The sequence below is a fragment of the Exiguobacterium sp. Helios genome, from assembly GCF_014524545.1.
GTDB lineage: Bacteria > Bacillota > Bacilli > Exiguobacteriales > Exiguobacteriaceae > Exiguobacterium_A.
This window is the reverse complement of record NZ_CP053557.1, coordinates 1,828,892-2,059,022: the sequence shown is the minus strand read 5'-3', so window position 1 is coordinate 2,059,022 and position 230,131 is coordinate 1,828,892. Positions and strand designations below refer to the sequence as shown.

At 47.5% G+C, this 230,131-nt stretch carries 238 protein-coding genes, 2 tRNA genes, 1 pseudogene and 1 riboswitch (1 of these 242 only partly in view); of the genes and pseudogenes, 158 read left to right on the top strand and 83 right to left on the bottom strand.

The window, feature by feature from the left end:
- Positions 1-104: 104 nt before the first annotated feature.
- The 26 genes from prsW (at position 105) to HNY42_RS10710 (ending at position 21,118) form a co-directional block, all read left to right on the top strand.
- Positions 105-764 (top strand): glutamic-type intramembrane protease PrsW, encoded by a 660-nt coding sequence (gene prsW / locus HNY42_RS10835; RefSeq protein ID WP_131502545.1) that lies wholly within the window; start codon positions 105-107, stop codon positions 762-764.
- A gap of 25 nt (positions 765-789) precedes the next feature.
- Positions 790-1,446: a flagellar brake protein gene (locus tag HNY42_RS10830; RefSeq protein ID WP_131972533.1), complete on the top strand. Its 657-nt coding sequence runs from the start codon at positions 790-792 to the stop codon at positions 1,444-1,446.
- A 77-nt stretch (positions 1,447-1,523) separates the two neighbouring features.
- Positions 1,524-2,195: a (d)CMP kinase gene (cmk, locus tag HNY42_RS10825; RefSeq protein WP_131502544.1), complete on the top strand. Its 672-nt coding sequence runs from the start codon at positions 1,524-1,526 to the stop codon at positions 2,193-2,195.
- Positions 2,192-2,791, top strand: a complete 600-nt coding sequence (locus HNY42_RS10820) for a lysophospholipid acyltransferase family protein (RefSeq protein ID WP_188004487.1) — start codon at positions 2,192-2,194, stop codon at positions 2,789-2,791. Before cmk ends, HNY42_RS10820 begins: the two co-directional genes overlap by 4 nt.
- A 93-nt stretch (positions 2,792-2,884) precedes the next feature.
- Positions 2,885-4,018: a 30S ribosomal protein S1 gene (gene rpsA / locus HNY42_RS10815; protein ID WP_114595553.1), complete on the top strand. Its 1,134-nt coding sequence runs from the start codon at positions 2,885-2,887 to the stop codon at positions 4,016-4,018.
- 123 nt (positions 4,019-4,141) lie between these two features.
- Entirely contained in the window at positions 4,142-5,452 is a 1,311-nt protein-coding gene (gene der / locus HNY42_RS10810; protein WP_026828069.1) for a ribosome biogenesis GTPase Der, read from the top strand.
- A gap of 17 nt (positions 5,453-5,469) precedes the next feature.
- Positions 5,470-6,495 carry an NAD(P)H-dependent glycerol-3-phosphate dehydrogenase gene (locus tag HNY42_RS10805; protein WP_188005444.1) on the top strand — a complete coding sequence of 342 codons (1,026 nt, stop codon included), beginning with the start codon at positions 5,470-5,472 and terminating at the stop codon, positions 6,493-6,495.
- Positions 6,496-6,534: 39 nt separating this feature from the next.
- The gene (locus HNY42_RS10800) at positions 6,535-6,711 is read left to right on the top strand and encodes a DUF2768 domain-containing protein (protein WP_131972534.1); all 177 of its coding nucleotides are present in this window, start codon (positions 6,535-6,537) and stop codon (positions 6,709-6,711) included.
- The gene (locus tag HNY42_RS10795; protein WP_188004486.1) at positions 6,708-7,442 is read left to right on the top strand and encodes a hypothetical protein; all 735 of its coding nucleotides are present in this window, start codon (positions 6,708-6,710) and stop codon (positions 7,440-7,442) included. Before HNY42_RS10800 ends, HNY42_RS10795 begins: the two co-directional genes overlap by 4 nt.
- A gap of 85 nt (positions 7,443-7,527) precedes the next feature.
- The gene (locus HNY42_RS10790; RefSeq protein WP_012370671.1) at positions 7,528-7,800 is read left to right on the top strand and encodes an HU family DNA-binding protein; all 273 of its coding nucleotides are present in this window, start codon (positions 7,528-7,530) and stop codon (positions 7,798-7,800) included.
- Between the two features lie 142 nt (positions 7,801-7,942).
- The gene (locus tag HNY42_RS10785) at positions 7,943-8,521 is read left to right on the top strand and encodes a heptaprenyl diphosphate synthase component 1 (RefSeq protein WP_188004485.1); all 579 of its coding nucleotides are present in this window, start codon (positions 7,943-7,945) and stop codon (positions 8,519-8,521) included.
- Positions 8,522-8,543: 22 nt separating this feature from the next.
- Positions 8,544-9,251, top strand: a complete 708-nt coding sequence (locus HNY42_RS10780) for a demethylmenaquinone methyltransferase (RefSeq protein ID WP_131502541.1) — start codon at positions 8,544-8,546, stop codon at positions 9,249-9,251.
- A 1-nt stretch (position 9,252) separates the two neighbouring features.
- Positions 9,253-10,215, top strand: coding sequence for a polyprenyl synthetase family protein (locus HNY42_RS10775; protein ID WP_131502540.1), 963 nt, complete (start codon positions 9,253-9,255; stop codon positions 10,213-10,215).
- 94 nt (positions 10,216-10,309) lie between these two features.
- Complete coding sequence (gene ndk / locus HNY42_RS10770; RefSeq protein ID WP_131502539.1) at positions 10,310-10,726, top strand: nucleoside-diphosphate kinase; 417 nt, start codon at positions 10,310-10,312, stop codon at positions 10,724-10,726.
- 140 nt (positions 10,727-10,866) lie between these two features.
- Positions 10,867-11,640, top strand: a complete 774-nt coding sequence (locus HNY42_RS10765) for a CheR family methyltransferase (RefSeq protein WP_131502538.1) — start codon at positions 10,867-10,869, stop codon at positions 11,638-11,640.
- Positions 11,641-11,662: 22 nt separating this feature from the next.
- Positions 11,663-12,817 (top strand): chorismate synthase, encoded by a 1,155-nt coding sequence (aroC, locus tag HNY42_RS10760; RefSeq protein ID WP_188004484.1) that lies wholly within the window; start codon positions 11,663-11,665, stop codon positions 12,815-12,817.
- Entirely contained in the window at positions 12,814-13,872 is a 1,059-nt protein-coding gene (gene aroB / locus HNY42_RS10755; RefSeq protein ID WP_188004483.1) for a 3-dehydroquinate synthase, read from the top strand. The genes aroC and aroB overlap by 4 nt, the downstream gene beginning before the upstream one ends.
- A complete protein-coding gene (gene aroA, locus HNY42_RS10750; RefSeq protein WP_188004482.1) occupies positions 13,863-15,116 on the top strand; it encodes a 3-phosphoshikimate 1-carboxyvinyltransferase in 1,254 nt (417 codons plus the stop codon). The genes aroB and aroA overlap by 10 nt, the downstream gene beginning before the upstream one ends.
- Positions 15,117-15,160: 44 nt before the next feature.
- Complete coding sequence (locus HNY42_RS10745; RefSeq protein WP_114595565.1) at positions 15,161-16,423, top strand: tetratricopeptide repeat protein; 1,263 nt, start codon at positions 15,161-15,163, stop codon at positions 16,421-16,423.
- Positions 16,424-16,451: 28 nt separating this feature from the next.
- On the top strand, positions 16,452-16,979 hold the full coding sequence (locus HNY42_RS10740; RefSeq protein WP_114595566.1) for a ReoY family proteolytic degradation factor: 528 nt from the start codon (positions 16,452-16,454) through the stop codon (positions 16,977-16,979).
- 196 nt (positions 16,980-17,175) lie between these two features.
- Positions 17,176-17,616, top strand: coding sequence for a DUF2487 family protein (locus tag HNY42_RS10735; RefSeq protein ID WP_114595567.1), 441 nt, complete (start codon positions 17,176-17,178; stop codon positions 17,614-17,616).
- A 104-nt stretch (positions 17,617-17,720) separates the two neighbouring features.
- Entirely contained in the window at positions 17,721-18,227 is a 507-nt protein-coding gene (locus tag HNY42_RS10730) for a ubiquinol-cytochrome c reductase iron-sulfur subunit (RefSeq protein ID WP_026828085.1), read from the top strand.
- Positions 18,228-18,230: 3 nt separating this feature from the next.
- On the top strand, positions 18,231-18,902 hold the full coding sequence (gene qcrB / locus HNY42_RS10725) for a menaquinol-cytochrome c reductase cytochrome b subunit (protein ID WP_012370658.1): 672 nt from the start codon (positions 18,231-18,233) through the stop codon (positions 18,900-18,902).
- Positions 18,903-18,943: 41 nt separating this feature from the next.
- On the top strand, positions 18,944-19,735 hold the full coding sequence (locus tag HNY42_RS10720) for a menaquinol-cytochrome c reductase cytochrome b/c subunit (protein ID WP_188004481.1): 792 nt from the start codon (positions 18,944-18,946) through the stop codon (positions 19,733-19,735).
- Between the two features lie 56 nt (positions 19,736-19,791).
- The gene (locus tag HNY42_RS10715) at positions 19,792-20,391 is read left to right on the top strand and encodes a DUF1405 domain-containing protein (RefSeq protein WP_131502533.1); all 600 of its coding nucleotides are present in this window, start codon (positions 19,792-19,794) and stop codon (positions 20,389-20,391) included.
- A 46-nt stretch (positions 20,392-20,437) separates the two neighbouring features.
- The gene (locus tag HNY42_RS10710) at positions 20,438-21,118 is read left to right on the top strand and encodes a zinc metallopeptidase (protein ID WP_114595570.1); all 681 of its coding nucleotides are present in this window, start codon (positions 20,438-20,440) and stop codon (positions 21,116-21,118) included.
- Between the two features lie 66 nt (positions 21,119-21,184).
- On the opposite strand, the gene HNY42_RS10705 is transcribed toward HNY42_RS10710, so the two are convergent.
- A complete protein-coding gene (locus HNY42_RS10705) occupies positions 21,185-22,072 on the bottom strand; it encodes a YitT family protein (protein WP_114595571.1) in 888 nt (295 codons plus the stop codon).
- A gap of 174 nt (positions 22,073-22,246) precedes the next feature.
- On the opposite strand from HNY42_RS10705, the gene bshA reads away from it, so the two are divergent.
- From bshA to nth, 13 genes are all read left to right on the top strand, one after another.
- A complete protein-coding gene (gene bshA, locus HNY42_RS10700; RefSeq protein WP_188004480.1) occupies positions 22,247-23,389 on the top strand; it encodes an N-acetyl-alpha-D-glucosaminyl L-malate synthase BshA in 1,143 nt (380 codons plus the stop codon).
- Complete coding sequence (locus HNY42_RS10695; protein WP_255508324.1) at positions 23,376-24,521, top strand: CCA tRNA nucleotidyltransferase; 1,146 nt, start codon at positions 23,376-23,378, stop codon at positions 24,519-24,521. Before bshA ends, HNY42_RS10695 begins: the two co-directional genes overlap by 14 nt.
- Complete coding sequence (locus HNY42_RS10690; RefSeq protein ID WP_188004479.1) at positions 24,482-25,453, top strand: biotin--[acetyl-CoA-carboxylase] ligase; 972 nt, start codon at positions 24,482-24,484, stop codon at positions 25,451-25,453. The genes HNY42_RS10695 and HNY42_RS10690 overlap by 40 nt, the downstream gene beginning before the upstream one ends.
- Before the next feature lie 238 nt (positions 25,454-25,691).
- Positions 25,692-26,531: a 3-methyl-2-oxobutanoate hydroxymethyltransferase gene (panB, locus tag HNY42_RS10685; RefSeq protein ID WP_114595574.1), complete on the top strand. Its 840-nt coding sequence runs from the start codon at positions 25,692-25,694 to the stop codon at positions 26,529-26,531.
- A complete protein-coding gene (gene panC / locus HNY42_RS10680) occupies positions 26,528-27,358 on the top strand; it encodes a pantoate--beta-alanine ligase (RefSeq protein WP_131972539.1) in 831 nt (276 codons plus the stop codon). Before panB ends, panC begins: the two co-directional genes overlap by 4 nt.
- Positions 27,359-27,360: 2 nt before the next feature.
- Positions 27,361-27,744, top strand: coding sequence for an aspartate 1-decarboxylase (panD, locus tag HNY42_RS10675; RefSeq protein ID WP_026828094.1), 384 nt, complete (start codon positions 27,361-27,363; stop codon positions 27,742-27,744).
- Positions 27,745-27,845: 101 nt separating this feature from the next.
- Entirely contained in the window at positions 27,846-30,659 is a 2,814-nt protein-coding gene (dinG, locus tag HNY42_RS10670) for an ATP-dependent DNA helicase DinG (RefSeq protein WP_188004478.1), read from the top strand.
- A 61-nt stretch (positions 30,660-30,720) separates the two neighbouring features.
- A complete protein-coding gene (locus HNY42_RS10665) occupies positions 30,721-30,891 on the top strand; it encodes a YpmA family protein (RefSeq protein WP_012370646.1) in 171 nt (56 codons plus the stop codon).
- On the top strand, positions 30,888-31,355 hold the full coding sequence (locus HNY42_RS10660; RefSeq protein ID WP_131502528.1) for a hypothetical protein: 468 nt from the start codon (positions 30,888-30,890) through the stop codon (positions 31,353-31,355). The genes HNY42_RS10665 and HNY42_RS10660 overlap by 4 nt, the downstream gene beginning before the upstream one ends.
- Before the next feature lie 16 nt (positions 31,356-31,371).
- On the top strand, positions 31,372-32,553 hold the full coding sequence (locus HNY42_RS10655) for a pyridoxal phosphate-dependent aminotransferase (RefSeq protein WP_131502527.1): 1,182 nt from the start codon (positions 31,372-31,374) through the stop codon (positions 32,551-32,553).
- Between the two features lie 20 nt (positions 32,554-32,573).
- Positions 32,574-33,872, top strand: coding sequence for an asparagine--tRNA ligase (gene asnS, locus HNY42_RS10650; protein ID WP_131502526.1), 1,299 nt, complete (start codon positions 32,574-32,576; stop codon positions 33,870-33,872).
- A 71-nt stretch (positions 33,873-33,943) separates the two neighbouring features.
- Entirely contained in the window at positions 33,944-34,522 is a 579-nt protein-coding gene (locus HNY42_RS10645; protein WP_026828099.1) for a DnaD domain-containing protein, read from the top strand.
- A gap of 5 nt (positions 34,523-34,527) precedes the next feature.
- Positions 34,528-35,196 carry an endonuclease III gene (gene nth, locus HNY42_RS10640; protein ID WP_188004477.1) on the top strand — a complete coding sequence of 223 codons (669 nt, stop codon included), beginning with the start codon at positions 34,528-34,530 and terminating at the stop codon, positions 35,194-35,196.
- A 50-nt stretch (positions 35,197-35,246) separates the two neighbouring features.
- Here nth and HNY42_RS10635 read toward each other — a convergent pair whose 3' ends face one another.
- The 3 genes from HNY42_RS10635 to HNY42_RS10625 all read right to left on the bottom strand — a co-directional run bounded on the left by HNY42_RS10635 (position 35,247) and on the right by HNY42_RS10625 (position 37,471).
- Positions 35,247-36,137 (bottom strand): DUF3800 domain-containing protein, encoded by an 891-nt coding sequence (locus HNY42_RS10635; RefSeq protein WP_148206622.1) that lies wholly within the window; start codon positions 36,135-36,137, stop codon positions 35,247-35,249.
- A gap of 563 nt (positions 36,138-36,700) precedes the next feature.
- Complete coding sequence (locus tag HNY42_RS10630; protein WP_131972541.1) at positions 36,701-36,946, bottom strand: hypothetical protein; 246 nt, start codon at positions 36,944-36,946, stop codon at positions 36,701-36,703.
- 231 nt (positions 36,947-37,177) lie between these two features.
- Positions 37,178-37,471, bottom strand: a complete 294-nt coding sequence (locus HNY42_RS10625) for a DUF1798 family protein (protein WP_026828103.1) — start codon at positions 37,469-37,471, stop codon at positions 37,178-37,180.
- 74 nt (positions 37,472-37,545) lie between these two features.
- Here HNY42_RS10625 and recU point away from each other — a divergent pair, with 74 nt between their 5' ends.
- The 6 genes from recU (at position 37,546) to gpsB (ending at position 45,340) form a co-directional block, all read left to right on the top strand.
- The gene (gene recU / locus HNY42_RS10620; protein WP_188005442.1) at positions 37,546-38,160 is read left to right on the top strand and encodes a Holliday junction resolvase RecU; all 615 of its coding nucleotides are present in this window, start codon (positions 37,546-37,548) and stop codon (positions 38,158-38,160) included.
- 33 nt (positions 38,161-38,193) lie between these two features.
- Positions 38,194-40,902 carry a transglycosylase domain-containing protein gene (locus HNY42_RS10615; RefSeq protein WP_188004476.1) on the top strand — a complete coding sequence of 903 codons (2,709 nt, stop codon included), beginning with the start codon at positions 38,194-38,196 and terminating at the stop codon, positions 40,900-40,902.
- A 106-nt stretch (positions 40,903-41,008) separates the two neighbouring features.
- Positions 41,009-43,273, top strand: coding sequence for a DEAD/DEAH box helicase (locus HNY42_RS10610; protein WP_131972543.1), 2,265 nt, complete (start codon positions 41,009-41,011; stop codon positions 43,271-43,273).
- A complete protein-coding gene (locus tag HNY42_RS10605; RefSeq protein ID WP_131972544.1) occupies positions 43,270-44,451 on the top strand; it encodes a ribonuclease H-like domain-containing protein in 1,182 nt (393 codons plus the stop codon). The genes HNY42_RS10610 and HNY42_RS10605 overlap by 4 nt, the downstream gene beginning before the upstream one ends.
- Positions 44,448-45,008: an SLOG family protein gene (locus HNY42_RS10600; protein ID WP_131502519.1), complete on the top strand. Its 561-nt coding sequence runs from the start codon at positions 44,448-44,450 to the stop codon at positions 45,006-45,008. Before HNY42_RS10605 ends, HNY42_RS10600 begins: the two co-directional genes overlap by 4 nt.
- A 5-nt stretch (positions 45,009-45,013) precedes the next feature.
- On the top strand, positions 45,014-45,340 hold the full coding sequence (gene gpsB, locus HNY42_RS10595; protein ID WP_131972545.1) for a cell division regulator GpsB: 327 nt from the start codon (positions 45,014-45,016) through the stop codon (positions 45,338-45,340).
- 77 nt (positions 45,341-45,417) lie between these two features.
- On the opposite strand, the gene HNY42_RS10590 is transcribed toward gpsB, so the two are convergent.
- Entirely contained in the window at positions 45,418-45,726 is a 309-nt protein-coding gene (locus HNY42_RS10590) for a hypothetical protein (protein ID WP_188004475.1), read from the bottom strand.
- Positions 45,727-45,757: 31 nt separating this feature from the next.
- Positions 45,758-47,332, bottom strand: coding sequence for an FAD-dependent monooxygenase (locus HNY42_RS10585; protein ID WP_131502516.1), 1,575 nt, complete (start codon positions 47,330-47,332; stop codon positions 45,758-45,760).
- An 89-nt stretch (positions 47,333-47,421) separates the two neighbouring features.
- Between HNY42_RS10585 and yvfG the strand changes: the two genes are divergently transcribed.
- The 10 genes from yvfG to HNY42_RS10535 all read left to right on the top strand — a co-directional run bounded on the left by yvfG (position 47,422) and on the right by HNY42_RS10535 (position 56,188).
- Positions 47,422-47,643, top strand: a complete 222-nt coding sequence (gene yvfG / locus HNY42_RS10580) for a protein YvfG (protein ID WP_131502515.1) — start codon at positions 47,422-47,424, stop codon at positions 47,641-47,643.
- Positions 47,640-48,251, top strand: coding sequence for an NUDIX hydrolase (locus HNY42_RS10575; protein ID WP_131972546.1), 612 nt, complete (start codon positions 47,640-47,642; stop codon positions 48,249-48,251). Before yvfG ends, HNY42_RS10575 begins: the two co-directional genes overlap by 4 nt.
- A 60-nt stretch (positions 48,252-48,311) precedes the next feature.
- Positions 48,312-48,518 carry a hypothetical protein gene (locus HNY42_RS10570; protein WP_012370627.1) on the top strand — a complete coding sequence of 69 codons (207 nt, stop codon included), beginning with the start codon at positions 48,312-48,314 and terminating at the stop codon, positions 48,516-48,518.
- A gap of 145 nt (positions 48,519-48,663) precedes the next feature.
- Positions 48,664-49,395 (top strand): ABC transporter ATP-binding protein, encoded by a 732-nt coding sequence (locus HNY42_RS10565; RefSeq protein ID WP_114595592.1) that lies wholly within the window; start codon positions 48,664-48,666, stop codon positions 49,393-49,395.
- On the top strand, positions 49,392-50,909 hold the full coding sequence (locus tag HNY42_RS10560; RefSeq protein ID WP_131502513.1) for an ABC transporter permease/substrate-binding protein: 1,518 nt from the start codon (positions 49,392-49,394) through the stop codon (positions 50,907-50,909). Before HNY42_RS10565 ends, HNY42_RS10560 begins: the two co-directional genes overlap by 4 nt.
- A complete protein-coding gene (locus tag HNY42_RS10555) occupies positions 50,906-51,790 on the top strand; it encodes a diacylglycerol/lipid kinase family protein (RefSeq protein ID WP_131502512.1) in 885 nt (294 codons plus the stop codon). The genes HNY42_RS10560 and HNY42_RS10555 overlap by 4 nt, the downstream gene beginning before the upstream one ends.
- Before the next feature lie 196 nt (positions 51,791-51,986).
- Positions 51,987-53,333 (top strand): sodium-dependent transporter, encoded by a 1,347-nt coding sequence (locus HNY42_RS10550; RefSeq protein ID WP_131972548.1) that lies wholly within the window; start codon positions 51,987-51,989, stop codon positions 53,331-53,333.
- 267 nt (positions 53,334-53,600) lie between these two features.
- Entirely contained in the window at positions 53,601-54,347 is a 747-nt protein-coding gene (locus tag HNY42_RS10545) for a 5-bromo-4-chloroindolyl phosphate hydrolysis family protein (protein ID WP_131972549.1), read from the top strand.
- Complete coding sequence (locus HNY42_RS10540; protein ID WP_188004474.1) at positions 54,334-55,554, top strand: toxic anion resistance protein; 1,221 nt, start codon at positions 54,334-54,336, stop codon at positions 55,552-55,554. Before HNY42_RS10545 ends, HNY42_RS10540 begins: the two co-directional genes overlap by 14 nt.
- 52 nt (positions 55,555-55,606) lie before the next feature.
- Positions 55,607-56,188, top strand: a complete 582-nt coding sequence (locus HNY42_RS10535; RefSeq protein WP_188004473.1) for a deoxycytidylate deaminase — start codon at positions 55,607-55,609, stop codon at positions 56,186-56,188.
- A gap of 259 nt (positions 56,189-56,447) precedes the next feature.
- Here the strand turns inward: HNY42_RS10535 and HNY42_RS10530 are convergent, their stop codons facing one another.
- Positions 56,448-56,930, bottom strand: a complete 483-nt coding sequence (locus tag HNY42_RS10530) for a hypothetical protein (RefSeq protein ID WP_188004472.1) — start codon at positions 56,928-56,930, stop codon at positions 56,448-56,450.
- 147 nt (positions 56,931-57,077) lie between these two features.
- On the opposite strand from HNY42_RS10530, the gene HNY42_RS10525 reads away from it, so the two are divergent.
- The 3 genes from HNY42_RS10525 to HNY42_RS10515 are packed head-to-tail and all read left to right on the top strand — an operon-like array spanning position 57,078 to position 59,627.
- Positions 57,078-58,268 carry an HD domain-containing protein gene (locus HNY42_RS10525; protein ID WP_188004471.1) on the top strand — a complete coding sequence of 397 codons (1,191 nt, stop codon included), beginning with the start codon at positions 57,078-57,080 and terminating at the stop codon, positions 58,266-58,268.
- A gap of 11 nt (positions 58,269-58,279) precedes the next feature.
- A complete protein-coding gene (locus HNY42_RS10520; protein WP_165871609.1) occupies positions 58,280-59,239 on the top strand; it encodes a CobW family GTP-binding protein in 960 nt (319 codons plus the stop codon).
- Positions 59,232-59,627 (top strand): ribonuclease HI family protein, encoded by a 396-nt coding sequence (locus HNY42_RS10515; protein WP_114595601.1) that lies wholly within the window; start codon positions 59,232-59,234, stop codon positions 59,625-59,627. Before HNY42_RS10520 ends, HNY42_RS10515 begins: the two co-directional genes overlap by 8 nt.
- Before the next feature lie 35 nt (positions 59,628-59,662).
- On the opposite strand, the gene HNY42_RS10510 is transcribed toward HNY42_RS10515, so the two are convergent.
- Positions 59,663-60,979 (bottom strand): hemolysin family protein, encoded by a 1,317-nt coding sequence (locus HNY42_RS10510; RefSeq protein ID WP_131502504.1) that lies wholly within the window; start codon positions 60,977-60,979, stop codon positions 59,663-59,665.
- Between the two features lie 116 nt (positions 60,980-61,095).
- Here HNY42_RS10510 and fumC point away from each other — a divergent pair, with 116 nt between their 5' ends.
- Positions 61,096-62,490, top strand: a complete 1,395-nt coding sequence (gene fumC, locus HNY42_RS10505; protein ID WP_188004470.1) for a class II fumarate hydratase — start codon at positions 61,096-61,098, stop codon at positions 62,488-62,490.
- A 78-nt stretch (positions 62,491-62,568) separates the two neighbouring features.
- On the top strand, positions 62,569-64,089 hold the full coding sequence (locus HNY42_RS10500) for a diguanylate cyclase (protein WP_188004469.1): 1,521 nt from the start codon (positions 62,569-62,571) through the stop codon (positions 64,087-64,089).
- Between the two features lie 67 nt (positions 64,090-64,156).
- Here the strand turns inward: HNY42_RS10500 and HNY42_RS10495 are convergent, their stop codons facing one another.
- Genes HNY42_RS10495 through HNY42_RS10485 form a run of 3 tightly spaced genes read right to left on the bottom strand, consistent with a single transcriptional unit; the run spans position 64,157 to position 66,109 of the window.
- Positions 64,157-64,642, bottom strand: coding sequence for a dihydrofolate reductase (locus HNY42_RS10495; RefSeq protein ID WP_131972553.1), 486 nt, complete (start codon positions 64,640-64,642; stop codon positions 64,157-64,159).
- Positions 64,639-65,433, bottom strand: a complete 795-nt coding sequence (locus HNY42_RS10490; protein ID WP_131502500.1) for a thymidylate synthase — start codon at positions 65,431-65,433, stop codon at positions 64,639-64,641. The genes HNY42_RS10495 and HNY42_RS10490 overlap by 4 nt, the downstream gene beginning before the upstream one ends.
- Positions 65,434-65,491: 58 nt before the next feature.
- Positions 65,492-66,109 carry a hypothetical protein gene (locus HNY42_RS10485; protein ID WP_188004468.1) on the bottom strand — a complete coding sequence of 206 codons (618 nt, stop codon included), beginning with the start codon at positions 66,107-66,109 and terminating at the stop codon, positions 65,492-65,494.
- Positions 66,110-66,319: 210 nt separating this feature from the next.
- Here HNY42_RS10485 and HNY42_RS10480 point away from each other — a divergent pair, with 210 nt between their 5' ends.
- On the top strand, positions 66,320-67,993 hold the full coding sequence (locus HNY42_RS10480; protein ID WP_188004467.1) for a glycoside hydrolase family 13 protein: 1,674 nt from the start codon (positions 66,320-66,322) through the stop codon (positions 67,991-67,993).
- 138 nt (positions 67,994-68,131) lie between these two features.
- Here HNY42_RS10480 and HNY42_RS10475 read toward each other — a convergent pair whose 3' ends face one another.
- From HNY42_RS10475 to HNY42_RS10465, 3 genes are all read right to left on the bottom strand, one after another.
- Complete coding sequence (locus HNY42_RS10475) at positions 68,132-68,497, bottom strand: PilZ domain-containing protein (RefSeq protein ID WP_255508321.1); 366 nt, start codon at positions 68,495-68,497, stop codon at positions 68,132-68,134.
- 73 nt (positions 68,498-68,570) lie between these two features.
- On the bottom strand, positions 68,571-69,269 hold the full coding sequence (locus tag HNY42_RS10470; RefSeq protein ID WP_131502496.1) for a queuosine precursor transporter: 699 nt from the start codon (positions 69,267-69,269) through the stop codon (positions 68,571-68,573).
- 94 nt (positions 69,270-69,363) lie between these two features.
- A complete protein-coding gene (locus HNY42_RS10465; protein WP_131502495.1) occupies positions 69,364-69,843 on the bottom strand; it encodes a GNAT family N-acetyltransferase in 480 nt (159 codons plus the stop codon).
- A 204-nt stretch (positions 69,844-70,047) separates the two neighbouring features.
- Between HNY42_RS10465 and HNY42_RS10460 the strand changes: the two genes are divergently transcribed.
- Both HNY42_RS10460 and HNY42_RS10455 read left to right on the top strand, forming a co-directional pair.
- The gene (locus tag HNY42_RS10460; RefSeq protein ID WP_012370605.1) at positions 70,048-70,362 is read left to right on the top strand and encodes a hypothetical protein; all 315 of its coding nucleotides are present in this window, start codon (positions 70,048-70,050) and stop codon (positions 70,360-70,362) included.
- 123 nt (positions 70,363-70,485) lie between these two features.
- Entirely contained in the window at positions 70,486-71,202 is a 717-nt protein-coding gene (locus HNY42_RS10455) for a class I SAM-dependent methyltransferase (protein ID WP_255508320.1), read from the top strand.
- Positions 71,203-71,254: 52 nt separating this feature from the next.
- Here the strand turns inward: HNY42_RS10455 and putP are convergent, their stop codons facing one another.
- On the bottom strand, positions 71,255-72,727 hold the full coding sequence (putP, locus tag HNY42_RS10450) for a sodium/proline symporter PutP (protein WP_131503629.1): 1,473 nt from the start codon (positions 72,725-72,727) through the stop codon (positions 71,255-71,257).
- A gap of 338 nt (positions 72,728-73,065) precedes the next feature.
- The gene (locus HNY42_RS10445) at positions 73,066-74,244 is read right to left on the bottom strand and encodes a MalY/PatB family protein (RefSeq protein WP_188004465.1); all 1,179 of its coding nucleotides are present in this window, start codon (positions 74,242-74,244) and stop codon (positions 73,066-73,068) included.
- Between the two features lie 149 nt (positions 74,245-74,393).
- Here HNY42_RS10445 and HNY42_RS10440 point away from each other — a divergent pair, with 149 nt between their 5' ends.
- The 4 genes from HNY42_RS10440 to HNY42_RS10425 all read left to right on the top strand — a co-directional run bounded on the left by HNY42_RS10440 (position 74,394) and on the right by HNY42_RS10425 (position 76,673).
- Positions 74,394-74,591: a hypothetical protein gene (locus tag HNY42_RS10440; RefSeq protein ID WP_014970552.1), complete on the top strand. Its 198-nt coding sequence runs from the start codon at positions 74,394-74,396 to the stop codon at positions 74,589-74,591.
- A 114-nt stretch (positions 74,592-74,705) separates the two neighbouring features.
- Positions 74,706-74,776: transfer RNA gene (locus HNY42_RS10435), tRNA-Thr, on the top strand.
- A 92-nt stretch (positions 74,777-74,868) separates the two neighbouring features.
- Positions 74,869-75,753: a helix-turn-helix domain-containing protein gene (locus HNY42_RS10430; RefSeq protein WP_131972560.1), complete on the top strand. Its 885-nt coding sequence runs from the start codon at positions 74,869-74,871 to the stop codon at positions 75,751-75,753.
- 41 nt (positions 75,754-75,794) lie between these two features.
- A complete protein-coding gene (locus HNY42_RS10425) occupies positions 75,795-76,673 on the top strand; it encodes a helix-turn-helix domain-containing protein (protein WP_188004464.1) in 879 nt (292 codons plus the stop codon).
- On the opposite strand, the gene HNY42_RS10420 is transcribed toward HNY42_RS10425, so the two are convergent.
- Positions 76,670-77,299, bottom strand: coding sequence for an FMN-dependent NADH-azoreductase (locus HNY42_RS10420; RefSeq protein WP_131972562.1), 630 nt, complete (start codon positions 77,297-77,299; stop codon positions 76,670-76,672). The genes HNY42_RS10425 and HNY42_RS10420 overlap by 4 nt on opposite strands.
- A gap of 411 nt (positions 77,300-77,710) precedes the next feature.
- Here HNY42_RS10420 and HNY42_RS10415 point away from each other — a divergent pair, with 411 nt between their 5' ends.
- The gene (locus HNY42_RS10415; protein WP_255508319.1) at positions 77,711-79,288 is read left to right on the top strand and encodes a putative bifunctional diguanylate cyclase/phosphodiesterase; all 1,578 of its coding nucleotides are present in this window, start codon (positions 77,711-77,713) and stop codon (positions 79,286-79,288) included.
- Between the two features lie 67 nt (positions 79,289-79,355).
- Here the strand turns inward: HNY42_RS10415 and HNY42_RS10410 are convergent, their stop codons facing one another.
- Positions 79,356-80,042, bottom strand: a complete 687-nt coding sequence (locus tag HNY42_RS10410; protein WP_131503635.1) for an amino acid ABC transporter permease — start codon at positions 80,040-80,042, stop codon at positions 79,356-79,358.
- Positions 80,039-80,881, bottom strand: a complete 843-nt coding sequence (locus tag HNY42_RS10405) for a transporter substrate-binding domain-containing protein (protein WP_114596547.1) — start codon at positions 80,879-80,881, stop codon at positions 80,039-80,041. The genes HNY42_RS10410 and HNY42_RS10405 overlap by 4 nt, the downstream gene beginning before the upstream one ends.
- A 285-nt stretch (positions 80,882-81,166) precedes the next feature.
- On the opposite strand from HNY42_RS10405, the gene gltB reads away from it, so the two are divergent.
- From gltB to HNY42_RS10295, 23 genes are all read left to right on the top strand, one after another.
- Positions 81,167-85,645, top strand: a complete 4,479-nt coding sequence (gene gltB / locus HNY42_RS10400; protein ID WP_188004463.1) for a glutamate synthase large subunit — start codon at positions 81,167-81,169, stop codon at positions 85,643-85,645.
- Positions 85,642-87,111 (top strand): glutamate synthase subunit beta, encoded by a 1,470-nt coding sequence (locus HNY42_RS10395; protein ID WP_188004462.1) that lies wholly within the window; start codon positions 85,642-85,644, stop codon positions 87,109-87,111. Before gltB ends, HNY42_RS10395 begins: the two co-directional genes overlap by 4 nt.
- A gap of 170 nt (positions 87,112-87,281) precedes the next feature.
- On the top strand, positions 87,282-87,572 hold the full coding sequence (locus HNY42_RS10390) for a PTS sugar transporter subunit IIB (RefSeq protein WP_131503638.1): 291 nt from the start codon (positions 87,282-87,284) through the stop codon (positions 87,570-87,572).
- Entirely contained in the window at positions 87,565-89,601 is a 2,037-nt protein-coding gene (locus HNY42_RS10385) for a BglG family transcription antiterminator (RefSeq protein WP_131972567.1), read from the top strand. The genes HNY42_RS10390 and HNY42_RS10385 overlap by 8 nt, the downstream gene beginning before the upstream one ends.
- A gap of 169 nt (positions 89,602-89,770) precedes the next feature.
- Positions 89,771-91,204, top strand: coding sequence for a PTS mannitol transporter subunit IIBC (locus HNY42_RS10380; RefSeq protein ID WP_131972568.1), 1,434 nt, complete (start codon positions 89,771-89,773; stop codon positions 91,202-91,204).
- 24 nt (positions 91,205-91,228) lie between these two features.
- Positions 91,229-91,666: a PTS mannitol transporter subunit IIA gene (locus HNY42_RS16285; RefSeq protein ID WP_255508447.1), complete on the top strand. Its 438-nt coding sequence runs from the start codon at positions 91,229-91,231 to the stop codon at positions 91,664-91,666.
- Between the two features lie 3 nt (positions 91,667-91,669).
- Complete coding sequence (locus tag HNY42_RS10375) at positions 91,670-92,815, top strand: mannitol-1-phosphate 5-dehydrogenase (protein ID WP_188004461.1); 1,146 nt, start codon at positions 91,670-91,672, stop codon at positions 92,813-92,815.
- A gap of 251 nt (positions 92,816-93,066) precedes the next feature.
- Positions 93,067-93,864 (top strand): hypothetical protein, encoded by a 798-nt coding sequence (locus HNY42_RS10370; protein ID WP_188004460.1) that lies wholly within the window; start codon positions 93,067-93,069, stop codon positions 93,862-93,864.
- A gap of 85 nt (positions 93,865-93,949) precedes the next feature.
- Positions 93,950-94,471: a TraR/DksA C4-type zinc finger protein gene (locus tag HNY42_RS10365; RefSeq protein WP_131972571.1), complete on the top strand. Its 522-nt coding sequence runs from the start codon at positions 93,950-93,952 to the stop codon at positions 94,469-94,471.
- 206 nt (positions 94,472-94,677) lie between these two features.
- Positions 94,678-96,198, top strand: coding sequence for an aldehyde dehydrogenase (gene adh, locus HNY42_RS10360; RefSeq protein ID WP_188004459.1), 1,521 nt, complete (start codon positions 94,678-94,680; stop codon positions 96,196-96,198).
- Between the two features lie 21 nt (positions 96,199-96,219).
- Positions 96,220-96,588, top strand: a complete 369-nt coding sequence (locus tag HNY42_RS10355) for a DUF779 domain-containing protein (protein ID WP_131972573.1) — start codon at positions 96,220-96,222, stop codon at positions 96,586-96,588.
- 164 nt (positions 96,589-96,752) lie between these two features.
- Positions 96,753-97,094: a thioredoxin family protein gene (locus HNY42_RS10350; RefSeq protein WP_188004458.1), complete on the top strand. Its 342-nt coding sequence runs from the start codon at positions 96,753-96,755 to the stop codon at positions 97,092-97,094.
- Between the two features lie 30 nt (positions 97,095-97,124).
- On the top strand, positions 97,125-98,141 hold the full coding sequence (locus tag HNY42_RS10345; RefSeq protein WP_188004457.1) for a S66 family peptidase: 1,017 nt from the start codon (positions 97,125-97,127) through the stop codon (positions 98,139-98,141).
- 20 nt (positions 98,142-98,161) lie between these two features.
- A complete protein-coding gene (locus tag HNY42_RS10340; RefSeq protein WP_131503646.1) occupies positions 98,162-98,503 on the top strand; it encodes a hypothetical protein in 342 nt (113 codons plus the stop codon).
- Between the two features lie 22 nt (positions 98,504-98,525).
- Positions 98,526-99,470, top strand: coding sequence for an alpha/beta hydrolase (locus HNY42_RS10335; protein ID WP_131503647.1), 945 nt, complete (start codon positions 98,526-98,528; stop codon positions 99,468-99,470).
- 63 nt (positions 99,471-99,533) lie between these two features.
- Positions 99,534-99,617 (top strand) — tRNA-Leu (locus HNY42_RS10330).
- Positions 99,618-99,807: 190 nt separating this feature from the next.
- Positions 99,808-100,572, top strand: a complete 765-nt coding sequence (locus HNY42_RS10325; RefSeq protein ID WP_131503648.1) for a transporter substrate-binding domain-containing protein — start codon at positions 99,808-99,810, stop codon at positions 100,570-100,572.
- 36 nt (positions 100,573-100,608) lie between these two features.
- Entirely contained in the window at positions 100,609-101,253 is a 645-nt protein-coding gene (locus HNY42_RS10320; RefSeq protein WP_131503649.1) for an amino acid ABC transporter permease, read from the top strand.
- Positions 101,250-101,978, top strand: coding sequence for an amino acid ABC transporter ATP-binding protein (locus tag HNY42_RS10315; protein WP_131503650.1), 729 nt, complete (start codon positions 101,250-101,252; stop codon positions 101,976-101,978). Before HNY42_RS10320 ends, HNY42_RS10315 begins: the two co-directional genes overlap by 4 nt.
- Positions 101,979-102,329: 351 nt before the next feature.
- Positions 102,330-105,185 (top strand): 2-oxoglutarate dehydrogenase E1 component, encoded by a 2,856-nt coding sequence (locus tag HNY42_RS10310; RefSeq protein WP_131972576.1) that lies wholly within the window; start codon positions 102,330-102,332, stop codon positions 105,183-105,185.
- Positions 105,186-105,236: 51 nt separating this feature from the next.
- Positions 105,237-106,490: a 2-oxoglutarate dehydrogenase complex dihydrolipoyllysine-residue succinyltransferase gene (gene odhB / locus HNY42_RS10305; RefSeq protein ID WP_131503652.1), complete on the top strand. Its 1,254-nt coding sequence runs from the start codon at positions 105,237-105,239 to the stop codon at positions 106,488-106,490.
- A gap of 176 nt (positions 106,491-106,666) precedes the next feature.
- Entirely contained in the window at positions 106,667-107,557 is an 891-nt protein-coding gene (locus HNY42_RS10300; RefSeq protein WP_188004456.1) for a glycerophosphodiester phosphodiesterase, read from the top strand.
- A gap of 194 nt (positions 107,558-107,751) precedes the next feature.
- A complete protein-coding gene (locus HNY42_RS10295) occupies positions 107,752-108,198 on the top strand; it encodes an Rrf2 family transcriptional regulator (RefSeq protein ID WP_188004455.1) in 447 nt (148 codons plus the stop codon).
- 56 nt (positions 108,199-108,254) lie between these two features.
- Here HNY42_RS10295 and mnhG read toward each other — a convergent pair whose 3' ends face one another.
- The 7 genes from mnhG to HNY42_RS10260 are packed head-to-tail and all read right to left on the bottom strand — an operon-like array spanning position 108,255 to position 114,047.
- A complete protein-coding gene (mnhG, locus tag HNY42_RS10290; RefSeq protein WP_131972580.1) occupies positions 108,255-108,635 on the bottom strand; it encodes a monovalent cation/H(+) antiporter subunit G in 381 nt (126 codons plus the stop codon).
- The gene (locus HNY42_RS10285) at positions 108,619-108,894 is read right to left on the bottom strand and encodes a Na(+)/H(+) antiporter subunit F1 (RefSeq protein WP_370529000.1); all 276 of its coding nucleotides are present in this window, start codon (positions 108,892-108,894) and stop codon (positions 108,619-108,621) included. Before HNY42_RS10285 ends, mnhG begins: the two co-directional genes overlap by 17 nt.
- Positions 108,895-108,902: 8 nt before the next feature.
- On the bottom strand, positions 108,903-109,379 hold the full coding sequence (locus tag HNY42_RS10280) for a Na+/H+ antiporter subunit E (RefSeq protein ID WP_131972582.1): 477 nt from the start codon (positions 109,377-109,379) through the stop codon (positions 108,903-108,905).
- Positions 109,380-109,382: 3 nt separating this feature from the next.
- Positions 109,383-110,867, bottom strand: a complete 1,485-nt coding sequence (locus HNY42_RS10275; RefSeq protein ID WP_131972583.1) for a Na+/H+ antiporter subunit D — start codon at positions 110,865-110,867, stop codon at positions 109,383-109,385.
- Complete coding sequence (locus HNY42_RS10270) at positions 110,860-111,201, bottom strand: Na(+)/H(+) antiporter subunit C (RefSeq protein WP_114595646.1); 342 nt, start codon at positions 111,199-111,201, stop codon at positions 110,860-110,862. The genes HNY42_RS10275 and HNY42_RS10270 overlap by 8 nt, the downstream gene beginning before the upstream one ends.
- A 3-nt stretch (positions 111,202-111,204) precedes the next feature.
- Positions 111,205-111,645, bottom strand: a complete 441-nt coding sequence (locus HNY42_RS10265; protein ID WP_034769866.1) for a Na(+)/H(+) antiporter subunit B — start codon at positions 111,643-111,645, stop codon at positions 111,205-111,207.
- Complete coding sequence (locus HNY42_RS10260) at positions 111,642-114,047, bottom strand: Na+/H+ antiporter subunit A (RefSeq protein WP_188004454.1); 2,406 nt, start codon at positions 114,045-114,047, stop codon at positions 111,642-111,644. Before HNY42_RS10260 ends, HNY42_RS10265 begins: the two co-directional genes overlap by 4 nt.
- Positions 114,048-114,396: 349 nt before the next feature.
- Here HNY42_RS10260 and HNY42_RS10255 point away from each other — a divergent pair, with 349 nt between their 5' ends.
- Positions 114,397-114,669 (top strand): hypothetical protein, encoded by a 273-nt coding sequence (locus HNY42_RS10255; protein ID WP_131503659.1) that lies wholly within the window; start codon positions 114,397-114,399, stop codon positions 114,667-114,669.
- A gap of 41 nt (positions 114,670-114,710) precedes the next feature.
- Here the strand turns inward: HNY42_RS10255 and HNY42_RS10250 are convergent, their stop codons facing one another.
- Together HNY42_RS10250 and HNY42_RS10245 are read right to left on the bottom strand one after the other, a co-directional pair.
- The gene (locus HNY42_RS10250; protein WP_131503660.1) at positions 114,711-115,004 is read right to left on the bottom strand and encodes a hypothetical protein; all 294 of its coding nucleotides are present in this window, start codon (positions 115,002-115,004) and stop codon (positions 114,711-114,713) included.
- Positions 115,005-115,365: 361 nt separating this feature from the next.
- Positions 115,366-116,079: a YebC/PmpR family DNA-binding transcriptional regulator gene (locus tag HNY42_RS10245; RefSeq protein WP_131503661.1), complete on the bottom strand. Its 714-nt coding sequence runs from the start codon at positions 116,077-116,079 to the stop codon at positions 115,366-115,368.
- Between the two features lie 202 nt (positions 116,080-116,281).
- On the opposite strand from HNY42_RS10245, the gene HNY42_RS10240 reads away from it, so the two are divergent.
- Complete coding sequence (locus HNY42_RS10240; RefSeq protein ID WP_188004453.1) at positions 116,282-118,066, top strand: glycoside hydrolase family 13 protein; 1,785 nt, start codon at positions 116,282-116,284, stop codon at positions 118,064-118,066.
- Between the two features lie 70 nt (positions 118,067-118,136).
- On the opposite strand, the gene HNY42_RS10235 is transcribed toward HNY42_RS10240, so the two are convergent.
- From HNY42_RS10235 to HNY42_RS10205, 7 genes are all read right to left on the bottom strand, one after another.
- A complete protein-coding gene (locus HNY42_RS10235) occupies positions 118,137-119,339 on the bottom strand; it encodes a DUF1015 domain-containing protein (RefSeq protein WP_188004452.1) in 1,203 nt (400 codons plus the stop codon).
- Positions 119,340-119,351: 12 nt separating this feature from the next.
- The gene (locus HNY42_RS10230; RefSeq protein WP_131972588.1) at positions 119,352-120,509 is read right to left on the bottom strand and encodes a phosphoglycerate dehydrogenase; all 1,158 of its coding nucleotides are present in this window, start codon (positions 120,507-120,509) and stop codon (positions 119,352-119,354) included.
- Positions 120,510-121,574, bottom strand: a complete 1,065-nt coding sequence (gene serC, locus HNY42_RS10225; RefSeq protein ID WP_188004451.1) for a 3-phosphoserine/phosphohydroxythreonine transaminase — start codon at positions 121,572-121,574, stop codon at positions 120,510-120,512.
- Between the two features lie 188 nt (positions 121,575-121,762).
- Positions 121,763-122,149, bottom strand: coding sequence for a nuclear transport factor 2 family protein (locus HNY42_RS10220; protein ID WP_165871610.1), 387 nt, complete (start codon positions 122,147-122,149; stop codon positions 121,763-121,765).
- 89 nt (positions 122,150-122,238) lie between these two features.
- Entirely contained in the window at positions 122,239-122,439 is a 201-nt protein-coding gene (locus HNY42_RS10215) for a cold-shock protein (RefSeq protein WP_012370557.1), read from the bottom strand.
- 202 nt (positions 122,440-122,641) lie between these two features.
- Positions 122,642-122,842 carry a cold-shock protein gene (locus tag HNY42_RS10210; protein ID WP_012370557.1) on the bottom strand — a complete coding sequence of 67 codons (201 nt, stop codon included), beginning with the start codon at positions 122,840-122,842 and terminating at the stop codon, positions 122,642-122,644.
- A 202-nt stretch (positions 122,843-123,044) separates the two neighbouring features.
- Entirely contained in the window at positions 123,045-123,245 is a 201-nt protein-coding gene (locus HNY42_RS10205; protein ID WP_012370557.1) for a cold-shock protein, read from the bottom strand.
- Positions 123,246-123,950: 705 nt separating this feature from the next.
- On the opposite strand from HNY42_RS10205, the gene HNY42_RS10200 reads away from it, so the two are divergent.
- From HNY42_RS10200 to egtD, 4 genes are all read left to right on the top strand, one after another.
- Positions 123,951-124,493 carry a GNAT family N-acetyltransferase gene (locus HNY42_RS10200; RefSeq protein ID WP_131503667.1) on the top strand — a complete coding sequence of 181 codons (543 nt, stop codon included), beginning with the start codon at positions 123,951-123,953 and terminating at the stop codon, positions 124,491-124,493.
- 261 nt (positions 124,494-124,754) lie between these two features.
- Positions 124,755-125,738, top strand: a complete 984-nt coding sequence (gene guaC, locus HNY42_RS10195; RefSeq protein WP_131503668.1) for a GMP reductase — start codon at positions 124,755-124,757, stop codon at positions 125,736-125,738.
- 136 nt (positions 125,739-125,874) lie between these two features.
- Positions 125,875-127,146: an ergothioneine biosynthesis protein EgtB gene (gene egtB / locus HNY42_RS10190; RefSeq protein WP_255508313.1), complete on the top strand. Its 1,272-nt coding sequence runs from the start codon at positions 125,875-125,877 to the stop codon at positions 127,144-127,146.
- Complete coding sequence (egtD, locus tag HNY42_RS10185; protein ID WP_131503670.1) at positions 127,147-128,109, top strand: L-histidine N(alpha)-methyltransferase; 963 nt, start codon at positions 127,147-127,149, stop codon at positions 128,107-128,109.
- Positions 128,110-128,240: 131 nt separating this feature from the next.
- On the opposite strand, the gene HNY42_RS10180 is transcribed toward egtD, so the two are convergent.
- Both HNY42_RS10180 and HNY42_RS10175 read right to left on the bottom strand, forming a co-directional pair.
- A complete protein-coding gene (locus HNY42_RS10180; RefSeq protein WP_188004448.1) occupies positions 128,241-128,579 on the bottom strand; it encodes a hypothetical protein in 339 nt (112 codons plus the stop codon).
- Positions 128,580-128,679: 100 nt separating this feature from the next.
- Complete coding sequence (locus HNY42_RS10175; protein WP_255508312.1) at positions 128,680-129,780, bottom strand: NAD(P)/FAD-dependent oxidoreductase; 1,101 nt, start codon at positions 129,778-129,780, stop codon at positions 128,680-128,682.
- Between the two features lie 270 nt (positions 129,781-130,050).
- On the opposite strand from HNY42_RS10175, the gene HNY42_RS10170 reads away from it, so the two are divergent.
- The 3 genes from HNY42_RS10170 (at position 130,051) to HNY42_RS10160 (ending at position 132,636) form a co-directional block, all read left to right on the top strand.
- The gene (locus HNY42_RS10170; protein WP_131972591.1) at positions 130,051-130,599 is read left to right on the top strand and encodes a hypothetical protein; all 549 of its coding nucleotides are present in this window, start codon (positions 130,051-130,053) and stop codon (positions 130,597-130,599) included.
- Positions 130,600-130,711: 112 nt separating this feature from the next.
- Positions 130,712-131,668: a magnesium/cobalt transporter CorA gene (corA, locus tag HNY42_RS10165; RefSeq protein WP_131503673.1), complete on the top strand. Its 957-nt coding sequence runs from the start codon at positions 130,712-130,714 to the stop codon at positions 131,666-131,668.
- Positions 131,669-131,682: 14 nt separating this feature from the next.
- Positions 131,683-132,636, top strand: a complete 954-nt coding sequence (locus HNY42_RS10160) for a LysR family transcriptional regulator (protein ID WP_131972593.1) — start codon at positions 131,683-131,685, stop codon at positions 132,634-132,636.
- A 56-nt stretch (positions 132,637-132,692) separates the two neighbouring features.
- On the opposite strand, the gene HNY42_RS10155 is transcribed toward HNY42_RS10160, so the two are convergent.
- Positions 132,693-136,280 (bottom strand): dynamin family protein, encoded by a 3,588-nt coding sequence (locus tag HNY42_RS10155; protein ID WP_188004446.1) that lies wholly within the window; start codon positions 136,278-136,280, stop codon positions 132,693-132,695.
- A gap of 266 nt (positions 136,281-136,546) precedes the next feature.
- Positions 136,547-138,007, bottom strand: a complete 1,461-nt coding sequence (locus HNY42_RS10150; protein WP_188004445.1) for an NAD(P)H-binding protein — start codon at positions 138,005-138,007, stop codon at positions 136,547-136,549.
- Between the two features lie 198 nt (positions 138,008-138,205).
- Between HNY42_RS10150 and HNY42_RS10145 the strand changes: the two genes are divergently transcribed.
- From HNY42_RS10145 to HNY42_RS16275, 6 genes are all read left to right on the top strand, one after another.
- On the top strand, positions 138,206-138,595 hold the full coding sequence (locus tag HNY42_RS10145) for a hypothetical protein (RefSeq protein ID WP_188004444.1): 390 nt from the start codon (positions 138,206-138,208) through the stop codon (positions 138,593-138,595).
- A 260-nt stretch (positions 138,596-138,855) separates the two neighbouring features.
- Positions 138,856-140,214, top strand: coding sequence for a phenylacetate--CoA ligase family protein (locus tag HNY42_RS10140; protein WP_188004443.1), 1,359 nt, complete (start codon positions 138,856-138,858; stop codon positions 140,212-140,214).
- A 179-nt stretch (positions 140,215-140,393) separates the two neighbouring features.
- Complete coding sequence (locus HNY42_RS10135) at positions 140,394-140,702, top strand: DUF5694 domain-containing protein (RefSeq protein WP_188004442.1); 309 nt, start codon at positions 140,394-140,396, stop codon at positions 140,700-140,702.
- 4 nt (positions 140,703-140,706) lie between these two features.
- Positions 140,707-141,138, top strand: a complete 432-nt coding sequence (locus tag HNY42_RS10130; protein ID WP_304999541.1) for a DUF5694 domain-containing protein — start codon at positions 140,707-140,709, stop codon at positions 141,136-141,138.
- A gap of 12 nt (positions 141,139-141,150) precedes the next feature.
- Positions 141,151-141,456 carry a hypothetical protein gene (locus tag HNY42_RS16280; RefSeq protein WP_255508311.1) on the top strand — a complete coding sequence of 102 codons (306 nt, stop codon included), beginning with the start codon at positions 141,151-141,153 and terminating at the stop codon, positions 141,454-141,456.
- Positions 141,457-141,608: 152 nt separating this feature from the next.
- Entirely contained in the window at positions 141,609-141,794 is a 186-nt protein-coding gene (locus HNY42_RS16275; protein ID WP_255508310.1) for a hypothetical protein, read from the top strand.
- Here the strand turns inward: HNY42_RS16275 and HNY42_RS10120 are convergent.
- Positions 141,759-142,691 carry a zinc-dependent alcohol dehydrogenase gene (locus tag HNY42_RS10120; RefSeq protein ID WP_188004440.1) on the bottom strand — a complete coding sequence of 311 codons (933 nt, stop codon included), beginning with the start codon at positions 142,689-142,691 and terminating at the stop codon, positions 141,759-141,761. The two genes, HNY42_RS16275 and HNY42_RS10120, sit on opposite strands and share 36 nt — an antisense overlap.
- 217 nt (positions 142,692-142,908) lie before the next feature.
- Between HNY42_RS10120 and HNY42_RS10115 the strand changes: the two genes are divergently transcribed.
- The 3 genes from HNY42_RS10115 to HNY42_RS10105 all read left to right on the top strand — a co-directional run bounded on the left by HNY42_RS10115 (position 142,909) and on the right by HNY42_RS10105 (position 144,505).
- Positions 142,909-143,493: a hypothetical protein gene (locus HNY42_RS10115; RefSeq protein ID WP_251138723.1), complete on the top strand. Its 585-nt coding sequence runs from the start codon at positions 142,909-142,911 to the stop codon at positions 143,491-143,493.
- 312 nt (positions 143,494-143,805) lie between these two features.
- A complete protein-coding gene (locus tag HNY42_RS10110) occupies positions 143,806-144,003 on the top strand; it encodes a hypothetical protein (protein WP_188004439.1) in 198 nt (65 codons plus the stop codon).
- Positions 144,004-144,109: 106 nt separating this feature from the next.
- Positions 144,110-144,505, top strand: a complete 396-nt coding sequence (locus HNY42_RS10105) for an RDD family protein (RefSeq protein ID WP_131503683.1) — start codon at positions 144,110-144,112, stop codon at positions 144,503-144,505.
- An 82-nt stretch (positions 144,506-144,587) separates the two neighbouring features.
- Here the strand turns inward: HNY42_RS10105 and HNY42_RS10100 are convergent, their stop codons facing one another.
- Positions 144,588-145,409 (bottom strand): aldose epimerase family protein, encoded by an 822-nt coding sequence (locus tag HNY42_RS10100; RefSeq protein ID WP_188004438.1) that lies wholly within the window; start codon positions 145,407-145,409, stop codon positions 144,588-144,590.
- A gap of 240 nt (positions 145,410-145,649) precedes the next feature.
- Here HNY42_RS10100 and HNY42_RS10095 point away from each other — a divergent pair, with 240 nt between their 5' ends.
- From HNY42_RS10095 to HNY42_RS10075, 5 genes are all read left to right on the top strand, one after another.
- Positions 145,650-146,642: a LacI family DNA-binding transcriptional regulator gene (locus HNY42_RS10095; protein WP_188005440.1), complete on the top strand. Its 993-nt coding sequence runs from the start codon at positions 145,650-145,652 to the stop codon at positions 146,640-146,642.
- Between the two features lie 130 nt (positions 146,643-146,772).
- The gene (locus tag HNY42_RS10090; protein WP_188004437.1) at positions 146,773-148,044 is read left to right on the top strand and encodes an arabinogalactan oligomer ABC transporter substrate-binding protein GanS; all 1,272 of its coding nucleotides are present in this window, start codon (positions 146,773-146,775) and stop codon (positions 148,042-148,044) included.
- A gap of 57 nt (positions 148,045-148,101) precedes the next feature.
- Complete coding sequence (locus tag HNY42_RS10085) at positions 148,102-149,358, top strand: carbohydrate ABC transporter permease (protein ID WP_188004436.1); 1,257 nt, start codon at positions 148,102-148,104, stop codon at positions 149,356-149,358.
- A 5-nt stretch (positions 149,359-149,363) separates the two neighbouring features.
- The gene (locus tag HNY42_RS10080; protein ID WP_114595678.1) at positions 149,364-150,212 is read left to right on the top strand and encodes a galactooligosaccharide ABC transporter permease GanQ; all 849 of its coding nucleotides are present in this window, start codon (positions 149,364-149,366) and stop codon (positions 150,210-150,212) included.
- 44 nt (positions 150,213-150,256) lie between these two features.
- Positions 150,257-152,317 (top strand): beta-galactosidase, encoded by a 2,061-nt coding sequence (locus HNY42_RS10075; protein ID WP_188004435.1) that lies wholly within the window; start codon positions 150,257-150,259, stop codon positions 152,315-152,317.
- 68 nt (positions 152,318-152,385) lie between these two features.
- Here the strand turns inward: HNY42_RS10075 and HNY42_RS10070 are convergent, their stop codons facing one another.
- Positions 152,386-153,270, bottom strand: coding sequence for a LysR family transcriptional regulator (locus tag HNY42_RS10070; protein WP_188004434.1), 885 nt, complete (start codon positions 153,268-153,270; stop codon positions 152,386-152,388).
- Between the two features lie 112 nt (positions 153,271-153,382).
- Between HNY42_RS10070 and HNY42_RS10065 the strand changes: the two genes are divergently transcribed.
- The 4 genes from HNY42_RS10065 to HNY42_RS10050 are packed head-to-tail and all read left to right on the top strand — an operon-like array spanning position 153,383 to position 155,580.
- Positions 153,383-154,120: an SDR family oxidoreductase gene (locus tag HNY42_RS10065; RefSeq protein WP_188004433.1), complete on the top strand. Its 738-nt coding sequence runs from the start codon at positions 153,383-153,385 to the stop codon at positions 154,118-154,120.
- Positions 154,117-154,701 (top strand): LbetaH domain-containing protein, encoded by a 585-nt coding sequence (locus HNY42_RS10060; RefSeq protein ID WP_370528929.1) that lies wholly within the window; start codon positions 154,117-154,119, stop codon positions 154,699-154,701. Before HNY42_RS10065 ends, HNY42_RS10060 begins: the two co-directional genes overlap by 4 nt.
- Before the next feature lies 1 nt (position 154,702).
- The gene (locus HNY42_RS10055; protein WP_188004432.1) at positions 154,703-155,173 is read left to right on the top strand and encodes a cyclophilin-like fold protein; all 471 of its coding nucleotides are present in this window, start codon (positions 154,703-154,705) and stop codon (positions 155,171-155,173) included.
- Positions 155,170-155,580 (top strand): cupin domain-containing protein, encoded by a 411-nt coding sequence (locus HNY42_RS10050; protein WP_188004431.1) that lies wholly within the window; start codon positions 155,170-155,172, stop codon positions 155,578-155,580. Before HNY42_RS10055 ends, HNY42_RS10050 begins: the two co-directional genes overlap by 4 nt.
- Before the next feature lie 76 nt (positions 155,581-155,656).
- Here HNY42_RS10050 and HNY42_RS10045 read toward each other — a convergent pair whose 3' ends face one another.
- Both HNY42_RS10045 and HNY42_RS10040 read right to left on the bottom strand, forming a co-directional pair.
- Complete coding sequence (locus HNY42_RS10045) at positions 155,657-156,127, bottom strand: NUDIX hydrolase (RefSeq protein ID WP_131503693.1); 471 nt, start codon at positions 156,125-156,127, stop codon at positions 155,657-155,659.
- 44 nt (positions 156,128-156,171) lie between these two features.
- A complete protein-coding gene (locus tag HNY42_RS10040) occupies positions 156,172-156,921 on the bottom strand; it encodes an SDR family oxidoreductase (RefSeq protein WP_188004430.1) in 750 nt (249 codons plus the stop codon).
- Between the two features lie 152 nt (positions 156,922-157,073).
- Here HNY42_RS10040 and HNY42_RS10035 point away from each other — a divergent pair, with 152 nt between their 5' ends.
- Positions 157,074-157,607 (top strand): ribonuclease FAU-1 family protein, encoded by a 534-nt coding sequence (locus HNY42_RS10035; protein WP_188004429.1) that lies wholly within the window; start codon positions 157,074-157,076, stop codon positions 157,605-157,607.
- Between the two features lie 324 nt (positions 157,608-157,931).
- Positions 157,932-158,594 (top strand): HAD hydrolase-like protein, encoded by a 663-nt coding sequence (locus tag HNY42_RS10030; RefSeq protein WP_188004428.1) that lies wholly within the window; start codon positions 157,932-157,934, stop codon positions 158,592-158,594.
- Between the two features lie 65 nt (positions 158,595-158,659).
- On the opposite strand, the pseudogene HNY42_RS10025 reads toward HNY42_RS10030, so the two are convergent.
- The 3 genes and pseudogenes from HNY42_RS10025 to HNY42_RS10015 all read right to left on the bottom strand — a co-directional run bounded on the left by HNY42_RS10025 (position 158,660) and on the right by HNY42_RS10015 (position 160,284).
- Positions 158,660-159,149, bottom strand: a pseudogene (locus HNY42_RS10025) (hypothetical protein).
- Between the two features lie 2 nt (positions 159,150-159,151).
- A complete protein-coding gene (locus HNY42_RS10020) occupies positions 159,152-159,916 on the bottom strand; it encodes a creatininase family protein (protein ID WP_188004427.1) in 765 nt (254 codons plus the stop codon).
- A gap of 14 nt (positions 159,917-159,930) precedes the next feature.
- The gene (locus HNY42_RS10015; RefSeq protein ID WP_188004426.1) at positions 159,931-160,284 is read right to left on the bottom strand and encodes a YciI family protein; all 354 of its coding nucleotides are present in this window, start codon (positions 160,282-160,284) and stop codon (positions 159,931-159,933) included.
- 219 nt (positions 160,285-160,503) lie between these two features.
- Here HNY42_RS10015 and HNY42_RS10010 point away from each other — a divergent pair, with 219 nt between their 5' ends.
- Complete coding sequence (locus tag HNY42_RS10010; protein WP_188004425.1) at positions 160,504-161,205, top strand: tubby C-terminal domain-like protein; 702 nt, start codon at positions 160,504-160,506, stop codon at positions 161,203-161,205.
- Positions 161,206-161,297: 92 nt separating this feature from the next.
- On the top strand, positions 161,298-161,666 hold the full coding sequence (locus HNY42_RS10005; protein ID WP_131503700.1) for a PH domain-containing protein: 369 nt from the start codon (positions 161,298-161,300) through the stop codon (positions 161,664-161,666).
- A gap of 209 nt (positions 161,667-161,875) precedes the next feature.
- On the opposite strand, the gene HNY42_RS10000 is transcribed toward HNY42_RS10005, so the two are convergent.
- Positions 161,876-162,211: a hypothetical protein gene (locus HNY42_RS10000; protein WP_370528927.1), complete on the bottom strand. Its 336-nt coding sequence runs from the start codon at positions 162,209-162,211 to the stop codon at positions 161,876-161,878.
- Between the two features lie 85 nt (positions 162,212-162,296).
- Positions 162,297-162,917 (bottom strand): serine/threonine protein kinase, encoded by a 621-nt coding sequence (locus HNY42_RS09995; protein ID WP_188004424.1) that lies wholly within the window; start codon positions 162,915-162,917, stop codon positions 162,297-162,299.
- A 144-nt stretch (positions 162,918-163,061) separates the two neighbouring features.
- Here HNY42_RS09995 and HNY42_RS09990 point away from each other — a divergent pair, with 144 nt between their 5' ends.
- From HNY42_RS09990 to HNY42_RS09970, 5 genes are read left to right on the top strand one after another with little or no spacing between them, the layout of a single operon-like run.
- Positions 163,062-164,540, top strand: a complete 1,479-nt coding sequence (locus HNY42_RS09990; RefSeq protein ID WP_188004423.1) for a carboxypeptidase M32 — start codon at positions 163,062-163,064, stop codon at positions 164,538-164,540.
- Positions 164,537-165,268, top strand: coding sequence for a glycerophosphodiester phosphodiesterase (locus tag HNY42_RS09985; protein WP_188004422.1), 732 nt, complete (start codon positions 164,537-164,539; stop codon positions 165,266-165,268). Before HNY42_RS09990 ends, HNY42_RS09985 begins: the two co-directional genes overlap by 4 nt.
- Before the next feature lie 12 nt (positions 165,269-165,280).
- Positions 165,281-165,757 carry a hypothetical protein gene (locus HNY42_RS09980; protein ID WP_188004421.1) on the top strand — a complete coding sequence of 159 codons (477 nt, stop codon included), beginning with the start codon at positions 165,281-165,283 and terminating at the stop codon, positions 165,755-165,757.
- Positions 165,747-166,316, top strand: a complete 570-nt coding sequence (locus HNY42_RS09975) for a guanylate kinase (RefSeq protein WP_131503706.1) — start codon at positions 165,747-165,749, stop codon at positions 166,314-166,316. Before HNY42_RS09980 ends, HNY42_RS09975 begins: the two co-directional genes overlap by 11 nt.
- Positions 166,317-166,375: 59 nt before the next feature.
- Positions 166,376-167,293, top strand: coding sequence for a phosphotransferase family protein (locus tag HNY42_RS09970; RefSeq protein ID WP_188004420.1), 918 nt, complete (start codon positions 166,376-166,378; stop codon positions 167,291-167,293).
- Positions 167,294-167,386: 93 nt separating this feature from the next.
- Here the strand turns inward: HNY42_RS09970 and HNY42_RS09965 are convergent, their stop codons facing one another.
- From HNY42_RS09965 to HNY42_RS09955, 3 genes are all read right to left on the bottom strand, one after another.
- Entirely contained in the window at positions 167,387-168,298 is a 912-nt protein-coding gene (locus tag HNY42_RS09965; RefSeq protein ID WP_188004419.1) for a tetratricopeptide repeat protein, read from the bottom strand.
- Positions 168,299-168,367: 69 nt separating this feature from the next.
- Complete coding sequence (locus HNY42_RS09960) at positions 168,368-168,811, bottom strand: MarR family winged helix-turn-helix transcriptional regulator (protein ID WP_026828229.1); 444 nt, start codon at positions 168,809-168,811, stop codon at positions 168,368-168,370.
- A 63-nt stretch (positions 168,812-168,874) separates the two neighbouring features.
- Positions 168,875-169,954 (bottom strand): GTP pyrophosphokinase, encoded by a 1,080-nt coding sequence (locus tag HNY42_RS09955; RefSeq protein ID WP_255508309.1) that lies wholly within the window; start codon positions 169,952-169,954, stop codon positions 168,875-168,877.
- A gap of 133 nt (positions 169,955-170,087) precedes the next feature.
- Here HNY42_RS09955 and HNY42_RS09950 point away from each other — a divergent pair, with 133 nt between their 5' ends.
- Entirely contained in the window at positions 170,088-171,227 is a 1,140-nt protein-coding gene (locus tag HNY42_RS09950) for a Six-bladed beta-propeller, TolB-like protein (protein ID WP_188004418.1), read from the top strand.
- A 200-nt stretch (positions 171,228-171,427) separates the two neighbouring features.
- Here HNY42_RS09950 and HNY42_RS09945 read toward each other — a convergent pair whose 3' ends face one another.
- The gene (locus HNY42_RS09945; RefSeq protein WP_131503710.1) at positions 171,428-171,850 is read right to left on the bottom strand and encodes an organic hydroperoxide resistance protein; all 423 of its coding nucleotides are present in this window, start codon (positions 171,848-171,850) and stop codon (positions 171,428-171,430) included.
- 105 nt (positions 171,851-171,955) lie between these two features.
- Between HNY42_RS09945 and HNY42_RS09940 the strand changes: the two genes are divergently transcribed.
- Positions 171,956-172,390: a MarR family winged helix-turn-helix transcriptional regulator gene (locus tag HNY42_RS09940; protein ID WP_131503711.1), complete on the top strand. Its 435-nt coding sequence runs from the start codon at positions 171,956-171,958 to the stop codon at positions 172,388-172,390.
- A gap of 22 nt (positions 172,391-172,412) precedes the next feature.
- Here HNY42_RS09940 and HNY42_RS09935 read toward each other — a convergent pair whose 3' ends face one another.
- Positions 172,413-172,868: a hypothetical protein gene (locus HNY42_RS09935; RefSeq protein WP_114595703.1), complete on the bottom strand. Its 456-nt coding sequence runs from the start codon at positions 172,866-172,868 to the stop codon at positions 172,413-172,415.
- Positions 172,869-173,000: 132 nt separating this feature from the next.
- Here HNY42_RS09935 and HNY42_RS09930 point away from each other — a divergent pair, with 132 nt between their 5' ends.
- The 4 genes from HNY42_RS09930 to HNY42_RS09915 all read left to right on the top strand — a co-directional run bounded on the left by HNY42_RS09930 (position 173,001) and on the right by HNY42_RS09915 (position 176,774).
- On the top strand, positions 173,001-173,504 hold the full coding sequence (locus HNY42_RS09930) for a PH domain-containing protein (protein WP_255508308.1): 504 nt from the start codon (positions 173,001-173,003) through the stop codon (positions 173,502-173,504).
- Positions 173,501-174,955, top strand: coding sequence for a PH domain-containing protein (locus HNY42_RS09925; protein WP_188004417.1), 1,455 nt, complete (start codon positions 173,501-173,503; stop codon positions 174,953-174,955). Before HNY42_RS09930 ends, HNY42_RS09925 begins: the two co-directional genes overlap by 4 nt.
- A 40-nt stretch (positions 174,956-174,995) precedes the next feature.
- Positions 174,996-175,919, top strand: coding sequence for an alpha/beta hydrolase (locus HNY42_RS09920; RefSeq protein ID WP_255508307.1), 924 nt, complete (start codon positions 174,996-174,998; stop codon positions 175,917-175,919).
- A gap of 66 nt (positions 175,920-175,985) precedes the next feature.
- Positions 175,986-176,774 carry a PP2C family serine/threonine-protein phosphatase gene (locus HNY42_RS09915; RefSeq protein ID WP_188004416.1) on the top strand — a complete coding sequence of 263 codons (789 nt, stop codon included), beginning with the start codon at positions 175,986-175,988 and terminating at the stop codon, positions 176,772-176,774.
- Positions 176,775-176,820: 46 nt separating this feature from the next.
- Here HNY42_RS09915 and HNY42_RS09910 read toward each other — a convergent pair whose 3' ends face one another.
- Positions 176,821-176,973, bottom strand: a complete 153-nt coding sequence (locus HNY42_RS09910) for a hypothetical protein (RefSeq protein WP_165871614.1) — start codon at positions 176,971-176,973, stop codon at positions 176,821-176,823.
- A 145-nt stretch (positions 176,974-177,118) separates the two neighbouring features.
- Here HNY42_RS09910 and HNY42_RS09905 point away from each other — a divergent pair, with 145 nt between their 5' ends.
- Positions 177,119-177,712: a hypothetical protein gene (locus tag HNY42_RS09905; RefSeq protein WP_131503715.1), complete on the top strand. Its 594-nt coding sequence runs from the start codon at positions 177,119-177,121 to the stop codon at positions 177,710-177,712.
- 19 nt (positions 177,713-177,731) lie between these two features.
- A complete protein-coding gene (locus tag HNY42_RS09900; protein WP_131503716.1) occupies positions 177,732-178,934 on the top strand; it encodes a hypothetical protein in 1,203 nt (400 codons plus the stop codon).
- A 57-nt stretch (positions 178,935-178,991) separates the two neighbouring features.
- On the opposite strand, the gene HNY42_RS09895 is transcribed toward HNY42_RS09900, so the two are convergent.
- Positions 178,992-180,455 carry a potassium/proton antiporter gene (locus HNY42_RS09895; RefSeq protein WP_131503717.1) on the bottom strand — a complete coding sequence of 488 codons (1,464 nt, stop codon included), beginning with the start codon at positions 180,453-180,455 and terminating at the stop codon, positions 178,992-178,994.
- 162 nt (positions 180,456-180,617) lie between these two features.
- On the opposite strand from HNY42_RS09895, the gene HNY42_RS09890 reads away from it, so the two are divergent.
- The 9 genes from HNY42_RS09890 (at position 180,618) to HNY42_RS09850 (ending at position 190,842) form a co-directional block, all read left to right on the top strand.
- Positions 180,618-181,490: an SDR family NAD(P)-dependent oxidoreductase gene (locus tag HNY42_RS09890; protein ID WP_188004415.1), complete on the top strand. Its 873-nt coding sequence runs from the start codon at positions 180,618-180,620 to the stop codon at positions 181,488-181,490.
- Between the two features lie 232 nt (positions 181,491-181,722).
- Complete coding sequence (locus HNY42_RS09885; RefSeq protein ID WP_188004414.1) at positions 181,723-182,208, top strand: GNAT family N-acetyltransferase; 486 nt, start codon at positions 181,723-181,725, stop codon at positions 182,206-182,208.
- Positions 182,209-182,281: 73 nt separating this feature from the next.
- Entirely contained in the window at positions 182,282-183,325 is a 1,044-nt protein-coding gene (locus HNY42_RS09880) for an oxidoreductase (RefSeq protein ID WP_188004413.1), read from the top strand.
- A gap of 180 nt (positions 183,326-183,505) precedes the next feature.
- Entirely contained in the window at positions 183,506-184,585 is a 1,080-nt protein-coding gene (locus tag HNY42_RS09875; protein WP_131503721.1) for a C39 family peptidase, read from the top strand.
- Between the two features lie 163 nt (positions 184,586-184,748).
- The gene (locus tag HNY42_RS09870; RefSeq protein WP_188004412.1) at positions 184,749-186,413 is read left to right on the top strand and encodes a DUF2339 domain-containing protein; all 1,665 of its coding nucleotides are present in this window, start codon (positions 184,749-184,751) and stop codon (positions 186,411-186,413) included.
- Between the two features lie 131 nt (positions 186,414-186,544).
- Positions 186,545-187,375, top strand: coding sequence for an iron uptake system protein EfeO (gene efeO, locus HNY42_RS09865; RefSeq protein ID WP_131503723.1), 831 nt, complete (start codon positions 186,545-186,547; stop codon positions 187,373-187,375).
- A gap of 3 nt (positions 187,376-187,378) precedes the next feature.
- Positions 187,379-188,620: an iron uptake transporter deferrochelatase/peroxidase subunit gene (gene efeB, locus HNY42_RS09860; protein ID WP_131972631.1), complete on the top strand. Its 1,242-nt coding sequence runs from the start codon at positions 187,379-187,381 to the stop codon at positions 188,618-188,620.
- Positions 188,604-190,286 (top strand): FTR1 family protein, encoded by a 1,683-nt coding sequence (locus tag HNY42_RS09855; protein ID WP_188005439.1) that lies wholly within the window; start codon positions 188,604-188,606, stop codon positions 190,284-190,286. Before efeB ends, HNY42_RS09855 begins: the two co-directional genes overlap by 17 nt.
- 94 nt (positions 190,287-190,380) lie before the next feature.
- Positions 190,381-190,842 carry a YflT domain-containing protein gene (locus tag HNY42_RS09850; protein ID WP_114595719.1) on the top strand — a complete coding sequence of 154 codons (462 nt, stop codon included), beginning with the start codon at positions 190,381-190,383 and terminating at the stop codon, positions 190,840-190,842.
- 116 nt (positions 190,843-190,958) lie between these two features.
- Here HNY42_RS09850 and HNY42_RS09845 read toward each other — a convergent pair whose 3' ends face one another.
- A complete protein-coding gene (locus HNY42_RS09845) occupies positions 190,959-191,288 on the bottom strand; it encodes a YolD-like family protein (protein ID WP_188004411.1) in 330 nt (109 codons plus the stop codon).
- 196 nt (positions 191,289-191,484) lie between these two features.
- Between HNY42_RS09845 and HNY42_RS09840 the strand changes: the two genes are divergently transcribed.
- Positions 191,485-192,153 (top strand): hypothetical protein, encoded by a 669-nt coding sequence (locus tag HNY42_RS09840; RefSeq protein WP_188004410.1) that lies wholly within the window; start codon positions 191,485-191,487, stop codon positions 192,151-192,153.
- On the opposite strand, the gene HNY42_RS09835 is transcribed toward HNY42_RS09840, so the two are convergent.
- Complete coding sequence (locus HNY42_RS09835; protein WP_188004409.1) at positions 192,139-192,987, bottom strand: alpha/beta fold hydrolase; 849 nt, start codon at positions 192,985-192,987, stop codon at positions 192,139-192,141. The genes HNY42_RS09840 and HNY42_RS09835 overlap by 15 nt on opposite strands.
- A 112-nt stretch (positions 192,988-193,099) precedes the next feature.
- Between HNY42_RS09835 and HNY42_RS09830 the strand changes: the two genes are divergently transcribed.
- Together HNY42_RS09830 and HNY42_RS09825 are read left to right on the top strand one after the other, a co-directional pair.
- Positions 193,100-194,125 carry a helix-turn-helix transcriptional regulator gene (locus tag HNY42_RS09830; RefSeq protein ID WP_131503729.1) on the top strand — a complete coding sequence of 342 codons (1,026 nt, stop codon included), beginning with the start codon at positions 193,100-193,102 and terminating at the stop codon, positions 194,123-194,125.
- Between the two features lie 131 nt (positions 194,126-194,256).
- Positions 194,257-194,583, top strand: a complete 327-nt coding sequence (locus HNY42_RS09825; RefSeq protein ID WP_131503730.1) for a hypothetical protein — start codon at positions 194,257-194,259, stop codon at positions 194,581-194,583.
- 224 nt (positions 194,584-194,807) lie between these two features.
- Here HNY42_RS09825 and HNY42_RS09820 read toward each other — a convergent pair whose 3' ends face one another.
- From HNY42_RS09820 to HNY42_RS09765, 12 genes are all read right to left on the bottom strand, one after another.
- Positions 194,808-195,782, bottom strand: a complete 975-nt coding sequence (locus HNY42_RS09820; protein ID WP_131972635.1) for a hypothetical protein — start codon at positions 195,780-195,782, stop codon at positions 194,808-194,810.
- Positions 195,779-196,825 carry a DUF58 domain-containing protein gene (locus HNY42_RS09815; protein ID WP_188004408.1) on the bottom strand — a complete coding sequence of 349 codons (1,047 nt, stop codon included), beginning with the start codon at positions 196,823-196,825 and terminating at the stop codon, positions 195,779-195,781. The genes HNY42_RS09820 and HNY42_RS09815 overlap by 4 nt, the downstream gene beginning before the upstream one ends.
- Before the next feature lies 1 nt (position 196,826).
- Positions 196,827-197,735 carry an AAA family ATPase gene (locus HNY42_RS09810; RefSeq protein WP_188004407.1) on the bottom strand — a complete coding sequence of 303 codons (909 nt, stop codon included), beginning with the start codon at positions 197,733-197,735 and terminating at the stop codon, positions 196,827-196,829.
- Positions 197,736-197,885: 150 nt separating this feature from the next.
- Complete coding sequence (locus HNY42_RS09805; RefSeq protein WP_188004406.1) at positions 197,886-198,101, bottom strand: DUF3006 domain-containing protein; 216 nt, start codon at positions 198,099-198,101, stop codon at positions 197,886-197,888.
- Between the two features lie 15 nt (positions 198,102-198,116).
- A complete protein-coding gene (locus tag HNY42_RS09800) occupies positions 198,117-198,989 on the bottom strand; it encodes a ComEC/Rec2 family competence protein (RefSeq protein ID WP_188004405.1) in 873 nt (290 codons plus the stop codon).
- 2 nt (positions 198,990-198,991) lie between these two features.
- Complete coding sequence (locus HNY42_RS09795) at positions 198,992-199,543, bottom strand: histidine phosphatase family protein (RefSeq protein WP_188004404.1); 552 nt, start codon at positions 199,541-199,543, stop codon at positions 198,992-198,994.
- Between the two features lie 71 nt (positions 199,544-199,614).
- Positions 199,615-200,409: a DUF3307 domain-containing protein gene (locus HNY42_RS09790; RefSeq protein WP_188004403.1), complete on the bottom strand. Its 795-nt coding sequence runs from the start codon at positions 200,407-200,409 to the stop codon at positions 199,615-199,617.
- Entirely contained in the window at positions 200,406-201,053 is a 648-nt protein-coding gene (locus HNY42_RS09785; RefSeq protein WP_188004402.1) for a hypothetical protein, read from the bottom strand. The genes HNY42_RS09790 and HNY42_RS09785 overlap by 4 nt, the downstream gene beginning before the upstream one ends.
- Before the next feature lie 238 nt (positions 201,054-201,291).
- Positions 201,292-201,762: an NUDIX domain-containing protein gene (locus tag HNY42_RS09780; RefSeq protein WP_233494529.1), complete on the bottom strand. Its 471-nt coding sequence runs from the start codon at positions 201,760-201,762 to the stop codon at positions 201,292-201,294.
- Positions 201,763-202,092: 330 nt separating this feature from the next.
- Positions 202,093-204,498: a DNA topoisomerase IV subunit A gene (parC, locus tag HNY42_RS09775; protein WP_188004401.1), complete on the bottom strand. Its 2,406-nt coding sequence runs from the start codon at positions 204,496-204,498 to the stop codon at positions 202,093-202,095.
- Between the two features lies 1 nt (position 204,499).
- A complete protein-coding gene (gene parE, locus HNY42_RS09770) occupies positions 204,500-206,461 on the bottom strand; it encodes a DNA topoisomerase IV subunit B (RefSeq protein WP_131503739.1) in 1,962 nt (653 codons plus the stop codon).
- A gap of 167 nt (positions 206,462-206,628) precedes the next feature.
- On the bottom strand, positions 206,629-207,030 hold the full coding sequence (locus HNY42_RS09765) for a CoA-binding protein (RefSeq protein WP_131972640.1): 402 nt from the start codon (positions 207,028-207,030) through the stop codon (positions 206,629-206,631).
- A 424-nt stretch (positions 207,031-207,454) separates the two neighbouring features.
- On the opposite strand from HNY42_RS09765, the gene HNY42_RS09760 reads away from it, so the two are divergent.
- From HNY42_RS09760 to HNY42_RS09725, 8 genes are all read left to right on the top strand, one after another.
- A complete protein-coding gene (locus HNY42_RS09760) occupies positions 207,455-208,495 on the top strand; it encodes a tyrosine-type recombinase/integrase (RefSeq protein WP_255508306.1) in 1,041 nt (346 codons plus the stop codon).
- A 41-nt stretch (positions 208,496-208,536) separates the two neighbouring features.
- On the top strand, positions 208,537-211,167 hold the full coding sequence (locus HNY42_RS09755) for a DEAD/DEAH box helicase (protein WP_188004399.1): 2,631 nt from the start codon (positions 208,537-208,539) through the stop codon (positions 211,165-211,167).
- Positions 211,168-211,516: 349 nt separating this feature from the next.
- A complete protein-coding gene (locus HNY42_RS09750) occupies positions 211,517-212,194 on the top strand; it encodes a 50S ribosomal protein L25/general stress protein Ctc (protein WP_026828270.1) in 678 nt (225 codons plus the stop codon).
- A gap of 91 nt (positions 212,195-212,285) precedes the next feature.
- Positions 212,286-212,384: riboswitch (TPP riboswitch) on the top strand.
- 105 nt (positions 212,385-212,489) lie between these two features.
- Complete coding sequence (locus tag HNY42_RS09745; protein WP_188004398.1) at positions 212,490-213,065, top strand: ECF transporter S component; 576 nt, start codon at positions 212,490-212,492, stop codon at positions 213,063-213,065.
- The gene (locus HNY42_RS09740) at positions 213,062-214,621 is read left to right on the top strand and encodes an ABC transporter ATP-binding protein (RefSeq protein WP_255508305.1); all 1,560 of its coding nucleotides are present in this window, start codon (positions 213,062-213,064) and stop codon (positions 214,619-214,621) included. Before HNY42_RS09745 ends, HNY42_RS09740 begins: the two co-directional genes overlap by 4 nt.
- Positions 214,587-215,312, top strand: a complete 726-nt coding sequence (locus HNY42_RS09735) for an energy-coupling factor transporter transmembrane component T family protein (RefSeq protein ID WP_188004397.1) — start codon at positions 214,587-214,589, stop codon at positions 215,310-215,312. Before HNY42_RS09740 ends, HNY42_RS09735 begins: the two co-directional genes overlap by 35 nt.
- A 76-nt stretch (positions 215,313-215,388) precedes the next feature.
- The gene (locus HNY42_RS09730; protein ID WP_188004396.1) at positions 215,389-216,429 is read left to right on the top strand and encodes an FAD-dependent oxidoreductase; all 1,041 of its coding nucleotides are present in this window, start codon (positions 215,389-215,391) and stop codon (positions 216,427-216,429) included.
- Between the two features lie 197 nt (positions 216,430-216,626).
- On the top strand, positions 216,627-217,817 hold the full coding sequence (locus HNY42_RS09725) for a hypothetical protein (protein ID WP_188004395.1): 1,191 nt from the start codon (positions 216,627-216,629) through the stop codon (positions 217,815-217,817).
- A gap of 108 nt (positions 217,818-217,925) precedes the next feature.
- On the opposite strand, the gene HNY42_RS09720 is transcribed toward HNY42_RS09725, so the two are convergent.
- A complete protein-coding gene (locus tag HNY42_RS09720; protein ID WP_131503747.1) occupies positions 217,926-218,744 on the bottom strand; it encodes an alpha/beta fold hydrolase in 819 nt (272 codons plus the stop codon).
- Positions 218,745-218,912: 168 nt separating this feature from the next.
- Between HNY42_RS09720 and HNY42_RS09715 the strand changes: the two genes are divergently transcribed.
- Together HNY42_RS09715 and HNY42_RS09710 are read left to right on the top strand one after the other, a co-directional pair.
- Positions 218,913-220,157, top strand: a complete 1,245-nt coding sequence (locus HNY42_RS09715; protein ID WP_255508303.1) for a hypothetical protein — start codon at positions 218,913-218,915, stop codon at positions 220,155-220,157.
- A 2-nt stretch (positions 220,158-220,159) separates the two neighbouring features.
- Positions 220,160-221,380, top strand: coding sequence for a hypothetical protein (locus HNY42_RS09710; protein ID WP_188004394.1), 1,221 nt, complete (start codon positions 220,160-220,162; stop codon positions 221,378-221,380).
- Between the two features lies 1 nt (position 221,381).
- Here the strand turns inward: HNY42_RS09710 and HNY42_RS09705 are convergent, their stop codons facing one another.
- From HNY42_RS09705 to HNY42_RS09680, 6 genes are all read right to left on the bottom strand, one after another.
- Entirely contained in the window at positions 221,382-221,612 is a 231-nt protein-coding gene (locus HNY42_RS09705; RefSeq protein ID WP_131503749.1) for a hypothetical protein, read from the bottom strand.
- Between the two features lie 110 nt (positions 221,613-221,722).
- Positions 221,723-222,046, bottom strand: coding sequence for an antibiotic biosynthesis monooxygenase (locus tag HNY42_RS09700; RefSeq protein WP_131503750.1), 324 nt, complete (start codon positions 222,044-222,046; stop codon positions 221,723-221,725).
- A 71-nt stretch (positions 222,047-222,117) separates the two neighbouring features.
- Entirely contained in the window at positions 222,118-222,726 is a 609-nt protein-coding gene (locus tag HNY42_RS09695) for a hypothetical protein (RefSeq protein ID WP_131503751.1), read from the bottom strand.
- A 66-nt stretch (positions 222,727-222,792) separates the two neighbouring features.
- Positions 222,793-223,506, bottom strand: coding sequence for a nucleotidyltransferase domain-containing protein (locus HNY42_RS09690; RefSeq protein ID WP_188004393.1), 714 nt, complete (start codon positions 223,504-223,506; stop codon positions 222,793-222,795).
- A complete protein-coding gene (locus HNY42_RS09685) occupies positions 223,499-223,981 on the bottom strand; it encodes a hypothetical protein (RefSeq protein WP_188004392.1) in 483 nt (160 codons plus the stop codon). Before HNY42_RS09685 ends, HNY42_RS09690 begins: the two co-directional genes overlap by 8 nt.
- A 151-nt stretch (positions 223,982-224,132) precedes the next feature.
- The gene (locus HNY42_RS09680) at positions 224,133-224,537 is read right to left on the bottom strand and encodes a hypothetical protein (protein ID WP_014970422.1); all 405 of its coding nucleotides are present in this window, start codon (positions 224,535-224,537) and stop codon (positions 224,133-224,135) included.
- Positions 224,538-224,679: 142 nt separating this feature from the next.
- Between HNY42_RS09680 and HNY42_RS09675 the strand changes: the two genes are divergently transcribed.
- Positions 224,680-225,063 (top strand): hypothetical protein, encoded by a 384-nt coding sequence (locus HNY42_RS09675; protein ID WP_131503755.1) that lies wholly within the window; start codon positions 224,680-224,682, stop codon positions 225,061-225,063.
- Here HNY42_RS09675 and HNY42_RS09670 read toward each other — a convergent pair.
- The 6 genes in view from HNY42_RS09670 to nikA are tightly spaced (at most 2 nt apart) and all read right to left on the bottom strand, a layout consistent with a single transcriptional unit that may run on beyond the window.
- Positions 225,060-226,394: an MATE family efflux transporter gene (locus HNY42_RS09670; RefSeq protein WP_188004391.1), complete on the bottom strand. Its 1,335-nt coding sequence runs from the start codon at positions 226,392-226,394 to the stop codon at positions 225,060-225,062. The two genes, HNY42_RS09675 and HNY42_RS09670, sit on opposite strands and share 4 nt — an antisense overlap.
- On the bottom strand, positions 226,388-227,140 hold the full coding sequence (locus HNY42_RS09665; RefSeq protein ID WP_188004390.1) for an ABC transporter ATP-binding protein: 753 nt from the start codon (positions 227,138-227,140) through the stop codon (positions 226,388-226,390). Before HNY42_RS09665 ends, HNY42_RS09670 begins: the two co-directional genes overlap by 7 nt.
- A gap of 2 nt (positions 227,141-227,142) precedes the next feature.
- Complete coding sequence (locus HNY42_RS09660) at positions 227,143-227,868, bottom strand: ATP-binding cassette domain-containing protein (RefSeq protein WP_188004389.1); 726 nt, start codon at positions 227,866-227,868, stop codon at positions 227,143-227,145.
- Positions 227,865-228,638 carry an ABC transporter permease gene (locus tag HNY42_RS09655; protein ID WP_188004388.1) on the bottom strand — a complete coding sequence of 258 codons (774 nt, stop codon included), beginning with the start codon at positions 228,636-228,638 and terminating at the stop codon, positions 227,865-227,867. Before HNY42_RS09655 ends, HNY42_RS09660 begins: the two co-directional genes overlap by 4 nt.
- The gene (locus tag HNY42_RS09650; RefSeq protein ID WP_188004387.1) at positions 228,635-229,570 is read right to left on the bottom strand and encodes an ABC transporter permease; all 936 of its coding nucleotides are present in this window, start codon (positions 229,568-229,570) and stop codon (positions 228,635-228,637) included. Before HNY42_RS09650 ends, HNY42_RS09655 begins: the two co-directional genes overlap by 4 nt.
- 1 nt (position 229,571) lies before the next feature.
- Positions 229,572-230,131: the 3' portion of a nickel ABC transporter substrate-binding protein gene (nikA, locus tag HNY42_RS09645; RefSeq protein WP_188004386.1), read on the bottom strand. It continues 964 nt past the right edge of the window; only the last 560 of its 1,524 coding nucleotides appear in the window; the start codon falls outside the window, past its right edge; it ends in the stop codon at positions 229,572-229,574.

The window sequence follows — 230,131 nt, the reverse complement described above, 5'->3', positions numbered from 1 at the left end:
CATTTTCATTAACATTGTACCCTTTTTTTCCAGAGAAACAATGGGTGCTGTTTTCTTTTTCGACAGAAACCTTTATTCTAAGAGAATAGGAAGGGGGAGGAGACGTGTTACCAATCGTTTTCTCAGGAATTGCCCCAGGAATTGCATTGTTGACATATTTTTATCTGCGCCACGAACATGAATCAGAGCCCGTAGGGTATATCCTACGTAGTTTTATTTTCGGGATACTTCTTGTTTTTCCTTTAATGTTCATCGAATACATCATTCAAAATGAGTTTGGAGGACTGGAACCGATTCAATTGGTTCGTTCTGCCGTGACGGAAGAATTTGCAAAATGGTTTGTTGTGTTTTATACCGTCTATATCCATCAGCGGTTTAATGACTATTATGACGGTATCATTTATGCAGTCGCTTGTTCCTTAGGATTTGCGACACTGGAAAATATTTTATATTTAATGGTCAATGGGACGGTTGAACATATGATTTTCCGTGCGTTTTTACCGGTCTCAGGACATGCTTTATTTGCAGTCATCATGGGATTTTTTATGGGAAAAGCTAAGTTTTCGAATCATCCGTATCGTTGGCTCGGATTATCGATTTTTGTTCCGATGATTGTACACACTATCTTTAATTTGTTAATATTGGAAAATGGTGGGATATCTATTGTGCCGATTTTATTTATGATTGGATTATGGACAGTCGGTCTGTATCAAATTCGAAGTGCGAATCGTTTGAACCAACGCCACAATAGAAAAAGTAACTGAATAGAATGGGCTGGGAGAGAGTAAGATGATAGAAACTGGAGATTTAGTCATGTTGACCAATCAAGAGGACCGGCAAGGGCGAACGAAAGTGACAGCCGTGACGAACCGACTGATTTGGATTGAGGCACCAAGTGAAGTCTCGACGTTAAAAACTTTTATCTTGTCGGATCAAGAACAAGTCGGATTTTACTTTTTTAAGGAAAAAGGAAAGCTGTATGGATTTGAGACGGAAGTCGTCGAACGTCAAAATGATCCGTTACGAGGTCAACGGTATGCGTTACGTCGACCAAAAGAAGACATGATTCAGCGTGTCCAGCGCCGACAGTTCGTCCGCGTGCCTCAATTATTGGATGTAGCTGTTCATCCACATAAAACGGCTTTTGAACCGTTCACTTCTGTGACGCTCGATTTATCGGCAGGCGGAATTTTAGTATTGGCTAATCAAATTCCAATTGAAGTGAAGGAAGAGCTGGAATTAACCTTTTTACTGCCGACGGGAGACGGTGTGACACATACAGTCGATGTTTTGGCAGAACTCGTCCGTGTTGACCCGAGAGAAGCCCGTTATGAATTAGCCTTTCAGTTTACTCGGATCAATGACCGAAGTCGTGAACTGGTCTTACGGCACTGTTACCAAGCGCAAATGAAAAATTCACGACGTGGAACGAATCCATTCACGTAAGGGCTTTTTTTTGCTATGATAACGGTCGATACTATACACCACTTACGTTGGTGATGATGGAAGGAACGAAATCACTCATGAAGAATATTCAAATTGCCTTAGACGGACCAGCAGGAGCCGGGAAAAGTACGATTGCCAAACAATTAGCAGCACATCTCGATTATGTGTACATCGATACAGGAGCCATGTATCGTGCCGTCACGCTTGCCGCGTTAGAACAGGGGCTTGATTTAGAAGATGGACCGGTCCTTGGAGAATTGATGAAATCACTCGATCTTCGTCTGACACCGGGAGAACACGGACAACGGGTCTTCATCGGAGAACGGGAAGTGACGGAAGCGATTCGAACGAATGAAGTGACGAATAACGTTTCGTTTGTCGCCCGCCAAGCAGAAGTCCGGTCGGCGCTTGTCATTGCCCAACGCAAACTGGCGGAACATGGGGGGATCGTCATGGACGGTCGTGACATCGGGACGGTCGTCTTGCCTGAAGCCGAACTGAAAGTCTTTCTGACGGCATCGGTCGAAGAACGAGCGAGCCGCCGTCACCGTGAGAATGTCGCCCGTGGAATAGACAGCGACTTAGAAGCATTGCAGGAAGAAATCGCCCTGCGCGATCAGCGGGATAGCGAACGGAAGGTTTCGCCGCTTAAGCAAGCAGAAGATGCCATTTACCTCGACACGACAGAATTGAACATTGATCAGGTCGTCGCCCGGTTAACTGAACTTGCAGAAGGTGTCCTGAAATGAAAAAGAACGAATTTGTTTATCGATTAGCACGATTCATCGTCCTGATGATTGCTAAAACGGTCTTCCGTTTAAAAGTGACGGGGAAGGAAAATATTCCGTCTGACGGATCACTCTTAGTCTGTGCCAACCACAGTTCCAACTGGGACCCGGTCTTTTTAGTCAGTGCTATTCCGACCAGCCGCTCCGTACGCTACATGGCGAAAGAAGAATTGTTCAATATCCCGGTTCTCAAGCAAATCATGATTTCAGCCGGAACCTATCCGGTCGGTCGCGGACAAGGTGATCGCCAAGCACTGAAGCGGACGATTGAATTGTTAAATTCGGATGAAACGGTCGGAATTTTTCCGGAAGGGACCCGATCGGCACCAGGAGAGTTTACATCAGCCCAACCCGGCGTCGGATTCTTCGCTTTGCGTTCACCGGCCCAAATCTTACCGATTGCAATCATCGGGGATTACCGTCCGTTCCGAAGAATGCGCGTTGCCATCGGAAAACCGGTTGACATTGCGGATTTAAGAGATCAGCGAGGGGCGGCGAAGGCGATTTCCGAACGGATTTTGGAAGAAATCAAAACCGTCTACTTCAATCACGCGTAATGCCTTGACAAATAGTCAGAATTGTAAGAAGTTAGAAGAAGGATAAACGTATTCATACGTTTCTTGTACTCATCGTGAGGAGGTTGTGTTGGAATGGTCGAAGAAATGAAAGATATGCCTGATTTTGAAATTCATCGGGACCAGGTGATAACCGGAACGGTCGTGAAGATTGAAGACAAGCAAGCACTCATTGATATCGGATATAAGACAGAAGCAATCCTGCCGATTAGCGAAGTATCGAGTCTCCACTTGGATGACATTCAAGGTGCGCTCAAAGTCGGTGATGAACTACAAGTAAAGGTCAAGAAAATAACAGATGAAGAAGTAGTTGTTTCCAAACGTGAAGTGGATGCCTTGCAGGCATGGGAAAAAGTCGAAGCGAAATACGCATCAGGTGAAATTTTTGATGTTGTTGTAAAAGATATCGTCAAAGGCGGACTTGTCGTCGATATCGGTGTTCGTGGATTCATTCCGGCTTCTCTTGTAGAACGACATTACGTGGAAGACTTTTCGGATTATATTGGTCGAACGATTGCTGTTAAAGTCGTCGAACTGGATCAAGAAAAAAATCGTGTCATTCTCTCGCATAAAGCCGTTGTCGAAGGCGAACTGAATGCGAAGAAAAAAGAAACCCTCGAGCAGCTCGAAGTGGGCCAGATTTTAGAAGGAACGGTTCAACGCTTAACGGATTTCGGTGCGTTCGTTGATATTGGCGGTGTGGATGGTTTAGTCCACATTTCTGAAATGGCACATCATCGTGTGGAACGGCCGTCTGATATCGTCACGGAAGGACAACAAGTCGAAGTGAAAGTACTTGGTGTCGACCGCGATACGGAAAAAGTAAAACTTTCGATTAAAGAAACGCAGCCGGGTCCATGGCAACAGATGGAAGGTAAAATCGAAGCGGGAGATATCGTCAAAGGACGTGTCCGTCGAATCGTCCAATTCGGTGCGTTTGTTGAACTAGCGCCACAGGTGGAAGGACTGCTTCACATTTCGCAAATCGCGAACCGTCACATCGGGTCGCCGTCAGAAGTGCTTGAAGAAGGTCAGGAAATTGAAGCAAAAGTTCTTGAAGTGCATCTTGCGGAGCATAAGATTTCCTTGTCAACACGTGTGCTGGAGCAGGAAGAATCGTCGGAAGATGACTATTCTCAGTATACGGATCAAAACGAAGGATTTTCAGTTGCTGATCTTGCTGAGAAAGAATCGGATTCAAAAGAATAACGTAGTAAAAGTGAACACGAAACGTGTTCACTTTTTTTATGTTCCGATAGATATGGTATAAAACCGCTTCATTTGGTACAATAGAACGGCTATGAAGCGAGAGAAGAGAAAGAAGGTGTTGGGATGGCAATTCCAGTAGTGGCGATCGTAGGTCGCCCAAATATCGGAAAGTCGACGATTTTTAACCGGGTGATTGGAGATCGGGTTTCGATCGTAGAAGACAAGCCAGGCGTTACCCGCGACCGTATATACGGAACTGGAGAATGGCTGAATCGTCATTTTCATTTGATTGATACAGGTGGAATCGAAGTCGGGGATGAGCCCCTACTTCAAATGATGCGTCATCAGGCGGAACTCGCTATCGATGAAGCGGATGTCATTATTTTTATGGTCAACGGCCGTGAAGGCATTACATCAGCAGATGAAGAAGTCGCAAATATGTTATTCCGTTCAAATAAACCCGTTGTCATTGCGGTCAACAAAGTCGATAACTTTGAAATGCGCGATTTGATGTACGAGTTTTATTCATTAGGATTTGGTGATTTGTATCCGATTTCCGGAACGCACGGTTTAGGACTCGGAGATATGCTTGACCGTGTGCTTGAGCTTGCACCGGATAAAGAAGAGATCGAATACGATGAGGACACGATTAAGTTTGCTTTAGTCGGACGTCCAAACGTCGGGAAATCAAGTATGACGAACTCGATTCTCGGTGAAGAACGGGTCATCGTGTCAAGTGTCGCCGGTACAACGCGTGATGCAATCGATACACCGTTTTCACGGGATGAACAAGAGTATGTCATCATCGATACAGCTGGTATGCGCAAACGCGGAAAAGTCTATGAATCAACAGAACGATTCAGTGTCATGCGTGCACAAAAAGCCATCGAACGGGCGGATGTCGTCTGTGTCGTATTAGATGGTGAAGAAGGCATCATCGAGCAAGATAAAAAAGTTGCCGGTTATGCCCATGAAGCAGGTCGTGCTATCGTGATCGTCGTCAATAAATGGGATGCCGTTGAAAAAGACGATAAAACAATGAAAAAAATGGAAGAGGAAATTCGCGAAGAATTCCGGTTCCTTGATTATGCACCAATCGTTTTTGTCTCGGCGAAAACAAAACGTCGTTTACAAACGTTACTTCCTGTCATCAAACAAGCAGCGAAGAGTCATGCACAACGCATTCAGACAAGTGTCTTGAATGATGTCATCGTAGATGCGGTAGCAATGAATCCTGCACCAACGGATAAAGGTGTTCGTTTGCGGATTAACTATGCGACACAGGTCGCTTCTCGTCCGCCTACATTCGTTTTATTCGTCAATGATCCGGAATTGTTACACTTCTCATATAAACGTTATCTGGATAACCGGATTCGTGAAGCTTTTGATTTTACAGGAACACCAATTCGGATTTTGGCACGTCAAAAACAATAAGGACAAGGTGAATCATGATGAAAAAAATCGCAGTCATTGGAGCCGGGAGTTGGGGAACCGCACTCTCACTCGTTTTAGCCGATAACGGTCATGAGGTCACTCTCTATGGTCGGGATCAAAAAAATGTTGATGCCATTAATCAAAATCATGAAAATACGCAGTTCTTACCAGATGTGACGTTGCCGGAATCACTTCGGGCAACAACTGTTTTAAGCGAAGCTGTTGAAGGGGTCTCACATATCTTGATTGTGACGCCCTCTTCTGCGATTCGTTCTGTATCGCGTCAGCTGAATGAATTGTTGACGGAACCGGTCGTGTTGATTCATGCCTCGAAAGGGATTGAACCTAAAACACATTTGCGGCTGTCGGAATTGATGGAACAGGAAATTGATGCCTCTAAACGTTCAGCAATTTGTGTGTTGACGGGTCCATCCCACGCGGAAGAAGTCGCATTACGGAAGCCGACGACTGTGACGGTTGCTTCCACTGATATGGCAGAGGCGGGACGTGTGCAGGAATTGTTTACGAATGATAACTTCCGTGTCTATTTGAATGCCGATATCATCGGAGCAGAACTGGGCGGAGCATTCAAGAACATCATTGCTTTAGCAGCCGGAATGGCAGATGGATTAGGGTACGGTGATAATGCCAAAGCTGCCTTGATCACCCGTGGAATGGTCGAAATTGCCCGACTCGGAACATTGTTCGGTGCAAATCCGATGACGTTCACTGGTTTGACGGGAATGGGCGACTTAATCGTGACCTGTACATCGGTCCACAGCCGGAACTGGCGTGCAGGAAATGCGATCGGCCGGGGCGAAAAACTCGAAACCGTTCTTGAGAACATGGGGATGGTCGTCGAGGGCGTCCGGGCGACACAAGCTGCTTACGATTTAGCGGAAACGAAACAATGTGAGTTACCCATCACGACAGCGCTTTATCATGTCTTATTCGACGGACATACTCCGGCAGAAGAAGTACAGAAATTGATGCGCCGTCCGCAGAAAAATGAGATTGAACATCTGTTTACGATGAAAGATTAACGGAGTGGGGTGGAAACCTTGAGTCCTGGATTACTAAAAATGTGGATTTCGTTCGCCGGGATCGGTTTGTTTGCGATCAGTGTCTTATTGGTCACAATCAGTCGGACGAAATTATCCGGAGGTTGGCAATTTTTGATGTCGACCATTGCTTTTCTTTGTTTTATCGTTGCATCGATCATCATGATCTTTATCGTCATGGCAGGTCCGAGCGCATGAAAAAACTTTTGGTGGTTTTCATGTTGGTCCCGGTCATGTTGTTATCCGGTTGTCTGTTTCCGGACAGTCAAAAACCGTCGAATCGGGTTCCTTATCCGGAACAGATTCGGACGGTACAAAATGCAGTGGACGCGTATCAAAAGGATACGGGAGTTTTACCAATCAAAACAAGAGAAGCAGATACGCCATTAATGGAACGCTATCAAATCGAACTGGGACGTCTGATTCCGCGATACATGAGTGACCCGCCTCCAAACAGTTTTGAAGGTGGCGGTACATTCATTTATTTACTCGTCGACGTCGAGAAAAAACCGACAGTCAAATTGATGGACTTGCTTGTAGCAGAAGAACTTCAAAAGCTCCAAGTCCGAATTGATACGTACCGTAAGAAAAATGACAAGTATCCTTTCAAAGGTTCGATCGGGAAAAATCAGTTTACGCTGGATTACAAAAAGCTGTTTATTAAAGATGAACCAAAAGTGCCGAGTCCGTATTCAGACGAAAAACTGTCGATCTATGTAGACGGGCAAGGACAGTTGTTTATCAACTACTTGCCTGAACTTAAAAAAGCCGTCGAAACAGCGAAGAAAAAGCCGAAAGTCGGCCAAGATATTCGGCATTTGCTCTACGATGAGCAACCTTTTGTTCCTGCGTACTCCCAAAGTTACACAATCAATAAAAAAGGCGAACCTGTGTTTTCTGAGAAATCGATCGAAGAATCAGAAAATTAATGGGGATTCTAACGAAAATGTTGTAATATCAACGTTTATAAGGTATGATTAGCCTCGAAGAAGTGATTGGGAGGGGGTGAACGTAATGAACAAAACTGAACTCATTCAAGCAGTTGTCGAAAAATCAGGTCTGACTAAAAAAGACGTGACGAAAGTTGTAGAATCAACATTCGAATCGATCACTGAGACACTTCAGTCTGGAGAGAAAGTCCAATTGATTGGCTTTGGTAACTTCGAAGTCCGTGAACGCGCAGCTCGTAAAGGTCGCAACCCACGTACAAAAGAAGATATCGAAATCCCAGCAAGCAAAGTACCGGCTTTCAAACCAGGTAAAGCATTGAAAGATGCGGTTAAGTAATTCGGCTACATAGTCGTTCGAGGAAATCCTCGGACGGCTTTTTTTGTGGACATTGAGAGACGAGAAAACGGACTGATTATGGTATATTAAAAAAGAAGAAAATCCATCAACGAGATGGCACTGGAGATCGGGGGGTAAAAGCATGAATCATCAAGAGCTGCTCGTGGAAGAAATGGTCACTGCACTCACTACAAAACAAACAACACAATTGGCTCGGCATGTGGATTTCCCTTTCATCAATCGTGAACAAATCAGTTGGTTGATCGATGTCGCCCAAAATGAAACGTTGGCTTGGCAATCACTTGTCAAAGGTGTGCACTATGCACAAGTGGCCTTACTGTTACATGAACGTGTCGGAGAGACCGAGAGAGGTTCAAAAGAACGACAATTGCTGGTTTTGGCCGGAGATTTGTTTTCGAGCTATTTCTTCGAAGAATTGGCTTCTCTTCCCCAAACGGCACTCGTAACACTCGGACGGACCGTTCAGCATGTGAACGAAGCAAAATGTGCCCTTCATGAGGAAAACTACGATTCGACCGATGAGTATGTCTTATTGTGGTTAAAGGCAGAATTCGGATTGGTTCAAGGACTAGCAACGATTAGCGGAAGAGACTGGTTGACGGAGGACGGACAACGTTTAATCCGTCAACGGGCACGAAGCTTACAGGCAAGTGCTCAACAACTGTTATTATCTCATCTGGAACAGATGGCAGTAGCGTAATATCTTCGAAAGGGTGAACTGCGTGCAGACACAAGAAAAAGAGAAAAAAGTATATGAAGTGTTTCAATCGATTTCAAGTAATTATGATCAGATGAATTCCATCATCAGCTTCCGCCTTCATAAATTGTGGAGAAAAGAAACGATGCGGCGGATGAATGTGTTTCCGGGAGCAAAGTGTCTCGACTTATGTTGCGGAACTGCCGACTGGACGATTCAACTTGCGAAAGCAGCCGGTCCGACGGGTGTGATCAAAGGACTCGATTTTTCTGAAAACATGTTGAAAGTCGGCGTGGAAAAAGTTGAAGCGCTTGAAATGAAAAATGTCGAATTGATTCATGGAAACGCGATGGAGCTTCCGTTTGGCGACCATTCGTTTGATTACGTGACGATTGGCTTTGGGCTGCGGAACGTTCCGGATTATCTGCAAGTCATTAAAGAAATGCACCGGGTCCTGAAACCAGGCGGGACGGTCGTTTGTCTCGAGACGAGCCAACCGACAGCACCGTTATTTAAAGAAGCATACGCACTATATTTCGGGAAAATCATGCCGCAAGTCGGTCGTTTGTTTGCGAAATCCTATGATCAATACAATTGGCTACAAGAATCAACAGAAGTCTTTTTAGATCGTGTCGAGCTGAAGCAACTGTTTGAACAGGCCGGTTTTATGCAAGTTGAAGTAAAAGCATTTGCAGGTGGGGCGGCTGCAATGCACCTCGGAAAGAAGTGGTGAGATGTCACTGCATTCAATTTATCGGGATGTAACAAAAGAAGTGAATTTAGTGGATGAATTTTTGATCAGTCACATCGCATCGAACGATCCGACAATCGATGCTGCCGGACAACAATTGCTTCAAGCAGGCGGCAAACGGATTCGGCCTGCGTTTGTTCTGTTGGCATCAAAATTCGGTCGGGCGGACCGTGATGAACTCGTGCGAGTCGCAGCCAGTCTTGAACTGGTTCACATGGCTTCGCTCGTGCATGATGATGTGATTGATGATGCCGAATTGCGACGCGGAAAACCAACCGTCATGCAACATTTTGATGAAGAAGTTGCCCTCTATTCCGGTAACTTTTTATTTGGGGAAGCAGTTAAGTTGATTGGTGAAGTCGGGAAACCGGAACTTGTTCAAGTGATGGTCCATGCGATGCGTGAAATCTGTGAGGGCGAAATCGAGCAGATTTACGATCAGTACGACTGGGAACAATCCATCAAACGGTATATCAAGCGGATTGAACGGAAAACGGCGATCTTGATTGAAGCCAGCTGTCACCTTGGGGCGATTGTCGCGAACTGTTCACCGGAAGATACAAAAGCGTTACGACAATTTGGGCGTGACATCGGTCTAGCTTTCCAAATTGCAGATGATTTGCTCGATTTTACGGCCAAGCGGACGGAACTCGGAAAACCTGTCGCGGAAGATTTGCGGCATGGTCATAAAACTTTGCCTGTGTTTTATGCTTCGGAAGATCAAGACTTCTTTCGTGAGTTACAAAAGATCCGTTCGATGCCGAGTCATGAAGAAGTGGCTCCTTTACTGGACCGGTTGCAACAATCAGATGCGTTGGAGCGCACGCAACAAACCGTTGATTTATACATCCGACGGGCGATTCTCCGCTTGAATCATCTGCCGAAATCGTCAGCAAAACGTTCCTTGGAAGAAGTCGCCCGGTATGTCGGAAAACGCAAAGGTTGAAAAAATGTAAAAAATTTCTTGCCGCTTGTCCATTTACGCAGTAAACTTACTATGTAAGCGCTTTTTTATCTGCATTTCATAGGGGGAACTAGTAATGGAACAAACGTTTTTAATGGTAAAACCGGATGGCGTTGAACGAGGTTTGATTGGGGAAATCATCGCTCGTATCGAACGTAAGGGATTTGTAATTCGTGAAATGAAAATGATGCAGGTATCTGAAGAATTGGCTCAAGCTCATTACGCGGAACACGCAGAAAAACCATTTTTCGGAGAGTTGGTCACTTTTTTGACATCTGGTCCAGTCGTCGCGCTTCGTGTTGAAGGCGAAGATGTCGTCACGGTTTCACGGATGATGATCGGGAAAACGAAACCGACGGAAGCACTGCCAGGAACGATTCGGGGCGATTTCGCGAACACGATGAGCGAGAATGTCATTCATGGTTCAGACAGTGTGGAAAGTGCCGAGCGTGAACTCGGTCTTTGGTTTCAAGGACAACCATTAAACGTTTAATGTTGGCAAGACGATTGAGCAACTGCTCAATCGTCTTTTTTTGTTTTTTGGAAAGGAAATGGCTTTATGCTAAGATAGAAAATAAGATAGGGAGTGTGTTAGAAACAATCCCGACAGAGAGAGGATTTGTGAGGTGGACTATGCAGGACTATGAGCTTTTCATCCAGCGTTTCTTAAAAAAATCAGGAATTGATTTAGGACAATATAAAGAAGCCCAGATGAAGCGACGATTGACAGCGCTACGCGATAAAAAAGGATACAGTACATTTGCTTCTTATATGCAGGCGATGGAAAAAAGTGCGACATTGTATGACGAATTTTTGGATCGCATGACGATTAACGTCAGCGAGTTTTTCCGGAATCCGATTCGGTGGCAACAACTCGAACAAGATATCTTGCCGGTATTGCAAGCCCGTGCTCACGGACGAATCCGGACCTGGAGTGCTGCCTGTTCGACAGGGGAGGAACCGTATTCGTTAGCGATGATCTTAAACGAAAAGATGGATCCTGCACAATTTACGATTCAGGCAACGGACTTGGATGACCTGGTTCTCGAAAAGGCGAAACAAGGCCGTTACGGGGCATCCGCTTTAAATGAAGTGGAGGAAGCACGAAAAAAACGGTATTTCATCGAACAAGAACAACAGTTTGAAGTCGTTCCCGAAATCAGACGTCTCGTTCGGTTCAGTAAACACAATTTGTTGGGTGACCGATATGATACCGGATTTGATTTGATCATCTGCCGGAACGTCTTGATTTATTTTACAGAGGAAGCCAAGGCGCATGTCTACCGTTCATTCGTCGATGCCTTAAAACCGGGCGGCATTTTATTCGTCGGTGGAACAGAACAGATTTTCCAACCAGAACGATTTGGTCTGAAGATGAAGCAAAGCTTTTTTTACGAAAAAATCTAAGGGTAAGAGGGGATGAGGCAACATGCGTTATATGACAGCAGGTGAATCACACGGTAAAGGATTATCGGTCATCATCGAAGGAATCCCTTCTGGTCTTATCATTGATTTTGACAAAGTACAACGTGAGATGACACGTCGCCAAGGTGGTTATGGTCGAGGACGGAGAATGCAGATCGAACAGGACGCGGTAGATGTCCGTGGGGGAATCCGCCATGGCTATACGACGGGCGCACCAATCAGCCTGTTCATTGAAAATAAAGATCATACCCACTGGACACAAGTCATGCAGGCAGAACCGTTGCAAGAAGAGTTGGAACGTCCGCGGACGCTAACCCGTCCAAGACCGGGACATGCGGATTTAGTCGGCGGATTGAAGTATGGGCACCGGGATTTACGGGATGTCCTCGAACGTTCGTCTGCCCGGGAAACGGCGGCACGTGTCGCTGTCGGTGCGATTGCCAAACAACTGTTGAGCCAACTCGACATCGATTTATTCTCGCATGTCCGTTCGATTGGTGGCGTCGATGCGGATGTCATCAATCCACTAACATATCGTGACGCGATTGAGACATCACCTGTCCGCTGTGCCGACGAAGCGGCAGCGGAGCGAATGATGGCAGCGATTGATCAAGCCAAAAAAGACGGAGATACGTTAGGCGGGGAAGTCGAAGTGGTCGTGACGGGTGTCATGCCGGGAATCGGCTCCTTTACGCAAAACGAGACGAAACTCGACAGTCGTATCGCCCGGGCTGTCATCAGTGTCAATGCGATGAAAGCAGTCGGATTCGGAGACGGATTTGAGCTGGCTCGACGAAAAGGCAGTACCGTCCAAGATGAAATTCTGCATGATGAGACAGGTTATTTCCGTAAAACGAATCATCTGGGAGGAATCGAAGGAGGTATGTCGACCGGAATGCCGATTCGGGTCCAAGTAGCGATGAAACCGATACCGACTCTGTATCGTCCCCTGCAGTCAGTCGACATTGAAACAAAAGAACCGTTCGTTGCCCAAATCGAACGAAGTGACGCGTGTGCCGTTCCGGCTGCTGCGGTCGTACTTGAGGCCGTCGTAGCCGTTGAGATTGCTGCAGCTGTCCTTGAGATGTTCGGTACATCGACGCTTGGTCGTCTTAAGCAGGCTGTTACAGACTACCGGGAGGAGGTGCGTCTCTTTTGACGCATCTGATCATCGAGGCAAGCCGTCCTTATCCGGTCTATGTCGAAACGAAGGCTATCCATCATATTCGTGAAATCAAACAAGCGCAAGAAGCAGATCAGTTTTGGATCATTACGGATCAGACCGTAGCGGATTTGCACATGGTGTCGATTCGAAGTCAGCTCGAAAGCTGTTTTCCATTGACACATCAATCTGTCAGTATCGTCGAGCCGGGAGAAGACAGCAAATCATTATCTGTCTATCAACGGTTATTGGAAGAGGGAATTGAGCAGGGAGCAACCCGTAAGACGATGATCCTTGCAGTCGGAGGCGGCATGATTGGTGACTTGGCCGGATTCGTCGCGGCGACTTTCCTGCGCGGAGTTCCGTTTATCCAAATCCCGACGACCCTGCTTGCTCACGATTCGAGTGTCGGGGGAAAGGTTGGATTAAACTTACGTTGGGGTAAGAACTTAGTAGGTGCTTTTTATCAGCCTTCTGCTGTTTTGTACGATCCCGCCTTTTTACAAACATTGCCTGACCGCGAATGGAGAAGCGGTTTTTTTGAATTATTGAAGCACGGATTATTGGCGCGTCCGACATTTGCTGAAGATTTGATCGGACTTGAATTGGCAGATATCAAACAGTTAGCGCTGGGAGACTGGATTTCAGCCGGGATTAAAGTGAAACAACATATCGTCGAGCAGGATGAACGTGAGGCGGGCATCCGCGCCTTTTTAAATTATGGACATACGTTTGGCCATGCGGTTGAATATGCGAGTGCAGATCTTTCCCACGGAGAAGCGGTCGGAATTGGACTGGTCTTTGTATCGTTACTCGAAGGAAATGAGCGTCAAGCCCGTCAGCTGGTGGAACTGATTGGTCGAATCGGTGTCGTATTACCGGAACGTCAACCGTTTGAAAGATACTTGGAGTTGATGAAACGGGATAAAAAAAATGATGCGTCGATTCGATTTGTCTTACAAGGTCAAGACGGATTTGGCTTAGAAGCAATCAACCGGAAACGTCTAGAAGAAGCATACGATCAAACAGTGAGGTGTTTAAAGTGGGGTTAAAAGGGACAGTACGCGTACCAGGCGATAAATCAATGACCCATCGTGCATTTTTGATGGGCGGAATCGCAGAGGGGACAACCGTGATTTCAAACGCCTTGCTAGGAGCAGACTGTCTGGCATCACTCGCAGCAGTCGAGGCACTCGGGGCACAAATTCACCGGACGGAACAAGACATTCGGATTACCGGTACCGCTACTCTGAAGGCGGCAACGATTGACTGCGGCAATTCAGGAACGACAATTCGTTTGTTGAGCGGGATTTTGGCCGGCGGACAGGAAACATACATTTTAACAGGAGATGCTTCGCTACAGCGACGGCCGATGGACCGGGTGACTGTTCCGCTTGCGACACTTGGAGCGGACATTGAGGGCACATATGCCCCGCTGACGATTCATGGTCAACCGCTTGTCGGCACGACCTACACATTGCCGGTAGCGAGCGCTCAAGTCAAAAGTGCGGTGTTATTGGCCGGATTGTTTGCAACAGGAGAGACGACAGTCGTCGAACCGATTTTATCGCGGGATCATACGGAACGGATGTTACCGAAATTCGGAGCAGATCTGACGATTCAAGAACTGGAACAAGGCCGACAGATTCGTCTGCAAGGACCGGTCCGACTAAAGGCAACGACGATCGATGTTCCGGGTGACCCTTCTTCTGCGGCTTTTTGGTGGGCAGCAGCGGCCTTAGGAGACGATAGCCGAATCACGACGGAACACGTCTTGATGAATCCGACCCGGACTGGATTTTTGCAAGTGTTACGCCAGATGGGTGCCAGTGTCGAAATTACAAATCGCCGTGAAACGGCGGGAGAAGAGACTGCGGACGTAACCCTGACGACGACTCACTTGCAGGCAGTAGCCATCGAAGGGGAGCAAATTCCTTCGTTAATTGATGAAATCCCGTTGCTTGCTTTGCTGGCGACGCAAGCAGAAGGGCGGACAGTCATCCGGGATGCAGCAGAACTGCGTGTCAAAGAGACGGATCGAATTGAGACGGTCGTATCGACCCTTCAAAAAATCGGGGCAACGATTGAAGCAACGGAAGACGGCATGATTATTGATGGACCGACACCACTCACAGGAGCGACGGTCGACAGTGCGGGAGACCATCGTCTGGCCATGATGTTGACGATTGCCTCGACATTACAGCCGGAAATTCAAGTCCTTGGGAATGAAGTAGTTGAAGTCAGCTATCCAACGTTTTATGATGATTTAAAGACACTGCAACAAACGAATCCCTGAAAAAGATCGCGAACAGTGAAATAGAGGAAAGTGAGGCGTTTGCCTTGAACGAAAACGTATTAAAAGAGATCGTCGAAAGTCTCGAACATGGTCACACGTCAGAAGCATTAACGGCGCTCGAACAGCTCGAAAAAACCGGGACGGATGAAGATCGTTTAGCAGTCGCCGATTTGTATATCGAATTGGGCTTATCCGATCGGGCAGTCGATTTACTGGCACCTTTGTATGTCGATTATTCGGGAAATGCCGGTGTAGCTTTATTACTTGCAGAATGTTACATCGATTTGGACCGAGAAGAAGAGGCCATCACTGTGCTTGAGCAGGTCGATGTGACGGATATTGAGAATGGTCCCCGGACATTGGTTTTGCTGGCTGACCTGTATCAGTCCCAAGGGCTCGATGAAGTAGCGTTAGCTAAATTAAAACAAGCGCGTGACTTGGCCCCAAACGAACCATTGCTGGCGTATGGACTGGCGGAACTCTATATGACACTCGGTGCTTTTGATCAAGCCGTTCCTTTGTTTGCGGAAATCGCGGCCGATCCGCTCTTACGCGAAGAGTTACCGCTTGATGCCCTCTATGCGGAATCACTGGCGATGATCGGTGAGTTTGAAGAAGCGATTCCACTATATGAACGCGCGGTTGCCGAGCGCTCGGATCTGCATACGTTATTCGGTCTCGCCATGACGGCCCACCGGGTCGGACAACACCAAAAAGCGGTCGAGACATTCCAGCAACTGATTGCGCAGGATCCCGACTATACGTCGGCCTATGTTCCATACGCGGAAAGTCAGTCGGAACTCGGCTTGACGAAAGAAGCGCTCAATGTCATCAAGCAAGGAATCGAACGTGATGATTACAACGACGAGTTACGGACGATGGAAGCCTTGTTCCTCTTGAAACTTGGTGATCGGGAAGGCAGTGTCAAAGCGTTACGTGAAGCATTGGCCCTCAACCCAGAATCCCTTGTCGCAGCCGAACGGCTGTTGGCCTTACTCGCAGAAGACGAAGATCATGACGCGACGCTCGAGACGATTTCCGCCATCGAAGAACATGTGACGGCACCGATCTTAACGTGGTATCGCGCCCGGTCGTTATACGCGCTTGAAGAATATACGCAGGCGATGGAGAAATATGCGCAAGTGGAAGCTGCTTTTGCAGATGATGCATTATTCTTAAAAGAGTACGGATATGCTCTCGTAGAAGAAGGGCGCCGCGACGAAGGACTGGTCTTATTACGCCGGGCAGCCAATCTGACACCGGAAGATGCCGATTTAGTCGACTATGTCGAACGAATGGATGGATGATTTCACTGGAGAAGGGAGTAGGATTAAGATGACAGAGAGAAAGCAGCGTTTCTTGCGCCGCATCTTGACCTATTATACGTTGAAACGTCGGGAATCAAAGTGGATCATCGATTATTGGCTTCGAAACGATTCGAAGCTCGAACAGGTTCATTTTGTTCAAAATGCCATGTTTGCGCCCAAGGCAATAATCATTACGACCTATGGATTTGATGCAGACCCTTTTCTCTTTAAAAAAGGAGAGGTCAAGACGACCGATCCGGAAAAAGCCTATCATGATATTCGTTTGACCGATGAGCCGATCTATATCGAGTTAAACTTTCAAGGAATGATGATGGATGACGAGTACCTCTCGCTGTTAGAGGAAAATCCTTTTCGACCGGAAGTGGCCGTTGAACCGAAATTGGCAGATGCGGCAATGAATTTCATTGCGGCGACCGTCAACCGTCAAGAAGAAGAACGTTTGGTCCGATTGATTGACGAGGCGCTCGACGCCCGGGATAAAAATCGTTTCCAATCGCTTTCGGACGAATTGCGGATTATTCGCAGTCAACTTTGATCGGAAAATCGAGTCGTTTGCCTTCCTTCGACTGAACCGAAGGAAGGCTTTTTTTCGAAATCGAAACTAAGGGGAAAATATGAAGAAAAATTGTAGCTAATTTCATAAAACGTTCACATTAAAGAAGCAGTTCCAAAAGCGGATATGATACATTAAATGTGACGAAATGTAAGTGAACAGGAAAGGGGGGAATGACTTGCGTTTCAAACCATCCGATGTTCAAAGGACGAGAAACGAACAAGCGTATATCGATACGTTGATTGTCCCATTGATTCCCGTCGGATTCGACGAAGCGATGCATGCTTTCTCGGAATGTGCAGATATGACAATGACTGTCGCGACGGAAGTCGAACGGCAATTGTCGGGACGGGCGATGCTTGTTCCGCCAATGACATATATTGGTGAACCGTCCATTGACCAGCTCACCAGTTGGGAGCAGGCCGCATCTTCAGAGCAGTTTCGATTTGTAACGTTCATTACTGCCGATTTACGGTGGAAAGAGACATCGGTCACGGACATCATTTATGTCCCACGTTTATCGCTTGAGACGATGAGTCGCGATCAACAAGGTCAGATGGTCGGGAATTTTGTCGGGCAAGTCTTAGAGCAGTTAGGAAACCGCTGGACCGCGCTATGAAGCGGTTGACGCAATGATTTTATTAAGATACTATTACCATGTGAGAAATTTGTGTGAAGTACTGTGGTCTTGGGGCACAGCGTACATCACGAGGGGGGATCGAGATGGCTCAAAACGGGTCTAACGTAACACGTCGTCAATTCTTGACGTATACATTGACTGGAGTCGGCGGCTTTATGGCGGCGACGATGGTCATGCCGATGGTCAACTTCGCAGTTGACCCAGTCCTGAAGAAATCAGGAGCAGGCGATAAAGTAAAAGTAATGAAGTTGTCGGACATCACGACAGAACCAAAACGGGTCGACTTCAAAAAACAGACACAGGATGCGTGGTATGAGTTTGAAGAAACGTTATCTGCGTGGGTGTTTAAAAACGATAAAGGCGAAGTATTGGCCCTATCACCGATCTGTAAACACTTAGGATGCCAGGTCAGTTTTGGAGCGGATCCGACGCACCCAGAACAATTCTATTGCCCATGTCACTTCGGCCGGTATACGAAAGATGGCGTTAACGTACCAGGTACGCCTCCGACGAAACCGCTTGATGAATATGAAAAGCAAGAGAAAGATGGTTTCCTTTACCTAGGTAAACCAGTCGAAAGAGGTGCGTAAGCGATGATGCAAAAAATTTATGATTGGATTGATGAGCGCGTTGATATTACGCCACTTTGGCGAGATATCGCCGATCATGAAGTTCCAGAACACGTTAACCCGGCCCATAACTTCTCAGCATTCGTTTATTGTTTTGGCGGGTTGACATTCTTCACGATTGTCATCCAGATTCTTTCAGGGATGTTCTTGACAATGTATTACGTACCAGACATCATCAATGCGCATGCGTCCGTGTACTATCTTCAAAATGAAGTAGCGCACGGTCAAATCGTCCGTGGTATGCACCACTGGGGTGCATCGGTCGTCATCGTAATGTTGTTCCTACATACATTACGTGTCTTCTTCACAGGTTCATACAAAAAACCACGTGAATTGAACTGGGTTGTCGGCGTACTGTTATTCTTCGTTGTCTTAGCACTTGGTCTGACAGGATATCTGTTGCCATGGGATATGAAAGCATTGTTCGCAACGAAAGTTACGATTCAAATTGCGGAAAGTATTCCTGTCATCGGTGGTATCGCGAAAACACTCCTGGCGGGTGGGGAAATCGTCGGTGCAAGCACAATCGCTCGATTCTTTGCGATTCACGTCTTCTTCCTTCCTGCAGCATTGTTCGTCTTGCTCGGGGCCCACTTCATGATGATCCGTAAACAAGGGATCTCTGGACCACTTTAAACCGACACTTATCATTAGACAACTAAAAGGGGGAGAACACGATGCATCGTGGTAAAGGAATGAAATTCGTCACCGATTCACGGGTGTCGATCAACAACCGGATGCCGAATAAGTCAAAAGACTATTCGGAGTATCCAGGTCGGACGGAAGCGTTCTGGCCAAACTTCTTGCTTCGCGAATGGATGGTAGGAGCGGTCTTCCTGATCGGCTTCATGACATTGACTATCGTTGAAGCAGCACCGCTTCAAAATATCGCTGACCCGACGAATACGTCGTACATTCCACTTCCGGACTGGTACTTCTTATTCCTCTATCAGCTCTTGAAATATCAATTTGCGGCTGGTCCGTACATTTTGATGGGTACCGTCATCCTTCCAGGGCTTGCGTTTACGGCACTGTTAGTTGCGCCTTGGCTCGATCAAGGACTCGAACGTCGCCCGGCAAAACGTCCGATCGCGGTCAGCATGATGTTACTTGCGATCGTATCGATCGTCTTCTTGACATGGGAATCAGTTCAGACAACACACTGGGATACTATCCATAAACAAGGTGAGTTGACAATGAACGAAGGTCCAAAAATCGATACAGCAGCAAAAGGTTTCGAGATTTACTCGAATCAATCATGCGTCAACTGTCATGGTAAGAACCTCGAAGGCGGCGCAGCAGCTCCAGCCCTCGTCGGGACGAAGAAGACAGAAAAAGAGATTTATGATATCGCAGTTAAAGGTATCGGTTCGATGCCTGCTGGACAGTTCAAAGGTTCAGAAGCAGATCATAAAGAACTTGCTAAATTCATCGCATCATACGGTGAAGGCGGAGAAAACAATAAATAAGACAACCGGCCGGGGGAATTTTCCTCCGGTTTTTGTCTATCATGAGGTGACGATATATGCCGTTCATTCATATTTTAAAACATAAAGCTGTGCTTTGGCCGCTTGCATTGATCAATCTGGGCGGAACATTATACGGCTATTACTGGTATCAGCCGCAACTCGCGCAGTCGAAATGGTACTATTATCCGTTCATTCCGGATAGCCCGACAGCCTCGCTCTTTTTTACGATTATCGTCTTTTTATGGATTTTCAATCGACGATCGCGTTTATTTGAAGCCCTTGCTTTCGTCACCTTGATTAAATACGGGGTTTGGGCAGTCGTCATGAATGCGTTGATGTTACAGGAACTCGGGACGGATGATTCCTTTTTGACCGCGATGGCTTTGATGCTGATGGTTTCACATGGTGCGATGGCATTTCAGGCACTCTTGTATGCGCCTGTCATGACGTTTCGGATCAAGGAACTGGTTCTCGTCTCAATTTGGGTCATTCATAACGATGTTGTGGATTATGTGCTCGGACAGTGGCCGCGGTATCCGGCACTTGCCGAACATATCCAGTGGATCGGATACGGTTCGTTTTGGTTGACCGGATTATGTCTTTTGATGGGATATTGGTTTGTCGCACGCGATTCGATTGACAATAAGTTCGCTTGAACATAAAATAAGACTATAATCTTTTTTTATGAAAGGAAGCGACGATATGGCGAACTATTTAATCTATCTGGCAATCATCATCATCGTGCCGATTTGGGCACAGATGCGTGTCAGAAAGACGTACAAAAAATATCAGGAAGTTCCGATTCACAGTGGAGTGACGGGAGCGCAGGTCGCAGACTTCATCATGAAGCAAAACGGGATTACCGATGTTCGTCTTGAGCCGATTGGCGGAACGATGTCCGATCATTACGACCCAACGAACAAGGTCGTCCGCCTGTCGGAAGATGTCTATTACGGTTCGACGGTATCAGCGGTTTCGATCGCGGCACACGAAATCGGCCACGTCATCCAAGATGCGACGGATTACGGAATGATGCGGGTCCGTCACCGGATTGCTCCGGTGGCTTCGATTACGTCTAACTTGTCATTCCCGTTACTATTGATCGGTTTCTTGGCGGGTATGAGTGGACTGGCGATGCTTGGAGTCATCTTGATGCTCGGAGCAGTCATCTTCCAACTCGTGACGTTGCCGGTTGAGTTTGATGCTTCAAAACGGGCGATGGTCCAGTTAACGGAACATGGAATCATCGATGCAGAAGAAGAACGCGGTTCGCGCCGTGTCCTGAATGCAGCGGCTTGGACATATGTCGCTGCGACGCTCGTTGCGGTTGCTGAGTTTATTCGCTTAGCATTGATTGTCTTTGCACCGTCAAGTGATGATTAAAAACAGGTAAATAAAAAGACGAGGAATCCAATCGGATTTTTCGTCTTTTTTTTGTATGCTGCCCAATCACGTTTCTTTGATCGGAATTCGGTTTTCATCGAAGGTGAATCCTTCTCCGGTCACTTCATAAACGTCATGCAGGGTGATGAAGGCATGTTGATCGACTGATTTGACAAGTGTCTTCAATCGTGTGATTTCATTTCGGGCGACGACGACGTACAGTACTTCCAAGTCGCGTCCTGAATACCCGCCCTTGGCGATCAAGCGAGTCGTCCCACGATTCATCGTCGCATGAATACCATCCGCGATTTCCGTTCGTTGATCACTGATGATCATCGCGGCTTTTCCGGCATACGTCCCTTCTTGCATCCAGTCAATGACGCGAGCACCGACATAGACGGCAAGTAACGTGTACATCGCCTGTTTGTAATCGAGATAGCTCAGTGATGCGATAATGACAAAAAAGTCGAAGACCATGAATGTCCGGCCGATCGACCAGCCGAAATACCGTTTTGTTAAGCGGGCGATGATATCGACACCACCGGTCGTGCCGCCGTTATTGAAGATGATGCCGAGACCGACACCGATAAAGACACCGGCAAATAAAGCCGCGAGGACCATATCATCTTTCAAGAAAATTTCAAGCGGTGAGTATTTGGCAATCAATCCATACCAAATTGAAAAACTGAACGTCCCAATCAACGTATAGACGAACGTCGTCCGCCCGAGCAATTTATAACTGACGAAGAATAATGGAATGTTGAGCAACAAGTTCGTGACAGATGGGGAAAACCCGAATAATCCTTTTAAAATCAAGGTGATCCCTGTAAATCCTCCCTCGGCCAACTCGTTCTGCACGTTAAAATGATAGATACCAAAAGCGAAAATAAATGATCCGATCAAAATCCAAATGATATTTTGAATACGAATCGGAAACTGAAATGGGGGTGCCATCTGATTGCTCCTCTCTGACATGACTCTTTCTCTAGGGTAACGGCAGACGTCAAAAAAGACTAGCTTTTCTGATGAAAATCACTTGAAAAGTGGCAGATGTAGTTTTTAGTCGGCAATTTGATTACAATGAGCAGGGGACAGGACATTACTTAATGAAGAGAGAGTGAACTAGATATGAAAAAAGCGATTGGGATTCTCTGTTATCCATCGGTCGGTGGCAGTGGTGTCGTAGCGACGGAACTCGGCATGAAATTAGCAGACCGGGGACACGATGTACACTTCATCACATCGAGCATTCCGTTTCGACTGACGGAGTACCGGCCGAACATTACCGTCCATCTCGTCGAGGTGAATCAATATTCGGTTTTTAAATATCCACCGTACGACATCACGCTGGCGTCGAAAGTAGCGGAAGTCATTGACTTGTTTGATCTTGATGTCATTCATGCCCATTACGCTGTGCCGCATGCCGTTTGTGCGGAGCTCGGGCGAAACATGGCGAAGAAAAAGGGTGTGGCTGTCGTAACGACTTTACACGGGACGGATATTACCGTCATTGGACAGGATTTAGAGATGCAACCGGCGATCCGGTACGGCATCGAAAGTTCGGATGCCGTCACGGCAGTTTCCGAAAGTCTGGCGCTTGAAACAAACATGACATTAAACGGACAGTATACGATTGAAGTCATCCCGAACTCAATTGATGAAAGTATGTATTATCCGATGCGGGATGAACGATTGAAACGCCACTACGGCATCGAACCGGATGAGGTCGTTGTCATCCATATTTCGAATTTCCGACCGGTCAAACGAATCGATGATACAATCGCTGCCTTTGCGATTGCTTCAAAGGATCGTGCCATGCGCTTGTTATTGGTCGGAGACGGTCCGGAAATGGGGCAGACGCGACGCCGGGCAAAGGAACTGGGGATTTACGACAAAATTATTTTTGCCGGCAAACAGGAGCATGTCGCCCAGTTGCTGGCGATCAGTGATATTCATTTACTGTTGTCGGAAAAAGAAGCATTCGGACTTGTCGTCCTCGAGGCAATGGCTGTCGGTGTGCCGAGTGTCGTCTCGAGTGCCGGTGGATTGCCGGAAGTGATTCAAGACAGGAAAACGGGATTCATCGTACCGACGTATGATGTCAAGGCCGCAGCGGACCGGATTGGACAGTTGGCGGATGATGCGACACTGCGGGAAGAATTGGCAGAGGAAGGGATTCGCGATACCCGGAGACGGTTTGATTCCAATCAAGTCGTTCGTGCCTACGAACTGCTGTATGAACGGGTGTGTGCACGCTATGAAAATGCTTGACTACGCCAATCAGATCATTCGAACGATTGAAGAGGCGGGCGGCGAAGCTTATATCGTCGGTGGAGCGGTCCGGGATATGTTGCTCAAACGGGAACCCGGAGATTATGACCTGGCCACTTCGCTTCTTCCGGAAGCAGTCATGCACCTCTTTCCGGTCGTGATTCCGACCGGACTCGATCATGGCACGGTCACGGTTGTCCTCGATCATGTCCCGTTTGAAGTGACGACATTTCGTTCGGAAAGCACGTACAGTGACCGCCGGCGTCCGGATGAAGTGACGCTCGGTGTCAGCTTGGAAGAAGACTTGACGCGTCGTGACTTTACAATCAATGCGATGGCATCGAAGCCGACCGGACTCGTGGATCTGTTTGGCGGTCAAGACGACTTGGCAGCAAAAGTCGTCCGGACGGTCGGTCGAGCGGAAGAACGCTTTAATGAAGATGCCCTGCGGATGATCCGGGCATTTCGATTCATGAGCCAGTTGGAATTTATGCTCGACCAGGAGACGGAACTGGCGATCAAAAACCAAAAACAGCATCTTCAATCGGTTGCCGTTGAGCGCATTGCGATTGAGTTCGAAAAACTGTTGTTAGGTCCCGGACGTGAAGCGGCCTTAGCGGCGATGCTCCGAACCGGAATCCAGCAGTATATGCCCGATCTGAACGAGACGATCATCAAGCAGTTGATGACGTTCCCGTTTAATGGTGTATCGTCAGATGACGTCTGGACACTCGTCTTAGTCGCAGGACTCCGACCGGAATCGTTAAGGGCCTGGAAACGTTCGAAAAAACAGGAAGGGCGTGCGAAGACACTGGCTCCGCTTGTTCAGGAAGCGACGTTATCCGATTGGCAACGTTACCGGCTATCGGACGAAGAGTTGGAACATTTGAACGAGATGACAGGGCGCCGACATGAAGGGCGGATGTCCTTGCCGATCCGTCGTCTGCAAGACTTGACGGTCAACGGGCGTGACATGATCGAGCTCGGGTTGCAAAAAAACCAGATTAAAGAAGCGCTTCATCACCTGGAGCGACAAGTCGTACACCGCCAACTGGACAATCAACGCGAGATTCTGTTAAAGGAAGTGAAGAGTTGGAAAAATCAACACGGGACCGAGTCCTCCACGCACTGATGCAGACCGACTGGATATCGGGACAAGAGTTGGCTGATCATTTAAATATTTCACGTACCGCCATTTGGAAACAAATTGCGGCATTAAAAGAAGCCGGATACATCATTGAAGCGAATAAAAAAACAGGCTATCATTTAGCCGATCAAGGTGACCGGTTGACCCCGCTTGCGATTCAACAACATTTGCGGACGCAGGCGCTTGGACAACAGATCATCCATCTCGAACAGACAGAAACGACGCAACGCATTGCCCATGAACAAGCTCAGCAAGAAGCAAACGAAGGCTCACTGATTGTCTGTGACTTTCAAACCGGCGGTCGGGGGCAACTCGGACGCACGTGGTATGAGACGCGGGGAGCGGGCATTGCGATGAGTTTGATTTTGCGACCGGCAACACCGCTTCACCAAGCCGGTCAATTGACATTACTTGCCGGTATCGCCTTAGCTGAGACGTTCCGGACGCTCGATGTTCCGGCGACGATTAAATGGCCGAACGATTTGCTGATCGGTGGACGAAAAGTAGCCGGTATCTTGACAGAAATGCAAACGGAAGCGGATCGTATTAATTCCGTCATCATCGGAATCGGTATCAACGTTCATCACGAACAGTTTTCGGAAGTATTGTCAGACCGGGCGACATCATTAAAAATAGCGACAGGGAAATCAATTGCCCGCGCTGAAATCGTCGCGTTGTTTTTAAATACGTTTGAGCCGATGTACCGGAAGTGGTTGACGGACGGATTCGCATCATTTGTTCCGGCGTGGGAGAGACATGCCGACCGGTTGAACGATCTAGTAACGTTACGCACACGGCAAGAAACCGTGACCGGAATCTTACGTGGAATTCGGACGGATGGTACTTTGCAGATCGAAACAGAGACGGGCCTGACAACATTTCATTCCGCCGAATTGATTTACTGGACGGAAATGTAAGCTCGGACGTTTGCAGTCTGCTTTTTGAATCATGTATAATGAATGCGAGGATGATAGCCATTTGGAGTCATACCGGTTAGAGGCTTTTATTCATAACGTTTATTTGACTGCCTTGATCCTACTCGGACAGGGACAGAAGGATGATATTGCACTTATCCACGCCTTCTTTCCTATGGATTATTTTAGGAAGGAAGGCGTTTCCTTTTGTCTTCTCTAAACTACGAAGGAGAGAACACACATGCACACGATGACACCTTTATTAAAAAAACAACAGGCGGGCGAAAAACTCGTCATGCTGACGGCATACGATTATCCGTCAGCCAAACTGGCAGAAGCCGGACAGGTCGATTTGCTACTTGTCGGTGATTCACTCGGGAACGTCATTCTCGGCTATGATTCGACGATTGCCGTGACCGTAGACGATATGGTCCATCATGCGAAAGCCGTTCGGCGCGGGGCGCCGGCGACATTCATGGTCGTCGACATGCCGTTTGCCAGTTACCATGGTTCGTTTGACCGGACGCTTGAAGCAGCAGCCCGTATTTTCCAAGAAAGCGGAGCAGACGCCCTGAAACTTGAAGGGGCCGGAGACATCTTGACGACAATCCGCCGTCTTACCGATGCCGGGATGCCGTGTGTCGCGCACTTAGGACTGACACCACAATCTGTCGGGGTGCTCGAAGGGTTTAAAGTCCAAGGGAAATCGCTTGAAGCAGCGGAACAGTTGATTGCCGACAGTTTGGCAGCAGAACAAGCCGGAGCGAAGATGCTCGTCCTCGAATGTGTACCGCATCCCCTCGCAAAACGTGTTCAGGAACTCCTGAAGATTCCTGTCATCGGGATTGGTGCAGGGGCGGATGTTGCGGGTCAAGTATTGGTTTATCATGATCTTTTGACGTACGGTGTCGGCCGGCTTCCGAAATTCGTCAAAGCGTACACGGATTGGAACACATCAGGTACGGAAGCGATTGCGCAGTATGTCCAAGAAGTCAAAAACGGAACTTTCCCTGAACTCGCCCATTCCTTTATGATGGATGAAGAATTGATCGGGGCGTTATATGGAGGATCAAAAGAATGAAAATCATGCAGAGTGTTGAACAACTGCGGGAAGCGTTGGCAGGACAAACATCGATCGGATTCGTTCCGACGATGGGGTTCTTGCACGAAGGACATGCCTCATTATTGAATCAGGCACGTCAGGAAAACGATATCGTTGTCTTGAGTATCTTTGTCAATCCGACCCAATTCGGTCCAAACGAAGATCTAGACCGTTATCCGCGCGATGAACAGCGCGATCAACAACTGGCGCAAGCAGCAGGTGTCGATTACCTCTTTTATCCGACGAATGATGTCATGTATCCGCTCGATATGGCGCGGGTTACTGTTCGTTCGGGTGATGACGTCTTATGTGGCGCATCACGTCCGGGACATTTTGACGGGGTCTTAACGGTCGTCAGTAAATTGTTTAATATTGTCCAACCGACGCGTGCCTATTTCGGATTAAAGGATGCACAACAATTGGCATTGATTGAAGGATACGTCACAGATTACTTCGTCCCGGTCGAAATCAAGCGGTGTCCGATCATTCGCGAAGCGGATGGACTGGCGAAATCGTCGCGTAACGTCTATCTGTCGGAAGCAGAACGCAAGCAAGCGCCGGGGATTCAACACGCATTGCAGGAAGCAAAACAAGCGCTCGACTCCGGGAAACCACTTGAAACCGTTCTTGCACAAACCCGTACGTCCCTTCAATTTGAAGGAACGACGATTGATTATGTGGAAGCCGTCGCCTATCCGACGCTCGGACCGGTTGAAGCGACAACGGAAACGATTTTACTGGCGGTTGCCGTTCAATTTGCATCGGCCCGGTTGATTGATAACTTACTATATACGAGAGGAGCATGATTATGTTACGCACATTCATGCATGCAAAATTACACAAAGCCCGTGTCACGGAAGCAAATCTCCATTACGTCGGCTCGATTACGATTGACGAGGATTTGCTCGATGCGGTCGGGATTCTCGAAAATGAGAAAGTCCAAGTGACGAATAATCAAAACGGCGCACGGATTGAGACGTATGCGATCAAGGGTGCCCGCGGTTCTGGCGTGATTTGTTTGAACGGAGCAGCTGCCCGTCATTTCCAGATCGGAGATGAAGTCATCATCATGGCCTATGCGCAGTTGACGAACGAAGAAATCTCATCACATGTTCCGAAAGTCGCGGTCCTTGATCAGGATAATTCAATCAAGCAGATGTTATCGCAGGAAATCGCACATACGATCTTATGATTTTTGAGGGACCCGAGATACATTCGGGTCTCTTTTTTGTTAAGATGGAACTTGAGATGCCATATATATAAGATATGGATGGTTAAAGGTGGAGATGAGTCGTGGAAAAGAAGTTTGTTGTAGTGGATTTAGAGACGACCGGACATTCGATTAAATCCGGCGATGAGATGATTGAAATCGGAGTGGCAGTAATTGAAGATGGTCAGATTACAGATCGTCTGTCGGCATTTGTCCGTCCGCAAAAACCGATTCCGCCGTTTATTTCTCAGTTAACCGGTATTAAAGATGAGGACGTGGCGCAGGCGGAGTCCTTCGCGACCATTGCACCGCGTGTGCTTCAATTACTCGATGGCGGTGTGTTCGTAGCCCATAATGTGCAGTTTGATTTGACCTTTTTGAATGAAGCACTAGAGGAAGAAGGGTATTTACCGTACTCCGGTCCTGTCATTGATACAGTGGAGCTGGCAAGAATCTTATTGCCGACTGCCGAAAGTCATTCCTTGTCCCATTTGACGGAAGCGTTACAACTGACGCACCATGAAGCACACCGGGCTGGGAGTGATGCCGAGGCAACAGCGGAATTGTTGCTCCATCTACTTACGCGTCTACAGGATTTACCGCTCGATACATTACGACACTTACGTCGGTTAGCGGGAAAGCTGTTTAGCGCCATTGAAGAAGAAATCGATCAAGCGATTCAAACGGTGGGACTGGAGCCGGATGACCGTTTTGATTATTTCCGTAAGCTGGCTTTAAAGAAACGCACCGAACTGGAAGAATGGATGGAACGGACAGAACTGGAACCATTCAGTCCGTTCGTCGACCGCTTGAATGAAACGGTATTCCCGCAACTGTTTCCTGGATATGAACCGCGTATGGGACAACTTGAAATGATGCGTCACGTCTATCAATCGCTTGATCAAGAAACGCCATTACTGGTCGAGGCAGGAACGGGAACCGGGAAATCGCTTGGGTATCTTGTACCGGCGGCGCATTATGCGATTGAACATGAAACGCCGATCATCGTCAGTACGCACACGATTCAATTGCAGGAACAGTTATTTGCCCGGGATCTGCCGCTTTTACGCCAATTGTTTGAAGCACCGGTTGACATCACCCTGTTAAAAGGCCGCAGCAATTACATGGACTTGCGCAAGTTCGAGTTTTTTCTCAGTGAAACGGAAGAACCGTATAACTTCACGCTCGCTAAAGCGATTTTGTTAGTCTGGTTGACGCAGACCGAGACAGGAGACCTGGAGGAAGTCAGTTTACCCGGCGGGGCAGCGCAAGGTAATATCGCCATCAAACAACTGATTCAGTCGGACAGCCAGTCGCAACTCGGACGGTTTGACCCCTGGTACAGCCGTGATTTTTTCCATCATGCAGTCCGACGGGCAAAACAAGCGACGATTATCGTCACGAATCACGCTTTGTTGTTTAGTGATATTCAATATGAAGCCGGCGTCTTACCAAAGGGATGCCCCTTGATTTTAGATGAAGCACATCAAATCGAAGAAGTGGCCAGTCATCATTTTGGATTGGTTTTTGACGGCCATTCCTTTGACCGGATTTTCAGACAGCTTGGATTCTCTTCCGATAAAAAATTATTAACGCGTCTGATTAGTTTATCGGATCAATATGACTTGACGGAGTTGGTCGAAGCGCACAGTGAGACGATCGATGAGACGTTGACAGCACTGCTTGAAGAAGCAGACGGACTGTTGACGATCATTCAAGCCTACGGTCTTGAACTCGCATCACGAAAAGAACGGCGTGAAGGACGGGTCACGGTTCGTTTCAAACGACTGGATCATTCAATGCGTGCCGTACAGGAGAGCGCGAAACGGGTCGAACTTGTCTTAAGACGGTTACGGCAAGCCATTCGGGCGATTCATAAACTGTTCCATGATCAACGGGAACATATGAGTTACCGTGAGCGCTCGGTCGTAGCCGATCTAAAGGCTGTCATCGGCCAACTGGAGGAAGTCGAACAGGCGATTTTCGAGACGATGCTCGCACCTCACGACGAGACGGTTTCCTGGATTGAAACGACAGCTAAAAATCGAAAGTTAACAAGGATTTATACGCAACCGATTGATATTTCAGACCGTCTGCACCGGGAAGTGTTTTCGAAACGGACCTGTATCTTAACGTCTGCGACCTTGACGGTTTCGAATAAATTCCAGTTCATCGAAAAACGGCTTGGACTATCGGAACTTGAGACACGACGTTTCATCGTTCCGTCACCGTTTGGCTATGCAGAAAAAGTCCGGCTGATGGTCCCGACCGATTTACCGTTATTGCAGGACGTGCCGCAAGCGACGTATTCTGAAGTCATTGCGGACGCTATCATCCGGATTGCCGAAGTGACGGAAGGCCGGATGTTGGTACTCTTTACGTCAAACGAGATGTTGCGTCAAACGCATGATGCGACGAAAATGGCCTTGCCGGAACGGTTTACGCTGCTGTCCCAAGGAATCACCCAAGGGTCACGACAACGGTTGATGAAACAATTCAAACAGCTCGATGCCTGCATCCTGTTCGGTACAGCCAGTTTCTGGGAAGGCGTTGACGTTCCGGGTGATGATCTCAGCTGTCTTGTCATTGTGCGTCTGCCGTTTGCACCACCCGATCAACCAATCGTTCAAGCACGTTCGGAGCAGATTGAACAGCAAGGCAAATCGTCGTTCTTCGAATACAGTTTGCCGCAAGCGATCATTCGCTTCAAACAAGGATTTGGCCGCTTGATCCGGACGACAAATGACCGGGGGGTCGTCTTCATTTTTGACCGCCGGATCGAGACGACACGGTACGGAAAACGGTTCGTTTCCAGTCTGCCCAATGTCCCGCTTTTAGCGCAACCGCTCGACGAATTAACGGCCGAGTTGGAATTGTTCTTAAATGAGACGGATTGAGTCTGTTAAAATAAGCATTATCGCATTATAATAGATGTAGAAAAATGAGGGAGGATATAAGATGGATTCGAAAATCGAGACGCTAGCAACCGTCAAGGTCAACCGCCATGACGATACGTACAAGATTGTAGACTTATTGAATCGCACGTTAAAAACAGAAGATTTGATGTTTGGTCTGGCATTGGACGAAAAAGATAAGGAGCAGATGGTCTTTACCATCTACCGCACATGAAGTGGAAGATCGTCATTGGTCTGATCGGCTTCATCCTTTTGATTACGCTCATCGGGACAGGTGTGTATCAATTCACCGTTGCTGAGGCAAAAGAACGCGAACAAACCGTTGCCGTACAGGCGGAATCACGTTTGAAAAAAGAAGTGGCACCGCAACAGATTCAATTTGATTATGTATTTAATGGAAAAACCCAGTATAGTGTCTTTACGATTAAACAGGATGGTCAAGCATTACGGGCATTCGTTCCGAAAAAGGGTAAAATCGAGACGAGACGTGTCAAGGATGGGATGAAGATTGCCGATGTCATTCGACAAGCGGGCAATCCGGAGAACATCGTTTCAGCGAAATACGGTTTTGAAGACCGGGCGCTGATTGAAATTGTCACTAAAACGACGACCGGATACGATTATTCGTATTATACCTATCAAGAGGGATCCTTCATCAAACGATTACGGATCAACTAAAAAAGGAGTGGGCAGGATGTTATCGAAACGGGTACAACAACTGACACCGTCAACGACACTGGCGATTACTGCAAAAGCGAAAGCCTTGCGTGAAGAAGGACAAGATATCATCGGACTCGGTGCAGGCGAACCGGATTTCAACACTCCAGAATTTATCATCCAAGCGGCATTTGCAGCAGCTGAAGCAGGCGATACGAAGTACACGCCGTCCGGCGGAACAGTGGCTCTAAAAGATGCAATCATTGAAAAAACCCGCCGTGATTTATGGGTATCATATGACCGCTCGGAAGTCATGGTCGCTTCCGGAGCAAAGCATGCCTTATCGACATTGTTCCAGGCGATTTTAGATCCGGGCGACGAAGTCATCGTCCCGGCTCCGTATTGGGTCAGCTATCCGGAGCAAATCAAACTGAGTGACGGCGTTCCGGTCATCCTCGAGACGACGGAAGCATCACGCTTTAAAGTAACGCGTGATCTGCTCGAGCAACATATCACGCCGAAAACAAAAGCACTTGTTTTAAACTCACCTTCGAATCCTACAGGGATGGTCTACACGAAGGAAGAACTTGAAATGGTCGCAGATGTGGCGATTGCCCACAATTTGCTTGTCATCAGTGATGAAATTTACGAAAAGCTGTTATACAACGGTGTGACGCATTTATCGATTGCGACGTTACCACATATGCGCGAGCGGACGGTCATCATCAACGGCGTGTCGAAATCGCATGCCATGACAGGCTGGCGGATTGGTTATGCCATCGGACCGAAAGACATCATCAGTGCGATGACGAACCTTGCCAGTCATTCGACTTCAAATCCGACATCGATCGCGCAAGCGGCATCGGTCGCAGCCTATGCGGAAGGTGACGCACCGGTCGAGGCGATGCGTGTTGTGTTTGAAGAACGCTTGGAACAAATTTACGACCGGTTGATTCAAATTCCAGGCTTAACCTGCCTGAAGCCGGAAGGTGCTTTTTACCTGTTCCCACATGCCTTACGGGCAGCCGAAATGTGTGGCTTCTCAAACGTCGATGATTGGTGCACAGCGGTCTTGTCGGAAGCTAAGGTCGCCCTGATTCCGGGCTCCGGCTTCGGCGCACCAGAATATGTCCGGTTATCGTATGCGACAGACCCGAAACGGGTACTTGAAGCATTAGACCGGATCGAAGGATTTATCACGGCACATACGGCCGTTTAATAGAGAGAGGATGTTGACTTTTGAAAGCAATGATTCGGGATGTAGAGAAATACGTAGGCGAGGAAATCACGATTGGCTGCTGGCTCGCAAATAAACGTTCGAGCGGAAAAATCGCGTTTCTTCAATTACGCGATGGTTCAGGATTCATGCAAGGAGTCGTCGTCAAGGAAACAGTCGGGGAAGAATTGTTCAAAACGGCGAAAGGCTTGACGCAGGAAACATCAATGTGGGTGACTGGCGTCATCAAGTCGGATGGTGGACGGACAGCAATCGGTCACGAAATGGAAATCACAGCGATCGAAGTGATTCATGAAGCGGTCGATTATCCGATTACACCAAAAGCGCACGGAACGGATTTCCTGATGGATAACCGTCACCTCTGGTTACGATCGAAACGTCAACATGCCGTCATGGTTGTCCGGAACGAACTGATTCGGGCGACATATGAATTCTTTAACCAAGAAGGATTCATTAAAGTTGATCCTCCGATTTTAACCGGCAGTGCACCGGAAGGAACAACTGAATTGTTCCATACGAAATATTTTGACGAAGATGCCTACTTGTCGCAATCCGGTCAGCTTTATATGGAAGCAGCCGCGATGGCACTCGGCAAAGTCTTCTCATTCGGTCCGACGTTCCGTGCCGAAAAATCAAAGACACGCCGCCACTTGATCGAGTTCTGGATGATGGAGCCGGAGATGGCGTTTTATGATCACGACATGAATCTCGAAGTTCAGGAAAACTATGTGTCGCATCTTGTTCAATCGGCTTTGAAAAACTGTCGTCCAGAGCTCGAGTTGCTCGAGCGTGACTTGACGGTTCTCGAAAACATTCAAGCCCCGTTCCCGCGTGTAAAATATACGGAAGCGATTGACATGCTGAAAGAACAAGGTTTTGACGATATCGAATTCGGCGACGATTTTGGTGCGCCTCATGAAACGGCAATCGCCAATACGTTTGCGCGTCCCGTCTTCATTACACACTGGCCGAAAGCCATCAAACCATTCTACATGAAAGAAGATCCGGAAAACCCGGGCTTCGTATTATGTGACGATTTGATTGCGCCGGAAGGCTATGGAGAAATCGTTGGTGGTTCACAACGGGAAGAAGACTATGAGAAGTTGCTTGCCGGTATGAAGGAACATGACCTGGATGAAACCGGTGCTTACAAATGGTACTTGGAAACACGTAAATATGGATCAGTACCGCACAGTGGTTTTGGTCTTGGACTTGAACGGACTGTCGCCTGGATCACAGGAGTCGAACACGTCCGCGAGACGATTCCATTCCCGCGTCTGCTGAACCGATTGTATCCGTAATAGTGATCGAAATCGACCCATCCCTCGGACGGGTCGATTTCTTGCTTACAATAAAGAATCGAGGAAGTATCATGGATCATAATTTAATTCAGCTGTTTGAAGAAGGAACGGTTGTCCTTCCCAAACGATTGTTTACAGAAGCCAAACGTCTTGGCATCAGTTTTGTTGAGTTTACGCTGATTGGACAATTGTTTGCCTGTCGCGCCGAAGGGATGGAGATGCCGTCGCCAGAGGAGCTCAGTAACCGGCTCGGACTTTCAGAAACGGAAACGATTGAGACGACACTCGGATTGCTTCAAAAAGGATTACTCGCCATGGAGAACGTCGCCGGCTCGGAACGTTATTCCCTGGTGCCGCTCTATGAAAAGTTAATGGCACCCCCGGAACAGGAAGCGCCAAACTTCGATACGATTAATCCGTCTGTCTTCCAGCATTTTGAGCGCGAACTTGGGATGATGTCCCCGTTTCAGATGGAACAGATCATTCAATGGTTGACGATTGAAAACATTGCAGAAGAACTTGTTCTCGCAGCTTTACGGGAAGCCGTCTACCATAATGTCCGGAAGATGACGTACATCAATCAAATTCTCCGAACGTGGGAACGAGAAGGCATCAAGACGCTCGAAGATCTTGCGACGAGAGGGAGCTGACAAGGATGTTACGCAAAGCAGAGATTGATCGAATTGAATCGACACTCGAAGAGATGTTTCCGGAAGCTTTCTGTGAACTGGTTCATCAAAATCCGTTCGAACTCGTCGTCGCCGTGGCGCTCAGTGCGCAAGCAACCGACGTCTTGGTCAATAAGGTGACCCCGGGGCTATTTGCCGCTTATCCGACACCGGATCAGTTGGCTGCAGCACCGGTCGAAGAGATTGAGGAAAAAATTAAACGGCTTGGTTTGTACCGCAACAAAGCAAAAAACATTAAAGCGTTAGCGGAGCAATTGCTGGTGTTACACGATGGTGAAGTCCCGACGGATCGCGCAGGGCTTGAAGCCTTACCGGGCGTCGGACGAAAAACGGCGAATGTTGTATTATCCGTTGCATTTGACGTGCCGGCCTTCGCGGTCGATACGCACGTCGAACGGGTATCGAAGCGCCTTGGCATCTGCCGCTGGAAAGACAACGTCACGAAAGTCGAACAGACCTTGATGAAACGCTTTAAGCGGGAACGATGGTCGAAGCTGCATCACCAGTTCATCTTTTTTGGGCGATATCACTGTAAGGCTCAACGACCGAACTGTCTGGAATGCCCGTTGCTCGATATGTGTCGGGAAGGGAAAAAACGGACAAAAGGATTATTGCCGCCTGCTGAGGGAGAATGACAAAACAGCGTCCTGCCACTTTTGGCGGGACGCTGTTGTTGGTTGGAAAATTACCCGTTCCACGGTGTATCGGACCACTCGCGGCGCTTTTTCGTAATCGGAACCTTTTTGAAGCCCCAGTTTCGGAAATCCTGATCGGGACTGTCACGGCGGATATAAATTTTATTTTTGATGGCTTTGAAAATTCGGTTTTCGTCCCCATAATGGACAAACCGGGGTTTCACCTCAATGACACCACGTCGGACGCGGGAAAGAGGAAGACAGACGAGATCGGCAATCTCAAGACCCGATTGGTAGAGGTCGCTATCTTTTTCAGCAAAAATAAAACCTTTGATTTTTTGACGGCTTTTCTCCACATCCAAATGAACGGTACCGGAGTTAAAGATATCAAAAAATGCTTTTTGAATCAGTAGATTCTGATAATCATCCCGACTTTCAAGCACGACACGGGCGCTTGTTGCTTCCGTCTCCTCAAGAAACGCGTAAAACGATTTCATCAGGTGGGCAAAGGCAACGACATACGGATCTTTCGGTGTCGAATAAAATTCCTGTAGTTTTTGTTTATCGACTTCGACGCTGACGATCGTACAATCAATGTCGACTAAAAAGTCCGGTAAGGCGACCCAAAAATGCCGTAACATATCAATCGTGATTCCGTCTTCTTTGCCATACGGGTGTTCCGCCTTTAAGATTTCTTTCAGATGAAGCGGAATATGCGGATCTTCAAAAACAGACGATTTGAATGCCATTAATCGTTTGCGTAATGGACTGGGTTCACCGGTTTCGTCTGAGTCGATGGCGTATTTATATTCCATCAAGACGCCGGTCAGGTTAAATTGGGTGTTTCCTTTTGGTGTCCCGGTCTCATCCACGAACATGACGTATTTTTTGGCTGTTGGGTTTGTAGTCCTAGGAAATCCTTTGACATCAACGTTTTTCACGTTTCTTGGTTCTCTTTTATTCAAGCGAATCTCCTCCAATTGCACACATACTGCACACTTTTATTAAAACCAAGCACATTTATTACCTCTTTATGTAACTTTACACTGACACGGCTATATAAATCCATGGTTATTGCACAACTTGCATGACCAATTTTTTCTCGACACGGTTCTGTGGACTTCGTCCAGACAGACGAGGATGTGTCTCAGTATCGCTTTTCTCGTTCATCGCATCCAAAGCAGATTCGGACTGCCCGTTTACTGGTAGTGGGGGTCTTTTTTTATATTCGTCATATAGCTTCTGCTTCCTGCCTGATTATGACAGTGGGGATATTTTTCGTGAAATGGACGATGGATCAAATGGCACCACACCCCCCATAAAAAAATGAGAAGCGTAACGTGATGAAGTGACCCGGTCATTTACTCGAATAGGAGAAGCTTCGGGAAAAGACAACAGGATGTTTCTTGTTAAAAAAGGAATGAGCAGCTCGATAGAAGAGGGGGGAGATTGTTTTTAATTAGACTTGTTATACAAAAAAGCCGTCCTATAGACGGCTGGGATGTTACCATTCAAATCCTTCTTCACTGTAAGATCCATCAGAATTAAAGAATTTTTCTTCTGCTTTACCGCTTGACGTATTCGTATAGATGACATAGACATCGAGTTGATCGTACGTATCCGCCATTTTTTTTGCGGCTTTACGAGCATCCGCCTCATTCGTAAACGTTTCAGTCATAGTTGCTTTTTGATGGTTCTCTACACCGTGCTCTTCATAACCTTCTACCGACCACATTTTTTTGGATGACATAAACAACTTCCTTTCGTAGCAGAGCGAGTTGTATAACGCTTTGCTGTTTCTCATTATGCTTTGTTTGATTAAAATCCGTCAAATTGTCATTCTGACATTTGTAGAATGAGTCTCCTTTCGGAGTGTATAAAAATCCTTATTTCACATTGAAAATATATCAGAAGATGATATGCAAAGAAAGGTATCACGAAACTTTCTAAATTGCTTATCTGAAAACAGAAGTCCTCTGACTCATTGCATTAGTTGATCGATATAACGGACAGACTTGATGGTTTCGTTAAAGCGTTTTAAACTGGTTTTCGGTTGAAATGCCTGGACGGACAGTTGTTTTAACTGGTCAACGGCACTCTCGACCATCGCCGGGCGCAAATAAGGACTGTTCTGTGCATTTTGTTGCCAGGCTTCAATCAGGACGTCTGCTTGTGCGACGAAGGGGATGACATCCGTTTGAAAGTCATATTCCTGACCATTTCGTCCAGCCTGGTAAATCCGTTCGATATCCTGAAGTAACGGTTCTATTGTCATTTGTTTTTAACTACTCCTCTCGGCCGATACGATACAATCACATATCATGGTACAATAAACGCGTTAGGAGGGGAATCCTTTTGAATTACCCGAACGGTAAAAAATTTCAGAAACCAGTAGAACCGCATGGTATGGCGATCCGAAGTGCACGCTCTAAGGAATCGACTTTTTCAAATCGCGGAATGAAGCTTGAGAAACTCATCAATGAAAGTAATATGTTTTATTTGACGCATAATCGGGCAATCATTCACAAGAAACCGACCCCTCTACAAATCGTCCAAGTCGATTATCCGAAACGGTCGGCAGCCGTCGTCAAGGAAGCGTACTTCAAGCAACCTTCGACAACCGACTATAATGGTGTGTACCGCGGAAAATACATCGATTTTGAAGCGAAGGAAACCAATCATAAAACATCCTTCCCCTTAAAAAACTTTCATACCCATCAAATCGAGCATATGCGTCAATGTATCGCACATGGAGGAATTTGTTTTGTCATCATTCGATTCAGTATGTATAATGTGCAATATGTGTTGTCTGCAGAGCATTTGTTCCCCTGGTGGGAGCAACTGGAAACGGGCAGAAAATCGATTCCGCTAGACGAAATCGAACGGCATGGAAAAAAACTCGAGACAGGTGCGTTTCCTGCGATTGATTATTTACCAGCAGTGGACGAGTTATATTTCACTTGAGAAACTTTACAGATTGAAGGAGAAGGATAGCATATGGAAAGAAGTCGTGTCGCACGTCGTGAAGAAACGAAGACGTCAGCCAAACAAACGAATCGGACAAAACGTCCGAAAAAGAAAAAATCAGGCGGGACCGGCGGTAAAGGTCCACTTTGGAAAAAGCTCCTACTGATCGCGACAGGATTGTTCATCCTGATGATGATTGCAGGTGGAGGATTCGCAGCATATGCTGTCGCGACCGCACCGGAACTTGATGAATCAAAGTTACGTGATGCACTCCCGCTAAAAATTTATGCGAGCAATAAAGAAGAAATCAAAAAGGGTGGGACGAGTCGGGAGTATGTGTCGATTAAAGAAGTTCCTGATGTCGTAAAAGATGCCTTTATTTCAATCGAAGATCGACGCTTCTATCAGCATAACGGAATCGACTTCCGTCGCTTGGGCGGCGCCATCATTGCCAACATCACAGATGGTTTTGGTTCTGAGGGAGCTTCAACGATCACGCAACAGGTCATCAAACAATCGTTTTTAAGTTCAGACAAGACCATTACCCGGAAAGTCCAGGAACAATGGTTAGCGATCCGGTTGGAACGGGACTACACGAAAGAACAGATCCTTGAGATGTATTTGAATAAAAACTATTACGGTCAAGAATCATACGGAATTCAAACGGCTTCAAAAGCCTACTTCGACAAGACGGTCGATAAGTTGAACTATGCAGAAGCGGCGATGCTTGCCGGCTTACCGCAACGTCCATCGGCTTACGATCCGATTCAAGGAGATCCGAAGTTAACGAAATGGCGTCAAACGCAAGTCTTGGATGCGATGTTGACGACAGGTGTCATCACGCAACAACAACGTGATAAAGCAGTCAATCAACCGATTTCAAAATTGATCAACCCAGCACCAAAATCAAAAGACGATGCGGCTTACGACAGCGTCATCTTTGATATGGTGTCGCAAGAGTTGGAAGACGTCTTTGGCTTAGAAGGCAAGGATATCTACGGTCAAGGATTGAAAGTTTATACATCAATTGATAAGCCGATGCACGATTATATGAACGAAGCGATTAAAAAAGATCAAGTCGTCCAGTTGCCGGATTACGCGGAAGCAGCGGCCACGGCGGTCAATACACAAACGGGTGAGATTTTAGGGATTGTTGACGGGAAAAAACCGGGTACAGGCACTTCGCGGCGTAACTTTGCCAAAGAACCGCATCAACCCGGTTCATCAGCGAAACCATTTTTCGCATATGGACCAGCCATTGAAAATGAGAAATGGTCAACGGCTAAAATGATGACCGACCAGGAAACAGAAGTAAACGGCAAAAAAATCGGCAACTACTATGACGGTTACCGTGGAACAAATACAATTCGCTACTGGCTGAAGATTTCTGCCAATACGCCTGCCATTCAAACGTTCCAACAAATCGGCGGCGATACGGTTGAAAGTTTTGCAGCTAAGTCCGGATTAGGTTTAGAAAAAGACGAATCGATTTCACCGGCTTATGCAATTGGCGGGATGAAACACGGCTTCAATACGACGCAAATGGCTTCTGCCTATGCGACGCTTGGTAATGGCGGTGACTACATCAAACCGCATATCATCAAAACGATTGAATACAGCGATGGTTCAAAAATCAAATCACCGGTCAAACCGAAAAAAGCAATGCAGGATTATACAGCCTATATGTTAACGGATATGTTACGTGATGTTCTCAAACCGGGCGGGACGTTCCCGAGTGCCGCTCTTGCTTTTGACGCAGCAGGTAAAACCGGAACAACCAATGCCTACAAAGATGTTTGGTTTGCCGGTTACACCTCTGATGTCTCGATCAGTGTCTGGACGGGAACAACGAAGTCGGGTAACAACAACGGTGCCGGTTTAAGCGGACCGACAAACAGTACGATGGCGCAAAACATTTGGAAAGATTTTGTCACGAAAACGCGTGACCGGACACCTGCTCCGTTTGAGCAACCGAGTTCTGTCCTCAGTATCGGGGAGGAACTGTATGTCAAAGGGACAAAAGAGCCGGTTGTCGAAAAAAAGGCAGTACCAGCTCCGACTGGCTTACAAGCATCTTACAATGAAGACTCGGAGTCTGGTGAACTGACATGGAGTTACAATGATTCTGCCCTTCGGACAAACGGCTATGACAGCGTGTCGTTTGAAGTGACGATGACGGATCCGGATGGAAAACAGTCGGTGCTTGGCACCAGCTCAACGAATCGGATGGGCATTAATCGACTTGATCCGGGTCGGACGACGTTCACAGTCGTTGCGAAAGCATCCGGGGAACAGTCTGGTCCGGTATCAACGACTGTGACTGTTGCAGACGTCGAAACAGAAGAACCGACGACGGACGAGCCGACGACGGACGAGCCGACGACGGACGAACCGACGACGGATGAACCGACAACGGACGAACCGACAACGGATGAACCGGCAACGGACGAACCGACGACGGACGAGCCGACAACGGATGAACCGACGACGAACGAACCGGCAACGGACGAACCGGCAACGGATGAACCGGCAACGGACGAACCGGCAACGGACGAACCGGCGACAGACGAACCGGCAACAGATGAGCCGGCAACAGATCAACCGGCAACGGATGAGCCAGCCTCAAGCGACGGAGCATCTACTCAGTCGGACAGAGGAAATTCATCAAACGGCAACCAAGGGCGCGGTCAGGATAATGCGCCCGCCGAGCAACAATCAGAATCAGAAAATCAGCAATAACGAGTAAAGAGATTACTTGAAGAAGATAAGACCGAAGAAACACACCCGTTTCTTCGGTCTTGCTTCTCTTTTTTTGTATAATGGAGGTCAGGAAGGAAGTGGGGCAATGGAATCAAGACAATCACTTGTTACCTATTTAGAAGAATTAAAAGCCGATCGTTCCTTCATGGAACGTGTCACATATATGAAAACGATGGAAGCGACTGCCGGACGTTATGAACCGTTTCCGAAAGCGATGCCGGAGCGTTTACGCCAGGCACTGGAAGGCAGAGGCATCACATCGTTGTATCGCCATCAGGAATTAGCGTTTCGAACCGTCCAAAGCGGTGCATCAACGGTGATTGTAACACCGACGGCTTCAGGGAAAACCTATTGCTTTAATTTACCGATTTTATCCCATCTCTTAGAAAATCCGAATGCACGGGCACTGTATCTGTATCCGACTAAAGCATTGGCCCAAGATCAAAACAGTGAGTTGTTGGAGCTGATTGATGAGATGGAAGCGCCGATCCGTTGTTTTACGTACGATGGGGATACATCACCGACGATTCGGACAAAAGTTCGAAAAGCCGGGAACATCGTCATTACGAATCCGGATATGTTGCATTCCGGAATCTTGCCACACCATACGAAATGGATTGAATTGTTTGAAAATCTATCGCATATCGTCATTGATGAACTGCATACGTATCGTGGGGTATTTGGAAGCCATGTAGCGAATGTCATTCGCCGGTTGCGACGGATCTGCCGTTATTATGGAAGTGATCCGATCTTTATCATGACAAGTGCAACGATTGCCAATCCGCAAGAATTAGCGGAACGTTTGACAGAGAAAAAAGTCCAATTGATTGACGACAACGGGGCACCAACCGGTCGGAAACATTTTATCGTCTATCAACCACCAATCGTCAATGCACAGCTTGGTATCCGTCGTTCGGCAACCCTTGAGACAAAACAATTGGCATCGCGATTTATTAAAAAGAAATTCCAAACGATTGTTTTTGCCCGCTCACGGGTACGGGTCGAAGTGTTATTGACCTATCTCCGAAGTTTGATCCGGTTTGAACTGGGACCGAAATCAATTGAAGGATATCGAGGCGGATATCTTCCGAGTGAACGCCGGGATATTGAAAGACGGTTGCGTAAAGGTGAAATCACCGGAATTGTTTCGACGAATGCGTTAGAGCTCGGTGTCGACATCGGGCAACTACAAGTCTGTATCATGAACGGTTATCCGGGAACGATTGCTTCGTTATGGCAACAAGCCGGTCGAGCCGGTCGACGACAAGACGACGCGTTGATCATCTTAGTCGCTTCTTCCGGGATGCTCGATCAGTATGTCGCCGAACGTCCTGAATTGTTTTTAAATCAATCACCGGAAGCGGCACGGCTCGACCCAGATAATCTGATTATTGCAGTCGATCACATTAAATGTGCGGCATTTGAACTGCCGTTCCGGCAGGGCGAGACGTTCGGGACATTGGAGACAGAAGATATCCTCGAATACCTGGTCGAAGAACGTGTTTTGCATCAACGCGGGGAACGTTATTATTGGATGAATGATGCGTTTCCGGCTCATGGTATTTCTCTGCGATCCAGTGATCAGGAAAATGTCATCATCGTGGACCAAACAGAAGTCCCGAATCGTGTTATCGGAGAAATGGATACGTTCAGCGCGATGACCCTGTTGCACGATGAAGCCATCTATTTACATGGGGCGGATCAATATCAGGTCGAGGTCTTGGATTTTGAAGAGAAAAAAGCCTTTGTTCGTGCCGTCGACGTCGATTACTATACAGATGCCAATTTTTCAGTCGAACTTTCCGTGCTCGATGAGGATGACAGTTACACGAACGGAGATTTCAGTGTCGCCAGAGGGGATGTCAGTGTCCGCGGTATGGCCACGATGTTCAAGAAAATAAAGTTCGGAACACATGAAAACATCGGATCAGGTCCGATTCATCTTCCGGAACGGGAAATTCACACGACGGGTGTCTGGTTTTCGTTGCCGGAAGAAGCTTCCTCGAGTACGGAACTGGAACAAGTCATCGAAGGCGTCGCGAACAGCTTAAGACGTGTCGCCCCGCTGTATTTGATGTGTGATGCCAGTGATGTCTTCGTTGTGCCCCAGGTCAAAGCGACGCATACACAAAAACCGACCATCTATTTGTATGACCGTTATCCTGGTGGTGTCGGATTGGCAGAATCGATTTACAAACAACGTGGTGTCATGCTAAGGGCTGCCCGGGACTCGATCGAGACCTGTCCTTGTCAGGATGGTTGTCCGGCGTGTATCGGAATGATTGGTTTGTCTGATGAAAAAGAGCGGACAATCAGAATGCTAGCTGAAATGGAGAAGGAATTATCATGAAAAATAAGCTGAGACGGATGTTGAAGACGACCGAGACCGAGCCGACAAGCTCCTCATCGACGGATCAGGAGCAAATGACATCAGCGGAACAAACCGCATGGCTGGATCGAGGAGCAGATATCCTCACGTTTGAAGAGGAATGGATTGTCCGGATCGATCACCGGTATCCACTGGAAGCCAAACATGGACATCGTTCGTATGCCGAAGTGTTTGAATCGTTGCAGTTGCCGCATCCGCCACTCGCCCTCGATGTCCCGCTCGAACAGGTCATATTTTTCGATACGGAGACGACCGGATTAAAGGGAACGGGGACGACGATTTTTTTGCTCGGATTTGCCCGCTTTGAACAGGGGGAGTTGCTGATGCGGCAGTATTTTTTACCGCACCCGCATTATGAGGCGGCTCTCTATCACCATTTTCTGCATGATATCGGGGATGATGTCCGATTCGTCACCTACAACGGAAAAAGTTTTGATTGGCCGCAGATTAAGACACGTCATGTCTTTGTCCGCGAACGTGTTCCCCGTCTGCCGAAAGTCGGTCATTTGGATTTACTCCATGTCTGCCGGCGAATGTTCAAAGGTCTGTACGATTCGTTCCGCTTGACGGCGATGGAAGAGCGGATCGGATTTGAACGAACAGATGATTTACCGGGATTTTTAGCGCCGATGCATTATTTTCAATATGTTGAACACCAGAATCCGGCGATTATGGAAGGCGTACTTGAACATCATCTGCACGATTGTTTAACACTGGTGAGTTTATATGATGAATGTAATCGGCTCGTGACGCACCGTCAAGAAGCCACGTCACGGATCCGTGAGAATATCGGGGTCTGGTTAGCGGATTTAGGTATAAATGAACAATCAGCCGAACATTTTGGACAAGCTGACGAATTGACGGCTCAAGGCTGGTTGCGTCAAGGGCGCTTATATAAAAAATTGCACCAACATGAGAAGGCCAAAATCTGCTTTGAAAAAAGTGAAACGTATGAAGGATTCATCGAACTGGCAAAATGGGCCGAGCACATTGCCAAACAACCATCCGTTGCTTATGATTATACTGAACAAGCCAAACGTCTATTGGAAAACCAGCAGTTGTTAGCTTCGCGGCGAGAACGATTGTCTGCTGAGTTAGCCCATCGGAGCTTACGCCTGCAAAGGAAGTGTCGCGGATGAATGTCGTCGCAGTAACAGGATATAAACCGACGGAACTCGGGATTTTTGATCAAAAACATCCAGGAATCAACATTTTGAAAGCTGCTTATCGGGAACGGATAATCCGTTTGATCGAAGACATGGGTACGACCTGGTTCATTACAAGTGCCACGCCGGGATGTGAACTTTGGGCATGTGAAGTCATTCTGGAACTTAAACAGGAGTATCCGGAAATACGGTTGGGAATCCTGCTTCCTTTTTTGGAACAAGAGTCAAAATGGAAAGAGCCGGTTCAAGCGCAATACCTGGCTGTGTTGAATCAAGCGGACTTCGTGGATGCCATCAGTCAAAAACCGTATGAAAATCCATCCCAGTTCCGAAATAAAACAGAATTCATGATTCAAAAGAGTCAGGGATTGTTGTCTGTCTATGATGAAGAACACGGTGGATCCGCCAAGTATTTAGTGGAACGTGCTAAACTAGAGATGGAACGTTCGGATTATCAATTGTTTCTGATTACGCAAGATGATTTAGCGATGATGGAACAAGAGCAGAACTACAATGAACAGTGGGAGTGAAGCATATGTATAAGCCGTTATTGACAGCAGATGATATTTACAAAAAAGAGTTCAAAACCGGACTACGCGGATATGTGATTGAAGATGTCGATGGTTATCTTGATCAAGTCATCAAAGATTATGAAGGATTTGAACGGGAAATCGAGCGTTTAAAACGAGAACTAGAAGAAGCGAAATCTTCATCATCTTCTTCTGTCGGTTTCAAACGGGAAGAACGAAGAGTGGAACCGGAAGTGACGGCTCCACCATCTAATTCGTCAAACTACGATATGTTGCGCCGGATTTCTAATCTTGAAAAAGCAGTTTTTGGACGTCCCCATCAAGAAGATTGATTTCTGTCTTACTTATAGCAAATATCATGGTATGCATGAAAAAACGGATTCTCTGCATAGAGAATCCGTTTTTCGTATTACGAACGATGCAAAAGCACTTCTACTTCCGGTAACTCTTCTTTTAAGACATAAAGTGCTACACGATCATCTAAATCCTTACTGAATCTACGGAACAGAAACGATGTTTTGACGCCGCGTTCCATCCGGACATGAAGTCCTGCTTGTTCGAGCCGGTCATGATCACGGGCCAACCGTTCTCCCTTTTCTCCAAACTCTTCGCCTAACAGCACCCAACTCAACGATTCTTTTGTCCGCCGTGTCACGATGAAGAGAAAACATAAAACAAGTACTACAATCAATATAATCCGAATCGTATTAAAGTCCATGAAAATCTCACCTCATCTTTATCATACGTTCTTAACGGGCATAAAGTAAACGTTCAAGATAACGTGAGAAGGATTGAATCTTCAAACCTTGTTGACGATACGCAATGTACCCGTCTGGTCGAATCAAATAGAGACCGGCTTGTTTGATTCCGAACTTCCGGGCGAGTTCGCCACCTTGGTCGACGACACCGTCGTCTTTCAGTTCCTGATGAATCGGAACGGTCTCAAACAGATCTGGATAAGAATAAGCTAATTCCTTAAACGGCAGGAGAATTTGTTCGTTCGCTTCCCGGGGGAGAAACAGCAAGAGCAGGAAATTGCGGTCCGCACGCCGTAATAACAGTTCATTTTTTTTCGTTCGCGGATTCACGACTTCACTATAAGGCATCGGTTCTCCCGGACGTGGTGTCAAAAGAGGGAACCGTCCTTGTGTAACAAACAACCGTGACGTTTGATAGTTGCTGTTAAGTTGCGCGATCCGGTTCGTGACGTAGTGATGTAACGGTGTAATCTTTAGGCTGTTCCGAATGACTTTTTCCTGGAGCGGTAGTAAAAATGGAACGTTAATCTGTAATAATTCAGTCGCGAGGTTCGTAGAACGTAGAATACCGCGTGCCGCTTCACGCCGCTCGACGCTGTAAGAATCGAGTAAGGGGAAACTTGCCTTGAAGCGGTGAACACACCAAAGTTTCCAGGCTAAATTCATCGCATCGGCGATTCCGGTGTTCATGCCCTGCCCGCCAACCGGTGAATTGATATGGGCAGCGTCACCTATTAAATAAATCCGGTGGTGCCCGAATTTTTCAATGATTCGGTTGTGCACCCGGAACATGGAATACCAGTGGACCTTCTTCAATGTAAATGGAACCTTTGCGCGATTTTTTAAGAAATCTTCAATGGCAGAATGATCGGTCGGGACAGTCCCGTTTGTCAGGTTTCCTGTTATCCGGAAAAGATTCGACTGAAGTGGGAAGGATTCAATGACACCATGATCAGAGAAGAAGATATGCACTTCTTCGGAAGATAATGGCCAATCGACTTCAATGTCGGCCAGTGCCCAAGATTCCTTAAAAGACTTACCGCTGAACGGAAGTCCGAGTTCGCGCCGGACGAAGCTGTTGGCTCCATCCGCCCCGATGATAAAAGAAGCATCAACGGTTTCCGTGACATCGTTTTTTCGAATCGATGCGGTAACGAACGTCGGAAATTGTGCGAAGCCGGTCAACTCTGTTTCACGTTCGACCGTATGACCGTCTTCTTTTAAACGCGTTTCAAGAATACGCTCTGTTTCGCTTTGCGGCAACAACGTGACGAAAGGAAACGGTGTATTTAAATCCGTAAAATCAAGTTTGGCCTGCCAGGCTCCATTAACATATAAGTTCCCTTGATTGATTTTAATGGCATTCTCCATCAAAGCATCCGCTACACCAAGGCGTGCAAACAATTCGAGCGACCGGGCCTGAATGCCGATTGCTTTTGAAACGACAGATGGACCGCTTGCGCGTTCGATGATTCGAAACGTCAGTCCGTAACGGGACAAGGCAAGCGCTAATGTTAAGCCGGTCGGTCCAGCCCCAATGATCAGTACATCTATTTTTTTCTTCACGGATAGCCCCCCTTATTTTACTTCTTAGCCGAAACTCGCTACCATTAAACTATCGACTGGACGGCAAACCGTCTGAAAGGATGAGAGCAGTGAACGAGCAATTATTTACGACAGAACGTTTGGTGACTAACTTTAGAGAATACATGCAGCAAAACGAAGCGTACATGACGAAAATTCAAGCGTTAAATGCCTATTATAAGGTTGTAGCCGGATCAATTTTAGCGGATCGAATTGCCAAAAATGCCGATTTAATCGTTCGGATGCGCCATCTCGAAGAAGCGTATCAGAAAGTGGCACAGGAAACACGATGAAGGATTTCCAATTAAATGATGTCAAGCGTGCATTTACGTCTTCGACGGAACAACTTCCTAAAAATGCCGCTGCAGTTTTAGTTCCTTTAGTGGAGCGGGACGGAGAAGTGCATCTGTTGTTCCAAGTTCGGGCGAAGACGTTACGATCGCAACCGGGAGAAATTGCTTTTCCGGGTGGAAGGATTGATCCGGGCGAACAACCAAGAGAAGCGGCGATTCGTGAAACGGTGGAAGAACTGAACGTCAGTTTTACGGATATTGAGATCATCGGGACATTGGAACCACTCGTGACTCCCCATCGCTCCATCATCTATCCGTACCTCGGCATTCTGACAGCGGAGGAAATCGACCCATCCCCGATGGAAGTCGACCACATCTTTTATGTAGCGCTCGCTGACTTACTTGCAGCGGAACCGATTCAAGGCGAAATGGAGTGGCGAATTCGTCCCGGTAAAACCGTACCGACGGATCGTCTGGCGAATCGTGATGCATACGTCGACCGGACGTATAAAACGGTCGAACATTTTTATGAACATGAAGAGTATTTAATTTGGGGGCTGACAGCCAAAATTTTACGGCAGATGTTACGGACGTTGACGCAATACTAGCTTTTTCACAGGTTCTTTTATATGATTAAGAATATCTGAACGTGTCAGGAGATGAAGAAGATGGAAGAAGAAGAGTTATTTGATTATATCGTCGGTGATATGGTAAAAACAAAAGAAGGTTGGGTGGCAGAAGTCACAGCTGTATTAACCAATACAGTAGTGGGTGACCTCTCGCATACTAAAAACTTTGAATCTCTCGGTTTTGAATTCGAAAAACAAGTTTTGATCAAATCAGAGATTGAATTATTAGAGCGTAAAACAAAATAAACAGCGAACCGGACAGAATCTTCTGCCGGTTTTTTTGTGTTTTCCATTCTTGTAAAGCAGGTTTCAGAAAAGTTAAATGAGGGAAATTTTACAAAGATAATTAAAGAATAGACTTGATTACATTAAGGTGTTGGAGGGATCGTACGTGATTGAATTTAAAGCAGTTGGAAAAACATATCCAGATGGAACGAAAGCGGTCCGCGATTTAAACTTTACAGTCAATCAGGGGGAAATCTTTTGTCTGATTGGTCCGTCCGGTTGTGGGAAAACAACAACGATGAAAATGGTCAATCGATTGATTGATCATACGGAAGGACAAATTTGGATAAATGGTCAACCGATTATGTCGATCGACGAACATGAGTTACGTCGTCAAATTGGTTACGTCCTTCAGCAAATTGCCTTATTTCCGCATATGACGATCGAAGAAAATGTAAGTGTCGTGCCGCATTTACTGAAGTGGGACAAAAAGAAGGTGGAAGAACGTGTCCATACCTTGTTCCAACTCACAGGATTAAATGAGAATTTAAGAAAAAAGTATCCGGGTGAACTTTCAGGCGGACAACAACAACGCGTCGGTGTCATGCGGGCGTTAGCGGCAGAACAAGACGTCATCTTAATGGATGAGCCGTTCTCGGCACTCGATCCGATTTCGAGAGATCAATTACAAAATGATTTATTGCGATTGAACGCAGAACTCGGTAAAACAATCTTATTCGTAACCCATGACATGAATGAAGCGTTAAAACTCGGCAGCCGGATTTGTTTAATGAATGAGGGCGAGATCGTTTTAATCGGGACAAAAGAAGAAATCTTGGCCAGTAAGGATGAATTCGTTCAAGAGTTCATGGGGCAAGTCAGGGGGACTTTCCAATGACAGGATTGTTTGAGACGTATCAGGACCGGAAAGCTGAATTACTGCAAGCTTTAATTGAACATATTCAACTGTCTGTTCTATCACTTGTGATTGCCTGTCTGATTGCAATTCCCCTCGGCATTTATCTGTCGCGGCATCAAAAATTCAGTGAATGGTCAATCGGCGTCACGTCAGTCATCCAAACGATTCCTTCACTTGCGTTGCTTGGCTTGATGATTCCGCTCGTTGGAATCGGGACGGTTCCTTCAGTCATCGCTCTTGTTTTGTATGCTCTTCTTCCGATTGTTCGTAATACGTACACCGGCTTGGCGGAAGTAGACCCTTCCTTGAAAGAAGCGGCACGTGCTTGCGGGATGACACCGATGCAAAGCCTGATGAAAGTCGAGTTGCCGCTCGCTTTACCCGTCATGATGGCCGGCATCCGGACAGCAATGGTCCTGATTATCGGGACAGCGACGATTGCCGCTTTGATTGGTGCCGGAGGACTCGGCTCAATTATTCTGCTCGGGATTGATCGGAACGATAATTATCTTCTCTTACTCGGTGCAATTCCTGCCGCTTTGTTGGCACTTTTGTTTGATGCGTTGTTAAGACAGACGGAAGTTGCTACAAAAAAACGCCAAACGGGTCGACTCGTCGTCGCACTTGCTTTAATCGCGACATTGATCATCACTCCGTTTGCGCTCGGACGGACCGAACAACCGGATTTGGTCGTTGCCGGTAAATTAGGTGTCGAACCAGAAATTCTGATGAATATGTACAAATTAGTCATCGAAGACCAGACGGATTTGAATGTCCAAGTCAAACCGAACTTCGGAAAAACGACATTTGTTTATAAAGCCTTACAGTCCGGCGACATTGACTTATATCCGGAATTCACGGGAACAGTCCTTGCCAGTCTAACCAACGAAAAGCCGGTCTCAAACGATAAACAAGCCGTCTTTGAACAGGCACGCGACGGACTTGTCAAACAAAAACTGGCATTACTGCCACCGATGAACTACAACAATACGTATGCCGTTGCCGTTCCGAAAAAAGTAGCGAATCAATACAAATTAAAGACGATTTCCGATTTACAGCAAGTGGCGGATCAATTAAAAGCCGGATTCACATTAGAATTTAAAGATCGTCAAGACGGTTACAAAGGGATCCAGGAAAAGTACGGCGTTAATTTTAAAGAAGTAGTGACGATGGAGCCGAAATTACGGTATAAAGCTGTAGAGTCGGGAGACATCCAAGTCATTGATGCCTATTCGACCGATCCGGAAATCGCAAAATACAATATGGTTGTCCTGGAAGACGATCAACAGTTATTCCCGCCTTACGAGGGAGCACCTCTTCTTCGTCAAGAGACGTTAGATGAGTATCCGGAAGTCGAACAGGCATTAAAACAGTTGGACGGAAAAATTTCCGATAGTGAGATGTCGAAAATGAATGAAGCGGTCGCTTATGGTGGAAAAACAGCGAGCGAAGTCGCACGCGACTATTTACGGAAAGAAGGAATTTTGAAATGAGATTATTATTGATCAGTAACCCGACGGCAGGAACGAACCGCGCCGGACTTTTACAGGATGTGATTGATCCGTTGGCAGCGATGTTTGATGAAATCGTCATCCGTCAGACGGCTCAAGCCCTCGATGCCTTACGTTTCGCAGAAGAAGCGGATGGTTTTGACGCGCTCGTCGTCATTGGCGGAGACGGAACAGTTTTTGAAGTCATCAACGGGATTGCGAAACTAGAAAACCGTCCGATTCTCGGTATCATTCCAGGAGGAACATGTAACGACTTTGCAAGGACTTTGGGCTTGCCGATGGTTCCAAGACTAGCCGCTGAGATGATTGCGACCCAGCAAATCGTCGAAGTCGATCTTGGTCAAGTCAATGATACGTACTTCTTGAACTTCGTTGGTCTGGGTCTTGTTGCGGAAGCGTCCATCGGGATTGATACGGAAGAAAAAGCACGCTTGGGTAAAATGGGATATTACCTCTCGACAATCCGGTCGAGTATGGAAGCAGAGCCTTTTTCGTACGAACTGGAGTTAGCGGAAGGTCAAAAAATGACCGGGGAAGCGGTCTTGATTTTAGCAGCGAACGGCGAATCACTTGGCGGCATTGAAACCAACCTGTCGCAAGGGGCTTACAATGATGGAAAACTGGATCTCGTAATCGTCGACGAAGTGAACTTGACGACGATCCGCGATGTCATCTTACAAAAAATCGGTCTAGCGACGGAACCGTCGTTTACGCATGTTTTGACTAGCGGTTTCACTCTAAAAACCGACTCTCCGAAAGTCATTGATACGGATGGAGAAAAGGCGATGCATTCGCCAATCGAAGTCAAAGTATTACCGGAATATTTAAAGATGTACAGTGGTCGAATCGATACATTAGTATAAAGTGTCCACCAATTGAAACATTTACTAATCGAAGTCCATTACGCGGACTTCGATTTTTTTATCTTAAAATCCATTCGATTTATCGCGAATATGCGGTTATGCTTTGACGCTTTAAAGAAAATGTTTGATAAAGGATGACTTCCCGGACGAACTTTTGTACAATGGAAAAGTATTTTTGAAAAGGAGGTCGAGTGCCATGAAAGGAAATGCATGGGCTTCGAAGGTCGGATTTATTTTAGCGGCAGCTGGATCAGCGATTGGGCTGGGCGCCATTTGGAAGTTTCCCTATACAACGGGAACAAACGGAGGTGGGGCATTTTTATTATTATTTTTAGCCTTTACGCTCTTGCTCGGATTACCGGTCCTGATTGCAGAGTTTTTAATCGGTCGGACAAGTGGAAAAACAGCGTTACAGGCTTTTTCAGAGCTTGGTCATAAAAAATATACGTTTATTGGTTGGCTCGGTGTCATCGCCTGTTTTCTGTTACTCTCGTTTTACAGTGTCATCGGTGGCTGGGTACTCATCTATATCGTGTTAGGATTTTCCGGTAATTTAACGGCGATGAACGGAGCCGATTTGGGTGAATTATTTGCGACAGTCTCCGGTTCTCCCGCTTACGCCATTACTGGACAGCTGATCTTCTTGCTCATTACATGCGTGATCGTCTTACGCGGCGTACAGGCAGGAATCGAAAAAATGAGTAAAATCATGATGCCGCTACTGTTTCTGTGTTTCATTATTCTTGTCGTCCGTTCGTTGACGCTTGAAGGCGCAGGGGCAGGAGTCCGCTTCTTTATCGAACCGGACTTCTCCGCCTTAAACCGGACATCGGTCCTTAGTGCGTTAGGGCAAGCATTCTTTTCTTTATCGTTAGGCGTATCAGCGATGCTGACTTATGCTTCATACATGAAGGAACGGGGACAAATCAATCGTTCCGCGATCTGGATCGTGTCGTTGAATGTAGTCGTCTCTTTGCTTGCAGGATTCGCTATTTTCCCGGCTGTTTTCGCATCCGGTCTCGATCCGGCGGAAGGACCTTCGTTATTGTTCATCGTCCTGCCGACGGTGTTTAGTCAAATCCAATTCGGATCGTTGTTTTTGGTCCTGTTTTTCCTCTTGTTTGCATTCGCATCGATCACTTCTTCCATTGCGATGCTTGAAGTGGTGGTGTCCGCTATTACGGACCGGAAAGAAACCGCAACGTTCCGAGATAAAAAACGAAATACGATCATTGCCACGATATTAATCGGGGTAATCGGTATTCCATCGGCTCTTTCATTTGGTATGGCAGCTGACATCACATGGATGGATAAAACGGTTTTTGACTGGATGGACTTTACCGTTTCCAATATCCTTATGCCGATTGGTGCCTTGTTGATTTCATTTTTTGCCGGATTTAAATTGGACCGGACCCTGGTTGAACAAGAACTTGTGACAAGCCCGATGATGAAACGCTTACTGCCATTCTGGCGTTTTAGTATTTGTTATCTGAGTCCGGTTGCGATTTTGATTATCTTGATTTGGCCGTTGTTCGGTTCTTAAGGAACATATAGTAACTACTTGTCTTTTGAAAAAGTCCGTCTGCATTTTTTTGCGGATGGGCTTTTTTTGTTTTTGGTAAGGTCGCAGAAATCAAACTTGAGGCGGATGCAACACGTCAAAGATTATGGTGAAATAAGAAATACAGAGGACTAACATTTCGCTAAAACGGGAAACTTTTTGTTATATGATTCGTAATGGTAAGATATAAGTAATAAATAACTAACTTGAAGACAGATAGAAGAAACAATCAAAAGGGGTGGTGATGAAATGAAGCCTTCTACATGGTGGGTCCTTGGATCAATCGGTCTGATGTTCGTATTTCTTCAAGTGGCGGATGCCTTGAATTTTTCCGGTATCTTCATTGCATTAGGTCTCTGGTTCATCTGGAGCGGTTATCGCGCTAAACCGGGAAAGCGGTATCGGACTGAACGGAAATCAACGGAGTTAAAACGAAAAAACGTTAAAAAGAAACTGTTACTGGATGACGAAGACGAGTTTGTCGGAAGTGTCATCTTAAAACCAGAACAAGCAACACGCAGATTTGATGAAACGGATGACTTAGAGCTTCAGGTCTTACAACGAACAGTCGAAGAAGGATTCGTCAAACTTCAATCCTTTGATCAAATCATTCCGACGATTCGTGATAGTGAAATCCGGTCCGAGATGCGGATCGTTTCCCGTGAAGCCCATGTCTTGTTTGAAGAACTATTTACAGCGCCGCGTGAAGTCAAAAAAGTCCGTGATTTCTTTACATTCTATTTAGATTCCCTGCTCTCGATCTCAGAAAAATTTGCGGACCTCGAACGACGAGGGGCGCAAGTTCAAATGGAGACACGGGAACAATTACAATCCAACCTAAAACTCATCGCTGAAAAACTAAAACAACAGCAAACACTGTTGTTGGAAGGCGATACGGTAGATTTAGAACGTGAATTGTTGACGATTGAAAAGGTTTTGGCACAAGAGTCAGAACAACGAAAACAGGAGGAGAGTTATAAACATGACCCATTCTGATAACAATAGCTGGCAACAATGGCCGGAGGAAGAATCAACGACACAACCGACGATTTCAGATCCGTCCGTTGATTTAAATCTTACGGAAACTTCATCCCAACCCTCTGTACCGGTCCGTCCGGTTGAAGACATGATTCCAAGCGACGTTCCGGTCGAACAACGCCAAAAAATTGAACGGTTACTTCAAGTCATCGATTTAAAAAAATCAGATGCCGTCATGCAGTACGGAGCACCGGTTCAACGCGAATTGTCACAGTTTTCAGATCAAGTGTTGAGTGAAGTGAAAATGAAAGACGGCGGTGATGCCGGGAAGCTGTTGTCGGATTTAATGCAGCGGGTGCGTCAGATGGATCCTGACACGTTACAGGAAAAGAAAAGTTTCTGGTCAAATGTTCCGGTCATCGGTCGGGCGAAGAAAAAAGCAGAAACGTACTTTTTACAGTATGAAAAAATGAGTGCTTATCTGGAAGAAGTCGTCCATAATCTGGATCGGTCCAAATTTGGTCTGATGAAAGATATTACGTTGCTTGATCAAATGTATCAAAAAAACAAACGATACTTCGAAGAATTGAATCTCTACATTGCAGCAGGGGAAACAAAAATCGCACACGTCAGAGAACATGAAATCGAACCGTTACGGATGGAAGTCGAACGGTCACAGGATCAGACCCGGTTACAGGAGTTGAATGATATGATTCAGCTTGCCGATCGATTCGAAAAGAAAATTCACGATTTAAAACTATCGCGGACAATCAGTTTACAAATGGCTCCGCAAATTCGTGTAATTCAGCAAAACAATCAAATCTTAGCAGAAAAGATTGAATCGGCGGTCGTTAATACGATTCCACTCTGGAAAAACCAAGTGGTGCTTTCGCTGAGTCTATCACGACAAAAAACTGCCTTGCAGATGCAGAAAGACGTCACGAATACGACCAATCAATTACTGGAACAAAATTCGCGGCTTCTAAAAGATTCTTCCATCGAGATTGCAGAAGAAAATGAAAAAGGAATCGTATCGGTCGAATCCTTGAAAGTGGCGCATCAAAATCTGATTGAAACGTTGGACGAAACGTTACGGATTCAACAGGACGGTAAACAAAAACGTCGTGATGCGGAACATGAGCTGGAACGAATGGAAAATGAATTAAAACAAAAAGTCATGGAAGTGGCTTCAAAAAATCGTGAATTACCAAACCGCCCTTACTAAGGAACACATTTATGTGTTCCTTAGTGGTTTATTTAAAAAGGAGAGACGTATGATGAAAAAACAACATCAATGGGATACGACCTGGCTTTTGTTTGCGCGGATGATGGCGGATCGGCATTCGAAATGTGCTTCAAAATCCGTTGCCTGTGTCATCGTCAAGGATGAAAAACCCATTTCAATCGGAATCAACGGAACACCGAGTGGACACATGAACTGCAATGAAATTTATTTAAAACAAGATAACATTCTTTATAAATCCGCAGCAGAAGGACAAAGTCAAAAGCATCCTGACTTGTCTATCGTACATAACGGTCAAATGTTTCACCGCTGTGACAATCAGGAAGAACACCATGAGTGGTCGAAGATGAATGAGATTCACGCTGAAATCAATGCATTGGGAAAACTGGCGGCAGATTCGACCAGTGCCCGTCATGCGACAGCATACGTAACCCACAGTCCATGCCATGCCTGCAGTTTAGCTTTGATTGCTTCAAAAATCGACCGTGTTGTTTATTCGATAGGATATGAATATGGGGATGGATTAACACTCATGCGTCAAAGCGGGATTGAAGTGCTTCATCGTCCCTTAACAGAAGAATATTTTCTTGAAAGAATTTTCGATAAAGACTTGTAAACGCTTCCATCACATTGTATTATGAAATTAAGCATTGCCATGGTAATTATTCACTCTTCCATTCGGGATAACTTCAGACGAAGTTGTCCCACTTTTTTTTGAAAAATAAATTGACATATTTCCAATATTCTGCAATGATGTATATAGAATATGACGAAGCGGAATGCCGCATTTTCATTAGAATTGTCTATCAAGGAGCTGGAATGCCAGGTCGTTGAAAAAAAGTCCTGACTCATTTGAGTCAGGACTTTTTGTATGATTACTGCAGAATAGACCAAGAAGTTTGAAGCCGCTCGGCTCGAATGAGCGCCTTTTTCGCTGTCGCGCCGGCTAACACCGTCAGCAAACGTTGGCAGAGAATGTCCGGTTGTGTTTGATGAAGAAACAGTTGTTGGATGAACCGCGAGAAAACGACATCGTTCGTTGCGAGTTGCCGTTTTAATGTTGTATGGGACATCTGATTGATTTCATCCGCACCGAAACCCGCTCCCGGATTAAATGAGGATATAATCAACAGCTTAACAGGAGTAGCATCAAGCGATAAACCAAGTGCTTCAACCTGTTGACATGCTAAGACCATTTCTCGATATATGAGTTGGTGTAACAAACAAGGTTCCTTCAGAACAAGCGGATCATAAACAGAGACGGCTTGGCGAAGTTGTTCACGTGTTACGGTAGATGGATTCGGCTCCGATGCTGAATCTTGAACCATGTCATAACAAGTCGATAATGAAAAAATCATCCGGCATTCCTCCTTATCATGGATAATTTGTCTTCACTTGTCATTTTAAATCATAAATGAAGCGCTTACAATGAATGTTTTAACATATGCAGGAACAGAAAAGATTTGTTATCATGAAAGGCAGAGTAAATGAGAGGAGTGTTGACGATGATTCGATTATTTAAAGCCATTCCAGAGCATGAGATGCCGGTTTATAGCGGACAAGACTATCCACTCGAAGGAACGGAGACGACATCAGGCTTTCTGATTTCCAATCATGTTCCGGGAGAACAGGTAGAAGAAACCCTACTTGTCGCATCGGCTGAAATTAAAACGAGCCAGACAGGTCGTGAATGGTTACAATTTACCTTCAACTCTCCAAGTGGTGCATGTAAAGGAAAACAATGGTTGAACCAAGTGACAGCGGAAGAGGCGATGCGTCCTTATCTTGAGACCGGTATCGTGCATGTCTCTGCCAAAGTCGAAGAATATCCCGCTGATTCCGGCAACAAGTCATTAACCGTCCAGCGGGTGAAAGCCGTTCACGATCAATCCGGTACGGCATTTTTACCGCAAATGCCTGCCGGTGAATCTGCACGTGACTATCGTAATCAATTAATTGGTCTGATCGACGAGATGCAGGCGCCGCTTCGACAAGTGGCACACCGTGTTTTATCGACATATTGGGAAGATTTTTCGACCCGCCCGGCGGCATTGTATCATCACCATGCCTATATCGGCGGATTGTTGAAACATACGGCTTGTATGATGACGATTGGTTTTGGAATCTGTCAATCGGAACGACCGGACTTGACGCTCTTACAATGTATTCAAGAAGCCGAAGCGGATCATAAAAACGACTTGTTCCAGGCGGGTGAACGGGATATGCGTCAGTTTGCCTGGGATGACAGTTTTGATGCCTTGTATCAGGCTGCACGTTCGATTGCCTTGTTGAACGAACGTCCACACCAGGATGAATTACTGTTGGGGATTTTGTTGCATGATATTGGAAAAATCTTTGAATATACCCATCTCGGAGCGAGCGATGACCGTTTTTCCCGTTTGGTCCAAGCGGAACCGGTCGATGAAAAACTGTCCGGTATTGCTTTAGATCCGAACGGTGTGTTAATGGGACATATGCCATATGGATGTTTTGTTCTGGAACAAGCGCTACAAACAGAAGCTGTCCGACTTCCGGTTGATCAGTACCACCGGTTGATACATATGATTTTATCGCATCATGGCAAAAAAGAGTGGGGATCAAGCGTCACCCCGCAGACGACAGACGCCTGGTATTTACATGCCATCGACTTACTGGATGCACGAAAAGAAAAATGGCGGCAGTCGCAGTTAACTTAAGGAGTGAACACATGTCAGCACGAATTCAAACAACCCTCGTCACCGGCTTTTTAGGGGCAGGGAAAACAACATTATTGAACCGGATTGTTGCGAGTCCGATTGAAAAAGTGGCTTTACTTGTCAACGAAGTAGGTGCCGTAAACATCGATGAGGCGCTAATCGAACGCAGTGACGAGGAAGTCATTGAACTCACAAACGGCTGTATCTGCTGTTCCATTCGTGGTGATTTGCGGGATGCGTTGCTCCGTATTGCTAAAAAAAGACGGGACGGTGAGATGGTCTTTGACCGTTTGATTGTCGAAACGACAGGGATTGCCGATCCGGGTCCTATCTTACAGACGTTTTACTTTGAACCGGCAGTCGAGCAACAGTATCACATCTCGAGTGTCATTACAGTCGTCGATGCCTATCAACTGGAACGGCAATTGACGTTTGAAGAAAATGTTCGTCAAATCGGCTTTGCAGACACTTTGTTGTTAAATAAAACCGATTTGATTTCGGCGGACGAGGTCACGGTGGCAGCCAAACGGTTATCGGAACTAAATCCAACGGCATTGATTCTACCGACGATCGAATCGGACACGCCGATTCAACAGTTATTCGAAACGTTTCATTTCCCGAAGCAGGAAGAAGAGCGGCTGGCACAACAAACAGACGGTATGCAGAAAGCAGCGGAGTCCTTCACCGCGTTGACGATTACAGAACAATTCCCGTTGCACCGGCAACGCTTTGGTGCCGTTCTTCGGGAAATTCTCGAAGCGTATGCGGAAGATTTATATCGTTATAAAGGAATCATTCATTTCTCGGATACGAATCGGAAAATCATTTTACAAGGAACAGGCATGATTTACGGAACGGCAACACGTGGTGAATTTGAAGGATTGAAACAAACAACGCTGGTCTTCATCGGAAAAAATTTAGATGAACAAGCGATTCGAAAAGGTATAAAGGCGGCGAGAGAACATGGTTGAGTTATATTTTGACGGAGCAGTCCGTCCCTCGAATGATGATGCGGCAGTCGGGATTTTTTGCAAAAATTCAGAAGGTCAGGTCATCGAACGGACGTTTAGAATTACGGCTGAGAATAATCATGAAGCTGAATTTCAGGCGTTTTTAAAAGCCGTCGAATTAGCAGAAGAATTATTGGCACAAGGGGAAAGTGTATTTTCTTTCCGAACGGATTCAGAAGCAGTTTCGTTGGCGGTCGAACGCGAATTTGCTAAAAACAAACGGATTCAAATCTATTTTGATCCGGCATTTGAGCGATTTTCCCGTTTACCGCTTGCTTTCGTCAAGTGGATTCCACGATCAGAAAACAAAGCCGATCGTGTGGCAAAAGACGCGTTAAATGAATATTAACATCAACCAAAAAGCTGACCGGATCTATGACCCGGTCAGCTTTTTGGTAGGGATATATCGTCGAAAGGTTCCTCCAGTCGTTCGATTAAGATTTGATCAATCCGTCGACCGTCCAAGTCGACGACTTCAAAACGGTAGCCGTCGCTCGTGACATGACTTCCCCGGACCGGAAATTCGCCGAGCAGATATAAGACTAGTCCAGCCACCGTATGATACGTATTTTTTGCTTCGCCCGGTAAATCTGTTTTGATACCAAGAACACGCTTTAGGTCATCAATATGCAACAATCCATCCGCCAGGTAAGATCCATCCGTACGTTGCACCAGTTCCGGCTCCTCTTCAACAGTTGTAATTTCACCGACAAATGCTTCGAGAATATCAAACAGCGTAATCATCCCCAAAAAGCCGCCATACTCGTCGAGCACAAAGGCAATCGAAACCGTTTCTTTTCGCATTCGTTCGAGCAGGACGGTCGCTTGCAATTGTTTCGGGACAATGAGCGGTGTATGAATCATCGACTCGATCACAGCAATCGGTTGCTCGGCAGCCAGGATTTCCTTCGCATCGATGTATCCGACAAAGTGATCCAAATCACCGTGACCGACGGGAAGATTCCGGTGTTTTGCAGTCCGTAAATCTGCTAAAATTTGTTCCGGTGAGTCCGTTAAGTCAATCCATTCCGTTACCGTACGCGGTTCCATTAATTCATACGCTAACTGATCATGAAAGGCAAATACCCGAGAGACCTGTTCTGCTTCTGACATGGCGAACGTTCCTTCTTTCGTCCCGCGAATCAGTAATTGTTTGACCTCATCTTCCGTCTCGTCTTCCGTTTGAAGACGATCAAGTCCGATCATCCGAAAAATAACACTTGTTGATTTACTTAAGATGAAGATAAACGGTCTTAAAATACTCGAGAATAAGCGCATCGGTTGTGCCAAGACCATCGTGACACGCTCCGGACTGACAAGGGCGATCCGTTTCGGGACCAGTTCACCGACAACCAGCGATAAATAGGTGATGATGGTGACGACCACGATATAGCCGACCGTACTGGCATAAGGAGCCAGCCATGAAAAGCCGGACAGCCAGCTAATCAAAGGGGCGGATAATGCAGCACCGCCAAATGCTCCGTTGATGATGCCAATCAAGGTTATACCGACTTGAACCGTCGATAGTAAATCTGTTGGACGTTCTAAAAAGTCCAGTGCGACTTGAGCCGATTTTTTTCCTTCATCGGCATATTGCTGTAGTTTTGATTTCTTCGAAGATAACAAGGCGAGCTCTGTCATCGCGAACACACCGTTTGCTAAAATCAACAGCAGGACAATCATTAAATTAATCAACCACATCAAGCATTCACTCCTTTTCGATAACAAACTATTCCCCAAACTGGCCTCTATCATTCCCATTCGTCACGGTTTCCGTTAAACTATTAATGTATAAGCAGATAAAGGGGGAAATTAGCATGGAATACCGTTTAGAACACGACACGATGGGGGAAATTCGTGTCCCGGAAGCACAAGAATGGGGAGCACAAACACAACGGAGCCTGGAAAACTTTAAGATTGGAACAGAAAAAATGCCGATTGAAATCATTCGGGCATTTGCGGTTCTCAAAAAAGGGGCGGCTTTAGCCAATCGTGATTTAGGTGTCCTGGATCAAGAGAAAGCCGAAGTGATTGCTGAAGTATGTGACGAAATCATCGCCGGACAATTCGACGCAGAATTTCCACTGGTCGTTTGGCAAACCGGATCAGGTACACAGTCGAACATGAACGTCAATGAAGTCGTCGCACGGGTCGCGACACGAAAACTTGCCGAACGGGGAAGCAAGCAAGTCATTCATCCGAATGACGATGTCAACAAATCACAGAGTTCGAACGATACATATCCGACCGCGATGCATATCGCAGCGAAAACGATTGTCATCGATCAACTGTTACCAGCGATTGATGCCATCTATGCGACGCTCGATGAGAAAGCAAAAGCTTTCTCAGACATCGTCAAAATTGGACGGACACATTTACAGGACGCAACACCAATCACACTGGGACAAGAAGTCAGTGGTTGGGTCCGTATGTTACAGCTTTCGAAAAAGATGATTGAGTTGACGTTAGAGCCATTGACGGAGCTAGCCATTGGCGGGACTGCAGTTGGAACCGGAATCAATGCCCATCCAGAATTCGGAGACCGGGCGGCTGAAAAAATGAGTCAAGAAACCGGGAAATCATTCGTCAGCGCAGAAAATAAGTTCCATGCCTTAACAAGTCATGATCAACTTGTCTTTTCCCATGGCGCCATCAAGGCCCTGGCGATGGATGCGATGAAAATCGCCAATGATGTCCGCTGGTTGGCATCGGGTCCCCGTGCGGGAATTGGTGAAATCACGATACCGGAAAATGAACCGGGAAGTTCAATCATGCCTGGAAAGGTCAACCCGACACAAAGTGAAGCGCTGACAATGGTTGCCGCTCAAGTTCTCGGGAATGATGCGACAATCGGTTTTGCAGCAAGCCAAGGGAACTTTGAATTAAATGTCTTTAAACCGGTCATCATGTATAACTACATCCAATCGGTTCGTTTATTAACGGACGCTCTTCAGTCCTTTAATGACCATTGTGCGATCGGAATCGAGCCGGAACGGACGGTCATTGCCGAGAACGTCGAACGGTCGCTGATGCTTGTCACGGCACTGAATCCGCATATCGGCTATGAAAATGCAGCTCGGATTGCTAAAGCTGCTCATAAAGAGGGTACAACTTTAAAAGAGGCTGCGCTTGCAACCGGTTTGTTGACAGAAGAACAGTATGACCAGTGGATCGTTCCAGCAGAGATGGTCCATCCTAACCTAAAGGCATAATCGAAAACGAGGGTCCTCCCTCGTTTTCTTTTCAGTCGAACGGATGATTTCGGCTGTATAGAAAGAGAGGGAAGACTTGTGGAAACAACAAAAAAACAAATTGAAAAACAAATCGATCAAACGATTCTCATGGTCGAACGCTTACTCCGGATGGATTCTGTTCCAAAATCGGAGTTGCTTGTTTTCGCACAGTGGCTTAACCGGTTTAGCGAACACGATCAAGCAGAATTTTTCGAACGGCAGACTGCTCGCTGGGTGAGTGAGTTGGACAGTGTGGTAGAAGAAGTGCCGCATGAACAGATCGTGACACTACTCGCACCGGTCATCGATCATCTATCAGAACGGGGACGGAAAAAAGTCGTCCGGAAAGAAATGATTCTTTCGGTCACAAAACGGTTTTTAGATAATATTCAGTGGAAAAAAGCACTGGAACAAGAACGATACATGACCCGTTTCTTTGGATCCATCGAAGATACATTGGAAGTCGGATACGATTTGCATGTCGATGCGATGTTGATCGACTACGAAATCATCCGAATGACGAATGACGCATTGATTGTGAAGTTGTTTAAAAAATTAGAAGCATCGTTTATTCCCCTGATTTTGATTGGTCCAAATGACCCGGGTGTCCGTCAAGCTTGTTATGCGCTCGGGACAGACGACTATTGGGATGAAACCGTCGGAATCGATGAACGTAAAATTCGTCTGAAGCGTTTGCTCCGAAAACTACGGACAGTTTCTTCGTCGATGTTAGTCGATGAATTGACAGGAGCCTTTAACCGGAAATACCTCCAAAATGCTTACCGGAGACGGACATCCCGGTTAGAACGTGATGGTCAATTTTTTGCCCTTGCCATCTTTGATTTAGATCACTTTAAACGGATCAATGATTCACATGGTCATCCAACGGGGGATCTTGTGTTGACCGAACTGGCTGCCTTGACGAAACAAGCTCTTCGACAAGACGACGAATTGATTCGTTTTGGTGGAGAAGAATTCATGGTGTTGTTTAGTGCGGATGATTCGAATCATGCTACAGAAATGATGGAGAAAGTTCGGGCACGGATTGAACGTCATACATTTCCAAATGGATTGAAAGTGACGGTTTCCATCGGATTAACAGTCATTGATGATGTAATGCTGGATTTGGAGGAAATGACATCGGAAGCGGACGAAGCGCTGTATCAAGCCAAGCGAAATGGGAGAAATCAGGTTATCGTCTATGCAATGGCAACTGAAAAAGAGAAAGTGAAAGCCGTCATTAAAATCGAAAAGTCGATTCTTCCATCTCTTTCGCTGATGGAAATCCCGAGCCATCCGAAATATGATTTTGATCTCGTGGCGGACAATCAAAAAACAGTTGGCGCGATTCAATTGTATGTCATGCCGCTTGAAGAACTGGCAGCATCAAATTTTAAGCTTGTCGATGAATGGAAGCAGACACGTGACCAAATCATTGACGTGATTGCGATTGCCGGCGAAGAAAATCAATTGCTTGGTCAAGCGCTTGAACGAGGCGTTACAGATTATTGTTTGTCTCCTCTCGATCCACATCAATTAGAAGAGCAAATTCGACAATGGGTGATTCGTCTTCCGTAACGGCAGTATACTAAAAAGACACCTCGACTTTATAGAAGTCGAGGTGTCTTTTGAAAACAAAAGAATGTTAACGGAGAGGACGATCAAACTGTTTGATCGTAAAAGCTTCTGAATGTTGTGGATCAACCGGATGAAACATCTCGGACAAACAAACGAAGTCAACCGGGATCTCGGGATAATAAACATCCCCTTCAATGATGGCATCGATTTCCGTCGCATAAATCCGCTTGGTAAGTGACAGTGTTTGTTGGAACAGTTCACCACCGCCAATCAAAAAGACTTCCTCTTCCGACTCCGCGAAAGCAGCCAGTCCGTCTAAATCATGCCAGATGGTGATTCCTTCTGAATGGAAATTTGGATCACGCGTAATGACAATATTTTCGCGACCCGGTAATGGACGTCCGATTGACAGAAATGTTTTTCGGCCCATGATGACCGGTTTGCCGTAAGTCGTTTTCTTGAAATGGGCCAAATCAGCGGGGAGATGCCAGGGCATCTCGTTATCCCGACCAATGACCCGGTTTTTTGTATAGGCAACGATATGCGAAATCATACGGCGACGACTCCTTTAATATGCGGATCGGGATCATATCCTTCAATGATGATATCGTCAAACGTAAAATCTTCAATACGTTCCACTTCCCGGGCAAAACGAATCGTCGGCAAAGGTTTTGGATTCCGGCTCAATTGGAGATTGACTTGATCCAAGTGATTCGAATAAATATGGGCATCACCTAAAGTATGAACAAAATCGCCGACCTCAAGTTTACACACATGGGCAATCATATGGGTCAATAAGGCATAAGAAGCAATATTGAACGGTACACCCAAGAAGACATCTGCTGACCGCTGATAAAGCTGACAAGATAGTTTTCCGTCCGCCACATAAAATTGGAACAGCAAATGGCAAGGCGGTAAAGCCATTTCTTCCAATTGACCAGGATTCCAAGCGCTGACAATTAAACGACGCGAGTCCGGATTCACTTTGATCTGTTCAATGACATCTGCTAATTGATCGACTGTCGTGCCGTCCGGTTTAGGGAAAGAACGCCACTGGGCACCATAGACCGGTCCGAGATTGCCATCTTCGTCCGCCCACTCATTCCAGATGCGGACTCCATGTTCTTGCAGGTAGGAGATGTTGGTTTCACCGGAGATAAACCAAATCAATTCATGAATGATGGACTTCATATGTAACTTTTTCGTCGTTATCATCGGAAAACCATCCTGTAAAGGGAACCGCATTTGATGACCAAAAATACTGATGGTCCCGGTTCCCGTCCGATCTTCTTTTTTGATGCCGTTCGTTAAGATTTCCTGACAAAGTTGATGATACTGTTTCATGAATAATGTCCCCCTATTAAAGCTATCTTCCTATTGTAGCCGAACATCCTGGATTGAATCAACTGTTGGAAGAAGTTGGAAGGTGAAGCCGGAACAAGTGACTGAACAGGCCAAACAACGGTACGATATCCCGCCAGCCAAGGCGTCCGTCTTGTCGCGCCCGTATTCTGTGTAACATGAACAGCTGTAAAATATAAAACATCACCAAATCGACAGTCATCGTCCGAACGAATTGATTTGTCATGAAATAGACTTGGAAAATAGACCAGTCTGAACGTGCTAAAGCTAACCAGATGATGACGGCTGACAGAACAGCCAGCAGGGCGACAACGTAAGGGATGAACTTCCGACGTCGAAACGGCAAAAACGTTTGACGCGGGATGGCGAGAGCTAGATACGGCATGAGGATAAATGATCCTAACGCAAATGCGCCAAAACTTGCTAACATCGGTGAAGGTTTTAAGAACCGTTTTTCATCTAAAAAGAGCATGAAAAAGGCGGCTGGATAGATGCCAAGTAATGTAAATAAACTGAGTGCAGACGTATCGAACTGGCTTTGATCAAACCGTAAAAAGGACAAAAGAAAACCGGAAGGAAAAACTCTGTTATTCCCAAATAGTAGAATGAAGACAATGGCAACAGCCCAGACTAGAAACAATAAATAACGACGGTACATGTTGGTACGCCTCCTCTCTTAAATCATTTTCCTCTATCGGAAAAATTCAAACGTAAAACGCTAGTTCCAGTATACCGGAATCCGGATAAGGGAATCCTCTTGTACTGGTTACAATATTCGTGATACGCTAACGATGAAATGAATGGAAGCGCTTTATTGAAAAGTGCAATCGCTTGCATAAATTGTTCACAAGAGGAGTCGATCAATCATATGGAACGAAAATGGTGGCATGACAGTGTAGTCTATCAAATTTATCCGCGTAGTTTTAAGGATTCCAATGGAGACGGAATTGGAGATCTTGTCGGTATCATTGAAAAATTGGATTACTTAAAAGAACTTGGAATTGATGTCATTTGGCTGAGCCCTGTCTACGACTCACCAAACGATGACAATGGATATGATATTCGGGATTATGAAGCCATCATGGCCGAGTTTGGAACGATGGAGGACTTTGATCGTCTACTCGATCAGGCGCATGAGCGGGGCATCAAAATCGTAATGGATCTCGTAGTCAACCATTCCTCGGACGAGCATGCCTGGTTTGCCGAGTCACGGAAAAGCAAGGACAACCCGTATCGCGATTATTACATTTGGAGAAGTGCCAACGAAGACGGTACGTTGCCGAACAACTGGGGATCGATTTTTTCCGGACCGGCTTGGGAATTAGATGAAACGACAAACGAATATTTTTTACATCTGTTTTCTAAAAAACAGCCCGACCTCAACTGGGAAAATGAAAAACTCCGTCAAGAAGTGTATCAGATGATCACCCGCTGGTTGGATCGCGGGATTGACGGCTTCCGGATGGACGTCATCAATTTAATCTCGAAGACACCCGGTCTTCCGGATGCGACGGTTCCTCCCGGTGCTCTATATGGAGACGGCGGACAACATTATATTAATGGACCAAGAATTCATGAATTTTTAACAGAGATGAATGATGCATCGTTTGGTCAGTATGATGTATTGACGGTCGGGGAAATGCCAGGAGCGACGACCGAAGATGCGATCCTGTATACGGATCCGGAACGGAAAGAAGTCAACATGGTCTTTACATTTGAACATATGGACTTGGATTCCGGTCCAGGAGGCAAATGGGATGTCCAACCGTTCAATCTTCAAAAGCTAAAAGAAAACTTTACGAAGTGGCAAGTTGCCTTACATGAGAAAGGCTGGAACTCGTTGTACTGGAATAACCATGATCAGCCGCGGGTCGTCAGTCGATTCGGAGACGATACGACGTATCGTGTTGAATCCGCTAAAATGTTAGCGACATTGCTTCACATGTTAAAAGGAACACCTTACATTTACCAAGGGGAAGAAATCGGCATGACGAACGTTGCCTTTGAATCGATTGAGGAATATGAGGATATCGAAATCCGCAATATGTGGAAAGAGCGGACCGAGCAGGGGGCTTCACCGGCAGAGTTATTGCGTGCTATCCACATCAAGGGGCGGGATAATGCCCGGACACCGATTCAATGGGATGCGACCGAGCACGGCGGTTTTACGACAGGAACACCCTGGTTGAAGATCAATCCGAATTATCCATCCATTAACGTCGAACAGGCCTTAGCAGATTCTGATTCAACCTTCTATTACTATAAACAGCTGATTGCGTTACGTCATCAGCACGATTTAATCGTATACGGCGAATATGCGTTGATTTTAGAAGATGAGACCGATATCTATGCCTATACAAGAACATATGAAAATGAAACATGGTACGTTTACTGCTCATTCAGTAAAGACAAAGTAACCGTTCCACTTTCACACGATACCTCTGATTCAGTCATCGGAAATTACAACGACTCTCCGTTGGTCTCAAAAGAAGAGTTGGTCCTTCGGCCATATGAAGCAATCGTCTACCGAATATTCCGGTAAAAAAGAACAGTATGTAAACAAGGAAAAAAACAAGGATGGCGGACATGAAATCCGCCATCCTTGTTTTTGGTTGTTGAAGACCGTTCTTTCGATTAAAGAAAAGTCACGAACTTCTACTTTAAGTAAAATACACGACATTCAAGAGGTCGCTTTGACGACTTGTTTAATCGTATCGATAATCTGCTGTTGCTCATCTTTAGTTGTTTCGAGTCGTATGCCATACAAACGCTGGGAATCGAGCCATTTTTCATGCAAAATTCGTCCGTTCAGCTTCAATGGTTCGAGACCACGTATAAGAGAAAATTCGACGACAATCGACATCGAACGGTCAATCGGCAGCTTCAGCGGTGTTGCAATCGCCATGCCACTAGGTGAGATATTATGAATATTCATCGATCCAATCGGCGTCCGTTGTCCACCTTTGACAAGATAAAATTCACCAGCAACCGGTTCATCAAAATGAAACCGGAAAGATTCGTTGCGTTTGATCTTCAAGATGAACACCTCCTGATTTCCATTATCCGTTAAAAGAGGACAATCTTCTAGCGAAATGTTGAAAATCAGGAAGGTGATTGTATCAAGCTGCTAAATCTTTAGATGGAGTGGTCGGGTGAATCCTTTTAGCAAGATACATGAAAGGAGTGGCGACCCAGGCAATGACGAATTTAGCGAGATAAGTGGTAATGAAAATCTGCCACCAAATATCAAATGGTAAGTTGTGAAAGGCAATCGCACAAAACGTCAACGTATCAATCAATTGGCTGAGGACAGTCGATCCGGTTGTCCGTAACCAAAGTTTCTTTTCCCCCGTCTTTTGACGGATCTTTGAATAGATAAAGACATCAAACAATTGTGATACCAGGTAGGCAGACAAACTACCAAGCGCAATCCAAGGAAGTAAACCAAATAACAGGTTCAAAGAACTCGACATGTCTTTCGCCAGGGTGTCATTAAGTGGTGTGTACAATAAGCTGTATTGCATCAATAACGTTGTCGTGATCAATGAGAAAAATCCCATGTAGACGCCTTGCCGCGCTACTTTTTTTCCGTACTTTTCATTTAAGATGTCGGTAGCCAAATAACAACTTCCGTATACGACGTTCCCTAATGTGAAAATATAAGAATAAAGTTCAACTTGTTGTGTGACTTGGATATTGGCAATAATCGTTGCGATGGCAATCCACATCATCAAACCGGTTTTACCAAACAGACGATAACTGAGTAATAACAATCCCATCGTAAGTAAGATGGAAGGAAACCATAACCATTCGTTCATGTGAGAACTCCTTTCTGAATCATACAATCCAAAATTTTACGCTTTTTTTGGATCGATGTCAAAAAAACCGACGCCTGATTGCGTCGGTCGAGCCTCAAGGGCGTTGTAAGGAATATCGTTTACGACGACCCTTACTAAAATAATCGTCTTGTTTGACGAATCCGTTTGTCTTCAAAATTTGAGAAGCGATCTCTTGATGGGGAGACGTCGGTAAGACACGGGCACGTACTTCGTAAAGAGACAATACGTTTGATTGCTCGAGTGCCTGTTGTACTGCCTTTGTTCCAAAACCGCGACCGCTGTATGGGTCGAATATCATCAAATCAAGTTGGAAATAATGTCCCATTTTTAATAAGAGTACACGACCAATCAGTTGTTCGTCGACAAGAAGATCAAAGTAGAAGTCTTCGGAATAACTGTGTTCAACAGAATCAAAAGCGCGCTCGGCCCCGAGCTCATGGTCGTATCCTTGAATTTCCTGACGAGATAATCCGTAAGCCTGTTCGCCGTACTTTAAAAAATGTTCGAATTCAGTCTGATCTACATGACGTAGTGTTCGACGTTTTAAATCCATGACGGTGTCCTCCTCTGATCGCAATTCACTCTGCTCATTTATTATAGCGACTTCAGGAAACAAATTGCAAAAGATAGCTGGAGAAGTAAGGAACGGTAGGAAAGCGAAAAAGTAAGTTGTAAACGGATTGTGATTGTTTCAATTCGTGATGAATATGGTAAAGTAATGATGTAGACATCTGGATGCTGGAAGGGGTTGGAAAATGTGTTCACAGAACGGGATGGAATCAAATTACGCTTAGAACAAATCGAACGCTTATATTCTGATTTGAATCGGGAAGCGAAACAATTGACGGAGCGGTTACGCCAACTTGACGAACAAGGGGACGAAGTCCGTCATGATCTTGCATTAAATAAAGAAGATCGCGACCACTTGAAATCAAGTATCGATGAGACGTTGCAGGCCTTGTTACAACGGACGACTGTTGATGCCAAAGTCGAGCAGGAAAAACAAGAAGATTTAATTTCTAAAAAAGCCCTCATCGAAGATATCGAAGGGTTATTGAAGAAAAAGAAATAAGCTGGCGCAGGCTAGCTTATTTTTTTCTGGGAGTGAAACGGATTGGACAAACAAAAAGTCGTATTGACGACGTGCTTAAGGCCCACAGATGAAGTCAGGACCAGATTACAGCGACTTTATGAAATGGAGCAAACCATTGACTTCGATGTCATCGAGCGAAAAAAAATAGGACTGCAGGCACTTCACGAGCAGTATCAGCGTCCCATTCTTGTCGTGGATAAAAACCGATTGGAATATTATCCGCAAGATGCGGACAGCTCTTTTTTCTTTCATCCGTCCAGTGCGGTTTTTCGAATCAAACAATTTGACCGGAATGGTCATGATCCATTGATTACAATCGCCCGATTGCAAAAGGGGATGACAGTTCTTGATTGTACGTTAGGCTTAGGAGCGGATGCAATCGTCATGAGTCACGCAGTCGGACAGTTTGGTCAAGTTATCGGTTTAGAAAGCAATCCGGTGACAGCCTTGATCGTACGGGAAGGGTTACAACAATGGATCGAAGGATACCAACCAATCATTGATGCGATGCGACAGATTGAAGTTCAGTTGGCGGAACACTTCACGTACCTGAAGCAATGTGCCAGCAAATCAATAGATGTCATTTATTTTGATCCGATGTTTGAAAAAACCGTTTCAGAATCAACGCATCTTGACGGACTGCGACAACTGGCAAACTTTGAACCGTTGACCGAACAAGTAGTAGCCGAAGCCAAACGAGTCGCCCGACAAAGAATCGTCTTAAAAGCTCATTTTGAGAGTGAGTTATTTGAACGATACGGATTCGTGCGGACGAAACGAAAATCATCCAAACTGCATTATGGTGTCCTTGAATTATGACGACAAAACCCCTCTGAGTCAGACTCAAAGGGGTTTTACTTATTGGTTGAAATTATTCGACTGCTTCTTTTAATTCTTCTTCCATATCGTCAAATTTCTCTTGAACCGATTCAACCGGTTGTTTCGTCAAGAGACTAACGACAACTGTGAAGAATAAGCTAGTGAAGAACCCAGGTACCATCTCATAGAGTGTCGTACTGAGACCGAGCTGAACCCAAATGATGACGGTGATTGCACCGGATAACATACCGGCGAGTGCACCTTGTTTCGTCATCCGTTTCCAGTAAAGCGAAAGCAGGATGATTGGACCAAAGGCGGAACCAAAACCAGCCCAGGCATAACCGACCAGTGATAAGATCGTGGCTGACGGATTCCAGGCTAAAACGGAACCGATGACAGCGATGACCAGGACGGCAATTCGTCCTGTCAAGACGAGCTGTTTGTCTGTTGCTTTTTTATTTAAAAACGTTTTATAAAAATCTTCTGTTAAAGCACTTGATGTGACGAGCAACTGCGACGAAATCGTCGACATGATAGCGGCTAAAATCGCTGCCATCAGGAATCCTGTGATGTAAGGATGGAATAAGACGTCAGAGAAACGGATGAATACGGTCTCCGGATCGCCCAGTCCATTGCCTTGCCCTTCAAAATAAGCAATCCCGACAAGTCCTGTCATCATGGCACCGAGAATCGAGATAAACATCCAACCAATTCCGATACGACGAGCTTTTTTCAAATCTTTGACCGAACGAATGGCCATAAAACGAACAATGATGTGCGGTTGTCCGAAATAACCAAGTCCCCAGGCTAGGAATCCGATGATTCCGAGGAATGTTGTGCCTTTTAATGGATCAAACAATGTAGGATCCAGGTTTTCTGCATAGTTGTAGGCACCATCGATGCCACCGACGTCCGTTAAGGCAACGACCGGCACGAGGACAAGGGCGATGAACATGATACAACCCTGGACGAAGTCGGTCCAACTGACTGCGAGAAAACCGCCAAACAGTGTATAGGCGACGACGACCGCAATCGTCAAGAGCATACCATAATGATAATCAAAGCCGAATGAGCTTTCAAACAATTTACCGCCGGATACGATACCAGCTGATGTGTAGAAAGTGAAGAAAACGATAATGACAACTGCAGAAACAGTCCGTAAGACACGTGACGTATCTTTAAAACGATTTTCTAAGAAGTCAGGAATCGTAATTGAATCATTTGCCATTTCCGTATAAAGACGAAAACGTGGCGCTAAAATCAAATAATTTACGTAACAACCAATTAACAGTCCTAAAGCAAGCCATAAAGCAGATACACCAGTTGCGTACATGGCTCCGGGTAATCCCATCAACATCCAGCCACTCATGTCGGATGCTCCGGCGGATAGTGCCGTGACTCCGGGACCTAAGTCTCGACCACCTAACATATAATCTTCTGTGTTTGTCGTTCGCTTGTAGGCAATGTAACCGATGGCAAGCATCATGACCAGATACAAGCTGATTGAAATCCATTCTTGCGTCATAACAATAAAGCCTCCAATTAATCTTTTTTTGCGCTGTTCGTTCATCTGTCAAATAAGCACAATCGATTTGTTCCCCACCTTACAGGGTCTAAAACGACAAAGCAAGTCTTCACAATGTCATGAAAAGTGGTTTCAGCCCTCGTCTATCAAGGGGTTGGAACGGTTTTCGTCCCTCTAGAAGTTCTAATTTTCGAAATTCAGTCATGGAAATGTTGTCAAATGGCAAGGTAATCGAAATGAATGGTGTTGTCAAAAAAGGTAGAATTAAAAATTTGTCTGTATGAAAAAAGCGATTCAAGTGATATAAAAATCACTTGAATCGCGAGTGGGAACGTAACTTAATCTGTAAAGACAATCGCTTGGTAAGCCGTTTGAAGACGGTTAAGTGCTTCGTCCAACTGACTTCGCGGGCATCCGAAATTCAAGCGTTCAAACGTCGAAGCATTTTTTCCAAATGGTTCTCCGTGTGTCAGGGCAAGACCAGCCTGCTTGACTAACCAGTCAGCCCGCTCTTTCGAATTAAAAGGAAGAGCGGCACAGTCAATCCAAAGCAAGAAAGTGGCGTCCGGTGTAACGACGGTGAGACGAGGCATTTCTGTTTGAATTCGTTGTATGGCATGGTTACGGTTCTCTTCAAGGTAAACCAACAACTCCTGTAACCAGCGCTCGCTTTCCGGGTCCTCATAAGCAGCAATGATAGCTGTTGCCGCAAAAGCATTCGGATGCACGAAGTTCGCCTGTTGCACCTGCTCGATTTTAAGACGCAAGTCAGCGTTCGGTACAATCAGATAAGAAGCATAAAGTCCCGGGATATTGAATGTTTTAGATGGAGCACTGACCAGTATTACCTGATCGTAATCAAACGCGATAATCGGATGATGCGTTACATTCGAAAACAGCAAATCGGCATGGATTTCATCCGACAAGACGTAGACACCGTATTGTTTAGCAAGTGCAACCAATCGTTTCAATTCATCGAAGCTGAACACGCGACCGGTCGGGTTATGCGGATTACATAAAATGATCATGCGTGCTGACTTCATCTGTTGTTCGAGCAATGTAAAGTCGATTTCATACCGGTCATTCTGTAAAGAAAGCGGATTTTCGACTAAACGTCGTCCGTTCGCTTCTATAACATGATGGAAAGGGGGATAGACAGGAGTCTGGATGATAATTTCATCATTTTCTTCCGTCAATGCTAATACACTATGTGCGAGTGCGGGAACGACGCCGCTCGAATAGAGGATCGTTGCCGGATCGACCGATTGGTCATAACGTTTGTCAAACCAATGTTGAATGGCATGTTTTGCTTTTTCTTCGAACAGAGAATAGCCGAAGTTGCCGCTTGCAGCCCGTCTTGTCAAAGCTTTCGTTATCGAGTCGGCAGGACGGACATCCATATCTGCAACCCACATCGGAATCAGTTGATCCGATCCGAACAGTTGTTTCAAACCATCCCATTTGGCGGACCCGGTTTGTCTTTTCTCTAAAACTTCATCAAACATATGCTCATTCATTTTGTTCAATCCTTTCGATATAAACTTAACTATATCTTCACAGTACCGAACAGGTCTCATTTCGGCAAGTTAGAAAAATAGAGGTTTTAAAAAAAGGGCGCATGGGAAAACTCAATATCGTACACAAAAAAAAGGACGGGGTGGATTTTATGTTACATTCAAAAGTGTTAGTAGGACGATCACCAGAAGAACTCGAAGAACGACTTAATCATTTCTTTGAGGAAAATGGTGTCGGTTCAAATTCAATCATCACACTTAAATTCTCGACATTCGTCGCATCGAAAGCGGATGAACATTATTCTGTGTTGATTGTCTTTGATAACTCATTAACTAAAACAGTCCTTTAATGCATCATGAAACAGTTAGGGGGAAGTAAATTTCCCTTAACTGCTTTTTTTGTATTTTCTTGAAAAAGTTGATATTCATTTAGGCTTACGTTATACTAATATTAGAAAAAACAGGCTTCCGTAGGTTAATGGCAGACCTCAGCAATGGTAATGCTGCAGTGCGAGTTCGATTCTCGCCGGAAGCATCAAAATAAACAGGTCTTCCGTCACAAGTCAATCACTTGAACGGAGGACCTGTTTTTGTTTAGAACAGGGACTGATCTTGAAGGAGACATCCATGAATCAATTAAATATTTCGATTGGTAACGAAATTAAGCGGATCCGGCAAGAACGAAATTGGACACAAGCTGAACTGTGCCAGGGAATTTGTAGTCAGGCAGAAATCAGTAAAATCGAGAATGGACGTAATTCACCGACGGTTGATTTATTACAACAACTTGCAGAACGGTTACACACTCCGGTCTCGTCTTTTTTTATAAATGAAAACAAAAAAACAAATTTTCGCATGATTGATCAAGAAATAATTCAACTTACGCGCCTAAACCGTTATTCTGAAATATTTCTACAGATTGATCAATATCTGATAACAGAAACGGATAAAGAAATTAGCATTTTATTGCGCTATCACAAATTGATCATTGAAGAAAAAACAAACATCATTGATTACCGAACGTGTATTTCACAACTTTTGAATATAACTGCAGAAGAAAAATTAATTGAAGAATCGTTTCTACTATACTTAAGAATTCAGATGTCGATTGCGATTTTATATACGAACTATGGTGAGTACCGCCATGCGGATTCAATTTATTCAATGTTGTTTAAGATTGACTATCATACGGTCGAATATAAAAAAATGAAATTGAAGATTTTATACAATTACATCCGAAACTTAATCAAACAAAAAGATTTTTCTGCGATCTTAAAAGAAACTGAGACGGCGATTAATGAAAGTAATCATTTGGATGATTTAAGTTATCTCGGACACTTTTATTATCAGCGGGGATACGCATTGGAACAGTTAAACAGCTCCTTAGAGTTGATTCAAGAAGCATACACGCTTGCCTACGGAATCTTTTTGGCTACAGAAAACACTTCGTTTGCGACCATATTAGAGGATCACTTATCAGATGTGATGTATTTTTCATTAAAATCAATCTAGGAACTAGTCATGCAACAATAGTCAGAAGAGAAAGGTAAATTATGATGAAATCATTGCCTCACATGATTGGAAATGAAATCAAACGGATTCGTAAAGAAAAGAAAATGACACAAAAAGAATTGTGTGATGGGATATGTAGTCAGGCAGAAATCAGTAAGATTGAAAATGGACGTAATTCGCCAACAATCGATTTGTTACAACAAATTGCCAAGCGATTGCGCGTGCCGCTTTCTTTACTATTCCGGGATCAATTAGAGAGTGACACCTTTCGAGAGACTGATAACCATTTATCGAGTCTGTTTCGGGAGAAAAAATATCAAGAGATGAAACAAGAATTATCGAAAAATGATGCAACGCATCATAACGAAATCCTTTTGCTAAAAGCGTATTTTTCAATACTTTTAGAGGTGAAAACAGATAAAATTGATTACCGTACTGCTTCCACTTTATTATCACGATTGACGGATCGGGAAGATATTTGGTACGAATCGCCCAAGATGTATATTCGAATAAAGATGGCCATCTCGAATTTATACGCAGAAAATGAGCAGTACCATCTGGCTGAAAAAGTATATGAAGAATTGGAACAATTGACGTACGATACGGAAGAATTGAAAAAACAATTGATCAAGATTTATTACAACCATTCTCAATTGTTAACCTATGAGAAAAAATACGAAGCCGGCTTAAAAATAACGGAAAAAGGATTAAGCTATAGCTTATCGTTAAATGATGCTTCTTTCGTCGCTCATTTTTATTATCAACGTGGTTATTTTTATGAGGTGATGATGACTGACGATAGCTCACCCATTCAACGTGACTATACGATAGCATATGCTTTGTTTCGTGCATTTCATCTACACACATATGAAGAAATCGTTCTTAAAGGAAAAGAACGATTTCTACTGTTTACATTTTAAAATGTTCCCCCGGCCTTCTCACATGCAGAGAGGGCTTTTTTGACGAGTTCCTCCGCCCGGTCAGGATATTGCTGATGTCCTTCCAGGATAATGGTCTGGACATCTTCAATCCCGAAGAAACGAAGGATATCGAGCATGTAACGAACGGCATGTTCGGAATCAGCTTTATCCGCTGTAGAATAGTCCCCGCCGCGTGAATGCAGCAACAAAACTTGTTTGCCCGTTACTAAGCCGACAGACCCTTCTGCTGTATAACGAAACGTCTGACCTGCTTGTGCAAGATAGTCCATATAATTATGAAGCGGAGCCGGAACGGTCAGATTCCACATCGGGAAAGAAAAAACGACTTTATCCGAGTCGAGAAACCCGGTCAGATATTCTTGTAATTTGTCGAGCGGCACATGTTCATCGGTCTCGACGGATTCTCCACGAAATAGTTTGGCGGCAGCAGTGGCGAGACGTAAATCAAAAAACGGTAACCGTTCCTCGAATAAATTGAGTACGACGACTTCATCATCCGGATGATGTGTCCGGTAACTCGCGAGAAACGCTTCGTTCATGTGCGAGCTGATTCCTTTCTTTTGATGGGTACTATCATTTGCTTCAATAAATAACAAACGGCTCATGACATAACACTCCTTTCAATCTTTACTAGTCAAATACCCGATTGAAGACTTCTTTAGACGTGGGAGAATGAAAAGCAAATTGATGGAGGATTTAGGTTTTAATTCCAACTTGATAAGGAAAAGGAAAGGATGAATTGACGGAAAAGAGGGGATGATATGAAGGCGCATAACCGTCCTTCATCAGCAAATCTTCACTATCATCGCGAAGTAAACGCAAATTATCGGCTGTTCGGAATGATTATTTTTGTGCTGACTACTTGCGGTGCCGCTCTGTATGTTTTTTCAAGTAGCATCAGTCAAACTGGGTTGGAGCGGTCTGTCGGATGGCGGGCATTTCTAATTTTTATCGTGGGTGTAGTTCAATTTTTAATTGGAAAAAGTAATCTGACCGATCGATGGAAACCCCATGTGATGTCGAGCGTCTTCTTATTGATACCTTTCATCTACTATCCATACATCGACAATGGAGCACAGACGGTTTGGGCAGCCTCGTTGTTGTTTGTCTTGACGTCTCTTGTCGTGATCAATCGGACGATGTTGCTGTATGCGACGGGAATCAGTGTCCTGTCCCTGTTGTATGTCTGGTTAAAAGCACCGACAGGAATCTCGACCTTTAGTTTGACTGATCATATCGCGCGAATTGGATTGATTCTGATTGCTACACTCATCAGTCTGTTGATTCATAGACAATATGTCACGCATTTAGAAAGAAACATCGATTACCTGACACGATTAAAAGAACAAGCTTTCTTCGATCCGGTTACGGAACTGGCGAATCGGTCCTTTTTTGTCATTGAAACGGAGAAAAAAGCAGTTACAGGAGATATCATCTGTCTGATTGACTTGGATGATTTTAAGACAGTTAATGATGCATTCGGTTACCGGACGGGGGATCGGACGCTTCATGTTATCGGCAAGCGCTTGATGACCCGTTTTTCGGACTGTATCGTGGCGAAAGCGAGTGGAAGTGCTTTTTTATTACATGCAACATCTACGCCACCGCATCAACTATGTGATGAGATTTTAGCCAGTATTTCTGAACGTGTTCAGATTGATTTTAAGCAAATCAATGTAACGGCAAGCATCGGGGTTTCGTTCGTCAACGGGGAATCGATTGATCACGTCATCAATGATGCCGAGATTGCTTTGTTTACGGCAAAGTCAAATCGGAAAAATACGTTTGCGATTACGGATCAGGTAACCCAAAATGAACGCAAACGAGCAATGCAACTGACACGGGATCTGTATGATGCTGATCTTGACCGGGACTTTTTTGTGTTGTTTCAACCACAAGTCAGCGCAGCAACTCACCGCATCACGGGTGCTGAAGCACTAGTCCGGTGGAATCATCCGAAATATGGGCTGATTTCGCCACTGGAATTCATTCCGTTGGCAGAACGGACACGATTCATCGAAACACTTGGGGGATGGGTAATGCGTAAAGCCTGCCGGCAAGGACAGCAGTGGTTGGAACAAGGACGAAAACCAATAACGATTGCCGTTAATGTCTCGCCTTGGCAGTTGCGGCAAGAAGACTTTACCGAAAAGGTATTGGAGATTTTACGAACGACCGGTTTTCCGCCTTACTTATTGGAAATTGAAATGACGGAACATATTTTTATCGAAGGAACGGTACAAATCATCAAAACCTTAAATGAATTGCATCTTCACGGGATCCGGATTGCGCTTGACGATTTCGGAACGGGCTTTTCATCGATGCAGACGCTCGTCGAATTACCTTTCGATCAGTTAAAAATTCCGAAAGAGATTGTCCGGGCGGCGATTGACTCGGAAGAAAAACGAGCCATCGTCGAGACAATCATTCAGCTGGGAAGTCGATTGAAGATGACAATTGTCGCGGAAGGAATTGAAGCGATGGTAGAAGCGGAACTTTTGACAGGATTAGGGTGTCAGACGCTTCAAGGCTATTTGTTCCATAAACCATTGGAAGCGTTATCAATTGAACCATTACTCGAGTTAGAAGCCTAATACAAAAGCTCAACCATTTTCACTTTCGTCACGAGACGTCTGTAGAAAACGGTTGAGCTTTTGCACGTTATAAATAGCGGGCGAAACGCCGTTCGAGCATTTCCTGACCGGCAGCGATGACGGCACAGATTCCCCAGTAAATGAAGGCGATGACAAAATAAACTGTCATGTAGTCGAACTCCCGTCCACCGACAATCTTTGCCCGTTGAAAAATCTCCGGGACTGTAATCATGGCGGCAAGCGAAGAGGCTTTCACCAAATCAAGAAGGACATTTGACAGCGGAGGAATTGCCAGTCGAACAGCCTGAGGCAAGATGATGCCGACGAACACACGGTATCTGGAAAGTCCTAGTGATTGGGCAGCCTCCTGTTGACCACGGTCCACCGACAAAAGGGATGAACGAATGATTTCAGCCATATAGGCAGCGCTGTTCAGACTGAAGCCGGCAATGGCAGCGGTCAAGGCATCCAGTTGAATGTTGATGACCGGTAAACCAAAATAAAACATGAATAATAAGACAAGAATCGGGACACCGCGCATAAATGAAATATAGAGGGTGGCAATCGTCCGTAACAGTCGTGATGTGGATAACCGAGCCAAAGCCAGTAACAAGCCGAGCCCAAGGCCGATCACCATACTGAGAATCGAAATCCAAAGAGTATGACTAAGACCACCTAAGATGTAAGGAAACGCTTCTCGTGCTAATTCTGGATTAAAGACGGACCGCCATTCAATTTCAAAGAAGCTGTTCAATTCACGTCAACGAGCGTCGTCTTGATATCCGGCATTTTCGAGACGTCTTTGTTGGCGTAAAATGTTTTCGACAGTTTAGCAAGCGTTCCATCTTTCTTCATCTTGTCGATTTCAGCATTGATGTTCGACTGTAATTCTTTGTTATCTAAATCCATGATGAGTCCGACTTGACTTGGATTGTAGGCGATATCAGGATGAATCGTAATGTCGAAATCTTTAAAGAAATCGACAGCTAAACTTTGTAAATAGTAATCGTTTAAGATGACATCTGTCCGTCCGTTGGAAACATCACGCAAATATTGATCATTCGTCGCATTATCATAGGTGACTTCTTTTGCACCGAATTTCTTAGCGACTTGCATATAGGTCGTCGTCGCTTCCCCCGCTGCTTTTTTGCCTTTTAAATCTTCCAGAGACTTGATGCCGGATAAATCACTTTTACGGACAATCGCCGTCCCGTACGTATATTTGTATGGTTTAGAGAAGGCGAACTTTCCTTTACGTTCATCGGTAATCGTAATATCATTGGCGGCTAAATCAACTTGACCAGTGTTTACACTCGTCAACATACCGTCAAAAGACATTTCTTTAAATGCCACCTTCAAATCAAGACGTTTAGCAATCTCTTTGACGACTTCGACATCAAAGCCGGTTAATTTATTGCTTTTTTCTTCATGGAATGAGGTCGGATAAAGTGTACCAGCCGTTGCAACTGTCAAGGTTCCTTCTTTTTGAATCTTATCGTATGCGGTCATTTGTTTTTCTTCCTGACCACATGCACTAAGGACCAGGGCAGTTCCTGCAATCAAGAGACCCGTCCATTTCACAGAGTTTTTCATCGTTTCAATTCTCCTTTTCCTAACAAGCACTGATAATTTATTTTCTATTTAAAAGTACCATGGAAAATGGAATTGGCGCAAAAAAGAATAGCCTCTTGAAAAATATTTTATTCAAAAAAAATATTCACCTATATGTAAGCGTTATCATCAAGAAGAGACGGCCTATCAAGGGATTTGAAGAACCGGATTTTAGAAATATACATGGTGGCGAATAAACATAAAAGAGTGTAATGTATATTTTAACAGAATATACAGAAAATTTAGAACGGTTAGGAGCGTGGTAATATGTCATTTCATCAAATGCCGCAACGGCAAGGACTATATGATCCGAGACAAGAACACGATGCGTGTGGAATCGGGGTTTATGCTCATCGGACGGGACGAGTAAGTCATGAAATCGTTCAAAACGCCTTGAAGATGTTGTGTCAGATGGAACATCGGGGGGGACAAGGTAGTGATGCCAAAACAGGCGATGGAGCCGGCGTCCTCACACAAATACCAGATCGTCTCTTCCGCCAAACGTTACGAAATATCAACTTGCCACGCAGTGGGGACTACGGGGTAATGATGATGTTTTTGCCGCGGGAAGACCGCTTGCGTCAACGGTTGGAACGTGTTTTGGAATCGATTATTTTATCAGAAGGACAAGGGTTAATTGAGTGGCGAACTGTCCCGGTTACGAACACGGTGATCGGTGATAAAGCGCGTCAAACGGAACCCGTCATCCGGCAATGCTTTATTGAAGCCAAAAACGTCGAAGGATTAGCGTTCGAGCGGACACTGTTTTTGATTCGTCGACTGTTTGAGCGAGAAGCGGAGCAACTCGGTATCGAACAATACGTCTTAAGCAGCTCCAGCGAGACGATTGTCTACAAAGGACTGGTGACGACGGATCAACTCGGTTTGTATTTTGATGATTTGCAGGATGAACGGTACCAGTCTGGTTTCGCGATCGTCCACTCTAGATTCAGTACGAACACCTTTCCGAGCTGGAAACGTGCCCATCCTAACCGTTATCTCATCCATAATGGAGAAATCAATACATTACAAGGGAATGTCCGGGCAATGCGGAGCCGTGAAAACGGATTGGCCAAGACGACGTACGGCCGTCGGGCGAAAGATGTCTTACCGATTTTGGACGAATCGGGCAGTGACTCCTCGATGCTTGATAATGCGTTCGAGTTTTTATATCTGTCTGGATTGACGCTGGCAGAAACAGCATTGATGCTCGTGCCGGAACCGTTCGAACATGCAGAGGTCCGGCCGGCAAAGCGGGCGTATTATGAATATCACAGCAGTATGATGGAACCGTGGGATGGTCCGTCAGCGATTGTCTTCACGAACGGGAAACAGATTGGGGCGACACTTGACCGGAATGGTCTGCGACCTGCTCGGTACATGATGATGCGGGACGGTCATTTCATGTTATCTTCAGAATCCGGTGTTCTGCCGGTAGCTGAACACGATATCTTATTTAAGAAACGCCTTGTTCCGGGAGAACTGTTATTGCTTGATTTTGCGTCCGGCCAATTGATTTCAGATGAAGAGGTCAAGCGTGAACTCGCGATGCGCCATCCCTATGCCGAGTGGTTGGCGGAAGAGATGATAAAATTACCGGCAGACGTGAAAACGGAAGAGATCTCGAATCTCGGAACGTTACAACGGTTGTTTGGTTACACACGGGAAGACATCGATCAGTATTTGATTCCGCTGGTGGAAGAGAAAAAAGATCCGTTAGGTGCGATGGGGACGGATATCCCGCTTGCTGTGCTGAGTGAACGGCCGCAATCCTTGTTCCGGTATTTTAAACAGCTATTCGCGCAGGTGACGAATCCGCCGATCGATGCGTTGCGGGAACAAATCGTTACGTCGACGATGACCTGGCTCGGTCAGCAAGGGGAACTGTTGACGCCGAACCGGCAGAATTGCCGTCGGATTCGTCTCACATCCCCGGTTCTCACGCCATCGGAAGCTGCGGCCTTAAAGCAGACGAAACTCGTTCACAAGACGCTTTCGACCGTATTTGACGGTCCGCTTGAGGAAACACTCGAAGCGTTACTCGAGCAAGCTGTCCATGCCGTCCGAGGGGGCTGTGAACTGTTGATTCTTTCCGACCAGAATGTCCGGCCGGGTGCTGTCCCGATGCCGATCCTGCTTGTCACAAGTGCTGTCCATCATCATTTGATACGGGAAGGTCTGCGGACGAAAGTCAGTTTAATCATCGAAGGTGGTGAAATCCGGGAAGTCCATCATTTTGCCGCCTTGCTCGGATACGGAGCCGATGCCATTCATCCTTACCTTGTCTATGCGACGTTACAAGATGCCGTTGTCGAAACGATGCCTGACTATGCGGAGCGATACCGGTCCGCAGTGACAGAGGGTGTGGTCAAAGTCATGTCGAAGATGGGCATTTCGACGGTCTTCAGTTACCGGGGGGCTCAAATTTTTGAGGCTGTCGGGATTGCCGAAGAGGTCATCGACCGTTACTTCACAGGAACTGTCTCGCAACTCGACGGTTTGAACTTGTCACTGATTGAACAGGAAGCTCTTCGTCAACATGAAGAAGGAATCAGACGGACACACCTTGAGTCAGGCAGTGTCTTCCGCTATCGGCACGACGGAGAACATCATGCGTTCAACCCGGCAACGATTCATTTACTGCAACATGCTTGCCGAACCGGTCGGTATGACTTGTTCAAAACCTATTCTTCCCGGATCCAGGAAGAACCGGCGACGTTTTTGCGTCACCTCATGTCTTTCCGGGAAACGACTCCGATTCCGCTTGAAGAAGTTGAACCGGTCAGCGAAATCGTCAAGTATTTCAAGACGGGAGCCATGTCTTACGGTTCGCTGTCCAAAGAGGCACACGAGACGTTAGCGATTGCGATGAACCGGCTCGGCGGGAAAAGTAACAGCGGTGAAGGCGGTGAGGAAGAGGAACGGTATCATTTGGATGAAAACGGTGATTCCCGGATGAGCCGGATCAAACAGATTGCATCTGGTCGATTCGGTGTCACGAGCGATTACCTCGTCCATGCCGACGAACTGCAAATCAAGGTCGCACAAGGAGCAAAGCCGGGAGAAGGCGGGCAGCTGCCGGGAGAAAAAGTTTACCCGTGGATTGCCCGTGTCCGGGCCTCGACACCCGGTGTCGGATTGATTTCACCTCCACCCCACCATGATATTTATTCGATTGAAGATTTGGCGCAGTTGATTCACGACTTGAAACGAGCGAATGATCAGGCGCGGATCAGTGTTAAGCTAGTCGCCAAAGGCGGTGTCGGAACGATTGCTGCCGGCGTCGCCAAAGGATTGGCCGATGTCATTGTCATCAGCGGTCATGACGGAGGGACCGGTGCTTCACCGAAGACCAGCATTCAACATACGGGATTACCGTGGGAACTGGGCTTGGCCGAAACCCATCAGACACTTGCATTAAACGGATTACGGGACCGGGTCGTTTTGGAAACGGATGGAAAGTTATTGACGGGACGCGATGTCATCATCGCTGCGATGCTCGGAGCCAATGAATACGGGTTTGCAACGGCACCGTTAATTGCCGTCGGCTGTATCATGATGCGGGCCTGCCACCTCGATACGTGTCCGGTTGGTGTCGCGACACAAGATCCGAAATTACGTGAGAAATTTACAGGATCGGCGGATTATGTCGTCCATTTCATGGAATTTGTCGCCGAAGAAGTCCGTGAATATTTAGCACAACTCGGTGTGAGACGTTTAGCCGATTTAGTCGGTCGGACCGATCTGTTAGAAACGTCCAACCGGATGAAGACGCACTGGAAAGCTTCCAGTCTCGATTTATCCCGACTGTTCGTCATGCCGGGTTATTCGGCAGAGAACCGGCAGTATCAACAGCATTACGTCTCGGCTTCATTTGACGGACGGGAACTGGAAACTGTCATCACGGATGAATCCTTTACGGAACAACAAACCTTTGCCTTCCCGATCACCAATATAGACCGGGCAATCGGAACGAATACCGGATCACGTTTGACACGGCTCTACGGCGCAATGGGGCTTCCGACGGATCGGTTAACGCTGAATCTGACAGGTTCAGCCGGTCAAAGTCTTGGGGCGTATATTCCACGCGGCATGACATTGAATGTGTCAGGAGATGCCAACGACTACGTCGGCAAGGGATTATCAGGGGGTGTCATCGCCGTTCGTCCGCAGGCAAAATCCAGTTTTGTCTCTTCTGATCAGGTCATCATCGGAAATGTCGCACTGTACGGAGCGACAAGCGGCGAACTTTACGTCAATGGTCAAGCGGGGGAACGATTTGCTGTCCGGAACAGCGGAGCAACCGCGGTCGTTGAAGGGATCGGAAATCATGGTCTCGAATATATGACGGGCGGAAGTGTCGTCATCTTGGGTGATGTCGGACTGAACTTCGCGGCCGGAATGTCGGGTGGCGTCGCGTACGTCTTGCCAAAAGATGTTACACGTTTTGAGGCCCGGATCAATCGGGAACTCGTCGTAACGGGAGCTGTTTCTGACCCGGAAGAAGCAACACGCTTAAAATCGTTTATCGAGCGGCATGTTGCGCGGACGAACAGTGAACAAGGTCATGCCATCCTGGCAAACTGGGATCATGTCCTCAGCTCATTCATCCGTGTCATCCCGACGACCTACCAAGCTGTGACGACTCTGATGGCAGGCTACGCGCAACAGGGACACAATACAGAAGAAGCGATGTTGCTGGCATTTGAGACGCATATCGGACGCGGAACAGGAGGGGAAAAATGAAGAGACGGGATCAATTTATGAACGTTCCTCGCCAGGCAGGCAAGGAACGTGACAGCAGGGAAAGAGTTGGCGATTTTAATGAGTACAAAGAACGTTTTTCTGAATCGGAAGCGTCGGAGCAGGCCAGCCGTTGCATGGATTGCGGGACACCGTTTTGCCATGTCGGTGAGACGTATGGACAAGTCAAAATCGGGTGTCCGGTCTACAATTTGATTCCGGAATGGAACGTGCTGGTCGAACAGGGAAATTTCCACGAAGCCCTGCAGCGGCTCCAAGAGACAAATAACTTCCCGGAATTCACAGGCCGTGTCTGTCCCGCGCCGTGTGAAGGATCGTGCACCCTCTCGATCAACGAACCTGCTGTCACGATCAAACAGATCGAACGGACCATCATCGATATCGGTTTTGAAAAAGGATGGGTCCAACCGCGTATTCCGTCGGTCAGAAGTCAACACCGAATTGCAATTGTCGGTTCAGGGCCGGCCGGCTTAGCGGCAGCCGATCAATTGAACCAAGCGGGGCATCAAGTGACGGTGTTTGAACGGGAAGACCAAATTGGTGGATTATTGACATACGGGATTCCGGCGATGAAACTTTCGAAAGACATCGTTGCCCGTCGTGTCCGCTTGCTTGAGACGGAAGGTATCACGTTCAAAACCGGTGTCACGATCGGTCTTGATCTATCACTGGATCAACTAGAAGCCGATTACGATGCCGTCATCCTTTGTGTCGGCGCAACTGAACCAAGAAAAATACCGGACGCTCCGAGTAGTGGCGTCGGATACGCGATGGAATATTTGACAAGCGTGACGCGGAAACTTTTGACAGGACAAGCGTTAATCGACCTGCATGATACACGGGGGAAAGATGTCCTCGTCATCGGAGGCGGTGACACGGGAGCAGACTGTGTAGCGACGGCACTGCGGCAAGGATGCCGCTCCGTCGTCCAGTTCGGGAAACACGAGATGCCGGGTTCGGAACGCACACCGGACAACATGTGGCCGGATACACCGAACCTGTACAGCCTCGATTATGGTTATGAGGAAGCCCTCGTTCAATTTGGTCGTGATCCACGAGAATACTTGATTACGATTGAGCGTTACACGACGGATGAAGCCGGACGATTAACCGGCGTCTGGACGATTCATAATGAAAAAATCCGCCATGGCGATGGACGGGTTGAGTTTCAGAAGCTTCTGGGCACCGAAAAATATTATCCGGTCGATACGATGTTGATTGCAATCGGGTTCAGCGGTGTCGAGCAGGATGTTCTACGTCATCTACCGGTTGAGACACAAAACGGGAAGATTAAAACGCGGTCGTACGCGACCGGCCGACCGGGTGTATTTGCCGCCGGCGATGCCCGGCGCGGTCAGTCATTGATTGTTTGGGCGATCCGGGAAGGACGGGAAGTTGCTGAAAAAGTTGAGCAACACCTCCTGAGCTTGCACCAGCAAACCGGTTGATCAGTAGTGAAATCAAAAAACGTTCGAGACTCCTCAGGCAGGAGATTCGAACGTTTTTTGGTTTGTCATGAATGTTGGACAATGTTAAAAAAAGAAAATTGATAATCCTGTTTATCTTGTACCCATTTCGAAGCGCTTTCAGCTAGGATGAAAGAGAAGGAGTGATTAGGATGGCCATTACTATTATCTTTGTCTGCGACTCAGGACTGGTCAGCAGTGTCATGGGAGCCAAAGTGTTGCGGAATCGATTACAAAAAGAGCATCTTCACGTAACAGTCGAGACATGCCGGGCGAAAGAAATCCCGACAGAGACCACATTTCTAATCGGTCCCCGGAAAATCGTATCCGATTTACCGGTCGATTCCACGTGCAAGGTATTTGCCGTCGATCATCTGTTGGCAGCGGCGTCCTATGATGATTTAATTGAGACCATTAGAAACGAGTTGATGCAACGTGATTGATTTTACGGCCCGCGAGCGGGAAATCCTATTTTATTTACTGACGAAATCAGAACCGGTTCAGATTCAGGAAATCGCAGAAGCACTCGAAACTTCGGAGCGGACGATTCAACGGGAACGCGAGCGGCTTGGACAAACGGTAGCGCCGTTTCAGTTAGAAATGAGTTATATCCGGGGAAGGGGCTTACAGTTGAGTGGCGATGAGGGACACAAACGGGAACTCCGTGAAGCATTGTTGTTATCGCATCGGCAGTTACCATCGGCGGAAGATCGGCAAGTCGAGCTTGCGTATCGGCTCTTACAAGAAGAAGGAATGATCAAACTGCAGGCTTTGGCACATGCCATGTACATCGCGCCAAGTACGATCAGTCAAGATTTAGAACAGGTTGATGAATGGTTTTGTCAGTATGCGCTGGAGTTAAAACGTAAAAAAGGATTAGGGGCGGAAGTCATCGGTGAAGAAATCGACAAACGCCGCTTGCTGGTATCCTTGATTTTCACCCAATGGGATGTCTTGTCCTTTTACCGATTTCTTCAGGGGCACGTCGATCAACTGCCTCATTTACTTCAAATCCACCAGAGGGAGTGGATTGAAGCAATTAACCAATCGTATGCCGTCATCGTTCCTTTGACGAAACAACAGGATATCAGTGACCGTCTCCTGATGCGGGCGGCACTGAGTTTAGCGGTACAAGCAATCCGGATGGACCGGTTCCCGATGGTCTACGAACTGAAAGCGTATCCGCTCGAAGTGCTGCATCACGTCGATACGCTGCAGCAACGGTTGCCGTATCCTTTATCGATTGCCGAGCGGCAATGGATTTCTGAGGAATTACGGAATTTCCAACAAGATCAGCTGGAGACCGGTGAAGAATTGGTCATTCGACTGCGTGTTAAACGACTCATCGAACAAGTCTCCTTATTGTACGGGGAAGCTTTTATGGAAGACCGGGCACTCGAACACGGTCTAGTCAGCCACATCATGTCATACACGAAACAAAACATCGTCAATCCGTCCTATGTCATCAAACAAATTGAACGGGAGTATCCGCGTCTGTTTGATGCCGTCAAACAAGCAGCTGAATTCGTCTTCAACGATCAAACGTTTGCAGATTATGATTTGGCATTTTGGGTGATGCACTTTGGTGCCGTTTTGAGTAAACCATTGCCGAAAATCCCGTACCGTGTTCTGGTCGTCTGTTCGGCGGGACTGGGATCATCCAAATTATTGATGAACCGGTTGCGACAGGAATTTACGGAATTGGAGCAGGTCGAAAGTTCGTCGCTCTTTGGCATCGGACGTCTACAGTTGAAGGATTATGACTTTGTGTTATCGACGGTGCCGTTACCGGATATCAGTCAACCTCATCTGCTCGTCAACCCGTTATTGCCCAAAGAAGAGGTTGAACGAATCCGGAAGTTGCTCGTTTCCTTACCTAAATCCTTCCAAGCCGCTCCTCGACAGGAATCATCCGGCTGGCTGGATTTATCCAGATTGGAAGAATTGGTTAAGACGGCCCGTCAATTAAGTGACGCCTTTTCCATCGAAACGATTTCCGCACAAACGGAAGGATTGGAAGAAATCCTTCTTGAAATCAGCAACGGACTGGTCGATAAAAATGTCACTTCATCGGCCGTTCAGTTGTCAACGCAGTTGTTACGCCGGCACGAGATGTCCGGACTCGGGATTCCTGGTACACGCCTGGCATTGTTTCACGGTCGCGACGATTCGATTCACCGGGGGGGATTTTTCATCTATGAGCTCGAACAACCGATTGAGCTGCTCGGGATGGATCAAGCGATTCAACCGGTCGAACGGATTTTAGTTCTGGCTGCACCGGAAGAAGCGACGGATCAGCTGTTGCAACTGCTCAGTTCGATTAGTGGTGCCATCATCGAAAATGATGTGCAAACCCATCAGTTTGAATACGGAGATGTCCATCAGCTTCGGCAGATCTTGAACCGGACGTTCCGAAAAGTCATTGAACGGGAACTGCAGACGGTCGAGCAACCGCTTGATTTTTCATTGTGACGGCAAATCAGGAGAACCATTCGTTGATGCGGATGGTTCTTTTAGTCTTGTCCAAGAAGGTTGCCAAAACGTGAACTAGGAAAGATTGAGTAAGCGTTTCCAGAGCGCATACAATAAGGGCATAGCAAAGCACTTATCATACGATGCAAATGAAATGGAGGGTACACCAATGACAACAACACAAGCAGGAAAACGCGGATTGCGTGTCCAGGTTCAACGGTTCGGAAGTTTCCTCAGCGGAATGGTCATGCCGAACATCGGTGCGTTCATCGCCTGGGGGATCATTACAGCGTTATTCATTCCGACCGGATGGGCACCGAATAAAAGTCTGGCAGAATTAGTCGGTCCGACGATCACGTATCTGTTACCGCTACTGATTGGTTTTACCGGCGGGAAGCTCATGCATGATGTCCGGGGAGGAGTCGTCGGAGCACTGGCGACGATGGGGGTTATCGTCGGAACAGACATTCCGATGTTCCTCGGCGCAATGGTCATGGGACCACTCGGGGGATTCACCATCAAGAAATTTGATCAATTGATTGAAGGAAAAGTCAAACCGGGTCTTGAGATGCTCGTCAACAACTTCTCAGTCGGAATTATCGGCGGTTTGCTGATGATCGGTGGATTTAAACTGTTTGGTCCATTAATGACAGGACTGGATGACATCATGGCAGCGGCAGTCGGAGCAATTGTTAGTGCACACCTGTTACCGCTCGCCAGTCTGTTCATCGAACCGGCTAAAATTTTGTTCCTCAACAATGCGATTAACCACGGGATTTTAAGTCCACTCGGCTTGGATCAAGTCAGTGAAGCCGGAAAATCAGTTCTGTTTTTACTTGAAGCGAATCCGGGTCCCGGTCTCGGTTTGTTACTCGCATATTCAATCTTCGGTTCCGGCGCAGCGAAAAAGACGGCTCCAGGGGCGGCCTTCATCCAATTTATCGGCGGGATTCATGAAATTTACTTCCCGTATGTGTTGATGAAACCCGTTCTCTTGCTCGCGATGATTGCCGGAGGAATGAGCGGTATCCTGACATTCGTCTTATTTGATGTCGGTCTTGTCGCACCCGCTTCACCCGGAAGTATCATTGCTGTCCTTGCGATGGCGTCCCGCGGTTCATACGTTGGCCTCGTTGCCGGCATCTTGATTTCCGCATCGGTAACGTTCGTCGTCTCGGCGGTCTTACTCAAAACGAGTAAAGCAAAAGAAACATCACTTGAAGAAGCGACGGCCAATGTCAGCGCGATGAAAGGCAAAAATTCGATCGCTTCATCGCTCGTCTCGGCTGAATCGGCAACTTCGTTAGCAGAAGTCGAACATATCATTTTTGCCTGCGATGCCGGAATGGGGTCAAGTGCGATGGGAGCATCCGTCTTACGTAACAAAATCAATAAAGCCGGATTGCCGATTAAAGTGACGAACACGTCAATCAGTCAACTCCCGAAAGACGCAGAGTTCATCATTACGCACCAGGATTTGACGCAACGGGCGAAGGAACAAGTACCGCAAGCCGAACACCGGTCCGTCGAAAACTTCTTGAATGCCGGATACTATGATCAACTGGTTCATGAAATTGAAACAGCACGAAATAAAATTTCTTAAAAAATAGACAGGAGTGAATGCATGATGGCAACAGCGATGAAATTAGAAAAAGAGATGGTGTTACTGAATCAACACTTTAGTTCAGACGAGGAAGCGATTGAAGCAGCAGGAGAATTACTTGTTAATCACGGGTATGTCCGTCCGAACTATATCGAATCGATGAAAACCCGTCACCGCTTATCGACGGTCTATATCGGAAACCACGTCGCGATTCCCCATGGTACGGAAGAGTCGAAAGGCGAAGTCCTGAAAACGGGATTATCGATTCTGCAAGTTCCGAACGGTGTCCCGTTCGGAGCGGAACAGGCGAAGCTGATTATTGGTATCGCGGGAATCGGCGACGAACACTTGGAACTGCTGTCGCATATTGCCATCATCTGTTCAGACGAAGAGAATGTCGAACGGTTGGTTAAGGCGCAGACGGCGGAAGACATCATTCAATTGTTAACTGTGGAGGTGTAAGGCATGAAAGCCGTTCATTTTGGAGCAGGAAACATCGGTCGGGGATTCATCGGCTTACAATTGGTTAAATCCGGTTATGACGTCTGTTTCATTGACGTCAACGCCGAAGTCGTCGAAGCATTGAAGTCGCGCCGGGCATATACGGTTGGCTATGCGGCAGAAGAAGCGGCGGCAGAGGAGGTATCCAACGTGACTGCCTTGAATAGTCAAACCGAAGCCGAGCAGGTGATGGAAGCAATCGCCACAGCCGATGTTGTGACGACGGCAGTCGGTCCAACGTTGCTCGCAAGAATCGCGCCGTTACTGGCAGAGGGAATCAAACGGCGGACGACAATGAAAAACGTATATGTCATCGCGTGTGAAAACATGATTGAGGGATCCAGTCACTTGCAGCAAGAAGTGATGCAACATCTGGATACGATGCCGCCGGGCGTCTTTTTTCCAAATGCCGCCGTCGACCGGATCGTTCCATTACAACATCATGAAGATCCGCTATATGTCGAAGTCGAACCGTTTTTCGAATGGGTCATTGAGACGAAAGACTTACCGGACGGGTATCCGACGTTTGAAGGGGTAACGTACGTCACGGACATTACACCATTCATCGAACGAAAGTTATTCACCGTTAACACCGGACACGCGATTGCCTCATACCTCGGTGCGTTATTTGGAAAAGAGACGATTGCTGAAAGTCTGCAGGACGTCCGTGTCCGACGCGGTGTCCAGACCGCTTTGTATGAGACCGGTTGGCTGTTGCTTGAAAAATACGGCTTTGATCCAAAAGATCACAGTGCGTACATCCAGAAAAATATTAAACGATTTGAAAATCCGCGGATTCATGATGAAATCGTCCGCGTCGCCCGTTCGCCGATTCGTAAACTCGGACCACGCGACCGCCTGGTCAAACCGGCCCGGGAATTAATGGATCGCGGAATCGAAGCGAATGGATTAGCCTTAGGGATTGCAGCCGCCTTAACCTATTCCGATCCAAATGATTCAGAATCTTCTGAATTAAACACGTTCATCGAAGAACATGGGATTCGCCAGACGGTCACGACCTATCTTGGTCTGGAGGCTGAAGAACGTCTCAGTCAATTGATTGTCAGTCAATACGAACAGATGCATCCGATGAGTGATTCGATTGCGTGATAGAGCTTACTTTCAACCAGTCTCGTTTTTGCGGAGACTGGTTTTTTTATATAAAGACATGAAAATTGTAGCCAAACACTGTAAACATCGAGATGCTGTTGAAATTTCCAAATCTCTAACATAAATCAATAGTCTTGTGTATAACAGATTTAGAATATTCGTTATCGAATATTTTTTGTGGTTATTGCGATGTACGCTATAGAAACGGAACTATTCTCCGATCCGATTCTTAGTTAAGAGAAGGTGGCATTATGCAAAATTATAAAGTGAACGTATATATGGTAAAAGGCGCACGATTAAAAACCAATCATTCTTTGACAGCCAAACACTTGATTTATACAAGTCAATTTTCATCGCATACACCGGTTGAACTGCTTCATCAACTGCTGTTAAATCGTCTGACACTCGATCAGGAACAGAACCAGCACTTGATGTATACACTCGAAGTCAATACCGTCGTCGACCAATACGTGATCGATGTCCGTCTTTTTTCTGAATTAGACGTGTCGGACAAGGTGGAACGCGGACTGATCGAATTGATTGAACGAGAAGAAGTGAGACATATTCAAGCGCTTGAAATCGGAAAACCGGACTATGCCGAATTTGCTCATTTGGTTTTGCATGTTAAACCGGGAGCACTCCGTGTCGATCAAGAGAAAATGCAGCGTGTCTTCGACGGATCTGGTGTCAACGGTCAAATCATTTTACAAAAAGAGCGGATCGACAGCCGGGAACCGTGTCACTCGATTCAATTGTTAATCGGCGGGATGGAAAAAAGTTTATACAGTTTATCGCATTATCAACTAGATCCGCTGTTCCGGAAATACGGCTTAGTCATCCAGTCCTTAAATCTGTTACCATTTGATCTGTTTTTGATTCGTGATAAAGTGGCGATGTTATCGTCTGCTGACGCCACGCGGCTATGGATTGATGACATTACGACTTCCAAAAACGGCAGAAGCCATCAAATCTGCTTTAAGGACGGTCAAGAATTCATGACGGTCATCTGTGATTTACACGGTTCGATCCGCTCGTATAAATGTTCTTGAGAGGGTCTTTGACGTTTAACATGGTTTCATTTCGGTTAAATCCTTTAGAGAAGAAGCTGAAGCTAAAGAATTGGAGATGAAGGATATGTTATCAGAAAAGCAAATCGAGACATTCAAAACACGTTTGTTAAAGGAAAAAGATAAAACGGAGACCAATATCGAAAATCGTGAAGTCGATTACGATACCGGGGAACTGTCGAGCTACGATAACCATCCGGGCGATTCAGGAGACGAACTCTTTTTACGGGAACGGGATCAAGCGATGACGGACATGCAGGAAGAGATGTTATCGGACGTCGATCTAGCGTTGAAAGCGATTGAAGATGGCACGTACGGCGTCTGTAAAGTCTGTGGAAAAGACATCGAAATCGAACGTCTTGATATCATTCCGGAAACGTTGTTATGTATTGAAGACGCTAAAAAAGAAGAAGAAAAAGTCGGGAACGATCCGGCATCCCGTCCGAGTGAAGAAGCGGTTCTTGATCCGTCCGTCACGGCAACCGGAAAAGATATCGACGGGGCAACCGACGGATTCAGTAAGGTCGGTGAGTTCGGCAACTCAGACACACCTTCTGACAAAGAGGATGGTATTGACCCGACACGCTAAATTAAACGAGCAACACGTCCACCCGTTTTAGGAGGACGTGTTTTTTTATAAAAATTTCTGGATAAAAAATATCGGAAAATTTTGACTTTTATCAAACATTTGGTACGATAGAAACGAGAAGACATTTCGATAGGGTTAAAATGAAAGCGCATACATGAGGTACCTTCTCGTCGTTTGACCATTTTATTTGAGGGAGGAACAATCAGATGATTTATGAGATTCCAAACACGCAAGGGTCGAAGGTACAGTACAAGGATCGTTATGAAAATTTCATTAATGGCAAGTGGACGGCACCGGTCGGTGGAGAATATTTTGATAACGTGACGCCGATTACCGGGAAAGTGTTATGTCAAGTAGCCCGTTCAGGGAAAGAAGATGTCGAGCTGGCACTTGATGCAGCACATGCGGCAAAAGATGCCTGGGGCAAGACGTCAGTCGCAGAACGGTCAAACATTTTAAATAAAATTGCGAATCGGATGGAAGAAAATCTTGAGATGCTCGCCTATGCGGAAACGCTTGAAAACGGAAAAGCTGTACGCGAGACACTGAATGCCGACCTTCCGCTCGCCATCGATCATTTCCGGTACTTTGCAGGGGTCATCCGGGCGCAAGAAGGTTCAATCGGGGAACTCGACAACGATACGGTCGCCTATCATTTCCATGAGCCGCTTGGAGTCGTCGGTCAAATCATTCCGTGGAACTTCCCGATTTTAATGGCTGTCTGGAAACTGGCACCGGCACTCGCGGCAGGAAACTGTGTCGTCTTGAAACCGGCGGAACAAACACCGGCAAGTATTCTGTTACTGACGGAACTGATTGAAGATTTATTACCTCCGGGTGTCTTGAATATCGTCAACGGTTTTGGGCTTGAAGCCGGAAAACCGCTCGCGTCGAGCAAACGGATCGCAAAAATTGCTTTCACGGGTGAAACGACGACAGGACGGCTCATCATGCAGTATGCTTCGCAAAACATCATTCCGGTCACACTCGAGCTCGGTGGGAAATCACCAAACATTTTCTTTGCCGACATCATGGATGCCGATGATGCCTTCTTCGATAAAGCGATTGAAGGATTATTGATGTTTGCCTTGAACCAAGGCGAAGTCTGTACATGTCCATCGCGTGCCTTGATTGAAGAATCGATCTACGAACCATTCATGGAGCGTGTACTGGAGCGGGTCAAAGCAATCAAACTCGGCAATCCGCTTGATGCTGACGTCATGATGGGTGCCCAGGCGTCGAGTGAACAAATGGAAAAAATCCTCTCGTATCTTGAAATCGGAAAATCGGAAGGGGCCGAATGCCTGATTGGCGGCGAACGGAACCATCTTGACGGCGACTTGGCGGATGGTTATTACATTCAGCCGACAATTTTCAAAGGACATAACAAAATGCGGATTTTCCAAGAAGAGATTTTTGGTCCTGTCCTATCGGTCACAACGTTTAAAACAGAAGAAGAAGCGTTGCAAATCGCCAATGACACACTGTACGGTTTAGGTGCAGGCGTCTGGACACGCGATATGAACCGCGCATACCGCTTCGGACGGGCGATCGAAGCTGGACGGGTCTGGACAAACTGTTACCACCAGTACCCGGCACACGCCGCGTTCGGTGGCTATAAAATGTCAGGAATCGGTCGTGAAAACCATAAAATGATGCTCAACCATTACCAACGGACAAAAAACCTTCTCGTCAGTTACAGCCCGGATAAACTTGGTTTCTTCTAATCGAAGAAAGGATGTGGCGACATGGTCGAACGTGTACTTGCGACCGATGCCGGCTTGGAATTGATTGAACGGCTGAAAGCGAAACACGGACCGTTGATGTTTCACCAATCGGGTGGCTGTTGCGACGGCAGTTCCCCGATGTGTTTTGCGGAAGGCGATTTATTTTTAGGGGATCAGGATTTATTGATCGGCACAATCGGTGGTTGTCCGTTTTATATTCATGAGGATCAGTATGAATATTGGAAACATACACAATTGATCATTGATGTCGTCAATGGTCGAGGCGGAATGTTTTCTTTGGAAGGTGTCGAGGGCAAACGATTTTTGACACGTTCTCGTGCTTTTACGACTGAAGAATATGCAGAACTCACGGCATCTACCAAATCGTAATTCGATAAATAACACCTCGCTCGAATCTTTAAGGAATCATCCTTAAAGATTCGAGACGAAGGTGTTTTTTTGGGCGTAAAAACCTGAATGAGAGGTCACGTTTTATTTATAGGCGGCGTCACGTTATAATTAAAAGATATTTTACAAAAAGAGGAGGGCGAAACATGGCAACATTTCAAGAATTGACGTCAATTGAAGACGTAAGGGACTTTTATCTTCAAGAATCGGCAAGTTTCATTTATATTTCCAGTCCGGGCTGTGGCGTTTGTGCCTCGTTGTTTCCACAAATCGAACCGATTTTGGCAAATCATCCCGAATTTCGGTCTGGACATGTTGACTTGGTTACCGTCCCGGAAATTGTCGGAGAATTTTCGGTGTTTACCGCGCCTTCTTTGTTGTTTTTTGTTCAAGGAAAAGAACTTCACCGGGAAGCACGAATCGTTCCAATCGAACCGTTTACCCGGAAAGTCGAACAACTCAGCCGATTAGTGGCTTCGATGAACTGAAAAATCCAACATCGTCAGGAGGAAACAATCATGCGCTATCCCTTTTTAGGCTGGACCGGCCAAACAATCGGTGTGACAGCTCCGTCTTCCGGAGTGCCGGAAAACTTACATTCAATGCTCGAGGAAGCAACGTTGCGTCTCCAGGATCGGCAAATGGCAGTCACAATCGGACAAACGGTTTGGACGCAACATCAGGCGGAAAGCGCTCCGGCTCAAACACGAGCGGATGAACTGAATGAGATGCTGAAAAATCCGGAAATCGATGCAATCCTTCCACCTTTTGGAGGAGAACGGGCGATTGATGTATTACCGTTTTTGGATTTCGAACGAATCCCGGTAAAATGGTTGCTTGGGTACTCGGATATCAGTACGCTCCTGTTTGTCATCACAGTCAAGACAGGCATCGCGACAGCACATGGACCGAATTTTGTAGACATGCGCAGCGAAGAATGGGATGAAACGACGACAGCCTGGCGGCGAGTGCTGGCGACGCCTGCCGGAGGGACCGTCACTCAGTGGACGTCTGATCTGTATCAAACCAAATGGAACCATTCAGAACGACCAGAACGTTATATGTATCATCTTGATGCAACGACAGAGTGGAAAACGCTGGATCCGACACAAAAACAGGTATCCGGGCGGTTGCTTGGCGGGTGTCTTGAGACGATTCGTCATCTCATCGGAACGCCGTATGGAGACGTAGCAGCATTTCAGGAAAACCAGATTAACGAAGAACCGATTCTTTGGTATTTCGAAGTGTCGGAAGCGAGCGCTACTGACGTTCACCGTTCACTGATGCAGATGTATCTCGCGGGTTGGTTCGAGCGGACATCTGGAATCGTGTTCGGACGAACGGCAGGTGGTCGGACGATCGAAGATTATACGATCCTAGATGTCTATGAAACGTTTAAAAGACTGTTGAATATCCCGGTGTTTTACGATCTCGACATCGGACATCAACCGCCGCAAATGACACTCGTCAACGGAGCATCGGCAACCATCACGATTCAAGGAAAAGATTCTAGATTAGACATGACGTTTCAGTGATCTAGAAGAGGAGGACAGATATGGCGAGTCGGAAGTTTCAATCGTTAGCAGCGTATAAACGGATACACATCAATCCGGAAACACGTCGGATGACCTTACCTGAACCATTTTATGATGCATTACAGTTAAAAGATGAACTGATGTTGGCGCAGGTCGGTCAAGTGTTGATTATCCGCAATCCACAGGAAATCGTCACGACGGAAACGGATTTGCTGTCGGACATCGTCGACGAAGGTTTCACAGGACAAGAATTAGTTCAGGAATTTGCTTACCGAAAGGCACAACACGAACATCGTCTGCGGCAACAAATTTTACAAGAAGAAGATGCCGAGTCTTCGGCACAATTACAAATTGATTTATAAGAGCAGATGAGGAGTGGAAGCAATGCGAACACGAACAAAAATCGGCTTAGGTGTAATCGGTTCAGGGATGCTCGCGGCGAGTTATTACTTTTATGAAATGGCGATTGCGACCAATCCGAAACCCTTTTTATCCAACAACCGTGATTTGAGTGACGAGATGGTTCGTCTGATGCAACCGGGTCAAACGTGGATCAAAGAACAGCCGCTGGAGCTGATTGAAGTAAAGGCGCATGATGGATTAACCTTACGCGGGCATTACTTACCGCCGCTTGTTCCATCGAATCGGGTCGTCATTTTAGTTCACGGATACGGTGGAGTCGGAACAGACTTAGCCGGATTTGCGTATCTGTATCATCAAGCCGGTTTCCATGTCATGATGCCGGACAACCGAGGACACGGAAAAAGTGACGGGAACTATATCGGATTTGGTTGGCATGACCGTGAAGATTGTCTTCGGTGGACCGAGTACCTGGTGGCCCGTCTTGGACAAGAAAGTGCGATTTTCTTACATGGTGTCTCAATGGGGGGAGCGACCGTTCTGATGACAAGTGGTGAAGTTTTGCCGCCGCAAATCAAAGGAATTATCTCCGATTGTGCCTACACGTCGGTCAATGCCGTCCTTGCCTATCAAATGAAACGGATGTACCGTCTGCCCCATTTTCCATTTTTGACGATGACAAGCATTTTGACGAAAATGAAAGCAGGTTATTTTTTCAGTGAAGCGTCTGCACTTAAACAAGTGAAGCGGGCGACGGTGCCAATTCTGTTTTTACACGGTGGAGCGGATACGTTTGTTCCAACCTCGATGGTCTATGAATTGTATCAAGCCTGTCCGACAGAAAAAGAATTGGTAGTCATTCCGAATGCTGCCCACGCGATGGCTTACTTTGAAGATCCGGACACTTATGATGCGGTCGTCGAAACATTTGTCCGTCGGATTTTAGGCGAACCAATGGAACGCGTGTAAAAAAAATGCGTGAAATCGTTGACATCAAAAACACTATTTAGTATTCTAATAACATAAATAGAAGTCGTCGTGGCGGAACTGGTAGACGCGCTAGACTCAGAATCTAGTGGTGGCAACACCGTGGAGGTTCAAGTCCTCTCGGCGGCATTTTTAAGTGAAAATAGGAGTACTCTTCGTAAGAAGTGGGCTTCTATTTTTTTTATAAAAATTTTTGATTCATGTCCTTAACAAGTTTGTTCGTAAAATTTGAATTTTTCTGATAAAATATGTGTTAAGGAAAAGATTTTAAGGAAATTACAAGGGAGAAGGCATTTGTCTTCAAGAGAGGAGTAACAACATGAAAAAGCATTTATCGGTTTTATTTTTACTGCTCAGCTGTTTAATGGTATTGAGTGCATGCAGTATCGGATCACAGGACGAGGTGTCGAAAGACAAGACGTATAAAGTCGGAATCGATGTCACGTATCCACCGTTCGAATATAAAGACGGGGACACGTACAAGGGGATCGATATCGATCTCATCAAAGCCATTGCAAAGGATCAAGGGTTTAAAATCAAGTTTGAAGCAATGGACTTCAGCGGAATCATTCCGGCTCTTCAAGCGAACCAGTTGGATGTTGCAATTGCCGGTATGAGTATCACGCCGGAGCGGAAAAAAGTCGTCACGTTCTCCGATCCGTACTTTAAAGCCGGATTGATTTTAGTCGTCAAAGATGACAACAATAAAATCAAGTCGGTCGATGATTTAAAAGGACAGAAAGTCGCGGTCAAAAAAGGAACGACAGGTGCAAAATATGCGACGGACAATGCAGATAAACTCGGTATCACAGTCACACAATTCAATGACAGTCCAGCCATGTTCCAAGAAGTCAAAAACGGAAATGCTGCAGCATTGATTGAAGATTATCCGGTCATCTCGTATGCCAACAAACAACAAAATCTTGGTCTGAAACTCGTCGGAGACCGTTTGAACGGGGATAACTACGGAATCGCTGTCTTAAAAGGTGAAAACGAAGAGTTGTTGAAAAAAATCAATAAAGGACTGGCTAACCTGAAAGAAAGCGGCGAGTACGACAAAATCGTCGATACGTATTTGAAATAAGCTATTTGAACGAATGACAAGGGAGTTGAGTCACTGATGGAAGTCGCAAAAACGGCGTTTCCGTTTTTCTTGGAAGGGTTACAGATCACCCTTTATATCTTTATCATCGCGGTCATCGTCGGATTTTTAATCGGCTTGATCGTCGCATTGATGCGTTTATCACCACTTAAGATTTTAAACGGTATCGCCATCGTCTACATCGATGTTATTCGGGGAACCCCCTTTATCGTCCAATTGTTCTTTATCTATTTTGGACTCAACTCGCTCGAGTGGTTGTCCATGGACCGGATGTATGCCGGAATCCTGACAGTTGCGATTAATGCCGGAGCCTACTTTGCTGAAATCATCCGGGCAGGGATTCAATCGATTGATAAAGGTCAAACCGAGGCCTCACGATCACTCGGGATGACAGGACGTCAAACGATGACGCAAATTGTTTTACCGCAAGCCTTCCGCCGGATGTTGCCGACGATTACGAACCAATCGATCATCAGTCTAAAAGATACGTCGTTACTATCGATCATCGGGATCGCGGATTTGACGCAACAGGGACAAGTGCAACAGGCGACGACATTTGAACCGTTCATCGTTTGGACAGTTGTCGGTCTGATGTACTTCGTCGTCATCTATCTCCTTTCATTGTTAGGGAAATTCTTGGAACGGAGGTTTACACTGCGATGAGTATCATTGAAGTAAAACAATTAAAAAAGTCATTTGGTTCAAACGAAGTGTTAAAGGATATTTCGGTTGAGATTCAAGAAAAAGAAGTCGTTTGTGTCATCGGACCTTCAGGATCCGGAAAAAGTACGTTTCTCCGCTGTTTAAACCGGCTGGAGGATATTACAGGAGGGACCGTGATTGTCGATACACACGACATTACGGATCCGAAAGTCGATATCAATAAAGTACGGGAAGAAGTAGGGATGGTGTTTCAACACTTCAACTTGTTTCCGCATAAGACGGTGCTCGAGAACGTGACGCTTGCACCGATGAAGGTTCGGAAAACGGATAAAACTCAAGCGAAACAGCGGGCTTTCGAATTGCTGGATAAAGTGGGATTACGGGAAAAAGCGGATAATTATCCGGGTGAACTGTCCGGTGGTCAAAAACAACGGGTCGCCATTGCCCGTGCTCTGGCCATGAATCCGAAAATCATGTTGTTTGACGAACCGACATCCGCACTCGATCCAGAGATGGTCGGGGATGTTCTTGCCGTTATGAAGCAATTGGCACTCGAAGGGATGACGATGATTGTCGTTACGCACGAGATGGGATTTGCCCGTGAAGTCGGGGATCGTGTTCTTTTCATGGACGGTGGTTTTATCGTCGAAGAAAACATTCCGAGTTTATTGTTTGATTCTCCGCAACACGAACGGACACAGTCTTTTTTAAGTAAAGTTTTGTAAATGATGAAATGAAGCAGGAATGACCTTCAGGGAGGTCATTCCTGCTTTTTTTTGATGAAAACCCCTGTTTTCGCCTAGAGACGTTTCAATCATAAAGAACACAGGGTACAGTCATAAGAAAAACTTATACATTTGTGACGGAGAAATTGGGAATTCGAAACGCACTGACCTAAAAGAAGTAGTAATATAATAACTAAGGCAAACACTTTTGACATACAGGCCTTCGTTAAGGGTTATGTTCGGATGAAATGTCAGGAACATGACGATTATCGAATTTTTATGTCATATGATTTGAAAGCGCTAACAGGTAGAGAGCTGGAAACGTACTGATGCAGTACAGGAGTGAAACGAATGAAACGGGGGGAACCGTACATGGCAAGCCAGGACCAACAAGCATTTTATGGACCAAACCTTGGGTACATCATTGAATTGTATGAACGCTTTTTAGAAGATGCTTCTTCAGTCGATGAAGAAACACGGGCATATTTTGAACAAAATGGTGCTCCGGTTTCAGAACGTGTAACGAAGCAAACGGTCGAAACGGGAGATTTCGAAAAGTATTTGGCCGCGAGTCGATTAGCTGATCAGATTCGGGCGAAAGGTCATCTTGCAGCTGATATTTATCCGCTCAAAGATCATCCACGGGAAACAGAACTGCTCGAGCTCCGTCAATTCGGATTGACAGAAACCGATTTACGCGCCATGCCTGTCACACTCGTTTGTCCAGAACCACCGGCTCATCTTCAAGATGCTTTTGAAGGAATCGAGCACTTAAAGGCTCAGTACACGGGGGCGGCAGCGGTTGAATTTCAACATGTCGATGACTTGGATGAAAAGAAATGGTTGCGGCAAAAGATTGAACAAGGGGCATTGACAGCTAAGCTGACAATTGATCAAAAAAAGCAATTGTTCAAACGTTTAGCGGAAACCGAATTATTTGAGAAATATTTGCATAAAACATACGTTGGACAAAAACGTTTTTCAATCGAAGGACTTGATGCGATGGTTCCGTTACTCGATACGATTGTTGGACATCTGATTGCCAACGGATCGGAAACGATCAACATCGGAATGGCGCACCGGGGACGACTGAATGTCTTAGCGCACGTTTTAGGAAAACCATATGAAATGATTTTTGCAGAGTTCCAACATGCGCCGAACCATGATTTGGTTCCCTCAGAAGGATCAATCGGGATCACGTACGGTTGGACGGGGGACGTCAAGTATCACCTCGGATTAAACCGGAAGATGGAGCAACAATCGAGCAACGTTCGAATGACGCTTGCCAACAATCCGTCTCACCTTGAATTCGTCGATCCTGTCGTCGAAGGGTTTACACGGGCTGCGCAAGACGACCGCTCACAAAAAGGAGCACCTCGTCAGGAACAGGGAAAAGCGGCTGCCATTCTTATTCACGGTGATGCTGCGTTCCCGGGACAGGGGATTGTTGCTGAAACGCTTAATTTAACTAACTTAAAAGGATACAATACGGGCGGAACGATTCATATCATTGCCAACAATACGATTGGTTTTACGACAGAACCGACTGATTCCCGTTCAACACGCTATTCGAGTGATTTGGCAAAAGGCTACGAGATTCCTGTTTTCCACGTCAACGCGGATGAACCGGAAAGTTGTCTGGCCGTAGCATTGCTCGCTAGCGAATACCGTGCAACATTCAACAAGGACGTTTTGATTGACTTGATCGGGTATCGTCGCTTCGGACATAACGAGATGGATGAGCCGATGAATACGAATCCCGTTCTCTACGATTTAATCCATAAACATGATTCAGCACGCGTTCTGTATGCCAAGCAACTGGTAGAACAGGGCGATGTCGCAAAAGAAGATGTGACGAAGATTGAAGCTGACATCAATGAGATGATGAAAGCGGCCCGGGAGAAAGTCCCGAATGTGGAAAAAGAATACGGCGGAGTCATGCCGGATGTCGTCTTCAAAGGAGTCCCGCACATCGAGACAGGGGTTGCGGTCGAGAAATTGACGGACTATAACGAGCAACTCCTCGAGTGGCCGAGTGGATTTAACGTTTTCCATAAACTTGAGAAAGTCCTGAAACGCCGCACGGATGCGTTGACGACGAAAAACGGCATCGACTGGGGTCATGCCGAAACATTGGCATTTGCTTCAATTCTTTCCGATGGCACACCGATTCGATTAAGTGGTCAGGATTCGGAACGGGGAACATTTGCCCAACGAAACATTAATCTGAATGATGTGAAGACCGGCAAATCGTTTTCACCGATGCACAGTCTGAAGTCAGCAACAGCATCGTTTGCTGTATACAACAGTCCATTATCGGAAGCAGGCGTTCTCGGATTCGAATACGGCTATAACGTCTTTGCGCCGGAAACACTTGTTTTATGGGAAGCCCAGTACGGCGACTTCGCAAACTCCGGTCAAGTCATCTTTGATCAGTTCATCTCGGCAAGCCGTGCAAAATGGGGGCAGACGTCCGGACTTGTCATGCTATTACCGCATGGATACGAAGGACAAGGGCCGGAGCACTCAAGTGGCCGATTGGAGCGGTTCTTGACGTTATCAGGCGAAAAGAACTGGACAGTCGCCAATGTTTCAAGTGCGGCACAGTACTTCCATCTGCTTCGCCGTCAAGCCGCGATTCTTGGAAAAGAAGAAGTACGTCCGCTAGTCGTCATGACACCGAAAAGTTTACTCCGCCATCCACTCGCGACGTCCGATTTATCTGAACTGACAGACGGTTCATTCAAACGGATTGTCGAACAGGATGGTTTGGGACAAACACCGGAACAGGTTGAGCGGATTGTCTTCTGCAGCGGAAAAGTTGCAATTGACTTGGCAGAAGCCGTCTCGAAATCAGACGATGATTTCAACTGGTTGCACATCGTACGGATTGAAGAAATTTATCCATTCCCGGCCAAACAGTTAAACGCGTTGTTGGAACGTTATCCGAATGTCGGTGAATTTGTCTGGGTTCAGGAAGAACCGAAAAACATGGGAGCCTGGACATACATCGAGCCACGTCTTGAATCAGTTGCTATCAACGGAATCACAACCGTCCGTTACATCGGTCGTCGTCGACGTTCGAGTACAGCGGAAGGTGATCCGACAGGGCACAAAGTCGAACAGGCGCGAATCCTGACAGAAGCTTTGACACGAACGACAGTCGATCAACCAAGCACATCAGCTACTTCCGAAACAAATGTCTAATCTAAAATCAAGTGGGGTCAAACACGAAAAGTCTTAGGGGGACGAATTAACATGGAAATCAAAGTGCCAGAACTTGCAGAATCGATTACGGAAGGTACGGTCGCATCGTGGTTAAAACAGCCCGGCGATCAGGTAGAAAAAGGGGAAGCCATCGTCGAACTGGAGACAGATAAAGTCAACATCGAAGTACCGTCTGACGAAGCTGGAATTCTGTCTGAAGTAATGGCTGCCGAAGGGGATACAGTCCGCGTCGGAGAAACGATTGCTATCATTACAGCAGGTGGAGAAGCGGCACAACCGACAGAAGCAGCTCCAGCACCTGAACAAAAAGAAACACCTGTTGCACAAGAACCGAAAAAAGAACAACCGGCAGCCGTCGCAGCAACAGAAGCGACGTCACGCGCCGATCGTCCAATCGCTTCACCCGCTGCCCGGAAAATGGCACGTGAAAAAGGAATTGATTTAGCGCAAGTCGCGACACAAGATCCACTCGGTCGCATTCGTGTGCAGGACGTTGCGACATTTGAAGTCGCACCACGCGAACAAGCAAAAGCACCACAAGCTCCGGCACCGCAAGCCGCACCGCCTGCTGTTGCCCCTGGCAAACCGGAAGAACGGATTAAAATGTCGCGCCGCCGTAAAACAATTGCCAATCGCTTAGTCGAAGTGCAACAAACAGCGGCAATGTTGACGACGTTCAATGAAATCGATATGTCTGCTGTGATGTCGTTACGGAAACGCCGCCAAGAAAAATTCGTCAAGGACAATGAAGTCAAACTCGGTTTCATGTCGTTCTTCACAAAAGCAGCCGTCGCCGCTTTGAAAAAAATGCCATATTTGAATGCCGAAATTCAAGGAGACGAAATCGTGCTCAAGAAATTCTATGATATCGGAATTGCGGTTTCAGCACCGGATGGTTTAGTTGTACCGGTCGTACGTGACGCTGATAAAAAGAACTTCGGTGAAATCGAAAAAGATATCATCAATCTGGCGGTCAAAGCCCGGGACAACAAACTCGGTTTATCGGATTTGACAGGCGGGACATTTACGATTACAAACGGTGGAACGTTTGGTTCATTGATGTCGACACCAATCCTCAACGGACCGCAAGTTGCGATTCTCGGAATGCATGCAATCAACCTGCGTCCGATCGCCATCGACGCCGAGCGGATGGAAAACCGTCCGATGATGTATGTCGCGCTTTCCTATGATCACCGGATCGTTGACGGGAAAGAAGCCGTGACTTTCCTGAAGCACATCAAAGATTTGCTCGAAGATCCGGAATCATTGATCTTTGAAGCCTAATCGAATATTCCTGCTCCCTGTTTCTGTAACTGAAGCAGGGAGTTTTTGTGTACCGGATTGAGCGGATATGACAACTCTGTCATCGAATCTAAACAGAAGATTACATGGAATTCATAAATCCTTCATTGAAAGCCGATAAGATACATCTGTACGTTACTTCAAAGGGGGAACCATGAATGTTGAAACAAATCGGTGTCACGGTAGTCGCGGGAATGATTGTCGCAAGCAGCACAACGAGCATTGAAGCAGCGGGGAAAGCAAAAGGACTGCTCGATCCAAACCGGATTGTCAACATTGCTCACCGCGGAGCATCCGGGTATGCACCGGAACATACGATGACCGCATATGAGATGGGTCATAAAAAATTCAAAGCCGATTATATTGAGATTGACTTACAAATGACGAAGGACGGTCAGTTGATTGCGATGCATGACGAGACGGTCGATCGGACGACAAATGGTACCGGCGCCGTCAAGGATCAAACACTCGCGCAAATCAAACGCCTCGATGCCGGCAGCTGGTTTAACGAATCCTATCCGGCCTATGCGAAGAAAACATATAAGGGATTGAAAGTGCCGACGTTAAACGAAATTTTTAACCGGTACGGCAAACAAGCCAATTACTATATCGAGACGAAATCACCGGAGGTTTACCCGGGGATGGAGAAAAAACTATTAGATACGTTACGACGTCACGGATTATCGAGCAAGCAGGTCAAACCGGGACAAGTCATGATTCAATCGTTCAGTCGGGACAGCTTGTTGAAGGTGAAGCAATTAGATCCGAAACTTCCGCTCGTCCAGCTTCTTGAGGCACCGCAAATGACGGATATGACTCCAAATACATTAAAAGCCATCAAGTCTTATGCGGTTGGCGTCGGACCATCTTTTAAATCATTGACACGAGAAAACACCAGACAAATCCGAAGTGCAGGGTTGTTACTGCATCCGTATACCGTCAATGAGAAAGTAGATATGAAACGGATGCTCGATTACGGTGTAACTGGCGTCTTCACGAACTTCGCCGATCGATTTAACGAAGTATTGCAACACCCAAAAAAGAAATAACTTCCCCGAAAGTCAGTTTCCTTTTCAGGAAATTGACTTTTTTTGTTCAGATGACATCTAAATCGCTTTCCGTTACGTATACTCATAAAAGCACATTCTTTTTTTTCGATTGGTATCGAACATGATACGATGTAACAACAGTGTTAAGTGGGATTTTAAACGGGTTCCATGAACAGAGAATGGAGAGGAATGCAATGCGAATCACTCAATATACAGACTATGGACTCCGCGTTCTGATCTATTTAGGTATTCATCGCGAAGAAGTGACACCGATGCCGACGATTGCCAATCATTATGGGATATCTTCCAATCATTTAATGAAAGTCACGCAACAATTAACGAGGCTCGGGTACGTGGAATCGACACGTGGACGGACTGGGGGTCTTCGGTTAATTCGCGATCCGGAAGAAATCAATATTGGGAAAGTCGTTCGTGAGATGGAGCCGATGGATATCGTCGAATGTTTTGCGGCAGACGGGCATTGTGTCATCGAACCTCAATGTCAACTCAAAGGGATTCTCGGTCGTGCGTTGCGCGCCTTTATCCGTGAACTGGAACAACATACATTAGCCGAACTACTCAAAAACCCATACGAACTGAACTTGTTATTTGCAAAAACGGATGCCAACCCTTCACGTTAAGTGAACGGGGGCATCCATTTTTTGTATACTCGTCTAGTTTAGTAAAAAAAGTCCACTCATTTTAGTTTTGGACCGGACCGTTTTTTAGGAGTGACATGTTCCGGATTTTTGGCAAGGTCATCTTGAACAGATCCTTTCCACAACGGAACATCACTGTAATAGGCGGCGCGGGCAATTAAATGTCCGCCGATTGGTGCTGTAATCAAAACAAACAGAATTCCGAGCAGGACGCGGGAAGAGAAAAATCCATCTTCCACGACGAAATAGATGATGACGCCAATGAGGATGCTCATGACGCCGAGTGTCGCACTCTTAGAGGCGGCATGCGCGCGCGTGTAGAGGTCAGGTAACCGGATAAGGCCAAGTGCCGTCACGAGGCTGAAAAATGCCCCGATCAACGCAAAGGCGGCTACAAAATAATCACTGATTGCGGTCACGTTCGATGATCTCTCCTTTCTCGATGAATTTAGAGAAGGCGACGGTCCCGATGAAAGCTAATATCCCAATCAATAAAATGACTTCAAGATAGTCGCTTGTCCGAAGGATGATGGATACGAGACCGACGACGGAAATCAAGCTGATCCCGATCGAGTCGAGAGCGATGACCCGGTCAGCTACGGATGGTCCTTTGATGACCCGGTAAAATAAACCGAGCATGGATAGAAAGACGCCTCCTAAAGCGATGAATAGTAACATCTCTAACATTAGCGGCTCACCTCCAAGATGGCTTTCTCAAAACTGTTGCGGATCGAGGCGACGGCATCATCCGCCTCCGGCATGTGTAGGGCATGAATGTACAACGTTTTGTTATCGTCCGAAATATCGACGACCAATGTCCCCGGTGTCAACGTAATCAGCATCGATAGCAATGTAATTTGCCAATTGTGTTCGAGTTCGGTTTCATAGGCAAAGATACCGGGCTTAATATCAAGACGCGGTTTCAGGATGATGGACAGCACCTGAAGGTTCGCAACAACCAGTTCATATAAAAAACGAATGAAAAGTCGGATCAAGGCGATGAACGGTCCGAGATAAAACCGGCTGCTGAAACCCCGTCGCATCGCGAACATCGCAATCAATCCTAGTAAATAGCCGATGATGAACGATGACGCCGAGAAGGAGTTAGCAAGAAACATCCAGAGGAACGCAAGCAAGATGTTGAGTAATAACTGAAATGGCATGGGTTAATCCTCCTTCAGTACAGCTTGAATATAGATTGAGGGGTCGACAAGTGGATCGACCGCCTGCGAGATGAACGGCCGGACCGCTTCCGTTCCGATACCGTACAAAACGGTAATTCCAACCAAAACGAATGCCGGTGCGAGCAACTGCTTCATCAGGTGGTGTTTCGGACCACTGTAGGTTTTCGGTGTTCCCCAGAATCCACGGATGAAAATCTGCATCACGGAATAGAGCACGAGCAGACTTGAAATCAAGACGACGAATGGACCGACTAAATCCCCGGCTTCGAAACCACCCCGGACGATGAGCAGTTTTCCGATGAAACCGCTGAGTGGCGGAATTCCGGCGAGCGACAATGCAGCGATGAAATACGTCCATCCGAGTAAGGGATAGTCTTTGATCATGCCGCCCATGTCTTTTAGACGACTTGATCCGGCAATACCAATCATGACGCCGATCAGCAGGAATAAGGCCGCCTTGATCAACATGTCATGGACCAGGTAGAACACTGCTCCTTCGAGCGACTGACGGGTCATGACGGAGACACCGTATAAGATGACACCGACTGCGACGATGATGTTGTAGATTAAGATCTGTTTGACGTCACGTGTCGCCAGCGCACCGATGACACCAATGATGATTGTTGCCAGTGCAAGCCACCCGAGAATTTGGTGCGTAAACTCTTGCTGGTGCGAAAAAAACAGGCTGTATGTCCGCAAGATCCCGTAGACACCGACTTTCGTCAGTAATGCACCAAACAGTGCGAGAACAGGTGTCGGTGGTACTTGGTAGGAGCCGGGAAGCCAAAAGTACAACGGGAAGATGGCACCCTTTAAGCCAAAGACAATTAAAAACAGAACCGCGATGACACTGAGGATACCGGGTTGATTGATTTCAGTAATCTTTTGTGAAATATCGGCCATACTCAGGGAACCGATGACACCATATAAAAAGGCAACCGTCATGACGAACAATGCGGATGAAATGACGTTAATCAACAAATACTTCAGCGACTCCCGAAGTTGGGCCGGCTTGCCTCCAAGAACAATCAAGACGTAAGACGAAATCAGAAACACTTCGAAAAAGACGAACATGTTGAAAATATCACCTGTCGTGAAGGCACCGTTGACACCGACGAGTAAAAACTGGACGGCGATGTAATAGTAAAACCGTTGATGCAGATCCGACAAATAATAGATCGAATACCAGACGACAAAAAAGACAAGTAAGCTGGTCGTCAGGACGAGCAAGGCTGATAACATATCCGACACGAGAGTGATACCGAACGGAGCCGGCCAACTACCAAGTGTGACGGTCAGAATGCCATCTTGGCGGATACTGTAAACGAGATAGACGGCTGCAACGATGGTCAAGAAGGTCGAGACGAGTGAAAGCGTCCGTTGCAGACGGAGACGACTCGGAAACAGCATCAAGATGACCCCGGTGATAAGTGGAATCAAAAGCGGTAGTAACGGTAAATTAATCATGCGTATCGGTTCCTTTCATTTCCTCCAGATTGTCTGTTCCCAGTTCCTGATAAGCCCGATAAGCAAGGACAAGGAAAAATGCGGTCACCCCAAAGCTGATGACGATAGCCGTCAAGACAAGCGCTTGTGGCAGTGGGTCCGTATACTGGGTGACTCCGTCTTTGAGGACGGGAGCGGCACCAGTCTTCAAACCGCCCATCGTCATGACGAGCAAATGAGCGGCGTGACTGAGTAAACCCGTTCCGATGATGATCCGTAAGACACTTTTTGAAAGAATGAGATACACAGCACACATCGTCAGGATGCCTGCTGCAATCGCCATGATGATTTCCATGCGTTAATCACTCTCCCCAATCGTTTGAATAATCGTCATCGTCACACCGACGACGACAAGATACACGCCTAAGTCGAACAGCATCGCCGTATGTAAGGACGTTTTTCCGAACAGCGGCAAATTAAAATAGTCGTGGGCATGTGTGAAAAATGGTTTGTTGAACAACAGGGCACCTGACGCTGTCAGGACGGAAATCAACATCCCGATAGCTGTCATCTGTTTATAATCGACGGGCAGGATTTGCCGAAGCGTCTTGATATCAAAGGCAAGCAAGATCAAGACGAGTGCGGAAGCCGTTACAAGACCGCCGACGAAGCCGCCGCCCGGTGTGTAATGACCGGCGAAAAACAGGTAGACGGCAAACAAAAAGATGATGAACGTGATGAACGTCGTCGCAGATTCCAAGATGACGTCGTTCGTATGTTTTTTGATCGGATTTTTCATTTATCGATTCCTCCTGTCTTCCGGAAATTAATCATCGCGTAGATACCAAGACCGGCAATTGCTAATACACTGATTTCAAACAACGTATCAAAACCACGGAAGTCGACGAGGATGACGTTGACCATATTACCGCCAGCGGCTAAGTCCGCCACGTTGTCGATGTAATACTGGGCAATCGAAGCGAATGAGCGTTGGCTGAGTGAAGCCAGTGCGACCAACGTGACGCTTAATCCGACAAGTGCCGAGATGGCGGCATTGCCGAGTTTAAACTTAATCCGTTCCTCTTTCCGGCTGATTTCCGGCATATGATAAAACACAAGCAGGAACAGGGCGACGGACACCGTTTCGATGACGAGTTGCGTTAAAGCCAGGTCCGGTGCCCGGAATAAGACGAAGAACAGAGCGACCGTATAACCGACGACACCAAGCAGAATAATCGATGTCAAACGGGACCGGGCAAACGTAATCGACAAGGCGCTGCCAACGAGGACGAGGACTAAGACGACTTCATAAGTGTGAACCGTACTGAGCGGATTCACATCAAACCGGAAGGCATCAAGGAAATACAGACTCGATAAAACCAAAACGACGATAAAACCGAAGATGTAGACCAAGTAAGACCGCATGTAGCCGGTCATGACCGTATCATGGATAGCGGTCGATGTCCGTTCACCTCGACGCAACAATGCGTCATATTGATGGTTGAGTGAGACCTGTTTCGGCATCCGGTGATACAACGAGCGCCATTTCGGTAAAGTCAGGAATAAAAACGTACCGACTGAGATAATCAGGACGGTTAAGAACAGTTCCAGGTTAAATCCGTGCCAGAGTTTGATCTCGACTGGAATCGTCCCGCCATTTGCGATCACTTTCGGTAAAATCGCTTCAGCGGCCGGGCGGATCAACGTGTTCGACAACAGGTTCGGGAACAAGCCGATTAAGATAACCAATGAAACGAGAACGAGCGGCGGAATCAGCATGCCGATCGGTGCTTCATGCGGTTTTTTCGGCAACTTGTCGAGTTGTCTTGGACCGAGGAATGTCCGGTAAACAATTAAGATACTGTAGACAAACGTAAAGATGCTGCCGATGACCGCAACGAATGGGAACAAGAGTCCAAATGTATCGAGATGGAACAATCCGGACTCTGATACTTCGAGCACACCGGTTAAAAACATTTCCTTACTCAAGAAACCGTTGAAGGGCGGGACACCCGCCATCGACAACGCTCCGATGGTCGCGATCGTAAACGTCACCGGCATCAGTTGCGATAAGCCGCCGAGTTTTCGGATATCCCGTGTGCCGGTCTCGTGATCAACAATCCCCGCCATCATGAAGAGACTTCCTTTAAATGTGGCATGGTTAATCAAATGAAAGACGGCAGCAACGGTCGCAACCGTATAGAGGCTGTCCGGTAAGATTTCGACCTGTAACGCAGCTGCTCCGAGTCCGAGCAATGACATGATCAGACCGAGTTGGGAAATCGTCGAATACGCTAAAATCGCTTTTAAATCGACCTGCTTGACGGCGTTCAGCGACCCCCAGAAGAGTGTGAACATTCCGACAGACGAGACCAGATAAAACCAAAGTGGTGTTTCAGCAAAGATGGGACTCATCCGGGCGACGAGATACAGACCGGCCTTGACCATCGTGGCCGAGTGCAGGTAAGCACTGACCGGGGTCGGCGCTTCCATTGCATCCGGTAACCAGATATGAAACGGAAACTGGGCCGATTTTGTAAAAGCTGCCAGTAAAAACAGGACAAGCGACACGGTGAAGAGCGGATCACTTGAATAAGTGCCGACCGTCGCCAGCGATTCCCGGATACTGAATGAACCGGACAGCAGCGACAGCAGGGAAATCCCGCCCAGCATCGACAAACCACCGAATACAGTAATGAGCATCGACTTTTGTGCACCGTAACGGGAGCGTTCCCGCTCGTACCAATAACCGATCAAGAGGAAGGACGAAATTGATGTCAATTCCCAAAATAGATACATGACGATCATATTGTCAGATAAGACGATTCCGAGCATCGCCGTCATGAAAAGAAGTAGGTAAACATAAAAATTATGAAGAGCTTCTTTTTTGGCATCGAGATAATAGATGGAATACAGGACGACGAGCGAACCGATTCCGGTAATCAACAACGCAAACAGCAGACCCAGGCCGTCAACGTAAGCAGTAAAGTTGATGTCGAGCGAAGGAATCCATTTCATCGTCGCAACGACTGTTTTCCCGGCCATCGTCTGGCTGAGGAATTGACTGAAATAGGCGACCAATATCAGCGGAACGAGCAAAACGAACCAGCCGGTGTGCACCGATCGAATTTTTTTATACAGCAATGGAATGAAGAGACTGACGACTAGCGGCAATAAAATTGCGAAATGAAGCAATGACACATGATTCCCCCCTTTTCATATCGTTCATTTCATCGAAAAAAATGAAAGAAGGACGTAGTACGCAAGCGAGCAGTCGTGCTTGTGACGAGTCCTTTTATCCAATCATTCGATTCTTATGAAGCATCTGTTAAAAGTATAACGTAGATTTCGGCTCTCTGCATGACGCGAACCTTCATGATGTAGTGCAGGAAAGCGGTTTTTGATTAAATTATTAAATATGTAGGAACACGGCAGAAAAATGAGAAAAAAAGTTCAAAAAAATTTTAAAAGACGAGAGCAATTTGATTACAATGGTCTTTTTCAGGGAAAACCAACTAAGTCTAAAAATTCAGCGAACAGAGGTGCCGTCATGAAAAAGTCATTTAAACAAGGTTTGTTCATTGGTGGAATCGCAGCCTTATCTGCGTTAGTCATCAAGCGTTATAAGCAAGCGGGGGATTCGTCAGAAGGGTTCAGTGATCCAGCTGCACTCGATCGTCAACCGAGTATCGATGCCAAAAAGGATGAAACAGAAGTTGGATTGACACAACTCGATTCGATTCACCGGGCAGATTGGCAAGCCAATGGTTTTCCGCAAACTCATGCTGAACTGGAACGTCTAGAAAAAGAAGATAACCAGTAAAAAACACGCTCTCGTCTGAGAGCGTGTTGTCATGTAAAGAATTAAGCGCTTGTCGAAACGAGTGCTTGAATTCGTTCGCTGTGTGCAGCATAGGAAGAGAGATGCTCAAATTGATGTAACGTTAGAGTCGTCATCCGACTATGGCCTGTACTGGATTCAAGAGACAGGTATGCTTCGTTTTGATCTTGACCACCACCGTCAAAACGAATTTTTGCCGTGATTGTCCGTCCATCGCTCGCTTGCATATAAATATCGTAACCGCCGAAATCAACTCGGTTGAAGTGGTTAGCTTCGCTTACGATTCGTTTAAAAGTTTCAATCAATGAATATGACATGCTATTTCCTCCTTATGTGAAAACTATGTGACCTAACGAGCAATCACCAATCAGTATCGGTTATGTATTTTCCCAGTATGTAGAAAAATTAAACCTTTTAAATGAATCTTTATTTTTTTAAGTTTTATTTGCTATGAAACGCGTTTCATACTTTATGATAAATCACGACAGCGCGTGACTATCGTAAACGATGGGCGTCAGCTGAGTAGTAGTGGAGAAGACCTGTTCTTTTCTAAATAGAGGTCTTAAAACGTGTCAGATGCAGCTGAAAATGGAAGACACAAAAAGGAGTTGGATGTAAGTCCAACTCCTTTTTGTGTCTGAAAACCGGTATTAAACCGATTTGTTAATGAGTCGATAGTTAAAGTTCGACGTTGTGATAGACTTGCTGGACGTCTTCCAAGTCTTCCAGCGCATCAATCATTTTTTCGAACTGTTGGACGTCTTCGTCAGATAACGTCACTTCGTTTTGGGCGAGCATGACAAGTTCGGCAACTGAGAAGTCTGTGATTCCCGCTTCTTTCAGCGTTTCTTGAACCGCATGGAATTGTTCTGGCTCCGCGTAGATGATGACGGACTCTTCTTCCTCCAGGATGTCACGCACATCGATATCCGCTTCCATCATCAATTCTAGGACATCATCAGCTGATTTGCCTTCAAAAGCAAAGATGGCTGTCGCATCAAACATGTAAGCGACCGATCCACTGACACCCATGTTTCCGCCGTTTTTACCGAAAGCGGCCCGAACATCTGAAGCTGTCCGGTTAACGTTGTTCGTCAATGTTTCGACGATGACCATTGAGCCGCTTGGTCCAAATCCTTCGTAACGTAACACGTCAAAGTTTTCTTCTGCGCCGCCTTTTGCTTTTTCGATGGCACGATCGACGATAGCGCGGGGGACACTATATGTCTTCGCACGCTCGAGAACCACTTTTAACGCCTGGTTTGATTCAGGATCCGGCTCCCCTTGTTTAGCGGCAACATAAATCTCCCGACCAAACTTTGCATAGACGCGACTTGTATTTTTGTCTTTCGACGCCTTTTTTTCTTTAATGTTATTCCATTTACGACCCATCAGAATCCACTCGCTTTCACATGACTTCGATTTAATTAGGAACTTATTGGTTCCTTCTGCCTCATCAGTATACCGCATAAGTTGTTGATTGCTAAACTGAAAAGATAGCGAAATACGTGTTTTTTCATGATTAACGTTTACAACCAGTCTGAAATCGGGAAGTAACAGAAGATGAAATCTAGCGTGTGAGAGGAGAGGGACTATGAATAAAGCAGCTGTGTTTCACCGGGCCCTGTCTCCGTATGTCTATACATACGATCGAGATACGGTACATATCCGCCTGATGTCGGCAAAGGGAGACGTGAATCGTGTCGAATTGATTTATGGGGATCCTTATGAATGGGATGCGGAAAAAGAAGAAGATCGGGATTGGAACTTTGACCCGGATAAAGAGAAGTTTTGGAAAACGGCGACGGCAGAGATGACGTTCGCGGGATCGGATGCGACACACGATTTTTGGTTTATCGCGATTCAGCCGAAAAAAAAGCGGATCCGTTACGGTTTCAGAGTTCATGTAGGCGGTGAATCCGCCGTTTACACCGAGCGCGGGTGGTACGATGAGGTACCGCTTGATCACCCGGGCTACTATTTTGCCGTTCCATATATGAATGCGGTAGATGTATTTGACGCTCCGGCATGGGTGAAAGATACGGTCTGGTATCAAATTTTTCCGGATCGGTTCGCAAATGGGGATGTAACGAATGATCGGCCGGATACAACGCCATGGGGAACGGAAGCACCAGCCTTTGATAATCATTTCGGAGGCGATTTTCAAGGGGTGATTGATCATATCGATTACTTAAAAGCACTTGGTATTACCGGCATTTATTTTTGCCCGGTCTTTGTCGCACCGTCCAACCATAAATACGACACTCTCGATTATTTACGTCTGGATCCGAGTTTCGGGACAGAAGAAACTTTTCGGGAAATGGTTCGACTGCTTCATCAAAATGGAATCCGGATTTTGCTGGATGCGGTCTTTAATCATGTCAGCGTCGAGCATCCGGCCTTCCAAGACGTTTTATCTCATGGGAAAGAATCGCAGTATGCGAACTGGTTTATGATTGATTCGTTCCCGATCCAATCAACACCGGTACCCAACTATGAAGTATTTGCCTTTGAAAGCAATATGCCGAAACTCAATACGGCCCATCCGGATGTGAAAGATTATCTATTAAAGGTGGGTCGTTACTGGGTGGAAGAGTTCGGGGTTGATGGCTGGCGACTGGATGTCGCGAGTGAAGTGGACCATGCTTTTTGGCGCGAGTTCCGGCGGGAAGTACGGGCTGCTAATCCCGAAGCGTATATCGTCGGGGAATGTTGGACGGATTCGCAAGGGTGGTTGCTCGGTGATCAGTTTGATGCTGTCATGAATTATGGATTGACGGAAGCCTTTTTAACCTTTTTTGCGACGAACGAAAGTACGGCCTCTGCATTCAGTCATGCCGTCGTAAGGAACTTAAACAGCAACACGATGAATGTCAACGAAGTGATGTTCAATCTCGTTGATTCCCATGATACACCTCGTGCCTTGACGCGGGCAGACGGGAACCTCGAGCGGATGAAGCTGTTGATGTTGTCGCTGTTGACGTTCACGGGAAGTCCGGTCATCTATTATGGTGATGAAATTGGTTTGACGGGTGGCCAGGATCCGGATAACCGGAAGTGTATGGTCTGGGATCCGGCCGAACAAGATGCGGACCTCTTGGCGTATATTACGCGGTTGATTGATTTACGGAAGCAGCATCCGGGTCTCGCCAATGCCAGCGGCTATCAATTCGAGCAACTGAATGATGCGTCGGCAAGCTTTCTGATTCGTCGCCAGTCTGATGAAGCGACTTATTTGATTTTGTTTAACAATGGTTCAGAGGACGTGCATTTTGATTTGACAGATCCAACCGTTGATTTGATGGACGGCCAACGTTATACAGAATCGGTCACTGTAGGCGGGGTGTCCGGGAAAATTCTCCAAATAGAACAAGAATAACCGAACAAAAAAAAATCTGTTCAGAAAATAGTCTTTTCTGAACAGATGTTTTTTATATGCTTGGAAAGACTCAGAAAAACGGATGAATCAGCAGACCACTTCTCAATTTAGGTTCGAACCAGGTCGACTTCGGAGGCATGACTTCGCCCGCATCAGCAACTGCCATCAGCTCAGTTAAGCTTGTTGGATGGAGATGGAACGCGACGGCCATCGTACCTTGGTCGACGAGTTGCTCAAGCCCGGTATAACCTTTCACACCACCGACGAACTGAATCCGTGCATCCGTCCGAGGATCTTCGATTCCGAGAAAGGGTGTCAACAATTCATCTTGAAGGATGGCGACATCGAGATCCTCTTTGACAGAAGGACGGTTTTTTTCATAATCGAGTGTGTACCAAGTCTGTTTGAGATACATTTCAAACCTGTGTTTTTTTGTTTCTGTCGCGTGTCCCTTGGTAATAGTGAACCGGCTACTGATTCTTTCCAGCAAGTCATCGACGGACTGACCGTACAAATCTTCGACAACGCGATGGTAACCTTGGATGTTCAATTGATCACTTGAGAAAGAGACGGCGAGAAACAGTCCGGCATCCTCGTGAGGATTCAACCGTGCCACTTGTGCGGCTGCTTCCGCCCGGTGGTGTCCGTCAGCGATATACAGGTGATCATGACGGGCAAACTGACTACCGATCGTCATCATGGCATCACGGTCCGTGACTTTATAGATCGTATGCTCAATCCCGTCTTCCGCTGTAAATTGATAGAGTGGGGATTGTTTGGTCTGTTCCTTGACGACTCGATTTAGTTCGTCATCCGGATGATGGGCAAGCAAAATCGGACCGGTATGAGCAGCAAGCGACTGAACGTGCCGGACGCGGTCCCGTTCTTTATCAGGCCGTGTGAATTCGTGTTTCCGGATGATGCCTTGGTCGTAATCCGTGACAGAGACACAACCGACAAAACCGGTCTGCGTATGCTCACCGTCTGTCAGGCGATAGAGATAATAACTCTCGACATCATCTGTTGTGAGAATGCCCCGTTCAATCGCTTCCTTGAAATGAAGGGCCGCTTGTTGATACACGCGTGGGTCATGGTCGTCAATCAAGTCCGGTAACGTCACTTCTGCCTTGTCGATTCGTAAAAAGGACAACGGACGTCGGCGGACTTCCACCCGTCCCTCCGCCCGATTGAAGACATCATACGGGAGGGAAGAAAACGATTCTGCATATTTGGGGTTAGGTCGCAAGGCATGAAAAGGTTCAAAAGTAGGCATAATCATCGCTCCTTAAAGTAATCTTGTTTTTAACACACCGGGAATGGTATTTAATTGTTGTAATGAGATGATTTCATCCAGATGATTATCGATGTCGATGATCGTATAGGCAATGCCGCCTTTACTGCCGTTGATCATGTTGGCGATGTTGATTTGTTCAGTCGCAAGGACGGAAGCGATTTGACCAACCATGTTCGGGATGTTTTGGTGCGCGATCGTGATGCGTCGTTTACCGGAATACGGTAACTCAACAGACGGGAAGTTGACCGAGTTCCGGATGTTGCCGGTCTCAAGGAACAGCTTCAATTGATCGACGGCCATGATTGCACAATTTTCTTCTGCTTCGGCCGTCGACGCGCCGATGTGCGGCAACGGGATGACACGAGGAAGAGAAAGAATGAAAGCATTTGGAAAATCAGTGACATAGTTAGATAACCGCCCTGATTTCAACACCGTTGCCAAAGCCTGTTCGTCAATTAATTCACCACGTGAAAAATTGAGTAATGTTGCTCCTTGTTTGACTTTTCCGAGTAACCGTTCATCGAGCAGATGGTGGGTGGAATCAATCAACGGCAAGTGGAGTGTAATATAATCACTTGTCGCGAGCAATTCTTCAAGATTGGTGACGCGGTGAACCTGATTCGAGACGCGCCATGCAGATTCGACGGACATATGCGGATCGTAGCCGGAAACCGTCATTCCGAGTTCATGCAGTGTATTCGCTAAACTCGCTCCGATGGCACCGAGTCCGACGATGCCGATCCGTTTTCCGAGTAACTCCGTGCCGGCAAATTGTTTTTTGTTCGCTTCAATCCGTTCCGGGATGTCCGGTCCACGCAGGTTGTTGGTCCATAAGATACTCGGGATTAATTTCCGTGCAGTCAGGAATAAGCTTGCGATGACCAGCTCTTTCACGGCGTTGGCATTTGCGCCGGGGGTTGAGAAAACAGGAATTCCCCGATTCGCCAATTGGTCGAGCGGGATGTTGTTGACGCCGACACCGGCGCGGGCGACCGCTTTTAAGGAAGGCGGGAACTTCATGCCGTGTAAATCTTTACTGCGAACAAGAAAGGCATCCGCTGTTTCGATGTCTTGTTTGACGACGTATTGATCGGTGAAGCGTTTTAATCCTTTTTCCGACACGTCATTCCAAAGTTGTACATGATGCATTTAACGTTCCCCCTGTTCGAATCGTTTTAAAATGGCAATAAGGGCATCGACGCCTGCAGTCGGCATCGCGTTATAGAGACTTGCGCGCATTCCTCCGACGGAACGATGTCCTTTTAAATTGACGAGGTGATGACGTTCTGCAAATTGCAGAAATTGTTTATCTAAATCCGTTTGACCGGTAGTGAAAGGAATGTTCATCCGGCTCCGGTCCGGCAGGGCAACGTGATTTGAAAATAGGACAGATTGGTCCAAGTACGCGTAAAGGGAGGCGGATTGCTTGTGATTACGCTCGACGACCGTATCGAAACCCTGATCCTTAATCCATTCGAGGACCAGTTTCGTCAAATAGATGCTGTATGTGGGCGGTGTATTGTATAAAGAATGATTGGCGGCATGTGTATCGTACCGTAAATAGGAACCTAAACGGTCCGGTGTACGTTGTAAAAGCTCATCTTTTATGATGACGAGCGTCATTCCGGCTGACCCGAGATTTTTTTGAGCCCCCGCATAAATCACATCAAACTGACTGACATCAATCGGTTCCGATAAAATGGAGGAGGAGAAATCAGCCACTAACGGAACATCGACCTGTGGAGCGTCGGTAAAAGTCGTTCCTTCAAGCGTATTGTTCCATGTGAGATGCAGATAATCCGCGTCAGAATAAATGGGACCGGCCGGAATCGAACGGTAGTTGTCCGCATTAGATGAAGCAACGATACCTGTCTTTACAAAAGCCGCGGCATCCTGCATCGCTTTTTGTGACCAGCTGCCTGTATCGATGAAGTCGACACGTTGCTGATTCGTCGCCAAGTTCAGTGGTAACATGGAAAATTGAAGCGTTGCTCCGCCTTGTAAAAACAAGACATGGTAATGATCCGGAATCTGCAAGAGTTCCCGAAGTAAAGCCTCTGTATCCTGAAGGATGTTTTCAAACAAGGTAGAACGATGACTTAATTCCAAAACGGATTGTCCAGAACCTTGGTAATTCAGAAGCTCAGATTGAGCCTTAAGTAAAACCGGTACCGGTAGTACTGCCGGACCAGCTGAAAAATTAAAAACCGTCATCTAATTCCGCCTCCAGTAATTTTCAGAAAATATTCACAACTAAAGTGTAACGGAATGAAAACAGTTAATCAAACTTCATTTCAAAGGGAATTTGAATTTTTTGGAACAGGGGGAGCGTTCGACAGAAAAAGACCAGTTCTCCTAAAGAGAGACTGATCCGATCGATGTATCTGAAGAAAGTATGGAATTCAGGACGGATCAAGTGGCGTAAGTTGATGAAAGTGCCACTTCCAGCCTTCGCTCGTCCAGTGATAAAGCGAAACACTTCGGAAGCGACCGACATACATGCTGCGACCGTATGAGAAATGATCTTCCACGATTTCCTGTACCAGGGCCGTCGTCTCGAAAACTTCGACGATAATCGACTCACTGAGTTGATCGCTCCACTGAATTTGATCCGGATCGACATAATGATCGAGATACGTCTCGGCATCGAACTGCCGGCCTTGTCCGTCAACAAAAGAAAAATCAGGTGATAACAATTGATGCATCTCTTTTCGGTTACCTTGCATCAAATAATCATGACGGTTTGTCAAGAGGAGTTGAAGCTGTTCATGTTTAGCTGAAGTTTCCATGAGAATCATCCTTTCGTTCTTACCTGAATGATGAGATTTCAAAAAAGATAAAACAAAAAAAGACCCTGCAACAGCAGAGTCTTGGAAAATTAAAGTTTAGTAACGTTAGTTGCTTGTGGTCCACGTTGGCCTTCTTCAACTTCAAACGAAACTTCTTGACCTTCGTCAAGTGATTTGAAACCGTCTGTTTGAATAGCTGAGAAGTGAACGAAAACGTCGTCGCCGCTTTCACGTTCGATGAAGCCAAAACCTTTTTCTGCGTTAAACCATTTTACTTTACCTTGTTCCATGTGTGTTGCCTCCTGCGTATGGCTGAGCCATACTGATTATTACTACCGTGATCAATTTCATCGAGTCAAAAGTGTAACCTTCATATCTCCACCGAACAACAATAATTACTTAATAATATAGCACGTCCGGTTTGAAAAAGATAGGGGTAGGCGGAAAAGAATTAAAAAAGAGGATCCGCAGCTACGGATCCTCTCAGGGAAATTAAAGTTTAGTAACGTTAGTTGCTTGTGGTCCGCGTTGGCCTTCTTCAACTTCAAACGAAACTTCTTGACCTTCGTCAAGTGATTTGAAACCGTCTGTTTGAATAGCTGAGAAGTGAACGAAAACGTCGTCGCCGCTTTCACGTTCGATGAAGCCAAAACCTTTTTCTGCGTTAAACCATTTTACTTTACCTTGTTCCATGTGTGTTGCCTCCTGCGTATGACTGAGCCATACTGATTATTACTACCGTGATCAATTTCATCGAGTCGAAAGTGTAACCTTCATATCTCCACCGAACAACAATAATTACTTAATAATATAGCACGTCCGGTTTGAAAAAGATAGGGGTAGGCGGAAAAGAATTAAAAAAGAGGATCCGCAGCTACGGATCCTCTCAGGGAAATTAAAGTTTAGTAACGTTAGTTGCTTGTGGTCCGCGTTGGCCTTCTTCAACTTCAAACGAAACTTCTTGACCTTCGTCAAGTGATTTGAAACCATCAGTTTGGATAGCAGAGAAGTGAACGAAAACGTCGTCGCCGCTTTCACGTTCGATGAAGCCAAAACCTTTTTCTGCGTTAAACCATTTTACTTTACCTTGTTCCATGTGTGTTGCCTCCTGCGTATGACTAAGTCACACTGATTATTACTACTGTGATCAATTTCATCGAGTCGAAAGTGTAAACTTTGTATCTCCACCGAACAACAATAATTGTTTATAATATACCATGAAAAAATGAAAAAAGGAAGTAATAAACAAAAAAAGTGGCAATCTCCCCTAAAAATATCAAACTCACTTGAAGAAAGGTTATTCCTTGAAGGAATGTATGCATGCAGTTCGAATATCTATAAAATGTTCTTCTTCATATAAGAGGAACAAAATCGCGAAAGGATTAATGGATCGGTTCGCGCTGGGATCGGGCTTGTTTTACAGCAGTAATCAAATAGCCGTGAATAGTAGAATGTTGGTTCGGGCTTGTCCAGACATCCTGAAAAATTTGTCTTAACGTAAGTTGAACTCTTTTTTCGTCATTCAACATACGTGTGAGAAGTAAGTATAAGGACTTTTCGTACCGATCGTATAACGCTTCGAGAGCGTGCTTATTTTTTAATTCGATTTGTTTAAATAACTCTGTATCTGTATTTATACGCATGCTCTCCTCCTTTTAATTGTTTACAACACGTTTGTAAACACTTTGTTACTTATTCAGATATTTTATAATTTTCCCGAAAAAAGAATTCTCAAACGCTTTAACTCTCTAAAGTTAAAGAATTATGAATTCATACTATTTTTTTAAGGAGGAAATTAATCATGGGAACCATTTTTCTTCGACCATATCAACTGTCTGATGCAGAACAGCTACTCCGGTTAAGCCTCCGGAATCAATTACATTTTGAATACTGGATGCCTGTAAAACCGAAACCGGATAGTTATACATTGCCGAAGCAACTGGAACGAATCGAACAGATGCTTGAAAACAGTTTGGCGGATCGATCATATGCCTATGGAATCTTTTTAACGGAAAACAATCAATTAATCGGTGAAGTTTCTGCAGCTTTTGTCGAACGGTTTCCGGCAGAGACATGTATGATCGGATATCAATTGGACCGGGAACACAATGGAAAAGGAATTATGGCGGAAGCTGTTCGACAGGCGGCTAAACTTTTATTTGAGACCCATCAGTTTCACCGTCTTCGGGCGGAAGTGATGCCGGAAAACATCGGTTCCATCCGTGTGTTAGAAAAAGTGGGATTCAGAAGAGAAGGGCTTGCGAAAAAAAGCTTGTACATCAACGGTGCATGGGAAGATTTTATTTTGTTCGCGCTGTTAAAAGAAGAGTTTGCACCCGGTTAACAGATCCATATCAAAGTGACGTCGTCCTGATGACTGGGCTATAGAAGAAACGGAATCTATCTTTTTTAATGATAAATCAATGAAATGGTCAATCGACAGAGTGAAATAACCTTAAATCCGAACATTAAGTGCTTTTATTTTTCTAAAAGTATGTTTTTTGACGAAATGTTTTTGACAAACCATTAATTGTTCGTTACAGTATTATAGTACGAACGTTAAAGTGTTATTCATAAAAAATATTCGTTATTTGAGGTGTTAGTGATGGATGTAGTATTTGATTACGAAGATATTCAATTGATTCCAGCTAAATCAATCGTCGGAAGTCGTTCGGAATGTGATACGACGGTCGAATTCGGAGGACGACGCTTTAAATTGCCTGTCGTGCCAGCTAATATGCAGACGATCATCGATGAAAAAATCGCAACTTTTTTAGCTGAAAACGGCTATTTTTATATCATGCACCGGTTTGAGCCGGAAACGCGACTGAACTTTGTTCGCACGATGCAGGAACGGGGATTGATTGCTTCCATCAGTGTCGGTGTGAAAACGGAAGAATATGCGTTCATCGAGACATTGGCACACGAAGAATTGACGCCGGAATATATCACGATTGATATCGCGCATGGACATTCAGAAGCGGTCATCCGGATGATCCAACATATCAAACACGTGTTACCGGACAGCTTTGTCATCGCAGGTAACGTCGGGACACCGGAAGCTGTTCGCGAACTGGAACATGCCGGCGCAGATGCAACAAAAGTCGGGATCGGACCAGGGAAGGTTTGTATCACGAAAATCAAAACGGGATTCGGTACGGGCGGATGGCAGTTGGCAGCATTGAGATGGTGTGCCAAGGCTGCCAGTAAACCAATCATTGCAGATGGTGGCATCCGGACACACGGAGACATTGCTAAATCCGTCCGTTTCGGGGCGACGATGGTCATGATCGGTTCATTGTTTGCCGGACACGAAGAGTCTCCTGGTGAAATGCAAGAAGTCGACGGTTTACAGGTGAAGGAATACTTCGGATCCGCTTCGGAATTTCAAAAAGGTGAAAAGAAGAATGTCGAGGGTAAAAAGATGTTCGTTGAATTTAAAGGAAGTTTGTCCGACACCCTGATTGAGATGGAACAAGATTTGCAATCGGCGATTTCCTATGCCGGCGGCAATAAACTGCAGGCGATTCGAACGGTTGATTATGTCGTTGTCAAAAATTCGATTTTTAACGGCGATAAAGTGTATTAAACAAGTCGGAGTGGGACCAGCATGGGGTCTCACTCCGATTTTTTTGCAGTTTATTGTAAACGCTTACTTAAAAGGAAAACGGGTAAAGATAATGGTGCATATTTTCAGAATATTTTATTTGAAGGAAGTGGATGAATTGAGTCAAGAGATTACGACTTACTTAGCAGACAAGTTCAATACGGTCCGGAATCAGACATTAACCTTGATTGAACCGTTGGAACAAGAGGATTTTGTAATTCAGGCAAGTACGGATGTCAGCCCGCCGAAATGGCATATTGCCCATACGACATGGTTTTTTGAACGGATGATCCTTCAAGAGTATGACGATACGTATCATGTTTTTGATCCGGTATACAACTATTTATTTAATTCCTACTACAATTCGATCGGTCCGTATCAACCGCGCCATCAGCGAGGGGTGTTGTCACGTCCGACCGTCAAGGACGTCATTGCTTATCGTGAACATGTCGATCAGGCAGTCTTGACATTGTTGCGACAAGAACGAGAGACGGCCCTTCAACAGGTCATCGAGCAATTGGTCGAAATGGGACTGCAGCATGAACAGCAACATCAGGAGTTAATCTTGATGGATGTAAAATACAACTTCTTTACTAATCCGTTATTGCCGGCGTATCAGACCCGACAAGTCGAGCGGCGTGGAACAGCTCAGTCGCCGCCGCTTACGTTTACGCGATTTGAAGGGGGGCTCGTTGAAATCGGTCATGAGGGTGCGGGATTTGCCTTTGACAATGAAAGTCCGGTTTATAAAGCGTGGTTAGAACCATTTGAACTCGCAACACGCCCCGTCACCAACCGTGAGTTCATGGCATTCATTGAGGCGGGCGGGTATGAGCAAGCTGAACATTGGCTGTCGGACGGCTTCCAAGTCGTGACGCAACAACAGTGGAAAGCACCTCTCTACTGGATGAAAGATCAACAGGGTGACTGGTCCATCTTCACATTGAACGGTGTTGAACCTTTGCAGTTGGATGAACCGGTTTGTCATGTGAGTTTTTATGAAGCCGATGCCTACAGCCGGTGGTGCGGGAAACGTCTACCAACTGAAGCCGAATGGGAATACGTCGGGCGGCAAGTTGATCAACAGGGGAACTTCATGGAACAAGGTTCCTATCATCCCGTTCCGGTTCAAGACGCGAATCAGTCGGTGAACGGCATGTTCGGTGATGTCTGGGAATGGACGGCAAGTGCATATGCTCCGTATCCGAAAAGTCGACCGCTTGAAGGAGCACTCGGGGAGTACAATGCCAAGTTCATGTGTAACCAGATGGTTCTTCGCGGCGGTGCCTGTGTGACTCCGGGTAATCATATCCGTGCGACGTACCGGAATTTCTTCCCACCTGCTAAACGTTGGCAGTTCAGTGGCTTCCGATTGGCGGGTGACCTCTAAATGCGGCAACAAGTCGAAAGTTTTGATATGTACACGGATCAGCAGAACATGCTCCAAGAAGTATTACACGGTTTAGCGCAACCTCAAAAGGTGTTGCAAGCAAAATACTTTTATGATCAAACCGGATCGGAATTATTCGAACGGATTACACAGCAACCGGAATATTATTTGACGCGGACGGAAATCGATATTTTATCCGAACACCAAACGGCCATTGCAGATTGTATTGGACCGGTCCACACACTGATTGAGTATGGAAGCGGAAGCAGTCGTAAAATCAAAAGTTTACTCAGTTCCCTCCATCAATTGGAACAATATATGCCAATCGATATTTCGAAAGATTTTCTAATCCAATCCGCGCATCAATTATCTCAAGATTATCCGGGACTCCGGATTAAAGCGGTTTGTGGTGACTATTCTGCCCCTTTGCATTTACCGATTGAAGATAAACAAAAAAAGGTGATTTTCTTTCCCGGTTCGACAATCGGAAACTTTAATCCGCAGGAAGCAGCAGACTTTTTACAACAATCGAGTCAATTGCTGGAGAAGGGAGACGGTTTCTTAATCGGAATTGATACAAAAAAAGAAACTAATCTGCTCCATGCGGCTTACAATGATCGAGCTGGCGTTACGGCACAGTTTAACTTAAATATCTTGCGGCATATCAATGAAACACTTGGAGGGACGTTTGATGTAGATTTGTTTGAACATATCGCCTTTTATAACGAACAGCAGGGGCGGGTTGAAATGCATCTGAAAAGCCGGATCGATCAAATCGTCACGATTGCCGATCAGCGCTTTCCGTTTAAAGAGGGGGAAACGATTCATACGGAAAATTCCTATAAGTACAGTCAGGAAGAATTTCAATGGTTAGCCAAACAAAACGGATTTACTCCAATTAGATGTTTTACGGATGCAAAGCACCATTTCAGCGTACACTACTTGGAAAAGACGCGGATCTGATTGAAACGATAAGGGCTGAAACATCAGTCCGTGTCATAAGCCAAAAAGAAGGGATTGCTCATCTGTGACGATGGCGATTCCTTCTTTTCGTTCAAGACAGCGCGTTGTCTGCTGACTTCTGCTTTTCAGTGTTAACTCAGTCGACTACCGTCAGGAATCGGATGTTCCGGACACGCCAGTACCGGCATCAGATGATCTTGTGTCCCTAGTTCGAGAACACGGCCGGTCGTACCGGCAACGATTCCCGGAACATTCAGCAGGACCAAAGCCTGTTTCCCGACGATTTCTTCGTACTCGAACCGGGATTCTTTCCAATCCAGAAATATGGCCTGTTGAAAGTCTCCAAACACAATCAACAGATTTAAAAAGCCGGGTTCGGCATCTGAAACATGGAGGGAGCGGATGGTGCCGACGCGAATATCCAGTGTTTCGAATTGTTCAGGGGTCACCATATCTTTTATCGGGTGCACATCCAAAACTCCTTTGAATTTCATTTTATAAGAACGTTTGTTCCTTTTTTAGAAAGGGTATACCTTTACTATAGATGGAGATATGTGAATCATCAGCAGGTTATTGCAAAAGATAATCGTTCAAATCAATGTCCAAATCTTTTCCTGATGCCAATTTGGATAACTCCTGACCGAGATACGGACCAATCGTTAAACCGGAAGCCCCGAGACCATTGGCGACAAGGACATTCGGATGAGTCGCCAGTCGACCGATGACAGGTAAGGAATTACTCGTATACGGGCGAAGACCGACCCGCATTTCGTTGATGTTTGCTTCTTCCAGTACCGGTGCGACCGGAATGGCACGTGTCAATAAGGCGTACATTCCTTTAACAGTCGGCTGAAGATTGTAATCGAGCTGTTTTTCATGCGTCGAACCGAGTGCGAGTTTTCCATCTTCGATCGACACGAGATACAAACCGCGTTGTCCCATGATGACAGGCCAATCTTTTGATTGTTCGTTCGAAATATCCAAATGAAGAATCTGTCCTTTTTCGGCACGAATATCAAGACGCGTTTGCAACGGTTCGAGTAATTCATTAATCCAGACACCGGCCGTCAAGATGATTTGATCGGCATAATGGATGTCGGGCCCGATTTGAACCCCTTTGACGTGACCGTCGACGACGACTAGCGAAGCATCGGCTTCAAGAACGGTAGCCTGGTGTTTGATTGCTCCGCTTTCTAAGGCTGCCCGTAAGGCACGTCCGTCGACACGGGCTCCTCCAGAGACGAATAAGGCGTCCTCAATCGACTCAATCAAGGGAAACATTGTTCGGACTTGATCAGCCGTCAACCGTTCAATTTGTTGGATCGCCGGTGCTTCCGGGAAACGATTTTCTGCAATCGTCTGCATCTTTTCAATTTTTGACGTCTCATGTAAGGCGATGGTTCCGACTTTTTGATAGCCCGTCTTCGTTTCACCGAGTGCTTCCAGTTCTGGAATTAGCGTATCGTAATAATGAGCACCGTTATTGGCTAGTCGATACCAGGCTTTGTTGCGTCGTTGTGTCATCCAGGGACAGATGATACCAGCTGCGACATGAGTGGCACGTCCGGCTTCTTTCCGGTCAATCAGCAGGACCGTTGCACCTTGTTTCGCTAAATGATAAGCGGTCGATGTTCCGAGGATGCCGGCACCGACAACGATATGGCTGTACATGTTTTTCATCTCATTTCTAAAGTGATCTGTATCAAGTGTAAAGAAAAAACAGACAAACGACAAATCCGATCGATTCAGCACATTATAAATATGGGGAATGATGGGAAAGTAAAACTATTTATCAAAATGTTTCGTATACTGAATATAAACCGATATTTCACACAAAATATACGATTAGAAACGGTCCAATCAGGAAACATACCCTTATAGGCATTAGATCCCGACATCATCGACTCGAACATGTAGTCACCATTGAAGGAGGGGAAGGCAATGAACATTAGTCGCGCCATCGTACGCAAACGCTACACGGATCACACTTTGTTTTATTCTGCCATCCTAATTTGGAAGTTGCTCTTCTTCCTGCCCTTGCTCATGTATGTCAACAGTGGGTCGGACAACGTTTTTCGTCTTTATTTTGTACCTTATTTGACGGTCATCGTTTTATTTCGTGTCATGACCTATTTTGCCACGTATAAAGCGTCTTTTATGGAGATGACCGAGATGGGATTATCCGTCTTTTTAATCATCGCGGATTTTTATTTAATTGCGTTGTTTGATGTACCGTTACCGTTCGCGATGATCATCATGCTGTTATCGATTTTACACTTTACAGCTGCGTTTAGTCGGTTCCGTTGGTTCCGCCGCCGGTTATGGCTAAATCGTCATTTAGAGATTTTAAATTTTTTGACCGATCACGGAGAGACCCCCGTCAAAATTGCTGTCGTTTCGGAAGATGAAATGCTTGTGACAACAAAAAGTGGTAAAGAATTTACGTATCGTCATGTCTACTGGAATGGCTTTTACTTCGAACGGGGATAAAGCAGGGGGACTGTAGTGCTGAAATAGGGCTGCAGTCTTTTTTTTATGGAAATCGAGCGGATTGTTTGCGATACTGTGTGAATAAACCGTAACGAAAAGAAGGTGAATGTTCATGATACGCTGTCTAATGGTGACGACAGATCATCAGGTTTTAGTGGATGATAGTTTAAATCGTCTTCACGCACCCGGTATCAAATGGTATTTTGTCGATTTTAATCAACCGACGGAGCAGGAAAAACAACAGCTGGTGTCCGCTTTTGATTTTCATCCGTTGGCCCTTGAAGATTGTTTTCAATACTTGCAGCGTCCTAAGTTAGAATATTACGACGGATACAGCTTTTTTGTGTTGCATGCCCTGGATACGGAGTCACTCAAAGGAAAAGAGATTAACCTGTTCGCCAATGAGAATTATGTCGTTTCTTATCACGAGGAGCCGTCGAGTGAAATCGATGTCGTGTTTCAAGCTTTCCAGCGTATACATAATAATCCGGAACAGTGGACCATTGAGATCGTTCATAAAATCATGGATAAAATCGTCGATGGTTACTTTCCGATTGTTCATACGTTAGAAGATAAGATTTTTGCACTGGAAGGACGGTACGAACAGCGCGGGAATGATAAACGGATCATGGAAGATGTATTTGAGATTCGATCCGATTTGTTAGTCGTCGCCCGGACCATCTTACCGATGCGGGACTTGTTGTACCGGGTCGTTGAATCCCGTCGGCTTGCGATTAATGCAAATAAAAAAGCGTTTTTTCAGGATATTTATGATCATCTGCTTAAGCTGAACGAGATGATTGAATACAACCGGGAAATGACGTCTGAATTCCGGGATAATTTTATTTCACTCAACTCCTACCGGATGAATAATATCATGAAGACGTTGACGATTTTTACGACCATCTTCATGCCATTAACGTTCATCGCCGGCATCTACGGGATGAATTTTGAACATATGCCCGAACTGACGACGCGTTTCGGCTATTTCTTCACACTGGGAGGGATGGCAGTCATTGCGATGGGAATGATTCTATATTTCAGAAAAAATCACTGGTTTGATGAGTAAGAGGAGGAAGTCAGATGGACATTCGGCAATTGACATTTTTTACGACAATTGTAGATCATGCGTACAATTTAACACGGGCTTCCAAGCATCTTCGTATTTCACAACCGGCGCTCAGTCAACTGGTGCGGGAATTTGAAGAGGTGGAACAGGTAGAGTTGTTTTTGCGTCACCATGGACGATTAACCGGTCTGACGGACGCCGGACAGCAATTTTATGAGGATGCCCTGAGTGTTTTGCACGGACATCAACAAATGATGGAACATCTTCACGAACGGTCGCGTGTCATCCGAGGGAAAGTCCGGTTGGGGATTCCACCGGTCATTTTGCCTGTCCTTTTTTCGCAACTGATTCCGAAATTGATGGCGGAACATCCCGGGATTGAGTTGGAAATCATCGAAGAAGGCGCATTTGAATTGAAGCGCCGCCTGTTGCTCGAAGAACTGGACCTGGCGATTTTAATTGAACCGGGGGAATCCTATGGCATAAAACGGTATCGATTGATCGAGGATGAGGTCGTCGTCGCGGTGAGACCGAGCCATCCGTTAAGCGAGGCCAAAAGTGTCTCTTACCGTGATCTTTCAGCGGAACCGTTGGTCATCCTCAATGATAGTTTTATGCTGCATCATCAGATTTTATCCCAGTTCCGGCACGTACAAGTCGAACCGCAGATCTTTTTTACTTCCGGTGCGTGGGATTTGTTGATCGGCATGGTGCAGGAACTCGACGTCGTGTCGATTTTGCCGGAGCCGATTCTCCGATTTCATCATGCGGAAGACATCCGGATTTTACCGTTTGACCCCCCGATGCTATGGGACGTGTCGTTAAATCATTTAGCAGGAATCGAGCAGCGTCCGCTCGTGCGGCACGTCCAGGACTATGTCTTACATTATTTTAAATCCTATTGGCCGCATCCGTCCAATCGTGGAGAAAGCGTTAAAAAGAACCCGGATCAGCCACCTCTTTTCTAAGAAGTGGAACTGATTCGGGTTCTTTGTATAGGAATGGGTCCAATCATGGAGGGAAATTAAACGGTTTGATTCAGATGGCTGATGCTCGAATAAGCTTGTTTGAATTGTTCGAGTCGGTCCGTCGTCGCCAAACTGTTTCGTTCCATCTCGATTTGTTTTTGTAACGTTCCGGATAACGCGGTGTACATCTCGTCGAGCAAGTGGGCGATGTGTTGCTGCGCCAGTTCGCGTAACCGCTGCTCTTCCGTTTCAAGATAAGATGCCGCATCCGGTTTCGTCAACTGCATCAAGGCATCTTTTAATTGTTCTTTTTCATTCCGTTCAAAAAAGGCTTTCGGATTACGAAAATACTGTTTGACAGACTGGTACGGTGTCGCATCTTGGAAAGGACCCTCAAAATGGACGGATGTCATCGCCGGTGCTTCGAACGGCGAAAGCTGGAAAGAAGGGTTCAACTTCGTCGCATACCGCTCTTCATCCTGGAAGCGTTGGACGAGAGCTGTTTTAATCCAACCGTCAATCCGAAAATGAGTCACGCGTAATTCTTGTTCGAAATCATATTTCAAAAAGCCGAGTAGCTCGACCAATGCTTCGTGTAAGGCTTGCTGCTTTGTGGCATTCGCGAAGCGGACAGGATGATATGCTTCTTTAAAGAAATCCGGAAAACGGTAATAGATCCGTTGGTTGACATGATGTAACAGTTCATGAATTTCAGCGAATAAGGCATGACGGAGTAAATCGGTCCGCCGGTCTGAAAAGTGTGTGTCGATCGTCTGACTCAAGTCGTCCAGTTCTTCTAGCCGTGTTTCTTTTCGGGCGATGTTGAATTCGGTCTGTTCCATCAATTGGCGTAAACGATGGACGGTTTTCTCCGTTTCTTCCGACAATACTTGAACGGCCAGTCCTTTGAGATCCCGTTCCAGGAACTGATGGAAGGCGGATTCAAAGACTGGCAGACCTGAATCCAGCGTGCGGTCCATCTGCTTCTCGGCTAATGCGTGAAGGCTTGAGACGCCGAACAGACGAGGCGACCGAATACCGAACCGTTGTAATTCAGTCCCGACGTACTGCAGGACTGCTTGTTTTTCAGTGTCGTTTTGTGCCAGGTCAATCGCATTGACGATGAAAAACATTTTGTCCAGTTCAAACGCATCTTTGACACGACCGAGCTGAATCAGAAACTCACGGTCGGCACGGGCGAAGGCGTGATTGAAATACGTCACGAATAAGATAGCGTCCGCATCTTTGATGTAGTCAAAGGCAACGTCGGTATGACGGGCATTAATCGAATCGGCACCCGGTGTATCAACGAGAGTGATCCCAAGGCGGGTCAATGGACTATCGAAGTACAAATCGATGACATCAACAAAGCAACTGAGATGCTCTTGTGCGACATAGTCCGTAAACGTCGTTTGATCAACGGTTTGTATCGTTCCGACGAACGGCGAAACAGACGGATACCCTGTTAAAAAGGCACGTAAAAAAGAGGTATCCCGCAATGTATGGTCCGGTTGAGATTCAATCCAATGTGCTGCTTCCTGCAAGGACGTAATCGTCACGTCAAAAGCCTGAAGCAGGTCATTTAATTCGTCGACGAGTTCCTGTTCCGACTTAAAGCGGATCGTCGCAGTACCGTGCGGATGTACCGTACTGACCGGATTGATCCGGTTGATCGAAGCGGTCGTCGGATTAGGTGAGACAGGCAAGACCGGTTGTCCGAGTAACGCATTACAAAACGACGACTTGCCGGCACTGAACGCACCAAACAAAGCAATCGTGAACGTACTGGAGGAGACACGGTTCAGTTTGTCTTGCAGGTAGGCGACCGTGTCTTCGAATCCGGAAACGGATGCTAAAATCGTTTGGATCTGTTGTATGTCTTCCAACGTATAAGCCCGTGTCTCCTCGACGTCTTGTGAAAGAGTTGCTTCTTCAGCAACGGCGACTTCCTCGATTACTTCCTGCGGCTGGAACGGAACTAACGCTTGCTCGGCTTGGCTCAGTTCCTGTTGCCATTTCAAGACCTGTTGTCGAGCCGTTTCCAGTTGTTGGTTCGTCGGCGAGTCCGCCTGTTCAAGATACATTTGGAGCAATTGCCGGGAGTCGGCTTCGGTTTTCAACAGCTCACATTTTTGGCGTAATGCGGCTTGTTCCGTCAGCAAGTCCTGTTTGACGTTGCCATCTGTCTGTTCCAGTTCTGTTCGAATGCTGTCACGCCAGCGGTTCGTCTCTTTTGTATACCAGTCGACCGTCAAACTGACGACACGATTCGTAAACTGGAGGACTGACTCACCGGTAATCGTGATACCTTCCTGGACGGCATCCTCGATGACGCGGAGTGGCGGGTCGAGTGGATAGGTATCAATCTGCATCGTGTGCTGATCAGATAAGAGGCCGGCTTCCGCTAAAGATTGTTTCATCAACTTCCGCAGATGCAAAGCGATTTCAGATGTCGTAACGGAGCGGTACGCCCGTATGAGTTCGTCCGCGACCTGTTGCTGGGTGATCTGCGTCTTTTTGGCACTTCTGAAAAACCCGACTTTAAAGGATGCTTGTCGTGTTTCCAAAAAGGTTCGCATTTTTTCACGAAGCTCAAACGGCATTAGTGTAGCATTGCGCAATAAGCTTTCCCGGTGCTGTGAAAAACGGCTGACCCACTGTTCCGGTGCCATCAGTTCGAGTTGCAAATCGAGCTGATGCAACTGTTCAAACAAGGCTTCGGAGTGTTGCCGCTCTGACGAAGTGATGAGTTCGTCCGTCGACTGGACCGCTTCTTCGATGCGTGTTTCAAGATACGATACGTGTTCGGCGTGTAAGGACTCCAGTGTCGTAACAGCTGATTGCAATAATTTCGGCTGGACGTCACGAATGCTTTGGTCGACAAGCTGTTTAACGGTCAGGAAATCATTTTCCGGATGATCCGCTTCCCGTAAGCTCGTAAAGAAAATTCCTTTAGGCTCGACGCCATGGGTTGCAAATGACTGAACGACCGAACGCTTAAAGGCGGCAAACGATAGTTCGCCGGACTGGTGTTTATCGATTTGATTGACGATCAAATACAATTCAGGCACGGAAGTCAACAATTCACGGGTGACAGTGAAATTCAATTCGGATTGGACATGGTTGTAGTCCATGACGTAAAAAATCATGTCCGCTAAGTGTAAAGCTGACTCCGTGGAAATCCGGTGGGCGTCATCGACGGAATCAACACCGGGCGTATCCATTAAAACGAGTCCTTCCGGTAAGCTTGAACCGGCATGTGTGATATCGATCCGTTCGACGGTGCCGTCCCGTCCTAATGTCTCAAGATGCGGTAAGTCGGTTGCGGCCAACTGGACGGCAGGACGATCATGAAAATGGACGATGGCCGCATCCTGCTCGTCCCGACGTAATGTGACGATATTGGCACTGGTCGGAATCGGGCTGGTCGGTAAAATGGACTCGCCCGTCAAGGCATTGATCATGCTGGATTTCCCGGCAGAAAAATGACCGGCGAAAGCAATCGTAAATTCGCGTTTTAATAGTTTTTCGGAAAATTTATTTAATTTGTCGAGTCGGAGTTGATCCGACGAGGGTTGAATCAATGTCGTGAGAAGCGCGGTCGCTTCAATGTGATTCGTTAACCGTTCTTCAAATGAGCGCATACGTGTGAAACCCCTTTCTTACAATCCAGTTTCAGTGTATCACGCTTATTTTGGTTCCGTCATCTGTTCATCCGTAAGTTCTACAACCGAGTGTGAAAAGGACCTTCAAGACTTACGAATTCTGCAAAATGGTATATGATGAAAAAAGAGCATATTCAATCCAATTCATCGGTCATGGACAGTAAATTCGTGAGGAATAAAAAAAGATTGAATTCCTGAGAAATAAGGAATTCAATCTGCTCGATGGTGACGTTTTTTTATGAAAATCACCCGGTTGTATCAGGGACAATCATTTCCGATTCGTCCGGAGATTGTTCCGTTGTCTGCATCAGACGTAGAAGGTGGAGTTTAAACAGGTACATGACGAGCAGGTGAATGTTGGCCTGCGTCGATTTGTAAATGATCCACGGTAAGGCCGGTACATACTCATGAATGGCAATCAGGCACTCCTGGGATCCTGGAATCTGTCGAAACTCAATCCGCCCTTTGCTGCCTTCCTGAACTTGTGCAAACAGTCCGCCGGTAATCCGGTACGTCGCTTGCTCGGCATCTTGAAACGGATCTTTTGTTAATTCAAGAAGCGGTGCATCGACGAACGGCACTTGAATCTTTACGACGGTCTCATTCGCAATGCTTGAAGTCAGGAACGGCTTGGCGAAAGAGGAAAGCCACGATACATAGTTATCGGCTGCCCAGTTGGCATCGCGACCTTCCGGCAAGCGGACGCGCTGAACAGATCGCACATCAAGCGCTTCCTCTTTTTGAGAGGAATGACCCGACTGTTTCTTCTGTTTCTTTTGGTCCTTTTCTTCCTGCTCTTCTTTTAACGCCATGCGGACAGATTCTTCAAACGTGATTTTCCCGTCGCTGATGCCATCGACCATCTTATCTGGATCTGCGACCATCTTATGAACCATACTTTCGACAAGAGGATAGACCGTCTCTTTTGGTTCGCCCGAAACTAACGTCACCCAAAGGCGGGACAGTTTGACCGTCATCAAAGGGATGTCAAACGTCGGTTGGTGTTTCCCCATGACTTCTGCGGTTTTTAAAATCATTTCCTTATAGGTCATCGATTCCGGACCACCGACATCAATGGCACGGTCTTTCAGATCCTCCCGTCCGACACTTGCTCCAAGCGCATGAATGACGTCCGGCAATGCGACGGGATGTGTCTGATTCCGTGTCCATTCTGGTAGCAACATGACAGGAAGTCGTTTGACGAGCTTCGATAAAATCGGGAAGGAAGACCCTTTTGGGCCGACAATCAAAGCGGCACGAATTGTCGTTACCGGTGTCCCGTAAGCACCGAGAACACGTTCGACTTCCAAGCGGCTTTTCAAGTGGCGCGACAATTCTTCCGTCTCCTCCGGAATGATCCCACTTAAATAGACGATTTGCTGAATGCCGTTTTCCTTGGCAGCGCGGGCATAATTGTCGGCTAAAATCAAATCCATATCTTCAAAGGACCCTTGTGTCAATTTAGCGGACGGCATCATGGAGTGGACCAAATAAATGGCGATATCCGCCCCTTTTAATCCGTCGATTGTATCCTGGAGTGAAAACAAGTCGCACGAGCGCCATTCGACATGGGATTCGTCGTCCTTATCGTCCCCGTTTCGTGACAAAGCGATGACGTTATATTTTTTCTTGAGTTCGTTTAAGAGATTGTGTCCGATATATCCGGTTGCACCTGCAAGTGCCAGGCGTTTGCGTGTTTGCGTCATATGTTTTCCCCCTCGATTGGCATTACTTGTTGAATTTACCCGAATCAAACCATTCGTAATCCCTTCAGATGTTTTCATGAGATAATAGGCTTGATGTGTGAAAAACAGGGAAAAAGAAAAAGAGATCAAATGAGTGAAGGCGAATTATCGTTTTCCAGGTACATACTACTTACTTTTTAATTTAAGGAGAGGGCGAATATGAATCCAGTCTGTTTCTTAGATGATCAACACAATAAGCGGTATCAGATGATTTTAAAACGCTTGAGTACACGGAATCGGGCGAAAACGCCGTTTCAGGCAATCTTGTTTTTAGCAACGGGGAATCTACAATTGATGCAATTGTTCAGTGATTATTTTTTTCCGGAAACGGGTGATTTTTTTTATCAGGAAATGTTGGCTGAACCGATTGATGACCGGATGATCGATGTGGAACGTCAGCTTTTGGTACAACTGTATAACGGTCGTACGACGTTGACCATAATCGAAATCATCGACCAGTTGAACCCGAAAGAGTTAAAGCTCGTGCTCGGAGCGATTCAGGTGCGGATGTTTGGGACAGACGAAGAGCTGGGGGAACGAAAAATATGATGGCGGTTCAAGGAGGCTGAAATAGCCTCTTTTTTTGTTTTTTTTCACCGAAAACAGTAAAAGAAAAAGAATAAAGGAAGAATCGTTAAAAGATGTTTGTGATATCAGTTTATTATCATAAAACGGTATCCGAATAAAAGCTAAGCTTGTTTATTAAGATTTGATTGAACAGGTGAAACACTGGAAATAAGATGTAAGTAACAGGAAATGGCTGACGTTACAACTGAAATTTCTGACTGGGATATGAGAGGAGTGAGCGTATGCAACTCAAGCAATCGATTTACTTTCATTCACCGATTTTTTTTCAAAATATCTTAACGACGGTTTACGGTCGCATGCTCTACCAGGAACGATATGGTCCGGTTTATCAGAAACGGTTACAAGAATTGAAGGAAAAAGAACGTTTTCGGACGAATGCGCAAGTGGAACAACTGGCACGACTGAATCAATTTCTGCTATTTTGCCAGACGTACAGTTCCTATTATCAAGAGCTGTTCGAGCAACATCAAATCAGATTACCGCTCCAGGCATTGGATGAGTTAAAGCAAATTCCGATATTGAGCAAGGAAATCCTCCGGACGCGTAATGCAGACGTCCATGCTAAAATCCGGGCGCCGATCCTCGGGAAAACAGGCGGGACGACAGGGAAGTCGATTCAAGTCCATTACACAAAAGAAGATATGCAGATCCGGATGGCGCATCTCGACTACTTTAAGTGGACACACGGGATTGAACGCGGCATGCGACGCGCCAGCTTCACGGCTCAGACGTTAGCGGCAGAATCACAAAAAGCACCGGTGTATTGGCGGATGAATAAAACGATCAATCAGATGTTGTTTACGATAAAAAATATTAATCCACAAACGGCAGCCTCGTACATCGAACAATTGAACCGGTTTAACCCGGAATCAATCGATGGTTTACCTTCAGGCATGATCGAAGTGGCCCGTCATGCCAAAAAATACAATATTCCGTGTACGTTCCGCCCGAAGGCGATTTTCCCGACGGCGGAAATGATGACTCCGGCGGAACGCCAATTGATTGAGGAAGTGTTTCATGCGCCGATTTTTGATCAGTATGCCTCATCCGAGGGAGCACCTATCGTTGCAGAATGTCGCTATGGTAAAAAACATCTGCACTATGAAATGGGCATCATTGAGGTTGAAGAAGATGGTCAGATTCTCGTGACGAGCTTTGATACACACGGCACTCCGCTCGTCCGGTACCGTGTTGGAGATCGTATGACGCTGAGTGAAACAACGTGCCAGTGCGGGCACGACGGACCGGTCATCGCGTCAATTGACGGACGGGGACGAAGTTTCATTCAACTGAAAGACGGTCATCGGATTTTCGAGGGAGAACTGGCCGGTATCGTTCGCGCTTTCCCGAACTGTATCGAACGGGTCCAATATATTCAATCCGACAAGGAAGAAATCGTCATGCTGTACGTACCGGATGAACGTTGTTTTAAAGAAGAACACGAAAAGGAACTGTACTTCGTCTTGAAGCGGTTGTTTGGCGGACAAATGGAAGTGTTGTTACGGGCAGTTCCGGAAATTCCGAAAGAAATCAGCGGGAAAACGTTGTTAATCAAACAATTGTTACCGGAGACCAGTTGAAAATTCAAAACGTAAAAAACGCTGGCAGATTAACCTTTCTTTTCAAAAAAGGTAATGATGTAATCGTAACGCGGATCCAGATGAGGATCCGTGTTTTTGTCGGATATTTTTTATGGGGTATGGTTTTTTTTGACAATTGTTGTAATATGTGAGAAGAGAATTAAGAAAGGGGGATTGAGATGAGGTCACGCGCCAATGTCTTACTGCTTGGATGTATACATTTTGATCGTCCGGATAACGGTGATTTGCTTCATCTACAAGGTAATTCAGTCCTGACACCGGACCGGCAAACACAAGTTAAGGATGTTTTGAGTGTCCTGTCTAACTTTCGTCCGACAAAAATCATGCTGGAAACGCAATTGGAGAACCAACAGGATTTGACGCATGAATACGCGGCGTATCGTGCTGGCAACTTGACGCTGACCGCGGATGAACGGCACCAGCTGGGTTTTCGTCTCGCATCCCAAGTTGGTCTCAATTTAATTTAAGCAATTGATTGGAATCAATGATTGGAATCAATTGATTGACGGGATACCATCGCTTGGACAGCTTAGAGAGGAAAAGCCTGAACGATTTGACGAAATCATTTCCAAGGAGACAAAACGAATGCAACAGATGGAACAGGAATTTGCCGAACTGCCGTTGCTTTCTTTTCTACAAACAATTAACACAGATGGACGGGTGCAGGAGATGCATCAGACTTATTTAAAACTTGCTTGTCTTGGTGAACCTGGAATGGAGTGGGTATCGCGATATTGGTATTATCGCAACCTGATGATTTTTAAAAATATCCTTGCATGCCTTACAGGACAAGATGAGCAGGTTGTCATCATCTATGGTCTTGCACACGTCCACTTGCTAAAACAGTTGCTAACGGAGAGTGGCGAGGTTAATCTTTTGACGCTTGACGATATCATGATATAGGGAGAGATACATATGTTATTTCATTATCATCTATGGACACCTTTCGTTGAAGAAACGGAACGGTTTTATCAGCAGCTCGGTTTTCAGGTGACACAACGGATTGGTAGATACGAAGGAGCGTTCACCTCGTTTGATCCTCCGCTCGACTGGGATGATTTCCGCGAGCAACCGATTCTGTTTCGGATCATTGAGATGAAACGCGGAGCGATCAACATGACGTTCGGTTACGGAAAAAAGGTGATGTTTGATCATATCGGATTTCTCGTGACAGAAGCCGACCGGCTGCAGATCCTCGGCCGGGCGGAGCGGTCGGATTAACGGTCCAGGCAAACGAACGCCGGACGTTCATTCAGACACCGTTTGGTTTCCGGATCGAACTGCAGACCCATCCTGATGCCATCCAGTCAGAAACGGGTGACCAACTGCTGCAACTCGACATTGCGACGTCGACACCAGGTCTTGAGAAGCTGTTGTCTCAATTACTGGATCGGCCTGTTCCGGAAATTACGACGATTGTAGCGGAACGGATGCATTTCAGACAGGCTGTGTTTTCCGGAACGCCTACGCTGCCTGGGCAGGATCCAAACGGTCTTGAAGTCCGGACCGTGAGTCCGCTCGCGTTAATCAGTGGACGGGTACGTGACGAAAACCTTTAAAGGCGTCGTGTCTGTCAGCAAGTTCTCGAAACATCCGGCTAAATCCTGAGAAGCAACTGTTTGTTCAAACAGCCGTTCGAGCTGCGGGACATGTGGTGCCGTCTTAAAAAACCATGCGGCATGGTCCTGATAATCCCAGCCGTCACTTGAGCCGATCAGCCGCAATTCCTTTTCGTAAAAGGCGGCAGTCAACGATAAGGTCTCGTGATTCCCGTCTGAAAGAATGCAGAGCTGTCCATGGGGAACAAGCTTTTCCTGCAATAAGGCGAAAGCGTCCTGGCGTGCGGAACATTCCAGTGCATGTGTAAACGTCTCGACGAATGGATCAGTGTCTGAGTACAAAGTATGCGCCCCGAGTGACAGGGCAAGCGATGTTCGGACCGGATCAGGGTCGGAGACAACAATTCGGTCGACATGATAGTAATGCCGCAGATAGAAAACGGTCAGCAGTCCGATGACACCCATCCCGGTCACTAAAACCGGGTCCGTCGGTTTTGGTTCTAGTTTCCGGACGCCTTTCGCAGCATCGCACGATAGGATGTTCAGCAATGCGAGTTTGGCGGATATGCCGTCCGGAACAGGAATGGCTTTGGCTTCTTCGACGAGTGCGATATCCTGATGTCCGTAAAATGCAAGCAGGCGGTCGCCGACTTGAAACCGGGTGACCTGATCTCCGACAGCGATAACGGTGGCGTAGCTTTCGTAGCCGGTCTCTTTCGGATAGGCTGGAGACGGATCAGTGGGGTCGTCGCCCCGGACTTGCGGCAGTTCAGCCCCGATGCTGATCGCGCCGGCAATCGTCCGGACAAGCAGTTCGTGTTCTTGGACCGGAGGAAGGTGGTGTCTGGTCCAGGTGACAGACCGGGCTGCCGTAACCTGTAATCGGTGTTGATGCATTAAAAAACCTCTTTTCTGAAAAAAATCGTCTTCTTCTAGTATAAGGTAAATAATCCCTTATCAGATTAAAAATATGACAATTTTGTAAGGTGGAAACTGTCGGATGAGGATCCATTTCCAATTCAGGATATGTTATTCTGAAAAAAAGATGGAATCAGAAAAGGGTGTGGTCCTCATCGAACGAATCGAAATGTCCATCCATCGTGGATTAGTAGAGTTGAAGAATTTAGATAAACGGATTCAAAAAGCGCAGACGAAATCGTTTATCGGTGTGCAAAGTGGCAGTCAGGCACCGGCAGGATATCCGTCTGTCGTGGTATTTGCGGAAGAAGCGAAAGCGAACCTTCAGTCAGTCCGCGATTTAATGGAGCGCCGGAACCGGATTAAGTCTTCTATCACGGCATCGAATGCCGTGACGATCGTCCGGATGGAGGGGCGTGAGATGACCGTCGCAGAGGCGATTGACCGTCGGGATACCGGCCTTGTCTATGAACGGCAACTGTTGCAGACGTTACGCGAACAACTCCGACAAGTCGAACAGACGATTGAGACGGAACGGCAAGACGTCGTACGGCGGGCGGATAGCCATATCGAAGCGACATACGGGTCGCGGGAAAAAGGGAATGCGGACGAGATGGAAAAGTCACGCCGTTTGTTCCTCGAGCGGCTGGAGCCGAATCTGATTGATCCGTCGAACCTGCGTCAGGTCATTGCTGAACTCGATGAGACGATTGATACGTTTGAAACGGAAGTGGATTTTACGTTATCGGAAAGCAACACAGTGACCAAAATTTTTGCCTGAGGAACATCCCCTGTTTGCCTGATACTCCTGTGACCAAACACGCTTGTTTTGTGCGATAACAAAACAACGGTGCGCTGGCACCTCACATCGGTTCTATCCGGAACCTGACGTGAAAGTTCAACGTTGACAGCTCAACCGACAACGAACAAAGGTGAACGCTCAGAGCATTAAAGTAGAACCTTCAACGAATAAAGAAGGATCAAATCCACGAGAACATGGTAATAGAGAGGACTTGTTTGTTGCCTCTAGGAGTACCGCGTGGCTGGGCCGACAGGGGACATACATAATAGTCGACGGGAGAGGATGGGGAAGATGTTGAATTGGTATTTAACGGTTCTTGATATACCGAATCTTGCGCTTGCAGCACTCATTATCGGTATTGTTTTGACTGTAAGGTACGGACGTCTCTTTGTTCGTCGAGACATCCCGGTATCCGGTAAACGACTGGTAGCCGTCCTGTACGGTGGCTGTCTGTTCGGTTTGGGCGGGATTGTCCTGTTGTATGCGTGAAGAGACAACCTTTTTTGAACGGAGATCTCCGTTTTAAAAAAGGTTTTTTTGTTTCCATCACGAAGGAGATAATGTCAGTGGAATTGAAAAAAAGGAGGAACTGAACATGGATGGATTATTAAAACGTCGAATCGGAGCGGGAGTTGTCGACTTAGTTGTACAAGGGATGGTTTCCGGTGTGCTCGAGAAAACGGTATTGAAGCGTATCAAGAACAAAGCAGTGCATTCACTCATTACGGAGCCGGTCGTTAATTTTTTGATTGAGACGGTCCAACTGTCAACAGGTAGCGGACAAACCGTCGGGCAACGTCTGTTTCAAATTCAGGTCGTCAGCGAGAACGGCCAGCCGCTCGCCATCAAACAGATTGCGAAACGGATTGTGTACCGGGAGACGATTGCTCCGATTAAAGGCTGGAAAAATCGGGAAGTATATCTGCGAGACGGATCGATCCTGCCGGAGGATGAATTTGCCGGGACCAGGGTCATCCGGAAAATCAACTAGGTTCGCGGGTGGACTCGTAAAAACAAATCGAACGGAGGAGGATGACAGATGCACAGTCTGCTGTCCTCCTCTTGCTGTGAAATCAATACGTCGTGCTGAACGAATAAGTCGTCTCGTGAAAGGAGGGAATTGGACCGTTAATGAGAGATGACAGAAGGAAATCGGTTGAATCAAAACAAATACCGGAAAAAAAAGTATCGGTATGATGCGCTGCTGTAGACAACACAAAGCCGGGCTGGGAAGTTTCCATTGTCATCCAGCGGCCGCTTACGGCTTCATGAACAGAGATGACCGGTTGTTGATGAAATAAATAATAGGTATCGGCAGGAGACCTTGAAAACATCTTGTCTAAAAAGAAACGGTTCAGACGACGCCCTAACCGAAAATCAAAGGGTGTTCCTTTCGTCTGTTGCAAGCAGGGATTAATCGACAACGCCGGTACGGGGTGGATGAAACAAGAACTGGCAAACTTTAAATCATGTTGTGTAATACTAGCTTTTAAATTACCGCTTAGGTTAAAGAAAATAGGAAGCGACAAAGAGAGGCGAAGAGGCTGGTTGGTCGTCGCTACATAACGGAGAATCAATTGATTGTTGTTAGTCAGCACATAAAGAATGTCGATTGCGATCACCTGTCCATTGACAGCTATTTCCGCCGACAGACGAAGTCCGGATTCTTGTGTTGTCGAAAACGGTTCAGCTGTGAATGAAAGCTGATGTAATGCCAGATCGATTTCGTGAACGGAACCGGATGACGTATCATACAACCGGCCGGATAAACCGCGAGGAATCGCAGGAACCGTTACCAAAGAACAGTCAAACATAATATTTTCGGGATGACCATTTCGGTCAGGTACGATCAAACGTTCAATGCTTCCTCCTTTGCTTGCAATCTCGACTTCCATTCCACGATCATTGTTCAAACGATATCGTGCCGACCTGTCTTTTTGTGAATTCATCCGGACCTGCAATTTCTTTCCTCCTCTTTTCATGTGAAATTTAACCCTTTTTAACGGTATAATACATATACAATAATCAAATCAGTAAAATTATTCCCTTTTACTTTACCACGCATAAAATATTTTAATCTATTTATTTACTAAAACTTTTTACTTAAAATAATTTAAAAAAGAGGCGGATGCATGATGGCGACGATTAAAGATATTGCAAAAGAAGTGGGTTGTTCGATTTCGACGGTATCCCGCGTATTGAATAATGATCCGACGTTATCAGTGGGAGACGAGACGAGAGCCAGGATTTTTGAAGTGGCGGAAGAAATCGGATACCGGAAAAAAACACTAAAAACACTCGTGAAGAACATCGCGTTTTTATATTGGCTGACCGATAACGAAGAGCTCGAAGATGTCTATTTTCAAACGATGCGGGTGGAAATCGAAAAAAAAGCACGGGAAAACAACATCGAATTGACGACCTACAAACTCGAAGGCGGGATTGAAAAAATCCCGTTGGATATCGACGGATTCATTGCCGTCGGTTCATTCATGAACCGTGAGCTGGAATATTTGAGAGAATTGACACCGCATGGCGTATTCATCGACTCTACACCGGATCCCGCACATTACGATTCGGTTCGTCCGGATCTTGCGCAAATCACCCGTCAGGCAGTTGAAGTGCTGGTGGAGCAAGGTCATGAAAAGATCGGGTTTATCGGCGGCACGTACCATAACCTCGATACGGACGCGGAAGAGATGGATGGACGGGAGCGGGCATTTCGTCAAACGATGGAAGAACGTGACTTGTTGCGGGAAGACTTCATCTTTTGCCGGCAAGGATTTTCGGTCGACAATGGACATTACTTAATGAATCAGGCGGTCGAACAACTCGGGGAAGAGTTGCCGACAGCGTTTTATGTAGCGGCGGATCCGATTGCAGTCGGTTGTTTACAAGTCTTGAACGAGCAACAGATCGAGATTCCGAAACGGGTCAGTCTGATCAGTGTCAATGATACAAGTATTTCGAAATATGTGTCGCCGCCTCTGACGACATTCCATATTGACCTCGAGGAGATTTGTCAAAATGCGATTCAACTTTTACTGGAACGTGTGTTGAAGAAACGAAATATCGTCAAAACGGTCTATATCGGTGCGGAATTGATTACGCGTAAAAGCACTTTGTAAATAAATTTAGTAAAATTTTTTACTAAATTTATTTACAAAGTTTTCTTGTGGTGCTATATTTTGATTATTAAAGCGCTTACAAAAAGTGTTTTAATCTTTTCATAATATGATCCACAGGAGGAAAAAGTAGATGAAAAAAACCATTACATATATGACGGTCCTGAGTAGTCTGGCGTTAACGGTTTCGCTCGCGGCATGTGGCCCCGGGGAAGAGTCGCAGAAGAAGGATGAAACTTCGGGTAAGGAAGCGAAGCTTGTTGTCTGGGAAGACATTGAAAAAGGAGAAGGAATCAAAGACATCGTTTCGAAATTCGAACAAGATAACGGCGTTGATGTAAAAGTCGTTGAAAAACCGTATGCCAAGCAAATCGAGGATTTGCGATTAGATGGTCCGGCAGGGACCGGTCCCGATTTATTGACGATGCCGGGGGATCAGATTGGGACTGCCGTAACAGAAGGAATCATCAAGGAGATGGATGTTCCGAAAGAGGTCCAGTCGATTTATACCGATGTTGCGCTCGATTCGCAAAAAGTGGACGGGAAACTCTATGGTGTCCCGAAAGCAGTGGAAACAACCGTTTTATACTACAACAAAAAACTGGTGTCAGAAGAGAAATTACCGAAAACATTGGAAGAGTGGTATGCCTTATCGAAAAAAACGGCAACGGGACAATCATTTGGATTTCTCGCTTTATTTGATCAAATTTATTATGCCCAAAGTGTCCTGAGCGGATATGGCGGCTACATTTTTAAGCTGGATGACCAAGGGAAGTATCAGACGAACCGAGTCGGGCTTGGGAATACCGGAGCAATCGAAGGTGCGACGTATATTCAAAAGTTTTACAAGGAAAAATTATTCCCGGCAGGCATCATCGGTGAGCAGGGCATCAATGTCCTCGAGTCCCTGTTTACGGAAGGGAAAGCGGCCGCCATCATCTCCGGTCCCTGGAATGTCGAGCCGTTTACGAAAGCCGGCATTGATTTCGGTATCACAAAACTGCCGGAACTTGAAAACGGGAAAAATATGAGTTCTTTCATCGGCGTCAAAAGTTATAATGTCAGTGCCTATTCCAAACGATCGGAGCTTGCGAGCAAACTGGCGCTTTATTTGACGAATGCGGAAAACTCTAAAAAACGTTTTGTAATCACAAAAGAAGTTCCGGCCGTCAGTGCGTTGGCAGAAGATCCTGCGGTCACAAAAAGTCCAGCCGCACAAGCGGTAGCCGAACAATCTAAATTTTCCGAGTTAACACCGAACGTCCCCGAAATGAATGAAGTCTGGAAGCCGGTTGATGCCGCACTTCAAACGATTGCCACCGGAAAAGCGGGACCGGAAGCAGCGATGAAGCAAGCCGTCAAGACGATTGACGGTCAGATTAAGGCGAAACACGGAACGAAATAACCGTGTTTAATATGACAATGCCTGACAGTCGGAGATTCTAGTAAAGAGGTGAAGGACGTGCAACACCGGAAAATTGGATTGATGTTATCAATCATTCCAGGACTTGGCCAATTGTATCACCGGCAATGGATGAAAGGCGGACTCTTGCTCGCAGTCAGCATTGCCTTTTGGATAGCGTTCGCCGATCTGCTCAACATGGGGCTATGGGGAATCGTGACGCTCGGAACAGAAGTACCCCGCGACAACTCGATTTTTTTGTTGGCACAAGGCATCATCGCGATCATCGTCCTGTTATTTGGGATCGGTCTGTATGTATTTAATTTACGGGACGCCTACCGCAATGGGCAAAAACGTGACCAAGGCGTCCGACCGGATTCTTTGTGGTCGGATTATCGGAATTTAATGGATCAGGGTTATCCCTATTTAGTCAGCGGACCTTCGTTGTTTCTATTGATCTTTGCCGTAATCTTTCCCATTTTGTTCAGTTTCGCCTTGGCGTTCACGAATTATGATTTGTACCATTCCCCGCCTGCCAAACTGGCGGATTGGGTCGGATTTTCTACCTTTGCTCAAATCTTCACAGTTGATATTTGGCGGTCGACGTTCTTTGATGTGTTGTCTTGGACAATTGTCTGGACCTTAGTCGCCTCGACCTTACAAGTGTCGCTCGGTATTTTTTTAGCAGTACTCGTCAATCAAAAAGAGGTCCAGTTCAAACGTGTCATTCGGACGATTTTCGTCTTGCCGTGGGCGGTTCCTGGTTTTGTGACGATTCTTGTCTTTGCCGGACTCTTTAATGACAGCTTCGGTGCCATCAATCTGGACATCTTGTCTCTGTTCGGTCTTGATCCGGTCCCGTGGTTAACGGATGAGAAGTGGACACGTGTTGCCCTCGTTTTTATGCAGGGATGGCTCGGATTCCCGTACGTCTTTTTAGTGACGACAGGTGTCCTGCAATCAATTCCGGATGATTTATACGAAGCAGCAACGATTGACGGGGCGTCGATGTTTGCGAAGTTTCGACATATTACGATGCCGATGGTACTGATTGCAATGTCGCCGATCATCATTACCCAGTTCACGTTTAATTTCAATAACTTTAATATCATCTATCTCTTTAACGGGGGCGGACCGTCCGTACCCGGTTCCAATGCCGGCGGAACGGATATTCTCGTCTCCTGGATATATAAATTGACGATGCAGTCCGGTCAATATGCGTTAGCGGCCGCCTTGACAATCTTACTGTCGATTTTTGTCATCGCGATTGCGTTATGGCAGTTTAGACGTACGAACGCCTTTAAGGAAGGAGCGTGATCGGGATGGCGACTGGAAACAAGACACGGACGGTTCGTCTGACGCTGACCTATTTGATTCTGCTGTTCGTTGCGACCTGCATCATCTATCCCCTCCTGTGGACGATTGGTGCGAGCTTTAATCCGGGCAACAGTTTAGTCAGCACATCGATCATTCCGAAAAATCCAACACTTGATCATTACCGGGAATTATTTGCCGGAAAAGAAAGTCTGCAATACGGTCATTGGTATATGAATTCTTTGAAAATCAGTCTCTTTACGATGCTCGGGACGGTTGTCAGTGTTTCTTTTACAGCCTATGCTTTTTCAAGGTTTCGCTTCAAAGGACGCCAGCAAGCCTTGACGTTGTTCTTGCTGTTACAGATGATTCCGCAGTTTTCAGCCTTGATTGCCCTGTTCGTGCTGGCCCAGCTACTTGGCATGATGAATAGTCATTGGCTGCTGATTCTGTTATATATCGGCGGGCAAATTCCGATGAATACCTACTTGATGAAAGGATATATGGATTCAATTCCGGTCGATCTCGATGAAAGTGCCAAACTCGACGGCGCCGGTCATACCCGGATTTTCATCCAAATTATTTTACCGCTCTGTCGTCCGATGCTTGCCGTGGTCGCGATGAATGGATTTACGGGACCACTCGGGGATTTTGTGCTGGCTTCGACAATTTTACGGACGCAGGAAGCGTATACGTTGCCGATTGGACTGTTTAATCTTGTCAACGAAGCGATGGGAGCGAGCTATACGACGTTTGCTGCCGGAGCGATTTTGATCAGCATCCCGGTCGCGGTTCTGTTTGTCCTGCTGCAAAAACATTTTGTGTCCGGACTGACGGCCGGGGGAACAAAAGGGTAAGAGAGAAAGAACAGCTAAATTGGTGAGTGAGGGAGAGTTTAATAATGGGACGAAAAATCTATACATCAAAGGCCAGGCATCTGTTGCATGGCGGGGACTATAATCCGGATCAGTGGCTCGATGTCCCGGACGTCTTGCAGGACGATTTACGGTTGATGCGTCTCGCGCACACGAATACGTACTCGGTTGGTATCTTTGCCTGGAGTGCGCTCGAACCGACCGAAAATCAGTTCACGTTCGAGTGGCTCGATCAGATCATCGACGATATTGATGCGAACGGGGGCCGGGTCATCTTGGCAACACCAAGCGGTGCGCGTCCGGCCTGGTTGTCTCAAGCTTATCCGGAAGTCCTGCGTGTCGATGAAAGGCGTGTCAAACAGCTCCATGGCGGTCGTCATAATCACTGTCTGACATCACCCGTGTATCGAAAGAAAACGCAGCAAATAAACCGTTTGTTGGCCGAACGGTACGGAAATCATCCGGCGCTTTTGATGTGGCATGTTTCAAATGAATACGGGGGCGACTGCCATTGTCCGCTCTGCCAGGAAGCCTTTCGGGACTGGCTGAAAGTGAAGTATGAGACGCTCGAAGCGTTGAATGCCTCGTGGTGGAGTGCCTTTTGGAGCCATACATTTGACGACTGGTCGCAAATTGAATCGCCGTCGCCGATCGGTGAAAGTATGGTCCATGGCTTGAATCTGGACTGGAAACGCTTTGTGACGGATCAAACGATTTCCTTTTTTGAACAGGAAAGCGTCCCCTTGCGCGAATTGACGCCGGCACTTCCGATTACGACCAACTTCATGGCGGATACAGAGGACTTGATTCCTTTTCAGGCCCTCGACTACAGTCGATTTGCCAAACACGTCGATGTCGTCAGTTGGGATGCCTATCCGACCTGGCACAATGACTGGGAAACAACAGCCAACTTAGCGCTGAAGGTCGGGTTCATCAATGACTTGTTCCGAAGTTTAAAACAGCAACCGTTTCTCTTGATGGAATCGACGCCGAGTGCCGTCAACTGGCATCCTGTCAATAAAGCGAAACGTCCAGGCATGCACCTGTTGTCCTCGCTGCAAATGATTGCCCACGGTTCCGACAGTGTCCTTTATTTCCAGTGGCGCAAATCCCGCGGATCATCAGAAAAGTTCCACGGGGCGGTCGTCGATCATGACCGGTCGGAGCAGAACCGTGTCTTTCAAGAAGTCGCCCAAGTCGGACGGACCCTCGAGCAACTGGATGCCGTCGTCGGAACGACGCGTCCGGCAGAGGTCGGGATTCTTTACGACTGGGAAAACAACTGGGCCTTAAATGATGCCCAAGGGTTCGCAAACGACACGAAACAGTATCCGCAAACCCTTCAGGAACACTACCGCTTTTTTTACGAGCAGGATATTCCCGTCGATGTCATCACGAAGGAACAGCCGTTTGATGCTTACAAACTGTTGATCGTGCCGATGCTGTATTTAGTCAGTGCGACGATCCTGGAGAGGTTGCAGCGTTTTGTCGAACAGGGTGGGACGTTAGTCACGACGTACATGACGGGTCTCGTCGATGAGCATGATTTGGCGTACACCGGATGGCCGGAAGAACTGCAGACAATCTTTGGGCTGACACCGGCGGAGACGGACACGTTGTATCCGAGCGACCGCAATCACGTGATGTTCAACGGGAAACAGTATGAACTGCAGGAGTATGCGACGGTCATTCAGGTCGACGAAGCGGAGGTCGTCGGCCGCTATACGGACGACTTTTATCGACAGACGCCGGCTGTGACGAAACATCGGCTGGGACAAGGAGAGGCCTGGTATATCGGCGGGCGACTCGAGGCTGCCTTCCAGCGTGACCTGTATACATTACTGACGGACCGTTTACGGATCGAGGCACCGCTCGCGACATCGCACCGTGCGGAAGTATCCGTTCAAGTACGTCGCGGTCAGGAGAAAGATTACGGATTCATCCTGAACTTTTCCGAAATCGAGCAATCGATTGAACTGTTCGAGCCGTTGCTGGAATCTGCGACACAAACGGAGATCAGCAGTCAGTTGATACTTGCCCCCTATGAAGTCAAGATCGTTGAACGGAAGAATCGCGATCAAATATGAATGTAATCAAAAACGGCTTTTCAGACAGAAATAACTTCTGTCCGAAAAGTCGTTTTTTGGTATGGCCGTTAAAAGGCGGTGTCCTCTTGCGGACAACTCATCCATTCGAGCAGTGTTTTAGCCGGACGCGACAAGACCGCTTGCTTTTTCCAAATCAAGTAGGTGTTGGCGGTGAGCGACGGCGTCAGCGGGACGAAGATGAGTTCACTTCCGCTTGTATTGACGATGCGGTCGAGACACAAAGCATGACCGACTCCTTCCTTGACGAGGAGCGAAGCGTTGAACAGCAGGTTGTATGTTCCGACGATATGGACCGTGTCCCAGTCCAAACCGGTCCGTTCCGCGAACGTCCGATTTCCTTGGAGTTGTTCCGAAACGATTAACGGGAGGTCCCGTAAATCGTCTGCCGTTACCGTCGCCTGTTGCCCGAGCGGATGATCGCGCCGTGTCAAAATCCCCCATTGATCAGGCTGATTCAGTTTCAGGTAATGATAGGCCTTGACGTCAAACGGTTCAATGACCAGTCCGAAATCCAGAATTCCTTTATCGAGCTTTTCCAGAATATCCTGACCGTTCCCGCTGTGAATCCGAATCGTGACGTCCGGATGCTGTGATTGCATTTGTTTGAATGACCGGATGACCGGCAACAGACTTTCCGTTTCACCGCCGCCGATATAAAGTTCGCCACGCAACGTTTCCTCGGTCACAAGATTGATAACGATTTTATCGGCCAGCGTCACAAGTTCGCGCGCCCGTTCCGCCAAATAGTACCCGCTTTCCGTCAGGACGATGCCTCCCGGAGTCCGGTCGAACAACGGACCGGCCAATTCGTCTTCTAACCGTTGGAGTTGACGGGACAGTGCGGGCTGGGAAATCCGGAGAATCCGGGCCGCCCGGGTGATGTTTTTTTCCTCGACGACTGCCAAAAAATAACGTAATTGTTGAATTTCCATGACGTCCTCCTATGCGTTTTAGTTATGGATAATGATTTCATATTAGCATTAGACATGAAAGGTGAATACTCGTAACCTTGTAGACAAGCAACAACTAAGAGGAGGAATACAAATGAACACACCACTGGATAAAGTCATCGTCATCATGGGCGCGTCAAGCGGAATCGGCGAAGCGACGGCACGACTGCTCGCGTCACGCGGAGCCAAATTAATGCTCGCCGCCCGTCGAATCGAGCGGTTACAAGTCATTCAGGAAGCCTATCCTGAAGCGTATATTCAAATCAAACAGGCCGACGTCACCCGATTCGATCAGGTTGAAGCCGTCGTCGAGGAAGCAAAAGCCGTCTACGGACGGATTGATGTTCTCTTCAACAATGCCGGCATCATGCCGACCGCTCCGCTTGCGGCCGGACACCGGGAGGACTGGAAAAACATGCTCGACATCAACGTGATGGGCGTCTTGAACGGAATTACCGCGACACTGCCAATCATGGAACAGCAACAGTCCGGTCATATCATTGCGACAGATTCGGTTGCGGGACATGTCGTCTATCCGGAATCCGCCGTCTATTGCGGGACGAAGTTTGCCGTCCGGGCAATTATGGAAGGATTACGTCAGGAGCAATGCGAAAATAATGTCAAATCGACAATCATTTCACCGGGAGCCGTGCAGACGGAATTGTATACGACGATCAGAGATCAAGCAACAGGCGAGTCACTGCGTCAAGCGCAACAAGAGTGGGGATTGACGAGCGAAGATGTCGCCCAAGCCGTCCTGTATGCCATCGATACACCGGACCGTGTCTCAATCAGCAACTTAATCATCCGTCCGACGCAACAACAAGTGTGATGCGGATGGAGCATTCATCGATCTACCATCAAATCGAAAATCGGCTGGTCGAGTCACACGATGCCGTATTCGAGCAAATTCATGCCGTACAGCGGGACGGGGAACGACTGCTCCACCGGTTGAATCAGCACCTGTTGTCTCCGGCCGAGTTTCGCGAGACGCTGGGCGAGCTGATCGGTCAGCCGGTGGATGAGAGTGTTGTCGTCTTACCCCCGTTTTATACAGACTTTGGACGGCATATCTCACTTGGGAAAGACATCTTCATCAACCGCGGAGTCATGTTGACGGATCTCGGTTCGATTCAAATTGATGATCATGTGCTGATCGGTCCGTTTGCCAAGTTGTTGACCGTCAATCATCCGGTCAGTCCGTCGAAACGGCGGGGGCTGTCGGTGAAACCGATTCACCTGAAACGAAATGCCTGGATCGGAGCAGGGGCAACGATTCTGCCGGGCGTGACCGTCGGTAAACATGCGATTGTCGCAGCAAATGCGACCGTGACAACAGATGTACCGGACTTGGCGATTGTCGCCGGCACTCCGGCGCGAATCATCCGTTATATCGATGAATCGGAGGACTGACATGAAGCGTCGAGTCGGGACTGTCATCGTTCTCCTCTCGCTCGGACTTTCAGGTTGCGGTCCGTCAGTTTCGGTTTCAACCGAAGTCAAACAAGAAATCAAGGAGAGCGATACGATGAACATCAACGTCAACGGTCAGGTTGCTTCCGTACAACTGGAAGATAACGCGACGGTAAAAGCTATACTTGCGGAAATGCCGTTTACAATTCAGATGGATGATTTACACCAGAATGAGAAATACTATTATTTCGATAAGTCGTTTCCGGCGAATCCCCAACCGATTCAGACGATTGAAGCCGGAGACGTGCTACTGTATCAAAATAACTGCCTGGTGATTTTTTATCAAGCGGCTGAACCGATTGTTCCGTATACACGGATTGGAAAAATCAGTCGTTTTCAGGAAATCCAGGCGTCGTTCGGAAACCAGTCTGTTTCCGTGCAATGGTATGAAGGAGAGGGAAGACAACTATGACAAAATCGAAGACACCTGTAGAACATCCTTTTCAACGGGGAGAAAAAAATGAAGCCTTTGAAGCGTATTTCACGGGACAAAGTTACCTCCATCCGTTAGTCAATGATTCATCGCTCGAAATTTCAGTCGGTCAGGTGACATTCGAACCGGGCTGTCGCAACCATTGGCATATCCATCGGGGCGGATATCAAATCCTACTCGTGACAGATGGGGAAGGGTGGTATCAGGAGATGGGCAAACCGGCCCGTCTGTTGCGAAGCGGAGATACGGTCGTCACATATGACGGCGTCAAGCACTGGCATGGCGCGACGTCAGACAGCTGGTTTTCGCACCTGACTATCACGGCAGGGACTCCGGACTGGCTGGAGCCGGTTTCGGAACGGGAATATAACTTGCTGAAGAAATAAATGAAAAACGAGATCTACCTTCAGTCCGTCATCTGGACCAAAGCGTAGATCTCGTTGTCGTTTGGAGGGAAAAAAATTAAAACGAACTTCCGAGTGTCCAAAAGGAATCTCCCAGTTGCTGCATCAGTTCGTTGGCCCGACTTTCAATGCTTTCCGGTAACGTCGCTTGACTAAAGTAGGCCAGGTCAAGACTTTCTCCGTCAAGCATCGCAAGTGTCCCCGTGACGTTTTTCGCATGATAGAGATGAATGACGCCATGCACTTCATCGCCGTTCGGATACTGGTAGTAAAAGCGGGGACCGGAAAAGACGCCGATCAGTTCCAGTTCGCTTGTCTGTAATCCAGTCTCTTCCTGCAGTTCACGGATGGCGACTTCTTCGAGCGTTTCGCCGAGTTCCATCGATCCGCCAGGCAGTCCCCAGTCAAGCGTATCGGACCGGTGTTGGAACAAAACTTCCTGCTGGTCATTTGTCACAAGGATGGTAGCACCGACACTGATGATTGGACGACTGCCGATGAGTTGCCGTAATTCTGAGATGTATCCCATTTAAATCAATCCTTTCTTTTTCATCGTTTTGACAATATGGATGTTTACCGTGCGAATCCGCCTTCGGCATGGATGACCTGTCCGGTGATCCAGGCGGCGTCTGCACTGACGAGAAACGCAATCGTCCGCGCGGCGTCCTCCGGTGTCCCGATCCGTCCGAGCGGAAACTGCGGTATCAGGTGCGTCCGGATGTCGTCCGTCATCCAGGTCGAATCGGTCGGTCCAGGATTAAGCGCATTGACGGTAATGCCGAGCGGTGCGACGGCTGTCGCAAAGGAAGTCGTGAAAGACGAGACAGCCCCTTTCGTTGCCGCATAGGCCAGTTCTTCGGGCATCGCGCCAAGATCCTGGCCGGACGTCAAATTGACGATCCGGCCGGCCTGCAAACCGGCTTCTGCGAAAGCCCGGGCAAACAAGGTCGATAATAAAAGCGTACTCCGTACATTGACGGCGTAATGGGCATCGAGTGCCGTCGCGTCAAGCGTCGCGAGATCCGTTTGTGTCGAATGTGCCGCATTGTTGATCAGGACGGACGGGGTGCCGAGAGTCGAGCACGTATGCGCAAGCACACGTTCTGCCGCATCCGGCGCCGACAAGTCGATTTCGAGCGCCTCGCTTCGGACACCGTTTACCGCCAGTTCTGCTTGAAACGTGTTGATCCATTTACGATCCGCTTTCCAGTATGTAAAACAAATCGTCATCCCTTCTGCCGCAAGCTTCCGGCAAATGGCTGTGCCGATATCGCGGGGGTGGCTTGCCCCGGTGATAAGGGCAATTCGGGGAGTATGCGACATAACAACGCCTCCAGTTCCATTAAGTATGTGCTTGTTCATCTTACCGCTCCCGAAGGAACAACGTCCAGAAAAAAGAGGGATTTTTTTACAAAAATCAATAGGAACAGTCGATACGGAAATGATAGGATGGAAAAAAGAAGGAGGGAGCCGTTGTGGAACGTAAATATGCCGCTCGATCTTCATGGAAGCGGATCGTAAAACGCGATTACCGGGAGCTTTATCTTGAGACAACATCGTTTACGGGTTATGTGACACGGCTCGATATGATTCGGGTGACAGACCCGTTGTCGGTTCGTTATTCCGGGCAGGAGATTCAGATTGCTGGCGACGGTTATTCCTGGCTCCAGCAGTTTCCGGCAGGGCAGAAGCACGTCATCACGACGATGTTCAATGCACACGGACAGATTGTTCAATCGTACATCGATATTTGTCTTCGGCATGGACGGGATACGACAGGGATTTTTTGGGACGATTTAATGCTCGATCTCGTATTATTGCCGTCCGGAGAATGTTTTGTGCTGGATGCGAAGGAACTCGAGTTGGCCCGGGAAACAGGGGGGATCAGTCAGGACCAGTACGCGGCAGCATGGAAGGAAACGAAGATATTGCAAGATCAAATCCGGACTAACAAGCTGTTGTTCCAGCCGCTTGCCCGTGTGCATCATGATTTACTGGATAATGTGTGATTAGAACAAGCATATCCCGTTGATTATAAAGAAAATCAACGGGATAGCGGGAATCTGAAATAATCGCAGTCAAAGGTATGCTGCTAAACGATTTTGTTATGGTTATTGTAGAGAACAAACAGAACGATACTGATGACGGCTAAGCCGACCACGATGAGCACCATCATGATGGTTCATCTCCTTTTTTCTACAGCAACACGATAAATTCCGTTAGTTATCTTTACCCGAAAATCAACAAAATGAGTAAGTTGTCTGAAGAAATCTGTTACTAAATCGAGACAACTGATAAGAAGTCGTCTCTTAACCGTCAAGGAGGAAATCATCATGAAACAGGCGTACATCTTTGATATGGACGGCACGTTATTTCAAACGAATCGGATTCTGGGTCATGCGTTAGAAGATGCATTCGACTTCTTACGCATGAATGGCCGCTGGAGCGGGGCAACACCGCTGGCTGAGTATCAGGCCATCATGGGAGTGTCATTGCCGGAAGTCTGGCAAACCTTACTGCCGGCGCATTCGGATGAAGAGAGGATGTGCGTTGACCGGACGTTTCAAGACGCGTTGATCCGTCACATCGAACAAGGACACGGTGCCCTGTATCCGGGAGCGGAAGCGACACTTCACGCCTTAAAAGAAGCAGGGCATCGGCTCTATGTCGCAAGCAACGGCTGGAAAGTGTATTTAACGGCCATCGTCCGGCAGTATGGACTGGACCGCTGGCTCGATGGCGTTTATAGCATCGAAGACGTCGCGTCGTCACAAAAAAGTGATCTCGTCGCCTACATCTTGTCTGGGCACCAGTTAACGGAAGCGGTTGTCGTCGGAGACCGAATTTCCGACTTTACCGCGGCCAAGGTTAACGGATTACCCGCCGTCGGTTGCCGGTTCGATTTTTCGAACGAAGTAGAACTGGAACAGGCAGATGCCGTCATTGAAGACTTACAGGAACTGATTCAACTCGATTTAAAAGCAATAACATTGTGACAGAACAGACGAAAACCGGCTCCTCTCCAAACAGTGGAAAGGATGACCGGTTTTGGTGTACCCGATTAGTTTTTCCGGAACAGGGCGGTCCACAGGCCGGATAGTCCGAAGACGGAAGCGGTCGGAGCGGCCTCCTGCATCAAACGGATGTCGAACGGTTCGAAAATTGACCGCAGTTTCTCTTCCGTGAAGCCGAGACCGCCGTGCAGGCTCAGTTCTTGGTAAACATCCCAGTCCATCATATAGGATCCGCCGTACTGTCCGCCTTCGACGAAACAGGTCAAAGCAAAACAGCCGCCCGGCCGCAGGGCATCCGAGACGATCCGGATGTAGTTGGGTCGGCGGTGCGGGGCGATATGATGAAAGCAGCCGGAATCATAGACAAAATCGTAGGCACCCGGTTCACCGGAATCTCAAGTTGTTCGACGTAGCGGACCAGATTCTCGTCCGTTTCGTCCGGTCGGCATAAAAGCCGTCCCAAAAGGCGGTCGGTTCCCGGAGTAAAGCGTCAAGCATCTGCAACAGAACGTCGTGTGTCCGAATCGTTTCGTTCATCATTAGTCCTCATTTCTTCCCGGCAGGTTTCGCAGGCGGACCGCCGTCGTAAGTGTTTCTTTCAAGTGTTCCGCCCGTTTTTCAGTAAAGGTAGTCCAAAACGTCTCACCGATGGTTGCGAGTTCGTCCGGCGAATAGACACCGGGTTCAAAGCTTCCCCAACAACCGTCCGTCGCCAGTTGATCCCAAAAGACATAATCGGCGACCGGATAATGGGACAGCGGAACGTCCCCGCCCATCGGTTGCAGGTCAACGAGATTCGGACAAAGCCACATCCCGGTTGCGACGGACAACAGACCGCCGTGCCGTTCGTTTAATTCCGCAAGTCCCGCCGCGTCCAACGCTTCCTCAAATGCCCGGTAGCGGTGCGTCGTGATGACGACGAGCTCCGGATATTTAAAGTTAATCTGTTTGACGAATGCCGATTCCCAGTATGCCCCTCCGTGCCCGTTGCAAAGGATGAATCGAGTGAACCCTTGCCGGTACAGATTGACGATGATTTCTTCGAGCATCATTGAGATCACCGTCGGACTGACGGTGACGGTCCCGATTTGATTGGCATGTTCTTCGGAGGTGTTAAACGGCAGTGTCGGTAAGACATAGGCGTTTAACCGTTCACCGAAAACAGCGGCCTGGTGCTCGGCAATCAATGTATCAAGATGCATCGGCAGATACGGTCCGAACTGTTCGGTTGCCCCGACCGAGAGAATCGCGGTGACAGTCTGACTGTCTTGAATAACCTTCGTACTGTTTTTATAACTAAGCATGAATTCATTTCCCTTCATTCAAAAACTTGGCGTAACTCGATTTGTCCTTCGCCGTGACCTTGCGGATCCGGCATACGTCTGGCCCAAGTGATCGCTTCCTCTCTTGACGCCACATCGATCAAAATAAATCCTGCCAATTGATCCGCCGACGGTTCAAACGGTCCGGATGTGACGTCCGGTTCTTCATTTGGTTGGTGAAACGAAAAGCGAACGGCTTCCCGCGTCGGGTGCAGTCCTTTTGCCATGACCCGGACCCCGGCTTCGACCAGGTCCCGGTTAAAGGCGGCCATCGCTTCCTGAAGGAGTGGATCCGGAAACAGATCGGCTTCAGAGCGGTTTGACGCTTTAACGAGCAATAGGAATAACATGGATCGACCTCCTTGCAAAATGTGAACGGTGGGGATGAAAAACTTCTATTGTATTTATTTCGACCAATCGGTTACATCTCCTACATTTTAACTGAAAAATGGATGTTAAAATTCTTTTGGTGGAAGAAGAAAGGAAAAAACGTTGCTGCGTCAGATTCCTTCGATTAGCATAAAGTCAGAAGACTGAAAATCAGGTCTCACCAGGAAAGGAGCAGGGAAATGATCTATTGTATCGGCATGTTTGTGCTCGGTGTCGTTGCTCTGACGGCGCGGGGACTGTATTTTGACATCTTCCGCTTAACGGAGTGGGGGAGTGTCTTCGTTTTTCTCCCGGCAGCGCTGTTGCTTTTTTGGGTGGAACGGTGGCAACAAAAACAAGATGCGGCATTCAACGGAAGCGGAACCGGTTACACGTCGCGTCTCAGTGACCGGCAATCGACGGGGATCAAACAAATCTACCGGGCAGATACGGTCGTCGGTTCCTACCGTCGGACGTTTAAACAGGTCTGGCACCGCTGGTTCGTCGCTTTTCCGAAAGTGGAGAATTTTTTTCTGAACCTCGTTTTTGATCTTTCGCAGCGTGAACTCCGATTCGAGGAAAAAACCGGTCAACGACTGTGGAGCAATCAGACCGAATGGACGATCGAAGAAGGCGGCGAAACCGTCGGCGACATTAAAACCGAAAATACGGTCCTGCACGCCGTCGAATTCACTGAAGTACTGAGGATGACGTACCGTGGCGAGACGTATCAGATCCGCTCGCCCCGGTTATCCCGACGGATTGAAGTGAGACGCGATAAGAAAACGATTGCGGCAAGTCACCGAAAACGGCATCTGCTGACGTTTGATGTCCCGGATCTTGAGACACAGGCCGTTTTACTCGCCGGTATGATTTTGTTTCGGCTGCATTTTCGCGAGTGAAGCCGGACATTTCACATGACTTGGTAAAGGTAGAGAAATCGGATATCCTAGACAGGTAAGCAAAATTAAAAGCAGAAAGCAGGCGATGTTTGATGAGTAATCCACTGAGCCAACTCGCATGGACCTTCGTCTCCGAGTGTGACATCCCGCAAGACGTAACAGGATTATTGATTCAAGGCGAACAAGCGTTGTCCGCATATAAGACGATCCGGGACGTCGCGATTTTTACGACACACCGGCTGATCATTCGGGACGCGCAAGGATTGACGGGCAAAAAGGTCGAAGTCTATTCGATTCCTTATAAATCAATTAACATGTATTCAACGGAAAACGCCGGCGGCATGTTTGACATCAATTCGGAAGTCCAATTGTTTACACGGGCCGGAACGATCAAAATCAATCTCAACAAAAAGGTCGATGTCCGTAAAATTGACTTGCTGATTGCGAACGCGATTCTTTAAAAAGGGGGATTGGACGATGAAACGAGGAATTCCAAAAACGGCGGTGCTGGTTGTCTTGACGTTACTTGCAAGCCTCTGCCGAGCGAGACGAGTCCGTTAATTTTATTTCAATTCCCGTAATGATTGTATAAAATAATTTCATACGGACACGATCGATTCTACTCCTTCCAAACCATCAGCTGTCGTAACAGGTAAAAAAAGAAAAATGTTCAAAAAAAAACGAATCCTTCAAGGACCCGTTCCGCAGCTGACGCTATAGTGTTGCGCCGTTTTTTACTGTAACAGATCGTCGGGGTCATGCCGGTTTCACTGTCATAGTCGTACCACACGACATCATACATCCGACCGTAGTTCGGATCGACCATTCGTTTGTCGAGGATGACGGTGTAACTCTGATACGGATGACCCTGTTCATACAAATAATGGCGGATGGCGCCGCTCTCGGTATCGTTCGAAAATACGACCGGCGACAGCAGGGATAAGACGATTAACAAGGTGAGTACGGATCCACCAATCCACAGCCCGACTTTTTGCCAACGCTTCATTTGAAAATCACTCCATTTCAGTTAAAATATTGAAGTTGTATGTAAAACAACGACCGACAGTCACTGGATTGTCGGTCGTTTTGGTTTACCCCGTCTTTCGCATCGATTCGAACAATCGTCCTTTGTAGACGTCCGCGATTGTATTCAAAAAAGACTCGGAAAAACGTTTCGGGAAATACGCCTTCGCATAAAAATAGTGATAAGCGCGCTTTAAATCATCCCATTGCGTGCACGGATCGGTCTGACGGAATCGGGCGACGTCGATGATCCGTGTCCCGGTCGGCGTCAAGAGAATGTTTCGTAAATGAATGTCAGATGGATTCAAACCGACGGAACGTGCTTCAGCTAAAGCCCGATCGACCGTTTGGATGACATCGTCCGTGATGAGTGTCCCGCTGATCAAACACTCAAACAACGTTTGTCCTTCGATGTATTCGATGACGAGGTAGTCAGTCCCGTATTCATACTGTTTCGCATACGTCGCAAAGGGACTTAATTGTTCATAAATCGACCCTTCGATTGCTGCAAGATGTCGGTGCGAGGGGAAAAACTTTTTGATGACCCGGTCGGTTCCAGTGACTCGAAATACAAAGGCACTGCGACCTGTTCCAATCCATTCGAGTTGTTCCGGATAGGACGTCACCGTAAATCCCTCCGGCGTCTCGGCCAGATGGATGGCAAAAGCCAGTTCGGAATCTATCTTCACACATGCCACTTCCTTTCTCTTCTTTTATATTATACGACGTTTGACCGCGGATGGTTTCATAAAACGGCTCCTGTGTGAAAGTTTTGAACATTTTGTGATATGCTGAAAACGTACGGATACTACTTAGCTCAAGGGGGCATTTTAATGACGACTTTACAACAATGGCGTGACCATTTTGAGGCGCTTCGGGCATACGATGAAGCTGTTGCTTTACTCTATTGGGACATGCGGACATACATGCCGGAACAATCCGCCGACAACCGTTCGAAATCAATCGGCTTCTTATCGACGGAAAGTTTCCGCCGCCGGACGGGAACAGCATATCAAACGTTGCTTGAAGCGATGGGGCAAGAAGCGTTGACGGGTGTGGAAGCCGTCTCCTATGCCAAAGCAAAACAAGCGTACGACCGGGACTCGAAGATTCCGGAAGCGGAATACCAGACATTCATCACGTTAATTTCGGAAGCGGAAAGTGTCTGGGAGAAGGCGAAGGACGCGGATGATTGGGACTTGTTTGCACCTTACCTGGAAAAGATTGTCGCGATGGAACGGAAGTTCGTCGAGTACTGGGGATATGACAACCATCCGTACGATGCGTTGCTACATGATTACGAGCCGGGGATGACGGTCGCAGAACTCGATCCGTTGTTTGCAGAACTCCGTCAAGCGATCATCACACTCCTGCAACAACTCGACGGAAAAACATTCCCGACACTCGACTGGTCAGCCGACCGCGAGACACAGATTCGATTGAATCACGAGTGGCTGCAGGACATCGGTTATGACTTCACGGCGGGACGACTGGATGAGACCGTTCATCCGTTCCAGACGACGATCAATCGTAAAGATGCCCGCGTCACGACAAAGTACGATGAAGCGGATTACCGCAATTCGGTTTTCGGAACGATGCATGAAGCCGGACACGCAACATATGAACAAGGAATTGATCCGAATCTCGATACGCTCGGACTCGGGGACGGGGCTTCGATGGGGATCCATGAATCGCAGTCGTTGTTCTTTGAGAATTTCATCGGCCGGAATCAAGGATTCCTGTCGGCCCGCTATGCCGGTCTGCAACGAGCGATTCCTTCATTGACGGACGTGCCGTTCGAGACGTTTTATGCCGCGGTCAACGAAGTCAAACCGTCACTAATCCGGATCGAAGCGGACGAATTGACGTATGCTTTGCATATCATCATCCGCTACGAACTCGAAAAACGTCTGATTACGGGCGAACTCGAAGTCAAAGACTTACCGGCGGAATGGAACCGACTGTACAAGGAATACCTCGGAGTCGATGTCCCGTCCAATGCAAAAGGTGTTCTGCAGGATGTCCACTGGTCCGGCGGATCGTTCGGTTACTTCCCGAGTTATGCGCTCGGTCTCGTCTACAGCGCTCAACTGAACGAAGCATTGCGCGATGACGTCAATGATGTCGATCAACTGATCGCCGACGGAACACTGGCACCCATCAAGGAATGGTTGAACATCAACATTCACCGGCACGGAAAAGCGAAGACACCGGCGGAGCTGATTCAGGCGGCAACCGGACAATCGATTTCCGTCCAGCCGTTGATCAACTACTTGACGGCAAAATATACACGGGTCGTCGAAGCATTATGATGCGCTGGTTCGCCCATCGCGGAGCGAGTGACCGGTTTCCGGAAAATACGCTCGAAGCGATAGAAGCGGCAATCCCGTACGTCGACGGTATTGAATTCGATGTTCACTTTTCACGTGACGGAGTCGGAGTCATCATTCATGATGAGACGGTGAACCGGACGACGAACGGAACAGGGCGGGTCGTCGATTTGACGCTCGCTGAACTGAAGCAGCTCAACGCCGGAGCCCGGTTCAAAGGAGACGGCGGACCGGTTCAAACGACGATTCCGACGCTTGATGAAGTACTGACCCTGCTTGCACCGACACAGCTTTTGCTCAACATCGAGCTGAAGACGGATACGATCCGGTATCCCGGAATCGAAGCATACACACTCGAACGGTGTCGCGCCCACGGCATTTCGAACGACCGCCTGATTTTGAGTTCGTTTAATCATTACTCGGTCGCGACCGTCCGGGAACTTGATCCGACGATCGAGACAGCGATTCTCTATCCGTATCCGTTGTACCATCCGGAGCAGCAAGCCATCCTGCTCGGGGCAAAGGCGATTCATCCGGATTACCGCCGGGTGACGCGAGAAGATGTCATCCTTGCCCATCAAGCCGGGATTGAGGTCCGGGTTTATACGCCGAAATCGGCTGACGATGTCAGACGGATGATCGACATCGGGATTGACGCCGTCATCGTCAACGATCCACAAGCATTTCAGAAAAGTCTATCCATCCCATAAGGAGGTAGCGTCATGCGGAAGGAGCATCTGTTCATCATTTTAGCGTCATTGGTCGCACTCGTCATCGGTCTGCAGATTGGTTTTGCCAGTCTGCCGGCACCAAAACCGAAACAGGTCGAGGAATCAGTGACGCGACCGGATGATTTTCAGGCAGGACTCCGCGACGCAAAAACCGAATTAAAGATGGTACAACGGTTTGCCCGTACCAGCACGCTCGAGCACAATCGTTCGAGCGAAACCTGGATTTATTCCAGTCCGACACCGACCCGTATTGCCGTCGATTGGTATTTCGTCGCGAGTTATCCCGAAAAAAATGTTCAGATGACCCGAAATGACGTATCCCGGATTTTAACGTATGACCGGTACCTCGTCGTCATCCGCCCGATTTACGGGGTGATCGAAGACAGTGAACTGGAACAATTTGCGCTTCGCTTTTCAAGCTATTTCATGACAGTACAACAACAAAAGGAGGATCACGATGTCAGGTAAAATCATTCTGTTGATTGGTGGATCGGGCAGCGGGAAATCTTCCTTGATCAAACGCTTACGCCAGGAATATGAACGGGTCCGCTTTATTCCGTCCGTGACGACACGACCGAAACGTCCGACGGAACATGACGGAGAAAGTTATCATTTCGTTGACGTCAAGACGTTCCAACAATTGATCCAGGAGAACGGATTCATTGAGTATGCCCATGTACACCGGGCATGGTACGGTACACCACGAAAGGCGTATGAAGAAATTTTGGCGACGGATGGAATCGTCATCAAGGATATTGATCCGAAAGGGGCAACAGCGTTCAAGACGTTGTATGCCGACCACGTCATCACGATTTTCGTCTCCGTTCCGCCGGATTTGATGAAGGAGCGGTTGCTGATGCGGGGGGATACCCCGGAATTTGAAGCACGGCTCGTCGATTATGCTGATGCCTGGAAAGAACGGGATCATTATGATTACATGATTGAAAACATCGATTTTGAACAAGCCTATGCCGATCTGTTAGGAATCATTTCCGCTTATATTCCCGGACAACCGTCCGAATCATAACAGCAGGGAAGATTCCCTGCTGTTTTTTGATGCTTGCCTGGAAGAAAGGAGAACCTGCGATGGATGTACTCGTTCAGCTATTGCAACAGCAACCGGAACTCCGGCATCTGACCGGCTGGACCCGTCTGCCAACGCGCTACTCCGCTTCACCGAAATATACAGCCCGTGACGAAAGCGGACTATCAATTCTCCATACGGCTCCGCTCACATCATTTCGACAGAAAGAACGGGAGTTTGAGATTTTACGGCAACTGAAACAAGACGGACTGCCGGTCCCGGAACCACTCGACCTGAATCAGCTTCCGGAAGGATCTGTCTGTTACAGCCGTTACCGTTTCCTGACCGGTTCGACGATCCAGGATTGTGTACCGCTTGGTCGAGCCGGCGAGTATCGACTCGGTCAAGAGACAGGACGGTTGTTGAACCAAATCCATCGTTATGAAGGACCGCTGGCAACGAAGTGGGCGGTCCGATGTCGGGCGAAACACAACCGGTACGTCGCGCTGTATCAACAGGAAGCGTTACCGTTGACCGGCGATCAAGCAATTTTGTCCTTCATCGAACAAAACATCGGATGGATTGCAGATCGGCCGAATCGTTTGCAACACGACGATGTTCATCTGGCCAATCTGATTACGGACGGGGAGCATCTCGTGGGAATCATTGATTTTTCGAATCACGATAGTGGCGATCCGTGGCATGATTTCGTCAAAATGGGATTGTTTCAGGTCGAAAACAGCATTCCGTTTGCCGTCGGTCAAGTCAACGGTTATTTTGAGGGAAATGTTCCGAAACAGTTTTGGAATGTATACAGCGTCTATCTGGCGATGGCCTGTTTTTCATCCATCGTCTGGACGAGCCGTCATGCACCGGAAGAGATGGAGCAGATGCGTGGGCGGCTGGAACATGTCTTATCCGACCATCAGCGATTTGAGCGTGTGATTCCGGAGTGGTATGAAACGTTCAGCCGGCCTTGACCGGTGTCCTCGTATGGTACCGGTCTTTCTAAAAAAATCCGTCTCCTGCACCGAGTTGTTCGGTCCAAGAGACGGATTTTTTTACCGTACAGTTTATTCGCTGTCCCATGTCTCGTCGACACGGGATGCGTAAAAACGCAGGGCATTGGCATATGAGAGGATTTCGGGATTCTCCGTCGTATCAACAAGCGTTTCGATCAACCGTTCGATCGCTTCCGATGACCGGTCGAGATTATGTAACGTCAATGCGAAAAAGGTCTGTAAGGCGGCATGATTCGGGAAGTGAATGAGTCCTTCCGATAGGGTCTGATACGCCTCGTCGTATCGTCCGAGGGCGCGGTATGTACTACCGAGCCCGACATACGCTTCCTGCAAATCGGGTGCAGCCAGACCCAGTTCGATAGCGGTGACATAATAAGGAACAGCCGCTGCTTCTTCCCCCAGATTGTCGTGACACCACGCCATCTGGTAATGGACCACCGGATCGTCCGGTTTTTGGTGCAGATAAGAAGCGACCAAGGCTTTCGCTGCGTGATACTGTTTCACTTGACGGAGACGTGAGACGGCAGAAAAGTCGAAATGAACCTCAGAAGATATGCGGTCTGATTGATGATAGACGAAGGTCAGGGGATGACGCGGCTGTTCATCCGGTAATACGCTGTAGCGAAACTGCAGACCGAGCCGAGAAGCGACAGCGAGCGCCGGTTCGTTGTCCGGATGGATTGAAGTTTCAATCTGTTGGAAATCAAGTCTCGTGAAGACAAACGCCAGCACGGCAGGAAGGGCTTCTGTGGCATAGCCCTGTCGTAAAAACAGCGGATTGATCTGGCAGTGGACGTGTGCCGTCCGGATGTCCGGACGATGAAGGGCTGAGACGATAATCGTTCCGAGCAGTGTTTCGTCGTCTGCACGAAACAACTCAAATCTATATTCGTCTCGCCTGGATGGATTAACGGCGCCTTGAATCCGTAACCGTGTGGTCTCAAGCGTCATGGAAGCTGTCATCTGAAATCACTCCTCGAATGTGGAATCGATACAAAAACCCTTCAACCAATGGGGCTGAAGGGAACGAGATTAATTTTGTTGTTCGAGTTTCGTCAAGAGTGTCCGGAACGTATCCAGTTCAGCATCCGAAAAGTCAGCGAAGACGTCAGACAGGTATTCCATCTTCATCGCTTCGAGCTTCCCGTATAATTCGATGCCTTCTTCTGTTGCCCGGAGTTCAACGACACGACGATCCAGTTCGCTCCGCTCGCGTGAAATCAAACCTTTTTTCGTCAACTCATCGGCCAGTGCCGTAATCATACTCGCTGAAAACTGAAATTCGTTGGATAAAGCCGATGCGATTTGAGGACTGCTTGTGCAAAGCGACTTCAGGATAAAAAATTCGTTTCGCGTCAAGTAAGTCGTGAACATACTCCGGACATCTTTTTTGATGGCGCGGTAGTTCATGCGTAAGCCTTTTTCTGTATCGACGATCAACTGATCGCGGTTTGCCACTTCTAATGTAGTTGCCATAGTTTCACTCTTTCTGTTCCGTAGTTTCTTCTTCCGAGATTTAGTATAGTGAAAAATTTTAGTTTAATCAATATTTTTCTCTTGAATCATCTGTTTAGTTAAAGGTTGGACCTGTTTGATGATGTCCTCGACATTTCGGAGTTCCGGGTAGAACCGGCGGAAGAAATAGTCAATCCGGTGCGGATCGTTCCCGGCAATCGTTACGGCCATACAGATATAGGCGATGCCGATCCCTTGGCGGGGCAGGAACGGGTTTGGCATGACCTGGGCACATTTCAAGGCGAGCGGACTATGGACGGAGACGGCTTCGATCAATTCACCGTAATTGCGGATATCGACGTAATGGAACATCCGGATTAATTCATTGATCAACTGTTGATCGGAATCAAGCATCATCTGGGACGTGACCAGTTGTTTGTCGAGATCGTTGATGACGGCGGAGTGATCAATGAAATAGTTTAAGTTGTCCGACGTGATCCGAACCTTATGAGGATCCGATAAAATTTGTTGGACCGTCTCGTCTTCAAATTGTTTTAACTGTTTTTTGATGTTGACGAATTCCTGATCGGCGATTTCAAGGAGTCCGGCGACACGGCTGAAACTGCGGCGGACTTCAGCTGGTACGCTGTTCGGATTTTTGTATCCTAAATCGTGTTCGATTTCGGCCCAGGCGTGCTGCAGAATCGAACGAATCTGGATTTCAGCGGTATGTTCCTTAAAACGACCGTATTCGCTGAGGGCGAGCCGCTGTTCATTCAACGCAGCGACGAAGTGAACTGACAGATAACCGAACTCGGTCGTGTCGAGCAAAGTGGATTTGTCGACGGATTGATCCCGGTCAATTGAAAATTCATTTTCGATGATCCGGGCAGCTTCCCGGACATCATCGTGAAAATACGTCACGATCCGAATCCCCGTCAAATCGTGGACATCGCGAAGCGATTGGTATTTATTCGGTTGCCGTAACACTTTTTGGTACAGACTGTCGGACTCTTTCGTCCGGGCGACGATCGAATGGTATTTGATGCCGGCTGCATCGAGCAATTCCGATAATAAAACTTTTAATTTATCGGCAAAGGCATCATAGTCTTCCTTGTCATTGACATATTCGAGCATCATCGTGTTTAAGTCCTGCGATTGCACGGAATTCACCTTCCTCATCAATTCTTCTTGTTTTATTGTAGCATTCGTTTTCGACGGACGCACGGCAGGACCCTGTTTCAAGGAGCCCGCTTCGTGGGAAAGAAAGAGTAGAACATCTGGGAGGGGTGCTAGAATGGAAATTTTGGACGCGCGGGCGTTACCAGCTGATCATTCTGATATCTTACATGTCACACCATCATCGGTTTATTTCCGACGCCGACTCAACAGCAGTCAATTTCATATCAGCCGGTTTGATTTAGAGGATCAAGAACAGAGTGATCTGACGCCTGATGTATTGCAAGACCACGGACCGACACGACCATTCGTCAAAAAGGGGAAAGTCTATTGTCTGAATGAACAGGACCGGGAAGACGGCGGAGAAACACAACTCCTTTCCATCGACCTGCATTCCGGAAAAAGCGAGCACCTCGCCACGTGGCGTCTAGGAGGCGATTTGACCCTCTACTGGGTGTTGAATGAACGGTATATGGTGTTGTTGCATGTCGATGGAACGACGACAGCCTTTTTATATGATGTCGAGACGACTCGCGAGCATCCGATTAAGGATGAACGATTGTACGGCATCACGGAAAACTACCGCGAACTGTACTTTTTCCTCGTCACGTTGGCGGATATCGATTATATCGTCTGCAATGCCCGGCTCGATGAATTTTCCTTTTACGATGCCCTGGAAAGTGGCGTCATCTCACCCGAAGATCCGATTGATCATTCGGAAAGTTTACTGATTGCCCAGCTATCGACGATTGTTGCTGAAATCGAACAAGGTGTAGAACATCTGTCATTTCGGACCTTGTTACGGTTGGACGGGGAAGGGGATACCGTTCAATATCTGGGGGAGCAGGACGGACACCTCGTCTTTAGTGCCTATACGGAACGTCTGAATGAAGAAGTTTTTTATGAAATCAAGGAACCATCGGCAATCACGGAACGGGAACGAATCCGATGGAGTGATTTCGAACCGCTGGACTTCACGTATGACGATGTCGAGTCGACGATTTTCATCGTGAATGACCGATCGAATCATCATCATGAAGTGATGAATCTGCGGACGGGTGCCCGTTATCTGGACCGAGATCCGTTTGAGCGGGTGTTACGTGACCGGTTCTACCTGCATGAATCGATCGGCACGGACGCGGAGCCGATGGTGACGGTATACGACGGTGAACAGGCGGTTCGTCACCGGTTCGAGGATGCCTACTATATGATTGTATCCGGGGAATTGGTCATTCTGTCCGTCAACCAATTAAAATAAATAATCGAACAAATCGTCGAATCACACTGTGAAGAAGGCAGTGTGATTTTTAAACTGAAGGATACTTTATTTCATGTACCATAATTATGATATAAAAATATCCAAAGAAAAGAGTGAAGTTTACATTGCCCCTTTAAAAAAACAACAAAAAACTCCTCCGGTTCAGCGAAATACGCTAATCCAGAGGAGGAGTGGTATGCTTATTCTGAATCAGTCGTCCGTGTGAAGATGTCGACTTGGATGTTTCCGGCTGTTGCACGTGAGTACGGACAAACGCTGTGTGCGAGTTTACCAAGCTCAGCAGCTTGTTCTTCTGAAACACCACGGACAAGAACGTCCAGTTCAACTGAAAGTGTAAATCCGTCTGCTGCTTCATTCAACGTGACGTGTGCAGTGACTTCACTTCCGTCATGTTTGATTCCTTGCTTACGGGCAACCAGGTTTAAAGCGGAATCAAAACAAGCAGAGTATCCGGCAGCAAATAATTGTTCCGGGTTTGTCGCTTGTTTCTTCGATCCCGGTACAGGCATAGCGAGAGCGACGTCTAAAATACCGTCTTCCGATACGACGCGGCCGTCACGGCCTCCGACAGCTGTAGCAGATGATGTGAACATTGGTTTCATAATGATAACTTCCTTTCGGGTTGGCTGATTAATTTAAGTAGCTTACAATTAGATTTTATACAATCTATATGAGAACGCAACTATTTTGCTTGAAGGAGGATATATATGTCGAATCCCTTATTGCTGGAGGAACAACTCTGTTTTCCGTTTTATGCGATTTCCCGTGAAATCACGAAGCGATACCGTCCCTTGCTCGAGCCGCTTGGATTAACCTATCCCCAATATCTTGTCATGCTCGTTTTGTGGGAGGAGGACCAACAATCATTAAAAGCGGTCGGCGAACGGTTGCATCTTGATTCAGGGACGTTAACACCCTTATTAAAAAAATTAGAAGCTTCGGGCTTAGTGGAACGTGTCAAAAATCCGACTGACGAACGGCATATTCAAATCACGTTGACAGCAGACGGACAGGCCCTCCGAAACGAGGCCGAACAAATTCCGCTGGCCTTAAAGGAGTTACTCGGTGTATCGGAAGAAGATTTGGAACTGGTCAAACAGACCTTAAACCGGTTGACTCTAAAAATGAACGGGACTGATTGACAGTCCCGTTCATTTTAACTATTTATTTGCGGCGGAATCCTTCTTCTTCCAGATAATTCGCTGCTTCTTTATACGAATTGAACGCACCGTCAAGCAAGTCGCCCGCGTACACTAGCCACGTATCGAGGTCTTCATTTAACAATGTCAATTCGAACTGGTTATCGTTGACCCATGTTTCTTCCAGTGTTTCCACGGTCTCGACCGTCTCAAGTGCTTTGATTGCATCTTGTAATAAGAGAATTAAAGCAGGCTCGGAGAATTCACGGATGTTGACGAAACCTTTCCGATCCGTTTCATATCCCGGTAATCCTGCAGCGTAGACAAAACCGTTGCCGTTCGGGTGAAGATGATAGACGACGATTTTTTTCTCGAACTGACTTTCCGGGAAATGAAAATTGACACGGTTAAGCGAGACTTCTTTCCGGACAAGTTGTGGGAAAGTCTCGATGATGTTTAATTTTTCTTCAAATGTTAGCATGGTTCCTCCTTGAAATACATTTCTACTCTCTTATATATGCGATGATTCGCAGCGAAATGTCAACGTCTGTTTATGACAATGAAACTTGAGCAAGTCTCTTCCCGTATGGAAAAAGGAAAGGCAGGCGATTGGATGCAACCAAATCAACCGACCGAGGACTGGCAACGTTTGCCACGTGCCTCGGTGACCGCCGAACGTCAATACGTCGGCATTAAGTATACCATTTATTTGCTACTGATCGGAACGGCAACCGTGGTTCAGGTCAAGTGGCTGGATTTATCCCCCTGGTGGATGTGGATTCTCGTCGGGGTGTGGATCGTATTCTTTTTACTCCAGTTTGTGTACATCCCGAAGATCCGGCAAAAGTATTTTAAATACCGGGTGGATGATGAATTTTTAGTCGTTGAGTTCGGTATCTTTATTTTACGCCATGTCGTGACTCCTTTAGTCAAAGTACAAATCATCGATACGTCGTCCGGTCCGTTGCTTCGCCGATTGAACTTGATGAACATGAACGTTCATACGGCGTCCGGTCAAATCGAATTGCCGGGACTCGATGTCACACAAGCGGTCATCTTGCGACAACGGATTGAACGATTCGCAAAACTCGAGGAACAGGAGGAGGAATCGTTATGACACGACGGGTTCATCCTTTGTTCATCTTAATGACGACGTTGACGCAGCTCCGGTCACTCGTCATCCCGATTGCCGTCATTTTGTTCAATGATTTAAAGAATGACGGATTCGGAAAGTATACGATGATCGGCGCCGTGGTCATCAGTTTCCTCTTACTCGTGTTCGGCATCATTTCGTGGTACTTTTATACGTTTACGATTGATGAACAGTCGATTCGGATCAACAAAGGAATCTTTCGAAAAAGTGAACGGACGACGCAACGCCAACGAATTGAATCGATCGGGATCAATCAGAATCTGCTGGAACGGATTCTTGGTTTAGCGACACTGACCGTTGAGACTTCGTCCGACAGCGGCAAACCGGAAGTCGAATTAAAAGGGGTCCGGCTCGAGTTTGCGAAACAATTGAAGTCGACGATTGCAACAACGGTGTCGCAACCAACTGAACATACTGCTCCGGCCACCACCTATACCGTCGGTTTGATGGATTTAATCACGGCAGGCGCGTTATCAGGCCGACTGGGTCTCGCGCTCGTCGGGTTCGGAGCCGTCTATCAGTTCGCCAACCGGTTCATTGAGCAATACATCAGCCGGGCGTTTGATGAGCTGTTGCATTTATCACTGGTCTTGTTACTGATCCTCGGCGGTCTGCTGTTGCTCTTGATCTATCTTGGATCAATTTTAGTATTCGTCCTCCGCTACGGATCGTTTCGGGCAACACTCGAGAAACAGCGGATGACGATCGGCTACGGTTTCCTGAACCGGACGGAAGTTGTGTTTCATCAGGATAAGGTGCAGGCACTCGTCATAGAGGAAAGCTGGATCAAACGGCGGTTGAAGCGGGCCCATCTCTCGCTGCACATCATCTCGGCAAGCGGCGAAGAAGAGAAGTTGCTGTTACATCCGTTCATCCGGACCGGAGAAATCGATGCTTTTTTAAAGGAATTTTTACCGCGTTTTCAATTGCAGCATCCACACAAGCGGGCCGTTGATCGGGGATTTTTTTACGTTGTCCGTTGGCCGCTGTTCGGTTACAGCCTGGGACTAGTTCTGCTGAACGGAGCGATGCTGTATGGATTACCGGAACCTTTTCGTTACTTCGGTTTACCGTTCATTCTGCTGTTACCGGTGTACTATGCGGTTGCCCGGTCCGGCTATCAAAATACCCGCTATGGACATCACGACGATTTGTTTATTTTACGAAAAGAACTCGTCAACCGGGAAACGATTTATGCGCCCCGCCTGAAAATAGAAGCCTTCTCCGGCCACGTGTCCCGTTTTCTCGAACAGAAAGATATTTTGAAGTTTCAACTCACATTACGCGGATCAAGCGTGTTTCATGCCGGTTACTTTACACAGGCGGAGTTTGAAGAGGTTTTAGCGTGGTACCAACAGACTTTTCTTAAACCGCCAACTCCACCGGCAGGGACACCATTGTCCGGTGACGAATAGATTCGTAGTAGAAACAGATGGAAAAAGGGAGTGAACACTAGTGCGGAAATGGATGTTTGTTCTCTTGCTGATTGTGCTTGGGATTGGAAGTCTGATCGGATATGACGGATACCGCATACAACAAACGTTAATCGGACAGTCCGACCGTTCCCGCCTCCTGCCTGCCGAGAAGAAGGACGATACAGCGGATCAAGCATGGATGAAACAACAGGACACGGAACAACTGCAATTGACGACGACGGATGAAGTACGGATCGGGCGTTATCTCCCGGCCACAACTTCTTCTGACAAGACGGTTGTACTCCTTGCCGATGATGTTCGTTTCGGTTCGTCACAGACGGCACCACTGATCCGCTTTTACCAGGAACAGCTGGGCTATAACGTGTTCGTCCCGGACCGGCGTGGTCAGGGAGCGAGCGATGGGACAGTGAATTATGGCTGGCTCGATCGGTTGGATCTGATTGATTGGACCAACCAATTGATGGAAGAGACCGGAACCCGGCAAGTCGTATATCACGGAGTAGGGATTGGCGGGGCGACGGTACTGCTCGCTGCAGGAGAACCGACCGTCCCGAAACAAGTGAAGGCCGTCATTTCTGAAGGCGCCTATGCCCGACTGGATGACTGGTTCCAGTCACTTGCGAAAGTCAACCTGCCGTATCCGGCCGGACCATCTCTTGCTGTCGCAAGTAGTTTTAATAAAGTCGAGCAAGACTTCTTCTATGGAGATGTCTCGGTCACGCGACAGACGAGTCGGATCATGGTACCGACGTTATTCATTCAGGGGATGGAGGACAAGGTGGTTCCGCCCCGGATGGTGTATGAACTGTATCAAGCCAAACCCGGCATCAAACAATTGTATCCGGTTCGCGGAGCCGGTCACGGCAGTACCTATTCCGATCATCCTGAGAATTATGAAAAACGTCTTCGCTTATTCGTTCAACCCTTTGTCACGACACCTTAACCTGTGGTGGAAAGAGAAGGGCTGACGGGTGTTCGGAAAAACGGACTGAAAGGGGCAACAAGAGAAATGAGCGAGTTAGTTTGGGTAGGAAATGAAACACCGTTCGTCGACGTCATCTCGATGGAATCCGTCGGACCGATCACGGTGGGACGATTCGGAGGTTGCAGCCGTTCCGGACAGACCAAAAATGAAGACGGATGTGTCGTTTGGGTCGGGGTGGACTGGGAATGGACGATGCTGCTCGATGCACATGACACTGCCGAGAGTGCCGTCTTGTTAACCGGCTACTTGACGTCGCACCGTTTAGAGATCGAACGGATTCTGAACGAACCGGTCGAATCGATGTTTTCCTCACTGGAACGGTATGTCGTCTCGTTGTTGGAAAATAAAACGTTTCGGACCGCCTGTCAAACCGTTCGAGGCGAGACCGCCTGTCTATTTCTTGTCCGCAAGGGAAAATACGTCTGGTGGTTATCGGTCGGCGATGTTCTCGCCTATCTGTTCCATCCCGATTTAAGTAACCATCTGCAATACAAATTAAACGAACGGCAGTTTTTTGAATGGATCGGCCGGGTCAATACGTTTGATTTGCCCGTTCCCTGCTACAGCCGGGGAATTCGTGAGTTGCGACAGGGGATCAATCAGCTGTTGTTGACGACGGACGGATTGATTGAATGTCCGGGAGCGCCGTTCGAAGACGGGAAACAGCTGGAAAGAGTCCTGACGACGTCGTATGTCGGAGTCAAGACATTACTGACGACGATTGAACGGCTTGGTGTCCGGGACAGCACAACCATCTTAGCCTGGGCAGTCGAAATCGAAGAAAATGTAACGATGCCCGGTAACGCAAAATAAAAGCATGACCCGTCTTTTCCATATGTAAGGGAAAGGGGTCATGCTTTTATTCGGTTGCGGCCGGTTCAGCATCCGTCTGATTTGTTTGTAAGGGGATCGGCTCATGCGGTGTGTCTTCTTCTGCATGGGTCAACGGCAAGGCAATCCCGACGCTTGTCAACAAAGCAATCAGTGTGGCATTCGTTAAAGTTTGGTACATTCGTTACCCATCCTTTCCTAAAATTGCGTCACCTTTTTAACTATTCTGAATATTTATGTGTGATTCGTCAAGTAATCGCCATCTTCGTAGTATTCTTTTTTCCCGTTAAACCGGTATACTTAAACGTGAAAAAGGGGGATCTCGCTTGAAACTTACTAAAGCCAACACACGTATTTTAGAGTCACTGTTACCACGTTTGAACCTGAACGTCGAAGAACCGGAACGGACGGATATCGAACGCCGTCTCCAAGCGGATCTTTATGAAGCCCAACGCTTACAAAAACCGTTTGAAACGGTCCATGGCCAATCACCGGAAGAACGGCTGAATCAAATGATTGCCGAGATTCCGGAATTGCGACGGGTCGAGACCCAAAAGCGTTGGACGCGGAATTACATTTCAACGATTTTGATGTTTATTTTCATCGAAGGCATCGATGGTATTTTCCAGTTCGCCCTCGCGGATTACATCTTATTTTCCATCATCGCCTTATTTTTGATTGATGCGATGTCGATTTTAATCACGTCCCCGAAAATCCGCGACGTCAAAAAGCGGGTGTGGGTCCAATTTTTAGTCAGCTTCATCTTGTTTGCCACATATAAAGCAGTCCTGATTCAATTCGTGCCGAATCCGGTCGTTCTGATGCAAGTCAGCGGTACCCCGGCATATCTGATTGGAATCGGCGGATTAGTCGGACTGTATCTCTATTGGTCCAAAAATCCGCTTCGTAAACGCGCATAAGGCAGAAGGAGGGAAAAAGATGGAGTTCACGCACTGGAAAAGACGTTTGCAAGATCATCTGGAACGGATGGGATTTGATTTACGAATCGAACGACTTGCCATGCAGGATATCCTGAAACTTGAGGCAACCCATGGTGCTTTCTTATTTTTCCCGATTACGATCAATTTATATGAACGGATGGGATGGCAGATGGTGGCGATTGAGTCGCACCATCCGGAGGACATCGACGATTTGTTTGCCGAAGCCCAGGTCCAGTCCTTATTTCAAATGACGATGATGACCTTTGAAGAGGAAGAACGGGAATTCATCTTAGGGTTCTACAGCAATACCGGACGTTATCTGACAGATACGCTGTCGTTGACCGGACAACTGGTCCGCATCATCGAAGAAGAATGGAATGCGGGCGAACCGCTCCGGATTGCGACGTTCGAACCGTTTCCCGGTCTGTTCGTCGCTCCGTCCTTTGCCCATCAGACGTATGCCTTTGCTGCCGTCGAAGACGATTGGCAAATGTTCGTCGGACGGACGGGACGTCCGGCGAGTGATTACCGTTTGGATGGAACGGTCCTCGCACCGCATCGTGTCCCGGAAGGCGAGCTGTTTACCCGGATTCCACTGACCGTCCCGCTCCATCAGTTCGAGGATGTTCGGACACAACTGCAGTCGGAGCAGCAGGAAGTTCAAACGTTCCTCGCGCAAGCGATGGCGACGATCCAAGCTTACGATCCGTCATTCGGTTTTGCCTGGCGGGAGACGGTGACGTTTTTCCATGGCATTCCCGTCAATCCGTTTGCCCAGCGGCTCTGGCTGGAAGACGGACAAAAAAGGTTCCGGATCATGCAACAGGGATCACGGCGGATTTTAGCGATTGGTGACACGGCACCGGAAGCAATCGAACGTCTCGACCAAGCAGTCGGGGCGGGCGAACCGGACGGAACACCTGTCAGTGCCGTCGGTCAGCTGCTGTTAGGGATTTGGAAACAATTTGAGTCCGATGAGACAACCTATTTAACGGACGTGACCTGTGAGGGAATTTCAAGACAACAGGTCGAGAATCGGATCCGTAATGCCTTGGCACGACAGGAAACGATTGAATGGATCGTCCAGGCGCAAAACAGTAATGACAGTTGCCGATTCGCAGGGTTGACTATCACGTTCCCGCATCGTCCACCGGGGGTTGTCCAGATTAAACGGGCAGATGATGTGTCCGGAAGCAGCTGATGGTTTGAAAAGAACAGATCAAAAAAGCGGACGCCCTCAGGTGTCCGCTTTTTGGTCTTAAATTCCGAGTGACGCAATCAGCTTCCGGATGCGTTCCTCCGATTGTTTCGGCGTCAAGATCAACAATTGATCGCCTCCGATCAACCGGGTTTGCCCGCGTGGTGTGATGATGGCGTCGTGCCGGATGACAGCGACGACCAGCAAATCCTGAGGCATCTCAATCTCCTGCAGCGTTTTTCCGTCAATTCGGCAAAAGGACGGAACGCTGACTTCGACGATTTCGGCATTCGGATTCGCGACCGTCATGAATTGAATCAACGGTTCGATGTCGATTGCCGGTTTCGCATCGAGCTTCATCAGCTTGACGACCCATGGTAAGGCCGTTCCTTGCAGAAGCGCCGACGTCATGACGGTGAAAAAAACGATATTGAACAACGGATAGGCATCCGGCAGACCACTCGATAACGGATAGGTCGCGAGAATAATCGGGACGGCGCCACGCAAACCGGCCGCTGTGATGACACTCTGTTCGCGGAAATTGTACCGAAAAGGCAACAAGGACAAATAAACGGCGAGCGGACGGGCGATGAGAATCAAGGTCAGGACGATGACGCCTGATACGAACAATGTCTGGGGATCAAGCAATTGCCTTGGGAACACAAGCAGTCCAAGCATGATGAACATCCCGACTTCTGCCAGGTGGGAGAGACTGCCGCTGAACCGAACGAGAATATCACGGTAAATCAAATCATGATTACTGAGCCAAATCCCGGTGACGTAAACGGCTAAGAAGCCGCTCGCATGCAGGCTTGTCGCGACACCGTAGGAAAGGAGCGCTCCACTGATCAGCAGTGTCGGATATAAAGCGGACGACTGCAACTGGATCCGGTTCATCAAGGAGGTCAACAGCCAGCCGACAAACAGCCCTATGACAAGACCGATTCCCATCTCGTAAAACAGCAGAAAAATCCCTTGTACGATAGAAAAGGCTTCCGGATTTAACGCAAACTCCGTGAACAGAATCGTCAAGAAGACAGCCATCGGATCATTCGTTCCCGATTCTGCTTCCAGCGTATGTTTGACTTTCTGGTCAATCGGTCGACCGTTCAGCAATGAAAAGACCGCCGCCGCATCAGTCGAGCCAATCAACGCGCCGATGAGTAACGCCATCGGCCAGCTGAAATCCAGCAGGTAATGTGCCACCGCTGCAATCAGTCCGGTCGTGACCAGGACACCGACGGTTGCAAGCGATAATGCTGCCGGAAGAACCGTTTTGAAATGACGCCACTTCGTATTCAAGCCGCCGTCAAATAAGATGATGACGAGTGCAATCGTACCGAACAGACGGGCCTGCTCGAAGTCTGCAAAATCAATTAATCCAGAGACATCCGTCCCGGCCAGGATGCCGACGAACACAAATAAAATCAGGGTCGGGACGTTCAGACGGACAGAAAATTTCGTAGTGACGATAGCGAGCAACAAAAGAATACCGGCAAGCAACAGGACGGTCCCTTCGTTCATAGGCGATCCCTTCCTTCGATGAAAGACGTCTTTTCTTTAGTATACGTCATTCCTCGTTGCAGCTTCAGAAAATAGTTTGCCGGAAGATGTGTATAAATCCGTAAAAAAAGGAAAACACGTATCATAATGGATTATGGAATAATGAAAGAGGAGGCATCTTATATGAACATCTGCGTAGTCACAGGAGCAAACTCCGGTATGGGAATGGTGACGATTCAAGAATTGCTCGAACGTGGTGACCGTGTCATCGCGACCGTCCGATCGGAGAAAAAAGCGACATTATTAATCCAACTGTTACGGGAACATGCGGTTTCGGACAAGAATCTAGAAGTCGAGGTCGTACAGTTGGATCAACTCGATTCCGTCCGGCGTTTTGCGGATGTGTTATTTGACCGGATTGGCTGGATTGATCGCTTGATTTTAAATGCCGGCATCATGGTTCCCCCGTACCATGTGACGAAGGACGGGTTTGAGTCCCAGTTTCAGGTCAACTACCTCAGTCACTTTTATTTGATTGAACGGTTGTTGCCATTGATTGAACAGGGACATGATCCCCGCGTCATTTCGATCTCCTCCTTAGCAGGAGAAGGCGGCATGATCCGGACCGATATCGAACTCGAGGCGATCGCGCATGTCAAAAAAGAACAGTATAATCCGATGAAGTCTTACCGGGAATCGAAGCTGTTACAAATGGTCCATATGCGGGAGTTGGCCGAGGAATACGGGACGCGGGCGACGTTCGTCAGTGTCCACCCGGGGATCGTTAACACCGACCTGTTCTACCGGGGGAAATACGGAAAAGTATTGAAGACCGTCCTGAAACCGATTGCCCAAGTCGGATATTGGACTGGAAAACTCTATACACCGGAATACGGAGCGAAAACCGCCCTGTACCTCGCGACGACGGACGATGTGCTCGACAATGGGGGATATTATGCCGATTCCGCCCCGCGTCTCAGTAATCCGGTCGTTGAAGATGAGGCGTACCGCAAACAGGCCCGTGCCCTGTCGAAACGTTGGGCCGGATTTGTCTAAATGATAAAAAAAGGTCTACCGACTCGTGGAAAGTCGGTAGACCTGTGTTGTGCAGACTGGGGGTCTGTTCACCTCCTGACTATACAATAGGGCGAGATAGAATTTTGAAATATGAAAAATTTTACAAAGTCATGCGATTTGATGATTTTTTGATGTCTTGAAGCAAAACGGTTTTCTTCTGGCGTTACTTTCGTTAGGATGAAGGTAAATTTTAAAAAACGGGAGGAACACGATGATACGATCAGCTGCTACACACGATGTCCAACGGATTGCGACCTTGTTGCGTGAAAAAGCTGAACTGTTTAAGAAACGGGGAAGCCGCCAATGGTCCGCGTATCTCGAGACCGATTTAGAAGCTCTCGTGCAGCGCGACCTGAATGCCGGAAGACTGTTTGTTTATGAACAGGGACCGGACTTACTGGGTTCGATTGCGTTATTGCCGTCGCTCGAATGGGATCAGACACTATGGTCTGACAGAGAGGGGCTTTACATCCACCGGATCGTCGTCAGTGAATCCGCAAAAGGTTTAGGAATCGGAACACGTTTATTGCAGCACGTGATTGCCGTTGCCCAAGCGGAACAAGAAGCGTTACGACTTGATTGTGTGGCATCCAATGACTTTTTAAACACCTATTATACGTCATTCGGTTTTGTCCCTAGAGGTGTTCGTGACGGTTTTGCGACATATGAGCATGTGGGGATGCCGGTGCCAAAATAAAGCGGCATTTAGATAGGACAAGCGATGCAGGCTTTGGTATGGTTAGAGAAAGAATTATTCGAGGAGTGATCGGATGCGACTTCAGATTGGTTTTATCGGCTTTGGAAAAAGTACGACCCGTTATCATCTGCCCTATGTCATGATTGAGGACCAGTTTGATATTACCTGGATTTATAATCGGAAATCAAAACCGGAATTAGAGGCAACTTACGAATCCAAATTGCCCCATGTCCGGTTCACAACAGATCTCGATCTGATGTTGAAGGACCCGGAGCTCCAGGTCGTCGTCATCAATACCCCGCCGGCGACGCACTTCGCCTATGCGTTGCAAGCGTTACAACAGGGAAAACATGTGCTGGTCGAAAAACCGTTTACGGTGACGGAGCAGGAAACCCGTCAATTGTTCGAAGAAGCGCACCGGCAAGGCGTCAAGTTGCTTGCATATCAAAACCGGCGTTTCGACAGTGACTTCCAAGTCATCGAGCAAGTCATCCGATCCGGTAAGCTCGGACGCCTCGTCGAAGTCGTCTCGCACTTCGATCTCTATCGACCGGATGCTGCCCCGGCGATTGCGCGTCCGGAAAACGGGGCCTTATATGGTCTTGGTGTGCATACGATTGATCAAATCGTTGCTTTATTCGGGAAACCGGAACGGGTCGGATATGATATCCGGACGGTTCGCCTTGCCGGTAATCCGGATGATACATTTGCCCTCGACTTTTACTATCCGGAGTTAAAAGTCAGTGTCCGGACTAGTCATATCGCGTTGGCGGGAGCGCCGCGCTGGATGCTTCACGGGACGAACGGAACGTTCATCAAGCAGCATGTTGACCGCCAGGAGCTGGATCTTAAAGCCAACTACTTCCCGGGAGAAGAAGGATTCGGGGAAGATTCCGAAGATGATTTCGGTCGGTTGTTGTACCATGACGACCATGGTCATTTACAGGATGTCCGGATTCCGAGCCCGGTCGGAGATTACGGCAAGCTGTATCGTGCCTTTTATGAAAGCATCGTCCATGGTACACCGTTACCGGTCTCGGAAGAAGATACGAAACTGGTCGCTCACCTGATGGAACAAGGATTTTCAAAGCCGTCCCCTTTCATTTTAGACCTCTGAAATTAAAAATCTTTAGATATCAATATAATTACATCTCAGCGATCTGCCTATGCAGCGCTGAGATTTTTTGTTATAAAGGAAAAGATATCACAATTTTTCAGAATTTTCTTATGGAATATTGATTAAAATTTCAAAAAGATGGGAAAAATTGTGTATACTACAGACACAAGGGGGTTTATCATGAAAAAAATCATTACGTCCATCATTCTGGCAGGTGTTTTGTTCGGTGTGTTCAGTCCATCGCTCATTGCAGAAGCAGCCACGAAGTTGACGGTCACGACAGATGTGTTGCGCGTTCGTGAAAAACCATCGACAACAAGTAAAATCCTGGGGAACATCACTAAAGGAGCTGTCTATACTTCGAACGGGACGTCCGGCAGTTGGTATAAAATCACGTACAAATCAAAACCGGGCTACATACACAAAGATTATGTCCGTACCTCTACGACATCGAAGTATACATCGACCGGTGCACGTTATACGACGGTTGGCACGCTGAATGTCAGAACTTCTCCAAGCTTAACAGCAAAAACCGTCACGCAATTGAATAAAGGCGTAAAGGTGGCATCTTACGGGACAACCGGCAGCTGGACACGTATTTTGTACAATGGCAGTTACCGTTATGTATCGACACAGTATTTGACGAAAACAGCACCAAGCAGTTCATCGAAACAATTAAACGTCCCGTATTACAATCAATACACACTCGGATATCCGTCAGGCTGTGAGTTCGTTTCACTGAAAATGGCACTCGAATATAAAAAGAAAGCAGTTTCTGCCTCTTCTTTATATAACCAAATGCCGAAAAGCATGGCAAACGCCACTTATAAAAACGGCAAGTATTACTGGGCAGATCCCGAAAAAATGTTTACCGGTAATCCGGCAGGAACGCTCGATTACTATAAAAACTGGGGCATTTACCCGAAAGGCATCCTGCCGCTCGCGAAAAAATACCGGAGTGGCGCTGTTGATATCTCCAAACAAGGAGTCAGCAAAATCGAAAGTGAAATCCGTAGCGGCAACCCGGTCATCGTCTGGGCAACCGTTGATTTCAAAAATCCGTACGGCTACTTCTCATGGATCAAGCCGGATGGTAAAACGTTTACCGGCTACCGCAACTACCACGTCATGCTCGTGACAGGTGTCTCAAGCAGCGCGTTTACTGTGTCGGATCCATACCGTGGAAAATACACGGTTAGCCGTTCACAATTTACGTCCGTTTACAATACGACAGGACAGTACGCATTATCCGTCCGTTAATCGATTGACCGGTGAAGCCTTCCGCTTCATCGGTTTTTTCATGGCACGGACGTGATAAAAGAATGAGGAATGTTCGAAATTTTAAAGAATTGGGAATCGATTAAAAAGTCGTGTAAAATAATGACAACCTCGAATGCATTCTCTCGAAAGGAGTGGTAAAGAAATGGATGAAAAACGACTGGAACAGCTGGAGCAGGAAATCGTCCGATTAAAAGCACGCGTCGATCAGTTGGAACGTCAGCCGGCGAAAGAATCACAACCGGAACCGGTCTCTTCCGTCGCGCGACCTGCCGTCCGGCCTGCTTTCGTCAAGAAGACCCGGTCACCGGTCATAAAACAAGCGCGGACGCGGGATGAGTGGGAAAATGTCCTGGCGACGGTCTGGCTGCCGCGAATCGGGGCGATTTTTGCCGCCATCGGAGCGATTTTTCTATTTTCCTACGCGTCGTTAGCGGGACTAATCAGTCCAGCCGTCCGGATTGGGAGTGGAGTCGTCATCGGCTTACTCGTCATGGCACTGGGAGAGTTCCAGTATGAGAAAAAACGACGGGATCTCGGCGTCGGACTGGTCGCGACCGGGACAATCGTTTCCTTGTCCGCCTTATTTGCCGGTATGGCCTTATATCAATTTTATCCGCCGTTGTTGGCTTTTTTCCTGGAAATCGTCGTGCTCGCCATCGCTTACGGATTGATGTTGTGGATGCGCTCGACGGCGTTACTCGTGTTAGTCTCGATTACCGGCTTTTTATTGCCGTTTCTCCAGTTAACGGATGAGCCGAACGTCTTCTTATTTTTACTGTACGAAGTCCTGTTATTTACCGCTTTAGTGTTTGCTATCCTTCGTCTGCAGGCGGTCAAAGCGTACCCGGTTACTGCCGGGATCTTTTTCCTGGCCCTTATCTTCGGCAGTCTCACCGTCAATTTTGAGACACGTCCCTTGATTGACGAAATCACTTTACTCGGGGCATCCTTCATCGCCTATCTTGGTCTCGCTTACGTCGGGACGAAACTTCCGATCACCTACAATTACCCGAGCTGGATAGCGGGCGGATTCGTTCTGCTTAGCCTGTCCGTAGTCGACTGGCCGTTTGCTTACGGACTCGCGGTTCTGTTTGCACTCATCGCTTACGCCGTCGCGAATCAAACGAAGGAGGCGTGGCAAAACGGTGTCGGACATGTTGCCATCCTGTTTGCGATTTCGCAGATTCCGGTCGATCCGCTGAGTTTCGGTGATCAATTCCGTTCACTCCTCTATGCTCTTATGATTGCCGGATTGTGGTTCATCAAGCGGCAGGAAGTGCCGCATCAACGCTTTTTCGGAATTGTCGTATACGTGATGTTCGTCCTGTATACGATTGGAACGTATGAGACGTATCGATTCAACGACCGGTCGTATGCCGTCGCCGTATTCGGTCTGACGCTCGCAACGACAGCCTTCATCGTCTTGCTCGTCCGGACACACGGGGAAGCGATGTGGAAAAAGTATTGGCAAATCGTTCTGTTTTTTGCAGCGGCCGGTGTGTTCGTGACCTATACGCTGATCGTGATGGAACTGCCGTTTTACGCTATGCTTGATCAAACGGACCGGAGTACGACGTTGTCTGTCGCCTACATCCTGTTATCGTTTGTTCTTGTAGCGATTGGCCGCATCCGTGCAGCGGCGGCTTGGCGTCTGTCGGGTCTGCTGTTGCTGTCGGTCAGTGCCTTCAAACTGTTGCTGTTTGATTTGTCATTCTTGTCGTTGATTCAAAAAGCGTTTGTGTTCATCGGCTTCGGAATCGTCGCCTTTATCATTTCGCGGACGTATTTCAAAAAACGGGAGTCTTGAATCATTTAAAATCTTCTGCCTGCGGACCGTGTCTGGAGGGGAGGATTTTTTTATTGAAATATATTGATAACGATTATCATTATCGACTATACTAATTGATGAACTTACTTAATCATCAGGGGGAACCATTTATGCGACATAAAAAAACACTGACAATCGGTCTCTTATCCATGACGGCTTTACTGGCAGCCTGTAATGAACAACCCGCGACGACTAAACCGGCAGCAGCCAAGCCGAATCAATTCGAGCAAGTCGTTGCTGATTACCGGACATATGCGATTGCGGAACTGGAACAGTTCACGAAGCAGACGCAAGCGTTCACGACAGCTGTCAAAGACGGGGACTTGGAACGGGCGAAAGCACTTTATGCGCCAACGCGGATGCATTATGAGCGGGCGGAACCGATCGCGGAAGTATTCGGAGACCTCGATCCGAAAATCGATGCCCGTGAAGGGGACGTCAAAACGTCGGAGTGGGGTGGCTACCACCGGATCGAACAGGGCTTGTTTGAAAAAGGTACGACAAAAGGATACGAAGAGTATGCCGACCAATTGATGAAAGATGTCCATCTGCTCCGGGCGAAAGTCGAGACGGTCGAGGTGACGCCGGAACTGTTGGTTACCGGTGCGACTGATCTTTTAAACGAAGTCTCGACGTCAAAAGTCACAGGGGAAGAAGACCGGTATTCGCATACCGATCTGTATGACTTTGCAGCCAACGTCCAAGGTGCGGAAAAAATTTATCAATTGTTAAATCCGGCTCTGAAAAAACAGGATGCTGCCCTGTCGAAAGAGATTGCGGCCCGCTTTGCTGATGTTAACGGATTATTGGAAGCGAAAAAGAAAGAAGACGGATACGTGCTCTATACCGAGTTGTCCAAATCAGATGTCAAACAATTGAGTCAAGCCATCAACGAGCTGGCGGAACCGCTCTCGAAGATGGGTATCGTACTGGAGGGCTGATCGATGACACGGACTACTTTAGAAGCAGGGGTCACCCGGCGTGACGTCCTGAAAGTCGCGGGACTGACCGGGCTCGGAGCCGCTCTTTACGCAAGTGGACTCGAACGGTTTTTACCCCGTGCCCTGACGGCTCAGGCGACAGATCAAGTCCCGTTCTACGGCAAGTATCAGGCGGGTATCCTGACACCGCCTCAAAACCACGTCCAGGTGGTCGCCTTTGATGTCCAGACGACCCGGCGCGATGAATTGATTGATCTGTTGAAACGTTGGACGCGGGCATGCGCCCGACTGACAGCCGGATTACCGCTCGGCGACGCGGACAGTGCCTATGTTCCTCCGGAAGATACAGGAGAGGCGGAAGGGCTGTCAGCGGGCCACCTGACGTTTACATTCGGTTGCGGTCACAGTTTATTTGCCAAGGACCGATTCGGGATTGGTCATAAACGTCCTAAGCTGCTCCGGGAGTTGCCGGTCTTTGATCTCGATCAACTGGACCCGCAATGGGCGGGCGGAGACCTCGTCGTCCAGATTTGTGCCGACGATCAACAAGTCGTGTTTCATGCGTTACGGAATTTGACCCGGATTGGTCGCGGTATCGTTAAGATCCGCTGGACGCAAGCCGGTTTTCAACGCTCCAAGGCCGCGGATGCGGCAGGGGGGACACCAAGGAATCTGTTCGGATTCAAGGACGGGACCGGTAATCCGGACGGCACGCAGGACGCTGTCCGAAAACAACACCTCTTTTACCAGTGGCAGGACGGTTCACCCTGGTTGACGAACGGCAGTTTCCTGGTCGTCCGCCGGATCCAGATGCATCTTGAGGTATGGGACCGGACGATCCTGAAAGAACAGGAGCGGACGTTTGGCCGCGAACGCGCATCCGGTGCCCCGCTTGGGTCGAAAGAGGAATTTGCAGCGGTGACACCAAGCAAACGGACGGCGCACGGTGAAGCACAACTTCCAAGTGACTCGCACACAGCAGTCGCTCACGGATCAGGAAAAGAACAACTGTTACGCCGCTCCTATTCCTACCAGGCCGGGATTCACGAAACGACCGGTGCCCTCGATGCCGGCTTACTGTTTCTATCGTATCAACGGTCACCGGAGCAGTTCATCACCATTCAGAGACGGTTAGCAGCGTCCGACCGTTTAAATGAATACATTACCCATCGTGGCAGTGCTGTTTTCGCCTGTTTCGGCGGAATTCAAAAAGGAGGCTACATCGGTGATGCGCTTTTTGCTTAATTTCTTTTTACCGGTGCTTCTCTGCACGACGATCGGGATGCCGGTCGTTCATGCCGATGCGAAAACCGATGACCTGTATGTTTTAATCGGTCAAGCTTTGTCAGCGGTCAACGACGGTGACCGGAGCAGCTTACAGACAACGCTCGCGACGCTTGAACAGCAGGTCGACCGGTTGCCGGCTTCTGCCGAACAACAGAACATCGAGCAGAAGTTGACAGCCGTCAAGCAGCAAACCGCTTTGCCTGCCGTCAAGCAGCAATTGACGGAATTGTCGACTGCGGTCCGGGCGCTGGAAAAAACCAAACAGCCGAAGGACGATTCAGCCGCTAAAAAACGGTTAAAAGAACTGTTCACTCTAACGAAGCAACTGAGAACGGCCACTGACATGTCCGAGCGTCAGCAGTTGCAGTCGGAATTGCTGACAGCCTGGACGGACCGGGAAACAGTCGTCCGGGAGACGAGCATCGGGCACTACGGTCAGGTCGAGATGGGACTGTCCGCAATCCGGATTGCTTTGGCCCGTGAAACATTTGATCCGTCGGAGCTGAATCAGGCACTGGATCAGTTTGACGCCAGTATCCGTTCTTTTCTAAAAGGGGATACGGTGAAAGCCGCGAAACAGACGGGTCTCGTCGAGTTGACGGCGTTACTGAAACAAGCGGATCAGCAACTCGCGAATCAGGACGTCCCGGCGGCGGAGAAAACGCTGACGACCTTTATCGAACGTTGGCCGAGCGGGGAAGGGGAAGTCCGGACCCGGAGCAGTTCTCTGTATACGACGATTGAATCGGATGTACCCGTTCTGTTGTCGCGTTTAGATGAAACGACGATGGCTTCCACCCGGACTGACCTGGCCCCGATCATCACGTCACTTGAAGTGTTAGCGCAGAAAACGACGTATTCGTTTGTCGATGCGATGCTCGTCATGTTGCGGGAAGGGCTGGAAGCCTTGCTGATCATCAGCGCGCTCGTTGCCTTTACCCGAAAAGCCAAGGTGACAGGCGAACGGATGATTTGGAGTGGGGCATTATGTGGTTTATTCGCGAGTGGAGCACTGGCCCTGATCATCCAACAGTTCTTTTCAACGGCACTTGCTGCTGTCGGACGGGAGCAGATTGAAGGATGGACCGGACTGGCCGCAGTATTGATGATGCTGCTCGTCGGTTCGTGGTTACATTCGAAAACGGCGGTTGCTTCACGGCAAACGGAACTGGCACTGAATCTGGCGGGACGGTCTTTGTTTGCCGTCAGCTTTTTGACGATTTTCCGGGAAGGGGCCGAGACGCTGCTGTTTTATGTCGGCATGGCGCCCGCCATGACATCGACTGCTTTAGCTGGAGGGATCGTGCTGGCAATTGCGCTCATCGGACTTCTTTCGCTTGCTGTCATTTATTTAGGGGTACGTTTACCAATCAACCGGCTCTTTATAGGAGCGACCGGATTGATTTATCTCATGGCGTTCAAAATATTAGGTGCCAGTCTGCATGCCTTGCAAATTACGGGCCTCTTGCCGATCCATGTCATGTCATACATCCCGTCATTGCCTTGGGTAGGGATTTATCCGACGTATGAGACGATCATTCCGCAAGTCGGACTATGTGTTTTAGTTGGTTTGTTGATATATCTGAGACGTCGCTCTCCTTCGGGTCTTCGGAAAGCTGTTTAAGCCGTTTTTCAGTTTCATGTTTTATTCATTATGTTTCGGGAATAACTTTATATCGAGAGTAGATCGTTGGCTCGCATGAAGGAGAGGAAACAGGATGATTGAAACAAGAATCGTACGAAACATGACGGCGGTGGACGCAGAAGTGACAAGCTTGAAGTCAAGCGGCTATTCGAATAAACAAATTTACATCTTTGCGAAGGATGAAGAATTGGCGGAACGGATTGCCAATGACACTCAGACGTTGGCGTATCGTGTAACAAAAAAATCATTTTTTGAGACATTGATGTCGACAGTCCGCAGCAACCGAAAAGACCGCATTGCCCAGTTGTCGGAACTCGGAATGACAAAGGATGTAGCAGAAGATTTGGAAGAGGAAGTTCGCCATGGCCGGATTGTCATCGTCGGCTCAAAATCTGACTTACTGAATCCGGCGTTTGCCGCTTCTTATGTCGAAGATGAGACGACAGAATACGGTGCAGGTGTTCCGAAACTCGAAGAGGAAGAAACGACGACGACCTTACCGGCTGACCAAAACGTCAAGTTGGATAAAAAATAAGAAGCGTCGGTTAAACAGGGACTGGCAACAGTGTCAATTTTTCGACGAACAAAGGGTGACGGATTTGAATCCGTCATCCTTTGTTCGTCTATACAGGATCATTTTTTATGGATCTTCTATTGGAGCGATTCACGTAAATCCATTACCTCATCGAACGGAATATGACGCTGTAAACCGGTTGATGTCTTGATTTCAATGATTCCGCGGGCGTGAAAAAGAGCGGTAACCGTTCCCATCAATGCGGTCTCGGTTCCCTGGTCGAGATAACGGACCGTCACCAGCCGCCCGCTTCGAATGGCATCTTCTAACAATTGTGGAAAAACAATCTTTGTCTGTGTCGTCGGTCGGGCGGGATGCGTTTTGTACAAGTGTTCCAATTGCAGAATATGATTCCGTGTCGTGCGTTGCCGCCACTTTCGCTCCGTTCGTTTCTTAGACTGTAACACGTTGTTCCACCTCCGATTGAATCGTTTACATGTCGACGATACGCTGCCCCAAAATATTCCCCATTTATTTGGGAGATAAACCCGGTTGAAGAAGAGAAAGACACCGTAGAGGAGTAAAGAAATAGAGGTTGGTTTTGAATGTCCGATTTGCGGAAAAAGACTAGAAGTATGCCAGGAACAGAGGAGGAACTGTCTGATGGAACGAAGTACGTTAATTGCCCTTGAAAAACACTTATATGCCATTCAACTTGAGCTGGACGGTCTCGCCCGTCTGATTACCAAACAATTGATGCAACTCAGTCAGGTCGCCGGTTCAGTCGAACACTTCCGGCGGATGAGTTTTGATTTATACCAAAAGCGGGAAACACTCGACCGGATCCCGCCCCAGGTTTTATATGAAACCGCTCTGGACTATGAAGATTTTCTCGATGAAGAGTTTGATGAGATCCCGCCATCCTGGGCATTACGGCAGGACGAAGCAGAAGCACTCGATCAGTTATGGTGGTTTGAGTTTTTCCGGATTCAAGCCGACGTGGAGGATTGGTTGAGTCTCTATCTGATTCGACGTATTCGGGAAGATATCCGTTATGTGCCGCCCGTCATCAAAAAAAACGCGTACGCGTTATCCGATGATGCCCGGCAGGTTTTTTGGCGTCTGTTGCAACGCTCCGTCGCCAAACCGTCTTCGAAGATCAAGGCCAACCAGCTGTCCTGCCGGATGGGCATATCAGAGATTGCCCGGTACGCACGGTTTAACCTGGAACGGACACGCCTGGCGATTGAAGAACTGACGGCACGGGGCATCATCTCGATTGAGGAAGAGAACGAAAAGCTGAACCTTCGTGTTCGTCTACAAGTGATTTAAGGAGATGAAACGTTCAATCATGCGTTCATCGTGACGCGCGGAGGGACCGATCCAAATCAAATGACCGGGACTTGCCGACTCGATGAACTGGGCATGGGCAATGGCACGCCGGGCATAGAGGGCATGTTCGAATGGAACGGCCCGGTCCGCCTTGGAATGGATGATCAGCACCGGACAGCGGATGGCTTGCAAGATCGGTCGGTCAATCTGTTGCGTCAAATCAAATAAGACACCCCGCCCCGGTCCGTTCTGCAGTCCGACTTGATACAACAATTGTTGATCGACTCCATTCAATTGACGTCGAATTTCGTCACGCTGCAACAGACTGGTCATTTCGACCATGCGCATAGACGCTTCTTGCGGAAACTTGACCAACTTATCTTTGACGTAATGCCATAAGACCCATTGCAGGAGCTGCAACGGACGTTGAAGGAGCGGTTGGACAAGCCAAGCCTGATAAGGAAGCGAGATTTCGTGTGTCATCGCACAGGCAAGGACGAGTGAACAGACAGACGCATTATTACTTGCCAACGCAATTGCTGTCGGTCCGCCGGCAGAAATCCCGTAGACCGTATATTGCTCGATGTGTCGCGAAGCAAGCCATCTTTTGTAAAAAGCAGCCAACTCACCGGGGGATGAGGCGACACGGAGCGGTGTTTTCCCGTATCCCGGACGAGACGGGACGATGACCCGGTAACCGGCTTCAATCAATCGTTCTACGTGATAGACTTCCCGGTAATCGGACTGTGTGCCATGAATCAGTAAAATGACGGGTCCGGTTCCACTGTCCCGGTAATCAAATCGGTAACCTTCCCAATCGGCAATGTGTTGCATCCAAATTCTCCTATCTCTTAAATATTTCCATATTATTGTTAATCTTCGTACCTGTTTAAGGTATAATCCAAGTATAATCAAACATCTTATGGATAGGAAATGAGGATGCCCCGTGCCAAATGAAAAATTATCCAATCGGGATCGGTTGTTAGCGGTTCGAGAAATTTTTGAACAGTATTCCGATGAAGAAGAGACGTTGACATTGGAAGAATTAAGTACGGAATTGTCGAAAAGAGGACTGATTGAAAAGCTGTCCCGGAAGTCGTTAAAAGAAGATATCGCGGCTCTTGCCAAATCAGGTTTTGACATCCATGCGGAAGAAACTAAAAACGGTCTGGCGATTCCGTATCATCTTGTCAGCCGTCCGTTCGAATACCACCACCTGCGTTTACTTGTGGATGCGATTGCCAGTGCGAAGTTCATTTCTGAGAGTGAAACGGAGGTCCTGGTCCGCAATATTCATACTTTGACGAGTAAACGTCTGGCGAAAACGTTGACGCCGGTCATACATACCGTCAAGAAACCGAAAGGCGTCATTCCTTTTTCGATTGACACCATCCAAAAGGCTATCATCGAACAGGACATCATCAGTTTTCAATATCAGGGAAAATTCAATGAACGGACACGAAAGTTTGAGTTACGACGGGACGGCGATTATTATCTCGTTACCCCGGCACATTTGATTGTCGATAATGGAAACTACTATCTGATCGGCCGTGATGAACGTGTCGAAGAGATTCGGACGTACCGGGTCGATCGCATCGTCAATTGCAGTGTCTTTGAGCCGGCGCAGACTCCGGTCGAGGTCGAATCCACTTACTTGAGCAGCATGTTCAATATGTACGGGGGAGAACAGGAACAGTTGACGTTGAAGTTCCATGAGAGTGTCATGCCAACCGTCGTCGACCGCTTCGGGACGGACATTCGTTGCCGGCGTTTAGAAGGGGACTGGTTTGAAGTCAAGGTGGGAGCGCTTTTCTCTCAAGGTTTCATGATGTGGCTGATTCAGTTCGCGGAACAAGCGGAGATTCTTGAACCGGCCTTTTGTCGGGAAGCCTTTAAAAACAAAGTCCTTGAGCTTGCTAAAGTCTATAAAACAGGAATTGCGGTCAGTCAACCGATGAATGAGAGTGTCTAACACGATAGAAGCAGATCTTTTGCCGAATGGGGCAGAAGATTTTTTTTGTCGTATATTCATATTTGAATATTTTTGAGCGTTTTTTCCGATTACCATTAAGGATATCTTATTTTTGTTACAGGAGGGGCATCATGCAACATATGGAAAAACCACGGATGGGAAGCGTTATTGCGGGCGTGTCATACCTCTTTTTCATCTGTCTGTCGTACACGTCTTGGTATTTATTATCGATTTTTGCATTTAATCTTCTTTTCAGTACAGAGCTCTTAATGTCAATGGATCTTGTGGTCTTCGGCTTTAGTCCTTTATTCGCATTAGGCATCACGATGTTTTCGCTGAAAGTGCTGAAACGGCATGCACAGCCGAAATTCGGACCTTACATATTGGTAATCTACAGTATCTCGACCAGTGTCTTGATTTATTACTCCGTCGTCTACTCGATATTGCCGCGAATCTGACGATGCTTGCATGGTGCGGTCTTTTGGAATATGCTACGGATAGAGTATTAGCATGTTTTGGAGGAGGGGATACGATGAATACACAGTATATCCTGGACTGGATGCCACTCGTGCTTCCGGTTGCTGCCATCGTCTTTATTGTCATCATCGCGCGTAAAGCGTCTAAAATTGATTCTAAATAACCAAAAGAAGGTGTTCCGGTATCGGAGCACCTTCTTTTTGATTTAACGTTCGATTTGTTCCCGGACATACTTTCGGAACAGTTGGAGATCGTACGCCGGTTCACTGCGACTGAATTCAATCCCGTCGAGAAGGTGTGCGTGGGCCACGGCTTCCGGAAACTCGATCCGCGTTAACCATTCGACGGTCGTTTCCTCGTGACGGCGCGGGAATGCCTGTTCGAGTTGTGAAGCGATTTTCAGAAGCGGGTGCTGGCTATGCTTTTTAATCGGTGCCGGTTGCTTCGCCCCCGTCATCCGGACGACGGGTTCGGCTTCCGTGGAAACGACCTGTCGTTTCCGAATCAAATAGAAGGTGATCCCGACAGCGAGAATCGCCAAGACAATCCCTGCCGTGTTCAGATAAAACAGCGTAGCGGAACTCATACTTGCGGCCTTCAGACTCTCTTGCGGGGCGATGTTTGATAAATCCGTCGCATTCGCTCCCGTCTTTTGATCAATCTGTTCCGCGAGCGGTAACGTCCAGGTAAAGAGAGAGCCGAATGCCTCAAGTGCAGGACGGGTCAGGTTTGCGACAGAACCAAACAGCGCTTCTTTGAGCAACCGGATCACGGTAACGAGGACAAGGCTGATCCCGAGAAACAGCGAGACAGCTGTGGTGATCCGGCGCCATTCTACGAGATGCTGTCTTAAGAAGGGGATTGCCCATAACAGACCAAGCAGCAGATAGGCGCCAAGCGGCGGTGAAAGGCCCGGGAATAACAGAAACAGTCCGGTCAGCCCCGTCGCACTGATGGCAAATTTATACGGCTGATCGACAGTCTCGAGCCATGTCCCGAGAGCAATGGCAAGCAACAACAGTATACTGATTAGCGGAGAAATCAAAAGAAACGAGACTGCCGCGACCAGTTGCAGGCCAATCCGGATGTTGCGTGCCGGGATGGCTACAAGCAGCGGGAACATCAAAATAATGAGCGGTGCCTGCAGGAGACTGATGACGAGAATCCACCAGAGAATCATGCGCTCACCCCCTTGTGCCGGTGTCCAAGATGAATTTCCGCAGTCGTCGAGGGGACGGTCCGTTGAAGACGTTTCGTGAAATAGCGGCGTTCGAGCGGTAAATCATATTCTGAAATCCGGGCGAGACACTCCATCGTCCGTAAAAATTGGTCTTTTCCTTTTCCCGAGGGAACGTGATACCACTGCCCATCCCGGTTGACCATTGAAATCCAGAGACTGTACGAGGCGCCTTGTTTTTCAAGTTCTCGGATAATCGTCGCCGCCCGCGAAAGTAACTTTTCAAAATCACCGCGTAAGGCTAAACCGTCCGTGGACAGCCCATCAATGATGACGGCATAATCATGATTGCGCATCCGGTCATACTGATAGGAATACAGTTCGCCCGTCTTGGCGTAAGCAGACCAATAGATCGTCTTCGCATCACCTGCGTAAGGGACGACGGAGTGAAAGCTCGACCGATCCGTGAACGGACTCGACCGGTCAATCGTCTCGCCCGGAATCTGGCGTTCGTTCCATTCGACCGAAGCCGGTGCAAAATCCGGGAAGACATGCCCGAGTTGTTGAATCGGCAACGTCAAGTAGAGCGTCATCAGATGGAACGGGTCGGAAATCATGATATCAAACGACTGAATCCGGATCGTGCCCCGTTTGGCTGCTATGACGTCAATTTGAAACGGGACGCTGGCCTGACGCGGAACAAAGACATGTTGACGCCAAAACTGGCTGCTCGCGTCCTCGATCCGGACTTGTTCTCCGAGAAGACCGGATACCGTCACTTTACCAAGGGAAAACCGTGTCGGATTATGGATTTCAAACGGGATGAGTAGCGTATCGTCCCGGAAGGCGCGGACGGTTTCGACGAGCCGGACGTTCAGACGTGCTCCGAGGTACTCGAGGTACTTTGGTAAGAGGTAACCATATAATGTGTACGCGACGAGCAGTGTCGCAATCAGGAGAGAGCCGTACAGCGTACAGATGCCGGCAGTGACGGCAATCCAAAATAAAATCATCGGGTGAAAGGACTTCGGTGTAATCAATTGCATGTTACACCTCGGTCGGAACAGTCAATGACTCCAAAATCTGCTGGACTAAGCGACCGTTCGTCATCTTCAATGTCGCTTCAAGTGTCAGGACAAGCCGGTGGGCAAGCAGCGGCGTTGCGAGTTGCTTAATGTCTTCCGGGGTAATGTACGTCCGGTCGTGCATCCAGGCCCGTGCTCGTGCGGCTTGCAGGAGTGCCAAGGTAGCACGGGGACTCGGACCGATTTCCACGTCACGGTGCGCCCGTAAGGCATCACAGACGTCGAGCAGGTAATCTTCGACGGCATCTTCAATCGTGATCGCCTGGACTTCCTGTTTCCAGGTATTCAGTTGCTCAAGCGGCAATTGGAATGTATTCGGTTGTAAGTGAGCTCCCTGCAACAAGGCTTTTTCGACCCGGCGATCAAGCGGAGCAAACGATAGCTTAAACAAAAAGCGGTCGAGTTGTGCATGGGGGAGGGGAAACGTTCCCTGACCGTCAAACGGGTTTTGGGTCGCGATGACTAAAAAGTGTTGCGGTAACGTATAAGAGGTATCTCCGATCGTGACCTGTGCTTCACCCATCGCTTCGAGCAGGGCGGACTGTGTCCGCGGCGTCGTCCGGTTAATTTCGTCGACAAGGACGATATTGGCGAACAGCGGACCAATCCGTTGTTCGAATGAACCGGTCAATGGATTAAACAATTCCATCCCAAGCAGATCGGTCGGTAACGTATCCGCGGTACATTGGACGCGGGAAAACTTGGCATCCAGTGTATTGGCCAGTGATTTGGCCAGTGTCGTCTTACCGGTACCCGGCCGGTCCTCAAGCAAAATGTGACCTTCCGACAACAGGCCGATCAGCAGATGATCTATGACATGTTCTTGTCCGAGGACTGCTTGCTTTAAGTTCGTTCGTAATTGTTGGAACATGGATAAATCCCCCTTTTTATTTCGTATTCTTAAAGTTTACGAAAATTCAGATAAAACTGCCAGTGATTTAAGTCTGTTTTCCAGATTTAGTGGTTTTACTAGGAGAGAAACAAAAAAATCCTTGACCCGGGACAGGTCAAGGAGCGGCATTTAGTCTTCAAACAGTTCATCCATTAAGCCGTCAATTTCCTGGCGGCGGTTATTCGTTTCGTCCCGGAGAATCCGGATCGAACGACCGTGCCATTCGAGCCAGTCGCCGATCGTTGCGGCACGGGGCAGACGAGAACGGGGGACTTGAACCGTTTCACGGCTCTCCGTCTCACAAATCGCCTGATCCCCTTCAAATTCCGTGACGGTCATTTTCATCGTGAATCCTCTCCTTTACTCAGGGCGTAAGTCGGTCCGGCTTTTGACTTGAATCGTCTCCCCGTCTGACGTGTACTGAACGGTTCCCATCCGGTCCGTCCGGTCGACCTGGATGCTTTCCGCCGCGAGCGCATTCATGACGGTCGGACGCGGATGACCGTAAGCATTGCCTTCACCGGCTGAAATCAAGGCGCGGGAAGGGTGGACTGCTTGTAAAAAGGGAATCGAGGACGAGGTATCCGCACCATGATGCCCGACTTTTAATACATCAGCTTTTAAATCCATTCCAGATTCGAGCAAATCCTGTTCCGTCCGAATCGGAGCGTCTCCCATGAAGAGAAAGGTATTATTGCCATAAACGAGTTGCAGAACTGTACTCCAGCTATTTAAATCACGTGTGCCGTCGCGGAGCGGGGCGAGTAAGTTCAGTTTTACTTCGTCACTCGGAATCGAGACACCGGCCTTAGCCGTTTTAATGGTGATTCCTTGCCGTTTGACGGCGAGTAAAAAGTCCCGATATGTTTCCGTCGTGTGGTTGACGCGTGGTGCGTAGACTTGATCAACAGGTAGGGCATCGAGAATCGTATCGAGCCCGCCGATATGATCTGCGTCCGGATGTGTCGCGATGATGGCCGTTAAGCTTGTGATGCCCAGGTTTTTCAGATAGCGGACGACATCGTCCCCTTTCCCGTTGTTCCCACCATCAATCAAAATCGTTTCGTTTTTCGTCTGAATCAATGTACTGTCACCCTGACCGACATCAAAGCCGTAGACGTGAATGACGGAACCTGATTCCGGACGATCACCAGGTGACGGTTCGTCGTCGCGTGTCATATAAAAGACGACAATCAGACACAAGGCAAGAAACAGAACGGAACCCCATTTCATGTCTATCCCTCCCGTTTCTCAAACAGATACAATATGCCGTTACGCGGATGACCGAAGCGGGGACCGACATACCCCCGTTTTTTTAATGCAGACCGCATCAGAATCATCATCCCGCCGTGTCCGACGAGCAGGACCCGGTCATGTTCTTGTTGTTCAAACGTCAACTGGTTTAAGAGAACCGTAATCCGCTCGTTGGCATCCTTGATTTCCGCTTGAATCCGCTTGCTGAAGGGGGCGACAAGTCGTCCGATCAACGCCCAAGCGAGAAACGGGAGGCGGATCCGCGAGCGAATGGTCGGGAACGGGACTTCCCGTAACAGGTCCGTTATGATAATGTCGTTTCCATATACACTTTTCGCCGTCTGAACGGCACGCGGCATACTGCTGGCGTAACAAATCGTCCAGTCGATGTTTCCGAGTTCAACCGGCTGGACATCGATGGTCGAGACGTCATAACGTTCGATCCAGGCCTCGATATCGGCTGCGCTGATCCAGCCTTTGGTCGGGTAACCCTCCGTTACCCGGTGGTGTCTGACTAATCCAATCTGTTTCATATGTTTGTGACGGTCGCTTGCATCAAGAAACCGTCCACCTCTCTTTCCATCTCTCTATCGTCTTGCTGTCGTTACAGGGCAAGGCGGATCGCCATGCCGCACAGCAAGGCACCGAGAATGCTCAGTAAACTGCCGATGATATAATATTCCGCAAAACGGCGGTCGTCAAACTGTTTAAAACGGGCCAATGCCTTTAAGGCAATGATGAATCCAATGGCGCCCGTTGCATTGACTGCCACCAAAGAGACGATGATGGCCCGTTCGACGAGTCCGATGTAACGGCCGACGCCGTTGATTTCCGTCGTATAACTGCGTGCGGAATCCTCGACTTCATGCGTGACGGACCGTTTCAGACCGTCCAGTTGCTCTTTTCGTGTGACCTTCCGCTCAAAATGCGATTCAATCAAGCGGGGCGCAAAGGGGGCAAGCAGCGGGGCAATCCCGCGTCCGATTAACTCCGTTGCAATCAAGCCCCAAACGCTGATCCATAGGATCTGATTTGGTAACGTAAACGATGCCGGCCAAGCGACAGGGGTGAAAAAGAGGACGATACCGGTCAGAATCCCGATATGGAGCAATTGATCGATCCAAAAGGCAAGTGCCGGAGGCAACAGTCGTTTTAAGGGCGAACCGTCCAGCAAGGCATGTGTGACGATGATCCCGCCGCCGATCATCCAGGCCGTCTGACCAGTCACGTCATTCATCTGGTAAAAAAATCCGAGGACGGCGGCTGTGCCGATGCTATGTATCGTTATATGTTCGAGTAATACCCGAAACGTGCGTTGTTTCAACTTCGCCATCCGTTGACTCTGGAACGGGAAGTCCGCCAGCAGGTGGATGAGAAGCAGGCTTAACAGCAAAGTCATCCGATCGCCTCCCAGACCTGTAACTGTTTTAAGGCATCGATCAATGTCTGTTCGAGACGTTTACGTTGTTTACGTTGGGAACGGGCGACAAGTTTCGCAACATTCATCCGGGCATCTTTTTCGTGAAAGCCCATCTTCAAACCGATTTCTTCGTAAGTAGCGTCCGGATGCTGATCCATCAGCCGGTGCAATTCGATTTGCCGGTCCGTTTTACCGAAATAAGCGGGATACAGCATCTCGATATAACCGTTCAGCAGGGCGGTCGGCAAATAAGGCGGTCCGGCAAAGGAAATCCGGTTTGCGGTCTGTTTTGCCGCTTCCTGGGCCTCAAAAGCGAAAATGATGGCACTTCCGTTGGCTTCATCGGCATGAGTCGTCGATAACGTCTCATATTGACCGAATCCGATTCCGATATAGCCGTTTAACGGTTGATTCAACAGCATTAACATGAGCGGATAACTGACGGCATATTCGTTGAATACGCCAAGCAGACTGTCACCGGACTTGATTTGAAACGGTACGAGTGCTGCCGGAAATGCTTGGTTCAGCTGATCGGCCAACTGATGCAGATCGGTTAACAGTTGTTCTTTACTGGAATACGCACGGGAATTTTGAATATCAAATGAAACTGCAACAGCTTGCATACAGATCCTCCTTGTTACCGAATATGCGGTTACTTATCATTTGTTACCGGTTAAAGGGTAACAATAGACTTGTTACTGTATTTAGAGTAACAGGGAAGCGTAAAAAAACAAAGACTGATTCAAATCTTTTTTTATTTTTTCTTTAAGTTAACATAACATATATTATCAATAGTTGATAATTATTGTCTCATAATTAAGGTAAACTCAATATAGTGAGACAAAACAAAAAAACACGGGATTAACCGTGTTTCCGACAATCGTAATGATGTGTCCGTTCCAAGCGGCTCATTAAACGATCCAAGAAAATATGATGCCGGCGTTCGAGTTGCGTGATTCGTTCAAGCGGTAACCAGGCGAAATGGAAAAAATCACCGCAATCTTGACCGTCACCAGCAACACAATGCGTCCATCTGTTTTCCTGACATTCGATATGAGCATGATAGAAATACGTGTAATGCACCCGCATGCGTTCCGGATAACGCATTTCTTCTTCACCTACGTACTGGACGGTCGCGAGCGATAAACCGCTTTCCTCGAGTGTTTCCCGAACTGCCGCTTCCTTGGCGATTTCGGCATCTTCGATTGTGCCGGCAGGAATTTGCCAATCACTGTCTGGAGCAGATTGCGGATGAAAAACAAGTAGTTCCCATCCCTCTGGTTGCTCCCGTGTGATATAGATTGCTACTTTTTCGCGTCTTCTGAATTTCATCGTCATCACCTCTCCAGTTGGCAGATGGCACAAAAGCAGCCGAGGAACATGTCCGTAGCTGCTTGATGAAACGAATCCTATAAGCTAAAGCTCCGAACTGCCCGCTCCACATACTTCGTGGTAATCTTGCCTGACCATTTTCTTTTATTGTAGCGGTTATTGGCGGTCGTTTCAATTTGTAAACGGGCGATTTGCCGATAATTCGAAGAAAAGTCTGATAAAGCGGTCAAAACAGGCGTCAGAAAGCTAGAAACGAACGGGAAACAGCGACTTTACGCCATATTTCATAAAAAAAGACACCCCTCTATCAAAATGAGGGGCATCTGACCATCAAACAGTATACCAATCGAGAAGCGGACCGAATTTTTCTTCATCATAGGCAAACGAACCGTTCGATAACCGGTCGAGGAAGGACAACGATTGGACTTGAATTGTCTTTTCCTGCTCTTTTCCGATCAAAGTCAGCTCTTTTGCTTGTGTGACGTCGATCAATGCCGCGACCTGATGCGGTTTTGATTTTAAATCACGTAACAGTTGTGTACCGCGCAAGGCGCGGTTCGAGACCTGGAACTGATCCGCAAGGCGCATCTTCTTCAAGGCACCACGTTGTGTCAACAGGACGATATTCGGTGCTTGTTTGAAGCCGATCGCACCGGCCACGACATCCTGATCACGAAGATTGATCGCTTTCACACCCGCTGCCCGGACACCGACGACCGGGACATCATCTTCCGTGAACCAGAGACCGAATCCATGCTGGGTCGTTAAGAACAATTGCTCTTGTCCGGTAGAAACCTTGGCATACAGGACTTCGTCATCCGCTCGTAAACGGACACCCTGCAATGGTTTTGATTTCCGCTGAGCATTGTAGTCGCTCAATTTCGAGCGTTTGACCATCCCTTGGCGGGTCACGAACAGACAGTGTGAGTTCTCGTCAAACGTCCGGACGAGGTCGACCGATAAAATCCGGTCGCCGGGATCAAGCGGCACGAGATTGGCGACGTGTTGTCCGCCGTCTTTCCATTTCGTATCCGGCAACTGATGGACCGGAATCAAGAGATAATTCCCCTGAACGGTCCAGACGATGACATGATCCGTCGTCATCGCTTGTCCTTGATACAGCAGGCGATCCTGCTCTTTCATCTCCGGCAAATCGTTGGTCGCTCCGAAAGAACGCATCGAAGAGCGCTTGATATAGCCGTTTTTCGAGACGAAAACCATTGTTTCCTCGACCGCGATCATGACTTCCGTCTTCAGTTTCAATTCTTCGACTTCCGCTTCAACCGTCGAACGCCGGTTATCCGCAACCTGCTCTTTTAAGACCGTCAATTCCTTGATGATCAATCGGTTCCTCGTTTTTTCGTCGTTTAGAATCTTCTCAAGACGGGTGATTTCTTTTTCGAGTTTTGCCGCTTCGTCCTGTAATTCGACGATATCGGTGTTCGTTAACCGGTACAACTGAAGCATGACGACCGCTTCTGCCTGGCGGTCCGTGAAACTGAACCGTTCAACCAGCTTGTCTTTCGCTTCCGATTTGTTAGATGCAGACCGAATCAACGCGAGTGTTTCATCGAGGACCGAAATCGCCGTCATCAAGGCTGAAACGACCTCCTGGCGGCGTTTCGCCTGCTCGAGATCAAACGACGTCCGACGGATGACAACATCCTTGACGTGGCTGAGGTAAGCATCAAGCAGGGCAAGAACGCCCATCTGACGCGGTGTCCGCTCGTGAATCGCGACCATGTTGTAGTTATAGGCAACTTGCAGATCGGTCTGCTTCAAGTAGAAGTGAAGCACCCCTTCTGCGTCCGCTTCTTTTTTCAGCTCGATGACGACACGAAGACCGTCGCGGTCCGTCTCGTCGCGGACTTCCGCTACCCCTTCGACTTTGCGGTCGAGACGGAGTTCTTCCATCCGTTTGACGAGGTTTGCCTTATTGACTTCATACGGGAGTTCCGTAATCAGAATCTGTTGGCGTCCGCCGCGTAACGTCTCAATCGTTGCCCGCGAGCGGATGATGACTTTGCCGCGTCCGGTTTCGAACGCTTTTTTGATCCCGTCAAGCCCTTGGACGACTCCGCCGGTCGGGAAATCAGGGCCTTGCATGTGGGTCAATAAATCATCGACGGTATGAACCGTTCCGGAAATTCGGCCGATTGCGGCATCAAGGACTTCACCGGCATGGTGCGGCGGGATTTCCGTCGCATAACCTGCTGAAATTCCAGTCGATCCGTTCATTAATAAGTTTGGCAACAATGACGGCAGAACGAGCGGTTCTTCGGTCGTATCATCAAAATTCAATGTATAGTCAACCGTCTGTTTGTTGATGCCGTCGAGAATCAGGCTCGAAACTTTCGACAAACGGGCTTCTGTATACCGCATTGCTGCCGCACTGTCGCCGTCAATCGAACCGTTATTCCCTTGCATGTCAATTAACGGATAACGCAGTTTCCACTCCTGACTCAGGCGGACCATCGCTTCATAGACCGACGAATCGCCGTGTGGGTGATAGTTACCGATGACGACGCCGACCGTTTTCGCGGATTTCCGGTAAGCGCGGTCGAACAGGTTACCTTCCGTATGCATCGCGTACAAGATACGGCGTTGAACCGGTTTTAATCCATCACGTGCGTCCGGTAAAGCCCGGTCCTGGATGATATATTTCGAATAACGACCGAACCGGTCCCCGACGACTTGCTCAAGGGACAGGTTCAAAATGTTTTGCAGGTTAGACATATCAGTTCACACTCTCTTTCGTCACGTGTTCATTTTCAATGATCGAGAGGTCTTCCGTCAGTCCGAACGCTACATTGTCTTCAATCCAGCTCCGGCGGTGTCCGACATTGTCGCCCATCAGCACGGAAACTCGTTTCTCGGCGACAGCGGCATCATCGATCGTGACGCGGATCAATGTCCGGGTCTCGGGATCCATCGTCGTTTCCCATAATTGCGGAGCGTTCATCTCCCCCAGTCCTTTATAACGCTGGATCATATAGCCTTTACCGAACTTTTTCGTTGTTTTCGCCAGGGTTTCTTCATCCCAGACGTATTCAAACTTCTCAGACTTGCCCTTCCCTTTCGAGACGCGGTAGAGCGGTGGCAAGGCGACGAAGACTTTCCCGGCATCAATCAACGGGCGCATGTAGCGGAAGAAGAAGGTCAACAGCAAGACTTGAATATGCGCGCCATCGGTATCGGCATCGGTCATGATGATGACTTTGTCGAAGTTACAGTCCGATAAATCGAAGTCTGCCCCGACGCCGCTGCCGATCGCGTGGATAATCATATTGATTTCTTCGTTTTTCATGATATCCGCAAGTTTGGCTTTTTCCGTGTTCAGGACTTTCCCGCGTAACGGTAAAATCGCCTGGAACGTCCGGTTACGGCCTTGTTTGGCTGAACCGCCGGCTGAATCTCCTTCGACGAGGAACAATTCATTTTTCTCCGCGTTTTTCGACGCGGCAGGTGTCAGTTTCCCGTTCAGGATGCTCGAACGTTTCTTTTTCTTGCCATTGCGGGCTTCTTCGCGGGCTTTACGCGCTGCTTCCCGGGCCTGAGCGGCGCGGATCGCTTTTTTGATCAGGAGGGTCGCCGTTTGCGGGTTTTCCTCAAGATACGTCGATAAACGGCGCGTGATGACGGCGTCACAGCTTGTCCGGGCTTCCGGAGAACCGAGTTTTGATTTCGTCTGTCCTTCGAATTGCAGGAATTCTTCCGGAATCCGGATCGACACGATCATCGTCAGCCCTTCACGGATATCATTCCCGTCTAAATTCTTGTCTTTTTCTTTGAGCAGCGTGTTTTTACGAGCATACTCGTTCATCACCCGTGTCATCGCCGTTTTAGCGCCGACCTCGTGGGTTCCACCGTCGCGTGTCCGGACGTTGTTGACGAACGACAGGACGTTTTCCGAATAGGCATCCGTGAACTGGAAAGCGATATCGACCTCGATGTCATTTTCCGTACCTTCAAAGGCGACTGTCGGATGTAACGTATCTTTGTCGTCGTTCAAATAGCCGACAAATTCGCTGACTCCGTCTTCATATTGGAACGTGTCCGCTTTTTCCGACCGTTCGTCGGTCAGTGTGATTTTCAGACCTTTCAGCAGGAAGGCCGATTCACGTAGGCGTTCCGCTAACGTATCGTAATTGTATGTCAACGTGCTGAAGATTTTTCCGTCCGGCTTGAAATAGACGCTTGTTCCTTTTTGGCGCGTCGTGCCTGTCTCAAGCAACGTCGTTTTCGGAATTCCCCCGTCTTCGAACGTTTGCTCAAACTGTTTCCCGTCGCGATAAATCGTGACTTTTAACTGCGTCGACAGGGCGTTGACAACAGATGCCCCGACACCGTGCAGTCCGCCCGATGTTTTATAACCGCCTTGACCAAATTTTCCACCGGCATGAAGCACCGTGAAGATGACTTCTGCCGTCGGTTTGCCGGAAGCATGCATCCCGGTCGGCATACCGCGTCCATGGTCACGGACCGTAATTGCATTATCTTTATGGATGATGACATCGATCTGTTCCCCGAATCCGGCCAGTGCCTCATCAATTGCGTTATCGACGATCTCATACACCAAATGGTGGAGTCCGCGATGATCGGTCGAACCGATATACATACCCGGGCGTTTCCGGACTGCTTCGAGTCCTTCTAATACCTGTATGGCATCATCATTATAATTGTTTAAATCTGTCGCCATGTTTTTCACCTCAAATAGAAAAACGTCGAATATTCCAAACGTTCGTTCGTTTTTCTAGTAGTCTGTATCTAATTGTAGGCATCTTCTTGCTATCTGACAAGGATAATCTAGAAAACAAGAAAAAAAGACACCTACTGTCAAGGAGTAGATGTCTTGCTGAATCACGATCACAAGTACTGGTGTTCAATTTTAATGCAACGGTTTTCGATGTACGGAATCCCGGCCCCAAGGGCTAAACTTTCCGCTTCGACACTCGATAATCCGAGCTGATTCCAAATCATGCCGACGTCACCGTGAGCGACGGCATCCTTCGCAGCGTCCGCCAAAAACTCCGAGCGACGGAAAACATCGACGATATCGATATGGCCCGGGATGCTGGCGACACTCGGATACACTTTCTGACCATTCCATTCATTTAAGGTTGGATTGACCGGAATGACTTCGTACCCGTGTTGGACGAGATAATCGGCAATCCAGTTCGCCGTTTTTCCGGAATCGCTTGATACCCCGACAACGGCGATCCGTTTTGCTTCTTTTAACAACTGACGTGCTTGTTGATCTGAAATCATGTTATTTCCCCCTTATGTTAAATACAAGATAGTCTTAGTCTATATACCCGATTCAATTTGGATTAAGCCTTTCAACTGGAGGGAGGAACGTGTTCGAAGTGTGAGAATCAAAAACGGTCTGTACGAAAACGAGATGACCAACTACCCGTCGGACTGGATTTCGATGCAACTGAGAGCGAAATGATTTTTTGTGAAAAATAGTCTGTTTAATTGTTTACATAATATAATTATTGTATTAATTTGCTTACAAAGTGATGAAAATCTAATTTGCATCGAGTCGAACCGTTACCTGTCTTTGGTGATTTCGATGCAACTGAGCGCTCCCTGTCTGACAATTTAACGTTGCGTGAAATAACTATTTCACGCAAACTAGTGTACCAACTACCAACGTTTGGTATAGTAGTGACAGAGAGGGGATAGAATGATGAGTTTGTTTAAAAACCTGGGAAAAACCGTGAAAACGGCCCCCCTTCCCGCCCATACGATCGATCTTCCGGGATATGTCCGGATGCCGGATTTCATCCGGTTTTACATCGACCATTTGGCGTCGAAAAATTTCTCGAAGGCGACGATGCGGCGGTATGTGTATGATTTTGATTCATTTTTTCAGTTTGTCGCGGAAGCGTCGGGTGAAGCGATTCGAGCACGTGATATCACGCAGGAAGCGTTTCTTGAAATTGACGGATCCGGGATTGCCGCTTATGCGGAATACTTAGCCTTAACAAAGCAAAATGCCCCAAGTGTCATCAACCGGAAGCTGTCAGCACTGCAGTCCTTGTTCCGGCATTTGATCGATATCGGGGTCCTGTCGGAAAACCCGGTCGCAAAAATCAATCGTCCGAAACAGGCAAAACGGGATCCGGTTTACTTAACGAAACGGGAATGGGATGAGTTAATCCAACTGTTGCCGTCGAATATCGAGATGAATGCCCGGGAAGCGGCACATTATGAACGGGATCGCGTCCGGGATATCACGTTGTTCCAGGTGCTCGGTTACAGTGGCATGCGGCTCAGTGAAATGACGCAATTGACCTGGAGTGCCATTGATTTTCACGAAGGAACGATTCGGGTCATCGGGAAAGGCAACAAGGAACGGGTCATTCCGCTTGCGAAGCCGGTCCGGGTCGCCTTACGGAAATACGCCGCACACTATAGTCTAACGATGCGGGGGCCGGATCCGATTTTCCAAAAGCAAGGCAAAGCGCTCAGTCCCCGGGCTGTTCAACATATTTTAAAACGGCACGTTGACCGGTTGCGCCCCGTGTTGCCGTTTTTGGAGCGAAAACAGATCACACCCCATAAATTACGGCACACGTTTGCGACGCGCCTGGCGACAGGCGGGATCGATGTCTTGACGATTCAACAATTACTTGGCCACGAATCGGTCGCAACGACACAGGTCTACGCCCATATCGGTGATCAGGAGAAAAAACGGGCGATCGAATTATTTGATGGTGAACGATAATTGTATTATGTCACCTGAGTGTCACTGAAAGGAGAACTTGGATGAATTATGGCTTAAGTGAACGGAAAATCAAACAAATGTCGGATACCTATGCCTTTCGTCGCGGGAAACGTTACGTTGCTGCCAAAAAAGTTACATTACGGAACTACCAATCCGGTGATTTGCTCGTCGAAGCCGCTGTTCACGGTGAATCTGTCTTCACTGTCACCGTCCGCGTCAAGGAACACGGCGTGGATGCCGGTTGCAACTGTCCGTCGCTGGCAATGGATCAATCGTTTTGCGGGCATATCGTCGCCGTGTTGTTAGCGATGCATCATGTGCAAGTCTACGGCACACCTGCCGGAAACCAATCGTTGATCCGTCCGTTTGCGACGACGCGCCAGACAGAAGACGCAGCAGTGACGGCTTATTTGCAAACATTAAGCAAAACGGAACGGGCAAAAATCAGGTTTGATGTCAACGGTTCGGCGATTGTGATGGAAAGTATCACAGCCCAACAACGTTTTACGATCAGTTCCGCTTATTTTGACCGCCTTTTGCATACGCGTGACCGTTTACGGAATTTGGCCGACGTCTGGCTCAGTCCCTCGCTCAAACAACGGCTCGTCAGCGGTCCGCCGTTAGTCGAACTGGCGCTCGACCGCGAGCAAGGTGGGCTTGAACTGCTCGTGACGTTTAGCTATCAGGGGGTTCGGATCAATCCGTTACAGGAGACGGATTGGCTCGGGCGCGATGTATCGCTTGAAGGATCCGTCCTCCGCTACGTGACAGAGAGTGGTTTCTTGGAGCGGGACGGTCGCTATCGGTTAGAAGAAGAGGAAGCGGAATATCAGTTTTTGAAAGGTTTGCTCGACCCCCGTGTCGTTTACGGCAAACTCATCGTCCAAGTGACGGAGAGTATCCGCCAATCCTTACCGAACGGACCGTTTCATCCACGGATCGATGTCGAGACGACGGACCGCTTGGATTGGTTGACGTTCCGCTTTTCTATGGATGGAATCCCGGAAATGGAACTGAAACAGGTCTTGCAGTCGCTTGTCACCCGGAAAACGTATCACCGGTTAAAGAACGGTCAGTTTGTCTCGTTTGAGACCCGGGCATTTGAACAGTTACAACGCGTTTTTCGGCAACTTGAAGCAGCAGAGCAGGACCAACTTGAAGCGGTTTTGCGCGCGCCGGCTCTGCCGAACCTTAAACACCTGGTCGGTGCCTCCTTCTTGCATATCCATAAACAATTGACGGAACGGTGGCTCGAGCTGAAAAACGGAACCGGTGTCTACCTGAACTTCCCGGAAGTACTCGATCGGCATTTGTATCCGTACCAGCGGGCAGGCATCCAGTTCATGGCGAATCTTGCCGGACATGACGGGCACGGCATTTTAGCGGACGAGATGGGACTCGGTAAGACGATTCAGGCGATTGGTTATCTCGAGACGCTTCCTTCGGGTCGAATGTTGATTGTCGCCCCGGCTTCCCTGCTCCATAACTGGCAGGCGGAACTTACACGGTTTGCGCCGTCAAGAACCGTTCATCTGTTGAACGGAGCACGGAAACAACGGTTGGATCAAATCGAGACAGTACCAGCGGACGGAATTTTTCTGATTTCCTACCCGTCGTTACGGGCCGACATGGAGGCACACCAGACCGTCGAATACGACGTCGTAATTTTCGATGAGGCACAACATCTGAAGAATCCAGCGTCACAAACCGCTGTCCGCTTGCGCCGTATTCGGGCGAAACATCGGTTTGCCTTGACCGGAACACCGCTTGAAAACCGGACCGATGATCTCTGGTCGATTTTCCGGGTCATCTTCCCCTCCTTGCTGCCGGACTTACAGACGTTTCAAACATGGTCGCATGACGAGATCAAACGATTCATCCGACCGTTTCTGATGCGCCGGACCAAAGGCGAGGTGTTGCAGGATTTACCGAAGAAGCGGATTGTTCACCATTATACAGACCTCGGTCCGACGCAGAAAAAACTTTATGCTTCCTACTTGGCGAAACTGCAACTGGAAACGTTACAGCATCTCGACGAAACGAAGCGTGAAGACCGGATTAAGCTGCTCGCCGGTTTGACCCGCTTACGGCAGATTTGCTGTGATCCGGCGTTGTTTATTGATGGATATACCGGTGAATCGACGAAACTGGAACGATTGTTGACGTTAATCGAAGAAAAACTGGCAACGGGACACCGGCTGTTGATTTTTTCCCAGTATACGAAGATGCTCGGACACATCCGGGAACGACTGGCAGCACGACAACTTGCCCACCTTCTACTAACCGGTGAGACACCGGTTGAAAACCGGGTCGCACTGTGTGACCGTTTTAATGCCGGTGAAGTCGATGTCTTCCTGATTTCCTTGAAAGCCGGCGGGACCGGTCTGAATCTGGCGACGGCAGATACCGTCATTTTATACGACAGCTGGTGGAATCCGGCCGTCGAGCAGCAAGCGGCTGACCGGGCCCATCGATTGGGACAACAGTCACCGGTCGAAGTGATCAAGTTATTGATGATCGGGACGATCGAGGAAAAGATGGCGGAATTACAAGATCGAAAAGCGACGATGATTGATGCCGTCTTATCGGATCAGAAACCGGATATTTTAACGATTCGTGAACTCGTCCGTCTGCTTGATTCCCCCTCTTTTATCGATTCATCAGGTGATTAACCATACAAATCAAAGAAAATCTTAAAAAAATGAAAGACCTTCAATCCGTTGTCTATCAACAGGTTTGAAGGTCTTTCGACAATCAAATTCAGAAAAAAGGTTTTAACTTTTGAAAGACAGGGGTATATCTACATTAGCACCGTACAACACGGTCGCTTTTCAATTATTGTTTCTCAATATCAGCGTAATGACCTGGGAGAGAAATGCTACTTACTCACTTCGTTTTTCATTTCTGAATGAAATCCAGTTGAACTAGCATTTAGCGCATGAATTTCTGTTGGAACCTATTGTTCCACTCCTACATTCATTACCTTTTGAGGGCTATACCAAATTCAAGGGGGAAATGAACATGTCAGTAACATTAAAAGTAGAAGAACGCGAAGTACGCCCACGCTCACTTAGAAAGCAATTACGTCATGAAGGAAAAGCTCTTGGTGTCGTGTATGGCTACAAAGTGGAAAGCACACCGATTTCATTCGACGAAAAAGAATTGGTCAAGGTTGTCCGTGATCACGGCGAAAACGTCTTAGTTGCTCTTCAAATCGGCGGTAAAAAGGTCAACACGTTGATCAACAAGCTCGATATGGATATCTTTACACCAACCATCAAACACGTTGAATTCATCGCTGTTAAAATGGATGAAGAAACAGAAGTCGAAACGGATATCGTCCTCGTCGGCGAAGCAGCCGGTGCGAAACTTGGCGGATTCCTTTCACAAACACTCTTTAAAGTAACAGTTGCCGCAACACCAGATAAATTACCGGAACGCATCGAAGTCGACGTGACGGATCTTGCAATCGGAGATTCAATCACAGTAGCTGATCTTCCGGAAGAAAAAGATTTCCGTGTCGTCACAGAAGGTGACATCCAAGTCGCAGCGGTCGTTGAATCGACACTTGAAGCTGAACTTGAAGAAATCGAAGAAGCAGAAGCTGAGGCACAAGCAGCTGATGCGGATACAGCGACAGACGATTCAGAACAAACTTCTGAAGAGCAAGCTGAAGAAAACAAAGAAGATAAAGAGTAATCTTTTCTCTCCTCCCCTCGTGGGAGGTTTTTTTATGCATATTGACAAGTCCGGTCGACAGCCGTACAGTGAAGAAGGTACACATCATTAACACATCCACTAGGGGAGCCATTTGGCTGAGACGATTCACTTCGGACCCTTTGAACCTGATCTAGTTCATACTAGCGTAGGAAAGTGGAGCGGAATCCTCGTGCTCTTTTTCTGCATCTTGCAGGTTACACGACCGCTCTCTTTTCATAGAGGGCGGTCTTTTTTGTGGTTTCTTTGTGGGTGTGCATTCAAAGGAGAAGTGATTATGAACAGTTGGAAAATGAAAGAAATCATCGTCATGATGATGCTCGCCGTCGCGTGTGGTGTCCTCTACTTAGGGTGGTCGACGTTATGGTTACCAATCTCGGCCATCTTCGGACCGGTCGGATCAAACTGGATGTTCGGCATCTGGGTCATCGCCAGTCCCCTTGTCGCCTACATCATTCAAAAACCAGGCGCGGCATTGATTGCGGAAGTCGTCGCCGCTGCCGTCGAATTGTTTACAGGGAGTCACTTCGGCTTATCGGCACTGTTGATTGGATTCGCACAGGGGATCGGGGCCGAGATTGCCTTTGCCGTGTTCGGATACCGGAAATTCAATACGTTTACCTTGATGTTGTCCGGTGTCTTCGCTGCCGTCGGAAGTATGGTCTACAGCCTCATCGTGAACGGATTTGCCTACTATACGACGACGACTCTCCTGTTGACGTTTTCCTTACAACTTGTCAGCGGTGCTCTGCTCGGCGGCTTACTCGCAAAAATCATCGTCGATGCGCTCGTTAAGGCAGGGACACTGAATGGGTATGCGATCGGACGACAACGAAAGCAACGTGCCGTATGATGCAGTGCGAGCACCTGACAGTCCGCTATCCGGATCAGGATCACCCGGTCTTACAGGATTTGTCGGTTACGATTGATAAAGGAGAAACGACGTTGCTCGTCGGTCCAAGCGGCAGTGGAAAGACGACCTTTTTACATGTCCTCGCCGGTCTGTTGCCGGAGACGATTGAAGCCGATGTCAGCGGTCACTGGTTGACCGAGGGAACGGTCGGGATGTTATTCCAACAGCCGGACGATCAGTTTTGCATGCAGACGGTCGGTGCCGAAATGGCCTTTAGTCTGGAAAACCGAAGCATCTCCCGATTTGAAATGGATGAGCGGATTAAAGGTGTCTTGGCACGGGTCGGACTTGACCTCGCCTTGACGACGCCGATTGCCGAGCTGTCCGGCGGGATGAAACAACGGCTTGCTCTAGCCTGTGTATTGGCACTCGAACCGGACATCCTGTTGCTCGACGAACCGACGGCGCAACTTGATCCGCATGGTCAACGTTTGATGATGGAGCTGATTGAGGAATTGCACCACGATCCGAACGTGACGCTGGTGCTGATTGAACACCAACTGGAGCAGTGTGTGACGTTTGCGGACCGGGTGCTGGTCTTTCAAACCGGACGGATCCGTCTTGACGGACCGCCGCGGGATATTTTTTCAGAACGCCGGACCGTTTTGACTGAACTCGGGATTGCGACACCGCGCCTTTACCCGTATACATTCGAAACGATACCGGCCGAGGTCGCGGCAGAATGGGCACTCGATCGTCCCCCTGTCCGCGAACCCGTTTCAACCGAACCGACATTTGAACTTGTTGACGTGACCGTCCGGCACGGAAAGCAGACGGTTCTCCAGCGGATCTCGCTGACCGCCCACGCCGGAGAATGGATCATGCTTGTCGGACGCAATGGAGCCGGCAAAAGTACCCTGCTCGAAACGCTGGCCAAACTGTTACCGGCGCAAGGCGGAACGATTCAGTTGTTTCAGACAGCGTTGAAGAAATGGCGGGACCGGACATTTTACCGGCAGGTCGGCTTTGTGTTTCAGCAACCTGAGTTTCAGTTTCTCAAACAGACGGTTCTTGACGAACTGACGATCAGTTGTACCTCACCGTCGTCCGGTCAGATGGATGATGCCTTACAGTACTATCGCTTGGCGGACGTCGCGGGTCAGTCGCCGCTCGCACTCAGTCTTGGTCAAAAACGGCGTTTGAGCGTCGCGACAATGCTGCTTGAGCGAAAAGCTGTCTTGTTGCTGGACGAGCCGACTTTCGGACAGGATGCCGAGACGACGGCACAACTGATTGAAGTCTTGCGGCAAGCCCGTGCAGCCGGGACGACGCTCATCATGGTGACGCATGATATGGAGCTGGTGTACCAACAGGCAGACCGGGTGCTCGTCCTCGGTTCGGGAAACATTCAATTTGACGGTTCACCGGAGGAATTGTTTCAGGAAACCAAGATTTTACACGACAATCAGCTGATTCGTCCGGTGTCCTATCAGTATCAGCAACAAAAGGAGGGGATCCGTCATGCAGGAAAACCACTCATGGCTCGCTCAAATTAATCCTTCCGTCAAACTGGCGACCCTGGTCTATGTCATGCTGTTGCTGATTTCGACATCCCGTTTAGAAGTGACGTTTGCACTGCTCATCCTTTCCGCCGTCGGCGTATGTTGCTCCGGCTGGCAGCTGTCAACGCTTCTCATTCGTCTCGTCCCTTATGGTGTGTTGTTTCTGTTGACGTTTTGGATGATGGCCGCGTTCGGAAAAGGTGAAACGGAATTGTGGGCATTCGGCTGGTTCCGGATCACGGAAGAGAGTCTTGCACATGCCTGGTTGGTCGCGACGCGGATGCTCGCCTTCGTCCTGTTGAGTGTAACGTTCGTTGCAACAACGGACGCGACACGGTTCGTCATGAGTCTGATTCATCAATGTCGTCTGCCGGTTCGCCTGGCCTATGGATTTTTAGCCGGTCTCCGCTTCATTCCGATCTTTCGGCAGTCGATTCGAACGATCCGTCAAGCGCGTCGTGTCCGGCAACAACGGTCACTTTGGCCGTGGCAAACGTTTTTTGACATCAGTCTGCCGTTGTTTACGACCAGTATCCTCCGCTCGGAACAGATTGCGATTGCGATGGAAGCCCGTCAGTTTCGGGTCAATCGGACCTATTATGTCGAGCCGGTCGTAACACGAGGGGATCTTGCCTTTCTGTTGATGACCGTCACGCTCGCGACGTCACTTCGCCTGGTGGTTTGACAGCGGACGATTACGCGGCACTACTTGGGGGAATAAACAGGATAGATACAGTGAATCCAAAAAAGTGGGTGGAGTCGTGAAACGAATCCTGTTAGTCGGCGCAGGTCATGCGCATTTAGAATGTATCAAACAAGGGAGTCATTCGGATGTCGACTGGATTGTCATCACTCCCTCGCGTTATCAGTATTATTCCGGGATGTTCTCCGGACTGGCGGACGGAACCTATACACTCGACGAGATACGCATCGATGTCAAAGCGTTATGTGAACGATACGGTAAGACGTGGATGGAGGACCGGGTCGTGCGAATCGATGCTGCCAACAAACACGTTATCGTTCAGTCCGGACAGTTCGTGCCGTACGATATCGTGTCGTTTAATATCGGATCAAACGACTGGGAAGCAAGCACTCCGAACCACGTTACGATCAAACCGAACTATCGTATAGAACAAGCGTTAAAGACGTTCAGGAGTGCCGTCTCCCCTGTCATCGTCGGCAGTGGTGCGGCGGCCGTCGAGATGGCGGCGTCATTTCAGTCAAACGGTACACCGGTCACCCTGATTCATGAAGAACCGTTGCTCAGCGGTCATCCGGCCGGTCCGGAACTGGCCGCGCGACTCGATCAGTTGGGTGTCAACCGGATCATTGACCGGTTCGAAACGCTGGATGGTCAAACAGCAACGCTCCAATCCGGCCGCTTGCTCGAGACGGATGCCGTTTTGTTTTTAGGAGGGGCAACGGCGCATGAATTGTTTCAGGTATCCGGTCTGTATTGTGATGACCGCGGATTTTTACTGGTGCACGAGACGCTGCAGTCGTTCGAGGATCCGTCCATCTTTGCCGTTGGGGATTGTGCGACTCTGATCGCGTATCCGGATACACCGAAAAACGGTGTGACGGCGGTGCGACAGGCTCCGCTGTTGCTTCAGAATTTGATCCGATGCGTGAACGAAGAACCGTTACGGGCGTTTCGACCCCAACGGTGTTATTTGACGCTTCTTGCGCTCGGTCATCGCCAGGCCACCCTGCTGTACGGACGATTTTACCGAACCAACCGGCTCAGCTGGTATTTCAAACAATCGATTGACCAGCGATTTATCAAGAAATATACGGTCTGAATCAACAGGCAGAAAGATGAATGGTTCATCTTTCTGCCTGTTTTATTTATAAATTACATTTTTTAAAAAAAGAAGATTCTATTAAAAATATGGTAATATGATGGATAATTAATTAAGGAGGAATTATCATCAAAAATAGATTACTGACTCTCGCTATGCTATCCAGCATCGTGTTAACCGGCTGTGGGCAAGAACGATTGCTAGATCTCAAGCCGGTACCTTCCTACTGGTCTGCCCATTCATTTGCTTCCGACGAATACTCAGATCAGGAAGTCCCCGTTAAACAAAAGAAACAATTGTTGCGGACCTGTATGCAGAATAAAACGGTGTCACTTCCGAAATCGTACCGGACGTTGCAGTCATTCGGTATATTTTTTACGTTAAATAATCTGGAAATAGCACCGTTTCCGACCGAAATTGTTTATTTGGCACACGGCAATCAGATGTACCTATCCTGTCGTTCGCCTAAGACACAGGAGTTGCGTGTCCATCCGATTAAAGCGTCGGACCATCCGTGGGTCCACTTGACGGAGGGTCCGGATCGGATTGCACTTCAAGCACCCGTCTCTATTCCACTGAAAGAAGAACAATTGGACCAGCATGTATCCGTCAATCAGGAAATGAGCGCAGACAATGAATTTGCTAAGGATTTGAAACCGTTCCATGCGTTTCAATTGCCGATTTCAGGACAACTGTTGTTCGTCATGACAGAATCGGGCAAAGAGCACATCATTCGAAACATTGCGATGTCGTCCCTTCATCAGCAAGGCGAGTTTTACCTGGTGAGCCGCCGTCATATTGACGGATCGACGTCCCGCTCGTTAACCTTTTCACGCGACGGGTGGGACCTCGCAGATCGACAAATCATGACGGCATACAAATCGAATCGGATCAAAACGAAGCAACATTCCTTGCCAAAAACGTTACCGGTCAATCAAACCGTTCCCTTCGTGACCTTTCAATTCATAAAAAAAGAACGGGTAGTAGAAGAAAAGACGCTTTCCATTCGTTATCAGCCGGTCTACCGTCCGGTCAAGGAATACCAAATCAAAGATGAGCCGACGCGCGGAATCACGGCCTACTTCCATCCGACAATGAAATCGTTTGAAAAGGCGAAACTAAGTGAGATGGTCATCCTGCCAGATAAGCTGTCCCGGACGGTGGCCGAAGAGTTAAAGGCTGTGACGTTGGAAGAACCACAAGGAACGCGATCACCATTTTCGTACATGACGTTGCTTGAATACGGTAATACCCAGACCTTTCAGGTGTATCTGAAAAAACGTGCCAACAAGACAGATCTTTACTTGCAAGATCAACGGACGAAAAAAAGTACCAGATTATCAGGTGAGTTGGCACGGCAAGTCAGTCAAGAATTAGAAGAACAGTGATTCTAATCGGTTTCCTGCTCCACTAGTTATGATGTGAGACGCGCCTGCTTAAAAACCCCATCTGCTTCTCCCGAAGGAAAAGCAGATGGGGTTACGTGTCTTTTGCAGTTAGACCGCTTGGCTTGATTTGACGTATGAAACAAGTGTTTCCGTGAATTTCTCGCGTTCGTCGAGGAACATCCCGTGTCCGCTCTCTTCAAAGACTTCGAGGCGTGAACCCGTGATGTTTTCATGCATGACTTCGGCAAATTCGAATGGACAGACTTTGTCTTGTTTACCGTGCATGATGAGTGTATCGACCGAAATCTTCGGCAGACCGTCGCGTAAATCTTCGTCACGTAAGGCAATCGCCGATTGGATCGTTCCGTGGGAAGATGCCGCGACACTCAAGTTATGGAACCATTGCTGGAGCGGTTCCGGATGCTCCTTCGCAAAAAAGATTTCCCCGAATCCTTTCAGCATCGATGGACGGTCCTGTTTCGTATCTTCAATCAAGGCATCGACTTCCTCTTTCGTCATGCCGTACGGATAACCATCGCGTTGCGTGAAGACCGGTGCGGCTGCTCCTGCTAAGATCAATTTCGAGACATTGGATTCCCCATGGTTTAAGAGGTATTTTAACGCGATTCCGCCGCCCATCGAGAAACCGAGCAACGTGACATTCGTTAATTCCAATTGCTGAATCACTTCGTTGATATCCGACGCCATCGTCGTATAGTCATATCCGGTAGCAGGCGCATCCGATTTCCCGTAGCCGCGGTAATCGACGCCGATATAGCGGTACCCTTCTTCGAGCAGGCGGTTTTTCTGATATTCAAACATGTTATTGTTGGCCGGCCATCCGTGTAACATAACGACCGGTTGTCCTGAACCGATATCTTCTACATAAATCTTTGTTCCATCGACTGCTTGAATAAATGTACCCATCTGTGAAAACCCCCGTTGTTTTTAGTTAGTCTAGCTTCCGTGCACAATTAAAAGATACCCGGTTGTAACAGAAAACTAACATCTTAATATTAAAAGGTTTTTAGTTTTGAATTTCATTGGAAGTAAAAGGGTATTATCATGGTAAAATATTGTTAAAAGAAGGAAGGGGTGATTACTATTAAAAAATCCGTACTCGCAATCAGTTTCACTGGCAGCCTGTTTCTGACAGGATGCGGGACAGAATCCTTATTACAGTTAGAACGTAATCCGAATTACTGGGAAGCAATCAATTTCTCGGATGATTTATTTGAACCGGTACCAAAACAACAGTCAGCCTACCTGTTACAAACATGCGAAAATACAAAAAAGACGGCTCCCCTGCCGAAGCAATACCGGACGCTTGGTGAATACGGACTTTACTTTAACTTACAACAAATCGGCACCTATACACCGCCGATTGAATTACAATACATCGCAACAGGAGATACGTATTACTTAACATGCCGTTCGCCAAAAACATACCGGGTGACGGCACATCCGATTCAATTGAAAAACCACCCTTGGCTGAAACCAACTTCAGGCCAAGAACGTAAACCGATTACAGAACCGGCTTTAACCGTACGTACATATAACAAAGCAGCAAAACGGAAGGAAGAGGTTGTAGGGGTATCAAAAAACGTGCAACGTCTGTCCATCGAGTTTCCAGTGACAGGACAGATCGTGTTCCTGGAAAAAGAAAAAGACGGGAAACAGAAACCCCTTTTTGGCTTACCGGCATCGTTTTCCTATCCGGAAATTGAGCTGTCATTTGAAAAGACGACGGATGGGCTGCCGTCTATGACCTATACACTGATGATCAAGTCAGACCAGTACTTTAATCAAGAAGACATCATCAACAGGATGGGCAAACAATCCATTGATTTGACCTATCACCCGCTTCCTGACGTCTTACCGGTGAACAAGACGATTCCGTACGTGACCTTCCAATCAAAAGACACGGAAAAGCCGCTGAATAAGACGATTTCTCTGCGTTATGAGACAACAGTCAAAGACATTCGTCCCCGCGGCTTTAACGGGATTGGGAATGATAACAAGGAAATCCACGGATTTCTGCATCCGAACGATGCTGCACTCAAAGACGGAAACTTCCGGCAATTATCTCTGTTACCGGACAAACTGGCGAAGCGGATCTCAAATGATTTAAAGGAAGTGTCGCTAGAAAAACTTCAAGGAAAGCGGGCAGATATCCGGTATATGACGTTGATTCAAAATGGAAAAAGCCAATCGTTTGAAGTCTACTTAAAAGCACGTGCCAACAAAACGGATATTTATGTCAAAGATGCAAAAACGAAAAAAACAGCGAAACTGTCCGGTGAAGTCGCAACTGATCTCCTGACAGAACTGGAGGACTAAAGATGCGGAAAATAGTGCTGTTAGGAATGACGACCATCCTGTTGAGCGGATGCAGTCCGGATGTAAAACCGATCCAGTACACCTACTTACCGGAAGTGTACGATACGTTGAATCTGACAGACTTCAAGAAAGATGATCCGAAGTTGGGTGTTCTCATTAAACAGGTGTGCGCGACGAAACCGGTTGCCGCACCGAAAGAGTATGCGATCGGCAAACAATATTTCGTGAATCTCGTCAGCCAGTTTCCGGAATCGATGGGCGAGCAGGCCGTCTATCTGAAAACAAAACAGGATCGTTTTTTGTATTGCCATGATTATGTGTCAAAACCGGGTTATCACAAGTTGACACGAAAGCAGGACCGCTTTTCATCGGAACATCTCGTCATGCCTGAAAATCAGGTGGAGTTTCAGAAGTTATCTTCCAACTTTGAAGAGAGTGTCCCCATCTCCGGCAGATCCCTGATGAAATCTGCGCGACAGCTGACGGTCCCGACGACCGGCTATCTCGTCGTCCGGGCAACAAATGAACAAACGAAGCAGACGGTCGTCACGAACATCATGGAACTGACACCGTTTGTCGGACCCGTCCCGCTCGTCCTCGAATCAAATATTCAGATTCAAGAACCGTACGAAGTCCAGTTGAACCTGATGGGACAAGCACGATATCGTGCGCCCATTCATTCTTCGAAGGAGCGAAGTACGATTCAGTTCAAGGAGGCACCGCATGCAGACGGTACTTACGGTACGGTCACGGTCAAAGAAAAAACCGGAAAGACTACCCGCTACAAGCTGAGCGTCAAGCACGAAAAACAACTTCCGCCTAATCTTGACGTGCCGCCGGACGAACTGTACGATGCGGACTATTCTTTACCGCGCTTCGCCCTCTTTCATGACCGGTCGCTCGGAAAAATGAAATTTGTGAACGGCGATTTAGATATGGCGGAGCCGCTTTCACCCGATGCCTACATCGAGACGTCACTCGAAGAGTCAAAACAGTTGGTCCGGCTGATCGAGGACAGTGAAGAGGCGGAGCCAAAAGGACGATTGGCCGAGCGGCAGTATTTGACGTTACTGAATAAAGGGAAAGCGCAACAGTTCAAAATTTATCTCGACCGGCGAATCAAAAAAACCGATGTTTATCTCGAAGATGTCCACCGGAAGGTCGGTTTTAAGCTTTCCGCTGCCGGACGCGACGTGTTTCTTGATACGTATCACATCAAATGACTTAAAATACCAGATGTTCGACAGCGAAGATGACACAGCAAAACAAGATGAAGGCGATCCCTTCGTGTAACCACTCCTCGCGGGTCAACTGTTCTCGTAAAAAAGAGGCACAGGCAATCAGCAGTGCAAAAAAGTACAGGTAGACAAAACCGCCGGACAGGAAAAAACCGATGATGAAAATCATGCCGAACAAGACCGTTAAACCTGAAACGATGCCTTTCCGTGTCGTCATCTTCCGTCACCTCTCGAGGTTCAGTTTTAATCCTTTTACCCGCTTTCCGGTTTATCCATTCCAGGCGAAAAAACCGTCTCTTCCCCACTCGCGGGAAAAGACGGTTTTGTTTAGGCATGTGTATGATCGGCGACGACGGCATATTCTGTCACGGCGTTTGACAGGACAAGCGGTTTGACTTCCGATGTCCCCTCGTCCCGTTTCTTATGGACGCCTTTATAGGCTTGGCTTTCCTGCCAGGCATGGAAATGCGTTTGTTTTTCCCACGTCGTCATGATCGTGACGATATCATGCTCGTCCTGACTGAGATCGACTAAGACCTGCATCCGGATAAATCCTTCCATCTGTTCGATGCCTTTAGTCGTTTGAAAACGTGCCGCGACTTGATCGGCTTTCCCGTTTTGCACACGTAATTGATTCATTACAATCCACATACTAAATCCCCCTCTTGTTGAACTATATTCAGTATACCGAACAACTAAATCTTCTTCCTACTGAGAGGTCTTCAATCGAGCGTATTCGACAAGCGTCGTAACTGTTCGTCGCCTTGCCGGTCGACCGCATGAATATCAAAAAAGAGCGAACGGGGAAAAGCTTTCGGTAAGGCCTGAATCGTATGGAAGCTATCCTTTTGTCCGACATCGAGCGTCCGTTTGATATCAGTTAGCGGTACGGTTCGCTCGTGTGTCCCGACGGACGTGACTTTATACGGATCAAACATTAACGTATCCAGTTTCTGCGACGGGTTTTCCCCGTATACGACCAGGAAACGATGTTGATCGACTTCCAGTAACCGTCCTTCGAACCAGTCGGATGACTGCGACGTTTGGCGGAGCAACTTCACGAGCTGATAGGACGCATCCGTTTGTTTCAGCAGGATCAGATACTGCCTCGTCGGTGTTTTGACGAATGCGACTAAATGCCGGTCGCCGAGCGGTTCAATCCAGTAGACCTGTTTCGTCGAAAATCGCACTTCCGGCTGCTGTTGACGGACGGTCTCGACAATCCGTTTCGGTGTCACATCTTGAGGAGCAGCCTCTTTCGTCTGGAAATAAAACAGACTCCCGCCGAGACCGAGCAGGAAAAATAACAATACGAACATCCGGTGTTTCATGACAGCGCCACATCACGAAGCGGATGACAGTCCGGCATGGATCGTTTCATGATGCTCGCCCCCCTTTCATTTTCCGATTGAAAAGCCGTCAAAATAACGACCGCCGCTTTCGGCAAGCCACTGTTCCAGCAAACCGATGACAGCTTGTTTTTCATCCGACCGGAAATAGGCTTCAAAGGCCTCGACCAATCGTCCGGCCTCGACCGGATGGATGGTCTCGAGACTGCGGATCAGCCACTTCCCCTGTCCTGTCCAGTGACCCGACGTCCGTAAGCGGAAATCCGTCGCCTGCTCGAGCAACCGGGCTGCGATTCCAAGTCCTTCCGACCGCTCCGTCACACCGATGAAATCGTCGAGCAAATCGGTCAGAAAGTAACGCGCACGGTCCGTTTCGACAGGCGACAGCACCGGTGGACCGGCGAGCAGCTCTGATTCCGCCTGTGCTTTCAAAGGTCTGAGCAGATCATGATCGAGCAGGACGAATCCTTCTGCGACCATCCGTTGCATCGACGGACGTCCGCGTTCCCGGTCCTGCCGGAAAAAATCCCGGATGGTCGTACTCGAATGAATAAATGCTTCGACCGGATATTCATCGAAGGTGAACGATTCCCGGTAAGAAGCCGGGACGGATTCCCGAAATATGATCAGATCGAGGTCAGATGTCGCGGTTGCCTGTCCCCGGACAAAACTTCCGGCAAGTAACGCAGCGTCACAATCCGGATAACGGCTCTCGACGATTAAACGGGCAGTTTGCTTGGCATACGTCAGCAAATCACTCATGTGTCTGGTTCTGTAACATCGTATTATCGGAAGCAAAAACAGCCAGTTCATCGCCCGGTACAGCGACGATTGAGACAAGACCTTTATCCGGTAATGTCATATCGATAGCCCAGGATTCGTAATAAGTATCCGATCCGTTGATGACCAGAGTTTTCCCCGAACTGAACGTAATGAACAGATGTGGAGCGGCTTTTCCGATCCGGACGGCAATGATTCGTTCTGTATGTAACGTCACGATCAGGTGAAGCATCTCTTCTTTCGGCATATGGCGGACGACCCAGTCCTTCGACGATTCGACATCCCCGTAATACAAACGGTCCGTCTCGATCCGGATTGTGATATCCGGAATCGTGGCGTCGTAGAGATTGATCAGTTCGATGCTGATGAAGCCTGTCAGGTGAATCGTCGAAATTTGAGTTCCGGTCAAATAAGTAGACACGAGCTTTCGGGCGATTTGATGATCTTCTTTCTTCATAATTCCACCTCTTCACAAAATAGTTGACGATGATGTCAATCGTGTTGTCATTTTTCTTTCTTATAAATTTACCACATATTAGCAGAGGACGGGAGAACGAACAAAAAAAAAAACAGATGACCGTCCGGTGAACGTCATCTGTCTTAAAAGATCAATTCGCTTTTTTCAGGATGTTCAGCAACCATTTCTGCAAGTCTTTGCCGCCTTCATAAAACGAACAGTCGCGGAGTTCGATTGTGTGTCCGCCTGCTTGGATCAATTCGTTGAACGTGTTTCCGAGATCGCGGTTTTCCCACTGGCGTTCATCGTTTAAATACTTGAAACCGAAGTTGCATTCGACGTTAAAGATAATATGGAACGGTTCCTTGAACGATTGGACGGCGCGGATCATTTCAACTAAAATCATCCGTTTTGGTGTTGATTTTTTAAATGTATCGATGACCGTCGTCCGGCGTCCATGGAATTCGACGACACGGACCGCACGTCCTTCATCGGCCTTGAAATCATAACTCGTCCGGATGGAGACGATGATTTCACGTTGATCAGTTTGTTGCATATTCTACCACTGCCTTTCTCTCGCTTGAGTATACATCACCTGCGCCATGTCTTGAAGGGTTATTTCACAATCCGCCCTGAGAACGATTGAAACCTCCCATTATTTGTCTTATAATGAAAAATATGCTGAAAGGAGCTTGATTGTGAAACCGTTATTTTCCATTATCTTAACTGTTTGCTTACTTTTTACAGGGTGTTACTGTACGCTCGACGAGCAGACGGACGGCCCCCACTTCAAGTCTCGTGCGCGGACGATTTCGAAGTATCACACGTTTGATATCGAATTTTCGAAAGGACTGCGTCCGGATCAAGTCTCGGACCGTACGGTTACGATCACGGACTCGACCGGCGAACGGATGCAGACGGAGCTTGAAGTCATTGACGGCAAGGAGCTCCGGATCAAGCCGCCCCGCTCGGGTTATCAAAAGGGACGCCGTTACATCATACATATCCGGGATTCGATTGATGCACGAAAACAAGTTAAAAGTAACACGATAAAAGAACGGACCTTCACTGTTGATCGTTAAACAGGAAGATCCGTTTTTTCGTTATGTGTTTCAAACACAGACGATCTCCGGCGCTCCGCCAAATGCAGGGAGACGGATCGCATCAGACCGAAACCGATGAACGCCAGCCACACGCCGTGGTTGCCGATCCAGTAGACCGACAGCAACAGCAGTGCAAAGACGAGAAAAGCCTGAATCATCGAGTTCCGGACCGGTTTTGCCTGAGCCAGACCGGAAAAAACGCCTTCATAGAGCATCGCAAAGCCACCGGTTAACGGAAAGATGAGAATCCAGCCATAATACAGACGGGCGAAATCAAGCAGGTCCGGATCCGTGGAGAATGACCGCAATAACGGGTACTGAAAAATAACTAGCAGAATCATCATCAAAAGAATGGAAGCGAGACCAAACTTTCGGGTTAACCGGACACTTTGACGGTAACCGGCTTCATCGTGGCGTCCGCGCGACCGTCCGACGAGAATCGTCGAAGCACTGCCGAGTCCCCCGAACCAATAGGCAATCAAATACTGGATTTGCAGCAAAATGGCGTTGGCTGCGAGAACATCAGGTCCAAAAATTGCTCCTGTCCGGGTAAACCAGCCGGTCACGATCAAAAGAAAGATCGTCCGGACGAACAGATCGGCGTTGACCGTAAAAAATTGCCGGTACGCCTGGACATGGAACAAAAGGCCGCGGTAGTCCGGTTTCCAGGCTAACTGCCGGAGCATAAACAGGAATCCGAAAGCGACGATACTGATTTCAGCGACAAGCGTCGCGATCGCGACGCCAGCGACGCCGTATCCCAGTCCGAGGACGAAGACGATATCCAGCACGATATTGATGACGTTACTGAATACTTGAATCAACAAGGCGCGTTTTACCTGTCCCTGACCAATCAGCCAGCCGAGGACGGCGTAACCGATCAGGACGAACGGTGCTCCGTACATCCGGTAATGGATGTATGTCGTGACATCCGGCAACAAGGTTTCGGGTGCTGCCAGTAAGTAAAGACCACCTTCCGTCAACGGAACACGAAATAGCATTAGTGCGAGACCAATCAGCAAACCGAGCAACACAGGACGGTATAAAGCGAAATGCAAAGCCGTTTCGTCATGATGGACACTGGCTTGCGCACTGAAACCGGTCGTGCTGACTTTTAGAAATCCAAACAGCCAGTAAATCGTATTAAAGAACACAGCAGCAATCGCAATCGCCCCGATGGCGACTGCATCGCCGGTTTGTCCGATGACGATTGTATCGGTGACACCGAGTAACGGCGTCAATATACTCGACAAGATCAATGGATAGGCAAGCAGTCCATACTGGCTTGCTGTAACAGGCGGCGTCACCATGTCTGTGCCTCGATCAAAACCTTCGTCTCTGTTGCCCGCATCGGAGACGATTGATCCGATACGTGAAACCGGTCGACAATCCGTCCCTTGTGCAGGACGAGGACATCGTCACATAGTGCGGAAACAGACTTTAAGTCGTGAGAGATGAAAATGTACGACATCTGTAAAATGTCCTTCAGTTCGCGTAGTAAAACTACGATTTCTTTTAAGGCAAGAACATCGAGGCCGGTCGTCGGCTCGTCAAGAATCAATACAGCCGGTTCGATTGAAATCGCCCGGGCAATCGCCATCCGCTGTAATTGTCCGCCGCTGAGTTCTGCCGGTCGCCGTTCAAGCAACTGTTCGTCAAGACCAACGGCAGCCATTAATTCATGTGCCAATTGCTGCTCCGACTGATTCGGAAAATAATACAATTCCGGTTGATGAATCCGGTACGGTTCAAGGAGCGACCGGCGCATCGACCAGTCGGGATTAAAGGAGCCGTGTGGGTGTTGGAAAACGGCTTGGATCTGGCGCCGCATCGACCGTTCGGACCGCGTGGAGAACGGTTGACCGAGCAAGGTGACCTGTCCTTCATCCTGCCGTTCTAATTGTAATAGAACTCGTCCTAACGTCGACTTGCCACTACCGCTTTCACCGATGATGCCAAGCGAACGGCCGGTCGTTAAAGAAAATGAGAGATCGGTCAACACGTATTCAGTTTTGTAACGGACAGAGACGTGCTCGACCGTCAGAAGTACAGACATCCTCATGCCTCCTTTTCTAAATGAATCCCCGCAAACAAGGCACGGGTATAGGGATGCGAACGAGTCGCCATCGTCTCTTTTGTGACAGTATCGATGAGTTGCCCTGCCTTCATAATATACAACGTATCGGCATAATGTAAGGCGGCTTTCAATTCATGAGTGACGAACAGGACGGTTGCTGCAGTTTGTTGCTGATACTTTTTTAACCAATCCAACAGTTCACGGGTCGCAACAGGATCAAGTGCCGTCGTCAATTCATCCGCCACAATCAGGCGCGGTTTCAGGCAAACAGCCGTAAGAATCGTCATTCGCTGAAGCTGCCCGCCACTGAGCTGATTCGGAAGACGATTGAGCAGTTCTTCATCCAGCCGAAACGATTGCAGCAAGCCGTCGATAAATGACGCATCGTATTCGAGTTGATGCGCCCGGTACAAATCTTGCAGCGTCTGCTTGATAGTTAGAAACGGGACAAAGGATTGGTGATACTGTTGCGGAATGTAACCGATATCGCGTCCTAACACCCAGTTCCGTCCTTCCGGGAATATCACCGTTCCCCCGGCAGACAGCGTGGATGGTAAGAGACCGATTAATCGTTTCAGGAGAAGTGTCTTCCCGCTTCCGCTCGCTCCGACGAAACACACAAACTGATTGACTGGCAACTTGACGTTAATCGGCTGTAACAACAGATTTAATCCTTTTTTAACTGTCACGTGATTTATCTGAATCATCGGCAGTCTCCTTCCTTTTGTTGGAAACGACGGTTCCACCACATCGTGAAACTGACCGTCAGGACGATACAGAGACCCGGCCAAAGCATGAACCGGGGGGCGACCTGGAAATACGGTCGACCTTCATTCAACAGCGCGCCCCATTCAGGTACAGGTGCTTGGACTCCGAGCCCGATATAAGAGAAGGCAGATAAAAACAAAATGATTTTACCGAGATCAACACTCATCACATTCCGGATTTGTCGCAGAACAGGTGCTAACAGGTGTTGCCGGATGATCATACCGTCCGATAATCCGTTGACACGTGCCATCCAAATATATTCGGATTGTTTTGTCGCCGTGACGATGCTTTCGGTCAAGCGGGCATAGGAAACCCATTTAATCAGTAAAATCGCCCAAATGAGACTATGCATGCCGGCTCCGAGTAAGCCTGCTAACACTAATGCAAGTACCGTGTCGGGAAAAATAATCAGACTTTCTTCGATTCGTCGGATGATCCGTTGTAACAGTCCGCCGTAATATCCGGCGAACAGTCCAAGGATGGTCCCAATACATGCCGTCAACAGGACGGTAAGACCGCTGAATAAAAGTGAAATCAAACCGGCTACAATCAATCGGGCGAGAAAGTCACGTCCTAAGGCGTCCGTACCGAGCCAATGTGCCTTCGAGACCGGTGCCAACCGGTTGGAAATATCCGTCGTATACGGGGAATGCATCATCAAGTACATCAGTGGAATCAGGATCAACAGTCCATAAAAAAGACGTTTCATAGTCTTCCCCCTTTCCATTCGGGTCGGAGACACTGTGTCAACAGACGCATCAGGAGATTCAATGTCACGATGATACCGGTCGTCAACAGGATGTATCCTTGAATCAAAGGGTAATCCCGTTGTAAGACGGCTTCAACCATCAACTTACCGACACCGGGGTAGGAAAACACGACTTCAAGAATCACGACACCGCCGGCAAGACTTCCGAGTGTCAAGGTGAAGACAGCAAGCACCGGTGGCAGACTGCCGCGAACAGCATACTTCCAAAAAATCGTTTTTTCAGCGATTCCACGTGCTCGGGCAATCTGAATATAGTCTTTGGCCAGTTCCTTTTGGATGTTGATACGCAACAGTTGGATATAGACACTGGCTAATGCCAGACTGAGTGAAACGGCGGGTAAAATGACGGATTCAATGCCGTCACGTCCCATGACCGGGAGCCAGACCAGTCGGACAGCAAACCAATCAGTCAGGATCAGACCGATCCAAAAACTCGGAACCGCTGCGCCTAGTAACGACACAATGTCTGTAAAGAAGCGGACAGCCGGGTGGTTCGAATAGGCACTCCATGTGCCAAGAGGGAGGGCAAGCAACAGCGCAAGCAGTAAACCGGTGCCGGCGATTTCAAACGTCGCTTGGTAACTGTCCTGCAACATTGAAAAAACCGGACGTCCCGTCATAAACGATTCACCGAAATCAAGACGGCTGATTGAAATCAGCCAATCCGTATACTGCGTGTATAACGGTTTGTCAAAACCAAGGTTTTCCCGAACATCCTGAATTTGCTCCGGTGTCGCGCTCAATTCATCGACATTAAGTAAGGTGAGTACGGGATCTCCCGGAAGGAGACGCACTAAGGCAAAACTTCCGAATGTCATCAGAAATAGAAAGAGAAAGGCCTCCCCTGCCTGGCGGATGAGCAACCGTCCCATTTCATTTCACCTCTAACATATTCGTAATCATATAATATTCACTTTTTTCCGTTTTCCATCCTTTGACGCGGGACTGGTCATAAGCGACGAGTGTCGCAGGATGTAATAAAAAGCTGTTGAACTGTTTTTGGTCGACGTCTCGGGCAATCTGTTCCGCAAGAGCATTCCGTTTCGCCGGATTGACTGTCCGGTTTAGTTGATCCAGTTGTTTTGTCAACGCCCCATCGTTGACGCCGCTGAAGTTCAGTCCACCTTGCGGATGATAGGTCGCATTGAGATAATAGCCGGCGTCGCCGCGCGGTGCTGTCAGATTGCTGTATGTCGCAAGATCCCAGTCCCGGTGACTGCTCATATATTCTTCCGGAACATCAATCTGTCTGATTTTAATCGTGATACCGATTTTTTTGGCATCATCCTGTAAGACTTGAGCAATCAAAGGTAAGTCCGGACGGGCGGAATAGGTCAACAACGTTAACGTCAACGGCTGGCCGTCCTTTTGCATCTGACCGTCCTGTAAGATATAGCCGGCTTGCTTTAAATAAGATATCGCCGTTTGGTCCG

What these genes read in the sequence shown, in the direction of transcription:
- fumC (WP_188004470.1), top strand. Translation starts at nt 61,096, where the DNA reads ATGGAATACCGTTTAGAACACGACACGATGGGGGAAATTCGTGTCCCG.
- HNY42_RS09835 (WP_188004409.1), bottom strand. Translation starts at nt 192,987, where the DNA reads ATGCAACACATTGCCGATTGGGAAGGTTACCGATTTGATTACCGGGAC.
- HNY42_RS10050 (WP_188004431.1), top strand. Translation starts at nt 155,170, where the DNA reads ATGACAAAATCGAAGACACCTGTAGAACATCCTTTTCAACGGGGAGAA.
- HNY42_RS10295 (WP_188004455.1), top strand. Translation starts at nt 107,752, where the DNA reads ATGCGAATCACTCAATATACAGACTATGGACTCCGCGTTCTGATCTAT.
- HNY42_RS10525 (WP_188004471.1), top strand. Translation starts at nt 57,078, where the DNA reads ATGATTCGATTATTTAAAGCCATTCCAGAGCATGAGATGCCGGTTTAT.
- HNY42_RS10015 (WP_188004426.1), bottom strand. Translation starts at nt 160,284, where the DNA reads ATGTTATTCCTATTGCTCGTTAAAGCGTCAAACCGCTCTGAAGCCGAT.
- HNY42_RS10150 (WP_188004445.1), bottom strand. Translation starts at nt 138,007, where the DNA reads ATGACGCAAACACGCAAACGCCTGGCACTTGCAGGTGCAACCGGATAT.
- HNY42_RS10020 (WP_188004427.1), bottom strand. Translation starts at nt 159,916, where the DNA reads ATGCTTAGTTATAAAAACAGTACGAAGGTTATTCAAGACAGTCAGACT.
- HNY42_RS09950 (WP_188004418.1), top strand. Translation starts at nt 170,088, where the DNA reads ATGGAAATTTTGGACGCGCGGGCGTTACCAGCTGATCATTCTGATATC.
- HNY42_RS10110 (WP_188004439.1), top strand. Translation starts at nt 143,806, where the DNA reads ATGTTGAATTGGTATTTAACGGTTCTTGATATACCGAATCTTGCGCTT.
- odhB (WP_131503652.1), top strand. Translation starts at nt 105,237, where the DNA reads ATGGAAATCAAAGTGCCAGAACTTGCAGAATCGATTACGGAAGGTACG.
- HNY42_RS09965 (WP_188004419.1), bottom strand. Translation starts at nt 168,298, where the DNA reads ATGACAGCTTCCATGACGCTTGAGACCACACGGTTACGGATTCAAGGC.
- HNY42_RS10440 (WP_014970552.1), top strand. Translation starts at nt 74,394, where the DNA reads ATGTTACATTCAAAAGTGTTAGTAGGACGATCACCAGAAGAACTCGAA.
- HNY42_RS10010 (WP_188004425.1), top strand. Translation starts at nt 160,504, where the DNA reads ATGATCTATTGTATCGGCATGTTTGTGCTCGGTGTCGTTGCTCTGACG.
- HNY42_RS10720 (WP_188004481.1), top strand. Translation starts at nt 18,944, where the DNA reads ATGCATCGTGGTAAAGGAATGAAATTCGTCACCGATTCACGGGTGTCG.
- HNY42_RS10625 (WP_026828103.1), bottom strand. Translation starts at nt 37,471, where the DNA reads ATGACAATAGAACCGTTACTTCAGGATATCGAACGGATTTACCAGGCT.
- HNY42_RS10425 (WP_188004464.1), top strand. Translation starts at nt 75,795, where the DNA reads ATGATGAAATCATTGCCTCACATGATTGGAAATGAAATCAAACGGATT.
- HNY42_RS09745 (WP_188004398.1), top strand. Translation starts at nt 212,490, where the DNA reads ATGAACAGTTGGAAAATGAAAGAAATCATCGTCATGATGATGCTCGCC.
- HNY42_RS09855 (WP_188005439.1), top strand. Translation starts at nt 188,604, where the DNA reads ATGCGCTTTTTGCTTAATTTCTTTTTACCGGTGCTTCTCTGCACGACG.
- HNY42_RS09900 (WP_131503716.1), top strand. Translation starts at nt 177,732, where the DNA reads ATGGAGTTCACGCACTGGAAAAGACGTTTGCAAGATCATCTGGAACGG.
- HNY42_RS09660 (WP_188004389.1), bottom strand. Translation starts at nt 227,868, where the DNA reads ATGATTCAGATAAATCACGTGACAGTTAAAAAAGGATTAAATCTGTTG.
- HNY42_RS09710 (WP_188004394.1), top strand. Translation starts at nt 220,160, where the DNA reads ATGCGGAAAATAGTGCTGTTAGGAATGACGACCATCCTGTTGAGCGGA.
- HNY42_RS09935 (WP_114595703.1), bottom strand. Translation starts at nt 172,868, where the DNA reads ATGCTAACATTTGAAGAAAAATTAAACATCATCGAGACTTTCCCACAA.
- HNY42_RS09755 (WP_188004399.1), top strand. Translation starts at nt 208,537, where the DNA reads ATGAATTATGGCTTAAGTGAACGGAAAATCAAACAAATGTCGGATACC.
- HNY42_RS09930 (WP_255508308.1), top strand. Translation starts at nt 173,001, where the DNA reads ATGCAACCAAATCAACCGACCGAGGACTGGCAACGTTTGCCACGTGCC.
- HNY42_RS09795 (WP_188004404.1), bottom strand. Translation starts at nt 199,543, where the DNA reads ATGAAACAGATTGGATTAGTCAGACACCACCGGGTAACGGAGGGTTAC.
- HNY42_RS09985 (WP_188004422.1), top strand. Translation starts at nt 164,537, where the DNA reads ATGATGCGCTGGTTCGCCCATCGCGGAGCGAGTGACCGGTTTCCGGAA.
- HNY42_RS10245 (WP_131503661.1), bottom strand. Translation starts at nt 116,079, where the DNA reads ATGGGTCGTAAATGGAATAACATTAAAGAAAAAAAGGCGTCGAAAGAC.
- HNY42_RS10285 (WP_370529000.1), bottom strand. Translation starts at nt 108,894, where the DNA reads ATGTTACTATTCATCGCTTTAGGAGGCGTCTTTCTATCCATGCTCGGT.
- HNY42_RS10100 (WP_188004438.1), bottom strand. Translation starts at nt 145,409, where the DNA reads ATGGAAGTCGAGATTGCAAGCAAAGGAGGAAGCATTGAACGTTTGATC.
- HNY42_RS09815 (WP_188004408.1), bottom strand. Translation starts at nt 196,825, where the DNA reads ATGCAATTGATTACACCGAAGTCCTTTCACCCGATGATTTTATTTTGG.
- HNY42_RS10775 (WP_131502540.1), top strand. Translation starts at nt 9,253, where the DNA reads ATGTCACTGCATTCAATTTATCGGGATGTAACAAAAGAAGTGAATTTA.
- HNY42_RS10270 (WP_114595646.1), bottom strand. Translation starts at nt 111,201, where the DNA reads ATGGAAATCATCATGGCGATTGCAGCAGGCATCCTGACGATGTGTGCT.
- HNY42_RS09790 (WP_188004403.1), bottom strand. Translation starts at nt 200,409, where the DNA reads ATGACTTTGCTGTTAAGCCTGCTTCTCATCCACCTGCTGGCGGACTTC.
- guaC (WP_131503668.1), top strand. Translation starts at nt 124,755, where the DNA reads ATGGATGTAGTATTTGATTACGAAGATATTCAATTGATTCCAGCTAAA.
- HNY42_RS10785 (WP_188004485.1), top strand. Translation starts at nt 7,943, where the DNA reads ATGAATCATCAAGAGCTGCTCGTGGAAGAAATGGTCACTGCACTCACT.
- HNY42_RS09885 (WP_188004414.1), top strand. Translation starts at nt 181,723, where the DNA reads ATGATACGATCAGCTGCTACACACGATGTCCAACGGATTGCGACCTTG.
- HNY42_RS09810 (WP_188004407.1), bottom strand. Translation starts at nt 197,735, where the DNA reads ATGTTCCAACAATTACGAACGAACTTAAAGCAAGCAGTCCTCGGACAA.
- HNY42_RS09780 (WP_233494529.1), bottom strand. Translation starts at nt 201,762, where the DNA reads ATGAAATTCAGAAGACGCGAAAAAGTAGCAATCTATATCACACGGGAG.
- HNY42_RS09760 (WP_255508306.1), top strand. Translation starts at nt 207,455, where the DNA reads ATGAGTTTGTTTAAAAACCTGGGAAAAACCGTGAAAACGGCCCCCCTT.
- HNY42_RS10665 (WP_012370646.1), top strand. Translation starts at nt 30,721, where the DNA reads ATGGATTCGAAAATCGAGACGCTAGCAACCGTCAAGGTCAACCGCCAT.
- HNY42_RS10375 (WP_188004461.1), top strand. Translation starts at nt 91,670, where the DNA reads ATGAAAGCCGTTCATTTTGGAGCAGGAAACATCGGTCGGGGATTCATC.
- HNY42_RS09750 (WP_026828270.1), top strand. Translation starts at nt 211,517, where the DNA reads ATGTCAGTAACATTAAAAGTAGAAGAACGCGAAGTACGCCCACGCTCA.
- HNY42_RS10335 (WP_131503647.1), top strand. Translation starts at nt 98,526, where the DNA reads ATGCGAACACGAACAAAAATCGGCTTAGGTGTAATCGGTTCAGGGATG.
- gltB (WP_188004463.1), top strand. Translation starts at nt 81,167, where the DNA reads ATGTCATTTCATCAAATGCCGCAACGGCAAGGACTATATGATCCGAGA.
- egtD (WP_131503670.1), top strand. Translation starts at nt 127,147, where the DNA reads ATGCGGCAACAAGTCGAAAGTTTTGATATGTACACGGATCAGCAGAAC.
- HNY42_RS09690 (WP_188004393.1), bottom strand. Translation starts at nt 223,506, where the DNA reads ATGAGTGATTTGCTGACGTATGCCAAGCAAACTGCCCGTTTAATCGTC.
- HNY42_RS09910 (WP_165871614.1), bottom strand. Translation starts at nt 176,973, where the DNA reads ATGTACCAAACTTTAACGAATGCCACACTGATTGCTTTGTTGACAAGC.
- HNY42_RS10765 (WP_131502538.1), top strand. Translation starts at nt 10,867, where the DNA reads ATGCAGGACTATGAGCTTTTCATCCAGCGTTTCTTAAAAAAATCAGGA.
- HNY42_RS09970 (WP_188004420.1), top strand. Translation starts at nt 166,376, where the DNA reads ATGGATGTACTCGTTCAGCTATTGCAACAGCAACCGGAACTCCGGCAT.
- efeB (WP_131972631.1), top strand. Translation starts at nt 187,379, where the DNA reads ATGACACGGACTACTTTAGAAGCAGGGGTCACCCGGCGTGACGTCCTG.
- HNY42_RS09875 (WP_131503721.1), top strand. Translation starts at nt 183,506, where the DNA reads ATGAAAAAAATCATTACGTCCATCATTCTGGCAGGTGTTTTGTTCGGT.
- HNY42_RS10040 (WP_188004430.1), bottom strand. Translation starts at nt 156,921, where the DNA reads ATGTCGCATACTCCCCGAATTGCCCTTATCACCGGGGCAAGCCACCCC.
- HNY42_RS09850 (WP_114595719.1), top strand. Translation starts at nt 190,381, where the DNA reads ATGATTGAAACAAGAATCGTACGAAACATGACGGCGGTGGACGCAGAA.
- HNY42_RS10095 (WP_188005440.1), top strand. Translation starts at nt 145,650, where the DNA reads ATGGCGACGATTAAAGATATTGCAAAAGAAGTGGGTTGTTCGATTTCG.
- HNY42_RS09945 (WP_131503710.1), bottom strand. Translation starts at nt 171,850, where the DNA reads ATGAAACCAATGTTCACATCATCTGCTACAGCTGTCGGAGGCCGTGAC.
- HNY42_RS10800 (WP_131972534.1), top strand. Translation starts at nt 6,535, where the DNA reads ATGTGGATTTCGTTCGCCGGGATCGGTTTGTTTGCGATCAGTGTCTTA.
- HNY42_RS10430 (WP_131972560.1), top strand. Translation starts at nt 74,869, where the DNA reads ATGAATCAATTAAATATTTCGATTGGTAACGAAATTAAGCGGATCCGG.
- HNY42_RS10390 (WP_131503638.1), top strand. Translation starts at nt 87,282, where the DNA reads ATGGCCATTACTATTATCTTTGTCTGCGACTCAGGACTGGTCAGCAGT.
- HNY42_RS10090 (WP_188004437.1), top strand. Translation starts at nt 146,773, where the DNA reads ATGAAAAAAACCATTACATATATGACGGTCCTGAGTAGTCTGGCGTTA.
- efeO (WP_131503723.1), top strand. Translation starts at nt 186,545, where the DNA reads ATGCGACATAAAAAAACACTGACAATCGGTCTCTTATCCATGACGGCT.
- HNY42_RS10790 (WP_012370671.1), top strand. Translation starts at nt 7,528, where the DNA reads ATGAACAAAACTGAACTCATTCAAGCAGTTGTCGAAAAATCAGGTCTG.
- HNY42_RS10570 (WP_012370627.1), top strand. Translation starts at nt 48,312, where the DNA reads ATGGAAGAAGAAGAGTTATTTGATTATATCGTCGGTGATATGGTAAAA.
- HNY42_RS09695 (WP_131503751.1), bottom strand. Translation starts at nt 222,726, where the DNA reads ATGAAACACCGGATGTTCGTATTGTTATTTTTCCTGCTCGGTCTCGGC.
- HNY42_RS09870 (WP_188004412.1), top strand. Translation starts at nt 184,749, where the DNA reads ATGGATGAAAAACGACTGGAACAGCTGGAGCAGGAAATCGTCCGATTA.
- HNY42_RS09735 (WP_188004397.1), top strand. Translation starts at nt 214,587, where the DNA reads ATGCAGGAAAACCACTCATGGCTCGCTCAAATTAATCCTTCCGTCAAA.
- HNY42_RS10530 (WP_188004472.1), bottom strand. Translation starts at nt 56,930, where the DNA reads ATGATTTTTTCATTATCGACTTGTTATGACATGGTTCAAGATTCAGCA.
- HNY42_RS10370 (WP_188004460.1), top strand. Translation starts at nt 93,067, where the DNA reads ATGCAAAATTATAAAGTGAACGTATATATGGTAAAAGGCGCACGATTA.
- HNY42_RS10480 (WP_188004467.1), top strand. Translation starts at nt 66,320, where the DNA reads ATGGAACGAAAATGGTGGCATGACAGTGTAGTCTATCAAATTTATCCG.
- HNY42_RS10695 (WP_255508324.1), top strand. Translation starts at nt 23,376, where the DNA reads ATGAAAATGCTTGACTACGCCAATCAGATCATTCGAACGATTGAAGAG.
- HNY42_RS10395 (WP_188004462.1), top strand. Translation starts at nt 85,642, where the DNA reads ATGAAGAGACGGGATCAATTTATGAACGTTCCTCGCCAGGCAGGCAAG.
- HNY42_RS10555 (WP_131502512.1), top strand. Translation starts at nt 50,906, where the DNA reads ATGAGATTATTATTGATCAGTAACCCGACGGCAGGAACGAACCGCGCC.
- HNY42_RS10320 (WP_131503649.1), top strand. Translation starts at nt 100,609, where the DNA reads ATGGAAGTCGCAAAAACGGCGTTTCCGTTTTTCTTGGAAGGGTTACAG.
- HNY42_RS09705 (WP_131503749.1), bottom strand. Translation starts at nt 221,612, where the DNA reads ATGACGACACGGAAAGGCATCGTTTCAGGTTTAACGGTCTTGTTCGGC.
- qcrB (WP_012370658.1), top strand. Translation starts at nt 18,231, where the DNA reads ATGATGCAAAAAATTTATGATTGGATTGATGAGCGCGTTGATATTACG.
- HNY42_RS10455 (WP_255508320.1), top strand. Translation starts at nt 70,486, where the DNA reads ATGGAGCAAACCATTGACTTCGATGTCATCGAGCGAAAAAAAATAGGA.
- HNY42_RS09785 (WP_188004402.1), bottom strand. Translation starts at nt 201,053, where the DNA reads ATGCAAGCTGTTGCAGTTTCATTTGATATTCAAAATTCCCGTGCGTAT.
- HNY42_RS09800 (WP_188004405.1), bottom strand. Translation starts at nt 198,989, where the DNA reads ATGAAATGGGGTTCCGTTCTGTTTCTTGCCTTGTGTCTGATTGTCGTC.
- HNY42_RS10715 (WP_131502533.1), top strand. Translation starts at nt 19,792, where the DNA reads ATGCCGTTCATTCATATTTTAAAACATAAAGCTGTGCTTTGGCCGCTT.
- HNY42_RS10510 (WP_131502504.1), bottom strand. Translation starts at nt 60,979, where the DNA reads ATGTGGTTGATTAATTTAATGATTGTCCTGCTGTTGATTTTAGCAAAC.
- HNY42_RS09880 (WP_188004413.1), top strand. Translation starts at nt 182,282, where the DNA reads ATGCGACTTCAGATTGGTTTTATCGGCTTTGGAAAAAGTACGACCCGT.
- HNY42_RS10615 (WP_188004476.1), top strand. Translation starts at nt 38,194, where the DNA reads ATGGAAAGAAGTCGTGTCGCACGTCGTGAAGAAACGAAGACGTCAGCC.
- HNY42_RS10600 (WP_131502519.1), top strand. Translation starts at nt 44,448, where the DNA reads ATGAATGTCGTCGCAGTAACAGGATATAAACCGACGGAACTCGGGATT.
- HNY42_RS16280 (WP_255508311.1), top strand. Translation starts at nt 141,151, where the DNA reads ATGTTATTTCATTATCATCTATGGACACCTTTCGTTGAAGAAACGGAA.
- HNY42_RS10575 (WP_131972546.1), top strand. Translation starts at nt 47,640, where the DNA reads ATGAAGGATTTCCAATTAAATGATGTCAAGCGTGCATTTACGTCTTCG.
- HNY42_RS09915 (WP_188004416.1), top strand. Translation starts at nt 175,986, where the DNA reads ATGAGCGAGTTAGTTTGGGTAGGAAATGAAACACCGTTCGTCGACGTC.
- HNY42_RS10630 (WP_131972541.1), bottom strand. Translation starts at nt 36,946, where the DNA reads ATGTCATCCAAAAAAATGTGGTCGGTAGAAGGTTATGAAGAGCACGGT.
- HNY42_RS10170 (WP_131972591.1), top strand. Translation starts at nt 130,051, where the DNA reads ATGAACATTAGTCGCGCCATCGTACGCAAACGCTACACGGATCACACT.
- HNY42_RS10605 (WP_131972544.1), top strand. Translation starts at nt 43,270, where the DNA reads ATGAAAAATAAGCTGAGACGGATGTTGAAGACGACCGAGACCGAGCCG.
- HNY42_RS10105 (WP_131503683.1), top strand. Translation starts at nt 144,110, where the DNA reads ATGGATGGATTATTAAAACGTCGAATCGGAGCGGGAGTTGTCGACTTA.
- HNY42_RS10080 (WP_114595678.1), top strand. Translation starts at nt 149,364, where the DNA reads ATGGCGACTGGAAACAAGACACGGACGGTTCGTCTGACGCTGACCTAT.
- HNY42_RS09895 (WP_131503717.1), bottom strand. Translation starts at nt 180,455, where the DNA reads ATGAACGAAGGGACCGTCCTGTTGCTTGCCGGTATTCTTTTGTTGCTC.
- HNY42_RS10830 (WP_131972533.1), top strand. Translation starts at nt 790, where the DNA reads ATGATAGAAACTGGAGATTTAGTCATGTTGACCAATCAAGAGGACCGG.
- HNY42_RS10220 (WP_165871610.1), bottom strand. Translation starts at nt 122,149, where the DNA reads ATGGAAACTTCAGCTAAACATGAACAGCTTCAACTCCTCTTGACAAAC.
- HNY42_RS09670 (WP_188004391.1), bottom strand. Translation starts at nt 226,394, where the DNA reads ATGGTGACGCCGCCTGTTACAGCAAGCCAGTATGGACTGCTTGCCTAT.
- HNY42_RS10145 (WP_188004444.1), top strand. Translation starts at nt 138,206, where the DNA reads ATGAATCCAGTCTGTTTCTTAGATGATCAACACAATAAGCGGTATCAG.
- panB (WP_114595574.1), top strand. Translation starts at nt 25,692, where the DNA reads ATGCACACGATGACACCTTTATTAAAAAAACAACAGGCGGGCGAAAAA.
- HNY42_RS09665 (WP_188004390.1), bottom strand. Translation starts at nt 227,140, where the DNA reads ATGTCTGTACTTCTGACGGTCGAGCACGTCTCTGTCCGTTACAAAACT.
- HNY42_RS10205 (WP_012370557.1), bottom strand. Translation starts at nt 123,245, where the DNA reads ATGGAACAAGGTAAAGTAAAATGGTTTAACGCAGAAAAAGGTTTTGGC.
- HNY42_RS10540 (WP_188004474.1), top strand. Translation starts at nt 54,334, where the DNA reads ATGACCCATTCTGATAACAATAGCTGGCAACAATGGCCGGAGGAAGAA.
- HNY42_RS10520 (WP_165871609.1), top strand. Translation starts at nt 58,280, where the DNA reads ATGTCAGCACGAATTCAAACAACCCTCGTCACCGGCTTTTTAGGGGCA.
- HNY42_RS10485 (WP_188004468.1), bottom strand. Translation starts at nt 66,109, where the DNA reads ATGTACCGTCGTTATTTATTGTTTCTAGTCTGGGCTGTTGCCATTGTC.
- HNY42_RS10355 (WP_131972573.1), top strand. Translation starts at nt 96,220, where the DNA reads ATGGTCGAACGTGTACTTGCGACCGATGCCGGCTTGGAATTGATTGAA.
- HNY42_RS10365 (WP_131972571.1), top strand. Translation starts at nt 93,950, where the DNA reads ATGTTATCAGAAAAGCAAATCGAGACATTCAAAACACGTTTGTTAAAG.
- HNY42_RS10420 (WP_131972562.1), bottom strand. Translation starts at nt 77,299, where the DNA reads ATGAGCCGTTTGTTATTTATTGAAGCAAATGATAGTACCCATCAAAAG.
- HNY42_RS10200 (WP_131503667.1), top strand. Translation starts at nt 123,951, where the DNA reads ATGGGAACCATTTTTCTTCGACCATATCAACTGTCTGATGCAGAACAG.
- HNY42_RS10210 (WP_012370557.1), bottom strand. Translation starts at nt 122,842, where the DNA reads ATGGAACAAGGTAAAGTAAAATGGTTTAACGCAGAAAAAGGTTTTGGC.
- HNY42_RS16285 (WP_255508447.1), top strand. Translation starts at nt 91,229, where the DNA reads ATGGCAACAGCGATGAAATTAGAAAAAGAGATGGTGTTACTGAATCAA.
- HNY42_RS10495 (WP_131972553.1), bottom strand. Translation starts at nt 64,642, where the DNA reads ATGATTTCGCATATCGTTGCCTATACAAAAAACCGGGTCATTGGTCGG.
- HNY42_RS10730 (WP_026828085.1), top strand. Translation starts at nt 17,721, where the DNA reads ATGGCTCAAAACGGGTCTAACGTAACACGTCGTCAATTCTTGACGTAT.
- HNY42_RS10240 (WP_188004453.1), top strand. Translation starts at nt 116,282, where the DNA reads ATGAATAAAGCAGCTGTGTTTCACCGGGCCCTGTCTCCGTATGTCTAT.
- bshA (WP_188004480.1), top strand. Translation starts at nt 22,247, where the DNA reads ATGAAAAAAGCGATTGGGATTCTCTGTTATCCATCGGTCGGTGGCAGT.
- parE (WP_131503739.1), bottom strand. Translation starts at nt 206,461, where the DNA reads ATGGCGACAGATTTAAACAATTATAATGATGATGCCATACAGGTATTA.
- HNY42_RS10230 (WP_131972588.1), bottom strand. Translation starts at nt 120,509, where the DNA reads ATGCATCATGTACAACTTTGGAATGACGTGTCGGAAAAAGGATTAAAA.
- HNY42_RS10300 (WP_188004456.1), top strand. Translation starts at nt 106,667, where the DNA reads ATGTTGAAACAAATCGGTGTCACGGTAGTCGCGGGAATGATTGTCGCA.
- HNY42_RS10490 (WP_131502500.1), bottom strand. Translation starts at nt 65,433, where the DNA reads ATGAAACAGTATCATCAACTTTGTCAGGAAATCTTAACGAACGGCATC.
- HNY42_RS10405 (WP_114596547.1), bottom strand. Translation starts at nt 80,881, where the DNA reads ATGAAAAACTCTGTGAAATGGACGGGTCTCTTGATTGCAGGAACTGCC.
- HNY42_RS10275 (WP_131972583.1), bottom strand. Translation starts at nt 110,867, where the DNA reads ATGATTAATTTACCGTTACTACCGCTTTTGATTCCACTTATCACCGGG.
- HNY42_RS09700 (WP_131503750.1), bottom strand. Translation starts at nt 222,046, where the DNA reads ATGTGGATTGTAATGAATCAATTACGTGTGCAAAACGGGAAAGCCGAT.
- parC (WP_188004401.1), bottom strand. Translation starts at nt 204,498, where the DNA reads ATGTCTAACCTGCAAAACATTTTGAACCTGTCCCTTGAGCAAGTCGTC.
- HNY42_RS10235 (WP_188004452.1), bottom strand. Translation starts at nt 119,339, where the DNA reads ATGCCTACTTTTGAACCTTTTCATGCCTTGCGACCTAACCCCAAATAT.
- HNY42_RS09840 (WP_188004410.1), top strand. Translation starts at nt 191,485, where the DNA reads ATGGAACGAAGTACGTTAATTGCCCTTGAAAAACACTTATATGCCATT.
- HNY42_RS10310 (WP_131972576.1), top strand. Translation starts at nt 102,330, where the DNA reads ATGAAACGGGGGGAACCGTACATGGCAAGCCAGGACCAACAAGCATTT.
- HNY42_RS10075 (WP_188004435.1), top strand. Translation starts at nt 150,257, where the DNA reads ATGGGACGAAAAATCTATACATCAAAGGCCAGGCATCTGTTGCATGGC.
- HNY42_RS10005 (WP_131503700.1), top strand. Translation starts at nt 161,298, where the DNA reads ATGAGTAATCCACTGAGCCAACTCGCATGGACCTTCGTCTCCGAGTGT.
- HNY42_RS10805 (WP_188005444.1), top strand. Translation starts at nt 5,470, where the DNA reads ATGAAAAAAATCGCAGTCATTGGAGCCGGGAGTTGGGGAACCGCACTC.
- cmk (WP_131502544.1), top strand. Translation starts at nt 1,524, where the DNA reads ATGAAGAATATTCAAATTGCCTTAGACGGACCAGCAGGAGCCGGGAAA.
- HNY42_RS10175 (WP_255508312.1), bottom strand. Translation starts at nt 129,780, where the DNA reads ATGTACAGCCATATCGTTGTCGGTGCCGGCATCCTCGGAACATCGACC.
- HNY42_RS10740 (WP_114595566.1), top strand. Translation starts at nt 16,452, where the DNA reads ATGACAGAGAGAAAGCAGCGTTTCTTGCGCCGCATCTTGACCTATTAT.
- panC (WP_131972539.1), top strand. Translation starts at nt 26,528, where the DNA reads ATGAAAATCATGCAGAGTGTTGAACAACTGCGGGAAGCGTTGGCAGGA.
- HNY42_RS10380 (WP_131972568.1), top strand. Translation starts at nt 89,771, where the DNA reads ATGACAACAACACAAGCAGGAAAACGCGGATTGCGTGTCCAGGTTCAA.
- HNY42_RS09685 (WP_188004392.1), bottom strand. Translation starts at nt 223,981, where the DNA reads ATGAAGAAAGAAGATCATCAAATCGCCCGAAAGCTCGTGTCTACTTAT.
- HNY42_RS10315 (WP_131503650.1), top strand. Translation starts at nt 101,250, where the DNA reads ATGAGTATCATTGAAGTAAAACAATTAAAAAAGTCATTTGGTTCAAAC.
- HNY42_RS10030 (WP_188004428.1), top strand. Translation starts at nt 157,932, where the DNA reads ATGAAACAGGCGTACATCTTTGATATGGACGGCACGTTATTTCAAACG.
- HNY42_RS10140 (WP_188004443.1), top strand. Translation starts at nt 138,856, where the DNA reads ATGCAACTCAAGCAATCGATTTACTTTCATTCACCGATTTTTTTTCAA.
- HNY42_RS10135 (WP_188004442.1), top strand. Translation starts at nt 140,394, where the DNA reads ATGAGGTCACGCGCCAATGTCTTACTGCTTGGATGTATACATTTTGAT.
- HNY42_RS10645 (WP_026828099.1), top strand. Translation starts at nt 33,944, where the DNA reads ATGGATCATAATTTAATTCAGCTGTTTGAAGAAGGAACGGTTGTCCTT.
- HNY42_RS10660 (WP_131502528.1), top strand. Translation starts at nt 30,888, where the DNA reads ATGAAGTGGAAGATCGTCATTGGTCTGATCGGCTTCATCCTTTTGATT.
- HNY42_RS10265 (WP_034769866.1), bottom strand. Translation starts at nt 111,645, where the DNA reads ATGAAAAATCCGATCAAAAAACATACGAACGACGTCATCTTGGAATCT.
- HNY42_RS09925 (WP_188004417.1), top strand. Translation starts at nt 173,501, where the DNA reads ATGACACGACGGGTTCATCCTTTGTTCATCTTAATGACGACGTTGACG.
- HNY42_RS09990 (WP_188004423.1), top strand. Translation starts at nt 163,062, where the DNA reads ATGACGACTTTACAACAATGGCGTGACCATTTTGAGGCGCTTCGGGCA.
- HNY42_RS10590 (WP_188004475.1), bottom strand. Translation starts at nt 45,726, where the DNA reads ATGGACTTTAATACGATTCGGATTATATTGATTGTAGTACTTGTTTTA.
- HNY42_RS10160 (WP_131972593.1), top strand. Translation starts at nt 131,683, where the DNA reads ATGGACATTCGGCAATTGACATTTTTTACGACAATTGTAGATCATGCG.
- HNY42_RS10340 (WP_131503646.1), top strand. Translation starts at nt 98,162, where the DNA reads ATGGCGAGTCGGAAGTTTCAATCGTTAGCAGCGTATAAACGGATACAC.
- HNY42_RS09960 (WP_026828229.1), bottom strand. Translation starts at nt 168,811, where the DNA reads ATGGCAACTACATTAGAAGTGGCAAACCGCGATCAGTTGATCGTCGAT.
- serC (WP_188004451.1), bottom strand. Translation starts at nt 121,574, where the DNA reads ATGACGGTTTTTAATTTTTCAGCTGGTCCGGCAGTACTACCGGTACCG.
- HNY42_RS10215 (WP_012370557.1), bottom strand. Translation starts at nt 122,439, where the DNA reads ATGGAACAAGGTAAAGTAAAATGGTTTAACGCAGAAAAAGGTTTTGGC.
- der (WP_026828069.1), top strand. Translation starts at nt 4,142, where the DNA reads ATGGCAATTCCAGTAGTGGCGATCGTAGGTCGCCCAAATATCGGAAAG.
- HNY42_RS09980 (WP_188004421.1), top strand. Translation starts at nt 165,281, where the DNA reads ATGCGGAAGGAGCATCTGTTCATCATTTTAGCGTCATTGGTCGCACTC.
- HNY42_RS10610 (WP_131972543.1), top strand. Translation starts at nt 41,009, where the DNA reads ATGGAATCAAGACAATCACTTGTTACCTATTTAGAAGAATTAAAAGCC.
- HNY42_RS09680 (WP_014970422.1), bottom strand. Translation starts at nt 224,537, where the DNA reads ATGCAACAAACTGATCAACGTGAAATCATCGTCTCCATCCGGACGAGT.
- aroC (WP_188004484.1), top strand. Translation starts at nt 11,663, where the DNA reads ATGCGTTATATGACAGCAGGTGAATCACACGGTAAAGGATTATCGGTC.
- HNY42_RS10545 (WP_131972549.1), top strand. Translation starts at nt 53,601, where the DNA reads ATGAAGCCTTCTACATGGTGGGTCCTTGGATCAATCGGTCTGATGTTC.
- HNY42_RS10070 (WP_188004434.1), bottom strand. Translation starts at nt 153,270, where the DNA reads ATGGAAATTCAACAATTACGTTATTTTTTGGCAGTCGTCGAGGAAAAA.
- HNY42_RS10280 (WP_131972582.1), bottom strand. Translation starts at nt 109,379, where the DNA reads ATGCCATTTCAGTTATTACTCAACATCTTGCTTGCGTTCCTCTGGATG.
- HNY42_RS10465 (WP_131502495.1), bottom strand. Translation starts at nt 69,843, where the DNA reads ATGGATTTAAAACGTCGAACACTACGTCATGTAGATCAGACTGAATTC.
- HNY42_RS10445 (WP_188004465.1), bottom strand. Translation starts at nt 74,244, where the DNA reads ATGAATGAGCATATGTTTGATGAAGTTTTAGAGAAAAGACAAACCGGG.
- putP (WP_131503629.1), bottom strand. Translation starts at nt 72,727, where the DNA reads ATGACGCAAGAATGGATTTCAATCAGCTTGTATCTGGTCATGATGCTT.
- HNY42_RS09650 (WP_188004387.1), bottom strand. Translation starts at nt 229,570, where the DNA reads ATGGGACGGTTGCTCATCCGCCAGGCAGGGGAGGCCTTTCTCTTTCTA.
- rpsA (WP_114595553.1), top strand. Translation starts at nt 2,885, where the DNA reads ATGGTCGAAGAAATGAAAGATATGCCTGATTTTGAAATTCATCGGGAC.
- HNY42_RS10550 (WP_131972548.1), top strand. Translation starts at nt 51,987, where the DNA reads ATGAAAGGAAATGCATGGGCTTCGAAGGTCGGATTTATTTTAGCGGCA.
- panD (WP_026828094.1), top strand. Translation starts at nt 27,361, where the DNA reads ATGTTACGCACATTCATGCATGCAAAATTACACAAAGCCCGTGTCACG.
- corA (WP_131503673.1), top strand. Translation starts at nt 130,712, where the DNA reads ATGATACGCTGTCTAATGGTGACGACAGATCATCAGGTTTTAGTGGAT.
- adh (WP_188004459.1), top strand. Translation starts at nt 94,678, where the DNA reads ATGATTTATGAGATTCCAAACACGCAAGGGTCGAAGGTACAGTACAAG.
- HNY42_RS10045 (WP_131503693.1), bottom strand. Translation starts at nt 156,127, where the DNA reads ATGGGATACATCTCAGAATTACGGCAACTCATCGGCAGTCGTCCAATC.
- HNY42_RS10000 (WP_370528927.1), bottom strand. Translation starts at nt 162,211, where the DNA reads ATGAAGCGTTGGCAAAAAGTCGGGCTGTGGATTGGTGGATCCGTACTC.
- HNY42_RS09820 (WP_131972635.1), bottom strand. Translation starts at nt 195,782, where the DNA reads ATGATTCTCTGGTGGATTCTCGTCATCAGTCTCCTGCAGGCACCGCTC.
- HNY42_RS09975 (WP_131503706.1), top strand. Translation starts at nt 165,747, where the DNA reads ATGTCAGGTAAAATCATTCTGTTGATTGGTGGATCGGGCAGCGGGAAA.
- HNY42_RS09655 (WP_188004388.1), bottom strand. Translation starts at nt 228,638, where the DNA reads ATGAAACGTCTTTTTTATGGACTGTTGATCCTGATTCCACTGATGTAC.
- HNY42_RS10255 (WP_131503659.1), top strand. Translation starts at nt 114,397, where the DNA reads ATGAAAAAGTCATTTAAACAAGGTTTGTTCATTGGTGGAATCGCAGCC.
- HNY42_RS10820 (WP_188004487.1), top strand. Translation starts at nt 2,192, where the DNA reads ATGAAAAAGAACGAATTTGTTTATCGATTAGCACGATTCATCGTCCTG.
- HNY42_RS10350 (WP_188004458.1), top strand. Translation starts at nt 96,753, where the DNA reads ATGGCAACATTTCAAGAATTGACGTCAATTGAAGACGTAAGGGACTTT.
- HNY42_RS10470 (WP_131502496.1), bottom strand. Translation starts at nt 69,269, where the DNA reads ATGAACGAATGGTTATGGTTTCCTTCCATCTTACTTACGATGGGATTG.
- HNY42_RS09740 (WP_255508305.1), top strand. Translation starts at nt 213,062, where the DNA reads ATGATGCAGTGCGAGCACCTGACAGTCCGCTATCCGGATCAGGATCAC.
- HNY42_RS10415 (WP_255508319.1), top strand. Translation starts at nt 77,711, where the DNA reads ATGTCGAGCGTCTTCTTATTGATACCTTTCATCTACTATCCATACATC.
- HNY42_RS09720 (WP_131503747.1), bottom strand. Translation starts at nt 218,744, where the DNA reads ATGGGTACATTTATTCAAGCAGTCGATGGAACAAAGATTTATGTAGAA.
- HNY42_RS10250 (WP_131503660.1), bottom strand. Translation starts at nt 115,004, where the DNA reads ATGTCATATTCATTGATTGAAACTTTTAAACGAATCGTAAGCGAAGCT.
- HNY42_RS10710 (WP_114595570.1), top strand. Translation starts at nt 20,438, where the DNA reads ATGGCGAACTATTTAATCTATCTGGCAATCATCATCATCGTGCCGATT.
- HNY42_RS10535 (WP_188004473.1), top strand. Translation starts at nt 55,607, where the DNA reads ATGAAAAAACAACATCAATGGGATACGACCTGGCTTTTGTTTGCGCGG.
- HNY42_RS10120 (WP_188004440.1), bottom strand. Translation starts at nt 142,691, where the DNA reads ATGCATCAACACCGATTACAGGTTACGGCAGCCCGGTCTGTCACCTGG.
- HNY42_RS09940 (WP_131503711.1), top strand. Translation starts at nt 171,956, where the DNA reads ATGTCGAATCCCTTATTGCTGGAGGAACAACTCTGTTTTCCGTTTTAT.
- HNY42_RS09890 (WP_188004415.1), top strand. Translation starts at nt 180,618, where the DNA reads ATGAACATCTGCGTAGTCACAGGAGCAAACTCCGGTATGGGAATGGTG.
- HNY42_RS10705 (WP_114595571.1), bottom strand. Translation starts at nt 22,072, where the DNA reads ATGGCACCCCCATTTCAGTTTCCGATTCGTATTCAAAATATCATTTGG.
- nth (WP_188004477.1), top strand. Translation starts at nt 34,528, where the DNA reads ATGTTACGCAAAGCAGAGATTGATCGAATTGAATCGACACTCGAAGAG.
- gpsB (WP_131972545.1), top strand. Translation starts at nt 45,014, where the DNA reads ATGTATAAGCCGTTATTGACAGCAGATGATATTTACAAAAAAGAGTTC.
- HNY42_RS10655 (WP_131502527.1), top strand. Translation starts at nt 31,372, where the DNA reads ATGTTATCGAAACGGGTACAACAACTGACACCGTCAACGACACTGGCG.
- HNY42_RS10055 (WP_188004432.1), top strand. Translation starts at nt 154,703, where the DNA reads ATGAAGCGTCGAGTCGGGACTGTCATCGTTCTCCTCTCGCTCGGACTT.
- HNY42_RS10795 (WP_188004486.1), top strand. Translation starts at nt 6,708, where the DNA reads ATGAAAAAACTTTTGGTGGTTTTCATGTTGGTCCCGGTCATGTTGTTA.
- HNY42_RS09765 (WP_131972640.1), bottom strand. Translation starts at nt 207,030, where the DNA reads ATGATTTCAGATCAACAAGCACGTCAGTTGTTAAAAGAAGCAAAACGG.
- ndk (WP_131502539.1), top strand. Translation starts at nt 10,310, where the DNA reads ATGGAACAAACGTTTTTAATGGTAAAACCGGATGGCGTTGAACGAGGT.
- HNY42_RS09805 (WP_188004406.1), bottom strand. Translation starts at nt 198,101, where the DNA reads ATGAAAATGACCGTCACGGAATTTGAAGGGGATCAGGCGATTTGTGAG.
- HNY42_RS09825 (WP_131503730.1), top strand. Translation starts at nt 194,257, where the DNA reads ATGCAACATATGGAAAAACCACGGATGGGAAGCGTTATTGCGGGCGTG.
- HNY42_RS10325 (WP_131503648.1), top strand. Translation starts at nt 99,808, where the DNA reads ATGAAAAAGCATTTATCGGTTTTATTTTTACTGCTCAGCTGTTTAATG.
- HNY42_RS10345 (WP_188004457.1), top strand. Translation starts at nt 97,125, where the DNA reads ATGCGCTATCCCTTTTTAGGCTGGACCGGCCAAACAATCGGTGTGACA.
- HNY42_RS10515 (WP_114595601.1), top strand. Translation starts at nt 59,232, where the DNA reads ATGGTTGAGTTATATTTTGACGGAGCAGTCCGTCCCTCGAATGATGAT.
- HNY42_RS10065 (WP_188004433.1), top strand. Translation starts at nt 153,383, where the DNA reads ATGAACACACCACTGGATAAAGTCATCGTCATCATGGGCGCGTCAAGC.
- HNY42_RS10560 (WP_131502513.1), top strand. Translation starts at nt 49,392, where the DNA reads ATGACAGGATTGTTTGAGACGTATCAGGACCGGAAAGCTGAATTACTG.
- HNY42_RS10155 (WP_188004446.1), bottom strand. Translation starts at nt 136,280, where the DNA reads ATGCGCTCATTTGAAGAACGGTTAACGAATCACATTGAAGCGACCGCG.